The following is a 224717-nucleotide window of genomic DNA, read 5'->3' as shown; positions in this document are numbered from 1 at the left end:
GACCTGCAACTGGCGACGGCGGTGTTCAAGGCCGACCAGGCGGCGATCTGGCCGGCCGAACTTGGTCTGCCCCCGCAGTTCGAGGATGTGGTGCGGGATCACATCGAGTTCTATCGCTCCAAGGCCGGCGCAATCGGAACACCGAAACTTCGGAGCCCATTCTGATTTCCGTGCCGGCGATCATCTCCGCCGAAGACTTCGACAGAACCCAACGCACCCTAAAATCTCGGAATCCCAAGAAGGTTTCGCCGAGAACCGTGAGCAGCCCCGTTTTGCTGAGTGGCCTCGCCACCTGTGCGACCTGCGGCAGCGGCATGATACTCAGCACCGGGAAGGGCGGAAAATACCGCTACTACGCCTGCGGTGGCCGCATGCGCCAAGGCAAGGGAACATGCGGCGGGCGTCGCGTCCGGATGGGAGAGACCGATGATCTGGTCTTAGCCGCCATCATGGAAGACCTGCTGACCCACGACCGAATGGCAGCGTTTCTTCATGAGCTGCAAGAGCGGCAGACGGTCAGAGCCGCCGCAGCCAGCGACAGCCTCGGGAAACACGAAGCCCACTTGAGCGACACGAAGGCAAAACTGAACCGCCTACTCCAGTTGGTCGAAGATGGCGTCATGGAAAGTTCCGACCCCACACTCGCCGAGCGCCTCGACGACCTGAGGGCGCAGCGCGACATTTCAGAGAAGGCGTAAAAACGGCGCGTGCTGAACTTGCCCCAGACGAGAAAGTGGCCGCCGAAAAAATCTCCGACTTCGTCGATCTCATGCGGAAAAAGCTTACCACTGGTGATACTCAGTCGCGCCAAGGATATCTTCGTGCCGTCATCGACAACATCGAGATCGACGCCAACGAGATCCGAATTCGCGGCCGGAGAACTAACGTGAGACAGGCAATCAGTGACCAGAAAAGTATGCCTGCGGCAGTGCCCACTTTTGTTCGCAAGTGGCGGAGAGACAGTCAGCCGAGACAGCGTTCGACAAGATACGACTACGTTCGATAACGCAATTGCCTCAATCACTTACCCTAGTCGGGTTGTCCGAGGTTGTCCATTGTAATCCGCCACCAGCCGCTTCACAATGTGGGTTAGCATGTGGGCTAGTTGTGAGGCAGCGACGTTCGAATGCCGAAATCGCGCGGTGGGCACCCCGACAAAGCACTGACGGCGGTGAAGGTGCGTCAGCTGAAAGAACCGGGGCGGTACGCCGACGGCAATGGCCTCCATCTTGTTATCGAGAAAGGCGGCTCAAAGCGATGGCTGCTGCGCATCATGGTGCGCGGGCGTCGCCGTGACATGGGCCTTGGCAGTGCCGCGCTCGTATCCCTAGTCGAAGCACGCGAGCTGGCACTTCGATATCGAAAGATCGCCCGGGAGGGCGGCGATCCAATCGAGGAAAGGCGCCAAGCGCAGACGGTCGTGCCCACCTTCACTGAGGCAGTGCGGCGCGTGCATGAGGAAAGTCGCCCGTCGTGGAAGAATGCGAAACATACGCAGCAGTGGGTGAACACGCTGGAGAGCTATGCGGTGCCGGTGATCGGAGATCGACCAGTCAACGCGGTCGAGACCGCCGACATCCTGCGGGTGCTGTCGCCAATCTGGCTTACGAAGGCCGAGACGGCGCGGCGTGTTCGCCAGCGCATGGCCACCGTGTTTGACTGGGCTAAGGCCGCCGGCTTCCGCACGGGAGAGAACCCAGTCAGCGGCGTTGACCGGGGCCTGCCCAAGCAAACAGCCAAGGTCACCCACCACAAGGCAATGCCATACCAGCAGGTGCCCCAGTTCATCACCCAGCTCCGCTCAAAGGACAGCGGCTACACCACGCGTCTGGCGCTGGAATTTCTGATCCTGACAGCCGCGCGAACATCCGAGGTGCTGCACGCGACGTGGTCGGAGCTCGACCTAGAGGCGGGCGTTTGGACCGTGCCAGCGGAGCGCATGAAGGCCAAGCGGGAGCACCGCGTCCCGCTCACCGATCGGGGCTCGGCGATACTCAGGAAGCTGCAAGAACAAGGAACGGAAGGCGTCGTATTCCCCGGCCAAAAGGTCGAGCGGCCAATGTCAAACATGGCGATGACAAACCTTCTTCGCCGCATGGAGGTTGACGTGACGGTGCACGGTTTCCGATCAGCGTTCCGCGACTGGGTTGCCGAGGAGACTCAGTTCCCTAATGAGCTTGCCGAGATGGCTCTGGCGCATTCGATCAAGAACGCGACTGAGGCAGCCTATAGGCGGGGCGACCTGCTTGAGCGGAGGAGAGAGATGATGGTGCAGTGGGAGGCTTTTATCTGCGATGCCTGATCAGAAAAAAGTTCTGCCAAAGCATGTCCCGGACTACGCCCCCTTGTTCTTCAAGCCGCAGGATTGGCGGAGGCTACACTTATGTGCCTTGATAAACGGGTATCGTGCACTCGACCGTTCGAGAAAAGGTGAGAATTTCAGGCTACTTTACCCGCAGATCATCTCGTCGCTTGCAGAAGCGCACCACGTATATTTAGATGAAAAGTTCCACGAACATGAAGATAGTCACTTTCGATACAAGAAAAAAGATCTAGAGGACGCCCGAAAGAAGGTCAGTGATGCAATTTGCGCAATCGAAAAAGTACCAAGAAATTTCGAGCGAACCTTCTCAAGGACTATCGCCCACAGGGGCATTCGTTCGGTGCGCGAAATTCTTACAGACCTAAATAATCTGCAGGAAAGACTTAATTGGTATTCGGCTGATCCGGGTAATATGAGTGGTCGTCGAAGCAATGCTCCTCTCTTAAAGCTGATCAACGGCGTAGCAGACATCATGGAACAGCAGCTTACGCTCTCTCTGCCAAGGACGTCGGAGAGAGCGGTAGGCGGAAGATACGACGATGAGAACGAATGCTTTGTAAACGACCGCTTTGAGTGCATCTACAGAACAGTCAATACTTTGGAAGGCTCATGTACTCGAGCCAACATAGCCAGCGTCCTCAGCGCACGTAAGGGGCGCGTGCAAACCTAGAAGAATCGATATGGCTCGCGGCCCTATTCTTGCAGGCGGAAAGCTTTGCTCCTCGGCGAGATCTTTCGCTAATCAAAAAGCCTCGGAACTAAACCCGGAGGCGATTTTGATGAGACAGAGACCGCAACGTACAGCGAGCATCCAAGACAAAGAAAGAGGGGCAGCCAGAGCGCTTGGCGAAGATCTAGTTCGGCAACGAGAGGTTCTAGTAAGGCTGCCACAGATCATTGGCGATGGCGGTATTCTACCTGTATCCCGCACCACTTTTTATAGCCTGATCGCCCAAGGCAAGCTTCCTGAGCCGATCAAGTTGGGACCTAGGATAAGTTGTTGGCGGCTCGCCGACATTGAAAAATTCATCGATGAAGCAGAGGAGGTTTAACCGAATGATTGCGAGGTCTAATTCGCTAAGCCTCCAGGGCAGAAGGCGTATCAAGAAGTGCAAGCTACGGTTAAAGGAGGCTAAGCTCGGTTTGCGGCATGAGAAGCTTATCGCGTTACAAGATGTTGCTGTCGTCGAGAAAATGATGCGAGATGATCCGCGGGAAGAAGAGTGGTTCGTGGGAGACAAATTTTGGGTTGGCCGGCGCCGAAAGCCAAAAATCGGCAAGCATCACGAGTTGCTATTCTACTTGCTCATCTTTGTGTTTGGAGGCGGAAGGAATGCGGACAAAAACGCTAGCCTGTACCACACCTCCCTGCAGGCAGTCCTCTTAGACGGCGTCCCACGAAACAGGATCGCTGTAGAAATTGAAAAGCGGGGCGGCATCCGTGCAGTTGCGGAAGCGCATCGCGAGCGCCTCAAAGTCGAGCCGGTCGGTGCAAACGTAAAGGGTAATCCGTCCAAGCCTGCACGGACTGCCAAAGCGACAACGCAGAAGCCATCAACACCCGCGCTCACACCAACCAAAGTAGTGACCGTCACCAGAGAAATGAACCTCAATCGCGACATCTGGTGCAAAACAGACGATCCGGGCAAGATATTTGGTTCATGCCGGCCGGTACTAGCCTGTAAGATCATACGCGGAGGAAAGGACGCCGACGGATACGACATCTTTCGACTGGAACTCGACTGAGATCGTGCATAGGCCAAGGCGCATGGCGGGGCCATATAGTCCAGCAATCTCGCAACGATCCAGCCGGCTTTCGAGCCGGCTGTTTCGCGTTCGGGCATCGTCTCCTGCGCCGCTAGCGCTGCGATCCGCCGGCGCGCGATCTGGAAAACCCGAAGAGCAAGCCGGTGGTGTTTCACGCAGTCCATAGCTGAAGGCTGTCTCGATCTCAGCTTCGCCGTGTGGTTATCGACGGGCGGCAAGCGGCTTCGCGGTGCTGACACCTCCAGACTTAGCCATACGGCGCGAAAGCGCGCGGACAAAGTTGCCTTTGCGATAATTCTGGATTCGGCTAAGGTCCCAGAAGAAACGAAAAGGGGGCGCATGGCCAAGAACATCTGCATCTTCTCGGATGGAACGGGTCAGAAGGGCGGAGTTCATGCCGATCAGAGGCTCTCCAACGTCTACAAGCTCTATCGGGCTATGAGACCCGGCCCAGACTCTCCAATCAGCCCGCAGGACCAAGTGGCGTTCTATGACGCCGGTTTGGGCACAAGCGAGAGCAGAGGGGTGTTCCGCCGTATCAGGCCTCTTCTCGAGCGCGCCGTAGGCACCGGCATCGATCACAACATCATCGACTGCTACGAACAAATCATCGCCTACTACGAGCCGGGAGACCGGGTCCTGCTCTTTGGATTTTCGCGGGGCGCGTACACCGTTCGAGCTCTTGCCAATGTCATGAACCTGTGTGGAGTTCCGACCAGGATGCCGGACGGCTCGCCGGTGCCGAGGCACGGGCGCCCCCTCCGCAAGATCGCAACTGATGCCGTGAAGTTTGTGTATAGCCACGGAGCGGGCAAGGCACGGGACCAAGAGCCTTATTTCTCCAACCGCGAAGAGCTCGGACGGCGCTTCCGGGCAAAGTACGGCAGCTCACCTGTTGACGCAGAGAACGCTCAGGGAAACGTGCAGCCCACGTTCATTGGCGTCTTTGACACGGTGGCAGCGCTGAGGACGACACTCGTGCGAAGTATTGTCTGGGGGGCCGCTACGGCTCTCTGGATTTTGACGGTTCTCGGCATCTTTCTCGGCTGGGCATTGTGGATCGTCGTACCCATAGGCCTGCTCGCGGGCCTGCTCACGTACCGACTGATCAAGCTGCTGGTCGAAGCCTTCAAGTATTTCTCGCCCGATCCTCGACATCGTTTGAGTCTCAAGAGACTGAGCGACTGGCCCGAGATCCTGAAGACCGGCCATTTCGCCGGCTGGAACCGGAGGCACTACGACCGCTGGCTCGACCCGGACGTTGGGCACGGTCGACACGCCATAGCCATAGACGAGGACCGGGAAAACTTTCCCAGAGTCGAGTGGGGCGCTCAGGCCGCCTATGAACGCACTCGAGACCGGCATCCTGCGTGGCTCGAGCAGGTCTGGTTCGCTGGCTGCCATAGCGACGTTGGTGGGAGCTATCCGGAGCCTGAATCGCGTTTAAGTGACATCGCGCTGGACTGGATGGTGTCGGAACTGCGCGAGTGCGTGCCGTCTATTTGCATCAACGAAGCGCTGCTCAACCGCCATCCCGATGCGGAAGGTCTCCAGCATCGGGAGGACATAATGTTTCGACTTTGGGAACGGGACTTCAAGTGGCCAAGGAAGCCGCGGAAGATCGACCCGAAGGCTGACTTGCATCCTACTGTCTTGGAGCGCCTCGCAGCTGGGCCAGTGCCGCAGAGCGACGAGGTGAAAGACTATCGGCCGGAGAACCTCGGCGATCATGAACAAGCACAAGGGTTCTACAAAGACGAACGCCCGTCCCGTGCCCACTAGTTAAGCCGGTCAATGACTCCGGCTTTGGCGTACACCAACGGCATCAGGCGCTTAATACTGCCGTCACGAGCCGATCTATCCAGCAGGTTTCAACCGCCTCAGTGCACCTTCCCGCTTCACCTGACGCCTTTCCCAATTCGTCAGTCGCGACATTTCCGATGATGACTTTGGCAGAACCAAAATATCATCCGATCCGAAGTCCAATTTCTTAATCGTCTTTAGGACATACTCGGCAGCGTAGTCCTGCGTTTCCGCAAGGTCAGAGGCATGCAGGCGGCTGAGGTAACGCGTAGGGCCCACGAACCGCTCCTGATGCAGCGATATGTACTCGCTCAGGCTCGATTTCAGCCGTGTCGTCCAAGGCGGGAAGGCAACGATGACTTGAAAGTGCAACCCGTCGTTGATGTTGCAATCCACGTGAGTACTTTTCTGGTTCTTGAAGACGTGCAAATCAGGCGCGCCAATCCAAAGCGGCAGATCGTCTAGCGGCTTTTTCTTTGGGTGCCTGTACACGTGCGAAAGTATCTTCGCATACGTCCTTTCGACCTCCTCTTGCATCTGCTTCACCTTCGCGGAACGTGAGCCCGACAGCTGGTTGAACATGAACGCGAGCTGATGGCAGGCCCATCCTTCAGCAGCGCGTTCCATGATCATCCGTCCGTATGCCTGGATTAGCTCTTTGTCTTTGCGCATCGTTTTTCTCCATGTTTCTTGCCACCCTGCATTGCGGCGTACCCCTTTACGGCGGGGCAGAAATGCCGTCAGCAGGCCAGGGCGCGAACACGTGTGCGACAGAGGGAAAGCCTGAGGCCTCTCCGTTGATGTCGACTTGAACGGGGAGAACCAATGTCGGAACTTCCGACATTCACGACGCGGTCAAGCATGCAATAAACGTGCTGAGGCGACCGGTTATTGTCGGAAGTTCCGACGTTCATCATTTCATTCCGGTCGGCACCGCTTTGCCGAGCTTTGCCATGTTTGGCTGAGGTTCCCGCACTTGCAGGGGCCCGGCTAGATGTTCTAGCGAGGTTGGACGTTTGCCTGTTTCGTCGGAAGTTCCGACGTTCGCGTTTCTAGTCCTGTCCGCTGCTGCATTGCTTCCGCGCCCTTGCCATCTTGCCCTAGAACGACGGAGGTGCGTCGCGCGGTATGCTTGGAGCGGTGATTGCTTTTGTGTCTTGGTTGCTGATTTGGGGGAGTATCTAGTTGTTGATATTCGGGTGTTTCTGATTGTTGGTTAGTTGGTTGGTTGGTTGGTTGTTGAAGTGTTACTTCATGGGTGCACAAGGCACAGGTGTGCCATATGCATACGCAAAAATCGCGCATCCATTGTAGCCCTCTGTAGTAGGTGGGCACACTGTCGGGCGCATCCCTGAACAGCGTCACAGTATGAATTGGCATTTGCTGCCACCCCCCATTTACAGGCCGCCCCAAAACTTCCGGCTTCGGCAAATATCGCCAAGATGTTTCACTCAGTTCTTAGATGATCGCCGCGGCACAGTTCTCGGCAACTTTTCAAATCTGTTGACTGTTTTTATGGTGGCGTTATAATCAAGCCACAAACCATTCGGCCGAATTTCAGGCCGAAAGTGGATTTGTATGTGAAGGGGCCTTCGGGCCTCTTTTTTTATGCCCAATCCAATGGAGAGAGAAATGGCGACGCAATCGGCGCTGGCGCAGGCTGGAAAGATCAAGGCACCAATGGTGGTACTGTTTGGGCGCGACGAGAGCGGCAGGGCGCATGCCTCACGCTTCGCCGCCGAGCATCACCAAGCGGCAATCGGGGCGGCGGCAATGATGGGCTTCCGAGCCCTTGCGGTTCAGGATCCCGAAGCCGGCGAACTGGCGACCAAGACACCGGCGGGAAAGTTGTTCGCGAGCGGCAAGGCGTTTGTTCCCTTCGTGAAGAGCGCCACTGCGGAGGCGCTGGAGCGCTACGCAGCGGACCATCCCGACAGGGTAATCGTGCTGCCGAAGGCTTCTGCCCCCAAGGCTGCTGGTGGCGCTTCCTCGGGCGCCGTGCCGGCGATGATCGAGGCGTCGGACGATCAGCCCAAAGACTGGTCAGAGATCAAGGTGGGGGCGCGTGTGCTCGCGGTGGGGGATCCGGATGACGGGTGGTGGGAGGCGATCGTGCAGCATGTGCACGAAGGCGGCACGAAGGGGCACCCGAAACCCATGCTCACCTTGCGCTGGGAGCACTTCGAAGACGAAGCCGCGTTCGTTCGGTCAATCTCGCAGATCGCGATGCTCCACCCTGACTACCACGCTGGCGACACGGAGGGCGCTGACACCACGCCCGCGTTGAGCGGGTCGGGCGTGACGGGCTCAGACAGTAAGCCGAAAGCTGAGGGCTGACCCATGGATGCGAGCTCACATGAGCAGAGCACGCTGATCCGAGACATGAACGATGCTTTCCGGCGAACATTCGCCGGGGGGCTCGTCATGACCACGCAGGGCGTCAGGGACCTACCTAATGATCGGCAGCGCCAGCTACTTCAGGCGCTCCGGTCCTTCAACGAATTCAGCGAAGACAACGACCCCTACGGCGAGCATGACTTCGGCGCCGTGACGGTTGGGGATGATCGGTTCTTCTGGAAGATCGACTACTATGACACCGATCTCGCTGGGCATTCGCCTGACGCCACTGATCCCGCTGTCACGCGGCGCGTGATGACGCTCATGCGGGCCGATGAGTATTAGCGGCCGACAGCCCAGCAGCACCCGCGACGTGATCAACGTGGGCGAGCTGCGCGGTGTGGTTGATGGCGTCTGGGCTGTGCACGCCGGTGCCCTCGCTCAATATCGCGCCGGGCTGCTGGCGTTCCTCTATCGCGCGGCGGTCGAGCACGAGGCTGTCCGGTCAGCCCGGATCAGGCAATCGGACCCAGCGTGGGCGCACGCAAAAGCCGCACGCGGCAGTCGCCTCCACCGGTTCTACAGGGCCGACAGTGAGTTGCTGGAGCTCGACCTCGAATGGCTCCTGGATGGCCTTTCCGCTGTTGCTGCCGCCGCGTGCCAGTCGGATCATCCAATGCGCAATCAAGCGGCCGCGTTCCTCCGTGGCTTCCCGCACCGGCGTGACGATATCTTCGCCGCGTCATACGATGCTCAGCGCTTGGTCGAGCGGGCTGTCATCTCAGATTTGCGGCTGAACCGCCACCGAAAGCTCCGCAATGCTGCCGTCTTGACCGCCGCTGGTCTGGTAGGGGTTCGGTGCCGCAGCGTCGCTGACATCATCGCTCTCGGGCATGAAGCCCGGAACTGCCTGAGGTGGAGCGGGTCCTACTGGCGCAAGTTTGCGGCAGCGCGGATCGACGTATGGGCGCTGCGCCGCGACGGCCGGCTCGTCGCTGTTAACGAACTGGATCATTCGTCGGGGCGGGTACGCTCGCTCACAGGGCCCGCGAACGCCCGCTTGCCTCGCCCCGAGCTACGGGCTGGGCTTCGGTGGTGTCGCGCCCTGAGCGGCCCGTACAGCGCCTGAGCTGCATGATCGCGAGCACGTGCACCAACCCCCGCGCGCGTAAGCCGCAGCGCGACCATTCGCTTTCTGTTGGGCGAGGTGGGCGCAACGCTGGTATTCGCTGCACCGGCGAGCCAAGGGGCATGATGGCCGGGAGCGGCTGTTCGCTGCGGTTTAAGTTGATGTCCGTTTTGCTCAGCCGGCCAGTTGTAGTCGCCCGAGACATAGGCCTCAATGGAGTGAAACGTCAGTCCCAAGTAACTGAGACTGCATAAATTGGATAGCAAGCTCCGAAAGCCGATAGCCTGCAGTTGTGCGTAAGGGAAGGGCGGGGCATCCACGCCGGTTGCGGAGTTCGGCCGGCGTGGGCGAAGAGGTTGCAGTGCGCGCACATTCGGGATCTGGCTGAGAGTTCGAGTTTTGAACGCGACAAAATTTGTGCTAGTCTCGTCAGACACTTCTGAGGATATTTCATGCCGAACAATATTTATCGAAAAGCGGCCGCTCTGTTCTCTTTGCTCTTTGTCCTGACGGCTTGTGATCCGATCATCAGTCCATTCACTGAACAGGCATATGAGAACGCTACGACGCTAAAGGCGCAAAGCTTGGCACTTATAGCCAAATCAGGACAGCCATACAGCACGCATCGATCCAACGTAGAGAAGCTCTTGGTCGATGTAGATGCCGCCTATGAATATGCGAAAGGGCTCCCAAGGAATGACGTGGTTTCAGCTCAATGGGATACCTTGCGCAATCCTGACGGTAACCTGTTGGGCGGTTTCGCCACAAGGTGGAAAAACTCTGGGACGCTCAGCCCATTCATAACGGAAGAAATTAGCCTACAAGTTAGCAGTGCTTTCGATACGATTATTTGTGTTGAAATCAACAAGCGAGAAGCGTCTGTCTGCGAAAGGTAATTTCTAGGAGGTCATCAATGTCGCTTTCAGGAAGTTGGGATGAATTTGTCGATGCGGTCCGAGAGGGCCTAAAAAGACTTGCCGAGAACACGGTCCAAGAGGCGTTTGATCAAGCCGAAGCAGACGCGATGGTGTTCTTACAAGGCAGCGAACAGTCTCTTCGTCGCTGGGGTGATGCCTTGGCGCAAGGCAAGATTACGAAAGATGACTTTGAATATCTGGTTGGAGGGCAAAAGGACTTGGCCAAGATGCACGCCCTTAAGGCCATCGGCGTAACTCAAGCACGACTCGAAAGGTTTCGAACAGGATTGATTAGTTTGGTGGTTAGTTCTGCGTTCGACGCAATAGGGCTATGATCGCTACCAATCCGGCTAATAATACAACTGGCAACCTTGGCGGGTCCCTCAGTGCCTTGGCTCGCTCGCAGGCTCTGCGAACGCTCACTTGCCTCTCCGTGTGCTGCGCCGGGATTCGTGGTGCCGCGCCCTGCGCGCCCCGTACCGGGCCTCAGCGGCCGCCTGAGGGGCATCATCGCGAGCACGAGCACACCCCAAGCGCGTGGGCGGCAACGCGTCCATGCGCTTCCCCTAGACGAGGATGGGCAGGAACCGGACATTCGCTGCGCTTTGCACCAAGGTTAGCTGGGCGGGACGAAGCGACCCCTCGCCGCGCCAAGCACGAACGTCCGTTACAGCTGGCCATGCGCATCAGTCACGTTGAGCAGCGAACACGGAATTGTCACGTAGTGTATAATTGATCGCGCTCTCCGCCGCGTAGACCTGTTGACTTTAGCTTCGTATCGGCTCCACAGTTGAGTGGAGTGAGATTGATCCGGGAAGTAGCATATGTCGAAGTCGAGCTACTACGAGATCATTCTCCCGCTGATGTTGCTATCCATGCTCTCCGCGTGCGGTCCGGCGTCCGAAGGTGCTGGCCATTCCGTAAGAAGCACAAATTCATCGACTCCGGACAACGCACGCCTCGCCGAAGCGACGCGCGTGGAGCTCTGGGCGACTCGCTATTACTTGTATGCGGCGGATGCGAACGATACGCCGAATTCGATCCCGTTGCGAGGAATGGACGATCGAGTGATCGGACCGCGGTTGACGCCGACGGATTGGTGCAACGCTGCCATCGAGGGTTCGGTGCGCGTGGAGGGCATGACCTACAATTATGCGGGCGTCCGTGATCCCGCGCAGACTTCCTGCCCGGCCCATCGTCCGAGCGAAAAAGTCCGCTGGACCGCTTCTGAGCATGAGTTCGGAGTAGGGAATTCGAGCAATCCGCTCGTACCCTTTCGCACTATCGCCTGCGATCAGGGAACGGTACAGAGGTCCGAGACTTGGCTGAACGGTGGCTTCGCGAGGTTCGGTCAAGAGGTCTATATCCCTGCAGCTGAAGGAGCGGTACTTCCAGACGGATCGGTGCACGACGGCGTCTTCGTCTGCGGTGATACTGGCGGCCTGATATTTGGGAACCACATCGACGTCTTCGTGGGCTCCGCCACAGGGGAACGAGACGCGGCTCGGGCCGACCCCTTCGATTTCATCGGAAGCTCCCCGTCAAGTCTGTTCGAGGCCTACATTCTCGATTGAAGAACGGCCACGCCGGCTCAATCCGCCGGTATGCGGTCAAGACTTGCATTTACCTTCAACGAGAGGGTGCAAAATCCTCGATTTCGTCCACTGCGCGCTTGTGAGATTTAGGTATGCCGCCATTTGCTGGCGTATACCCAGTTCGGAGCGCTTAAGTCTCTCTAGTTCGGAATTAAATAGGTACGCTACCTCTCGACGCAGAGCCTGAGTAAGTAAAAGCACCACGCATTGAATATTTCCTACCAGCCTAGGTAGTTTTTGATAGGAAATTTCTTTGGGTTGAGAGCAAAAATCTCGACAGAGAGGCCCTTGGATTCGTGATAGTAGGTGCGCCAACTGGATAAAGTGAAGTTTTGTTCCCAGCGAGCCCGCGACGAGCTGTTCGAGTAGATTGCGCCATTTCCCCCCAATATCCCAACATGGCCTGTAATACGGGTTCCGTCCACCCAAACCGTTGGTGATATAACTACCGATCCGGCCACGGGATCACTACGGCTAGAATGGTTTCGTCTTAAAACCTTGGCCATTTCTGCGGTTGCCAAGCCACCGCCAATCGGCAAGCCGAAGCAGAGGCGCGAAATCTTGTTCACGGCCCATGCGCACGCTAGTCTTCCCCCGTTAGTATGCGGGACGCCTGAGGAATTCATTTCACTTGCTCCGACGCCCCAATCAGCCTTAAGGGCCATTGCTCTATCTATCTCGTTCTGGTCGAGGTGGCCTTCACGGATATTGCCGTGTTGGACACTGGATATGACAGAGTCGCTAGGCTCAAACAGATAAGGGAAATTGAAAATTCCTAGATTCCACAGAACATCTACACTTACTTCTTCAACGTGTTCAATGATCTTAAGGCCACCTTCCTTGGCCCTATGTACGATTAGAGCTTCGCCGCGAATTTCGTCCGACGCTGAGATAAAATAGTACTCGCCCGTATTGTCGCCGGCGTTTTGAAGGACTTCTAGGGCAAGATCTTCATCGACATACGGTCTTAAGTCATCTAAAATGTCCGCCACGAGTCTCTCCTCCAGAGTGTTTCGAGGTGAAGGATGCATGATAACACGTCCGAGACTTTTTACAAAATCAGTTCTTATCAATGGGACCTATATTCGGGAGATTGGACGATGAGGTATATAGCGTATATCGCAGCGGTTGGTGTGCTCGCCGCGTGCACGACATCGCCATCCGATACGTTTGGTGCCGACACCTGCAATGCATCAAGTTACGCCAATCTCGTGGGAGCACCGGTTAAGGAAGCGACGGCGCTAGATTTGCCCGATAGCACCAGATACTTCGGTAGTTCAGAGCCAATTCCGTCGGAGCGTGAGCCGCATAGATTGAATTTTGTGGTTAGTTCAACAACAGTAGTAGAGGCCCTCAGATCTCCGCGCCCGACGATCAAGAACGTGTTTTGTGGTTAAGGTTCGGACAAATTTCAACGCCTTGCGTTACGTAACCGAAGCGCACCGTATGTGGGGCCCATCAAAAAGCAAGAGATCTTATCCCTGAGGAACGCCTCCTCCTCGGAGAGCTGCTATAATCGCAAGGAATCGCCGCGGCGGAGGGCGTTGAATCATGTCGCTATCTGATGCACAGGACTGGGTCGAACGAATGCGCCAGTCCACCGTCGTCTTTCTAATCGAGATTCTTGTGGGCTTGCTCGCCATCGCGGGTTTCGTAATTTCGTTAGCCAGCATTTCGCTGTCTATGCGTGAAATCCGTCATGCGCAGGTGGTTAACGGCTGGCAGATCCTGGGCACAACCTCGCCCGGCAATTCAGGTAAGATCGAGGCTCTGACATTCCTCGCGGGGCAGGGCATTTCGCGCGACGGCGTCGACGTCAGCTGCACCAGAATGAAGGGCGGAGTTCCTGTAACGCGAAGCCGTCCTTGGCGCGCGCATAACAGCCGTCTTGCACCACTTACTGTACAGGAGGGTGCCCCCGCTCCTCCGCCGGCTCCATGCCCGATACGGACGTACCTGCGCGCGCTTGATCTTTCCCCCGGCGCAATCGGACATCGCACTAGCCTGAAGAACGCGAATTTTGGCGGGACAGATCTCACCGGTGCGGACCTTTCGGAGGCGGACATGCAGGCTGCGATTCTGGACCACGCAGACCTAAGCGGGATCTCGATGCAGAATACCAACCTTCGCGATGCGAGTTTAATACAAACCCTAGGCTGGCCCGATCTGTCTTCGGCGAACCTGTCAGGAGCACAAATAATCGGAAGCGAAATTGGCCGCCTCGACTTAAAGCACGACACGCTGCCCCTCACGATCTCAGGTTCGACAGTCCAGCATTTGAAGCTTGACGCGGAGCGCGGGAGCAATGCTTTTTCGGCTTATGACAGCTCGATAGAGGTCCTTGAAGCGCCCCAAGCCCACCTCCCAGCTCTCGGAGGACTGGACAAGGCCATAATTCTCGAGGCCGATTTAAGCGGATCCCGCGGTCGGGCTTTGAATGACACAGAATCTGGTCCATCTGTCGTTTTCGAAGACGCGCTTTTCCAGAACGCGGACTTCTCGGGCGCCATTCTAAATGGCGTTGTTTTTCGCAATGTCAGAATAATCGACAGCAATTTCGCAAATGCGGATTTCGAGGGCGCTACATTGGAAAATGTCGATATCACCGGTACAGTATTTTGCGATGATTCATCTTGTGCAACCGGCCTAAACCAGAACCAACTCGACCAAACCTTTGTGATGCGGGGTGACGGAGCTGGTCTGGACGGAACTCGGGCCTTCGGCATCAGGGAGTCGGCCTCAAACAGTAGGTCCCGGATCATCGATGAGGTATTTTCCGGTGCCCATTACGGCCGCATCTGCGTCGATACCGTTCATCCATCTCTCGAGGTTGTGGGGCAAGCTCGCAGGGTGAGCGAGATGAAATTACGCTGCTGGCCGGCACCGTAGTCGAAGTCGCCGCCTTTGTCTCGCATGCGGTCGTCCGTATACCAAAACAGTCGAACGTGAAGGTAACGATCCTTCGCCCGAGTCTTCTCTGGCGCCCTGTCTTCAGTCTACGCTAAGGCAACGACTTGGGAAGCAGTTGAACGATCATGCGCGAGACACTTCAAAGAATATGTGAGCTACAGCCCTTTTACTCTTCGAAAAATACGCCGGAGATGCAGGAGCGGGGTCGGTTGGTGCGCCATGTGCTGGCAGAGGAAATACGGGAGCTGGGGGAGCCGCTTTCTGCAGCGCTGGGACCATTTGGCAACGACTTCTTCGTAGAAGGATCGGATGGGATCGGACGCAAAACCGAACTTGCGTGGACCCGTTTCTGTTCCGAGAGTATGTCCCCCAGGCCAACCGATGGCTTCTACGTCGTCCTACATTTCTCGACGGACGGTTCCGGCGTTAACATCGCTGTGGGGTGCAGCTCCTCCAAGTTCCACAATGGCTACTCGGTCATTTTGCCGGCTGTAGAGCTGGACAGTCGGTGCGCGTGGGCGCGCTCGATCGTCCTTGAAGAACGTGGAAGCTTAGAACCTTTCACGGATGCTAGTGATTTTGGCGCCAGAGCCCCACTGCCAAAGTCCTTCGAGCGCGCAAGCGCACTCGTAAAGAAGGTTCCGTACAGCGCGATCGAAGACGCCGTCATGGAACGCCACCTCGTTGAATCGGCGAGGATGCTGCGCGCGATCTACGCCGCGCAACGCATCGGGCGCGAGCTTTCACCTGCTGATCAAGCCGAACTGGATATCCTGAATGTCACGAAGCCGACTTCGATGATCGCCCGTGGCCAAGGATTCGGATTGACGGCCAAAGAGCGAAAGGCTGTAGAGCTTCGCGCTATGGCTTTGGCGGGGCAATGGCTGCGCGACAACGGCTACAACCCGAAGGACACCTCGGCCACCAAGCCCTACGACTTCGAAGCGACAAGCGGCGACGAGAAATTGTACGTGGAGGTGAAGGGAACGACGAGCGATGTCGCCGACGCCATCGCCATGACGCACGGGGAAGTAAATCTGCACCGCAACAAAAAGGGACAGACCGCCTTGATGATTGTAACCGGCATCCGGTTGCAGAAGGAGCCAAGTGCCCCAACAGCCACAGGCGGAACTCTCGAGACTCACGTTGGATGGGACATCGACGCGTGGTCGCTCCATCCAACAGCATACCGGGTGGAGCGAAGCCGCGACTAGCTCCAGGAGATGCGATCGCCGGGCGCGCCGGGCCAGAGCATGGCTGGGTCCTTATTGTGGACCAAGTTGTGCGGCAGGCCACTGGAAGCCCGGCAAAGCTCAAGGGCTTCTTCCGCAGTTTCGGCGAGGGCATAGCCCCATTTTGAGGGGTGCCGCTCACCGGTCATTGAGGCTTCAAGCTTCCAAACTCGCATACGCCAGCGTGGCCTAGAATGGTTAACAAATTCCTGCTGTTCGGGGTGCGAGCGGAGCACGTGCTAACGACCGGCCTACGTGGCGTTGGCGTGCGCTAGTAGCTTCTCTCCGCTCGCCGATGCCGCGCCACGGTAGGAGGGCCCTTAGCAAAGCTGCTCTTCCGCTGCACCCAAAGTCGCGTTCAATAACGGCTTTCTCGCTGCGAAGCGCGCAGTAATTTCTAAACAGCTTTGCTTTCCTTGAAGGGACATGCGAACGCTCGCGAGAGATACTGCAGCCAAATAGAGACGGTTCCAGTCGCAGAAGAGATGGCGCGCAACTACTAACGAGGTTACTGTGTGATGGATTTCCTGTTGGACTGGCCAATCCTGAGATGGGACGCGGTTAGGGGTATCGCTAACAATGGGCTGACACGCGCCGCGGGAATTATTCCGTTGGTGGGCTACCTCATCCTATTCAATGACAGAATAGCCGACTTCATGTCCTTTAACACGATCGCAGGTGTAGGCGAGCTCTCTCCTTCGCCCTTTCTCTTCGATGGGATCGTCAAGCTGAGGCTCACGTTTTTTGGCAGCCTATTCTTGCTTTCCTCTTATTGCCTTTTTCGAATATTCCGGCCGGCGGTTTTAAATGAAGCAAGGGGAGATTTAGATTTCTCTTCGCGAGTTTGGGAAACTTATAGTGTTTACGAAATTGCCTTCATGGAGGATCAAGTGTTCTCGGATCGTTGGCGGCCTCGCACGAAATCATTCTGGGTTATACTTGGGCGCGTTCGCCAGAGGAAGCCCGTGCTATCCGGGTACCGCCCAGACGTCCGCAGTGCCATGTTTGCGCAACACGGAGACTACATCCGCTTTCTTTCGCGCGAATGGTGGATGGGGATGATGCATACGTACAGGGGCGCGCGAGTAGCCGCGATGGTATTCGGGATTGGTGGTTATCTTTTTCTGGCAGTGCCGTCGATAGACATTGCTCAAGCTGTGTTACGTGAAGTCGTCTGGGGGCGGTAGGTCGATCAGAACTCCCTACGAAAAATCAGATTGACACGAGCTTCCTCTGTGATCGGGCAAAGCGCATTACGAATGATTGGTCAGAGTGCCTACGGGTAAATGGTGAATTTGACTCAGCCGGTGAGCGGAAGAACTGGATGGCGAGAATGGCAGTATCGGCTCCCCCGAGTAGCCCATACCCTGCACAGCATTCCCTTGACACTCCCGCAGCTGCAATTCCAGATGCGGCTCAAGCCCGCGGGTACAGGAGAGCAGCCATGCGCACTGACTTCGATTCCGAACTGGAAGAGCGCCTCGTCCGCTACGCCATGATCGATAGCCAAAGCGACGGGCACAGCCCGACGGTGCCTAGCACGCAAATTCAGCTCGATATGTCGCGCTTGCTGATGGACGAGTTGAAGGCGATGGGGGCGCAGGACGTGACCCTGAGCCAGGACAGCGTCGTTTTGGCGACTATTCCCGCGACCGAAGGAGTCGACGCTCCGGTGATGGGCTGGCTCGCCCATGTCGACACTGCCCCCCAGTTTGCCGCGACTGGGGTGAAGCCGGTGGTGCATCGCGGCTACAACGGCGGCGACATCAGCTTTGTCGACGCGCCCGACCTGCGCCTGTCGCCCGGAGAGTTTCCCTATCTCTCCGAAAAGGTCGGCGAGGACATCATCACTGCCAGCGGTACCACCCTTCTGGGCGCCGACGACAAGGCAGGTGTCGCGGTGGTCATGACAGCCGCCAGGCACCTGCTGAACAACCCCGACATCGAGCACGGGAAAATCCGTCTGGCCTTTGTTCCTGACGAGGAAATCGGGCGCGGGGTCACGCCGAACCTTCCGGCCGATCTGGCGGCGGATTTCGCCTATACCTTTGACGGATCGATGCCCGGTGAAGTGGAGTTCGAAAGCTTTTCCGCAGATTCAGGCGTGGTCAAGATCACCGGCGTGTCGATCCACCCCGGCTGGGCTAAGGACGAGTTGGTCAACGCTCTGCACCTTGGGTCTAAAGTGCTCACGACGCTGCCCCACGTCACCATGACTCCCGAAACTACCGAAGGCCGAGAGGGCTTCATCCACGCGGTGTCGATGACGGGAAGTGCGGCGCAGGTCGAAATGCACTTCATCCTCCGCGACTTCGAGATGGAAGGGCTGGAGGCCAAGGGCGCCCTCTTGCAGCAGGTCTGCGAAACAGTGGCCGCAACCGAGCCGCGCGCGCGGATCACCTGCGACATCACCCACCAGTACCGCAACATGCGCTACTGGCTGGAAAAGGACATGACGCCCGTGGACTTGGCCACCGCCGCCGTGCGCAAGGCCGGAATGGAGCCTGTATCCGGCGCAATCCGAGGCGGAACTGACGGGTCACGCCTGACCGAGTTCGGCACGCCGTGCCCCAACATTTTTTGCGGCATGCAAAACGTGCACGGCCCGCTGGAGTGGGTGTCGGTGCAAGACATGGCCAAGGCGACTCTGGTGGCGCTGAACCTTGCCATCGGCGTGGCGGAACTGGACGGGCCCGACTGATCATCATTTTTTTTCGATTCTGCATATGAAGCAGTATCGATCTGTCTCGCAGATACTGGTGCGAGATGTCAGTCAAAGCTAGCTGTCCCATCATATCGCTCGCCCAGATCCCATCTGGCAAGGATTAGCGGTCGTTCAGGCAAGGCGCAGCGGGCTGCTGAAAGGAGCCGGAAAATCGCGCAAGAACCACGCCAGGATTTGGCCTAATGGCGCGCCGCGCCGCCAGTCGGCTCCTGAACATTAAGCCGTCGAGCGAACCCCACGTTAAACTGCTTCAACATAACGATAAACGCTCACATAATCGTAGCCGGTGCGGGGCCGATTATCACCCGCTATTTCTTCGGGGGAACAGGAATGGTCAAGCGCACAAAAAGGTACGCTGCTACAAACGAAAATCTGCTGAAATATGCGCTGGCGCCGACGATGCGTTGGCTGATCGCCGCCGCTCTCGACGGCTCGACCATGACCTACGGGGCAGTAAAGGCTCGGCTCGAAACGGAAGAGGGTTTCTCGACGGTGTTCGCGACTCGGATCGGCCTTGTAGCAGGCGCACTAATGCACCGGATCCAGAAAGCGGATCCCGCTGCCCCGCTCATTAACGTTTTGGTGGTGAACCAGCAGGATCAAATGCCGAGCGAGGGCGCGGGTCCGTTCATGGCGAGGCGGTTCAAGAACGAGAATCTTATTCGAACTGATTATAAGCAGCGCCATCCCGCCAAGTGGCGGGAATATTTTGATCGTGCGGCCGCTGAAGTCTATGCAGCCTCGGCCGAAGAGTGGGCTTTGCTCTACCAGAAGGTATTCGACACCAGCTTGCCGCAGGACTGGATCGCTGCCGAGCGCGACAAGCGTCACAATGGCAACGAGGATGATTTTGGTGCCGGTGGCCGCAAATACGGACCCGGCGGCGAGGGCGAGCTGCACAAGTCGCTGCGACTTTGGGTTACCGCGAACCCAGAGAAACTTCGACGGTCCTGCAAAGGAGCGCGAAGTGAAACCGAAGTCTGCCTAGACTCTGGCGATCGCATCGACGTGGTGTATCATCTCGTCGATCGAACAATTGTACTCGAAGTGAAGTCGCGGATTTCGAATGATGTTGATCTCAGACGTGGCGTCTACCAGTGCATCAAGTATCGCGCAGTTAAGGCCGCGATGGATGTGCGCGAGAATGTACCCGTCGAAGCTATACTGGTCACTGAAGGTAAGCCTTCCGGGGAAATAATGGCCCTGCTGAGGCAGCACGATATCCGTCATTTCAATGCGCCGCTTGTACGTGACTGACTGCAGCAGACGTAATCTCGGGTGCATCAAAAATCCTATGTTGACTGAAAACGAAGCTCGGTTCCTCTATTAAGGATTGGCGCCGATTGCCGAGAGTATCCGGTAAACCTGCATCCGGGAGCAGCCGATTGCGCGCGCAATTTCAGTAGGATTCTGTCCGTCATCCGACAGCCGCTTCACCAGCTCGTAGTCGATCCGCCTCTTCCCGCCCTTGTATACCCGGTTTCCCTTCGCCCGCTCGATGCCCTCTCTCTGGCGCTCCTTGATGAAGCGACGCTCCATCTGGGCGACCATGCCTAACACAGTCATGACGACACGGCCCATTTCACCACGCGTCGAAACATGTGGGTCGAGAATGGTGACGAACGCACCTCGCTCGTCGCACTCGTGAACGATGTTCAGGACGTCGCGCGTGTCTCTACCAAGCCGGTCGATCCGAGTGACCATGAGTTCGTCGCCGGGCCGCAAGAACTCGATAATCGTTGCCAGTTCAGAGCGACCTGCACGGCTCGCGCCCGAAATCATTTCTGATCGAACTAAGTCGCAGCCCTCACGCTTTAGCCTGTCCTGTTGAATGGAAAGGTCTTGGTCAGTCGTGCTGACCCGTGCGTAGCCGATTTTCGCCATGTGTCACCTCAGGGTTTTGAGGTGACGCTACCCTGTCACAAATAGTCGCCGTCAACCCGGATGTTACGTGGCGATTGTGCTCAGACGAGCTGTTACTTCAGGGTATACCCTGAAGTGCGGCCTCGGCGCGACTGGCGGCGTAGCCCCGAACGATATGGATATCTGGGCGAATGCTGCTGTGCGGTTGGTTCAGGCAGAGCTGCCATTGGCGCTTCATCGCAGAAGCGGTCGCCGGTCATCGGAACTGAGCAATGCGAGAAAGAAATGCCGTGGCTGCGCTTGCATCAGATTCCGTTTTGGCCGAGCCTCAGTGAAAATTAGGAGATCGAAATGAGTGCGATTAGCCATTTCCAGAGGTACTCGCAGCGCGAGAACCACGTTACCAACAACACCCTGCTCATGTTGCGGCACGTGTATCGATCGTCGCCCAGACTGCTGGAGGACGTTCTTCAGGCGCTGCTTGAGGAAGACGAGGTCGAAATTGGCCCGCGCTTCGAGCAGCAGGTTGGAGCGGTGTACTCTATCCCCGACGCTGTAATAAGTCAGAAGCCACTGCATGTATACGTAGAGGCCAAACGCGGCGACGGACTTTACGACGATCAGCTGAAGCGGCACATGCGCTCAATCGCCGAAAAGAAGCATCCTGAGAACTCAGCCTTTCTAATCGGCTTGACAACCAACAGTACGGACGAGGACGACGATGAGCGGTGGAAGAAGAAGGCCCTTGAGAACGGCATCACCTTCGCCGCCACGACATACAGGGAACTGCTCGAAGCCCTTGAAGTGGCCTGCTCTGATGACCCCGAACTGCGGCAGATCTTCGATGACTACCAGACTTTCATTGGCGGCGAGAGTCTTCTGCCGGATCAACACCGCAAGCTGGTCGCGATGCTTTGCGGTCAGTCGTGGCGTGAGAACATCGCGCACGGAGCTTACTTCGAACCGGCGCAACGGAACCCGAAATGGACTCGGGCGCACTTCTTAGGGATCTATCGCCTAAAGCGTATCAGTCACGTTGGCCGACTGGTTGCCGCAGCCGTATGCCGGAAAGAGAATGGTGATCTAATCGTCGAGGCCGAGGAGTTTGGATCGCTGAGCGCCGAGCATCGGGACCGCATCCGTGCCATCATTGGCGAAGCAGAGGTTTATTTTAGAGGCTTCGCGTCTGCGCCCCACCGATATTATCTGGTCGACCGCTTCGCTGAGACAGATGTTCGCAAGGTGTCTTCGGGTGGCATGATGGGGCATCGGTACCTCGACATTGCAGAACTAGGGCAAACCGACGAATTGCAGCAGGACGTTTCTTCGCAAGATGTTGGCGCCCTTCTGAGGGGGGCAACGTACGATTAGGAATACCAGTTGGCGTTCCTCGATGCCTTCGCCAATCCGCGCTCCAATAGTCCCTCGCGCACTTCGCGGCCGTCGCTGCTGTAGAGAACCGCGAGGTCCCTCCCGTAGCCGCCTGCGCCGCGCTCATTGCTCATGCCGCCAATGATGGCACCTAGAAGGAGAGCAGGCGCGACTTACGAGTGGCCCTGAAAGAAGGCAGGTCACTGGCGCTGTCCCGCAGCATTGTTCACCTCGTGGCCGTCAGCAACGCGGGACAAAGCGGTAGTTTGAGAACGTCACGCTTAAGACTACTTCAAGTTCGAAGCAGCCGACCTTTAGACTGAATAAGAAGGTTGCGAATGGGATCAGAATTTCAGATTTGCTAACATTAGAATGCTGCCATGCCCATAATAAAGCGGCCGTACTTTTTTCGAAGAAGTATACCCAACTCCTCCGTCGACCCGACACCACAAAGCTCATGTCGGGTGATCACTAGAATGATTTCATCATCTTGGCTGAACACGTCGCGGAGGTGCGCGTGGGCAGCGGTTACATCATTTGCATCACCCGTTATGCCATTAGCCGCGAAAAGCAATCCAAACTTGAGCTTCATCCTATGAACTTTGGATGTAAACGCCCGGAGAGTGGCAGTGTTTACCGGCGCTGCCCAATTCTTGCATTCGATAATCATCAATGGCGGAAAAAAGGGTAGCCCTGCTCCTGCCACTTGATGGTTGTACAAAATCAGATCGATTTCAAGCGACCCGGGGAGGTCTTCAACATTGCGATCTATCAATCCGACCCCGTCGAACAGGCACATGGTCTGCTCAACGACGTCTTCCAATGCCTTACCTTTTTGGTCAGTGTTTCCGGCGTCACCAGCGGCAAGATGATTGAGAATATCTGCTTGAACAATTGCTACCATCTACGCCGATCCATGAGCGGCACGATTGCGCAAACCCCGGACGTGGCGGCCAAGATTGCCGTTTTGTGCAAGGGCAATGAACTTCTCTACGGACATCCAAAAGACGTAAGGCGACATTTGACGCCGCTTCGGCGGTGGTTCGTTCTCGGATAGGAGGAAGCCACATCTAACGCCGGAGACTTGCATGAAGTCCAGAAGCTGTTTCTCGGCGCGCTTCGCTGCCGATGCATCAAGTAATTGCCCCTTTATTTCGATGACTGCAGGGTCGAACAGTTCTGCGTCCTGCGATCCAAGCCACATGAGGAGATCAGGTCGGATGCGCGAATCCCCGTTTTTCGGCTCAGCAATCGCGCTGCCTCCGACGTCCGTGATTGTTGCGTAAACTCGGGCCTCGAGCTGTGAGTGAAACTGCTGCGCAGGCACAGTAGGCTCTTCCGGCTCAAAAACACGCGATGAAAACGACCGGCGGTCTCTCTCAAATACTGTCTCGTGTGGCGTAGACAGAAACGCGTCCAAATGGAAGGACAACGCAGCCCCCTCAGAGAGCTTCGTGTCCACGAAAGAAAACAGTGATCGGGCAACCTTTCCAACACGCTTGCTAATAGCGATGGCAAAAACGGGCTTGTTCAATCCTTCCGCGAGCCCAACTTCGTAGAGAACTCGCTGATCATTCTGGGTCCCGTCAAGAACGGCAACAACGAAGTCACAACGCTGGATCGTCGGCGCGTACCCTGTTCCGGCGGGGGCATCCTCTGACCAATTCCATGCGATATTTCGTTCGCCCAAGAGGGTGGGTAGCACGCCTAAATCCATGCCATAGGGCGCGGATATGAAACACCGGGAATAGTGGTGGTGCAGATTCTTTCTCATGATCCAGATCATATCCTACCATCGTGGATGTGCCTAGAGGGCTAAATCTATTCTCACATTCAGATCGAGCCTAGAGCATATCGCGCATCGGACACGTCAATGCGGGCATCCAGCTCTCAATCGTCTGTCTTCTAGGACCTTTGAAGCATACCTTCGGAGCCAGCGCAGCGACTGGCCGCTCTTCGCCCTCTTGTGTCGCCGACGTGACCGACCCAATGCTGACCTTGGTGCGAAATGTGTCTAATGACCGCTCCAAGCCCGAAGCGGTCACTCGATATTATAATCACCCGACTCAAAATCTAACAAATCGTTGCCTAACTGACCGCGAATTTTTTTCGCGCCTTCGGGTATGACTATGATGAATTTTTGCGTATTTGCAGCAAGGCCGAGAAGCGTAGAAGCCGCTGACTTGCTGTGCTTAGTCTTTTTTGTACGCTCACCTATTGCGACTCTTCCGACAAAACGCCCTCGGTACTCGACAGTGTAGGTCTCAGTCGCGGGCGGACTGGAAGTGCCGACCAATGCATTGACCAACGGGGGTTCATTCTTCTGAAACGTCCCGGTTGCGACGAAGCTCTCACCTTCTATCCTGACATCCAATTCACAGTCTGGGTCAATCATTGTCTTAGGAACATCGTCGGGCGCTCGCTGCCAAAGATGTTCGCCTACATGGCTAAGGAAGTCGCTCTTCGAACTAACCCCTTTCAACTTGTCTTTGTGGGTTTTAGTTTCCTCTTCCGGAATTTTCTTCAACCGGACAAGCGCCGACGCCACATTGTCGTGGTAGCTCGGATGCTTCTGGGCTTCCTTGAGTAACTCCTCAGCTTCAGACAAGAGTCCAGAGCCTATGAATTGGTATGCAAGGTTGCTCATTGCAAGTGTTTCATCTTTTTCTGCAGCCTTCCGGAAAGCATCAATTGATTTTCCACTTAACGAGAAGTGCTGATAGGCGACCCCCAAGTTGTTCCAGACCATTCCACTCCTCTGGCTGGCAGGAATTTTTTCATAGTGGAACATGGAAAGAGCCTCATTGCCGGTCTGCGAATGGATATAGGCTAGGTCAAATCGCTTTGATATGTCAGTTGGATCGATAGAAAGCTCCCTTTCTAACATCGCAGCCTTTAATACATCGTCTTGGTACCAATCAGAAAGATCGGCAAGTTTGGCTAGCAGCAGCTCTTCACTTTCTGGACCGTCTACAAGATCTCGCATCTCTGCGACAATCACAGACACCTCTTCCCTGCTACCTTGCTTCTGCGAGATCCTCGCCAGTTCTCCCAAAAAACCAAGCTTTCGGTTGCGGTCATCGGTACACTCAATTGCTGCACGAAAATGGGCTTTAGCCTTCCTAAAATCCTCGAAGTGAAGATAGCCTTGCGCCACGCGTTGACGTACTAAAGGGTTTTTTCCGTACTCATCGCTTAGTGCGGCGAGGCTGGCCAAATCCCCATGCTCGGACCAGCTCAGCTTAAAAAACTCGCAAAACGATTTCCACTCGCCGATCGCATCGAGATCCTCGGGACGGAGCGTCTCAAGGTAGGCCTCTGAAACCTTGTTCGAATGCGCCTCATCGTTGCTGAACAAACCCATGAGGAATTGATGCTCAAAATCATTCAAATCCGCCGAAGGGTCTGGTATGCGGAGTTCCTTGTTTGACGCCTCTCCGCTCTCATCCGGCTTTTGCACAGATAAGGCTTTTTCCCCGCGCTTCTCGGCCGCAACGCCATCTTGGGGATTGAGTGAATTAACATTTTCAAGAAATTCTCGACGCTTTTGACTTATCACAACTTGTTTGGTTGTGATCTCAAAGTTTGCGCGCAGAGTCTCAATGAATTCTGTGACTCGATCTTCATCATTGAGGAAAAAGCCAATCTCGCGAGGATCTAAAGCTCCATCTCTAAACTTAACATCGCTTAGGTCGAAATCTGGCGTAAAGATTGCCGCATGCTGGTTTTCTACGATCCAGGCTGCTCCCATCTCGTTAAGGCAAGCGACGCTTGAATAATACTCTGCAGACAGCAAGAAGATAACGAATGGTCGGTCGGATATTTGAGTCTTCAACCAATCAAAAATATTATTGCCGACTGGAATTCCGTATGAGGTGTTGCTTGTAAAGACAATGCTCTCGTGGGCAACACCCAATCCAGTCAGCAGGTTCACTAAAGCCTGCCCATAAACTGCGTTTTTTGATGAGTGCGAAATGAAAATCTTCATTATCGAGCCATGCGTTGCTGAGATTAAACCCGCATTCTATTTGATCGGGTCTCCCAGCGAATGTTGCTCTAACCAGAAAGCATGTTCAACCCTCGAAGTTCCGAGTATGTTCACTTGCTGAAGCGGCACTGTGATCCAGTAGCTTTTAGTTGGTCGAGTCTGATCCGCTAAGGGCATGCCGCCAAGCTTTGCAAAGCCCGCTTCCTGCGCATAGCGGACATCGGTACAAGGTGCAGCGAACTCCCGCTCCCCGCCCTTTCTGAACCGTGGTTCGTGGTGCAGCGAAAATCGATGCTCTCGCTCACCGATATGATTTGGATAGGCTCTGCCGGACCCGATTGCCGTGCGGTACAGAAAGAACCGGGCCGCGACGAATAACGCTTAGGACTCGTGTCTCGAGCCGAGCCTTCGCCGCGCACCTGAACGCTAAAGCAAGTGTGGGCTACAGTGTGGGCGGCCTCTTGCTTTGGTGGATAAAACTACCGATAATTCAGTAGCTTAAGCCAGTGTAGTGGCGGAGAGACAGGGATTCGAACCCTGGGACCCCGTGAAGGGTCAACGGTTTTCGAGACCGCCCCGTTCGACCACTCCGGCACCTCTCCGCGGTCTGGCGGGCATGTATCGCCTCGAGGCGGGGGGCGCAACAAGGAATTTTCGCTTCTTGCCGCGAGGCAGGGGAAACGCCGCATTTGCCATGCATTCGCGGACAGGCTTTGCCGCATCCGCCGGCGCGTCGCGCCGAAGCGACGGCGGCTATTGGAAATGACGGTCACCGGGCCTACCTTCGCCGCGTCGCATGCAGGAGTTCCGATGCTGGTTCGTTTCACCGTCCTCGCGCTGGCGCTATCCGCCGCGCTGCCCGCCCGTGCGCAGGATGCGCGCGACCTTTACGACCTGCTGCGGCTGGATGACCTGCTGGGCGTGATGCGCCTCGAGGGGCTGGCCTATGGACAGGAGCTGGGCTCGGACCTGTTCGGCGCGCCGCCGGGGCCCTCGTGGGCCGGCCTGCTGGACGAGATCTACGACACCGACCGCATGGAATCGCTGGTCGAGGCGCGATTCACCGCCGCCATCGACCCCGACGCCATCGCGCCCCTGGTGCGGTATTTCGACGGAGAGGACGGCCGCGAGATCGTGTCGCTGGAAATCGCCGCGCGCGAGGCCATGATCGACGACGCGGTCGAAGAGGCCGCGCGAGAGCGCTATCGCGAACTCGCGGCCGAAGACGATTCCCCGCGGCTCGAGCGTGTCGAGCGCTTCGTCGAGGCGGGCGACCTGGTCGAGGCCAACGTGGCCGGCGCGCTCAACGCGTCGCTGCGATTCTATTCCGGGCTGGCCGATGGCGGCGCGATCGACATGAGCGAGGACGAGATCCTGCGCGAGGTCTGGAGCACCGAGGAAGAAACCCGCGCCGACACCCGCGAATGGGTCTACGGATTCCTGCTGCTGGCCTACCGCCCGCTCGAACCAGAGGTGCTGGAAGCCTATGTCGACCTGGCCGAGGCCGATGCGGGCCGGGCGCTGAACGCGGCGTTGTTCGAAGCGTTCAACGCCATGTATGACGACATTTCCTACGCGCTCGGGCTGGCCGCGGCACGCGAGATGACGGTCCAGGAATTGTAGGCCGCGGCGCCCCGTCGCGCGCTTGACAAGGCGGGGTACCCCCTGCATAAGCGCGCGACGAGACGCAGGCCCCGCGGGGTCTTCCGTTCGCGTGATGTTGCACTGCCCGACCGGGTCGCTGCATCCACGCCCCGCACGGGGTACAGAAACAGGTCCATCACGGGGCCGTCACCATCGCCCACGACGGGGCGCGCCGTTCCAGGCGGCCGGGATGCCGGCCACGACACTGCCGTTCGCAGGGGCCGAAGAACGCGGGAAACGAGAAGGAAAGACACCAATGTTCGCGGTGATGAAAACCGGCGGCAAGCAGTACAAGGTCCAGCAGGGCGACATGCTCCGGATCGAGAAGCTGGCCGCAGACGCAGGCGAGACCATCCAGTTCAACGACGTCCTGATGCTGGGCGGCGACAAGACCGTGCTGGGCGCACCCACCGTGGCCGGCGCAGCCGTGCAGGCCGAGGTGATCGACCAGATCCGCGGCGAGAAGCTGATCCACTTCGTCAAGCGCCGCCGCAAGCACGGCTCGCAGCGCACCAAGGGCCACCGCCAGTCGCTGACGCTGATCAAGGTGACCGAGATCCTGGCCGAGGGCGCGGACAAGAGCGGTGTGAAGGCTGCGATCGGTGCCGGTTCGGTCAAGGCTGCTCCGGCAGCCACGGCCGACAAGGCCGCCGCAGCGAAGAAGGCCGCAGCGCCCAAGGCCGACGCGGCGCCCGCCGCGGGTGGCAACGACCTGACCAAGATCACCGGTGTCGGCCCCGCCGCCGCCAAGAAACTCAACGAAGCCGGCATCACCACGTTCGCCGATCTGGCCAAGGTCGATCCCGACACGTTCGAGGCGACCAAGGTCAAGCCCGAGTGGGTCGAGCAGGCCAACGATCTGGCCAAAGGCTAAGGAGAAAGACCAATGGCACACAAGAAAGCAGGCGGTTCCTCCCGCAACGGACGCGACTCGGCCGGCCGCCGGCTGGGCGTGAAGCTGTACGGTGGCCAGGCGGCCATCCCCGGCAACATCATCGTTCGCCAGCGCGGCACGCGCTTCTGGCCGGGCGAGGGTGTCGGCATGGGCAAGGATCACACCATCTTCGCGACCGAGCAGGGCGCCGTGACCTTCCACAAGGGTCTGAAGGGTCGCACCTTCATTTCCGTCCTGCCGGTGGCGGAAGCCGCCGAGTAAGCGCCGACAATCCGCGACACGTCACGAGGGGGATCGGCGGAACGCCGGTCCCCCTCGCCGTTGCGGGGTTTTCGCGGCAGCAAAGCCGTAACCACATCGTGGTAGAGGGAGGCGCCGCGACGGGATCGCGACGCTGCCGGAGGAGGAGAGCACATGGGTCTGGCGACCGTTCAGAACCAGCCGGTCATCGCGACCGAGCGGTTCGACCTGCGCCCGCTGCGGCGGTCAGATATCGGCCTTCTGGACCTCTATGCGGGGGACGAGCGGGTCGCGCGGATGACCCGGTCGATCCCGCACCCGCTGCCGCCCGGCGCGTCTGAGGCCTTCGTCACGCGCAGCCTGCGCGCTGACCGGGTGGAAAACGTCTGGGTGATGGATGCCACCAAGATCGGCGGCGACGAGCTTCTTGGCACGATCGGTTTGACCCCGATGGATCACGGCCAGGCCGAGATCGGATACTGGGTGGCGCCGCCGGCATGGAACACGGGCCTCGCGTCCGAGGCGGTGACAGCGATGATCGACGCCAATCCCCTGGGGTCGGCCACGCTGTTCGCCAGCGTGTTCCAGGACAACCCGGCCTCGGCCCGGGTGCTGGTGCATAGCGGCTTCGACTATATCGGCGACGCCGAGGCCTTCAGCGTGGCGCGGCAGGCGACGGTTCCCACCTGGACCTACCTGCGCAAGCTGGGCTGACGGGGCAGGGGTTCTACCGCTCCTGACATCGCCGCGGGGTCTTCGATCGCGGGACATTTTCGCCGGAACAATGGGCGCTGCCGGCTTGAGAGGCCGCGCGTTCCCGGCTAGACCGCACGGTGCGCCTCGTGGCCCCGTGCGCATGATTGGATCTACACCATGAAATTCCTCGATCTCTGCAAGGTGCACATCCGGTCCGGCAGCGGCGGAAACGGGTCCATCTCGTTCCGGCGCGAGAAGTTCATCGAATACGGCGGCCCCGACGGCGGCGACGGCGGTCGGGGCGGCGATGTCTGGGCCGAGGCGGTGGACGGGCTGAACACGCTGATCGACTTCCGCTACCAGCAGCACTGGTTCGCCAAGAACGGGCAGGGCGGTGCGGGCAACGGCCGTACGGGCAGCTCCGGCGATGCCATCACCCTGCGCGTGCCCGTGGGTACCGAGATCCTCGACGAGGAGGGCGAGGAGGTAATCGCCGACCTTTCGACCCTGGGCGAGCGCGTGCTGCTGGCCAAGGGCGGCAACGGCGGCTGGGGCAACCTGCACTTCAAGACCTCCGTCAACCAGGCGCCGCGCCGCGCCAACCCCGGGCAGGAGGGTGTCGAGCGCACGCTGTGGCTGCGGCTGAAGCTGATCGCCGACGTTGGCCTCGTCGGCCTGCCCAACGCGGGCAAGTCGACCTTCCTTGCCGCCACGTCGAACGCGCGTCCCAAGATCGCCGACTACCCCTTCACCACGCTGCACCCGAATCTGGGGGTGGTCGAGGTCGACGGGCGCGAATTCGTGGTCGCGGACATTCCCGGCCTCATCGAGGGCGCGCACGAGGGCCGCGGCCTGGGCGACGTGTTCCTGGGCCACGTGGAACGCTCGGCCGTGCTGCTGCACCTGATCGACGGCACGTCGGGCACGCTGATCGAGGATTGGCGCACCATCTGCAACGAACTCGAGGCCTACGGCGAAGGCTTGGCCGACAAGCCGCGCGTCACCGTGCTCAACAAGATCGACGCGCTGGACGAAGAGGAACGCGCCTTCCTGCGCGACGAATTGCACGAGGCCGGCGCCGAGGATGTGCGGCTGATGTCCGGCGCCACGGGCGAGGGCGTGATCGACGTGCTGCGCGCGCTGCGTCCGCACGTCCAGCGCCGCGACCGGGCCGAGGCCGCTGTCGCGGACGACGACGAGGGCGGATCGTGGCAGCCCTAGGCGACGCGCGGCCCGCCACCGCGACCCTGGCGGATGCGCGGCGGATAGTGGTCAAGATCGGCTCGGCCCTGCTGGTCGACGCCGCGTCCGGTCGCCTGCGCGAGGATTGGCTGGTCAGCCTCGCCGCCGACGTGGCCGCGCTGAAGGCGCGCGGGGCCGAGGTGGTGCTGGTCTCCTCCGGCTCGATCGCGCTGGGGCGCGGCGCGCTGGGGCTGCCCGCGGGCACGCTGCCGCTCGAGCAAAGCCAGGCGGCGGCATCCGTGGGACAGATCCGGCTGGCGCGCGCCTACGAACAGGTCATGGCGCCGCACGGCATCGTCACCGGGCAGGTGCTGGTCACGCTCGAGGACAGCGCCTCGCGCCGGCGCTACCTGAACTCGCGCGCCACGCTCGGCACCCTGCTGGGCCTCGGCGCGCTGCCCATCGTCAACGAGAACGACACGGTGGCGACGGACGAGATCCGCTACGGCGACAACGACCGGCTGGCGGCACAGGTGGCCGCGACGGTGGGCGCCGACCTGCTGGTGCTGCTGTCGGACGTGGACGGGCTATACACTGCGAACCCGCAGATCGACCCGCAGGCGCGCCGGCTGGACGTGGTCGACGCCATCACCCCCGAGATCGAGGCGATGGCCGGCGACGCCGGCTCGGGCCTGTCGAAGGGCGGCATGAAGACCAAGGTCATGGCCGCGCGCACCGCCACCGCCGCCGGCTGCGCCATGCTGATCGGCCTCGGCGCGCCGATGCACCCGCTGCGCGCGCTGCAGGACGGCGCGCCGTCGACGCTGTTCGCGCCGCAGCTCGACCCGCAGGCGGCGCGCAAGCGTTGGATCGCGGCGATGAAGACGCGCGGCACCCTGACCGTGGACGAAGGCGCCGCCCGCGCCCTCGCCGGAGGCCGTTCGCTGCTGCCGGCGGGCGTGCGCGCCGTCACCGGCGCGTTCGAGCGCGGCGACCCGGTGGCGATCCGCGCCGCCGACGGCGCCACGCTGGGCTGCGGGCTGGTCCGCTACTCGGCCTCCGAGGCGCGCGCCATCGCCGGGCACCAAAGCGCCGACATCGAGGCGATCCTTGGCTATCCCGGGCGCGCCGTGCTGGTCCACCGGGACGACATGGCGCTTTGACCGCCCGGGACGGCGCAGTACATTGACGCAACTCCAGCGACAGGGACCAGACCCATGAAGGACCTGACCGACATCCCCGCCCTGATGCACGACATGGGTCGGCGCGCGCGTGACGCGGCCGCGGTGCTGGCCTATGCCGCGCCGGAGGCCAAGCGCCGCGCTCTCGAAGCCGCCGCCGACGCGGTCGAGGCGCAGGCGCCCGAGATCCTCGCCGCCAACGCGCAGGACCTCGACTACGGCCGCGAGAAGGGCCTGAGCGACGCGATGATGGACCGGCTGACGCTCAGCCCCGAGCGGATTGCCGACATCGCCATCGGCCTGCGCACGGTCGCCGCGCAGGACGATCCGGTGGGCGCGGTGATGGACGAATGGGACCGGCCCTCGGGCCTGCACATCCGCCGCGTGCGCACGCCGCTGGGCGTGGTCGGCGTGATCTACGAATCGCGCCCCAACGTGACCGCCGATGCCGGTGCGCTGTGCCTGAAATCAGGCAACGCGGTGATCCTGCGCGGCGGCTCGGAAAGTTTCCACTCCTCGCGGGCGATCCACGCCTGCCTCGTCGAAGGGCTGCGCGCCGTCGGCCTGCCCGAGGACGCGATCCAGCTGGTGCCCACCCGCGACCGCGCCGCGGTGTCCGAGATGCTGACCATGACCGACACGATCGACGTGATCGTGCCCCGCGGCGGCAAGGGGCTGGTGGGGCTCGTGCAGCGCGAGGCGCGCGTGCCGGTCTTCGCCCACCTCGAGGGGATCGTGCACATCTACATCGACCGAGAGGCCGACCCGCTCAAGGCGCTCGAGGTGGTGAAGAACGCCAAGACCCGCCGCACCGGCATCTGCGGCGCGGCCGAATGCCTGCTGATCCACCGCGACGTGGTCGACACGATCGGCCAGGGCGTCATCCGCGCGCTGATCGAGGCCGGGGTCGAGGTGCGCACCGACGAGACGCTGTCGAAGATCGTCGGCACCGTTCCCGCGTCCGAGGACGATTGGGGCCGCGAATACCTCGACATGATCATCGCCGCGCGCGTGGTCGACGACATCGACTCCGCCATCGCGCATATCCGGCGCTACGGCTCGAACCACACCGACTGCATCCTGACCGAGGACGACGCGGCCGCCGACCGCTTCTTCCAGCGGCTCGACAGCGCGATCCTGATGCGCAACGCCTCGACGCAATTCGCCGACGGGGGCGAGTTCGGCATGGGCGCGGAGATCGGCATCGCCACCGGCAAGATGCATGCGCGCGGCCCGGTGGGCGCCGAGCAGCTGACCAGCTTCAAGTACCTGGTGACCGGCGACGGAACGGTGCGCTGAGCGCCGCGCGGTCGCGGCGCGTCACGACATCGGATCGCCGCTCAGCCGATGGTGATCTCGATGCGGTCCTCGGCGGGGCGCGCCGACAGCGTTCGGCCCCGGTCGCGCGCCAGGGTCGACAGCAGGGCGAACTGCACCTTGTCCGGCGTCAGGTCGTCAAGCTCACCGCCGCCGGCCAGGAAACTCCAGGCCCGATCGTCGACCGCGATGCGCTTGCCCGTTGCCTCAATCCGGATGCGGCCGTCGCCGCCCTCGATTCGGGCGGTGCCGCCCACCGGCAGCGCGCTTTCGCAGCACAGGAAACCCAGGTAGACCATCTGCACGTTCGAGCGCGCCATCTTGTCCGCCGCCGCCCATTGCGTGTTCATGCGCGTGGACCGGGTGATCGCCTCCAGCGTGGCGGCCGCGTCGCGCGCGCCGATGGACTGCCCGTCATTTGCGCTGCCGAAGGCGACGCGAAAGAACTTGATCCGCGCCGAGGCGCTGTCGCAGCTGTCCTGGATCAGGGCCATCTCCGCGCCGGTGTCGGCCTTGCCCGCCAGCGCCACCAGTTCCAGCCCGTTCTGAATGGCCCCGATCGGGCTGATGAGATCGTGACACAGCCGCGATCCTACCAAAGCTGCGAGAGAGGCCATATGATCGGTCATCAAGTCATCCTGTCTAAGGAGAGAACATGGAGGAACTGAACGCCCTGCTGGAGCCCGGCATGCTGGTGCAGAACCCCGACCACCCCGAATGGGGCCACGGGCAGGTGCAGTCCAACATCGGCGGCAAGATCACCGTCAACTTCCGCGAGGAAGGCAAGATGGTGCTCGACGGCGCGCACGTGTCGCTGATCCCCGTTCTGGATTCCGGTTTCGATTCCGGGCCTTGAGCCGCCCGCTTGTTCCGTATTAGCGATGCTTTTGGCGGATGCCTACCCCCGAGGGTGAATTTGCGAGGCTCTATCGTGTTGGCAGGATACGAGAAATGACCGATGCGGCCACATTGACAGGACCTGCGCCTCAGACCGGTTTCTCCGTCCGGCTGGCCGAGACGCGTGCCGATATCGAGGCGGCCCAGCGCCTGCGCTACGCCGTCTTCGTCGAGGAGCTGGGCGGAGACGGGCCGCTGGTCGACCACGCGGCAAGGCTGGAGCGCGACCGCTTCGATCCGTTCTTCGACCACCTGATCCTGACGCTCGCGGACGCGCCCGGCCAGGTGGTCGGCGTCTATCGCCTGCTGCGCGACGAGGCCGCCGCCCGCGCCGGGCAGTTCTACTCCGAGGACGAATACGACCTCGCGCCGCTGAAACGCTCGGGGCGCCGGCTGCTCGAACTCGGACGGTCCTGCCTGCACCCCGATCACCGCGGCGGCGCGGCGCTCTATGCGCTGTGGCAGGGGCTGGCGGATTACGTCTTCGACCACCGGATCGAGATCCTGTTCGGGGTCGCCAGCTTCCACGGCACCGATCCGCAGCGGCTGGCCGCGCCCCTGTCGCTGCTGCATCACCGCCACCTCGCGCCCGAGCCGCTGCGCGTGCGCGCGCGCCAGTGCCAGCCGATGGACCTGCTGCCCGAGGCCACGCTTGACCGCCGCGCCGCGATGCTGCAGGTGCCCGCGCTGATCAAGTCCTACCTGCGAATGGGTGGCTTCGTGGGCGAGGGGGCCTTCGTCGACGATGCCTTCAACACCACCGACGTCTGCCTGGTGATGGACACCACCCGGCTGGATCGGGCGGCCAGCGCTCGCTACACGCGGGGGCGCGTATGACCTGGACGGCGCCGACGATCCCCGCACCCGATCCGATCGGTCCCGCCGGCTGGCTTCGCGCCGGCTTGCGCGGTACGGCGATGGCGGGCGTGGTGTTCGGCGGGCTGGGGCTGCTGCTGGCGCTGCGGCTGGTCGAGCGTCCGCTGGCGGGGCAGGGCCGCCCGGTGACACCCTGGATCACCCAAGGGGTCTGCCGCGTGACGCTGGCGATCATGGGCCTGCGCGTGGACAGGCGCGGCACACCGATCCGGGTGGAGGGCGCGCAGGTGGCGAACCACACGAGCTGGCTGGACATCTTCGTGCTGAACGCCTTCCAGAACGTCTATTTCGTGTCCAAGTCCGAGGTCGCCTCGTGGCCCGGCATCGGCTGGCTCGCACGCGCCACCGGCACCGTCTTCATCCGCCGCGACCGGCGCGAGGCGCGTACCCAGACCGAACTGTTCCAGAAGCGCCTGTCGGAGGGCCACCGGCTGCTGTTCTTCCCCGAAGGCACCTCGACCGACGGGCGGCAGGTGCTTCCCTTCAAGACCACGCTGTTCGCCGCCTTCTACGACGACGCCCTGCGCCACGACGCGCATATCCAGGCGATCAGCCTGACCTACCGTTCGCCGCCCGGCGCGCGGCCGGCCTTCTACGGCTGGTGGGGCGACATGGATTTCGCGCCCTCGCTTCTCGAGGTGCTCGCGCAGCGGAGGCAGGGCCGGGTTTCGCTGGTTTGGCATCCGCCGGTGCGGGTGGACGCGCATCCCAACCGCAAGAGCCTCGCCTCGCATCTCGAGGCGCAAGTGCGGTCGGGCCACGCGGCCGCGTCCGATCACGCCTGACGCGTCAGCCCATCGCGTCGACCAGCGCGCGCAGCGCCGCCGCCGGATCGTCGGTGCGCCAGATCTCCTCGCCCACGGCGATGAAGTCGGTGACCGGGGCCAGCGCGCGCACGGCCTCGGGCGTCAGCCCGCCCTCGGCCACCACCGGCACCTCGATCATCTCGGACCACCAGGCGAACAGGTCGCGCTCGGCCAGCGCGCCGTCGCCCAGGGCGCCGGCCACGGGACCGAAGGCGACGTAATCGGCGCCGGCCTCGCCCGCGTTCATGCCGTCGTGACGCGACTGGCCGCAGAAGGCGCCCACGATCGCATCCGCCCCCAGCGTCTTTCGCGCCGCGCGCACCGATCGCGCCCCGTCGGGCAGGTGCACGCCGTCCAGACCCAGCCGCTCGGCCAGCACCACGTGCGTGTCGATCACCATCGCCACGTCGGCGGAGTGGGCCACTTCGCGCACGGCGTCGGTCGCGCGGATCAGCCGGTCTTCGTCGCGGGTGGCCAGAGACAAGCGCAGGCAGGCCACCGGCACTCCCTGCAGCACCCGGTCGAGTTGCGCGGGAAACGACCCGAGGTCGAACTCGGGCGGGGTCAGAAGGTAGATCTGCGGTCGGTCCTGCTCGGCCATGTCATGCTCCCACGCTCGTCGCGCCCGGCTTGTGGCGCCCGGCTTGTCGCGGCGTGATAACGCGGGTCGCGGCGCTTGACCATCCGCGTCGCGCAGGCGATTGCACGGGCCGCCCGCGCTGTTATGGAAGGCGCGCAACGACCGAGGACCGCCCATGACGCCGCATCCCGCCCAACCCGCAATCGTGCTCGTCCGCCCGCAGATGGGCGAGAACATCGGCGCGGCCGCGCGCGCGATGTGGAATTTCGGGCTGGACCGCATGCGCGTCGTTGCCCCACGCGACGGCTGGCCGAACCCGCAGGCCGTGGCGATGGCCTCGGGCGCGGGGCGCCTGCTGGACGAGGCGCGGCCCTTCGGCGACCTGCGCGGCGCGATCGAGGATTGCCACTTCACCTTCGCCACCACCGCCCGGCCGCGCGGCATGACGAAACCCGTCTACACGCCGCAGGCCGCGATGGAGGAAGCCCGCGACCGCATCGCCCGGGGCGAGCGTGTGGGCTTCATTTTCGGCCCCGAACGCGCGGGACTGGAAAACGACGACATCGCCCAGGCCAGCGCGATCGTGTCGGTCCCGGTGAACCCGGATTTCCCCTCGCTGAACCTCGCGCAATGCGTGCTGCTGTGCGCCTACGAATGGCGGCTCGCCACCGAAGAGGCAACGCCCGTGTCCGAAGGGCTGGTCGGCACGGATCGCGCCAGCGCCGAGGACGTGGCGCGCCTGGTCGACCATTACGAGGAAAGGCTGGACCAGGCGGGCTTCTTCTATCCCGAAACCAAGTCCGACACGATGAAGCGCACCTTCCGCAACATGTGGTCGCGCCTGCCGCTGACCACGGCGGACGTGCACATCCTGCACGGTGTGATGCGCCAGATGGTCCGCTGGAAGGAACGCGGCGAAGACTGACGGTGACGACGCCGCGCGACAGGGTGCGGCAAAGCGGGCAGGGCGCTTGAAGCCCCTCGGGCCGGGCTCTACTGTCCGCGCGAACGATCCGGGGGGGGCACATGGCACAGAAACGCAAGCTATTCGAAGAGGTCGGCGCAGAGCGCCCCGAGCCGCAGAGGACCCCCGCGGGCGGCATGATCGACAGCCCCCGGCGCGGCGCGCGCGGCGCGGTCCGGGTCTGGCTGATGATCCTGTTCGCGCTGGTCATGGTCATGATCGCCGTGGGCGGGCTGACGCGTCTCACCGACAGCGGGCTTTCCATCACCGAATGGCGCCCCGTCACCGGCGCGCTGCCCCCGATGAGCGCCGCCGAGTGGCAGGCCGAGTTCGACAAGTATCGCGCCATCCCCGAATACCAGATCCAGAACCGCGGCATGTCCATGACCGAGTTCCAGTTCATCTACTGGTGGGAATGGGGCCACCGGCAGCTGGGCCGCGTCATCGGCCTCGTCTGGGCCGTGGGCTTCCTGGGCTTCGCCGTCGCGCGCAAGATCCCGCCGGGCTGGACCGGCCGCCTGCTGCTGTTGGGCGTGCTGGGCGGGCTTCAGGGCGCCATCGGCTGGTGGATGGTCGCCTCGGGGCTCGAGGGCGACATGCTGGACGTGGCCTCCTACCGTCTCGCGACGCATCTGGGCCTGGCCTTCGTGATCCTCGGTTTCCTCGCCTGGTACGTCTTCCTTCTGGGCCGGAGCGAGCGGGACCTGATGCAGGCCCGCCGCGAGGGCGAGCCAAGGCTCTTTCGCATTTCGACCGGCCTGCTGCACTTCACCTTCCTGCAGATCCTGATCGGCGCGCTGGTCGCGGGCATCGATGCTGGGCGCAGCTATACCGACTGGCCGCTGATGGCCGGCCAGTTCCTCCCGCCGTACCCGTTCGAGCTCGAACCCGTCTGGCGCAACTTCTTCGAGAATCCCGGCCTCGTCCAGTTCATGCACCGCATGGTCGCCTACGCGCTGCTGGTCTTCGGCATGGTCGTCTGGCTGCGCGGGCGCCGCTCGGCCAATGCCGACACGCGGGGCCGCTTCCACGCGGTCCTCGCCGTGCTGGCGCTGCAGGTGGTGCTGGGCATCGTCACCGTGCTGTACGGCGCGCCGTGGCAGATCGCGATCGCACACCAGGTGCTGGCCGTGATCCTGTGGGTGCTGATCCTCCGGGCGCGCTTCGCCGCGCGCTATCCCGTTCACCAATCGATCCGAGGCAAGTGATGAGTACGAGTAACAGCTACCAGGCGCTGATGGCCTTCCAGCGCGAGACCGAGGCGCTTGCCCAGGTCGCCGGCCGGTTGTCCTGGGACCAGGAGACGGTGATGCCCCGCGGCTCGGCCGAGCAGCGCGGCGACGAGATGGCGGCGATGGAGCACGTGCTGCACGCCCGCCGCGTCGCCCCCGAGGTCGGCGACTGGCTTTCCGGCATCGACGAGGCGTCGCTGGACGAGGTCGGCCGCGCGCAGATCCGCCACATCCGCCACAACTTCGACCGCGCGACCAAGGTGCCCGCGCGCCTTGCCTCGGCGCTGGCGCGCACGATCTCCCGCGCGCAGATGGTCTGGGTCGACGCGAGCAAGGCCGGTGACGTTTCGGCCTTCCTGCCGGTCCTGACCGAGGTGCTGGCGCTGCGCCGCGAAGAAGCGCAGGCGCTGGCGGGCGACGGGCCGCTCTACGACGCGCTGCTGGACGATTACGAGCGCGGCGCCAAGGCCTCCGAACTCGAGGCGATGTTCGGCGCGCTGCGTCCCCGCCTCGTCGCGCTGCGCGAGGCCGTGCTCGCGCGACCGGAACCGCAGGGCGTGTCCGGCCAGTTCGAAGAGGACCTCCAGCTGCGGCTGTCGCGCGAGGTGGCGCAGGCCTTCGGCTACGACCTGTCGCGCGGGCGAATCGACATGGCTGTGCATCCGTTCAGCTCCGGGTCCGGCGACGACGTGCGCATCACCACGCGCACCGATCCGAAGGACCCGTTCAACTGCGTTTATTCCACGATCCACGAGGTCGGGCACGCCAGCTACGAACAGAACGTCGACCCGGCGTATCGCCTGACGCCGTTGGGATCGGGCGTGTCGATGGGCGTGCACGAAAGCCAGAGCCGCATCTACGAGAACCAGCTCGGCCGCTCGCGTGCCTTCACATCGTGGCTGTTCGCCCGGATGCGCGACCGTTTCGGCGATTTCGGCATCGACGACGAGGATTCCTTCTACGCCGCCGTGAACCGCGTGAAGAAGGGCTACATCCGCACCGAGGCGGACGAGATCCAGTACAACCTGCACATCATGCTGCGCTTCGACCTCGAGCGCGCACTGATCGCCGGCGACCTGCACCCCGGTGACCTCGAGGCCGCCTGGAACGACCGGTTCGAGGCGGATTTCGGTTATCCGGTCGACAAGCCCGCGCACGGCGTGCTGCAGGACGTGCACTGGGCGGCGGGGCTGTTCGGCTACTTCCCGACCTACAGCCTCGGCAACGTCTATGCGGGTTGCCTGAACGAGGCGATGCGCCGCGCTGTGCCGGACGTGGACGACCGTCTGTCACGGGGCGATACCGGCCCCGCAGTGGTTTGGCTGCGCGAGAACCTGCAGCGCCACGGCGGCCTCTACCGCCCGCGCGAGGTGATCGAGCGCGCCTGCGGCTTTCCGCTGTCCGAGGCGCCGCTGCTGTCCTATCTCGAAGCGAAGTTCGGCGACATCTACGGGCTCTAACCCGGTCCTGCTTTCACCGACCCGAGCACGAAAAGGCCCCCTTCGCAGGAAGGGGGCCTTCGTCGTCACCAGATCGCCAGCGGCCCCGAGGGCAGGGGCGCGCGGGGCTTTCAGGCGTGGGCGGGCTGACCGCCGCGCAGGCCGTCGATCGACCATGCGCCGGCGCCGATCACCGCCAGCGACAGATAGCCGCCGGTCAGCGCCAGGTTCTTGAGGAACTGCGTCATCTGCATCTGGTCGGCCGGGTCGAAGTGATACAGCGTGCCCGAAACCAGGCAAAACGCGCCCAGCGCCAGCGCGACGATGCGCGTCTGGAAGCCCAGGATCAGGGCGAGGCCGCCCAGGATCTCGAACAGGACGACCGGCCAGGCCAGGAAGGCCGGGATGCCGCCCGAGGCCATGAAGCCGGCGAAGCCGGCCACGTCGCCGGTCTTGCCGAAGCCGGAGATGAGGAACAGCAGGCCCAGCATGATGCGGGCTGCCAGCAGAACGGTGTTGGTGGTCGTGGAGGTCATTGTTGCGTTTTCCTTGCGTCAAGAGATGCGCAGACAAATGGCACTGTGCGCCAGGTAAGGAAATCCGCCGAACTCCAACAGAGTTGGTGCATCAACGCACAAGATGCCGCTGCGGCTCCCGCGCCAGCGTCGGGAGGGCACCGGGGCGCGGCTGCCGGATCGGCCGGCCGCGCCCTGCGAGGGTCACTCCTCGCCGGCGTTTCCGGGCGTGTCCCCGGCCACGTCGCCCGTCGCGTCCTCGACGTCGTTGTCGCTCTCTTCCGCGATCCACGCGACCGAGACGACTTCCTCGCCCTTGCCGGTGTTGAACACCTTCACCCCGCCGGCGTTGCGCGAGCGGAAGCTGATGCCCTCGACCGGGACGCGGATCGACTGGCCCCTGGACGTGGCAAGCATGATCTGGTCGCCCATCTCGACCGGGAACGACGCCACCAGCGGCCCGCCCCGCATCGCGCGGTCCATCGCCATGACGCCCTGGCCGCCGCGCCCGCGCACCGGGTAGTCGTGCGACGACGACAGCTTGCCGCTGCCGTTGGCGGTGATCGTCAGGATCAGGTTCTCGGCCGCCGACATGCGCGGATAGTCGATCTCGACCGCGTCGGTCGCGTTTGCCTCCTCGGCATCGTCCTCGTCCACCTCGTGCTCGTCCACGAGGCCCGCCATCGCGCGCCGCATCTTGAGGTAGGCGACCCGCTCGGCCGGGCTCGCCTCGAAGTGGCGGATGATCGACATGCTGACCACACGGTCACCGTTCTGCAGGCGGATGCCGCGCACGCCGGTCGACTTGCGGCCCTTGAAGACGCGCACGGCCGTGGTCGGGAAGCGGATCGCGCGGCCCGAGTCGGTGAACAGCATCACGTCGTCATCTTCCGACGCGATCCGCGCGTTCACCAGCTCCACGCCCTCGGGCAGGTCCATCGCGATCTTGCCGTTGCGCATCACGTTGGTGAAGTCCGACAGCGCGTTGCGCCGCACGTCGCCCGCGCTGGTGGCGAAGACGATCTGCAGGTCGTCCCATTCCTCCTCGGGGCGGTCGACGGGCATGATCGCGGCGATGCTGACGCCAGAGGGGATCGGCAGGATGTTGACGATCGCCTTGCCCTTGGACGTGCGCCCGCCCAGCGGCAGGCGCCAGGTCTTCAGCTTGTAGACCATGCCGGCGGTGGTGAAGAACAGCAGCTGCGTATGCGTGTTGGCGACGAACAGCGTGGTGACCACGTCGTCGTCCTTCAGCTGGCCGCCGGACACCCCTTTGCCGCCGCGCTTCTGCGCGCGGAAATCGGCCAGCGCGGTGCGCTTGATGTAGCCGCCCTGGGTGACGGTGACGACCATGTCCTCGCGCTCGATCAGGTCCTCGTCGTCCATGTCGCCGGCCCAGTCGACGATCTCGGTCCGGCGCGGCACGGCATAGGCGTCGCGGATGGCGGTCAGCTCGTTGGTGATGATCTCCATGATCCGCTCGCGCGAACCGAGGATGTCGAGGTAATCCTTGATCTTGGCCGCCAGGTCCTCCAGCTCGTCCGTGACCTCGGAGACACCCAGCTGCGTCAGGCGCTGCAGCCGCAGGTCGAGGATCGCGCGCGCCTGGATCTCGGACAGGTTGTAGGTGCCGTCGTCGTTGATCGTGTGGGTGGGGTCATCGATCAGCCGGATGAACGGCGCGATCTCCTTCGCGGGCCAGCGGCGCGTCATCAGCTTCTCGCGCGCCTCGGCCGCGTCGGCCGAGCTGCGGATGGTGGCGACGACCTCGTCCACGTTGCTGACCGCGACCGCCAGGCCGCACAGCACGTGGCTGCGTTCGCGCGCCTTGCGCAGCAGGTACGCGGTGCGGCGCGCGACCACGTCCTCGCGGAAGTCGAGGAACGCGGTCAGGAAGGCGCGCAGGGTCAGCTGCTCGGGCTTGCCGCCGTTCAGCGCCAGCATGTTGCAGCCGAAATAGGTCTGCATCGGCGTGAAGCGGTACAGCTGGTTCAGCACGACCTCGGCGGTGGCGTCGCGCTTCAGCTCGACCACCACGCGCACGCCGTGCCGGTCGGACTCGTCCTGGACGTGGGCGATGCCCTCGATCTTCTTGTCGCGCGCGGCCTCGGCGATCCGCTCGATCATCGTGGCCTTGTTCACCTGGTACGGGATCTCGTCCACGACGATGGCGTAGCGATCCTTGCGCAACTCCTCGATCCGCGTCTTGGCGCGGATGATCACGCTGCCGCGCCCTTCGAGATACGCCTTGCGCGCGCCCGACCGGCCCAGGATCACGCCCCCGGTGGGGAAATCCGGCGCGGGGATGTAGTCGATCAGCTGCTCGCTGGTCAGTTCGGGGTTCTCGATCATCGCCAGCGTGGCCGAGATCACCTCGCCCAGGTTGTGCGGCGGGATGCGCGTGGCCATGCCCACCGCGATGCCCTCGGCGCCGTTGACCAGCACGTTGGGATAGCGGGCGGGTAGCACGACCGGCTCCTGCCGCTCGTTGGCGTAGTTCGGGACGAAGTCGACCGTGTCCTTGTCGATGTCCTCGAGCAGCGCCTCGGCGGCCTTCTGCAGGCGGCTTTCGGTATAGCGGTAGGCGGCCGGCGGATCGCCGTCCATGCTGCCGAAATTGCCCTGGCCGTCGATCAGCGGCAGCGACATCGAGAAGTCCTGCGCCATCCGCACCAGCGCGTCGTAGACGGCCGAGTCCCCGTGCGGGTGGTATCGGCCCATCACGTCGCCCACGGCGGTCGCGCACTTGCGGTAGGGCTTGGTCGAGGTCTGGCCGTTCTCCCACAGGGTGTACAGAATCCGCCGGTGCACGGGCTTCAGACCGTCGCGCAGATCGGGGATCGCGCGGCTCACGATCACGCTCATCGCGTAGTCGAGATAGCTCGACTTCATCTCGTCGATGATGTCGATCGCCGGTCCCGACCGCGGGGTTGGAATTTCCTGTTCGTCGTCAGGGGGTTGCGGCGTATCGCTCACGTCGGATGCCTGCTGCTGTTACTGCCATATCTTGTTGGGGCCCGTATACCAGATGCTGGATATGGGGTGCAATGCCGGGCGGGTCACCGGCTTTGGCAGCCGGGGCCGGTATCTGCTAACATACTGTTTTCATTGATTTGAAACTTTTCCGGCGGCACCATCTACCTATCGTCACGAAAGGTGGACCGATGCAGGAAACGGAAACCGAACTGATGCTCAAGGGCTACGGCCTGACCACGGCCGAATTCTTCTACCGTTTGCCCGATTACAAGAGCGTGCTGAACACGTTCGTCTGGCAGGACTACGACCTCGCCCCCGATCACAAGCGCCTCTTCTCGTTCATCGAGTTCTGGCAGGACGAGATCGAGGGCCCGCTGCACTCGGTGCGCTTCACGCACCGGCGTCTCGTGTCCTCCGGCGCATGGCAGAATGTCGTCGGAGAGCTGACCTACCACTGACACGCTATCCGCCCGCACGGGGCGCGTCTCTGCTCGCCGAAGTTCACGGGAAAGGGCGGGGGCGCGGGGGCAGAGCTCCCGCCACCCCGCGCCGCCGGGGGGATTGCTCAGGGAATGATGCGCGAATACTTGACGCCTTCCAGCGTCGCCCCCAGACGCAGGCCCGACTGCGCGAAGACCACCGCGATGATCGGCGCGAGCGACGTGGTCGTCTCGGCCGACAGCGTCTCGCCGCGTTCGGGCGTGGCGTAGACCATGTTGGCGCCGGCGGCGAAACCGGGCGAGCGGCGGAAGTTGCGCAGCGCCTCGTCTGTCATGAAGAACAGCACGTGCGCGTATTGCTGCGCGCCGATCTGCAGGCCCCCGCTGGCCTTGGCGACCGAGTAGTAGTCGACCGTCGCGCCGCCCACGCGCAGCGCGCCGCGGCCGTAGGCGCCGCCCAGGCCAAGCCCGGCCTCGGTCACCAGCGGCATCACCAGCATGCCGGTCGACTTGTCCGCCAGGTCGCGCGTCGCGGGATAGTCGGCGTAGAGCTGGCTCAGCGTCGCGTCGACGCGCGCGTCGATCAGCTGCGGGCCGCGGCTGCCCACGCCGTTGGCGCAGCCGGCCAGCGCCAGGGTGCCGGCCGCAAGGCCGATCGTGAAAGTCCGTCGCGAAAGTGTCATGTGTCCGCCCGTTTCCTGGTTTCTTGGTGCCTCGCATACCCGGCCGTGCCGCCGGTTGGCGATTTTATAGCTTTGGCCGCACGCGCTGTCACCAGAAGATGCCCGCGGGACCCGTTTCCGCGGGAACCCGCCGGTGCCCTAAGGGGATCCTCAGCCGTTCAGCAGCCGGGCCGCGGCCGGTGCGAAATAGGTCAGCACCCCGTCGCAGCCGGCGCGCTTGAAGGCCGTCAGGCTTTCCATCATCACCCGCTCGCCGTCCAGCCAGCCGCGCTCGGACGCTCCGGCCAGCATCGCGTACTCGCCCGAGACCTGGTAGGCGAAGGTCGGCGCGCCGAAGGTGTCGCGCGCGCGGCGGATCACGTCCAGGTAGGGCATCCCCGGCTTGACCATGATCATGTCCGCGCCCTCGGCCAGGTCGCGCGCGATCAGGCGCATCGCCTCGTCGCCGTTGCCCGGGTCCTGCTGATAGGTCTTCTTGTCGCCCGTCAGCCGCCCCGACGCCCCCACCGCGTCGCGGAACGGCCCGTAGAAGGCCGAGGCGAACTTCGCCGCGTAGCTCAGAAGCAGGACGTTCTGGTGGCCCTTGGCCTCGAGCGCGGCGCGGATCGCGCCGATGCGGCCGTCCATCATGTCCGACGGCCCAATGATGTCCGCGCCGGCGGCGGCCTGGCTCAGCGCCTGTTTCACCAGCGCCTCGACCGTGCGGTCGTTGACCACGTAGCCATCCTCGACGAAGCCGTCGTGCCCGTCGATGTTGTAGGGGTCCAGCGCCACGTCGGTCATCACCGCGATGTCGATACCTGCGTCCTTGATCGACCGCGTGGCGGTGTTCGACAGGTTGACGGGGTTCCATGCCTCGGCGCAGTCGCGGGTCTTCTTCTCGGGCGGAGTGTAGGGAAACAGGCAGATCGCCGGGATGCCCAGGCCGTGCGCCTCGCGCGCGGCCTCGACCACGCGGTCCACCGACAGGCGGTTCACGCCCGGCATCGACGCGATCGGCTCGGAGATGCCCTCGCCCTCGCGCACGAAGACCGGCCAGATGAAATCCGACGGTGCAAGGTTCGTCTCGGCCACCAGCGCGCGGATGGCGGGCGTGCGGCGCAGCCGGCGCGGGCGCGCGGCCGGGTAGGGGGCGTGGATGGGCTGCATGGGGCGTCCTCGTGTCGTTCGTGCAACGGGTATCGGCCAAGGTGGCGCGGCTGTCCAGAGACGCCCCCGGTCCGGCCGCGAAGGCTGGGCACCGGCGCGGAGCCGCGCTAAAGGCATGAGGCGCCGGCGCGGTTGCGCGCGCATGCGAAAGAGACGGTCACGAATAGGGCAGCGAGGCGGCCTTGGGCTTTTACGGCACGGTATTCGAATTCATCGACATGCGGTCGTTCTCGAACCTGTGGTTCTGGATCATGCTCGCGGTCGTGTGGTCCTCGGCCAGTCACTGGGTGCTGGGCGTGCCCTTCGACATGATCACGCGCGCCCGCCGCAATCCGCGGGCCGCCGCCGATCTCGAGGCGCTGGCCGCGATCAACGCCAACCGGCTGATCTTCATCGCGGACGAGGCGGGCCTGTGGCTGACGGCGCTCGGATCGGGCGCGCTGACCATGCTCGCGCTGCTGGGATTCGTCTACGGCAGCGAGTTCTCGCAGGCGGTGTTCCTGCTGGCCGCGCCGCTGTCCTTCGTGTTCCTGCTCAGCCTGCGGACGGCGCGGCGGATCGTCGCCGGCGACGGCTCCGCCGAGACGTTGCGCCGGCGCCTGGGGCTGCACCGCATCGTGGTCCAGGCGATCGGGCTGGTTTCGATCTTCCTGACCGCCCTCTGGGGGATGCACCAGAACATCGCGTCGCCCTACCTTTAAGGGCGTCCGCTTTCGCGCCCACGCGGTTGACCCCGCCCGCGCGCCACGCCAAATGGCGCGCATGGCACAGCGCATCATCATGGGCGGCGCGCCCGAAGGCTTCGACGCCCGGCTCGTCCTCTCCGAAATCGACAAGGCCGGCGGCCCGGTCATCCACGTCGCCCGCGACGATCGCCGTCTGGCGGCGATGCGCGACGCGCTGGCCTTCTTCGATCCCTCGATGCCGGTGCTGCACTTCCCCGCCTGGGACTGCCTGCCCTACGACCGGGTGTCGCCCAACGCCGACATCTCGGCCGCGCGGATGGCCACTCTGGCGGGCCTTGCCCATCGCGGCCCCGACCGCTTCGTCCTGCTGACCACGCTGGCCGCTGCGACCCAGCGCATCCCCGCGCGCGAGGTCCTGCGCGAGGCCGCCTTCGCCGCCCGCGTCGGCGACCGCGTGGACGAGGAGGCGTTGCGCAACTTCCTCGTCCGCATGGGCTTCAGCCAAGCCCCCACCGTGACCGAACCGGGCGACTACGCCATCCGCGGCGGCATCATCGACATCTTCCCGCCGGGCGAAGGCGGGCCGGTGCGGCTGGACTTCTTCGGCGACACGCTGGAATCCGCCCGCCGCTTCGATCCCGGCAGCCAGCGCACCACCGACAAGCTGGACGTGCTCGAACTGGCCCCGGTCTCCGAGGTCATCCTCGACGAGGCCGCAATCACGCGCTTCCGCCAGAACTATCGCATCGAGTTTGGCGCCGCGGGCAACGACGACCCGCTGTATGAAGCCGTCAGTGCCGGGCGAAAGACGCAAGGCATCGAGCACTGGCTGCCCTTCTTCCACGAGCGGCTCGAGACGCTGTTCGACTACCTGCCCGGCGCGCCGGTTCTGCTGGACGACCAAGCCGAGCCTGCGCGGAACGCGCGCTGGGACGGCATCGTCGACCAGTACGAGGCCCGCAAGCACGCGCTGGACCAGAAGCAGACGATGGGCTCCAGCGTCTACAAGCCGGTGCCGCCGCAGCAGCTCTACCTCGACGAATCCGCCTGGACCGCCACGCTGGGCGAGCGTCGCATCGTGCAGTTCAACCCGCTGCCGCAGGCCAGCGGGCCGGGCGCGGTGGACGCCGGCGGCCGCGCCGGGCGCAACTTCGTCCCCGAGCGCCAGCAGGAAAGCATCAGCCTGTTCGCCGCGCTGGCCGACCACGTGCGCAAGCGGTTGCAGAAGGGCCCCGTCGTCATCGCCTCGTACTCCGAGGGCGCGCGCGAACGCCTGTCGGGCCTGATCGAGGACGAGGGCCTAGCCGAAACGATCCCCGTCACCGACGCCACCCGCGTCGGCAAGCGCGGATTGCATCTGGCCGTCTGGGCGCTCGAAGCCGGGTTCGAGGCACCGTGGCAGGCCGCCGGCAAGGACGGCCGCATCACCGTGATCTCAGAACAGGACGTGCTGGGCGACCGCCTGATCCGCCAGCCGCGCAAGAAACGCCGCGCCGAGAACTTCCTGACCGAGGCGCAGAGCCTGTCGCCCGGCGACCTGGTCGTGCATGTCGACTTCGGCATCGGGCGCTACCAAGGCATGGAGGTCGTCACCGCCGCCGGCGCCGCGCACGAATGCCTGGTGCTGGAATACGCCGAGAACGCCAAGCTGTACCTGCCGGTCGAGAACATCGAGCTGCTCAGCAAGTACGGCCACGAGGAAGGCCTTCTGGACAAGCTGGGCGGCGGCGCCTGGCAGGCCAAGAAGGCGCGGATGAAGGAACGCATCCGCGAGATGGCCGACCGGCTCATCCGCATCGCGGCCGAACGCGCGCTTCGAAAGGCGCCCATCATCGACCCGCCCCCGGGCGCGTACGACAGCTTCGCCGCGCGCTTCCCCTACGAGGAAACCGACGACCAGCTGCGCGCCATCGAGGACGTGATGGACGACCTGCAGTCGGGTAACCCGATGGACCGGCTGATCTGCGGCGACGTGGGCTTCGGCAAGACCGAGGTCGCCATGCGCGCGGCCTTCGTCGCGGCCATGTCGGGCGTGCAGGTGGCGATCATCGCGCCCACCACGCTGCTGGCGCGCCAGCACTACAAGGGCTTCGCCGAGCGGTTCCGGGGCTTTCCGCTGAACGTCGCCCCCCTCTCGCGCTTCACCGGCGCCAAGCAGGCCGCCGCCACCCGCGACGGCATCGCCAAGGGCACGGTCGACATCGCCGTGGGCACCCACGCGCTGCTGGCGAAATCAGTGCGCTTCCAGAACCTCGGCCTGCTGATCGTGGACGAGGAACAGCATTTCGGCGTCTCCCACAAGGAGCGGCTGAAGCAGATGCGCTCGGACATCCACGTGCTCACGCTGACCGCCACGCCGATCCCGCGCACGCTGCAGTTGTCGCTGACCGGCGTGCGGGACCTGTCGGTCATCGGCACGCCGCCGGTCGACCGGCTGGCGATCCGCACCTATGTCTCGGAATTCGACCCCGTCACCATCCGCGAGGCGCTGCTGCGCGAGCATTACCGCGGCGGGCAAAGCTTCTTCGTCGTGCCGCGCATCGCCGACCTGCCCGAGATCGAGGAATTCCTGCGCGAGCAGCTGCCCGAGCTGACTTTCGTGATCGCGCACGGGCAGATGGCCGCCGGAGAACTCGACGCGCGGATGAACGCCTTCTACGACGGCAAGTACGACGTGCTGCTGGCCACCACGATCGTCGAATCCGGCCTCGACATTCCCACGGCGAACACGATGGTCATCCACCGCGCCGACATGTTCGGCCTGTCGCAGCTTTACCAGATCCGCGGCCGGGTGGGCCGGTCCAAGACGCGCGCCTACGCCTACCTGACCACGAAGCCCCGCGCGAAGCTGACAGACACCGCAGTCAAGCGCCTGCGCGTGCTGGGCAGCCTCGACACGCTGGGGGCGGGCTTCAACCTCGCCAGCCAGGATCTCGACATCCGCGGCGCCGGCAACCTGCTGGGCGAGGAACAGTCCGGCCAGATGCGCGAGATGGGCTTCGAGTTGTACCAGTCCATGCTGGAGGAGGCGATCGCCAAGATCCGTTCCGGCCAGATGGAGGGGCTGACCGAGGATGACGGCCAGTGGGCGCCGCAGATCAACCTCGGCGTGCCGGTGCTGATCCCCGAGGAGTACGTGCCCGACCTCGACGTGCGGCTGGGCCTCTACCGCCGCCTGTCCGCGCTGACCACGAAGGTCGAGCTGGAGGGCTTCGCGGCCGAGCTGATCGACCGGTTCGGGCCTTTGCCGCGCGAGGTCAACACCCTGCTGTTGGTGGTGCGGATCAAGGCGATGTGCAAGCGTGCCGGCATCGCCAAGCTCGACGGCGGGCCGAAGGGCGCGGTGATCCAGTTCCACAACGACAAGTTCGCCAAGCCCGAGGGGCTGGTGAAGTTCATCGAGGACCAGAAGGGGCTGGCCAAGGTGAAGGACAACAAGATCGTCGTGCAGCGCGACTGGACCCGCGACAAGGACAAGATCCAGGGCGCCTTCGCCATCGCGCGCGACCTGGCCGAGGCCGCCGGCACGATCAAGCGGCGCGGCGAAAAGGCCTGACGGGGCAGGGCCGTCATCCGCTTCCGGCGGGCGCCTGCGGATCGGGACGCGGCGAGCCCCGGCCTTGACCGGCTCGACCGGGTTTCGCAGATAAAGCCGGGTCACCTGAATGCGGAAGCGCGATGACCCAGCTTGTCCAACCCCGGCTCGTGAACCCGCCCGACGGCGATCCGGGCGTGTATCTCGACTTCCGCTTCGGCCGGCGCGCCATGCTGTTCGACCTGGGCGACCTCGCGCCGCTCGGCCCGCGCGAGCTTTTGCGCGTCAGCCACGCCTTCGTGTCGCATGCCCACATGGACCACGTCGCCAGCTTCGATCACCTGCTGCGGCTGCGGCTCCACCGGCCACAGCCGCTCGCGGTCATCGGTCCCGAAGGGTTCCTGCGGCAGGTCGAGAACCGGCTGGGCGCCTTCACCTGGAACCTGCTCGGCGCGGATTCGGTGGATTTCCGTCTCACGGCCCACGAATTCGATGGCGCGCGCCTTTCCGCCAGCGCCGAGTTCCGCGCCCGCGAGGCGTTCCGCCGCCGCGACCTGCCTCCTCCGACGCTCGGCGACGGCGTCGTGGTTTCCGAGGACGATTTCACTGTCGAGGCGGTGGCGCTCGATCATCGCATCCCCTCGCTCGCCTTCGCCCTGCGCGAGGCGGTGCGCGTCAACGTCTGGCGCACCGCGCTGGATGACCTTGGCCTGCCGGTCGGGCCCTGGCTGGACGAGGCGAAGACGGCGATCCGCGCCGGCGCCTCCGACGGGCATATGGTCGCCGTTCCGGGGCACGGCGCGATGCCGCTGGGCGAGCTTCGCGCGCGTGTCTTCCGGATCGGACAGGGACAGCGCGTCGCCTATGTCACCGATGCCGCCGACACCGCCGCGAACCGCGCGCGGATCGTCGAGATCGCCCGCGACGCCGACCACCTGTTCATCGAGACGCCGTTCCTGGAAGCCGACCGCGATCTTGCCGCCGCGACCGCGCACCTGACCGCCCGCGCGGCAGGCGAGATCGCCCGCGCCGCCGGTGCCCGTCGCGTCGCGGGCTTTCACCACTCCGCCCGCTACACCGGCCAGTCCGAGGCCCTCGCCGCCGAGCTTGCCAAAGCCTTCGCCCCCGGCTCGACCACCGCGCCGGACCCGTCGCCGTCCGCGGCGGACAGAGGGGCGCCCTGACCGCATCGGCGTCCGCCGCACCGGTCCTGAACTTGGTCTTTCGGAGGGGCAATTCCTAACGGAAGATGAATCCGTCTCTGTAACCTATTGATTCCGCGTGGCAGGATGCCTGTCCCACCGTGGGACAGGCACATGCTCGGCTTCAGGCGCGCCGCCGGCGCCGCCCGTTCGCCCGGCCGCCCCGGGCGCCTGCCGGGCCCTCTCCGGGGGCCTTGTTGAACTTGATCCACTCGCCGCCATGCGGGTCGGAATCCAGCAGCAGGTTCGCCGCGCGGATGGCCGCCATCTCCGATCCCGGCCGCGCCGTCATCGAGTCCAGCCCGAACAGCGCGACGAAGGTCTCGTCGTCGATATCCTCGGGCAGGATGATCCCGGCGGCCTCGACCTCGGCCTTCTTCTCGGCGATCTTCGTCTGGGTCACCGGCAGGGCGACCGGGTTCATGATCGCGCTGGTCATGCCCGCGCCCATCGCCATCGGCAGGAAGGCGTTGTTGATCCCGTGCCGGTTCGGCAGGCCGAAGCTGATGTTGGACGCGCCACAGGTGGTGTTGACCCCCAGCTCGTCGCGCAGGCGGCGCACCAGCGTGAAGACCTGCTTGCCCGCCGTCGCCATCGCGCCGATCGGCATGACCAGCGGATCGACCACGATGTCATGCGCGGGGATGCCGTGATCCGCCGCCCGCTCGACGATCTTCTTCGCCACGGCGAAACGCACCTCGGGGTCCTCGGAGATGCCGGTATCGTCGTTGCTGATCGCCACCACCGGCACGTTGTATTTCTTCACCAGCGGCAGGATCTGCTCCATCCGCTCTTCCTCGCCGGTGACCGAGTTCAGCAGCGGCCGCCCGTGGCAGACCTCGAGCCCTGCTTCCAGCGCGCCCGGAACCGAACTGTCGATGCACAGCGGCACGTCCACCAGCCCCTGCACCAGTTCGAGAACCTTGCGCATCAGCGGCGGCTCGGTCTCGTTCGGGTTGGGGTTCGAGTTGTAGACCACGCCCGCGTTGATATCGAGCACGTTGGCCCCTGCGGCGACCTGCGCGATGGCATCGGCCTCGACGGTCGAGAAGTCGCCGGCCTCGAGCTCGGCCGCCAGCTTCTTGCGCCCGGTCGGATTGATCCGTTCACCGATCACGCAGAACGGCTCGTCAAAGCCGATCACGGCGGTCTTGGTCCTGGACTCGACGATGGTGCGGGTCATTTGCTCTCCTGTTGGGTTGTGGCGCGGGCCGCGGCGGCAGTCTTTCTAGGCGCGGCCGTCATTGGCGATGAGCTGCTTGAGCCGCTCGGTGTCGTATTCTGCCTCGATGCGCGCCGCCTCGGCCTTCGCGACCGCATCGGGCTCGCCGTCGACGGGGTAGGGCTGTGCCTTGCGCCATTCGGCCAGGTAGGCGTCGGTATCCGACGCGCCCACCTTCATCGCGGCGCGGTCGATGGCCTGCTCGAAGCGCTCGGCCAGCGGCTGCTTGGCGCCGCGACGGCCCTTGCCGACGATGACCTGCGCCGGGATGTCGCGCCAGTAGACGATGGTGACGTCGGGCATGCGCCTGATTCCTTGGCTGTGCTGCTTGTTCGTATCCGTGGCTCGGCGCCGTGCGGGGTCGGAATTCGACCGCCGCGACGCGATCCGCGACAAAGGTAGCCGGTGCCGGTAGCCGGGCCAACCCGCCCGCTGGCCCATTCGCTGCATGATTATCATGCGCGGGGTTTGCGCCGGACATGCGTCACGACATGGGCGGGGGCGCGGTTGGCGCTTGCGTGACCGCTGCGCGACGCTTACCTTGAGGGCAAGTTGAAATCGGAAAGGCGCAAGATCATGGCGCCGAAGCGTCCCACGGGTGCGGACGCTTTCCCGAAACCGGTCGAGAGTTCCGCGCCTGCCCGCCCGGATCCGAACGCGCTTTATGCCGCTTTGGATCTGGGAACGAATAGTTGTCGCATGCTGATCGCCCAGCCCAAGGGCAGTCAGTTCCATGTGATCGACAGTTTTTCGAAATCCGTTCAGCTCGGGCAAGGGCTTGAGCGGTCGGGTCGTCTGTCGCGTGCCTCGATGGCGCGCACGATCCAGGCCCTGCGAATCTGCCGCCAGAAGATCGAGCGGCACAACGTCCGGCGCATGCGGCTGGTCGCCACTGAGGCGTGCCGCCGGGCGCGCAACGCGACCGAGTTCATCCGCCAGGTGCGCCGCGAGACCGGGCTGACGCTTGAGATCATCCAGCCCGAGGAAGAAGCCCGGCTGGCGGTCATCTCCTGCGCTCCGCTGGTCAGCACGCGGACCGAGCAGTTGCTGGTCGTCGACATCGGCGGCGGCTCGACCGAACTGGTTTGGATCGACCTGAGCCGCGTGGCGCCCCGTGACCGGCCGCGCGCGATCATGCGCCTGCACGCGGGCTTCCACACAACCGACAGCCCGTTCCCCACGGCCAAGGTGGTGGACTGGATCAGCGTCCCGCTGGGCGTGGCCACGCTGCGCGACCAGTTCAGCGACGTGTCCGACGACGCCGCGCGCTATGCCCTGATGAGCTGGTTCTTCGAGGAGAACCTGGCAGAATTCGCGCCCTACCAGGACGAGCAGGCGCGCGAGGGGTTCCAGATCATCGGCACCAGCGGCACGGTCACCACGGTGGCCGCATCGCATCTGGGGCTGAAGCGTTACGACCGGACGAAGGTGGACGGGCTGCGCATGACCAGCGATCAGATCGAGGCGGTGATCCAAGGTTACCTCGACCTCGGCCCCGCCGGGCGCCGGCGCGATCCGCGTATCGGCCCCGACCGGCACGCGCTGATCATGTCGGGCAGCGCGATCCTGCAGGCGCTGCTGCGCCTGTGGCCGACGGATCAGCTTTCTGTGGCCGACCGGGGCTTGCGCGAGGGGCTGCTTTACGCGCAGATGTCCGCGGACGGGGTGCTTGAGGACGGGCCGCTTTAGGACTCTGCACTTGGCGCTGACGTGCCGATTTCCCCGGAATACATTAACCAGAATGACGACAGGAGCGCGGATGGCCAAGGGACCCAAGAACAGTTCCGGGCGTGGTGAACGCGACCTGAAGGTTCGCGTGAAGACCGCCCGCGGACGCAAGCTCAGTTCGACCCGTTGGTTGCAGCGGCAGCTGAACGATCCTTACGTCAAGCGCGCCCAGGCCGAGGGCTATCGCGGGCGCGCGGCCTACAAGATCTTGGAACTGGACGAGAAGTATCGCTTCCTGCTTCCCGGTGCGCGGGTGGTCGATCTGGGCTGCGCGCCCGGCGGCTGGTGCCAGGTGGCGGTCAAGCGCGTCAACGCCCTGGGCGAGAAGCCGGGCAAGGCCGTGGGCCGCGTGCTGGGCGTCGACCTGCAGGAGGTGGAACCGGTGCCGGGCGCCGAGATCCACCAGCTGGACTTCATGGAGGACGGCGCCGACGAGAAGGTCAAGGCGTGGCTGGGCGGGCCGGCCGACGTGGTGATGTCGGACATGGCGGCGGCATCCTCTGGCCACAAGCAGACCGACCACCTGCGCATCGTGGCGCTGTGCGAGGCCGCCGCCGCGCTGGCCTTCGACGTGCTGGAGCCCGGCGGCGTCTTCGTCGCCAAAGTTCTGGCCGGCGGCGCCGAGGGCAGCATGCAGCAACTGCTCAAGCAGCGGTTCGAGAAGGTCGCCAACGTGAAGCCGCCCGCCAGCCGGCAGGATTCGTCCGAGAAGTTCGTCGTCGCGACCGGGTTTCGCGGCTGATGGCGCGCGCAATGTCCGGGGCCGCGTGATGAACCGCTTCGCATTCCTTGCCGACCTGTTCCACACCGCCGTGGATGCCGCCGATCCGCGTCGCGCGCTGGCGGATGCGCTGCCCGAGCGCCCGAAGGGACGCACGGTCGTGATCGCCGTGGGCAAGGGTGCGGCGCAGATGGCTGCCGCGTTCGAGGATCTGTGGGACACCCCGGTCGAAGGCGTCGTGGTCACGCGCTACGGCTACGGCGCTCCGCGCCGGCACCTGCAGGTGATCGAAGCCGCGCATCCGGTCCCGGACGAGGCGGGGGCGCGGGCAACGCAGGCAGTCTTCGACGCGGTAAGTGGCCTTACGGAGGACGATCTGGTCATCGCGTTGATTTGCGGAGGAGGATCTGCCCTGTTGCCCGCGCCGCCCGAGGGGCTGACGCTGGCGGACGAGCAGGCGCTGAACCGGGAACTTCTGCGCAGTGGCGCCCCGATCGGCGCGATGAACGCGATCCGCAAGCACGTGAGCCGCATCAAGGGCGGGCGGCTGGCGCTGGCGGCGCATCCCGCGCGCGTCTGTAGCCTGATCGTGTCGGACGTGCCGGGCGACGACCCGGCGCAGGTCGCCTCGGGCCCGACGGTGCCGGACGCGGTCGGGCGGGCGCAGGCGCTGCGCATGGCAGATGCGCATAAAATCGCGCTTACGGAAAGGGTTATGAAGCATCTTTCGAGCGATGCGGCAAGCGCGCCCGACCCGGACGATCCCCGTTTCGCCGGTAACAGCGTCCGCGTCGTTGCCTCGGCGCGGCTGTCGCTCGAGGCGGCGGCGGCGCGGGCCGAGGCGCAGGGCATCCGCGCCGCGATCCTGTCCGACGCGATCGAGGGCGAGGCGCGTGACATCGGCCTGATGCACGCGGCGATGGCGCGCGAGATCGCGGCGCGCAACCGCCCCATTGCCGCGCCCGTGGTGCTGCTTTCGGGCGGCGAGACGACCGTGACGCTGGGCGACGATCCCGGCCGCGGTGGGCGCAACACCGCCTTCCTGATGAGTTTCGCCACGGCGATCGAGGGCGTGGCGGGCATTTCGGCGCTGGCGGCGGATACCGACGGCATCGACGGGTCCGAGGACAATGCAGGCGCCTTCGCCGATGGCGAGACGTTTCCCGCCTTGCGGCGGGCGGGGCACGACCCGGCCGCCTTTGCCGCGGCGCAGGATCCGTATGGCGCTTTCGCGGCGGCCGGCACGCTGTTTGCGCCCGGGCCGACAGGGACAAACGTCAACGATTTCAGGGCGATTCTGATCGATCCTCAATCATAGCTGTAACCCAAGGCGGCCTCTTGGCGCAGATCCAGGCGCGCGCGCAGAAGCGCGAGGTCCGTGTCGGGAAAACGCGTCGGGGGGGACGGGCGTGGCTCCACCGCGGGCTTGAACCGGTTGCCGAGGCGCTTGACCACAGGGCGGTAAACGGGCGGCAGGCCGAGGTCGAGCACGTCGTGCAGCGTTGCAAGGAATTCCTGCGGCGCGTCGCGCACCGCCTCGAACCGCGCCAAGACCAGCGTGCAGCCGCGTCTTTTGTATGACAGCAGCGCCGCCAGCTTGGTGCGGCGCAGGGCGAAGAGGTCGGGAAATGCCGCACCGGTCATCGGGTCGCGGTCGGGCTGCAGCGGCCGGCCCAAGCCGCCTTCGCGCGCGACCTGCGGAAAGTAGCGCGCCCGGTCGGCGACGGTGGTCCATTCCGCCCGGATGAAATCGCGGAACGCAAGGCGCTGCATCTCGGGCGGGCAATGCCAGGGACGTGCATGCACCGACAACGCCCAGTCGCGCGCGTCGCGGACGACGCAGACGACGGCGAGGTCCTCGGGGATCGCGATCATAGACGGAAAGCCGTGCTTCCACCCCATTTCCTCGGTCGCGGTCAGCGCGGAGTTGCGGCCGATCAGGCGCTTGACGAAGTTGGTGCCGGAGCATCGCTCGCCCAGCACCTGGAACCGGGCGGCCCGTTCGCGCGCGTCGATGTGCCAGCCCTGCCGCGCCACGTCGTCTTCGAGCATCCTGTCCTCCGACTGTCTTGTGCCACGCTATCGGCGCTGTAGGTTGGCGGAAAGGGCCGAGGACGAGGCAAGGCATGCAAAACATCGCCGCGGCGGTCACGATGGTGCGCGACGACACGGTCTTCCTCGCAGCTTGGCTGCGCCACTACGGCGCGATGCTGGGACGCGAGAACTGCACCGTGATCAACCACGGCCGCGGCGCCGAGGTCGCCCGCATGGCCCAAGGCTGCAACGTGATCGGCATTCCGGGCGATCCGCACCCGAATTTCGAGATGAAGCGCTGGCGCATGCTCAACAACATCGTGCAGGCGCTGCGGCCCTACTACACCCACATCATCGTCGGCGACGTGGACGAGCTGGTCGTGCTGGACCCCGAGCGGGGTAGCCTGCTCGAATTCCTCGGGCGAACGCGGGGCCGGCGTGTGCTGACGCCCGTGGGACTCGAGGTGATCCACCACCGACGGATCGAGTGCGAGCCGATCGACACGAGCGTTCTGGGGCCACGGATGCATGTGCGTCCCGCCCCGGATTATTCCAAGCCCTGCATCGTCAGCACAGGCACCAAGATCGCGCGCGGCGGGCACTTCACGCAGCACGACCGGCTCGAGACGCCCGAGGGTCTGTACCTGCTGCATCTGAAATACACGGATTTCGCGACCTACGTGGCTGCGCAGGACCGGCGCAATGCCATGACCGCCGCGCTTGGCGTAGGACTGCGTGAAACGACCGTGGGTCGCCACTGGTTCGCGCAGGCCCGCGGTGACGACGCGGCCGTTTTCGATGCCTTCGACGCGCTGCCGCTGAAGGACGGCTTCGACACCGGCTGGTTGCGCGACGCGATGCACGCCACCTGGGGGCCGCGCGGCGATACAGGGTTCTGGCAGTTCGCGCGGGATGATCACGCGGTGCGATACCGGCTGCCCAAGCGGTTCGCCGGATTGTTCTAGCAACCTTCCAGGAAGGTGCGCAGCGCGGCGACGGTCGCGTCCGGGTGCTGATCGGGGAAGAAATGCCCGCCGTCGATCACGGCTGTGCGCATGTTCGACAGGCAGGGCCGCCAGGTCTCTGCCACGTCCATCGCGCGGGCCATGGCGCCGTCCGCGCCGTAAAGCACCAGCGCCGGGCACTTGATCCGGCGGCCACGATCACGCGCGTCGTCAGCAATGTCTACGTCGATCGCCGCACGGTAGTCGTTGCACATGGCGCGGATCGCCGCCGGGTTGCGCCAGGCGGCGCGGCAGGCGCCCAGCGAGGCGGCATCGAAATCCGACAGCTGCGCCTTGCCGAAGCCCAGGAGGCAGCGCTCGAAGAAGGCGTCGGGGTCGTGGCCGATCATGGTCTCGGGAAAGGGCGCGGGCTGGGCCAGGAAGAACCAGTGGTAGTAGGCGCGCGCGACCTCGTGGCTCAGCGTTTCCAGCAGGTGCAGAGTGGGCACGATGTCCATTACGGTCAGGCTGAGCACGCGGTCGGTTGCATCCAGCGCCATCCGATGCGCCGTGCGCGCGCCGCGGTCATGACCCGCCAGATGAAAGCGTTCGTGGCCGAGGTGGCTCATCAGCGCGGCCATGTCCGAACCCATGGCGCGAAAGCTCATCGCTTCCATGCTGGCGGGCTTGTGGCTTTGACCGTAGCCGCGCAGGTCGGCGATCACCACCGTATAGGCATCCGCCAGCGCCGGCGCGATTTGGGCCCACATGGCACGGCACTGCGGAAAGCCGTGCAGCAACAGCAGCGGGGGACCTTCGCCCATCGTCTCGTAGGCGATGGTGCCATCCGGCGCGGTGAAGTGGCGGGCGGGGCCCGGGCAATCCTGATCCATGCCCGGGATCGGAGCGCTAGAGGCGCCCGACGTCAAGTCCGGGAATGACTTGCGTGACCTGAAGCACCGCGGCCCGCACGGCGTCCAGCGGCACGTCGGCGTAACCGGCCAGCGCGGCATCGGGCATCGTGGTGAACACCATCAGGGCCGTGGCGGCAGTGCTGGCCCCGGTCAGTGCGGCAGCCGAGTTGCGCGCTTCCGTCCCGCGTCGCATCACCAGCCGCAACCCATGCACCAGCAGAAGCACCAGCGCCGCGCCGATCGCCGCTGCGACCAACATCAGCGCCTCGTCGCGGAGGGGCGCGGGCAACCACGCCAACCAGCTGAGGGTGTTGGGACCGAATGTCGGCCCCGTCGCGGCGTATAGCGGAACCGCGGCGCCGGCTCCGGCGAGGGCGTTCACCACCGGGCGATGCGCGCCCTGGGCGCGCGGCCGATCAGCCTGGGACGCGGCTGCGATCCGCCGCACGCGCTGTCTGAAGTCGACCTGGGTTTGCTTCATCACTGTCATGTGCACTGTGTCGGGGATGATCTGGGCAAGGATAAGAACCAATTTCCGCGTTTCCGGGGCAGGATCGTGGCCGAAACCGGTTGCATCCCTGAAGAGCGGGCACTTCGTCCTTGATCTGGAAACGATGGTGGTGCCGGAATCTAGGTTTCGCGCGGAGACTCGATCGCATTGTAGACGAATGCGCATCGAATGCGCCGCATTTCCGACTTGGATAAAACCGCACCTCGCTGCCGGGCCAGGATACCACTAGGCGTGAGGTATACAATTACCGTAATTTCAAGCCGCTGAATTCACGTCATAATCCGCACCATGTCCCGCTTGACTGCGCCGCCGGGGCGCGTATAACCCGCCCATCGAATTCAAGGCGTCGGCCCGGTCCGGCCGTCTTGCAGAAATGGCCACCCCCCAACAAATGGGACCACACATGAAAACCTTCTCTGCGACCCCCGCGGATATCGAGAAGTCGTGGATCGTGATCGACGCTGAAGGCATCGTTCTCGGCCGGCTCGCCTCGATCGTCGCGATGCGGCTGCGCGGCAAGCACAAGCCCAGCTTCACTCCGCACATGGACATGGGCGACAACGTCATCATCGTCAACGCCGACAAGGTCCAGCTGACCGGCAAGAAGCGGGACGAGAACTTCTACTGGCACACCGGCCATCCCGGCGGCATCAAGGAGCGCACGAAGGACCAGATCCTGACCGGCGCCCATCCCGAGCGCGTGGTCTATCAGGCCGTCAAGCGCATGCTGCCCGGCAACCGCCTGGCGCGTCAGCAGCTGACCAACCTGCGCATCTACGCAAGCGCCGATCATCCCCATGAGGCCCAGAACCCGCAGGTTCTGGACGTCAAGTCGAAGAACTCCAAGAACACCCGGGTGTCGAAATAATGGCTGATCAGATCACGTCCCTCGAAGAGCTGGGCCAGGTGGCCGGCGGCATCGAGACCCCCGCGACCGAACTGGAAACTCCGCGTGAGCCCGTCCGCGACAAGCTGGGCCGCTCTTACGCCACCGGCAAGCGCAAGGACGCCGTCGCGCGCGTCTGGATCAAGCCGGGTTCGGGCAAGGTCATGGTCAACGGCAAGCCGATGAACGAGTACTTCGCGCGCCCCGTTCTGCAGATGATCCTGGCTCAGGCCTTCACCGTTGCCGGTGTCGAGGGCCAGTTCGACGTCTACGCGACCGTCAAGGGCGGCGGCCTGTCGGGCCAGGCCGGCGCGGTCAAGCACGGCGTCTCGAAGGCGCTGCAGCTCTATGATCCGTCGCTGCGCCCCGCGCTGAAGGCGGCAGGCTTCCTGACCCGCGACAGCCGCGTGGTCGAGCGCAAGAAGTACGGCCGTGCCAAGGCCCGCCGCAGCTTCCAGTTCTCGAAGCGCTGAGGCGTCACACGCGCCTCGAAATTGCGAAACGGCCGCGGGATCCCGCGGCCGTTTTTTGCGCTTCACGCGCGACCGCGGCGTCTAGGCGTTTCGTGGCTCTCGAAGGTATTGGGGTCCGAAGGAAAGACATCGGACCCCATTCAGGCTGCGGCGCAAGTACCAAGGAAAGGCGTCAGAAGCCCGCCGCTTGACCATCCTTGCGCGGATCGGACCCTGCCATGTAGCCGCCGCCTGGCAGCCGCCGGACCAGCTGCGCACCGCCGAAGCCGAAGGCACTGTCGGGCGGCTCCACCGATATGGCGTGCCCCATCGCGCCAAGCGCGTCGCGCGTTGCCTCGGACATGGATGCCTCGCATGCGACCTGATCCCCCTCAACGAAGCGCCAGCGCGGCGCATCGATGGCCGTCTGCACGTCCTGGCCCCAGTGCTGGCAGCGCAGAACCATCTGCACGTGTCCCTGCGCCTGCATCGGGCCGCCCATGACGCCGAAGCTCATGTCGGGCGCGCCATCCTTCATCACGAAGCCGGGGATGATCGTGTGGAACGGCCGCTTGCCCGGCGCGACGCGGTTTGGATGGCCTTCGTCGGTGACGAAGCCCGCGCCGCGGTTCTGCAGGCTGATCGCCGTGCCCGGCACCACCACGCCCGAGCCGAAGCCGGCATAGTTCGACTGGATGAAGCTGACCATCATGCCCGATGAATCCGCCGTCGAAAGATAGACGGTGCCGCCATTCTTCGGCGCGCCGGGGCCGATGTCCTGCGCCTTGTCGGGGTCGATCAACGTGGCGCGCTGCGCCACGTAGGCCGGATCCAGCAGAGCCTCGGGGGTGACGTCGGTCATATACCGGCTGTCGGCCACGAAGGCGTGCAGGTCGGCGAAGGCGCGCTTGATCGCCTCGATCTGCAGGTGCAGCGCGGCGGGGCTGTCGGGGTCGAGATCGCGGACCCCGGTGTGCTCGAGCATCCCCAGCGCCATGATCGCGGCGATGCCCTGGCCGTTCGGCGGGATCTCGTGCAGCTGCGTGTCGTCGAACCCGCCGCTGATCGTGCCGCACCACTCGGGCGAATAGGCGGCGAGGTCATCGCGTGTCAGCGCGGCGCCATGCTCGGCCGCGAAGCCGGCGATCTTCTCGGCCAGCTCTCCCTCGTAGAAGGCGCGGCCCTTCGTCTCGGCGATCAGCCGCAGCGAGCGCGCGAAATCCGCGCTGGCAAAACGCTCTCCAGCCTTGGGCGCGCGGCCGCCGGGCATGAAGGCGGACGCAAAGCCGGGCTGGTCGCCGAGGCTTTCGGCACCGCGCGCCCAAAGCGCACCGATCACCGGCGACACGGTATATCCGCTCTCGGCATAGCCGATGGCAGGTTGCAGCAGGTCGGCGAAGGGCAGGGTGCCGAACCGCTCGGACACGGCGGCCCAGGCGCCGATGGCGCCCGGAACGGTCACCGACTCCCAGCCGCGGAACGGCATGCCGTTCGGGAAGCGGTCGGGCGTCCAGCCGGCGGGCGCGGGACCCGAGGCGTTGAGCCCGTGCAGTTCCTTGCCGTCCCACAGAATGCAGAACGCGTCCGATCCCAGTCCGTTGCCGGTCGGCTCGAGCACGGTCAGCGCGGCGGCGGTGGCGATGGCGGCATCGACCGCGTTGCCACCGCGCACCAGCATCGCAAGCCCTGCCTGCGTCGCCAGCGGTTGGGACGTGGCCACCACGTTGTCGGCGAGAACGGGAGAACGGCGGGATGGGTAGAGGCCGTCGTGGCGAAGATGCATCAGGTGGGGTCCTTTCCGGTAAGGTCGACGGCGCGGCGATTCAGGTGCGTGCGCACGGCCCAGGCGACCGAGGCGGTCGCGGCGACGAGAAACAGCAGGCTGACGGGCCGGGTCAGGAACAGCGTCCAGTCCGGATCGGTCATCAGCGCGCGGCGCAGGTTGGTCTCGGCGATGGGGCCGAGGATCACGCCCAGCACCAGCGGGGCCAGTGGATAATCGAGCGCGCGCAGCGCGTAGCCCAGCAAGCCCACGAACCCCAGTAGGTACAGGTCGGTCACCCGGTTGTTGAGCGCGAAGGACCCGACCACGCAGCAGGTCAGCACCGCAGGCACGACGACCCATTTCAGCACCTCGGCCACGCGCAGGAAGGCGCGCATCGACAGCACGCAGACCACCAGCATGATCAGGCTCGACACCGCCATGGCCAGGAACATGCCGTAGACCAGGTCGGCGTTGTCCATGATCAGCCGCGGCCCGACGGAAATGCCGTGCACCATCAGCGACGCCATCAGGATCGCGTCGACCGCCGAGCCTGGGATCCCCAGCGCGATCAGCGGGATCAGCCCGCCACCGGCGGTGGCCGAGTTGCCCGCTTCGGACGCGACGACGCCGTCGGCGATGCCCTCGCCGAACTTCTCGGGGGTCTTCGACGACCGCTTGGCCTGGTCGTATGCCACGAGGTTGGCGATCGACCCACCCGCACCCGGCAGCGCGCCGATCAGCACGCCCACGATGGACGAGCGCAGCAGGTTCACCGGGCGCATCAGCACCTCGCGCATCACCGCCCAGGTCTTGAAGTCGATCTCGCCCTCGATCAGCTTCTCGCCCTTCTTGATGGCGTTCGCGTCCTCGACCTCGGAGATAAGCTGCGAGATGGCGAAGATGCCGATCAGCACGACCAGGAAGGGCAGGCCCGCGGCCAGAATCTCGAGCCCGAAGTCGAAGCGCGGGCGGCCCATCATCGGGTCCGTGCCGATGGTCGAGATCGCTAGCCCGATCATCGCCGCGATCAGCCCGCGCTCCAGCGAATGGCCGACCAGGCTGGCAACGATGGTCAGCGCGAAGACGATCAGCGCGAAATACTCCCACGGGCCCAGCTTGACCGCGAAGATCGCCAGAGGCGGCGCGGCGATGATCAGCACGATCGTCGAGATGATCGTGCCGAAGAACGATGCCCAGACGCCGAGGCTAAGGGCGCGGCCGGGCTCGCCCTTGCGGGCCATCGGGAAGGCGTCGAACGTGGTGGCCACGGCCGAGGGCGTCCCGGGGATGCCCAGAAGGGCCGCCGAGATCAGACCGCCGGTGTAGCCGCCCACGTAGACCGACAGCATGACCGAGATGCCGGTCAGCGGCTCCATCGCGAAGGTCAGCGGCAGGGTCAGCACGATCGCCATGGTGACGGTGAAGCCCGGGATCGCGGCGGCGATGATGCCGGCGATGGAGCCCATGAGCATGTAAAGCAGGGTTGTCGGCGCCAGCACTTCGGCGGCGCCCGTCAGGAAGGCATCCATCGCTTACGATCCCCGCGGCAGAAAGACGTTGAAGACCTCGGCGAACAGCCAGTTCAGCCCGAACGAGAAGGCAAGGGCCAGCACCACCGTCACCGCCATCGAGGCGGGTGTCTTGGGCGCGAGCGTGGCGGTCAGCACCAGCAGGAAGCCCAGCGTTGCCAGCGGGTAGCCCAGCAGGGGCATCACCGACAGGTATACGGCGAGGAACAGGAAGGTGACGATCACCAGCCGCTTGTCGCGGGCCCAGCGCAGGGCGACGGAGGGGAACGCGGCATACGCCTGCGCGGGGATTGTGCGCAACGACCGGATGATCGCCAGCGCCAGAAGCGCCATCAGCACACCATGCACCATCATCGGGAAGGCGCCGGCGCCCAGCACCTCGAATCTTGAAGTAGGGATGATCGCCGCCTCCACGAACAGGCCGGCCGAGACGGCGAACAGCGCGACATAGGAAATCAGCCGGGCGATGTCGCCCGGCTGTGTCGTGGTTTCGGGCGCGTGGCTCAAGGTGCGATGACCTCGGCCAGGCGCTCGACCGTGTCGTTCAGGTTCGACAGGTACTGCGTATAGGCGTCCTGGCCGCGGAACGCGACTTCGGCGCCGGCATTGTTGACCTGCGTGACGAAGGTCTCGTCCTCGGACAGCTCTTTCAGCGCCTGCTCCATCGTGTCGCGCGCCTCCTGCGGAGAGCCCTTGGGCATGACGATGCCGCGGGTGATCGCAAGGTCCAGGTCGGCGCCTTCCTCCATGAAGGTCGGCACGTCGGGCGTCTGCTCGTCGCGCTCGGTCGCGCCGGTGGCCAAGAACACCAGGTCGCCGTTCTCGACGAATTGCAGCGCCGACGAGATGTCGCCGATCGCGAGGTCGAGGTTGCCGCCGACCAGCGCGCGGATGCGCTCGCCCGTGCCCTCGTAGCCGACATAGCGCCAGTCGATGTCGTAGGCCTCGGCGATCATCGCCGCGTGCAGGTGCGGCACGCCGCCAAGGGTGACGCCGATGGTCAGCTCGCCGGGATTCTCCTTGGCGTAGTCGACCATGCCCTGCAGCGTGTCGAAGGGCTGGTCCGCGCTGGCCACGAGGTATTGCGGCGACGAGGTCATCAGCGCGATCGGGTCGAAATCGTCCCAGGCAAGGTCCGTCAGGCCGGTCGCGGTGGCGGCCAGCAGGCCTTCGTGCACCTGGCTGATCGTGTAGCCATCCGCGTCGCGGCGCGACGCTTCCTGCAGGCCGACGGTGCCGCCGACGCCCGGCATGTTGATCACCGGCATCTCGACGCCGAGATAGGGTTCGATGTTGTTGGCGACGAGGCGCATCAGCGTGTCGCTGCCGCCGCCGGGCGACCACGGAACGATGAATTCGACCGGGCGTTCGGGGTAGTCCTGCGCGGCAACGGGGCCGGCAGCCGAGGCCAGGGCGACGCCCAGGCCAAGGGCTGCGGATTTCAGTAGGCTCATGCTGTGCTCCATGTGTCTGGTGACGCGGATGGAGCACAGGGTAGCCACCCAGAATTACTGTCGAAAGCGATTTGTGTTTGCTTTTTGATTAAGGGATGCTTAACAGGCGCCGGATGGACACCCGCCAGATGCAGACACTCGTCGCCATCGACGATACCGGCAGCTTCGCCGCCGCCGCACGGATCGTGAACCTGACCGCGTCTGCGATCAGCCAGCAGATTCAGGCGCTTGAGGCGGAACTGGGCGCGTCGCTCTTCGACCGGACAAAGCGACCTCCTCAGCTGAACGCCAAGGGCGACGAAGTGGTGCGCGCGGCCCGGCAGATGCTGCAGATCATGGTCGAGACCCGCGCTGCGATTTCCGGCGGCCGCACGGGCGGAGTTCTTGGATTCGGGGCGATCCGCACATTTTCCACGCGCCTCGTGCCCGAGGCTTTTTCGCGGATGCGCGATGCGCATCCCAACCTGTCGTTCAACTTGCAGGTCGGAATGTCCGAAACGCTGATGTCGCACGTGGCATCGGGCCGGCTGGACGCGGCCGTGGTCGCCGACAATGTGGGCGTGTCGCCGGGGCTGGTCTGGACGCCGATCCTGTCCGAGCCGCTGATGCTGGTGGCCCCGGCCGCGCTGGCCGGCGCGACCGAGCGGCAGCTGTTCCGCCGGCTGCCCTTCATCCGCTACGAAACGCAGGTGCCGCTGGCGCGCCAGATCGAGACCGAGCTTTCGGACATGGGCGTTCCCGTGCGCGAGATCGCCGTCGCCAACACGATGCCCTCGGTGGTGGGCTGCGTGATCGCCGGTCTCGGCGTTGCCGTGGTGCCGAAGATCGCGCTGCTGGACGCGCCCGCGGGCGGGCTTTACGTGCAGCCCTTCGGTGGCGCCCGCATCACCCGGCGCGTAGGGCTGGTTCGGCGGCAGATTTCTTCGCGCTCCGATGTGCTGGACCACATGCGCGACGCGCTGCGTGCCCAGGCCGAAAACCTGGGGCTGGACGCGTTGCCCGCAGAGGAAGCCGCGACGGCGCCGGCCTGAGGCGCCGCCGCCGCGACGCGATCAGGATCCGCGGTCCTCGGCACCCTCGCTTCCGCCTTCGGCCTCGCGATCCGCGTCGTGCAGGCGCAGGGTCTGCGTCCTGCCCGACTTGCTTTCGCCCAGGTAGATGGTGCGGTGCGGGAAGGGGATCTCGATGCCGCGTTCGTCGAAGATGCGCTTGATGAGGCCGTTGTAGGCCCTGCCGACACCCCATTGCTTGCCCGGCAGCGTCTTGATCCGGGCGCGCAGGACCACCGCGCTGTCGCCCAGCGATTGCAGGCCGAACCATTCCAGTTCGCCAATGATAGTCGGGCTGTGTTCGGGGTCCTTCATCAACTCGTCGAAGGCATCGAACATCGCCTTGCGCGCCTCGTCCGTATCCTCGCGGTAGGCGATGCCCATGTCCGCGAGGTGATAGGCGAAGTCGCGCATGAAGTTCGACACCATGTCGACCGACGAGAACGGGATGATGTGGTAGGTGCCGTTGAGATCGCGCAGCGAGACCGAGCGCACGGTCAGCTTCTCCACCACGCCGGACGTGCCGCCTACGCTGACCACGTCGCCCACGTTCATGGCGTTGTCGAACTGGATGAACACACCGGTGATGATGTCCTGCACCAGCTTCTGCGCACCAAAGCCGATGGCCAGGCCCAGCACACCGGCAGAGGCGATCAGCGGCCCGATGTTCAGGCCCAGTTCGGACAGGGTGAACATCAGCGTCAGGATGATCAGCGCGATGATGGCGGCATTGCGCGCCAGCGCCAGTAGCGTCGTCTCGCGCGCCGTCGGGATCGAGCCGTAATCGGGGTTCAGCCGGTAATCGACCCACGAATTGATCGCGAGCCAGATCAGCGCCGCCGCCAGAAGGATCAGCAGCACGGTCACCAGCCGGCCGGACAGGTTCAAGCCGAACTCGGTCCCGATCCAGCGGCTGGTGTCGAACAGGCCGATTGCGTCCAGTGTGTAGGCCAGCACCAGCACCGCCACGATGATGCGCAGCACGTTGATGATCTTCGGCACGATCGCGTTCAGTCGCGGCTCGAGCAGGGGAAGGCGCAGGCGCAGCTCTTCGGGGATGCGGATGCCCGAACGCAGCCAGCGCCCCAGCGCGCCCTGGATCACGGACCCGACCAGCACGGCGGCCAGCACCTGAAGCGAGGTGAACAGGTAGTCGATCACCCGCCAGGTCGGCTGGGTCACGACGGCGACGAACATGAAAGCCAGGTATGCCAAAGCGAACCAGTGCCAGTTGCGCATCAGTGTCGCCAGCGCACCGTTCTGCTTCTCCGGCGGTTCGCGCTCGGGCAGCGGTCCTGTCTCGACCAGTTCGCCATCGCCTTCGGGTGCGGGTGCGGCCTCGAACGTGGTGGCGGGCCGATGCGCCTCATCCACGGGCGCTTCTTGAGCCTCCGCGCCGACCATCGTGGTGACGGTGCCGTCCTCGGCCTCGACCCGCGACGGCGCGGCGGCATCGCGCTCGGGGGCGATGCGGCGCAGCAGCCAGCCTGCCACCGGCTCGCGGTGGCGCAGCACGATCCAGACGACGAACAGCAGCGCGACCAGCGAAAGCACCGCCGACACCGCGATTCCCGCGGCGTAGGACAGGTTGCGGTTCATGATCGGCACGACCAGAAGCTGGCCGTAGCCCAGCACGCTGATCACCACGTTGGCGTAGCGGTTGAGCAGGATCGCCGCGCGGTCCGAGAGCCGGATCATTCGCAGCCCGGCGGTGGTGGGCGACACGACGGCGCGGACGGCGACCTTCACCATCTCGACCAGCAGGAAAGCGTTGAGATACAGCGCCTGGCGAAAGTCTATCCGGGCGTAATCGCCCAGCAGCAACAGCGTGATCGCGTATCCCAGCGCCCATGCGGCCAGCACGATGGCGGCGTCGATCGCGACGGAGCCGATGAAGATCAGCGCGGTGTTGACCATGTTGGCCTGCGCGGCACGGGCGCCCAGCCGCTGGAATGGCCGCCGCAGCAGCGCGCGCAGTGTGGCGAAGACCGCGACGGTGATCAGGATGATCAGAAACAGGCTTTGCAACGACTGCAACAGCACGCTCAGTTCGTCGCCGGAAAAGCCGCCGAGCACGGTGCCGTTGCCGCCGCGAACGCTTTCGGCGATCCGCGAAACCTGCGCGACCGTGGCCTGCGCCAGCCCTTGCGTGAACTCGGCGATCTGCGTTCCCAGAGACGGTCCGCGTTCGACGGCAAGTGCGGGCGCACCCTCGTCGAGCATTTCGGCGATCTCGCCGGCGGCCCCCTGCTGCGCGGCCTGAAGCGCCTCCAGCAGGCGGGCGCGCGCCTCGTCGTCCTGCAACACGCCCACCAGCGCATCGATCGCCTCGGCGGGCAAGGCCGCTTCCGGAGGTGCCGCCTCGGCCGGTGCCGCGGGAGTCTCCGGCGCGGTCTCTTGCGCCAGCGCAGGTATCGCGGCGCCGAGGGCGCATACCGTGAACACCGCTGCCAACAAGGTCTGGGTCAATCCGCCGACCCGGCGTCGCGCGTTGCGCATGGTGTGTCGCCTCCTGCTGAGAACGGGCCGGACGTTTGGGTGCAGGCCCTGATCCTTCGGTCACATGTGCCTTGGCCGCGTCTGCGCTTGCGCATTGGTGGCCGGATTTTGCCCGCTTCGGTACCCTGCGTCAGCGGGAAGGGCAACCGCGGGACGCTGCCGGCACAGGCGCAAGCGGGCCCGCAACAGGCGTTGCGGGGGCCGCACCCAAGGTTCCGATTGCGTTACATGGCGGCCAAAGCGGAAAGAATTCTTTACCAGTTTTCGGCACTGCGCTAAATCTGACGGGACCTTACGCAACGACGTCGGGTCCGACCGCCCCGGAGCGGTGTTCAAACTGGGAGGAAGACATGACGAATCGTTTATCGCGCCGCAGGGCGTTGACCGGTCTTGCCGGCATGGGCGCGGCGGGCCTTGCCGCACCGCACATCGCCACCGCGCAGGGACAGACGACCAACTGGAAGATCCAGACCAGCTGGCCCGGCGGCGCCGGCCTGCAGATCTTCCGCGACTGGTGCGCCAGCATCGAGGAGAAGACCGACGGGCAGCTGTCGTTCACGCCCTTCGGCGCCAACGACGTGGTCGGCGACTTCCAGCTGTACGACGCGGTCAAGAACGGCGTTCTTGACGCGGTGAACCCGTTCACGATCTACGTCCAAGGGATCATCCCGGCCGGTGTCTTCCTGTCGTCCTTCCCGCTGGGCCTGCGCAACCCGCACGAATACGACACCTTCTATTACGGTCTCGGCGGGCTCGAGATCGCGCGCGAGCTTTATGCGCGACAGGGCATGCACTATGTCGGCCCCGTCCACCACGGCCCGAACATCATTCACTCGAAGGTGCCGATCCGCTCCATCGACGACTTCCGCGGCCGCAAGATGCGTCTGCCGGGCGGAATGGTCGCCGACGTGTTCAACGAACTGGGCGCGGAGACCACGGTTCTTCCGGGGTCCGAGATCTTCCCGGCGCTGGAGCGCGGCACGATCGACGTGGCCGACTACGTGGGCCCGGCGGTGAACTACGCGCTCGGCTTCAGCCAGGTGACCGATTACATCGTGATGGGCCCTCCGGGTTTCATGTCGGTCTACCAGCCGGTGGACATGATGGACATCACCGTCGGCCAGCAGGCCTGGGACGCGCTGTCGCCCGAGATGAAGCAGTTCGTCGAGATGGAGACACACGCCTATTCCGACATGCACCACGCCGCGATTCAGGCCGCCGACCAGGAAGCCTGGGGCAAGTTCGAGGCGGACGGCACCGAGATCACGCGCTTGAGCCAGGACGACGTCGAACTGATGACCGAAGTGGCGGTGCCGATCTGGTTCGAATACGCCAACCGCGACAAGGACAGCGCGCGCGTGTTCAAGATCATTCTCGACTACATGCAGTCGGGCAGCCTGGGCTACGTCGATCCGTCCCTGACCGAGGACTATTCGCTGGATCTGTAATCCTTCGCTCCTGACCCGAAGAAGACGGGCCCGCGCCGCGTGCGCGGGCCCTGCCGTCTGGCGGCTTTCGCCATTTCGTCCACCGTTACGATGAGAGGGGTTCCATGCCCAGTCTCGACTTTTCCCTGCCCCATTGGGCATATTGGGCCGGGTTGATCATCTTTCCGCTGATCGCCATGACGCTGGCCAACCGCCCGCGCAGCCTCGAACGCCGGCGCTACGGCCTTGGCCTGAGCTACTTCATCCTCGTGACCGGCGGCATGCTCGGCCTGCACAGGCTTTACCTGCGCAACCTCTGGGGCCTCGCCTTCATCCCCGTCTTCCTGGTGATCCTGTTCGCCAACGCCCAGGGACAGGACGCGCGCACCGTGGTCTCGGACGCCGACAACACGGTGCGCCTGGCAGAAAGCGTGCTCGAGCGCGAGACCGGCCGCGTCGAGAGCGCCCGGGCCGAGTTGCCGGCCATGGAGCGGGCGCTCGACGAGGCGCTGGCCGAGGATCCGGAATCCTTCGCCGTGCGCCGCGCCGAGCGCAACATCGAGCGCGCGCAGACGCGCATCGAAGAAGGCGTTGCGCGCATAGAGGAAGCAGAGACGGCCCTCGAAACCTCGCGGCCTGCCGCGCTGCGGGCGGCCGGGGATCTGGCGTACTGGGGCACGGTCGCCCGCTGGGCGTTCTACGTGCTGCTGGTCGCCATGGCGATCGACGCGGTACAGATGAATCGCCTGGTCAAGCAGGCGAATGCCAAGCTTCCCGCGCACGAGGAGATGTCCGGTGCGGAGATCGCCCTGAAGAGGCTCGAGGAGAGCGAGCGCAAGGAGGATGCCGACTACGTCTCGACGGGTTGGACTGGAATCCTCGACCGCATTTCGCTCAACGCCGGCGAGTTCGTCGCCTACTGGGCGGTGATCGCGGTCTTCGTCTACTACTTCGAGGTGGTCAGCCGCTACGTCTTCGGCTCGCCGACCAATTGGGCGCATGAATCCATGTACCTGATGTTCGGCATGCAATACCTGATCGCAGGCGCCTACGCGATGCTGACCGAGGACCACGTGCGGGTCGACATCTTCTACGCGCCGCTGTCGCGCCGCCGGAAGGCTTGGGTCGACCTGTTCACCTCGATCTTCTTCTTCATCTTCGCCTTCACGCTGCTGTTCACGTCTTGGCGTTTTGCACTGGACGCCAACGCGGTCGCCACCGGCAACAGTCTGGTCAGCGAATGGGCGCGCGGCGACGTGGGGTTCCTCGAGATGCTGGGCAACTGGACGTCGCAGCAATGGACCGACCCGAACATCCGCTGGGGCGAGATCAGCTTCAACGAATGGGAGGTTCCTCTTTGGCCGATGAAATGGGTCATGGTGATCGGCGGTCTGCTTCTGGTGCTGCAGGGCGTTTCGAAACTTGCGCAGGATATCCGCGCGATCTCGCGGGGAGAGTAATCCATGGGTCTTGATATCGGTATCGAGCTTCTCACGCTCATCATGTTCGGCAGCCTGCTCGCGCTGCTGATGGCCGGCCTGCCGCTGGCCTTCGTGACCGGCGGCCTAGCTTGCGTCTTCCTGTGGGTGCTGGGCGATGCACGCGCGCTCAACATCGTGCCGTCGCGGATTTTCCCGCTGATGACGAACTATCAGCTTTCGGCCATCCCGCTGTTCATCTTCATGGCGGCGATGCTGGAACGCGCGGGCATCATCAACGAGATGTTCGACGTCATCTACAAGGTGCTGGGCGGCGTGAAGGGCGGCCTTGCCGCTGCCACGATCCTGGCCTCGACGGTGCTGGCGGCGATGGTCGGCGTGATCGGCGCCGCGGTGGTGACCATGGGCATCATCGCGCTACCGGCCATGCTGGCGCGGAAATACGATCCCAAGATCGCCATGGGCTCGATCATGGCGGGGGGCACGCTGGGCATCCTGATCCCGCCGTCGATCCTTGCGATCATCTATGCCGTGGTGGCCGAGCAATCGGTGGGCGAACTGTTCATCGGCGCGGTCATCCCCGGCCTTCTGCTGTCGGGCATGTATATCGGCTACGTCGTCCTGCGCGCGACGATCAACCCCAAGCTCGGTCCGCCCATCCCGCTGGCCGAGCGCATTACGACCCGCGAGAAGATCCAGCTGATGGGCAACATGGCCGCGCCGATCGCGCTGATCGCCATCGTGCTGGGCGTGATCTTCAGCGGCGTCGCGACCCCGGTCGAGGCGGCCGGCATCGGCACCTTCGGCGCCTTCATCGTCGCCGCCATCCATCGCAAGCTGGATTGGCAGACGGTGCGCGAGGCCTCGCTGACCACGCTCAAGGCCAGCGCGATGGTCATCTGGATCATGTTCGGCGCGACGATCTTCGTCGGGCTCTACGTTCTGGAGGGCGGCCAGCAATTCGTGCAGGGCGCGCTGGAGGCCACCGGCTTCGGCCCGTGGGGCATCCTGATCATCATGATGATCGTGCTGGTGGTGCTGGGCATGTTCCTCGACTGGGTCGGGATCCTGCTGCTGTGCGTGCCGATCTTCGTTCCGATCATCCGCGCCATGGGGCCCGAAAGCTTCGGCCTCGGCTCCGAGGCGGATCTCGTGCTGTGGTTCGGCGTGCTCTACCTGGTCAACATGCAGATGAGCTTCCTTTCGCCGCCCTTCGGCTATGCACTGTTCTACCTGCGCGGTGTGGCGCCCGCCGAGATCCCGATGTCGGACATCTTCAAGTCCGCACTGCCGTTCCTGTTCCTGCAGGTGGTCGGGCTGGTCCTGTGCATGATCTTCCCGCAGATCATCACTTGGCTGCCGAGGTTGGTCTACGGCTGACGAACCCACGCATGGGTCACGAGAACCGGCCGTCCGCGCAAGCGGGCGGCCTTTTTCCTGCGGCCTTGCCGCGCCTGCCCCGGTGCGGCAAGACGATGCGCGCGCGCCCGCCATGCGCCACCACTCGACACCGCTGTCATTCGAGGATCATCATGCCCATCCGCAACCGTTTCGCCGAACTGCACCCCGAGATCACCGCTTGGCGGCGCGACCTGCACGAGAACCCGGAACTGGGCTTCGACCTGCCGCGCACCTCTAGGATCGTTGCGGAAAAGCTGCGCGAGTTCGGCTGCGACGAGTTGGTGACCGGCATAGGCCGCACCGGGGTCGTCGGCCTGATCCACGGGCGCGGCGGCGCCGGTGGCCGCACCATCGCCCTGCGCGCCGACATGGACGCGCTGCCGATCGTCGAGGCTACGGGCGTGCCGCACGCGTCCAAGGCCGCGGGCAAGATGCACGCCTGCGGCCATGACGGCCACACCGCAATGCTGCTGGGCGCGGCGAAATACCTCGCCGAGACGCGCAACTTCCACGGCACCGTCGCGGTTGTCTTCCAACCCGCCGAAGAAGGCGATGCCGGCGCGCGGGCGATGGTTCAGGACGGGCTGATCGACCGCTTCGGCATCTCCGAGATCTACGGCATGCACAACTCGCCACTGGTGCCCAAGGGCCAGTTCGCCATCCGCGCGGGTGCCTTCTACGCCGCTGTGGACAGCTTCCACATCGCCGTGCGCGGGCGCGGCGGCCACGCGGCGCGACCCAACAGCACGATCGATACCACGCTGGCGGCCTCGGCCATCGTGATGGCGCTGCAATCGGTGGTCTCGCGCAACGTCGATCCTCAGCAGGCGGTCGTCGTGTCGGTCACGTCGTTCCGCACCGAATCCGAGGCGTTCAACGTGATCCCCGAACACGCCCTGTTGCGCGGCACGGTCCGGAGCTTCGACATGGATGTCCGCGCCGAGGTGTTGAGACGCGTCGAGCAGATCGCGAAGCTGACCGCCGAAAGCTATGGCGCCACAGCGGAATTCGGCTTTGACGAGGAATCCTACCCGGTCATGGCGAACCACGAGGCAGAGACTGCGCATTGCGTCGCCGCCGCGACCGACGTGGCGGGCGCTTGCGTGGATGACGCGCCGCGCACCTCGGGAGCCGAGGACTTCGCCTTCATGCTCGAGGCCTGCCCGGGCGCATACATCCAGTTGGGCACCGGTGACGGGCCCGGGCTGCACCACCCGGAATATGATTTCAGCGACGACGTGATCCCGGTCGGATGCTCGTACTGGGTGACACTGGCGGAAAGCCGGCTGCGCGGCTGAACCTTGGCTCAGACACGCTCGGTGCTGGCACGCACCATCAACTTAAACCCCAGGTCGCGGATCGGCGGTGCGACGTCGCCGTCCCACAGCCGCGTCGCGATCATCGACAACGCGGCCGCCCCAATCTCGCGCCGGGGCGTTCGCACGGAAGTCAGCGCCGGAAACGCCGCCGCCATCACGTCAAGGTCGTTGAAGCCGCAGATGCCGATCTCGCGCCCCACCGACAGCCCCGCGCGCTGCGCCGCGAAGAGCGCGCCCAACGCAAGATCGTCGTCGTTGCACAACACGGCGTCCGCGTCCGGGGCGTATTGCCTCAATCGCCGGAACAGGGTGCTTCCCATGCCCACGCTGGACGGTTTCGGCGTCGTCACGACGCGCGCCCGGTGCGCAAGGCCAGCCTCTGCCATCGCTTCGCGATAGCCCGCAAGGCGGCGTTCCGTTCGCGGGTCTATCCGCGCGCCGATGAAGGCCGGAGCGTGATATCCCCGCGCCAGAAGATGCCCGGTCGCGGTGCGCGCCGCCGCGTGGTGCGAAAAACCCACCTGCATGTCGACCGGATTCTCGGTCAGGTCCATGATCTGCACGACCGGGCATTCCGCCCGTTCCAACGCAGCGCGCGCTGCGGACGACTGGTCTATTCCGGCGAGGATCAGCCCCGCGGGCCGCTGTCCCAGATGAATGCGGATGAGCCGCTCTTCGGTGGCCGCGTCGCTCCGTGTGTTCCCCAGTTGAAGGGTATAGGGCGTCGCGGCGACCGCGTCGTACAGCCCGTCCAGAAGATCGCCGAACACCGCATCCGCGACGGACGGGATCAGCACGCCGATCACGCCGCTGCGCCGGGAAGCCAGCGCGCTGGCGGCGGTATCAGAAACATAGCCGAGTTCCTGGACGGCCTGCATGATGCGGGCGCGAAGCCCTTCCGACACCATGGCGGGGCGGCGCAGGGCGCGGCTGACGGATATCGTCGAGGTTCCCGCATGTGCGGCGACATCCACAAGCGTGGCACGCTTAAGGACGGGCGGGGCGGGCGAGGGCGCTGCGCGGTCGGGCATTAGCGGCATTCTATCCTTGACCGATGATTGCGCTGTCAATAACCCGTGCGCCTGTAAGGGCGAAGTCATGCGCGCGCTGCGCTCTGAGCCGGAGCAGCGCATTAGCGTGCAGGGGAGGCAGTGGATGCAGCAGGACGGTTCGTATCCACACGATCCGGGCGCCTGGTCCGCACGGTCGGTTCTGGTGATGGGCGTTTGCGGCACCGGAAAGTCCACGATCGGCAAGGCGCTGGCCGAGGCCCTCGGGGCCGCGTTCCTCGATGCGGACGATTATCACGCACCCGATGCCGTTGCCCGGATGAGGCGGGGAGAGCCCCTGACGGACGCGCATCGCTGGGCTTGGCTGGACCGTATCGCAGATGCCGCCGCCGCGGTTCCCGGACGGGCGGTGATCGGCTGTTCGGCGCTCAAGCGAGCATATCGCGATCGGCTGTCGGCGCGGCTCGGACCATTGTGCATCGTGTACTTGCACGGTGACCGCGCGCTGGTCTCGCGGCGGATGGCGGGCCGGCCCGACCACTTCATGCCCCGGTCGCTTATAGACAGCCAGTTCGGCGATCTCGAACCACCGCGCGGCGCCGACGTGCTGCGAACGGACATCGACCGCCCGATCTCGGACATCGTCGCCGAGGCATGTGCCTTCGCCGGCGGGGCCGCGCGTAGAGGGGCCTGACGCGCCACGACCACGGTCCCCTGATCGCGCCGACGCGATTTCGCTCAAATACACAGCACTTTGGCAGCCGTTGCAGCGGGGCAACGCCACCTCGCGTTAAACCCGTGGCAATGCTCAAGGACTAGCGTCCGGGTTCGATCCGCCGGCAACAGCGCGCCGGCTTGCAACGGTACGTCCGATCCCGCCGTGCCTTACAATACCCGGAGAAGTCCATGATGCCCTCGACGAAAGATGCCATGTTCAACGTTCGGTCCGTTTTCGTGAAATGCGCGGCGCTGATGGCGCTGACGACGATCGTCGTCGCCGGCGGCATGGCCTGGGTGGCGTTCTCTACAGTGCAGAACAGGGCTCACGCGGCGATTGTCAAGCAGGCCGATCAACTGGTGCCGCCCTACACCAACGCCCTGGTCACCCCCATGCGCTTCGGTGTGGAGGAGAAGATCGTTCAGACGGTCCAGGAAGCCTTGGACGCCGCCCACGAGTCCGGCCTTGCCGCGCTGGCGATAGGGGCTGACGGCGTCGTCATCGGCATGGCCGGCGACGAGACCGCTCATGCCGAGCTGACGACGCTGGCTAGGCAAAGCCTGTCCGAGCGCGGCCCCGCGCGCGGCGACAACGGCCTCCTGCTCGCGGTGCCCATCCGGCCCGATGCAGGTGCCGAACCGATGGGTGTGCTGGCGATGGCCATGCGCGCGGACGTGGCACAACCGATGATCCGGCGCGATAAGGCTCTGATCGCCGCTGTCGCGGCGGGACTCTTCGTGGTGATGATGGCGCTGACGCTGTGGGCGCTCCGGCGTGTTCTGGGCAAGCCGCTGACGGAGCTGCGCGGCGCCGTCGCTCGGATTGGTGCGGGCGATTACAATACGGAGATGCCATTGACCGGCCACGCGGATGAGCTTGGCGCCATGGCGCGCGATCTCGAGGGTATGATCGCGATGCTCAGGAAGGGCCGGGCGGCCGACGAGATCCGCCGGCGTGAGGCCGAGGCTCAGGTCAAGGTCGTCGCCAGCCTAGGCGACGGACTCGACGCGCTGGCCCACGGGATCCTGACGAAGCGGCTGTCCGACGCGTTCCCGCAGGAATACGAGGCGCTTCGCCAGAACTTCAACCGCGCCATCGACAGCCTGCACGACGTGATCGCCGCGGTGACCGGAAACACGCAGAGCATCAGCCGCAACGCGGAGGAGATTGCCGAAGCCGCGGATGAGTTGTCGGGGCGCACCGAAACGCAGGCCGCCACACTCGAGCAGAGCGCCGCGGCGCTCGACCAACTGCTGGCAAGCGTGCGTTCCGCAGCCAGCAACGCCACCGAAGCCGACCGAGCGGTCGGTTTCGCCCGCGAGAAGGCCGCGCGCAACGACGAGATCATGCGCGCCGCCATGTCCGCCATGGGCGCGATCGAGAAATCGTCCGACAAGATCGCCGACATCATCACGGTCATCGACGACATCGCGTTCCAGACCAACCTGCTGGCGCTGAACGCGGGCGTCGAGGCGGCCCGCGCCGGAGAATCCGGCAAGGGCTTCGCAGTGGTCGCGTCCGAGGTGCGGACCCTGGCGCAGCGCAGTTCGGAAGCGGCCCACCAGATCAAGGACCTGATCCTCGGCTCGTCGGTGCAGGTGAAGAAAGGTGCCCAGCTCGTCGAAGAGGCCGGGACGGCCCTCGGCGCGGTGGTCGAGCAGATCGGCGAGATCTCGAACCTTATGTCGGGAATCGCCGCAGGCGCGGCAGAGCAGTCCCAAGGCCTGAACGAGATCAACACCGGCGTCGGCGATCTGGACAAGGTGACCCAGCAGAACGCAGCGATGGTGCAGAGCAGTGCGACAACCGCACACCGTCTGCGCTCGGAGGCGGGCACCATGACGCAGCTCGTCAGCCGGTTCCAGATCGACCGGTCGCGCATTCGCAGTGCGGAGGAGGGGACTTGGCAGGCTGAAGCCGCCGCGTCCGCGCCACCGTCAGTCAGTCAGCGCCGCCAGGCGGGCTGAGACCGGCGCGAATCCAGCGTCGGCAGCACCGAGAGATTGTGCAAGGGTTCGAGACCCCTTGCACAGTCAGCCCGAGACGTCATGGCGTCCGGCGGACGAAAAGGGACCGGCAAATTCCTGCACGTCGCGGACCTGCACCTCGACTCGCCTTTGCGGACGCAGGCGCTGCGCAATCCAGCGATGGGCGAGAATCTGCGCGCGGCGTCGCGTCAGGTGCTGGGCAAGCTCGTCGATGCCGCTATCGCCGAGGATGTGGACGCGGTTCTGCTCGCGGGCGACACGTTCGACCGCGGTGTGGCCGACGTGGTCAGCCGCGCCGCCCTGGCGACCGAGTTGGCGCGGCTGTGGCGCGCGCGCATCCCCGCGGTGCTGATCCAAGGCAACCACGACGCGCTGCTGGACCTCGACCGCTACGGTCCGGTGTCCGACGCGCTGCATATCCTGACGCCGGACGCGCCAACCGTGACGATTGGTGACGCCGCGATACACGGCGTGGGCTTTTCCGCCGTGCACATGCCCGAAAGCTTGCTGCCGCGTTATCCGTCTCCAGAACCCGGCCGCGTGAATGTCGGGCTGATGCATACGTCGCTCGGCGGCGCGCCGGGTCACGATCCCTACGCGCCCTGTGGCCTGAGCGATCTGCTGAGCCACGGCTATGAATACTGGGCCCTTGGCCACATTCACAAGCGCGCCGTCTATCGCGACGAGGGGCGCATGGCGGTGATGCCGGGAATCCCGCAAGGCCGCAGCGTGCGCGAGACCGAGGGCGGCTCGGCCACGCTCGTCACGCTCGACCTCGACGGGCCACGCATTTGCGAGATCCCGCTGGACATCCTTCGTTTCGTGCGCGTGCCGGTCAATTTCGCCGGCGCCACCGACCAGGCCGGGCGGGACGCTCGGCTGCGCGTCCAGGCACGCCGTGCGGCCGAGACGCGGATCGGCCTCATTGCGGCGGCGGGCGCGATGCGGCGCCTGCGCGAGGAGCGTCGGGGCTTCATGCTGGACGCGACGCAGGCCGCCTTCGTGCGGATGACGGGGGGCGAGTGGGAGCGACTCGAGACACGGCCGGCGGGTGCGCATGAGCGCCTTGTCGGGATCCGCAACGGCGCGGCAGTCGGCGCGGACGCGATGTCGACGGGCACGCGCGCGCAGCTATACCTGGCGCTGCGGGTGGCGGGGCATGCCGACTTTGTCGCGCGCAATGGGCCGCTGCCGTTCATCGCCGATGACGTGCTGGAAACCTTTGACGACACGCGCGCCCGCGCGACGCTGGCGCTGATGGCCGAGATGGGGCGGCTGGGTCAGGCGGTCATGTTTACACATCATCGCCACCTGGTGGCGATGGCGCAGGCCGAAATCCCAGATCTGCGCGTGATAGAGCTGACCTAGGGTCTTGGTTCGAGACTGGGGAATGGTCGTGGTCAGCGGCCCGATGGCACCGGCCGGTTTGGACATCCGCACAAGGCGGACCCGAGGCTAAGCGACGGGCTACCCGATCTGCGGGTGTTGCCCTATTTGCCGGTCTTGCCCGACTTCGCGGATTTCGCTGCTTTTGCAGCCTTGCCTGAACCCGCCTTATCCGAAGTCGCCTTGTCGGCCGCCGGTTCGGCACCTTCCTGTTCAAGGCGCGCGGCGCGCAGAGCGGCCGTCTTGGCGTCGCGTGCGGCGCCTTCGTCGCGGATGATTTCGCGTGCAGCGCGGTCGGTCGCGTCGGCCTTCGTTTCCTGGCGCGTCGGTCGCTGCGGCGGCGGCGGGCCTTCTGGCAACATGGTCCTGCCTTGCGTTGGGTTTGTCTGCCGGAGCGCCGCGGCGCCCGGGTCGGGTGCGGGACGGCGTGTCCGCCATCCCGCGAATTCGATCAGGCCAGCGCCAGGTTGGCGGCGCTTTCTCGGTTGTCGCGGCCCTGCTCGATGTCATAGGTCACTTTCTGACCATCGGCGAGGCCGGTCAGGCCGGCGCGCTCGACTGCGGAAATGTGGACGAAGACGTCGCGGCCACCCGACTCGGGCTCGATGAAGCCGAAGCCTTTGGTGGGGTTGAACCATTTCACGGTGCCAGTAGCCATATCCGTGTTCTCCTGTTTCTGTCGCTGCCCGCGAAATGCGGCAGCCCGGCAAAGTCAGTCTGGATCGTACAACTGAGCCGGATGAACGGAAGCAGCAGAGCGAAAAAGATAACGTTAGCCCGCCCTACATGCGCCTGAATCGTCGATGGCACAAGTGGTTCGGCGAAATAAACTTCCGCGCGGGCGGCATGGATCGGCCGCCCGCGCGGATCCCGTCAGGGCTTCGCGTTGGGCTTGGGCGAGCTGGTGCGGGCTTCCTCGGTCACGCGCGCGGCGTATTCCGCGGCGGCCTTGATGCCCCCGAGCGGGAAGACATGGATGCCGGCGATGTCGCTGCTGCGGTTGCGCGCCAGCTCGGCCAGCACGTCCGTCGGCTCGAACGGGGCGACAAGGCGAGTGACGTCCTTCGCGCGCTTCTGCAGCACCGACAGCGATGGGCCGACACCGCAGGCGACGGCGAACTTCAGCAGCGTCTGCAGCTTGGCGGGGCCGGCAACACCGACATGCACCGGCAACGTGACGCCGGCGGAGCGCAGCCGCGCGATCCAGTCGAGCACGGGCTGTGCCTCGAACACGAACTGGGTGACCATCGCCATCTCGGCGCCGGTGCGATCGGCGAAGGCCTGCTTCCACGTGGCGGCGTCGTCCACCAGCCGGGTGCTGCCGTCGAAGTCGATGTCGCGGTTGCCCTCGGGGTGGCCGGCGACGTGCAGGCGCTTCATGCCGTGCTTGTCGAACAGCCCGGTTTCCAGCAGCTGCATAGAGCTGTGGAATTCGCCGACAGGCTCGCGCGAGCCGCCGGCCAGTACCAGCGCCTGGTCGACACCGGCTTCGGAGGCGTAGCGCGACAGCCAGTCGTCCAGCGTGGCGCGATCGGGCACAATGCGGGCAGGGATGTGCGGCATGACCGGGAATCCGTCATCCGCCAAGCGCTTCGCGGTGCCGACCATGTCGGCGATCTCGGTGCCCTCAATATGGGCGATGTAGACGCGCGTGCCTTCGGGCAGCAGGGCGCGGAAATCCTCGACCTTGGCGGCGGTGCGCGGCATCACCTCGATCGAATAGCCCTGCAGCAGGTCGGCGATGTCGCCCTTTGGACGCGCGGGTTTCTTGCAGAACGGAAAGCGCAGGATGGCCATGGAAATGTCTCCTAGTCTGCGGGCGGAGTGCCGTGAGTGTGGAACGTCTCGATCGTCTTGAGGCCCCAGGCCTGGCCGCGCTTGCGCTCGGCCTCGGTCCAGGTGACGGTTTCCCAGTCGGGGTCGAGGATCAGCCGAGCGCCGGCATTGGCCAGTTCCACCCGGTTGCCGGCCGGCTCCCACACGTACAGGAAGAACGTTCCCTGGATCGCGTGCTTGTGCGGGCCGGTCTCGATATGCACGCCGTTCTCGAGGAAGATGTCGGCGGCGCGCAGGATGTCCTCGCGCTGATCGGTGGCGTAGGTGATGTGGTGGAGCCGGCCGTCGCCGCGGCCGTGCTCCTCGGTGCAGGCAAGATCGTAGGTCTTGTTGTTCACGGTGAACCAGCAGCCGCCCAGCCGGCCGTTGTCCAGCCGGATTTGCTCGGTTACGCGGCTGCCGAGGCAGGTGACCATGAAGTCGCGGAACTCGGTCACGTCCGAGGCCAGCAGGTTCAGGTGGTCCAGCCGGCGCGGGCTGACGCCCTGCGCGTGGTAACGGCTGGCCATATTCTTGAGCGCCGGCCGGTCATCGGCCGGCGGGTCGTACTTCACGGTGTCCCAGTACAGTTCGAACACGTGGCCGAACGGGTCCTCGAACCGGAAGGCGCGGCCGTGCCCGGCGTCGCCGTCCACCCATCCGTGGGTCTTGTAGCCCGACGCCTCGATCGCCTTGACCCGGCGGTCCAGCGCCTCGGGCGAGACGACGCGATAGCCGATATGCCCGACGCCCGTGGTGTGGTGGCGCGTCAGCTTCAGCGTGTGGAACTCGTAGTCGTCCCAGGCCCGCAGGTAGGCGCTGTCCCCGTCGCGCCCCGAGATCTTCAGCCCGTAGACCCGCGTGAAGAAGTCGAGGCTTTCGTCGAAGCGGTCCGTGTAGACCTCGACATGGCCAAGATGGGCTGTGTCCTGAACGGGGTCTGTCATGGGTTACCTCAGTTCATCATCGTGTCGGGCAAGATCAGCGAGATCTGCGGGAAGGCGATCAGGATCGCCAGCGTCACCAGCATCGCGCACCAGAACGGCAGCACGCCGCGGAAGATCGTGCCAAGCTCGACGTTCGGCGCGACCGACTTGACGATGAAGACGTTGATCCCCACCGGCGGCGAGATCAGTCCCATCTCCAGCGTCAGTACCACGAGAACGCCGAACCAGATCGGATCGATCCCGAGCTGGATGATCACCGGGAAGAAGATCGGCAGGGTCAGCACCAGCATGGCGAACCCTTCGAGAAAGCAGCCCAGCACCAGGTAGACCAGCAGGATCACGACCAGCGTGCCCAGCGTGTTCAGGTTCAGCGCGGCCAGCGCCTCGCCCACGACGGTGGGGATGTGCGACAGCGCCAGGAACGGGTTGATCAGATGCGCCGCGATCAGGATCAGCATCACCGTCGCGGTGGTCACGATGCTGTCGCGTGACGCGATCCACAGGGCGCGCGCGCGCAGCCGCCGGGTAGCGAAGCCATAAAGCACCACCGCGCCCGCGCCGACGCCCGCCGCCTCGGTGGGCGAGAAGAAGCCGCCGTAGATGCCGCCGATGGTCAGCACGATGACCACCAGGATCGGCAGCGCGCCGGTCAGCGCGCGCAGCTTCTCGCTCGCGTCGGTCTTCGGACCCTTGGGGCCGAAGGCGGGGCGTAGCCAGCACAGCAGGGTGATGGTCAGCACGAAACAGCTCAGCAGCAGGATGCCGGGCAGGACGCCGGCCAGGAAAAGCCGGCCGATGCTTTGTTCCGTCAGGATGGCGTAGATCACGAAGCCGGTCGAAGGCGGGATCAGGATGCCCAGCGTGCCGCCGGCCGCCACGACGCCCGTGGACAGGCGCGGGTCGTAGGCGAAGCGATCCATCTCGGCCAGCGACACCTTGCCCATGGTCAGAGCCGAGGCCACGGACGAGCCCGACAACGCCGCAAAGCCGCCGCATCCGATCACCGTGGCCGAGGCCAGTCCGCCGCGAACCTGCCCGATGATCGCATAGGCCGCGTCGTAGAGCTGGCGGCTCATGCCGGTGACGCTGGCGACGTTGCCCATCAGGATGAACAGCGGGATGATCACCAGTTCGGGGTTCGAGGCGAGAGTGAAGGTCTCGGAGGCCAGCAGCGACGTCGCCGCGTTCCAGCCGTTCAGGATCCAGATGCCGACGAAGCCCACCGCGAACATCGCGAAGGCCACCGGCACCCGCAGGATGAGAAGCGCCAGCAGGATGACGATGCCGGTCACGCCGATCGCGCCGATACTCACGCGTTGTCCTCCCGGCGCAGGGCGTCCTCGATCCGCGCGCCGTCCTCGGTGCGCACGTCGCGGCCAGAGAGGATCAGTTCGATCGCGCGCAAAGTCATGCCCAGGGCGGTCACAAGGGCGAGCGCCGACAGCGCCCACTGGAACCAGGCCTTGGGCCAGCCCAGAAGGTTCGTCGACAGGTTCAGCATCTGACTGAGCTGCGCACTCTGCCAGACGGCCCATGCGATCATGGCGAAGATCACCGCGCCCAGAACCGCCGCGCCGATGTCGATCGCGTGGTTCATCAGCGGCGGGTAGTGCCGTTCCAGCACGTCGACCGCAATGTGCCCGCCGCCGCGGTCGCAAAGGGCCATGCCGCCGAAGACCACGATGACCAGCGTCATGGTCACGATGTCCTGGCTGCCGAACAGGGGGTGGCCGAAGGCCCGGCCGACGACGTCGACCAGGATCACCCCGACCTCCAGCATCAGGCCGATCACGCCGAGAGTGGCGGACAGGCCGATCAGCCCGTCCGCGCCTTTTCGCAAGGGTGCGAGCACTATTCGCCCCGCATCGCCGCGAGGGCGTCTTCGCCGCCGACTTCGGCCACGTAGCTGTCGACCACGGTCTCGACCGCGTCGGCAAAGGCCTTCGCCTCTTCCTCGGACAAGTCGATCACGGTGTTGTCGCCGGCGTCACGCGCCGCCTGCAGCGCCGCGTCGGCGGTGGCGTTCCACGCGTCTTCGGCGGATTTCGACAGGCTCATGCCCGACGCCTCGTCCAGAGCGGCGCGCTGGTCCTCGGGGAGGGCGTCGTACTTTGACTGCGTCATCACCGTATAGAAGGCCAGCCGGCCCAGGTTGGCGCCGATCGTGTAGCTGTTGGCGACCTCGTCGAGCTTGAAGTCCGACAGGGTCGAGGCGCCGGTGATCACGCCGTCGATCAGCCCGGTCTGCAGCGCGTTGTAGACCTGGTTGATCGGCATCTGCACCGGCGTCGCGCCGAGCGCCTCGGCCACGTCTGCGGCGGTGGCACCGGCAACGCGCACCTTCAGACCGGCGAGGTCCTCGGGGCTGCGGATGTCGTGGTCCTTCATGATGAAGATGTTGGGCTCGGACGTCCACAGCGCCAGCGGTTTGGTGCCGGGGAATTCGCTTGCCAGGTGGTCGTCATAGGCCGTCCACAGCGCCTCGTAGCCGGGCTTGTCCAGCGGGATCGCGTTGGGCAGTTCGGCGATCATCGTCTTGGGGAACTGCGACGAGGTATAGCCCGGCAGGCCCCACGCCATGTCGGCGGCACCTTGCACGACGCGAACGTATTGCTCGGCCGGCCCGGCGCCCAGCTCGCCGCCATGATAGCCGCGCACGGTCAGCGCACCGTCGGTCGCGGCCGAGACCTTCTCGTTCAGGGGCTCGATGACGCTGGCGTTGATCGTGTGGAACGGCGGCGTGAAGTTCGCGAATTTCAGCTCTTCGGCCTGGACGGCCGTGGCTGACAGGGCCAGCGCGGCCCCTGCGAAAACGTGGTTCAGTTTCATGGTTCTCCTCCCAAAGTAACCGCTAGATCGGGCGCGGGCGGCCCTGCGACCGCTCCGCGTGTTCCCGTGCGGCCCGCCGGCATTGCCGGCGCGACCGCACGGGAAAGGCGTTCGTCAGGCCGTGGCCTTGGTCCGCCAGCTGTCGGCATAGTTCTCGCGCGCTTCGCGGGCGTAGGGCGTGGCCGAGACGCGTACCCGGATCTCCGCCTGGCGGTGCTTTTCGGCCGAGGTCTTCTCGGTGTCGTCCGGCTCGCCCCACTTCATCGTCAGCACGTCGCCCTCCTGAACGCTCTGGTCGACGACGCCCAGGCTCAGCATGCAGCGTTCGTTGAAGCTGTAGCCGTTGAACATGGACATACCCACCATCTTGTCGCCGTTCATCACCATGTCGGCGGAGGACGAGGCGTAGTTCGGCTGCGGAAAATCGATCCACTTGTAGGGAACACCGTCCTCGAACCCGCTGGCAATCACTTTCAGCACGTCCTCGCGATTCCACTCGAAAGTGACCTTCTTGCGGTTGGGTTCGTCCTTCAGCTTCGTCAGCGCGTCCTTGCCGATGAAGTCGTCCTTCTTCCAGCCGATGTAGAAGCCGTAGCCCAGTTCGAACGGGTTCACGTAGTAGTTCGAGATGTCGTCGCTGACGTAGCTGCCGCCGATCGTGCCGGCTGCCTCGTAGCTGTCGGCGCCCAGCCAGTCGCGGTATTCCTGCATCATGCCGTCGCCGGTGTAGATCCCCGGCAGGGGCGACGGGATCCAGCCCGATTCAAGCGTGTTGGTGGAATAGGCGCGGCTGCCCACCTGGCGCAGGTCGACGCCCAGGTCGCGTGCCGCCTGAAGGATCGTCGATTCGATGTAGTGCTTGTCCGCGTAGGGACCCCAGATCTCGAGCCCCGGCGCGCCGGCCATGCCGTGGCGCAGCGCCTGCACGCGGCGGTTGCCCACGTTGATCCAGTCCACGTGGAAGAACTTCACGTCCGGCACCGGGCCGCCGTTGATCTTCTCGAATATCTTGGGCGCGTCGGGGCCCTGGATCTGGTAGCGGTAATGCGTGCGCAGAACGCGCTCACCGTCGGGGCGCGAGGGCGAGCGCGGATCGTGCAGCAGCCGCACCTTCCAGCGCCCGATGGCGGCCTGGAACTTCGTCCAGTTGGCGGTGGGCGCGCGGCCGACCAGGATGAACTTGTCCTCACGTTCGCGGAAGATGATCATGTCGCCGATCACGTGGCCCGCGGGAGTCACGGGCACGAAGTGCTTGGCGCGATTGGTGTCGAAGTTGTGGAAGCCGTTGATCCCGACATGCGCGAGGAATGCCTCGGCATCGGGGCCTTCGACGATCAGCTCGTCCATGTGGTGGGACTGGTCGAACAGCACCGCGCTGTCGCGCCAGGCACGCTGTTCGTCGCGCCAGTTGGTGTATTCGGGCGCGACGACGGGATACACGTACATCCCGATCTTCGAGTTGCGCAGCATCTGCACCGGGTTGGGGTGCTGCTTCATCACGTCGGACAGGCTAGGCATTCGCTTTTTCTCCTCCAGCAGAATTCAGGTCTCGACCAGCGCAAGGCCCGGCACTCGGTCGGCCAGGTCGGGCGCCTGCGTCATCACGTATTCCAGGTTCGTGCGCGCCAGGCGGGCATGTTCGCGCCCCAGCGCCTCGGCGCGGGCGCCCTCGCGGGCGCGGATCGCGTCGTGGATGGCGCGGTGCTGCACCTGCGCGCGGCGCAGGCTGTCGCGGAAATCCGGGATCAGGTCCTGCCCCTGCAGGAAAGCGCCGGGTGAGGCGGCGGGCAGGCGGCGGGCGCGCGCGCATTCGCGCGCGACAATCTGCGAACCGGCCATCTCGGCCAGCATGTCGTGGAAGGCGTCGTTGAGCCGGACATAGGTCTTGAAATCGAACCGTTCGGGATCGATCGCGGCATCGAGCGCGCAGAGCAGGTCGTCCATGGCCTGCAACATGTCCGGATCGGCGCCGCGCTCGGCCGCGAGCCTGGCGGCGGTGCCTTCCAACACGCCGCGCAGCTCGATCGCGGCGACGATTTCATCCATGGAGAAGCGTGCGACGCGGCAGCCGCCGGTCTCGACGCGCTCGAGAAGGCCCTCGTCGACCAGCCGGTCCATTGCCTGGCGCAGCGGCGTGCGCGACAGGCCCAGCCGTTCGGCGACGTTGGTTTCGGGCAACCGTTCGCCGCCAGCGAAGGCGCCGTTCAGCACCAGCGAGCGCAGCCCCATGAGGGCCCGCGTGAATTGCGCGTTACGATCCGTGCGGTCCAAGAATCGCACCCTCCATTCCCTAGCGGGAACTCTAACGCTGTATACAGACTCCGGTCAATCATGGACGCAAATCGCCGAAATCGTGCCGCGTGGCGCTAAACGGTATACCGAATGGAAAAACGTGAACGGCCGGCGCAGTGGCCGGCCGTTCGTCCCGTTCCGTCTGTGCAAGGATCAGGCGGCCTCTTCGGCAGCCGATCCCTCGAGAAAGGAATAGTCGGTGTAGCCGCGATGGTCGCCGCCATAGTAGGTGTCGCCGTCGCCCTCGTTCAGCGGTGCGTGCAGGCGCAGGCGCTTGGGAAGGTCCGGGTTGGTGATGAACGGCCGACCGAAGGCGACCGCGTCGGCGCGGCCCGTGGCCAGGGCTTGCGCAGCGCTGTCACCGTCGTAGCCGCCATTGGCGATGTAGAACCCCGTCCACTTCGCCCGCAGGGCATCGATGATCGCACGACCCTCGGTGGAACCCTCCGATCCGGGGAATGCCTCGACCATGTGCAGGTAGGCGAGGCCGCGGGCGTTCAGCGCCTCTATCACGTGACCGTAGTGAGCCTGGGGACCGCTGTCGGACATGTCGTTGGCCTGGCCCAGCGGCGACAGGCGGACGCCGATGCGGTCCGCGGCCCAGACGTCGGACACCGCTTCCAGCACTTCGTTCAGGAAGCGCATGCGGTTCTCGATCGAGCCACCATAGGCATCCGTGCGGTCGTTCAACCCGTCGGACAGGAACTGGTCGATCAGATAGCCGTTCGCGGCATGGACCTCGATCCCGTCGAAGCCGGCCGCCTTCGCGGCCTTCGCGGCGGTGACGTAGTCGGCGATGGTCTCGCGGATGCCCTCCTCGGTCAGCGCTTCCGGCTTCGAAGTCGGTTCGAACCCGTTCGCGGTGAAGGTCATTGCTTCGGCCGCCTTGTCGCTGGACGACACCGGCGCGCGTCCGTCGGGCAGAAGCGAGGAATGGCTGATCCGGCCCACGTGCCACAGCTGCACGAAGATTCGCCCGCCGCCGGCATGCACCGCGTCAGTGATCTTCTTCCAGGCGGCGACATGGTCGTCGGTGTAGATGCCGGGGGTCTTGATGTAGCCCTTGCCCATGGCCGAGATCTGCGTCGCCTCGGTCAGGATCAGCCCGGCCGAGGCGCGCTGTTCGTAGTAGGTTTCTGCCAGCGCGGCGGGGGTGCCGTCGTCATGGGCGCGGTTTCGGGTCAGCGGAGCCATCAGCACCCGGTTGGGCAGTGTCAGGTCGCCAAGTCTGGCGGGCTCGAAGAGCCTGGAACGGTCGGTCATGGAAGCCTCCATCATGTGATGGAGCGGACCTATGCGGCCGGCCGCCGCAATACGACCTGCGCCGATGCACACCCGCTATGCAGGGGCTCGGCGCAGGTCCCGGGAACATTCGCGGGCTACTGGTCGATGCGCTGCGCGGCGCGGGCGATGGCCTCTTGATAGACCGTCGCGGCGTTCCATTCGTTCAGTACGCGGAAGTTCGGCTGGCCGGGCATGTAGCCGGCGCCGGGCTGCCAGCCCTTCTGGCGCAGGAAGTTCGCGGTCGAGGCCAGCGCGTCAGCGGCGTTGTAGAAATTCACGGTGCCGTTGCCGTCCGCGTCGACGCCGTACCGCAGCGCGTTGCCGGGCAGGAACTGGGTATGGCCAAGCTCGCCGTGATACGCGCCCACCTGGTCGGGGGCCAGCATACCGCGATCGACCATCTTCAGCGCCGCGATGGCGTGCGGGGTGAAAAAGTCCGAGCGGCGGCAATCGTAGGCCACGGTCAGGATCGAGGACACGACCGGCTCGGAGCCCATCGTGCGGCCGAAGCCCGTCTCCATCCCGTGGATCGACGCCAGGATCGAGGCGGGCACGCCGAAACGGCGTTCCAGCGCATCATACAGTCCGGCATTTCGCGCGATGCGCTGCTCGGCCTGCGCCGCGAAGGAGTCGAGCGAGCCGAGACGGATGCGGATGAACTCGTCGATCGAGTAGCGCACGCCGGTCTGGTTTCGGTCGGCGTTGATCGTCGGCTGCGAGTAGCGGGCCTGCGACAGCGCCTGCAGGCCGCGCTGGCCGACGCCGGCATTGCGGGCCTCCTGGGCGAATTCTGCCTTCCACGGCTCGAACCCCGACGCGGAATTGCCGCAGGAGGCGGCGAGCGCAGGGGTGGAGAGGGTTGCGAGGCTGGCGAGGAAGGCGGTGATCGCGGCGCGCATGGGACTCTTTCCGTTCTGTTGGCGATGCTTGTCTTTCGCCTTGCCAACGCGCGCGAGGGCGGCGTGTTCCGAGCGGATATTTTCGGGCCGGGCGGGCGCGTTTGCGTGTGTCCCACGGTGGGACATGAAGGCGGCTTAGCGATATCAATGGCTTGCAGAGACGGATTCAGGTTCCGTCAAGAGTGGCAGGCGAAGAACGCGCCTGCGACCGGCTGAATCTGCCGGCGCTCGAGGCGGTGCGGTGGATCGTGAGGGCGCGCGGAAGCGCAGGGCAGCGCCGCAGGCGGATCGGCGCGACGGCATGCGGGCGGACGGGCAGGGGGCGTGGCCGGACGTGATGCGGGTTGCTCCGGCCGGTGCGGCGAAAGCGTCAGTGGCCGAAATGGGGGGCGAGTTCCTCGGCGCGGAAAGGCTTTTCGACCACGGGATAATGCGTGATGCCGTCGAACTCGCCGCGGGAATAGCCGGTGCAGAACACCACCGTCGCGCCATCCTCGGACAGCTTCTGGGCGAGCTCGGTCGTGGTCTCTCCACGGCCGAGGTTCACGTCCAGCAGCGCGTGGGTGAAATGCTGCTTGGCCATCTGGCGTTTCGCTGCGTCCAGCGTATGCGCCAGCGTCACGTCGAAGCCGAAGGTTTCCCGCAGGGTCTCGGCGGTTTCAAGGCTGATGATCACCTCGTCCTCGACGTAGAGCAACTTATACTTGGAAGAGGTCGAAGAGGTCGTCATTCTTGTTTTCTATCACCGCGTTGACTGGAACCTGCATTACGCACTCTAGGCCGTCAGGGTTCCATGTCCATGTTACATTTCCTTCAAGAGAACCCTCGATTGTCGAGCGAATCAGCGACGAACCGAAGCCGCCGTCATCCGGGGGTTGCACCTGGGGCCCACCACTCTCGCGCCACCTGAAAACGTACTCGTCCCGTTCTCCGTCGTCCTGGCGCATCCACGTCAGCGAGACCGAACCGTTCTGATTCGAGAAGGCTCCATATTTCGCGGCATTGGTTGCCAATTCGTGAACCGCCATGCCGAAGGACAGCACCGCGCGCGAGTTCAGGTTGATCTCGGGACCGCGCAGGGTGACGCGCTCGTCGCCGTAGATGGCCGTCAGTTCGGGCTCGAGAATGGCGCGCAGGGGGGCCGATACCCAGTTCGACCGGGTCAGCAGGTTGTGCGTGCCCGCGAGCGCCTTGATGCGCTTGGACAGGTCCTCCATCAGCGCGGTATCGGTGGTCGCGGCGCGCTGGGTGCGGTTGACCAGCGCCAGCACGTTGGCCAGCATGTTCTTCACCCGGTGCTGCAATTCGTGCATCACCCGGCGCAATTCCTGCGCGGTGCGGACCTGGTCTGTCACGTCGCGCACGTTCAGGCCGACCGCCTCGACCGAGCCGCCGAAGCGCACGGGATACCAGTCGGTGTCCCAGACGCGCTCGTCCTCGTCGCCCGCGGTATGGCCCTGCACGCGCAGACCCTCGACCGGCTCGCCGGTGTCGAGCACGCTTTGCGCCGCCTCGACCACCTGTTCGGCAAGCGCGGGCACCATGTCCGCCAGCCGCTTGCCGATATGCGCCTCGGCCGGCGCGCCGTTGATCCCGGCCAGCACGCGGTTGATGCGCAGATAGCGCAGGTCGGCGTCGAGCAGCGCCATGGCCTGCGGGCTGACGTGGTAGAGCGCCTCGATCTCGATCGCGCTGCGCCGGGCCTCCTCGGCGCTGTGTTCGGCGGCCAGGGCAAGATCGCGCAGCTCGGTCACGTCGACCAGCGTGAAGACCACGCCGTGGGCTTCGGTGCCGTCGGCGCTGTAGGGCACGATGCGCACCCGGTAGCTGGTGGTGCCGTCGGTAGTGTCCAGCCCCTCCTCGATCACGCTGCCGGTCTCGATCACCTCGGCGCACATCTGGCGCAGCAGGTCGATGTCGACGGTGCCGCCGAAATCGCTGAACGGCCGGCCGATATCGCTCTCGCCGAAGGGGAAGATCCCGCGCGCCTTGGGCGTGAAGCGGCGGATGCGCAGGTCGTCGTCCAGGAAGACGGTGGCGATCTGCGCGCTGTCGATGAAGCCGCCGAGATCCGCGTTGATCTTGCGGATCTCCATGATCTTCGAGTTGAGCTCGTCGTTGGTGGTCGACAGCTCCTCGTTCGAGGATTGCAGCTCCTCGTTCATCGACATCATTTCCTCGTTCGAGGACTTGAGCTCCTCGTTCGAGGTCTCGAGCTCCTCGACGGTCGTGCGGATCGTCTGGCGCGCATCCTCGAGCTCGGTCTCGAGCTCGTGCACATAGGCGGCCGAGGGGGTTTCGCCGTCCGATCCCGAGGGATCCGCGGGGCCCGCGCGGTCGAGATGGTCGCGCATGACGATGATCTGCTGGTCGTTGGGCAGCATCCGGCGGGTGATCTCGAGCCGCATGGGCCGACCGTCGATCTCGCCCTCGAGAGTGCGGGTGACGGGTTCGGAGCCCGAGCGCATCGACATCACGCGCCGCATCGTCGGCTCGATCTCGGGGCGCACGATGCGGGTGATCAGCAGCTCGGGCATTCCAGGCTTCATCTGCAGGTAGCGCACGGCGTTTTCCGAGGCGTAGAGCAGGTCGCCGGACGGGCTGAGATGCAGGAAGGGCGGGGCGAATTCCTTCAGCAACGTCTCGGCGAAGGGCTGCGACAGCAGGTCGGCCGCGCCGTGCATCTCGGCATGGCGCGGCAGATCGGCCGGCGTGCGCGCGGGCGAGGGCAGGTCGAGTTTCACCGGCGCTCCGGGCTTGCGGCGGAAGACGCGGTGGGTGCGGTCCTCCTCGGCGAACAGGGTGTCGCCGCGGGGCAGGCTTTCGGAGCTGCCCAGCACCAGCAGGCCCCTTTCGCGCAGCGCGTACTGGAATATCCGGTGCGCCCGCTGCTGCAGCGGCGTGTCGAGGTAGATCAGCAGGTTGCGGCACGAGATCATGTCGATCCGCGCGAAGGGCGGGTCGCGCACCAGGCTCTGGTTCGAGAAGCGCACCACGTCGCGCAGTTTGCTGGACACCTCGTAGCCGCCCTGGCGCGAGCGGAAGTACTTCATCAGCAGGTCCTCGGGGACCTCGTCGACGATGGAATTGGGGTAGCGGCCCTGGCGCGCGATGCGCAGCGCGTCCTCGTCGATGTCCGAGCCGAAGATGGCGATCTGCGGCGCCACGTCCAGGTGCTCCAGCGCCTCGAGCGCGAGCATGCCGAGGGTGTAGACCTCCTGCCCGGTTGAGCAGCCGGGCACCCAGATGCGGAACTCCTCGTTGTGGCCGCGGCCGGAAAGCAGTTTGGGCAGGTGGGTGCGGCCGATCGCGTCGAACACGGCGCGGTCGCGGAAGAAGCTGGTGACGTTGATCAGGATGTCGCGCACCAGGCGCCGCGCCTCGTCGGAGGATTCGACGATGCGCTTGACGTAGATGCCGGGATCCGAGATGCCCAGCACCGACATCCGCACTGCCAGCCGGCGGTGCAGCGTGCCCTTCTTGTAGCCGGAAAAATCGTGCCCGGTGCGGTAGCGCACGTGCTTGGTGACGCGGGCAAGGAACTCGTCGTTCGACATCACGGTGTTGACGACCGAGGGCAGCGTCTCGAAGCAGTCCTGAAGCGCCGACACCATCTCGCGCGCGGGCAGGACCAGGTCGCTGACGCCGCTGTCGATGGCGGCGCGGGGCATGCCGTCGTATTTTGCGTCGCCCGGTTCCTGCACGAAGACGAAGCCGCCACGCTCCTTGATGGCGGTGATCCCCGCTGTCCCGTCCGAGCCGGTGCCCGACAGGATGATACCCACCGCGTTCGTCCCCTGGTGCCGCGCGAGGCTGTCGAGGAAGTCGTCGATCGGCCGCCGCCGGCCGCGCGGCATCTCGAACGGGCCGGGAACCAGCGTGTCGCCCTCGACCAGCAGCGACTGCCCGGGCGCGATCAGGTAGATGTGGCCGCCCTCGATCGGGGTGGTCCTGTTGACCGTCACCACGGGCGTCTGCGTCCGCTTGCCCAGCAGTTCCGCCAGCAGGCTGTCGTGGTCGGGGTCGAGATGCTGCACGATGGCAAGCGCGAAGTTGTGCTCGTCCGGCAGCGACGACAGCAGCTCCTGGAGGGCCTCGAGGCCACCGGCGGACGCGCCGATACCGATCACCGGAGGCTTGGAGGAGGAGGCTGCTTCGAGTGGCGTCATCTTTGGGTTTGTCCGCGGCTGCTGGTGTTGGTAGTTACCTACACGCAGAGAAACGGAGCGGAAAGGCGGATTGCGCGATGGAGGATATCAGGGACGCGATCGACTTCCTGCACCGCAGTTCGGTCGCGCTCGTGCTGTCTGACGCCATGCAGCCCGACCATCCGCTGATCTACGCCAACCCGGCCTTCGAGGCGCTGACCGGGTATGCCAACAAGGATGTGCAGGACCGCAACTGCCGCTTCCTGCAGGACGGTCACGCCAACGAAGAGGCGCGCGAGACCCTGCGAGACGCGCTGGAGGGGGGGCGCTCGACGCAGGTGGTGCTGCGCAACCGCACGCGCGGCGGCTTTGATTTCGACAACCTGCTGTTCATCGAACCGCTGCGCACCGGACGTGGCGAGATCAAGTATTTCGTCGGCTCGCAATTCGACGTGACGCGGCTGGTCGACATCGAACGGCGCACCAGCGCCCATGCCGGCACGTTGCAGCAAGAACTGGACCGTCTGCAGCAGGTGAACCGCCTGCTCATCCACGAGAACCACGGCCATCTAGCGCGGTCGGCCTCGCAGGTGGTGCAGCAATGGATGCGTCGGGCCGAAAGCCGCCGCTGAAAGGCGCGGCCGTGGTCGCGCTCAGCGCGCCAGCATCCGGATCCCGCGGTCCAGCCCGTCCAGGGTCATCGGCACCATGCGGTCGTCGAATATCTCGCGGATCATCCCGATCGAGGGCGTGTATTGCCAGTGCTTCTCGGGGACCGGGTTGATCCACAGGTGGTCCGGCCATTGCCGGCGCGCGCGTTCCAGCCAGGTCTGGCCGGCCTCCGCGTTCCAGTGCTCGTTGGCGCCCCCCGGATAGGCGATCTCGTAAGGGCTCATGCTTGCGTCGCCCACGAAGATGCACTTGTAGTCCGGTCCGAAGGTGTTGAGCACCTCCCAGGTGGGCGTCTGCGCGTCCCAGCGGCGGCGATTGTCGCGCCACACGCCCTCGTACAGGCAGTTGTGGAAATACCAGTGTTCGAGATGCTTGAACTCGGCGCGGGCGGCGCTGAACAATTCCTCGACCACCGCGACGTGGTCGTCCATCGACCCGCCGATATCGAAGAACAGCAGCACCTTCACGGCGTTGCGCCGCTCGGGGCGCGTCTTGACGTCGAGATAGCCGTTATGCGCGGTCGAGCGTATCGTGCCGTCGAGGTCCAGCTCCTCGGCCGCGCCGTCGCGCGCCCAGCGGCGCAGGCGCTTGAGCGCGACCTTGATGTTGCGCGTGCCCAGCTCGACGCTGTCGTCGAGGTCTCGGAACTCGCGCTTGTCCCAGACCTTCACGGCGCGGCGGTGGCGGCTTTCGTGCTGGCCGATGCGCACGCCCTCGGGGTTGTAGCCGTAGGCGCCGAAGGGCGAGGTGCCGGCGGTGCCGATCCACTTGCTGCCGCCCTGGTGGCGCTTTTGCTGTTCCGCGAGGCGCTCCTTCAGCGTCTCCATCAGCTTGTCGAAGCCGCCCAGCGCCTCGATCTCGGCCTTCTCGGCGTCGGACAGGTGTTTCTCGGCCAGCTTGCGCAGCCAGTCTTCGGGAATGTCGACCGCGTCCAGCACGTCGCCGGCGGTGATCGCCTCGAGCCCGGAGAACGTCTGCGCGAAGGCGCGGTCGAAGCGGTCGATGTGACGCTCGTCCTTCACCATCGCGGTCCGCGCGAGGTAGTAGAACGCGTCGACGTCGTAGGTCGCGAGTCCCGCCGCCATCCCGTCGAGGAAGGCGAGGTATTCGCGCAGGGATACCGGCACGCCGGCCTTGCGCAGGGTCTCGAAGAAGGGAACGAACATGGTCGCAGCCTAGGGGCGTGCGAGGGTGGCGGCAATGGGCGGGGCGATCACCGGGCGGATTACAGCAACCGTTCGATGACGATGGTGACGATGAAGCCCAGCAGCCCGAAGGCGATGGCATAGACCACCGCGTATTGGGCGATGTCCGCGGCGTTGCCCTTGCGGCGGCGGGCGACGAGTGCGCCGGCGATCGCGCCGCCGAGGATGCCCAGCAATATGATCATGACGCGCCCCTGCTCTTGCGGTCCTCCGGGGGCAGCGCGCCGATCTCGTGCAGCTTGGCGCGCACCGCCCAGTCCGGGCCGAAGCCGTATCGCGCCCAGCCCAGGCTGTCCAGCCGCACCGCGCGCGCCTCGGAGACGCGGCCGGTCATCTCGAGCGCCTCGGCCCGCAGCAGCATCAGCGTGGCCAGAAGCGCGGCATTCTCGGCCTCGGCCGCGACGGTCATGTACGGGGCGAGCAGCGCAAGGGCGGCGTCGCCGTCGCCGCGCGCCAGCGCGTGGCCGGCCAGTTGCGCCGCCGCGTGGGCCCGGTGCAGGGCGGTGTCCGGCCCGCTGCCGAAATGCCGCAGGGCCAGGGTGAACTGACGCTCGGCGCCGGTGGGGTCGATGCCCTGGATCAGCCGGCCGAGGGCGAAATGCGAGAACCCGCGGCGATGGTCGCGCCACCCCGCCTGGGTGGCGATGCGCACGGCGTCGCGCGCGGCGCGGCGGCGGTCGACCGGATGCGCGCCGGGGCCGAGCGCGGTCTGGATCGCGCCGATCCAGGCCCGCGGCGTGGCGGGCAGGCCGCGGGGCGCGCGCCCCTCGCCCTGCGGGTTCAGCCGCGCCAGGATCGCCGGCAGGCGGGCGGCGGCCTGCGCGCGGGTCATGCCGTTGGCCAGCGCGGGGTCGTGGTAGAGACGCAGCATCAGCATGTCGTAGCCGGTCAGGACCGTGTGGAAATTGTCGTCGTTGAAGACGCTGTCGGGCAGGCGGTAGAGGTCGTTGAGCGGGCCGATGGCCTGGGCCAGTTCCTCGTGCAGGCAGTCGCGGGCCTCTTGCGGGCTGGCATCGGCGGGCAGGAAGATCGCAAGCCGCTCGCGCCGGCGCAGCAGCGACCAGCGCGTCCGGTCGCTGCCGCGCGCGCGGAAGTATTCGTCGAGCGAGGCGATGTTGGGCACGACGAAGCACGCCGCGTCGGGAAGGGCGGCGCGGATGTCGTCGCGGCGCACGGCCTCGATGGTGATCTGCGCGGGGCCCTGGCGGGTCTGGCGGATGTCGATGCCGGCCTCGGTCCGCAGACGCGCGAGCAGCCGCGTCAGGTCGGCCCGGAGCGAGGGCGGCGGCGCGCCGGTCAGGCGCACGGCGATCGGCCCCTCGAAGCGGGTCATGCTTGGCAGCGGACTGCCCGATTCCAGCGCGAAGGCGAGGTCGAGGAAATCGCGCGCCAGGTCGGTGTTGGACCCCTGAGAGGCATGGGGCCGCGCGACGCGGAAGCTTTTCATCGCGGGCAGGGCGGGCGCCGTTGCGGCCGGACGCGCGCGGCTGGCCACTTCCCCGGCCTCGTGATCGGCGCAGCCGGTCAGCGACAGGGCAGCCGCCAGCGCCAGCGCCGGGGCAAGGAGCTGCCGGGCGCTCATGGGCGCTGGTACTTGATGAAGGGAGTCAGGCGCGCGACCTTGTCGTAGAGCGCGCGGGCGGTGTGATTGAACTCCTGCGTCGTCCAGTAGACCTGCGGAGTGCCGTTCGCGTCGGCGCGGGCGTAGACCGCCTCGATCAGCGCGCGGGCGACGCCGCGGCCGCGGGCCTCGGGGGCGGTGAAGAGGTCCTGCAGGTAGCACACGTCCTCGATGCGCCAGCAATGGCGGTGGAAGATGTAGTGCACCAGCCCGACGGGTTTGCCGTCGAGTTCCGCCAGCAGCGCGTTCATCGCGGGTTCGGCCGGGTCCAGCAGGCGGGCGAAGGTCGCGTCCTTCACGGACTCGTCCAGCCGCGTCTCGTAGAAGGCGAGGTAATCGGTCCAGAGCACGCGCCACGCCGCCGCGTCCTCCGGAGTCAGCGGGCGGATCCCGAGTGCGGATGGCTTCGTCATGGGCGAGTCCCTCTTGGCTGGATCGACGATAGGCGACTTGCGGAGGCGGCGCGACAGACTCTCGCGCTTTCGCGGGATGCCGCGGCGCGCCGGCCACGGTTCCTTCGCCACGCTTCTGTCGCCACGTCGCAGATGCGATGCAGCGCGCGGCTGCGCTAGGCTGGGCGTGGGAGGGCCACGCCATGCGACCGCAGGACAGATTCGACACCCACGAGGTCACCAACCAGCCCGGCCCGCCGCCGCTGCGCGACGCATGGGCCGGCGACGTGGCGCTGCGCGAGGCGGTGGATGCGGCGGGCGGGCAGGCGGGGCCGCTGGCGGAATACGGCGCGGCGCTGGCGTCGCCGGAACTGGCCGAGGCCGGTCGCGCGGCCGAGGCCAATCCACCGCAGCACCTGGCCTTCGACCGCGCGGGGCGGCGGCTGGACGAGGTGCGCTTCGACCCCGGATACCACGCGCTGATGCGCACAGGGCTGGCGGCGGGTTACGCCGCGCTGCCGTGGGAGGGGGCGGCAGGCGGCCACGCGACCCATGCCGCGATGGTCTACATGGCCAGCCAGCGCGAGGCGGGCCATTGCTGCCCGATGACGATGACCTACGCCGCGATCCCCGCGCTGGCGGGTGCGACAGGCCCCGCGGCCGCATTCCGCGACAAGGCGATGAGCCGCGCCTACGATCCGGCGGTGGCGCCCGTGGCCGCCAAGGCGGGCGTCACGATCGGCATGGCGATGACCGAGAAGCAGGGCGGCTCTGACGTACGGGCGAACGCGACGCGGGCCGAGCCAGCCGACGGCGCATGGCGGCTGACGGGACACAAGTGGTTCTGCTCGGCGCCCATGTCCGACGCCTTCCTGACGCTGGCGCAGACCGGGGCCGGGCTGTCGTGCTTCCTGGTGCCGCGCTGGCTCGAGGACGGGCGCAACGGCATCGTGATCGAGCGGCTGAAGGCGAAACTCGGGAACCGGGCCAATGCCTCGGCCGAGATCACGTATCACGGCGCCGAGGCCTACCTGCTGGGCGAGGACGGGCAGGGGGTGCGTACGATCCTGGCGATGGTGCACCACACCCGGCTGGACACGGCGATGGCGCCTGCGGGGCTGATGCAGGCCGCGCTGATCGAGGCGCATCACTGGTGCGCCGGGCGGCGCACGTTCCAGAAGCGCCTGATCGACCAGCCGCTGATGCGCGCGGTGCTGGCGGACCTGGCGCTGGACCGCGAGGGCGCGCTGGCGCTGGGGATGCGCGTGGCGCAGGCCTTCGACGACCCGGCGCAGACGGCTTTTGCCCGGATCGGCGTGGCGCTGGCGAAGTTCCTGTCGAACAAGCGCTGCCCGGTCGTGGTGGCCGAGGCGATGGAGGTGCTGGGCGGCATGGGCTACGTCGACGACACGCCCCTGCCGATGCTCTACCGCGAGGCGCCGCTGAACGGCATCTGGGAGGGCTCGGGCAACGTGATCTGCCTGGACATCCTGCGCACGCTGGCGCGCGTTCCCGAGGCGGGCGAGGCGTTGCGCGCGGAACTGGCGGCGGCACGCGGCGAGAACCGGCACTACGACGCGGCGCTGGCGGATTTCGCCGCGCGGTGGCCGGGCCTGCCCTCCGAGGCCGAGGGGCGCTGGTTCTGCGAACGGGCGGCGACGCTGCTGACGGCGTCGGTGCTGCTGCGCCGGGCGCCGGCGGCGGTTTCCGACGCCTACGCGGTCACGCGCGCCGCCGGCGAAGGCGGGCGGGTGCCGGGCGCCACGGCCGCGCGCGAGGTGGGCGTCGTTCTGGACCGGATGGCGGCGGGATAGACTATCGGCCCTGCCGGCGGGCCATGAAGGCCAGGCGCTCGAACAGGTGCACGTCCTGTTCGTTCTTCAGCAGCGCGCCGTGCAGTTTTGGCAGGGCACTGGCGCCGTCGCGCTCGAGATCCTCGGGGGCGAGATCCTCGGCCAGCAGGAGTTTCAGCCAGTCGAGCACCTCGGAAGTGGACGGTTTCTTCTTGAGGCCGGGCTGTTCGCGGATCTCGAAGAACTGTTCCAACGCCGTGTTGAGCAGCGCGGGCTTGATGCCGGGATGGTGAACGGCGACGATGCGGCGCAGCGTGTCCGCGTCCGGGAAGCGGATGTAGTGGAAGAAGCAGCGGCGCAGGAAGGCGTCGGGCAGTTCCTTCTCGTTGTTCGAGGTGATGATCACGATGGGGCGGTGGCGCGCGCGGATCGTCTCTCCGGTCTCGTAGACGTGGAACTCCATCCGGTCGAGTTCCTGCAGAAGGTCGTTGGGGAACTCGATGTCGGCCTTGTCGATCTCGTCGATCAGCAGCACCACCTTGCCGTCGGCGTCGAAGGCCTGCCACAGCTTGCCGCGGCGGATGTAGTTGGCCACGTCGTGCACCCGTTCGTCGCCCAGCTGGCTGTCGCGCAGGCGCGAAACCGCGTCGTATTCGTAGAGACCCTGCTGCGCCTTCGTGGTCGACTTGATCGACCATTCGAGCATCGGCAGGCCCAGCGCGTCAGCCACCTGGCGGGCCAGTTCGGTCTTGCCGGTGCCGGGCTCGCCCTTGACCAGCAGCGGGCGTTCGAGCGTCACCGCGGCGTTCACGGCCATGGTGAGATCCTCGGTGGCGATGTAGGCGTCGGTGCCTTCGAAGCGCATGGCGTCCCCTTCACGAAGCGTTACGGACCTGCCCCCTTTTCGCCACATTGCCGCGGCAAAGTGTAGTGACATCGGTCGGGGCTTCGGTTAAGTGCTGCCCGCAGGGGTGCCAGATATCTAGGGAAAATACCATGTCGGATATTGGCGTTGACGAGGGGATCAAGATGAAGCCCGAGAGTTTCCTGCCTGACGATTACCGGCCGGCCGAGGACGAACCTTTCATGAACGAAAAGCAGCTGGAATACTTCCGGCGCAAGCTTCTGGCATGGAAATCCGACCTTCTGGCCGACAGCCGCGACACGATCGAGGGATTGCAGCAGGCCACGCGCAACATCCCCGACGTCACCGACCGCGCGAGCGAGGAGACCGATCGCGCGATCGAACTGCGCACCCGCGACCGCCAGCGCAAGCTGGTCGCCAAGATCGACTCGGCCCTGCGCCGCATCGAGGAGGGCGAATACGGCTATTGCGAGGTGACCGGCGAGCCGATCAGCCTCAAGCGGCTGGATGCGCGGCCGATCGCGACCATGAGCCTCGAGGCGCAGGAACGGCACGAGCGCCGCGAAAAGGTCCATCGCGACGATTGAGGCGTGACGACCGGGCTTTGGACGACCGCGCCATGAGAGCTGCAATCAAACATTCGCGCCGGGGTTTTCGCCCCGGCGTTTTCGCGTCGGCGGTCCGGGCATGAGTGTCGCGGGCCGGGCGGTGACGGTGCTGGGCGCCGGGATCGGCGGGCTGGCCTGCGCGCTGGCGCTGGCGCGGCGCGGCGCGCGTGTGCGCGTGCTGGAACAGTCGCGCGAGATCGCCGAGGTGGGCGCGGGCATCCAGATCAGTCCCAATGGCCTGAGGGTGCTGGACGCGCTCGGGCTGGGCGACGAGGTGCGCGCCGGGGCGCCCAAGGCGCGCGCGGTCAGCCTGCGCGACCATGCCGCGGGGCGCGAGGTCGTCCGGCTCGACCTGTCGCGCCTCGCACCGGGGCAGGATTACCGCTTCGTGCACCGCGCCGACCTGATCGCGGTACTTGCCACCGCCGCGCACGAGGCCGGGGTCGAGATAAGGCTGGGCCGTCGGGTCCATGCCGTGACGCCGGGCCGGCCGGTTGGCCTGCGGCTGGCAGGCGGCGCGACGGCCGAGGCCGGGCTGGTGATCGGCGCCGACGGCGTGCGCTCGATCCTGCGGCCGGCGCTGGAGGGGGCGGAGAAGGCGCGCTTCACCGGGCAGGTGGCGTGGCGCGCCGTCATCGACAACGATATCGACCATCCGCCCGAGGCCCGCGTGCACATGGGGCCGGGTCGCCACATCGTCAGCTACCCGCTGCGGGGCGGCGCGGCGATCAACCTCGTCGCGGTCGAGGAACGCGCCGCCTGGACCGAAGAAGGCTGGGACCACGAGGACGATCCGGATGCCCTGCGGGCGGCCTTCTCGGCCTTCGGCGGAGACGTGCCGGCGATGCTGAACGCGGTCGAGAGCGTCGGCCTCTGGGGCCTGCACCGGCACAAGGTCGCGCGGCGCTGGCACGGGCCGGGCGTGGCGCTGCTGGGCGACGCGGCGCATCCGACCTTGCCCTTCCTCGCGCAGGGCGCGAACATGGCCCTGGAGGATGCCTGGGTGCTGGCGGTCTGCTTGGACGCGCGCGACGAGGCCGGGACGGACGCGGCGCTTGCCCGCTACCAGACGTTACGGCGCAAGCGGGTGGAGCGCGTCATCGCGGCCGCCGAGGGGAACGCGTGGAAGTACCACCTGCGCAACCCGCTGATCCGCCGCTCGGCACACCTGGCGATGGGACTGCTGGGCCGCGCGGCGCCGGAGCGGATGGTGCGGGGGTTTGACTGGCTTTACGCGCATGACGTGACGCGGCAGGTCTGACGCGGCGGCGACGCCGCGTGCTAGGAGGAGGCGATCGCATGAGCGAGGATTTCGACGGCATACCGGAAACTGCGCTGCGCTGGCACGAGGCCGGGCAGGGGGCGGTTCTGGCGACGGTCACGCAGACCTGGGGCTCGGCCCCGCGCCGTGTGGGCGCGCAACTGGCGATCTCGGGCGAGGGCGCGATCGAGGGCTCCGTCTCGGGCGGCTGCGTCGAGGGCGCGGTGATCGTCGAGGCGCTCGAGGCTCTGGAGGACGGCAAGGCGCGCGAGCTGGAATTCGGCGTGAGCGACGACGACGCGTTCGCCGTGGGGCTGGCCTGCGGCGGCACGATCAGTGTGCTGGTCGAGCCGGTGGGCAGCGCGATTCCGGAACCCCTGCTGCGCGACCTGGTCGCGGCGCGGGCCGAGCGGCGCCCGGTGGCGTATGTCGCCGACCTGGAAACCGCGGCGCGACGGCTGGACGAGTCCGGACACGTCGAGCGATTCCGCCTCGACCGTTCGGGTTTCGATGAGGATGCGCCGCGCACCTTCGTCGCGATCCACAACCCGCCGCTGCGGCTGATCGTGGTGGGCGGCGTGCACATCGCGCAGGCGCTGCTGCCGATGGCGCGGATCGCCGGATACGACCCGGTGATCGTCGATCCGCGCGAGGCCTTCGCCTCTCCCGAACGATTCCCGGACACGCGGCTGCTGCACGACTGGCCGGACGAGGCGCTGGACGCGCTGGCGCCCGACACGCGCACGGCACTGGTGCTGCTGACGCACGATCCCAAGCTGGACGATCCCGCGCTGCACCGGGCGCTGGCGTCCGATTGCTTCTACATCGGTGCGCTGGGATCGACACGGACGCATGCCAAGCGCGTTGCGCGGCTGACCGAGGCCGGGTTCTCCGAAACCCAGATCGCGCGCATCCATGCGCCGGTGGGGCTTGATCTTGGCGCCGCGTCGCCGGCCGAGATCGCCGTGTCGGTCATCGCGCAGATGACCCGCGTGCTGCGGCGCGGCGCATGAAGTTCGGCGACATCGCGCTGGACGCCGCGCAGGGCGCGATCCTGGCGCATTCGGTGGCGCTGCCCGACGGGCGGCTGCGCAAGGGCACCGCGCTGGAGGCAGGGGACATCGCACGGCTGCGCGCGGCGGGGCATGAAAGCGTCACCGCCGCCGTGCTGGAGCCGGGCGACGTGGCCGAGGACGCCGCCGCCGCGCGGCTGGCGCGCGCGCTGGTGCCCGACCCCGAAGAGGCCGGCCTGACGCTGGGCCGCGCCGCGACCGGCCGGGTCAACCTGCACGCGGAAGGGCCGGGGCTGGTCGAGATCGACCCCGCCACGATCGCCGCGGTCAACGCGGTCGATCCGATGATCACCGTCGCCACGGTGCGGCCCTATGCCCGCACGGCGGCGCGGGGCATGGTCGCCACCGTCAAGGTCATCGCCTACGCGGTGCCCGAGGCCGCGCTGGACGCCGCCTGCGCCGCGGCTCCAGCCTCGGGTGCGCTGCGGCTGCGCGCGCCCGTCCTGCGCCGCGCCGCGCTGATCCAGACCAGCGTCGACGGGTCGGAGACCGGCGGCAAGGGCGACCGGGTGACCCGCGAACGGCTCGACCGGCTGGGCGTGGCGCTGGACGCGCCCTGCGTGGTGCCGCACGCGACCCGTCCGCTGAGCGAGGCGCTGGCGGCGAGCGATGCCGAACTGCTGCTGATCCTAACCGGGTCGGCCACGTCGGATGCGCGCGACACGGCGCCCGAGGCGGTGCGCCGCGCCGGGGGAACCGTGGCGCATTTCGGCATGCCGGTCGATCCCGGCAACCTGCTGTTCTTCGGCGCGATGGGCGACGGTCGGCCGGTGATCGGCCTGCCGGGCTGCGCGCGGTCGCCCGCGCTGAACGGTGCCGATTGGGTGATGGAGCGGCTGATCTGCGGCGTGACCGTCACACCCGCCGACATTGCCGCGATGGGCGTGGGCGGCCTGCTGAAGGAGATCCCCCAGCGCGGCCGACTGCGCGAGGCCTGAGGCCCGCCTGTCGCATCCAGCACGATGTGCCGCCGGAACGGCGTGATCCGACCGGGCGTCAGTCGCAGGCCGGAGCGTCGCAGATCGTGCCTGCCGTGCAGCAGAGTGAGCCGAGCGGATGAATCCGTCTGCGCCACGCGGCCGGGACAGGTCGTGCAGGCCGGTTCCTGTCGCAGGTGCGGCACAGCGCGCGCTGCCGGATGCGGACCACTCCGGCTGCCCAAGAAAAAAGGCCTGCGCGACGGCGCAAGCCTTTGGTTCGTGTCGGTCCGCAAAAGTGCGGCTATCCGGTCAACGGTTCATTTGGTGACGGGGCCGATCATCATGATCATCTGCCGGCCCTCCATCTTCGGCATGTTCTCGATCTTGCCGTGTTCCTTCACGTCCTCGGCCACGCGTTCGAGCAGGTCGCGACCCAGGTCCTGGTGCGCCATCTCGCGGCCGCGGAAGCGCAGCGTGATCTTCACCTTGTCGCCGGCCTCGAGGAACCGCAGCACGTTGCGCATCTTGACGTCGTAGTCGTGCGTGTCCGTGCCGGGGCGGAACTTGACCTCTTTGACCTCGATGGTCTTCTGCTTCTTGCGGGCTTCGGATTCGCGCTTCTGCTGTTCGTACTTGAACTTGCCGAAATCCATGATCTTGCAGACCGGCGGATTGGCGTTGGGCGAGATCTCGACCAGGTCGAGCCCGGCCTGTTCAGCCAGTTCCATGCCGCGAGCGGGCGTCACGACGCCGACGTTCTCGCCTTCGGCGCCGATGAGACGGATTTCCGGGGCCCGGATGCGGTCGTTGACGCGGGGGCCGGTGTCGCGCGTGGGGGGCGCGTTGTGGGGTCTGCGGGCTATGGGTTTGCTCCGTTGTGGTGTCTGTCCTTGCAGAAGCGCAACGTAAACTTGGGCCGGTCGCGATTCAAGCGCCAAATCGGGCGCGCGGCCTGCCGAAGCGGCCGCGCGCGCGGGGATCAGTCTAGGAACGCCTTCTCGACCACGTAGTGCTTCGGGTCGGAATTCGCACCTTCCTCGAGCCCGTATTCCTCGAGCATGGCCTTCAGCTCCAGGTTGAAGGCGAGGTTGCCGCAGATCATCGCGCGGTCGGTCTCGGAGCGCGGGGCCTCGACGCCCAGATCGGCGAAGGCCTCGCCCGAGCGCATCAGGTCGGTGATCCGGCCCATCTTCGCGCTCTCTTCGCGCGTGGTGGTCGGGTAGTAGCGCAGCTTCTCGTGGAAGCCCTCGCCCATCAGCTCGGCCAGCATCTCGTCGCTGCGGATGTGGTCGATCAGGTCGCGCCCGTAGGCCAGTTCGCCCACCTCGCGGCAGGTGTGGGTCAGGATGACCTCGTCGTAATCCTCAAAGGTCTGCGGGTCGCGCAGCAGGCTGGCGAAGGGGGCGATGCCGGTGCCGGTGGCGAAGAGCCACAGCCTCTTGCCCGGAAGCAGCGCGTCGTGCACCAGCGTCCCCACGGGCTTCGGCCGCAGGATGATCTCGTCCCCGACCGCGATGTGCTGCAGGCGCGAGGTCAGCGGGCCGTCGGGTACCTTGATCGAGTAGAATTCCAGCTCGTCGTCCCACGAGGGCGAGGCGATCGAATAGGCGCGCAGAAGCGGCTTTTCGCGGCCGGTCTTCGGGTCTTCCTGCATCAGGCCGATCATCACGAACTCGCCCGACCGGAAGCGCAGCGTAGCGGGCCGCGTCACGCGGAAGGAAAACAGCCGGTCGGTCCAGTGCGTCACCGCGGTAACGGTCTGGGCGTCGGGCATGGCGCGGGTCTTCGGCGCGGTCTGCTGGGCTTCGGCGTTCGTCACGGGCGTCATCTCTGTCATGGTTCTGCGCCGTGGTCATGCCACGGCGTCCCTGTTCTAGCGTTGATCTGTGTCAGGCGAAACCGGGGCACGGGCGAAAGCGCGCGCCGGTCTGCACTGCCTCGATTCGGGCGTCTAGGCGGGCCGTCTCCGGGCCCCCAGCCGCGCCTGGTAGTCGTGCGCGCGCCAGTCGGCGCGGAACTGCCACTGGTCCTCGGGCTGCCGGGCGGCCAGCGCCTCGTCGATCTCGACCTCGTCGAAGCCCGCGCGGCGCGCCATCGCGTACTGGTCGGCGATCACGTGCCCCGCGGCGCGCAGCCGGCCGGTGAAACCGCGCAGCCGCAGCAGGCGGGCCAGCGTGAAGCCGCGCCCGTCGGCCGAGGACGGGAACGCGATGCGCACCAGCGACTCGTTCGGAATCGCGGTCAGGGTGGCGGGGTCTGTATCCGATGGCAAGTCGCGGATCTCGCCCTCCCACTGGTCGGGGGCAAAGCCCGTGTCGGTCACGATGACGGTCATTGGGGGCTCCTTGAGTGTCGGGTCAGGATGCGCCGCGCGTGGCGCGGCCGTCGACGAAGTGGATGCCGCATTCGTCCTTGCCCTGGCCACGCCAGCGGCCGGCGCGGGGGTCCTCGCCCTCGGCCACGCGGTCGGTGCAGGGACGGCAGCCGATCGAGGGATACCCCTGCGTCACCAGCGGATGCCGGGGCAGGCGGTTTTCCTCCATGTAGGTGCGCACGTCGCCGGGCGCCCAGTGCACCAGCGGGTTGACCTTGATGCGGCCGGTCGCCTCTTCGTACTCGAAGAACTCGAGCATCGCGCGCCCGCGGCTTTGATAGCGCTTGCGGCCGGTGATCCAGCCGTCGAAGCCCGACAGCGCGTCCTCGAGCGGCGCGGTCTTGCGCAGCGCGCAGCAGGCGTCGGGGTCGCTGAGGTGCAGCGCGCCGTAGGGGTCGCGCTTCGCGACAATGTCTGCGTCGGCGCGCAGCACCCGCACGTCGCGCAGGCCCAGCTTTTCGGCCACGTCCTGCTGGTAGACCAGCGTTTCGGGAAACAGCATCGCCGTGTCGAGGAACAGCACCGGCGTGGTGCGGTCCACCATCGCCACCAGGTGCAGCAGGGCGACGGATTCGGCGCCGAAGCTGGACACCATGGCGATGTCGCCGGCGACACGGTCCTTCAGCACCGCGCGCAGCACCGCCGTTGCGCCGTGGTGGCGGAAGCGCGCGTTGAGCGCATCCACGTGCGCGCGCTTTTCCGCCGCCTGCTCCGGGTCGCCGGTGGTGGAGCCTCCGGCGGGAGCATTTTCGCCAGAATGAAGGTCAGGCCGCATCGGCCCGGGCCTTTCCGGTCTCGTCGTAGAGGGCGTGCTTGAAGGGCTCCATTCCGAGGCGCCGGAACGTGTCGATGAAGCGTTCGTCGTCGCTTTCGCGATTGTCGAGGTAGGCATCAACGATCCTCTCGATGGCGGGCACGATCTCGTCCGCGGAAAAGCCGGGGCCGGTGCGCTGGCCCAGTGCCGCGGTTTCCGTGTGATCGCCGCCCAGCGTGATCTGGTAGTTCTCGACACCCGCGCGGTCGAGGCCGAGGATGCCGATATGGCCGACGTGGTGGTGTCCGCAGGCGTTGATGCAGCCCGAGATCTTGATCTTCAGGTCGCCGATCTCGTGCTCGGTCTTGAGGTCCTCGAACCGCGTGGCGATCTGCTGCGCGATCGGGATCGAGCGCGCGGTGGCAAGCGCACAGTAATCCATGCCGGGGCAGGCGATGATGTCGCTGATCTTGCCGATATTGGCCGTGGCCAGCCCGTGCGCCTTCAGTGCCGCGTGCACCGCCGGCAGGTCCGCGCGGTGGACATGCGGCAGCACGACGTTCTGTTCGTGGCTGATGCGCAGCTGGTCGTGGCCGTAGCGTTCGGCCAAATCCGCCATGACGCGCATCTGCTCGGCCGAGGCGTCGCCCGGCGTGGCGCCGTGCGCCTTGAGGCTGATCTGCGCGATGGCGTAGCCGGGCGCGCGGTGTTCGGACACGTTGCTGTCGACCCAGGCGCGGAACACCGGGTCCGTGTGGTAGGCCGCGTCGAACGTGTCTGCGGGACGGTCCTCGAAGATGGGCGGCGCGAAGGCGGCCTCGATCTGCGCCAGAATCTCCTGGTCCTCGCCGGTGAACGCGGGACGCAGCTCGTTGAATCGCGCCTCGACCAGCTCGCGGATCGCGTCGATGCCGTGTTCGTGCACGGTGATCTTGATGCGTGCCTTGAACTTGTTGTCGCGGCGGCCCAGCAGGTTCCAGACCGAGACGATCGCCTCGAGATAGGGCAGCAGGTCCTCGCGCGGGAGGAAGTCGCGGATGACCTTGCCGATCATCGGCGTGCGGCCAAGGCCGCCGCCCACGATGACCTCGAATCCGGGCTGTCCGTCCTGCTCGACCATGCGCAGGCCGATGTCATGGGCCTTCGTCACCGCGCGGTCGTTGGGCGAGCCGGTGATGGCGATCTTGAACTTGCGAGGCAGGAACTGGAATTCCGGGTGGTCGGTCGACCATTGCCGGATCATCTCGGCCACGGGGCGCGGATCGGCGATCTCGTCGGCAGCGGCGCCGGCGAAATGGTCGGCGGTCACGTTGCGGATCGTGTTGCCACTGGTCTGGATGGCGTGCATCTCGACCTCGGCCAGCGCGTCGAGCATGTCAGGCACGTCGGCCAGCGTCGGCCAGTTGTACTGGATGTTCTGCCGCGTGGTGAAGTGGCCATAGCCCTTGTCCCAGCGCTCGGCGATGTAGGCCAGCTGGCGCATCTGCGCGCTGCGCAGCGTGCCGTAGGGGATCGCCACACGCAGCATGTAGGCGTGCAGTTGCAGGTAGAGCCCGTTCATCAGGCGCAGCGGCTTGAACTCGTCCTCGGTCAGCGAGCCGTCGATGCGGCGCGCCACCTGCTGGCGGAACTGCGCGTTGCGTTCGGCGACGAAGGCCGCGTCGAAATCGTCGTAGCGGTACATGAGATCTCCGTCAGGCCCGTTCGGCCTGTTTGCCGTGAAAGTAGTTGGAGGGTCCGGTGCGGCGGAACGCCTCGCGGAAATGCGCTGGTTCGGGGCCGTCGTCATCCAGACGGACGTCGGCCAGATAGGCGCCGACGATCTCGGACGGGCGGCCCTGCGCTTCGAGCAGGCGGACCTGCGCATGCGCCTCGTCGGTCAGGACCTCGGCCTGCGACAGGTCGCGGGTCCAGGTGTCATCCTCGGTCAGGTAGATCACGTCGCCCTCGAGCAGGGCGTTGCCGGTGACCACCTTGGGCGTGAAGGGACGGGCCATCAAAGAGCCTCCTGTTCTGCGAGGAATGCGTCGGGGTTCAGGGCGATCGGCCGGCCGGCGCGGGGGGCGAGGCCCAGCAGCATCAGCGCGGGGCCGGTCAGTTCGGCCGCGGCGACGCGGTCTGGCAGGGTGCCGATGGTCGCCTCGACGATGCGCTGCGCGGGCAGCGAGGCGTTCTCGACCACCGTGACCGGCGTGTCGGGATCGGCGCCGTGCATCAGCAACCGGCCCTGGACGAAGCGGGCGGCGCGCTTGCCCATGTAAAGCGCGGTGACCTCGCCGGTACGGGCGATGGCGCGCCAGTCGTGCTCGGCCAGGCCCTTGACGTCGTGACCGGTCATGAAGCGCACGTCGTCGTTGCGCCCGCGCTTGGTCAGGCTTTGCCCAATCGCGGCGGCGCTGGCCGAGGCGGCGGTGATGCCGGGGATGACGTGCCAGTCGATGCCGGCCGCGTCCACGGCGGCGATCTCCTCGTCCAGCCGCGCGAAGACGACCGGGTCGCCGCCCTTCAGGCGCACGACCTTGGCGCCGGCGTTCGCGTGCTCGACGATCAGCGCGTCGATCTCGGCCTGGCTCATGGACGGGCCGAAGCCGGTCTTGCCGGCATCGACCAGCAGCGCCTCGCGACGCGCCAGTTCGAGGATCGCGGGGCCGACCAGCCGGTCGTGGATCACCACGTCGGCCTTGTCCAGCGCACGGCGCGCCTTGAGCGTCAGCAGTTCCGGATCGCCCGGGCCCGCGCCGACGAAGGCGACCTCCCCGGGCTCGTCCCGGCGTGCCAGGTGGCGGTCCAGCAGCCTGTCCAGCGCCTCGTGCGCGGCATCCTCGCCCTCGGCGATGGCGCGGGGGCCGGCGTCGAAATAGTAGTCGGACCAGAAGTCGCGGCGCGCGCGACCCATCGGCAGCGCCTCGGCCATGCGGCGGAATGCCTTGCCGATGCGCGCCAGCGGGCCCAGCGTGACGGGCAGGCGCGCCTCGAGATCGGCCTTGATCGCGCGGGCCAGCACGGGGGCGGCGCCCTCGGTGCCGATTGCCACGGTGACCGGGTCGCGGTCGACGATGGCGGGGGTGATGAACTGGCTGTCGCCCAGATTGTCGACGATGTTGGTCAGCGCGCCGTCCGCGCGGGCCAGCGCGACGGTGCGCGCGTCCTCGGCCGGGTCCTCGTCGGCGGCGTAGAACAGCACGGCGCACAGCGCGTCGCCAGGGCCCATCGCGCGGCGGACCAGCCGCAGGCGACCGGCCTCGTGCCAGGCTTCGATCTGCGCATCGGCCTCGGGGGCGAACACGGTCAGGTGCGCCTCGGTCTTCAGCAGCAGGCGCAGCTTGGCCAGCGCGGCCTCGCCGCCGCCCGACAGGACGACCCGGCGCCCGGCAAGCGCCACGAAGATCGGAAAGTGCTGCATCTGCGACTCCGGCTGTGGGTTTCTGGCCATAGACATAGGAAATTTTCCCGCCTCGGCGCCAGTGGGTGGCACGATAAAGGACATGCGTTCTACGTTGGGTGTCATGTCAGGACCGGCATTCGCCGATGTGCCAGAAGGGGGAAACGCCGTGAAGATCGACGCCACCGACCGCAAGATACTGTCCGAACTGCAACGCGATGCCGCCCAGTCGCTGGACGAGATCGCCAAGGCGGTGGGGTCGTCCAAGACCCCGGTCTGGAACCGGATCCGCAAGATGCGCGAGGCGGGGATCATCGGCGCGCAGACGGTCGTGCTGGACGCCGAGGCGCTGGGTTTCGAGGCGACGTTCTTCGTGCTGATCCGCACGTCGGAGCACGAGGCCGACTGGCAGCGTCGCTTCCTGCATGCCCTGCAGGCCCGCCCCGAGGTGCAGGAGGCGCACCGTCTGGCGGGCGACATCGACTACATCCTCAAGGTCCGGGTGAAGAACGCGCGCGCCTACGACGCCTTCTACCAGGCGCTGATCTCAGAGGTGAAGGTGCACAACGTCACCGCGCTGCTGTCGATGGAGCAGATCAAGGAGACGACCGCGCTGCCGCTCTGACGATCAGGCCTGCACGATCAACCGTTCCAGACCGTGGAAATGGAAGAGGTCTGCGTATCGCGGTGCTTCGGCAAGACGAAGGCCCGGGCAGCGCGCGAACAGGATCGGCAGCGCCACCTGCATCTCGAGTCGCGCCAGCGGCGCTCCGACGCAGAAGTGCAGTCCGCCGCCGAAGGCCACGTGGTTCGAGACCGCACGCGACGGATCGAAGGCGGCGGGGTCCGCGCGCAGGGCCGGGTCGCGCGCCGCGGCACCCAGAAGCAGGGCGAACTGGTCGCCGCGCGCAAAGCGGTGGCCGAACAGCTCGACCTCCTCGTAGGCGTAGCGCGTGAACATATGCAGCGGCGGGTCGAAGCGCAGGATCTCGTCGGTCACGTCGGCGGCGTCGGCTTCGGTCGGCGTCACGCCATGCTCCAGCAGCGCCTTCACGCCGTTGCCCAGGCTGTGCACGGTCGCCTCGTGCCCGGCGTTCAGCAGCAGCACGCAGGTGGCGATCAGCTCGTCCGTGGACAATCGCGCGCCGTCCTCCTCGGCGGCGATCAAGTCGGTAATCAGGTCGTCGGCGGGGGTGCGGCGGCGCTGCTCGACATAGCCGCGCAGAAAGTCGGCGAAGTCCCGTGCGGCGGCGTTGGCGGCATCCTCGACCGCGCGGTCGCGGCGCGCCTGGTACATCGCCACCATCGCCGCCGACCAGCGCAGCAGCTGCGGCGCCATCGACGCGGGGACACCCAGCAGGCGGCAGATTACGATCACCGGCACCGGTCGGCAATAGGCGTCCAGCAAGTCGAAATCGCCGACGGGGAAGTCGTCGATCAGGCGGTGGCACAACGCGTCGATCTCGGGCGCCAGCGCCTTGATCCGGCGCGAGGTGAAGGCCCGAAGCACCAGCCCGCGCAGGCGCGTGTGCCGCGGCGGTTCGAGTTCGAGCATCGAATGCGTCTCGATCGCGTAGAAGGCGGCGCAATGCGCGGGCGTCGGTGCGGCGTGCTCGGGCGGCACCTCGCGGCCGAAGCGGCGATCGCGCAGCAGCGCGTGGACCGCCGCGTGGGTGGTCGCGCAGGGCAGGGCGTAGTCGTCCCACCAGACGAGATCGCCGGCGGCGCGCATCCGGTCATAGAACGGGTACGGGTTCTGGATGAACCCGTCGTCGGTCGGGCTTTGGGAAAAGCGTGGCAGGGTCATGCGCGCAACGTGCCCGTCTTCTACTTTTGGGGTTTGCGGGGGCCGCAGAGATGGGGGCAGGGCCCCTCGTCGTCGGCCCAGTCAGGAGGCCGCGTTCAGAGCCTGGATGATTGGTCCGAAATCGGCGGCCTTCAGCGACGCGCCACCCACCAGCGCACCGTCCACGTTGGACACCGCGAAGATCTCGGCCGCGTTCGAGCCCTTGACCGAGCCGCCGTAGAGCAGCCGAATCCCGTCGGCCTCGGCGCCGAAACGCGTCTGGAGGCGCGCGCGCAGGGCGTCGTGGACCTCGGCGATCTGGTCGTTCGTGGGCACCTTGCCGGTGCCGATGGCCCAGACGGGTTCATACGCGATGACGGTGTTGGCGGCCGTCGCACCGTCGGGAACCGAGCCGTCGATCTGCGCACCGATAACATCCAGCGTGCTGCCGTCCTCGCGCTGCGCCAGCGTCTCGCCTACGCAGACGATCGCGACCAGGCCGGCGCCCCAGGCAGCTTCGGTCTTGGCGCGGACGTCGGCATCGGATTCGCCGTGGTCGGCGCGTCGCTCGGAATGGCCCAGGATGACGTGGCTCGCGCCCGCATCGACCAGCATCGCGGCCGAGATGTCGCCGGTATGCGCGCCCTTCTCGGCGGCGTGGCAGTCCTGGCCGCCGATCGCGATGCCCTCGACGCGGCCCGCGGCCTGAGCGAGCAGCGTGGCGGGCGGACAGATCAGCACTTCGGCCGCTCCGCTTGGCGAACCCAGGGCCTCGAGCTCGGCCAGCGCCGCACGCGATCCGTTCATCTTCCAGTTGCCGGCTGCCAGCTTGCGTCGCATGAAATCCCCATAACCCGTGATTTGCGCCCATCATCGACGGCAGCGCCCGGAGGTCAAGACGGGTTGCGGCGCCCGAAGGTCCCGCAGTTGGCGTGGTGGGGTCAGCCTTGCGTTTCGCGCTCGGTCTGAAGCTCTTCCACGTCCTTGAACTTGATCGACTCGCCGCAGCCGCAGGCATCGGCCACGTTCGGGTTGCGGAACTTGAACGCGGATTCCAGCAGGCTGGTCTCGTAGTCGATCTCGGTTCCAAACAGGAACATCTGCGCCATCGGCGCGATCAGCACGCGCGCGCCGTCCTGTTCCACGACCTCGTCGGCGGGCTCGGGCTCGTCCACGTAGTCCATGGTGTATTCCATGCCCGCACAGCCGCCCTTCTTGACGCCGATGCGCAGGCCGTGGCGGCCGTCCCGCTCCATCAGCTTGCGGATCTGGGCCACCGCCTGGGGCGTCATTGTGACCGCCTGCTTGCCGGGAATGCCGAACATCGCTGTCTCCTTGCTTTGGGAACAATCTAGGGGTTCGGACCGCTCAAGACAACGGGCGGGGGGCACAAGCGGCGCGGCCGAACGAAAAGGGGCCGGCGCAAAAGGCCGGCCCCAACGATCTGGCGGCGGGTCCGCGGACCCGGTCGCGCAGGCCTTACAGGCCCTTGCAGTTGGCGTAGAAGGTGGTCGTCGCCGGCCAGTCCGAGAACACGCCCGCGACGCCCACGTCCTGCGCCAGAACGTCGAGAACCTCGAAGTAGTCGCCGTCAGTGTCGATCGCGTCGCTCACCGACTGGAAGTACCAGCCTCCGCCCGACGCGAGCGGACCCGAACGCTCCAGCGTCCAGGTGATGATCTCGAGGCCCGCTTCCTGCGCCTGCTCGGCATAGACCGACGGCACCATCTCGCCCGCATCGTTCAGCGTGATCAGCATCCAGAGCGGCGGCGCGATGTAATTGACGCCCATGTCGGCCAATTCCTGCATCGTCGGCTTGAAGGTCGAGGCGTCCATCGGGTCGATCGCGCCCTCGTCTTCGTCGGAAGCCTCGTAGCGATCGTCGAGATAAACGGCCTGCGCACCGAATTCGGGCTCGTTCTCGATCCAGTAGAGCACGTCGTCGAGGTTGAAGCTTTGCGGCCATACGCGCGACGGGTCGATGCCGGCGTCCTTGTACTCGTCGATCATCTTCTGGGCGTAGTCTTCCTGGCTGAACCCGTCGAAGGGCATCTCGACCGAAGGCGACTTAAGCTCGGGGGTGAAGTCGGCGCCCAGGCTGTCGAACAGCGCAATCGATTCGGCGTGGGTCAGCAGCGTCGCATCGTTGGCGTAGAGGTCGGTACGCCAGTCTGCCGTGCCGCCCAGGTATTCCTCGGCCGTGGTGGCCGACGCATCGGACGCGTCCATCTTCGGCTCGAGCGTGCGGAACTCGGCCAGCGTCAGGTCGGACGTGCGGCATTCGGCCGACGCATCCGTGTCGCCGCTGGCGGGCGTGAACGGCGTGGTGCAATTCTCCGCCAGGTCGGTCACCACGATGTTCGTCGTGGTGTGCAGGTCGTTCTGCGCGTGGCGGCAGACCAGTTCCTTGTCGGCCGTGAAGGTCACGTCGCATTCCAGGATGCCCGCGCCCATCGAGGCGGCAGCCATGTTGGATTCCGCGGTATGCTCGGGGAACATCAGCGGCGCGCCGCGGTGACCGATGGAGAAGGCCGACCGCTCCGGCGTATTGCCGAGGCAGGCGGCCAGTTCGTCCTTCAGCGGGCCGTCCTCCATCTTCGAGACCAGGTACGCGGGACGGACGCCATAGGTGAGGCCGGCCTTTGCCATGGCGTCGGACGCCATGTGGCTTTCGGCAAAGGCAGGAGCGGCGGCCAGCGCGCAGATGGCCGTCATGCAGAATTTGTTCATAGTGGACCTCCAGTTGAGTGGCATCGTGATGCAGCCGCCCTGTGACCGGGCGTTGAAGGAATGGTAACGCAAAGTTGACGCGCACGCGAAGGTTTAGTGACGAGGCGGCCGACTCGGCCGGTGCATCGGCGGAGCACCGCCGGACGCCGGTTGCCGAAACGCAAACGGCCGACCCCTAAGGGCCGGCCGGTATCGCTGCCGATCAACGTGTGGGCGCGTTCTACATGAAACCCAGTTCCAGGCGCGCCTCGTCGGTCATCATGTCCATGCCCCAAGGCGGGTCCCAGGTGATTTCGACGTCGACTTGCTTGACCCCGGGCAGTGGCTCGATCGCCTCGGCCAGCCAACCGGGCATCTCGCCGGCGACGGGGCAGCCGGGCGCGGTCAGCGTCATGGTGACGTTGACGGCGTTCTCGTCGCTGATCTCGATCGTGTAGACCAGGCCGAGGTCGTAGATGTTCACCGGGATCTCGGGGTCGTAAACCGTGCGGCAGGCCTCGACCACCTGATCGTAGAGCGGATGGTCGGTGCTCGAGGGGGCGATCAGCGGCGCGCCTTCGATCTTCGGGCTCTGGTCTGTCACTGGACGATCCTCGTTGATGCAAGCCTTAGCGTTTATATAGGAAATGCCGGCGTCCGGGTAAAGAGCGCGCGGCCTGCGACACCTAGTCCTCGCTTCCCTCGCGCATGCCCTGACGCGACCGCACCGGGGCAGGGCGCACGCGGGCCTCGATATGGTCCATGACAAGCCCCGCGATGTTCTTCTTGGTCGCGGTCTCGATGCCTTCCAGCCCGGGAGAGGAATTCACCTCCAGCACCTTAGGCCCGGTCTCCGACCGCAGCAGGTCGACCCCGGCGATGCCAAGCTTGAACGCCTTGGCGGCGCGCAGGGCGGTCTCGCGTTCCTCGCGGGTGATGCGCACCACCTTCGCGGACCCGCCACGGTGCAGGTTGGAGCGGAAATCGCCCTCGGCCCCGGTGCGCTTCATCGAGGCGACGACCTTGCCGCCCACGACGAGGCAGCGGATGTCCTCTCCGGCGGCTTCCTTGACGAAGTCCTGCACCAGGAAGTTCGCCTTGAGGCCCCGGAACGCGTCGATCACGGATTGCGCGGCCTTCTTGGTCTCGGCCAACACCACGCCCTTGCCCTGGGTCGATTCCAGCAGCTTGACGATCAGCGGCGCCGTGCCGACCAGCCGCATCAGGCTGTCGGTGTCCTTGGGGCTGGCCGCGAAGGCGGTGTTCGGCATGCCGATCCGGTGCCGCGCCATCAGCTGGTGCGCGTAAAGCTTGTCGCGCGAGGCAGTGATGCCGTCCGATCCGTTCAGGCAGAAGGTGCCGATCGTCTCGAACTGGCGGATCACGGCGGTGCCGTAGCTGGTGATCGACGCGCCGATGCGCGGAATCACCGCGTCGTAGCGGGGCAGGCGCTTGCCGTCGTAGTGCACCTCGGGGCTCAGCGCGTTGATCGCCATGTAGCAGCGCGTGGTGTCGATCACCTCGACGCTGTGGCCGCGCGCCTCGCCTTCCTCGACTAGCCTGCGCGTGGAATAATTGTCCTCGCGGCTCAGCACTGCGATCCGCAGCGACCGGTTCGGCGCCGTCTTGCGCAAGCCCGCGCTGGTATAGACGTCGTAGCTGAGCTTCGGCTGCTGGAACCGGTCGGTGGCGACGATGGTGATGTGGTCCTTCAGCGCCTCGCGCCCCAGCAGCATGCGCGACGCCATCCGGTCGCGGTTGGTCAGCGTCATCTCGATCCGCCAGCTTTCGTCGCCCACACGCAGCGACGAGGCGATGACGTAGCGCGATTCCGTCTCGCCGTTGGACGAGGTGACGTTGCGGCGGTCGATCACGCGGGCCGAGCACGGAATCACCAGATCCTCGCGCCCCGGCACGGGGTGCACGGTGAAGCGCACCTTGGGGGCGTTGGCGGGGCCGAAGGTCTCGATGTCGAAGGCGTGCAGCGCCGAGGTGCGCGCGCCGGTGTCGACCTTCGCCTTGAGCGCCGGCAGCCCGAGGTCAGGCAGCGCGACCCATTCCTCCCAGCCGAACCGCAGCAGGGGCGGGGCGTTGTCGCTGATCTCGTTCATGCGGTCTCTCCAGAATAGGGTCCCAGCGGTATCAAGCACGCGCCGGGGTCACAAGTCGGGGACGCGACGGAGGGTTGCAAGGTCAGCCGGCCAGGTCCGGTATCCGCGCATCCGATCGCGCCGGTTTCGCCGCCTTGGCCGCGCATTCCGCAAGGTCGCAAAATTCCTGCACCGGGGCGCCTGAAAAGCGCTTGACGGGGCAGGGTGCGGATCATAGAAGCCCCACACGCCGGGTGACGCGCCCGGGTTTGGGCGGTTGTAGCTCAGTTGGTTAGAGTACCGGCCTGTCACGCCGGGGGTCGCGGGTTCGAGCCCCGTCAACCGCGCCATCACCCACCGCGTCACGCCGTCGCCGAAATGCGCGGTTGTAGCTCAGTTGGTTAGAGTACCGGCCTGTCACGCCGGGGGTCGCGGGTTCGAGCCCCGTCAACCGCGCCATTTTCGTCCCCGATCCCGATCATCGTTCGGACGACGCCCTGCCGGGGGGTTGCCGTCATGGATGACGTTGTGCAATGCGGCCGCCGGGCACGCGCCCGATTGCCGTCCGGCAGGCATTAACCTCGACCAAGGCATTTTCTTGCGTGACCTGCGGAACCCCAGCGTGTTGACGGTGTTCTTAACGAAAGAAGCGCCCGCGAGGGGCGCTTCGATCGGTATGGAAGTGTCGCCGGATGATCGTGTCACGAACCCCAGCTGCGCACGGGACCGCAATCCATGTGCACGAAGTTCGAGCCGCTGTACCGGCCGACGCCGCCGGCCCGGCAGGCCGCCGCCGCGCGCGCCATCTGCGAGACGCTGCGCGAATGCAGACGCAGGTCTGCCGCTTCGCCGCGAAGGTGGCGCGAGTTCTTGGCCACGCCGCCCGACTGGCTGCGCAGCATGTTGTTGGTCTTCGGGCTGCGGTAGCCCGAGATCAGGGCATAGGGCTCGGATACATCCAGAAGGTTGTGCGAGGCCGCCATGATGTCGATCGTCCGCGCGTCGATGGCCTTGACGTCGTTGGTTCGCCAATCGCGCATGAAGCGAGAGATCTCGGTCAGGGCGTCGGAGATGTAATCCCCTTCCACCCAGTACACCATGTCGAGCCGTTCGCCGTTGCGCGGGTTCACCATACGCAGCCGGCGGATGTCGCCTGCGCCTTTCAGAAAGCCTGCCGCGTGTGAAAACGTCGGGGCCGCGGTCAGCGTGGTCGCCGCGAACGCGCCAAGAAGCGCGCGCCGGGTGAGCCCGGTCGAAGAGTTTGCTGTCATGAAGCGCCTGTCCCGTGGTCGCTGGATTTACCTGTGAGTTCTACCTGTCACTGGAACCTCTGCGGGTCCGTCTGTCCCTGTCCTCTGGGACAAGGCGTGTATCGCACGAATCAGGTTAACGGAAAAGGTTGCCTTGGACGGAACTTCCCCGCGCAAGCGGATTTCTGCGCAATCGGCGCGAAGGCCGGTGTGCTGTTGCCGCGCGGCATGGATGGTCACGGCAGGCTCTCCTCGCGTCACGCAATCGTCACTTTCCGAAACCTTTGAGGACGTTGCGCGTAAATGATGTAGACACATCGCGGGCCGCCGGACACGCTTCCGGCATGACGGCGAGTTGCGGCAGAGGAACAAGAGGACACGCGCATGATCAATCCCAGCGTCACCGGCCGTTGGCGGCTGGCAAGGCCAGTCCTGCTGGCGGCCGCACTTCTAGCCACCGCGCCGGCCGCTGCGCAGTCGGATCTTTCGCTGTCGGTGTCGCCGTTCAGGCAGGCGGTGGCAGAGAACCTCAATGGTGATCCGGCGGTCGCGTCCTTCTACCGCGCGCGCGATTTCGAGCCGCTGTGGACCGGGTCGGGCGAGGTGTACAGCGCCCGCCGTGCGGCGCTGCTTGACGCGTTGTCGAACGCTGACGCGCATGGCCTTCCGGCGCGCAGTTACGACGCGAGTGGCTTGGTGGCGCGGATGTCCGCGGCCCGCTCGGCCGACGAGCGCGCGGCGGTCGAGATTGCCCTGAGCGAGACCTACCTCCGCTTCGCCCGCGACATCCAGTCGGGCATCCTCGAACCCAACGCCGTCGTCAGCGCCATCAAGCGCGAGCGACCCGAGCGCGACGCCGACGCGCTGCTTGCGCGGATCGACGCTGGCGACGCGCGCAAGGTGCTGCGCGATCTGGCGCCCGACAGCCTTGAATACACCCGGCTGATGCGCACCAAGATGCTGCTTGAACGAACCATCTCGCTTGGGGGCTGGGGCATGCCGGTGCGCGCCCGCGCGCTGGAAGCGGGCGATCGCGGCGACGCCGTGGTGGCCCTGCGCGACCGGCTGGTGACGATGGATTATCTGCCTCCGCATCTGGGCACGCGCTACGACGAGCGCATGGAGACGGCGGTGCGTCAGTTCCAGCAGGATCACGGGCTCGAGGTCGACGGCGTCGCCGGGCCCAGCACGCTGAGCGCGATCAACGTGCCCCCCGAGGAGCGGCTGAAATCGGTGATCGTGGCGATGGAGCGGGAACGCTGGCTGAACCTGGAAGGCGGCCGCGGCGATCGGCACGTGGTGGTCAACCTCGCTGACTTCCATGCGCAGCTCATCGACGACGGCAAGACCACCTTCCGCACGCGCTCGGTCGTGGGGCATCAGGACCGCGACCGTCAATCGCCCGAGTTTTCGGATGTGATGGAGCACATGGTCATCAATCCCTACTGGTACGTGCCGCGCTCGATCATCGTCGACGAATACCTGCCGGCGATGCGCCGCAATCCGTACGCGCATTCGCATCTCGACGTGATTGACAGCAGCGGACGGGTGGTGAACCGGGGGCGTGGGTTCGCCCGGTACAATTCGCGCACCTTTCCCTTCTCCATGCGCCAGAAGCCGGGGCCGGAGAACGCGCTGGGGACGGTGAAGTTCATGTTCCCCAACCGCTACAACATCTACCTGCACGACACGCCGGCCAAGCAGCTGTTCTCGCGCTCGACCCGCACATTCAGCCACGGCTGCATCCGGCTGCAGGATCCGCACGAATTCGCCTACGCGCTGCTGGCCCCGCAGCAGGAAGACCCCGAGCGCTTCTTCCAGTCGATTCTGCAGACCGGGCGGAACACCACCGTGCCGCTCGAACAGAACGTGCCGGTTCATCTGGATTACCGGACGGCCTTCACGCAGGCCAAGGGCAACGTGCAGTACCGCGAGGACGTCTACGGCCGCGACGGCGCGATCTGGCGCGCGCTGGCCGATGCCGGGGTGGCGTTGCGCATCGGTCAGGGCTAGACCGGGGCGCGCGGCCCGCGCGGCCGCCGCCACTCCGGAGGAGCCATGTCCAGCCCGACCCCCGACCGCCATTCCATCGCCGAGATCGCCGTCGCCCTTGGCATGAAGGCCGAGGGCGACGGCGATCTGTGCGTCGTCAGGTTGGCGGAACCGGCACTGGCCGGCGCGGACGATCTTGCGCTGGCGATGAAGCCCGAATTCGCGGCGGGCCTTGCCGAGGGTCGTGCGCGCGCAGCGCTGATGTGGGAGGGCGCCGACTGGCGCGGCCACGGGCTTCGGGCGGCGATCCTTGCCCCGCGCCCGCGCTTCGCGCTGTCGACCGTCTCGGCCATGATGGATCCCGGGCAGGGCTATGCGCCGGGGGTCCATCCCTCGGCGGTGGTGGATCCGTCGGCGGCGCTGGGGGACGACGTGTCGATCGGGCCGTTCAGCGTGATTGGCCCGCGCGCGCAGATCGGCGCGGGCAGCGTGATCGGCCCGCAGGTGCATGTGGGCGCCGACACCGAGATCGGCGCGCGCGCGCTGATCCATGCCGGCGTGCAGATCGGCGCGAGGGTGCGGATCGGTGCGCGCTTCATCTCGCAGCCGGGCGCCTGCATCGGCGCCGACGGCTTTTCCTTCGTGACGCCCGAGCCCTCGGGGCCCGAACTTGCCCGTGCCACGCTGGGCGCCGAGGGCACCGCGACCGCGCAAGGCTGGGCGCGGATCCACAGCCTGGGAGGCGTCGCCATCGGCGACGACGTCGAGGTGGGCGCAAAGACCTGCATCGACCGGGGCACGGTGCGCGACACGGTGATCGGCGACGGCGTCAAGATCGACAACCTCGTGCAGGTCGGCCACAACGTAGTCATCGGGCGCGACTGCATGCTGTGCGCGCAGGTAGGCATCGCCGGCTCGACCGTGCTGGGCGAGGGCGTGGTGATGGGCGGCAAGGCGGGCGCGTCGGACAACATCCATATCGGCGACCGCGCGATCCTGGCAGGTGCCACGATCGCGCTGGCCAACGTGCCGGCGGGGCGGGTGATGCTGGGCTATCCGGCGATGAAGATGGACAGCCACGTGGAAAGCTACAAGGCGCTGCGCCGGCTGCCGCGCCTGTTCCGCGACGTCGCAGCGCTCAAGAAAGCGGTTTCAAATACGCCGCAGAGCGACTAGATCGGGCGCGATACGGCAGCACGAGGAAATCAGCGATGGATGTGCAGGACCGGGTGATCGCGATCATCGCCGAACAGGCCATGCTCGAGCCGTCGGACGTGACGCTCGACTCGACCCCCGAGGAACTGGGCATCGACAGCCTGGGCCTGGTCGAGGCGATATTTGCCATCGAGGAAACGTTCGACATCTCGGTTCCGTTCAACGCCAACGATCCGCAGGGCTCGGATTTCGACATCTCTTCGGTCGGGCAGATCGTCGCGGGCATCCGCAAGCTGATGGACGAGCAGCACGCGTGAAGCGCGTCGTCATCACCGGCGCGGGCACGATCAACCCGTTGGGCCACGACGTTCCCTCGACGATGGAGGCAATGCGCGAGGGGCGCTGCGGGATCGGCGAGCTGCATTTCCGCGATGTCGAGCGGCTGGCGATTCGCATCGGCGGGCAGGTGCGCGACTATACGCCCGAGGATCGCTTCAACCGCCAGCAGCTGGCGCTGTATGACCGCTTCACCCAGTTCACGCTGATCGCCGCGCGCGAGGCGCTGGGGCAGTCGGGGCTCGACTTCAACGGAGAGCTGGCCGACCGCGCGGGCGTCGTGCTGGGCACGTCGGGCGGCGGGCTGACCACGCAGGACGAGAATTACCGCGCCGTCTACGAAGAGGGCAAGAACCGCGTCCATCCCTTCGTTGTCCCGAAGCTGATGAACAACGCCGCCGCCAGCCATGTGAGCATGGAGTTCAACCTGCGCGGCCCCAGCTTCACGGTGGCCACGGCCTGTTCGTCGTCGAACCATGCGATGGGGCAGGCCTTCGCGATGGTCCGCTCGGGGCTGTGCACCGCGATGGTGACCGGTGGATCGGAATCGATGCTGTGCTTCGGCGGCGTGAAGGCGTGGGAAGGCCTCCGCGTCATGTCGCGCGATGCCTGCCGGCCCTTCTCGGCCACCCGGAACGGGATGGTGCAGGGCGAGGGAGCGGGCCTGTTCGTGTTCGAGGAGTACGAGCACGCCCGCGCGCGCGGGGCCGAGATCCTGGCCGAGGTGGTGGGATTCGCGGCCACGTCGGACGCCGCGGACATCGTGATGCCGTCGAAACAGGGGGCCGCGCGGGCGATCCGCGGCGCGTTGCGCGACGGCGGGATCGACCATGAGCGCGTCGGCTATATCAACGCGCACGGGACCGGGACGGCGGCCAACGACAAGACCGAGTGCGCGGCGGTGGCGGACGTGTTCGGGCACCATGCGGACGACCTGATGATCTCGTCCACCAAGTCGATGCACGGCCACCTGATCGGCGGCACCGGCGCGGTCGAGCTGCTGGCCTGCATCATGGCGCTGCGGGACGGGGTGATCGCGCCGACGATCGGCTACGAGGAACCCGATCCGGAATGCGCGCTGGACGTGGTTCCGAACGAGGCGCGCGAGGCCGAGGTGGACGTGGTCCTGTCCAACGCCTTCGCCTTCGGGGGCCTCAACGCGGTGCTGGCGCTGGGGCGCGTCTGAGGCGGAGTCCGGGTGTCCCACGGTGGGACATCAGGACGCCCTAAGGAAATCAATGACTTGCAGGGGCGTCTTAACGTCCTGTTAGAAGTCTGGCCTGGCGATGCCGGGCGAGAGCCGGCGAAGTCCGCCTGCGAAGGCGATCCGAGGCCGTCGGGAAACCGGGCTGAAGCCGCGTCATCCCCTCGGCGCCCGGAGCGCCGAGGGGAAAGAAGATCAGCGCCCGCGCAGGATCGACCGGCCGGCATATTCCGCGGCCTCGCCCAGCATCTCCTCGATCCGGATCAGCTGGTTGTACTTGGCCAGCCGGTCCGAGCGCGCCAGCGACCCGGTCTTGATCTGACCGCAATTGGTGGCCACGGCGAGGTCGGCGATGGTGGTGTCCTCGGTCTCGCCCGAACGGTGCGACATGACGTTGGTCATGCCGGCGCGGTGGGCCATCTCGACCGCGCGCAGCGTCTCGGTCAGGGTGCCGATCTGGTTCACCTTGACCAGCATGGAATTTCCGCAGCGCTTCTCGATGCCCATCTGCAGTCGGCGCGGGTTGGTCACGAACAGGTCGTCGCCCACGAGCTGCACGCGATCGCCAAGGGCGTCGGTCAGCGCGCGCCAGCCGTCCCAGTCATCCTCGGAACAGCCATCCTCGATCGAGATGATCGGGTAGTCGTCGCAGAGCGCGGCGAGGTAGGCCACGTTCTCGTCCGGCGTGAGGGACTTGCCCTCTCCCTTCATCTCGTACTTTCCGCCGTCAAAATACTCGGTCGCGGCGCAGTCGAGCGCGAGATAGATGTCCTTGCCCGGCGTGTAGCCGGCCTTCTCGATCGAACGGAGGATGAAATCCAACGCCTCGCGCGTGCCGCCGAGTTCCGGCGCAAAGCCGCCCTCGTCGCCGAGGCCGGTGGACATTCCCGCGTCGGACAGTTCCTTCTTCAGCGTGTGGAAGACTTCCGAGCCCATGCGCACCGCCTCGCGGATACTCGCGGCGGCGACGGGCATGATCATGAATTCCTGGATGTCGATCGGGTTGTCGGCGTGCTCGCCGCCGTTGATGATGTTCATCATCGGCACGGGCAGGACGCGGGCCGAGGTGCCGCCGACGTAGCGATAGAGCGGCTGGCCGCAGAAATCCGCCGCCGCGCGGGCCGCCGCCAGCGACACGCCGAGGATCGCGTTGGCGCCCAGCCGGCCCTTGTTGTCGGTGCCGTCCAGTTCGATCATCGCCATGTCGAGGCTGACCTGTTCAGTCGCGTCCATGCCGGCCAGTTCCTCGGCGATCTCGCCGTTCACGGCGGCCACGGCTTCGAGCACGCCCTTGCCCTTGTAGCGGTCCTTGTCGCCGTCGCGGCGTTCCACGGCTTCGTAGGCGCCGGTCGATGCGCCCGAGGGCACCGCCGCGCGGCCCATCGTGCCGTCTTCCAGCGTGACGTCGACCTCGACCGTCGGGTTGCCCCGGCTGTCGAGGATCTCTCGGGCGTGGATGTCGATGATGGTGCTCATGGATCGTCCCTCGGATCGCGTTTGGTTGCGCCCGTCATACCAGCCGGGCGCGGATTGTAAACGCTGGGTCAGGCGCGTGGCCGGCGCGGGTCAGACCGGCGCGCCGGCGTTCATCACGCGGTCGCGGGCGAGGCGCGCAAGGCGGCGTTCGCGCAGGAAGGTGTAGATCCCCGAGGCGATGATGAGCGCCGCCCCGACATAGGTCAGCGCGTCCGGAACCTCGGTGAAGAAGACCCAGCCGACGAGCAGCGCGAAGGGCAGGCGGGTGTAGCGGAAGGGGGTGACGACCGCGACCTCGCCGGTGCGCGAGGCGGCGGTGATGGAATAGTAGCCGGCGGTGCCCACGGCGATCGCGCCGAGCAGCAGCAGCCAGCCCGTGGTGTCCGGCCAGACCGTGCCGCCGGTGACGGCGAGCATGATAAGCCCGGTCGGGATCAGCGTGAGAAAGCCGTAGGTGGCGACCTGAAGGTTCGAGATCGCGACCGGCACCGCGCGGGAGGCAAGGTCGCGGCCCGCGAGGCCGAGCACGCCGATGACGGCGGTGATCGACCACGGGTCGAAGGCGTCCAGCCCCGGGCGGATGATGACCAGCACGCCGGCAAAGCCCGCGCCGATCGCGGTCCAGCGCCGCCAGCCCACGGGTTCCGAGAAGAACAGCGCCGCCCCCATGGTGATGACCAGCGGCGTCGCCTGCAGGATCGCCGAGGCGGTGGCCAGCGGGATCGTGGTGATCGCGGTCACGAAGCCCAGTGTGCCGATGACCTCGGTCACGTTGCGCGTTAGCACCGCCGGGCGCAGCAGCACGGGCGTGAACAGCGCGATTCCGCGACGCCGGGCCAGCGCGCCGAAGATCGCGCCGCCGCCGATCCCGATGACGATGAGGATCTGCCCGGTGGGCATGCCAATCGCCGAAGCCGCCTTGATGAACGCGTCTTCCAGCGCGAAGGCGGCCATGGCCATGATCATCCAGCCGATGCCGCGAAGGTTGTGTGCGGCGCCGGTCGGGCGGTCGGTGTCGGCGGCGGCGGTCAGGTGATCACGTCGGGACGGTCCCGCTCCGTGCGCTTGCGGATGTGCGCGATGGCGTCGGCGGCCGCAATCACGGGTTTCAGGCGTTCCTGCGGGTCGTCGTCCAGCGCCTTGCGGTCGTAGGTTTCGAGGTAGACGCGCAGGGTGGCGCCGACGGTGCCGGTGCCCGACAGGCGGAAGACCACGCGGCCGCCGCCCTCGAACTGCACGCGCATCCCCTGCGACGCGGCGTGGCTGCCGTCGACCGGGTCGTCATAGGCGAATTCATCGGCCTTGGTGACGCGCAGCCCGGCCTCTTCGGTGCCGGGCAGGGTGGGGATCTGGGCGTGCAGCTCGCTCATCAGGCTTTTCGCGGCCTGGGCGTCGACGTCCTCGTAATCGTGGCGGGAATAGTAGTTGCGGCCGAAGGTCTGCCAGTGGTCGGTCATCAGGTCCTTCACCGGCATCTTGCGCACGGCGAGGATGTTGAGCCAGAACAGCACGGCCCAAAGCCCGTCCTTTTCGCGCAGGTGGTCCGAGCCGGTGCCGGCGGATTCCTCGCCGCAGAGCGTCGCGCGGCCCGCGTCGAGCAGGTTGCCGAAGAACTTCCAGCCGGTGGGGGTCTCGTAGCAGTCGACGCCCAGCTTCTCGGCCACGCGGTCGAGCGCGCGGGAGGTGGGCATGGACCGCGCGACGCCCCTAAGCCCGTCCTGGTAGCGCGGCACCAGAGTGGCGTTGGCGGCGAGCACCGCGACGCTGTCCGAGGGCGTGACGTAGATGCCGCGGCCGACGATCATGTTGCGGTCGCCGTCGCCGTCGCTGGCGGCGCCGAAATCGGGCGCGTGGGGGCCCATCATCAGGTCCATCAGCGGCTTGGCCCAGATCGGGTTCGGGTCGGGGTGGCCGCCGCCGAAATCGGGCCTGGGTTCGGCGTTGACGACGCTGCCCTTCGCGGCGCCGAGGCGGTCCTCGAGGATCGCCTTCGCATACGGCCCGGTGATCGCGTGCATCGCGTCGAAGCGCATGGTGAAGCCCGAGGCGAAGAGGTCCGCGATGGCGTCGAAGTCGAAGATCTCCTCCATCAGCGCGGCGTAGGCCTCGACCGGGTCGACGACCTCGATCACCATGTCGCCAAGCGTGCGCTCGCCGGGGGTGGAGAGGTCGACGTCGTGGGCTTCCATGATGCGGTATTCGGAGATCGTCTTCGTCGCGTCAAAGATCGCGTCGGTGACGGATTCGGGGGCGGGGCCGCCGTTTGCGGTGTTGAACTTGACGCCGAAGTCGCCCCTGGGGCCGCCGGGGTTGTGGCTGGCCGACAGGATGATGCCTCCATCCGTGCCGCGCGCGCGGATCAGGTTCGACGCGGCGGGCGTGGACAGCAGCGCATCGCGGCCCACGATGACGCGCGCGGCACCCGAGGCGGCGGCCATGCGCAGCACCACCTGCGCCGCGCGGTCGTTGAAGTGGCGCCCGTCGCCGCCCAGCACCAGCGTCTTGCCCTGAACGCCGCCGATGCCGTCCCAGATGCTCTGCACGAAGTTCTCGAGGTAGTGCGGCTCCTGGAAGGTGTGGGTCTTCTTGCGCAGGCCCGAGGTGCCGGGCTTCTGCCCCGCGATCGGCTTGGTGGAGACGGTGTCGATCTTCATGGCATCCTCCTGTGGTACGGGCGTGCATCCTGTATCGCGCCTGCCGTTCACGCGCGCAAGGCGCCGCCGGCGGCGCGGACCATACGCCCCGGTCGCGCGGGGCGTTCCGCGTCAGCGCGGCTCGCGCAGCAACTCGTCGAGATGCACGGCGCAGCCGGTGAGTGCCGCGTAATCGTCGGCGACGACGTGGACGGCGAATTGCTCCATGAACGGGGCGAACCGGCCCTTGTCGCGGAAGGCATCCACGAAGCCCAAGCCGTTCAGGTGAGGCCCGAGGTGCCGGATCACGCCGCCGACCAGATAGATGCCGCCGACGGGCAGGGTGATGAGCGCCAGATCGCCCGCGTAGCGGCCCAGCAGGCGCACGACGATGCGCGCGGCGCGCACGGCGCGGGCCTCGCCGGCCTGGAAGGCCGCGAAGATCTCGGAGGCGGGCAGGGCGACGCTCTCGCCCTCCTCGGCGCAGCACCAGGAATGGACGCGCTCGAACCCGCGGCCGGACAGCAGGTCCTCGAGCCCGGGGGTCGTGTGCGTGTGGTGTTCGGCCACCCAGTCGCGCAGGCGCAGTTCTTCCTGGGTCTGGACGGGGATCGAGACGTGCCCCGCCTCGGCCGGGGGCACGAGCGTCAGGCCGCGGCGCTTCAGCACCGGCTGGGCGTTCAGCCCCGTGCCCATGTTGACCACCAGCCGCGGCGTCCCGGGTCCGGCGGCGGGTGCCTCGATCAGCGTGGCGAGGCCCGCGCCGTCGAGGTGGCCCACCGCCACGCCCTGCGCCTGCATGTCGTTGAGCACCGATACGGTGGTGGCGCCCGTCGCCTCGCGCAGCCCGGCCGCCGCCACCCGCCACGGCAGGTTCGTCAGCGTGCCCACGCCGTCGCGCACGGGGCCGGCCATGTCGACGCAGGCGGCTTGCGGGCGCGCGCCGGTCTCGGCCAGGTAGGCGCGCAGGATCGGTTCGATTCCGTCGCTTTCGGCGTTGCGGTAGCGGCGGATCGAGCCGGTGTCGACCTTCGTTCCATGCGCCAGCGCGACGCGCGTGTTGGTGCCGCCGATATCGGCGACGACGGCGAGGGTCGCGTGCGGCATGGCCTAGTCCTTCAACGCTTTGGCGAGCGCGTGGTACGAGGCCTTTGGCGTGCGTGCAAGCGTGTCGAAATCGACGTGCACCAGGCCGAAGCGTTTCTCGTAGCCCAGCGCCCATTCGTAATTGTCCATCAGCGACCACAGGAAATAGCCCTGCACCGGCACGCCGTCGTCGATGGCCTCCTGAACCTGGTCGAGATGGTCGTCGATGAAGGCGATGCGGTCGTCGTCCTGAACCCCGCCATCCACCAGCGGGTCGGGCGCGGCCATGCCGTTCTCGGTCACGTAGAGCGTCGTATCGCCGGTATATTCGGCCGCGGCGCGGCGCAGGAAGTTGCCCAGGCCCTGGGGGAATATCTCCCACCCCATGAAGGTCTTGGGCAGCGGTCCTTCGACCTCGGCCACGTGCGGCCACGGGCTGTCGGGGTCGTGCGCGATGACCTTGCGCGTGTAGTAGTTCAGCCCCACCCAGTCGAGCGGCTGGCTGATCAGCGTCATGTCGTCCTGCCAGCGGGTCGGCATGTGCGGCTCGAGACCCTCGAGCGCCAGCGCAGAGTATTCGCCCTTCGCGGCGCCGCCCAGGAACCAGCGGTTGTAGATCGCGTCGTAGCGCTCGGCCGCGGCCTTCGTGGCCTCGCTGTCGTCGGCGGGGGTGGACCATTCGAAGTTGAACACGCCGCCGAGGTTCTTCATGCCCAGCCCGCGCATCACCTCGATCGAGCGGCCATGCGCCAGCAGGACGTGGTGCATGGCGCGCGCGGTGGCGCGGATGTCGCGCAGGCCCGGCGCGTGGTGGCCGAGGAAGTGCGACAGCCAGGCGACGCACCACGGTTCGTTGATCGGGGCTGCCGACCAGACGCGGTCGCCGATCCGCGACATCAGCACCTCGGTGAAGCGGGCGAAGTGATCGGCGATGGCGCGGTTGCGCCAGCCGCCGGCATCGGCCAGCGTCGAGGGCAGCTCCCAGTGGTAAAGCGTGGCCGCGGGTTTCAGCCCGCGGTCCAGCATGGCGTCGACCAGCCGGTCGTAGAAGTCGAGCCCCTCGGGGTTCACGGTCTCGCCGTCGGGCATGACGCGCGCCCAGCTGGTCGAGAACCGGTAGACGTCGAAGCCCGCCGCGGCGACCAGGTCCAGGTCGTCCTCATAGCGGTGGTAATGGTCGCAGGCGCGGGCGCCGTCCTCGGCGCGCACGACGTTGCCGGGGGTGGCGGCGAAGTCGTCCCAGTGGGTGCGGCCGGCGCCGCCATAGGCATGTCCCTCGATCTGGTAGGCCGAGGTGGCCGTGCCGAACAGGAAGCCCCTGGGAAAGTCGGGACGGGAATGTTTCATGGTTTTCCTCCTGCTGCGGCGGGCCGGGACCGGCGGCGCGCCCCCGGGGCCGGCGCCCCGACGATCGTCGCGTCAAGGGCTAGCAGGTGGGGCGGCATCGTCGCAAGCCGTCCCCGTCGGCATTGACAGCACAAGGTCGGTTCGCGCTAATCGAGGGACCACGGCGCTTGCGGCTGACCCGCGTGCCGGGGCCTTGCGGGGTATGAGGGCGCCCGTTGACGCAGGGCCCGGCGCGTCTAGGTCAACGCACCAGAAAGCGCGCATAGACGCGATCCGATTGGGAGGACCATCATGAAGAAGACATTTTACGCCGGAGTGGCCGTTGCGGCCCTGTGCGCCGGATCGGCGCAGGCACAGGAGCTGGTATTCACCCCCGGCGAAGGCGATTTCAACTGGGAGAGCTTCGAGACCTTCGCGTCCGAGCACGACCTGTCCGGCCAGACGCTGAACATCACCGGCCCGTGGATCGGCGACGACAAGGACCTTGCGGACTCGGTCATCGCCTATTTCGAGGAGGCCACCGGCGCCGAGGTCGAATACGCAGGCTCGGACAGCTTCGAATCTGAGATCCGGCGCGCCGCGCAGACCGGCGGACTGCCCAACATGGCGGTGATCCCGCAGCCCGGCCTGCTGGCGGATCTTGCCGCGCAGGGCCACGTGGCGCCGCTGTCCGAGGAAACCGCGGACTGGATCCGCGAGAACTACGCCGCCGGCGAAAGCTGGGTGGATCTTGCCACCAGCTACAACGAGCAGGCCGGCGAGGAGGCGCTGAACGGCTTCTTCTACAAGGTCGACCTGAAGTCGCTGGTCTGGTACTCGCCCCCGGTCTTCGAGGAGCTCGGCTACGAGGTTCCCCAGACGATGGAGGAGCTGATCGCGCTCAGCGAACAGGCGGTCGAGGACGGCTTCGCGCCGTGGTGCATCGGGCTGGGATCGGGCGGGGCGACCGGCTGGCCCGCGACCGACTGGGTCGAGGACATCATGCTGCGCACGCAGAGCCTGGACACCTACGATGCCTGGGTCGCCAACGAGATCCCGTTCGACAGCCCCGAGGTGGTGAACGCGATCGAGACCTTTGGAACCTTTGCACGCAACGAGGACTTCACCGGCATGACGCCGGCCGAGGTCGTGGCCACGGACTTCCGCGACGCGCCGGACGGGCTGTTCCAGTTCCCGCCGCAATGCCTGATGCACCGGCAGGCGTCGTTCATCCCGACCTTCTTCCCCGAGGATGCGGACTACGACTTCTTCTACTTCCCCGCCTACGAGGAGCAGGACCTTGGCAGCCCGGTGCTGGGCGCCGGCACGGTCTGGGCGATCACCGATGACAACCAGGCCGCCCGCGCCTTCATCGACTTCCTGAAGACGCCCATCGCGCACGAAGTCTGGATGGCGCAGTCGGGCTTCCTGACGCCGCACACGGGTGTCAACACCGAGCTTTACGCCAACGAGACGCTGAAGGGGATGGGCGACATCCTGCTGGGCGCCACGGCCTTCCGCTTCGACGCATCCGACCTGATGCCGTCCGAGATCGGCGCGGGTGCGTTCTGGACCGGCATGGTCGAATACCTGCGCACCGGCGACGCCCAGGCCGAGGCCGCGTCGATCCAGAGCGCCTGGGACGCCATCAAGTAATCCGCGAACGTGACCGTCCCGGCCGGCACCTCGGCCGGGACGGCTGACAACACGAAGGGACCGGCGCGAGCCGCGCGACAGGTCCCTCATACGGCGCCGCCCCGCATGGGCGGTGGCAAGGGGAGGGACCCATGCTTGATTCCGTCATCGTGTCGGGAATCGTCACCATCATCATCGGCGTGGGCGGCATGTTCGCCTATTTCTGGGCCTCGAACTGGGTGCTGGACCACGTCTTCCTGCCCGCCAAGGGCGAGCATGCCGGCCGCAACATCAACCGCGCGAACCAGATCCGGCCCTGGCTTTTCCTGTTCCCGGCGATGTTCGCGCTGGGGCTCTACCTGGTGGTGCCGGTCTTCTACTCGGGCTGGCTGTCGGTGACCTCGGGCGTGGCGGCGGGCGGCTGGTACCGCAACTACTCGGAAATCTTCGCCAACGACACGTTCCGCATCGCGCTGCTCAACAACATGCTGTGGGTGCTGGTGGTGCCGGCGGCGTCGACGTTCTTCGGGCTGATCGCGGCGCAGCTGACCGACCGGCTGAGCTGGGGCAACATCGCCAAGTCGCTGATCTTCATGCCGATGGCGATCAGCTTCGTCGGCGCCTCGCTGATCTGGAGCTTCGTCTACCATCCCGACATCGAGATCGGCGTGGTCAACGCGATCCGCGGCCTGTTCGGCGCCGAAAGCGGCGTGACGCTGATCGACGGCGACATCGTCGACAGCTTCCTGCTGATGGTGGTGCTGATCTGGATCCAGACGGGGTTCGCCATGGTGATCCTGTCGGCCGCCCTGCGCGGCGTGCCCGAAGAGACCATCGAGGCGGCGATTATCGACGGCGCCAATTCCTTCGACGTGTTCTTCAAGATCAAGGTGCCGCAGATCATGGGCACGATCGTGGTGGTCTGGACGACGATCACGATCCTGGTGCTGAAGGTCTACGACATCGTCGCGGCGATGGGGAACCAGTACCGCAACCTCGAGATCCTGCCGACGCAGATGATGCGGTATTTCGATAGCGGCAATTACGGCTTCGCAACCGCGATCTCGGTGGTGATCATGATCCTGGTGCTGCCGGTGATGGTCTGGAACATCCGCCAGGCGCGCTCCGAGACGCGCTGAGGCGCGCGCGGATGCGCGCAACGGGAAGGGGACGGACATGGACAACATCGCCGGAAAGAGAACCGGGCTGAGCCTGGTCACGCACCTGGCCACGCTGGTGCTGGTGATCGTCTGGATCGTGCCGACGCTGGGGCTTCTGATCACGTCTCTGCGCGACCAGGACGCGATTTCCCAGACCGGGTGGTGGCGCGCGCTGCAGGGCGCGCCGCAGCCCTACGTGCTGAGCATCCCGGTCGACGACCAGGTGCAGCGCGACGGTCTCTGGGTGCTCGAGACGAACGTCTTCGCGGGCCCGACCGGAGAGGCGCTGCCCGATGACATCCTGGACCGCAGCCGGGTCGATGCCTTCGGCACCTCGCGCCTGCGCGGCCCCACCACCGAGCCCGGCGAGACCGTCGAGACACGCGACGGCGTGACCGTGACGGTCGAGGCGAACGGCGATCTGCGCGCCGCGGCACCCGAGCGGATGACCGGGCAGCTGGTGCTGCCGATGGCGCTGGTGGCGCCGCCGCAGCTGACGCTGGACAACTACGCCGAGGTCCTGACCGACATGAACACGGCCGAGCGGCAGCAGGCGCGCTCGATGGGCCAGCAGCTGGACGACATGCTGTTTTCCGACGAGGCGCTGTTCGGCCCCTTCGTCAACACGATGACGGTGGCGATCCCGGCGACGGTCATTCCCATCGTGATCGCGGCCTTCGCCGCCTACGCGCTGGCCTGGATGGACTTCCCGGGGCGCGGCCTGCTGATTGCGGTCGTGGTGGGCCTGCTGGTGGTGCCGCTGCAGCTGGCCTTCGTGCCGCTGACGATCATCCACGGGTGGCTGGGCATCGGGAAAAGCTTCCTCGGCATCTGGCTGGCCCATACCGGCTTTGGCCTGCCGTTGGCGGTCTACCTGCTGCGCAACTACATGGTCGGCCTGCCACGCGACATCATCGAGAACGCCAAGGTCGACGGCGCGACCGACTTCCAGATCTTCACCAAGATCGTGCTGCCGCTGAGCTTCCCGGCGCTTGCCTCCTTCGCGATCTTCCAGTTCCTGTGGACCTGGAACGACCTGCTGGTGGCGTCGGTCTTCCTGCCCGCCGACACCGACAGCACGGTGATGACGCGCTTCGTCGTCACCAACCTGCTGGGGTCGCGCGGGGGCGAATGGCACATCCTTGCCGCCGCCGCCTTCGTGATGATCGCCGTGCCGCTGCTGGTCTTCTTCGCGATGCAGAAATACCTGGTGCGCGGGATGCTGGCCGGGTCGGTCAAGTGACGCGATGTTTCCTGCGGGACGCTCACGACATGCCCCTGCGGGGCAGAAAGAACATGCCCGGCGACGCGCCTGGCCACAGCCCCGGCCGGGTCAGGCCGGGCCGGAAGAGGGAACCGCATGAAAGCAAAGGCCGAGAGCGACTTGAGAACCGTACACAACCCCGATCCCGAGTGGTGGCGCGGCGCGGTGATCTACCAGATCTATCCGCGCAGCTTCCAGGACAGCAACGGCGACGGCATCGGCGACCTGCTGGGCATCGCCCGGCGGCTGCCCTACGTCGCCTCGCTGGGCGTCGACGCGGTCTGGATCTCGCCGTTCTTCACGTCGCCGATGAAGGATTTCGGCTACGACGTCAGCGACTATTACGACGTCGACCCGATGTTCGGCAGCCTGGCGGATTTCGACCACCTGGTCCGCGCCGCCCACGACCACCACCTGAAGGTGTTCATCGACCTGGTGCTGAGCCACACCTCGGACGAGCATCCGTGGTTCCGCGAAAGCCGGTCGAGCCGCGACAATCCGAAGGCGAACTGGTACGTCTGGGCGGATGCAAGGCCCGACGGGACGCCGCCCAACAACTGGCTGTCGATCTTCGGCGGCTCGTCCTGGCAATGGGACACCACGCGCTGCCAGTACTACCTGCACAACTTCCTTCAGGCGCAGCCGGACCTGAACTTCCACGAGCCCGAGGTGCAGAAGACGCTGCTGGAAGTGGCGCGGTTCTGGCTGGATCGCGGCGTCGACGGGTTCCGGCTGGACACGGTGAACTTCTACACCCACGACGCGCAGTTGCGTAACAACCCGCCCCTGTCGGCCGACCAGCGCAACCCGATCACCGCGCCGGCGGTCAACCCCTACACGTGGCAGGACCACCTGTACGACAAGACGCAGCCGGAGAACCTGGTCTTCCTGCGCAAGATGCGCGCGCTGCTGAACGAGTACGACGCCGCCGCCGTGGGCGAGGTGAGCGATGACCAGCGCGGACTCGAGATCCTGGGCGAATACACGACCGGCGGGGACCTGCTGAACATGTCCTACGCCTTCGACCTGCTGTCGGCTCACGCGCCCTCGGCCGCCTACATCGCCAAGGTGACCGAGAACCTGCACCGCGTCGCGGGGCTGGGATGGGCCTGCTGGGCGTTCTCGAACCACGACGTGCCGCGGCACGGCACGCGCTGGAAGCTGAGCGAGGCGGGCTATCGCTGCTACCTGACGCTGATGATGTGCCTGCGCGGGTCCGTCTGCCTGTACCAGGGCGAGGAGCTTGGCCTGCCCGAGGCCGAGATCGCCTTCGAGGACCTGCAGGACCCGTATGGCAAGACCATGTGGCCCGCCTTCAAGGGGCGCGACGGCTGTCGCACGCCGATGGTGTGGGACGCGTCGAACCAGAACGGCGGCTTCTCGAGCGTCCGCCCCTGGCTGCCGGTCAACCACGACCATCTCAACCGGGCGGTCGCCACGCAGGAGCACGACCCTGCGGCGGTGCTGCACCATTACCGCCGCGCGGTGTCGTTCCGACGGAACCACCCCGCGCTGCGCAAGGGCTCGCTCACCGACATCGGCGCCGATGGAACCGTGCTGCGCTTCGTGCGCGAATATGACGGCGAATTCATGTTCTGCGCCTTCAACCTGTCCGGCGAGCCCGCCGTCACGGACATGCCCGAAGGCAAGTGGCACCAGGTCGGAATCGATCTGGGCAGCGCCGGACCCGCGCCCGACGGACGCCTGCACCTGGGACCGTGGCAGCCGGCGCTGGCGCTCAGGGCGACACATGACAAGAAAGGGGGGAGGGGATGGCAAACCTCAGGCTGAAGGACGTCGCCAAGACCTATGGCGGCACCGTCGAGGTTCTGAAGAACATCGACCTGGACATAAAGCAGGGCGAGCTGATCGTCTTCGTCGGCCCCTCGGGCTGCGGCAAGTCCACGCTTCTGCGGATGATCGCGGGGCTGGAGCAGATCACCGGCGGCACGCTGGAGATCGACGGGAAGGTGGTCAACGACGTGCCCCCCGCGCAGCGCGGCATCGCGATGGTGTTCCAATCCTACGCGCTTTACCCGCACATGACCGTGCGCGAGAACATGAGCTTCGCGCTGAAGCTGGCGAAGAAGAGCAAGGACGAGATCAACGCCGCGGTGACCCGCGCGGCGAAGATGCTGCAGCTCGAGGATTACCTCGACCGGCTGCCCAAGGCGCTGTCGGGCGGCCAGCGCCAGCGCGTGGCGATCGGACGCTCGATCGTGCGGGATCCGAAGGTCTACCTGTTCGACGAGCCGCTCTCGAACCTCGACGCAGCACTGCGGGTGGCCACGCGGCTGGAGATCGCGCAGCTGAAGGAGAAGATGCCCGAGCGCACGATGATCTACGTCACCCACGACCAGGTCGAGGCGATGACTCTGGCCACGCGCATCGTCGTGCTGGCCAACAAGGGGATCGCGCAGGTGGGCACGCCGCTGGAGCTGTACGAGACGCCCAACAGCGAGTTCGTCGCCACCTTCATCGGCTCTCCGGCGATGAACCTGCTGGACGGCGAGATCACCGGCACCGGCGAACGTACGACCGTCAAGCTGGACGGCGGCGGCACCGCGGTGTCGCATTATCCGTCGCAGACCAGCGACATGGGCCGCCGCGTGCGCGTGGGCGTGCGCCCCGAGGATTTCGTGACCGCCGAGGGGACGGATTACATCTACGAGGGCAAGGTCGACATCATCGAGGCGTTGGGCGAGGTCACGCTGCTGTATTTCGAGACCGGACGCGAGGGAGAGCCGGTGATCGCCAAGCTGCACGGAATCCACCGAGAGATGCGCGGCCGGACCGTGCGCATGACCGCCGAGCCCGAGAAGGTGCACGTCTTCGCCGACGGTGTCTCGCTGCTTTACCGCTGAGCCTCGGTCGCCCTGGCCCGGGATTGCGGCTGAAGCGCGCCGGCGGCAGGCGCGCGTCGGGCCGACGGGCGAATCACCGGCTCTCCGATGATCTGCTGCTTACCGTTGGGGCCCACGTACATCCACTGGGCGACCATGAACTGCCGAATGCGATCCTGCCAGCCGTCCTCGCGCAGGTCGAAGCGGTAGCGCCACGCCCCGTTGACATGGATCGGCACGGCATGCGCGCCGGGTTTGGAAAACCGGTCCACGCTGCGCTTGACGAACTCCTTCAGCGGCTGCGCGTAGGGGATGCGCCGTCCCGAGAAGACGCATTCGATGGGCAGCATGCCGTCCTGTTCGGTCCGGTAGTGGCCGCTGATCACGATGTCGCCCCGGTGCGTGCGCCCGTAGCGGGGCATCAGCCAGACCGGCAGCGAGATGACGCCGTTCTTGAAGATGCCGCGATCCTCGTATTGCGGCGTCACAAGGCCCCGGGGTTTGCGACGCTCATCGGACATGGTTCATCGAGACCTTCGTTTTCCGGGATCACAGACGGACCACGATAGCCAGGCTCCCTTAACACCGTCTGAACGGCCGTTTCGGGCGCCTCGCTCCGGTTCCGCGGGCGCTACGCGGCGTTCAGGGCGCCGGAACCCGATCATGTTCTCTCTGTGTTCTCATTTTTCGATTGGCGTAAGGACAGCGAACTCCTATGTGTGGGGCTGAGGCGGCCGTGGGGGCCAATCCGTGGGGGACAGAATGCCCGAAATGAAGCACATCGAGGTGCGCGGCGCGCGCGAGCACAACCTCAAGAACATCGACGTCGACATCCCGCGCGACCAGATGGTCGTGGTGACGGGGCTTTCGGGCTCGGGCAAGTCCAGCCTGGCCTTCGACACGATCTATGCCGAGGGCCAGCGCCGCTACGTCGAGAGCCTGTCGGCCTATGCGCGGCAGTTCCTCGACATGATGGAAAAGCCCGACATGGACTACATCACCGGCCTGTCGCCGGCGATCTCGATCGAGCAGAAGACCACGTCGAAGAACCCCCGTTCGACCGTGGGCACCGTGACCGAGATCTACGACTACCTGCGGCTTCTGTTCGCCCGCGTCGGCACGCCCTATTCGCCGGCCACCGGGCAGCCGATCGAGGCGCAGCAGGTGCAGGACATGGTCGACCGCGTCATGGCGATGGAGGAGGGCACCCGCGGCTACCTGCTGGCGCCGATCATCCGCGACCGCAAGGGCGAGTACCGCAGGGAGATGCTGGAGCTGCGCAAGCAGGGTTTCCAGCGGGTGAAGGTCGACGGCGCGTTCCACGAGCTGGACGATCCACCGGTGCTGGACAAGAAGTTCCGCCACGACATCGACGTGGTGGTCGATCGCATCGTCGTTCGCGAGGGGATGGAGACCCGGCTGGCGGACAGTTTCCGCACCGCGCTGGACCTGGCCGACGGGATCGCGATCCTCGAGACCGCGCCGAAGGAGGGCGAGGGCGAGCGGATCACGTTCAGCGAGAATTTCGCCTGCCCGGTCAGCGGCTTCACCATCCCCGAGATCGAGCCGCGGCTGTTCTCGTTCAACGCGCCCTTCGGCGCCTGCCCGGATTGCGACGGCCTTGGGGTCGAGCTGTTCTTCGACCCGGCGCTGATGGTGCCCGACGCGCAGCTGTCGCTGGCGAACGGCGCGATCGCTCCCTGGCGCAAGGGCAAGTCGCCGTACTTCACGCAGACGATCAACTCGATCGCGAAACATTTTGAATTCGAACCCAAAACCCAGTGGAAGGACCTTCCGGCCCACGTGCAGCAGGTGTTCCTCTATGGTTCGGGCGAGGACGAGATCGCCTTCCGCTACGACGAGGGCGGGCGCGTCTACAACGTCACCCGCGCCTTCGAGGGCGTGATCCCCAACATGGAGCGCCGCTACCGCGAGACGGACTCGGCGTGGATCCGCGAGGAGTTCGAGCGCTACCAGAACAACCGCCCCTGCGGCACCTGCGGCGGTTACCGCCTGCGCGAAGAGGCGCTGGCCGTGCGGATCGGCAAGCGCGACGACCTGCGCCACATCGGCCAGGTGGTGCAGATGTCGATCAAGCAGGCGCACGACTGGATCGGCACCGTGCCCGAGGCGCTGACCCCCCAGAAGAACGAGATCGCGCGCGCCATCCTCAAGGAGATCCGCGAGCGGCTGGGCTTCCTCAACAACGTCGGCCTGGAATACCTGACGCTGTCGCGCGCCGCGGGCACGTTGTCCGGCGGGGAATCGCAGCGCATCCGGCTGGCCAGCCAGATCGGCAGCGGCTTGACCGGCGTGCTTTACGTGCTGGACGAACCCAGCATCGGGCTGCACCAGCGCGACAATGACCGGCTGATCCAGACGCTCAAGAACCTGCGCGACCAGGGCAACACCGTGATCGTGGTCGAGCATGACGAGGACATGATCCGGCAGGCGGACTACGTCTTCGACATCGGGCCGGGCGCGGGCGTGCATGGCGGGCGGGTCGTGGCACACGGCACGCCGGACGAAATCACGGCCGACCCCGCAAGCCTCACCGGCCGCTTCCTGTCGGGGGCCGAGGAAATCTCGGTGCCGGCCCAGCGGCGCAAGGGAAACAAGAAGAAGATCAAGGTCGTCAAGGCCACGGGCAACAACCTCAAGGAGGTGACGGCCGAGTTCCCGCTGGGCCAGTTCGTCTGCGTCACCGGCGTATCGGGCGGCGGCAAGTCGACGCTGACGATCGAGACGCTGTTCAAATCCGCCAGCATGGCTTTGAACGGCGCGCGGCAGGTGCCCGCGCCCTGCGAGACGATCAAGGGGCTGGAACACCTCGACAAGGTCATCGACATCGACCAGCGACCCATCGGCCGCACGCCACGCTCGAACCCGGCGACCTATACCGGTGCCTTCACCCCGATCCGCGACTGGTTCGCCGGCCTGCCCGAGGCGAAGGCGCGCGGCTACAAGCCGGGGCGCTTCAGCTTCAACGTGAAGGGCGGCCGCTGCGAAGCCTGCCAGGGCGACGGTCTGATCAAGATCGAGATGCACTTCCTGCCGGATGTCTACGTCACCTGCGAGACCTGCAAGGGCGCGCGGTACAATCGCGAAACGCTGGAAATCAAGTTCAAGGGCAAGAGCATAGCCGACGTTCTTGATATGACGGTCGAAGACGCGCAGGAGTTCTTCAAGGCGGTGCCGAGCATCCGCGAGAAGATGGACGCGCTGATGCGCGTGGGGCTGGGCTACATCAAGGTGGGCCAGCAGGCGACGACCCTGTCGGGCGGCGAGGCGCAGCGCGTGAAGTTGTCGAAGGAGCTGGCGAGGCGATCGACCGGCCGCACGCTTTATATCCTGGACGAGCCGACCACGGGCCTGCATTTCGCCGACGTGCGCAAGTTGCTCGAGGTGCTGCACGAGCTCGTGGACCAGGGCAACTCGGTCATTGTGATCGAGCACAACCTGGACGTCATCAAGACCGCCGATTACATCATCGACATCGGCCCGGAAGGCGGCGATGGCGGCGGGCGGATCGTGGCCTCGGGCACGCCGGAGCAGGTGGCCGACGTGTCCGAAAGCCATACCGGCCGTTACCTCAAGCCGATGCTGGCTCCGCGCAAGGTCGCGGCCGAATAGGCGCGGGGCGGGCGCGTCGCCCGCCCGGCATTTCCGGTGAAAGCAACCCGGGGTGAGCGGCGCAGCAGAACGGGGCGACCTGCCCCTCTGTCGTCGTCACCCGCCCCGGCCCGTCAGCTGCGGCGCCTGTTCGTATTGATGCCCAGCAGCGCATAGGGCGGGCACCAGCCGATCGCGGCGGTGACCAGCAGCACCACGCCCACGACCAGTGCTGCCCATTGCAGCCAGCCGGTCAGGAAGAAGAACAGGACCACGCCCGCAATTCCGACGGTCGCCCGAACCATGCGTTCGGAGTCGCCCAAGTTCCTTTCGATCATCGTCATGTCCTCGATGAAGTGAAGATACGAGGACCGTAACGCGCATTCCGAATCCGGAATATGATCTGGATCAACCGCGCCGGCGCGTCTCGAGCCGGGGCAGCATGGCGCTGAAATCGCGGCCCCTGCCGTCCTCTTCCTCGACGAAGCGGCGGTATAGCTCCATCGCGGCGGTGCCAATCGGCGTGTCGGCATCGGCCGACTCGGCGGCTTGGGCGGCCAGCCTCAGGTCCTTCAGCATCAGTTCGGCCGCGAAGCCGGGCTTGTAGTCGTTGTCGGCCGGCGATTTCGGGCCGACGCCCGGCGCCGGGCAATAGGCGTTCATCGACCACGAATAGCCCGAGGACGTGCTGACCACGTCGAACATCGCCTGGCGGCTCAGCCCCAGCTTGTCGGCCAGCGCGAAGGCCTCGCACGTCACCAGCATCGTGGCGCCGAGGATCATGTTGTTGCAGATCTTCGCCGCCTGCCCGTTGCCCGACGGGCCGCAATGAACCGCCTTCTGGCCCATGATCTCGAACAGCGGTTTCGCGGTCTCGAAGGCGGATTCGTCGCCGCCGACCATGAAGGTCAGCGTGCCGGCCTGCGCGCCGCCGACACCGCCCGAGACCGGGGCGTCGAGCGCGCCCAAGCCCGCCGCGCGCGCCTGTTCGGCCACCGCGCGGGCGCTGTCGACGTCCACTGTCGAGCAGTCGAGCAGCACCGCGCCGGGCTTCATCGCGGGGATGATCTCGTCCGCGACCTGCCGCAGGATGTCGCCGTTGGGCAGCATGGTTATGACCACGTCGGCGCCGGTGGCCGCCTCGATGGCGGTGGCGGCCTGTGCCGCACCTTCGGCCGTTGTGCCGGCCACGTCGAAGCCCTTCACCTCGTGTCCCGCCTTGGCGAGGTTCGCAGCCATGGGGCCGCCCATGTTGCCGAGGCCGATGAATCCGATCTGCATGTCAGTCTCCGTGAAAATCCCAATCGTCCGCGCCGAGCGGCGCCAGCATCCGGACCACCGCGTCGTCGGGCACGTGGCCGTCCGCGTGCTGCCAGCGCGGGTTGCGGTCCTTGTCGATGATCGCCGCGCGCACGCCTTCGAGGAAGTCTCCGTCTTCGATGATCCGGTGTGCCACGCGATACTCGGTCCGCAGGGCGTCGCGGATGCCGTTGCCCGGCGCGCGCATCTCGCGGATCATCCCCAGCGTCACGGCCATCGACAGCGGCGCGTTGCGCGCCATGGCTTTCGCCGCCTCCTGTGCGATGGCGCTGTCATCGGTCTCGACCGAGCGGCGGACGTCCTCCAGCCGATCGCCGCCGAACATCGCGTCGATGCGGTCCCGCTGCGCAGCCATGTCCGAGGCGGGCGCGGGTTCGGCCATGTCGTCGATCCGGCCCGTGTCTCCGGTGTCGCACAGCGCCTGAACCAGGTCGCCCCAGCGGTCCTGAGGCACGTAAGCGTCGGCAAAGCCCGCATGGATCGCGTCGCCGGGACCCATTCGCGCCGCGGTCAGGCCGAGGTATTCGCCCAGGCGACCAGGCGCGCCCGCCAGAAGCAGCGTTCCGCCCACGTCCGGCACGAAGCCGATGCCGCATTCGGGCATGGCGACGCGGGTGCTGTCGCAGACGACGCGGTGGCTGGCATGGCCCGAGACGCCGACGCCGCCGCCCATGACGAAGCCCTGCATCAGGCAGACGATCGGCTTGGCGTATTCCGCGATCCGCGCGTTCATGCGGTATTCCTCGCGCCAGAAGCGGCGCGGGGCGCCGAGGTCGCCCGCCTTTCCGGCGTGGTACATCGCCGCGATGTCGCCGCCGGCGCAGAAGGCCTTTTCCCCCTCGGCGTCGATCAGCACCAGCGCCACCGAGTCGTCCTCGTCCCACGCCTTCAGCGCGTCGTCCAGCGCCAGGCACATCTCGTGCGTCAGCGCGTTCAGCGCCTTGGGTCGGGTGAAGGTGACGCGGCCGGCGCGGCCTTCGATGCGGATGTGGATGTCGTCGGAGCTGTCGGGCAAGGCGATTTCCTTCCGGGGCGTGGTCTGGCTGGACCCTAGCGGGCCAGCATCTGGCGGGCGACGATCAGGCGCATGATCTCGTTCGTGCCTTCCAGGATCTGGTGCACGCGCAGGTCGCGGACCAGCTTCTCGATCCCGTAGTCGGAAAGGTAGCCGTAGCCGCCGTGCAATTGCAGGCACTGGTCGACGATGCGGCTGCCGGCCTCGGTCACGAACTTCTTGGCCATGGCGCAGAACTTGGTGGCGTCGGGTGCCCCGGTGTCGAGCTTCCACGCCGCCTGGCGCAGGAAGGTGCGCGCGGCCTGAAGCTCGATCTCCATGTCGGCCAGGCGGAACTGCAGTGCCTGGAACTGGTCGATCGACTGGCCGAAGGCCTTGCGGTCGCGCATGTAGACCAGCGTGGCGTCCAGCCCTGCCTGCGCGGCGCCGAGGCTGCAGGCCGAGATGTTCAGCCGCCCGCCGTCGAGGCCGGCCATGGCATAGGAGAACCCGCGCCCTTCCTCGCCCACGAGGTTTTCAAGGTCGGTCATGCAATCGTCGAACTGGACCTGCGCGGTGGGTTGGCTGCGCCAGCCCATCTTGTCCTCGAGCGCGCCGAAGCTGAGGCCGGGCGCGTCCGCCGGCACGATCACGGTCGAGATGCCCTTGGGCCCGTCCTGCCCGGTGCGGACCATCGTCACGTAGGCGTCGGAATAGCCGCCGCCCGAGATGAAGGCCTTGGTGCCGTTCAGGCGCCAGCCCTCGTTCGTCTTGGTGGCGCGCGTCTTCAGCGCCGCCGCGTCCGAGCCCGAGCCGGGTTCGGTCAGGCAGTAGGACAGCACGGTCTCCATGCTGACGACGCGGTCCATCCAGGCGATCTTGAGATCGTCCGACCCGTAGGTGTCGAGCATCTTGGCGCACATGTTGTGGATCGACAGGAACGACGCGACCGAAGGGCAGGCCATCGACAGCGCCTCGAAGACCAGCGTCGCGTCGAGGCGGCTCAGCCCGGCGCCGCCCGAGTCCTCGGAGACGTAGAGCCCGCCGAAGCCAAGCTCGGCCAGCTTGGGCCACAGCTCCTTGGGGATGGTGCCCTGCGCTTCCCAGTCGCGGGCATGGGGCGCGATGTGGTCCTGGCCGAAGCCGTGGGCCATGTCGAAGATGGCCTGCTGTTCCTCGCTGAGGGCAAAATCCATGGCGGGCCTCCCATCCCGTTGCGGTGACGCTGTGCCTCGTGACGCGACCTTATGACGAAAGGCGCGGCACGAATTGAACGCTTGTTCAGATTGTGCACAGGCGCGGCGCGGATGCAAGGACGTCGCGTCAGCGACGCGCGTCGCGCCGTGCGTCAGCCGTTCACGGTGTCACACATAACGGCTTCGACGCGGCCGATCAGGGCGGCATTGTCGAACCGTGCGACGGCGGTCTCGCGCGCGGCGCGGGACATGGCCGACCGGTCGGCGGTGTCGAGCAGGGCGCCGAGACGTTCGGCAAAGCCGGCCTCGTCCCACTCGTCGACCAGAAGGCCGTTGACGCCGTCCTCGACCGCCTCGGGGATGCCAGCGTGGCGGGTGGACAGGGTGATGCAGCCGCAGGCCAGCGCTTCCTGGATGGCGGTGGGCAGGCCCTCGGTGTTGCCGTCCTTCGCGGTGACCGAGTGCTGCAGGAAGATTTCTGTCCGGGTCAGGTGGTCGCGGACGGAATCGTGGGGCAGGGCGCCAGTGAAGGTGACGCGGTCGCCCACGCCCAACTCGGTCGCCAGCGCGCGGCAGGGTTCGAGTAGGGGACCGTCGCCGATAAAGGTCAGGTGTGCCTCGCGGCCCTTCGCGGCGGCGGAGAAGGCGCGCAGGGTGACCTGGGGCGCCTTCTTCTCGACCATGCGACCCACGGCGAGGCAGGAGCCGCGGACCTTCTCGGCGGGGGCGAAACGGCGCACGTCGACGCCCGAGGGAACCACGTGGGCGTTCGGGTGCGTGACGCCGTGGGCGGCGAGGTTGTCGAGCAGGAATTGCGAGACCGAGAAGATGCCGGCGAGGCGCGGCATCATCAGGCGATACGACCGCACCCGCTGGCGCGAGCGGAGCGCGCGGCTGGCGTCGGTGCCGCGCCAGTAGGAGAAGACGGGGATGCCCAAGTCGTTGCCGAGTTTCGCCACCACCAGCGCCTGGGTGCCGAACTCGGCGAGGATCGCCTCGACCTTCTGGGCGCGCAGGAACTCGGCCAGGTGGCGGCGATTGTCGCCGAAGGGCAGGCGGGAGGTGCCGTGCAGGGCGGCGCCGGTGAGGGCGGCGAAGGGGGCGGACAGGCGGTCGCGCGGCGACAGCGGCGCGCGGCGGACGAAAAGGGGCTTGCCGTAGGGGTCCTGGCCGTTGTGGCGGCCGGCGATGACCACGGTGTCGCCGCCGAAGATGTGCTCGATATGGCGGTTGATGAAGGTCTCGCCCAAGACGAAGTAATCGGACGTGGCGATCGCGGTTCTCATGGGGTCTTCATAGGGCGCGGGCGCGGGCAGGTCCAGCCGGGGCAGCAGAAGGCGTCTCGGAGGTGTCCCACGGTGGGACATCCACTCGCCGACGTGAAATCAATGACTTGCAGAGACAGATTCACCATTCGTCAACGATTCGGACCGCCTGGAGCGCGATCGGACGGACGGCGCGTCAGCCCAGCGCGTGCTCGAGATCGAGGAACAGGCGCGCCTGGCACATGTCGCGGAAGACGCCGATCTCGGCGGCCAGAAGGCCCTGCGCGATGCTTTGATACATCCGGCAGGTGCCGAAGGCGATGTCGCTCGGCGCATAGAGCGCGTGGCGCGGCAAGTCTCCGTCGCGCGGGGCCTGCTCAAGCTCGGCCTCGCGGGCCTGCATCCGTTCGACCAGCGCGCAGACGCCGGAGAAATCGATCGCGAACTGCTCGACCCCGGACAGATCCACGAGGCAGCTTTGCCCCGGGCGCCCCTGCGGATCGGCGACATAGGCGGCGAATCCGGCGAGCACCGCCTGCGTGTCGAGCACGCCGGAAAAGCGGACATGCACGATCCGCGTCCGGCTATCGATGGAATAGAGGGGAATCATTCGCGGGATTTCCTTGGACGCCGAACCGGTCACGCAGCTTGGTTCTTCGGTCTTGCGGACAGGACGAGCCAGCGGGACCGGCCGACCGGGCAGGCCCCGCGCGTCTCTACACAGGGCGCCGTCATTGCGCAACTGAGACTTTCGGTTGTGACGCCCCGTCGCGGCGCAGAGGGCAGAATTCGGGCCGCGGCGGCTGCCGCGGCCCGAACGGCCTCGCCCGGAGGCTCAGTCCATCTGCTTGAAGGCGAATTCGCCGCCTTCCTTGATCCCCGAGAACCAGCGCGCCGTGACGGTCTTGGTCTTGGTGTAGAACCGGAAGGCGTCGGGACCATACTGGTTGAGGTCGCCGAAGGCCGACTTCTTCCAGCCGCCGAAGGTGTGGTAGGACAGCGGCACCGGGATCGGGAAGTTGATGCCCACCATCCCGACGTTCACGCGGTGCGCGAAGTCGCGCGCGGTGTCGCCGTCGGCGGTGAAGATCGCGGTGCCGTTGCCATAGGGGTTGTCCATGGTCAGCTTCAGCGCGTCCTCGTAGGTCTCGGCGCGCACCTGGGACAGGACCGGGCCGAAGATCTCTTCCTTGTAGATTTCCATGTCCGCGGTGACGTGGTCGAAGAAGGACGGGCCGATGAAATAGCCGTTCTCGTAGCCCTGCATCTTGAAGCCGCGGCCGTCGACGGCAAGGTCCGCGCCCTGGTCGACACCGCTCTGGATCAGCCCGCGGATGCGCTCCTCGGCCTGCTTGGTGATGACGGGGCCGAAGTCGACGTCGTCGCCGCCGGTGTAGGGGCCGACCTTGAGCTTCTCGACGCGCGGGATCAGGCGTTCGCGCAGGGCGTCGGCGGTCTTTTCACCCACCGGCACCGCGACCGAGATCGCCATGCAACGCTCGCCGGCCGCGCCGTAGCCCGCGCCGACCAGCGCGTCGGCGGCCTTGTCGAGGTCCGCGTCGGGCATGATGATCATGTGGTTCTTGGCGCCGCCGAAGCACTGCGCGCGCTTGCCGTTGTTGGCCGCGCGGCCATAGATGTACTGCGCGATCGGGGTCGAGCCCACGAAGCCCACCGCCTGCACGGTGTCGTTGTCGAGGATCGCGTCGACCACGTCCTTGTCGCCGTTGACGACCTGCAGCACGCCGTCGGGCAGGCCGGCCTTCTTCAGCAGTTCGGCGAGGCGCAGCGAGGTCGAGGGGCAGCGCTCGGACGGCTTGAGGATCATCGCGTTGCCGCAGGACAGCGCCGGGGCCATCTTCCACAGCGGGATCATCGCGGGGAAGTTGAACGGCGTGATGCCGGCGACCACGCCCAGCGGCTGGCGCATGGAATACAGGTCGATGCCCGGGCCGCCGTTGTCGGTGTATTCGCCCTTGAGCATCGCGGGCGCGCCCATGCAGACCTCGACTACCTCGAGACCGCGCTGCACGTCGCCCTTGGCGTCGGGCAGGGTCTTTCCGTGCTCGCGGCTGACCAGCTCGGCCAGCTCGTCGATGTGCTCGTTGATGAGTGCGCCGAACTTCATCATCACGCGGGCACGGCGCTGCGGGTTGGTCGCGGCCCAGCCCTTCTGCGCCTCGGCGGCGCGGGCCACGGCGTCGTCGAGCTCTTCCCTGGTGGCCAGCGGCACGCGGGCCTGCACCTCGCCGGTGGCGGGGTTCATCACATCGGCGAAACGGCCGGAATTGCCGGGCACGCGCTTGCCGTCGATGTAGTGGGAAAGGTCGGTCATGTGGTCCTCCTGTCTGTTGGGGCGCAAGGTAGGCTTGCACGGTTGCGCGCGCCAGACGCAATCTGGCAAACAGGTTTTGCAATAATGCAAGGCGGGGCCATGAGCGAAAGCTGGGACGACCTGCGGATATTCCTGGCGGCGGCGCGGGATGCCACGCTGTCGGCGGCGGGCGAGCGGCTGCGGATGGACCCGGCAACGGTGGGGCGGCGGATCGCGCGGCTGGAACGCACGATGGACGCGCCGCTGTTCGCGAAAAGCCCGCAGGGTTACGCGCTGACCGAGGCGGGGGCGCGACTGCTGGCCCATGCCGAGGCGGCCGAGCAGGCGATGGCGGCCGGGGAAGACGCGGTGCGCGGCCGCGCGGATCAGGGCCTGTCGGGGCAGGTGCGCATCGGCGCGCCGGACGGCTGTGCGAATTTCCTGCTGCCGCAGGTCTGCGCGGCTATCGCGACCGTGAACCCGGGGCTGGACCTGCAGATCGTGTCGCAACCGCGCGTGGTGAACCTTTCGCGGCGCGAGGCGGACATGGCGATCGCGGTGTCGGCGCCCACGGCGGGTCGGCTGACGGTGCAGAAGATCACCGACTACCACCTGCACCTGGCCGCGACGCGCGGGTATCTGGACGCGCATCCGCCGATCGCCTCGGTCGAGGACCTGCGCGCGCACCGGGTGGTGGGCTACATCCCCGACATGATCTTCGACCGCGAGCTGGACTACCTCGGCGCGCTGGGGGTCGAGCGGGTGACGCTGGCGTCGAACTCGGTTTCCGTGCAGTTCCAGTGGCTGCGGGCGGGCGCGGGGCTGGGGATCGTGCACGATTTCGCGCTGCCCTCGGCGCCCGACCTTGTGCGCGTGCTGCCCGAGACGGTGCGCCTGACGCGCAGCTTCTACCTGGTGCGCCACGCCGACGACGCGCGGCTGCCGCGGCAGGGCCGGCTGGCCGAGGCGCTGGTGGCCGGGCTGCGGGCGGAATGTGCGCGGCTGGAGGGGCGTGACGCTTGACAGGCGCCGGGCGCACGGGGGACGCTGGTCTTCACGCAAGGAATGGAGGTCCTCATGCAGGTGCAGAACATCCTCAAGAGCAAGGGATCCGAGGGGGTCGTGACGGTGAAGCCGGGCACGCTGGTCTCGGACGTGACGCGCACGCTGGCCGAGCATCACATCGGCTCGGTCGTGGTGTCGGCGGACGGCAAGAGGATCGACGGCATCCTGTCGGAACGCGACATCGTGCGCGAACTGGCGGCGCGCGGCGCCGACTGCCTGTCGGAGCCGGCCGAGACCTACATGACGCGCAAGATCCACACCTGCGCGCGCAGCGACTCGGCGGACCACGTGCTGGCCGCGATGAGCGAGGGGCGGTTCCGCCACATGCCGGTGGTCGAGGACGGCGTGCTGGTCGGGCTGATCACGCAGGGCGACGTGGTCAAGGCCAAGCTGGGCGAACTGGCGATGGAGAAGAACGCGCTCGAAGGGATGATCATGGGGCATTGAGGCGCGGGGCGCTGGCGCGCCGCGTCGCCTCTGCCCGGCGCCCCGCCTCGGCCCGCATCACGGCGGCGGAGGACGCGAGGGCGCGGCGTTTCCCGCTTGCAATCGCGCGCGCAATCTTGTTGCGTCGCGACCGCACAGGACATTTCCAAGGACACGCCCCATGCGCATCGGCCTTTACCCGGGAACCTTCGACCCGATCACGCACGGGCATATCGACATCATCCGCCGCGCCACGCAGCTGGTCGACCGGCTGGTGATCGGCGTCGCGATCAACCGCGACAAGGGGCCGCTGTTCGAACTCGAGGACCGGGTGCGGATGATCGAGGACGAATGCGCAGCCCTGTCCGAACAGACCGGAGTCGAGATCGTCGTCCACCCGTTCGAGAACCTGCTGATCGACTGCGCCCGCGACGTGGGCGCGCAGATCATCGTGCGCGGCCTGCGCGCGGTCGCGGATTTCGAGTACGAGTTCCAGATGGTCGGCATGAACCGCGCGCTCGACGACCGGATCGAGACGGTGTTCCTGATGGCCGAGGCGCGGCACCAGGCGATCGCGTCGAAGCTGGTCAAGGAGATCGCGCGGCTGGGCGGGGACGTGTCGAAGTTCGTCACACCGCCGGTGCACGAGGCGCTGCGCAAGCGCTTTGCCTGACGCGCGGGGCACGCGGCCCCGCGTCAGGCGCTGATATCGGACCTACTTTCGGCGGGCAGGCCTAGCCGTAGACGGCTTGGCGGGCAACGCGGTCCTCGATCCCGGCGATGTCGAGGTCGAGCTTGATGTCCAGCGGCAGCTTGCGCAGTTCGTACACCGTCTGGCGGTAGCGGGCGCGCCGGGCCATCCGGGCGCGCAGGTTGGAGATAAAGGTCATGTCGGAACTCCTGTCCGTCTGTTTTCCGGCGGGCTTTCCCGCCTTCCGTTAGCGGAAACATAGGCACGCTGCGACGCAGCACAACGGCCGCGACGGAAAGGCCGCCCTGCGGATTCTGCATGGCGCAGAGCGGCCGGACGCCGCGCCGGAAGAAGGCCGCGGTTCAGCGCGAGGATCGCGTCCGGTGGACCGGAGGGGTGCGGGCGCGATGCGTGCTATTTCTTGCCGGCGTCGCCGCCGACATCCTCGATCGCGTCGTGATCGACCAGGTTCCATGCCAGGCCTTCGTTGCGGTAGATCCGCTTTCCCTGGCGGGTGTAATCGCCCACGTCGTGAGCTAGCCTTTCGCCCACCACGATGCAGCGCAGGATCTCGGTCCCGGTGTTCCTGATCGAATGCGCGAGACCGCCCTTGCGATACCCCAGGAAGTCGCCCGGCCCGATCGCGTGCTCGCCGTCGCCGATGAGCGCGGTCGCGGTGCCCGCCAGCACGTAGACGCATTCGTCCTCGTAGTGGTGGCGGTGGTGTTCCGTCGTCTCGTGCCCCGGCGCCACCTCGATGATGTGAAAGCCGAAGCCCGTCAGGCCCGTCAGGTCGCCCAGCGACTTGTTCAGGCGCTTCGCGTTCGGGTTCAGAAAGTGCGTCTTCCGCGTGCCTTCCATCTCGGCGATCTCGGATTCGCGGACCAGATACACGTCGTCAGGCATGGCCATTCCCCGTTGGTTTTCAGTGCAGGCGAACCATAGCGAGCCGAACGCGCTTGAACAGCCCGCGCACGCGCGCCTGGGCGTCTGCGACCAAAGCGAAAAGGGCCGCCCCTGCGGACGGCCCTTCGTTCAGATCGCGAAACGCGTCGGCTCAGGCGACCTTGCCCATCGCCACGGCCACGTCGGCCATGCGGTTCGAGAAGCCCCATTCGTTGTCGTACCAGGTGAGGATGCGGACCATCGTGCCGTCCATCACCTTGGTCTGGTCGGTCGCGAAGATCGAGCTGCGCGGATCGTGGTTGAAGTCGGTCGACACGAGCTTGCCGTCGGTGAAGCCCAGCACGCCCTTCAGCGGACCGTCGCCGGCCGCCTTGCGGATCAGGTCGTTGATCTCGTCCTCGGACGTGGCGCGCGAGGCCTCGAACGTCAGGTCGACGACCGAGACGTTGGGCGTGGGCACGCGGATCGCGACGCCGTCGAGCTTGCCCTTGAGGTCGGGCAGCACGAGGCCGACGGCCTTGGCGGCACCCGTCGAGGTCGGGATCATGTTCATCGCCGCGGCGCGCGCGCGGTAGAGATCCTTGTGCATCGTGTCCAGCGTCGGCTGGTCGCCGGTGTAGCTGTGGATCGTGGTCATGAATCCGCGGGTGATGCCGACGGCCTCGTGCAGGACCTTGGCGACCGGCGACAGGCAATTCGTGGTGCACGACGCGTTCGAGACGACCTTGTGCTCGGCGCTCAGGATCTCGTGGTTGACGCCGTAGACGACCGTCGCGTCGGCATCCTTGCCGGGCGCCGAGATCAGCACGCGCTTCGAGCCGTTCTTGAGATGCTCGGCCGCCTTGTCGCGGTCGGTGAAGAGCCCGGTGCATTCCAGCGCGATGTCGACGTCGGACCAGGGCAGCTCGGCCGGGTTGCGGATCGCGGTGACGCGGATCGGGCCGCGGCCGGCGTCGATCGTGTCGTCGCCGGTCTTCACCTCGACGGGGAAGCGACCGTGCACGCTGTCGTATTGCAGCAGGTGGGCGTTGGTCTCGACCGGGCCGAGATCGTTGATCGCGACGACCTCGATATCCTCGCGGCCGGATTCGACGATCCCGCGCAGGATGTTGCGGCCGATGCGGCCGAACCCGTTGATGGCGACTTTGACGGTCATGCTCTTTCCCTTCTACGTTGGGCCCGCCGGATGCGGGCCGGTGATGCTGTCCGGCCCGGCGGGCCGTCGGATCCCGGATGCGCGGGCGGGCCGGCGGATACGGCGGCTTGGGTCTCAACGACCAAACGGCACCGCGAAAGTCAAGGCAGGCGGGCGGGCGTTAGCGCCAGAAGGCCATCCAGTCGATCAGGACCAGCAGCTTGCGCGCCAGGAAGAGCAGGGCGCGCCCGTCGGAAAGCACGAGGTCGGCCGCGATCGCGGCCAGCACGACGGCACCGAGGATCAGGGCGAGGCGGGTGGTCATGGGCGGACTTTCGAAGTCGGTGCCGGAGAGGGGGGCGCTGCCGCCGCCGCGCGGCTCTCCGGGGCTATCCGGGCGGGCGCGCGGCGCACTGTCAGAGGATGCGGGGCGTGGGGCGGTCGAAGACGCGGCGGCCGAGCGCCGAGGCGCACAGATCGACCATCAGCTGCGCGGTGCGGCCGCGTTCGTCCAGCATCGGGTTGAGCTCGACCAGGTCCATCGAGGTCATCAGCCCGCTGTCGTGGATCATCTCCATCGCCAGGTGCGCCTCGCGCACCGTCGCGCCGCCGGGGACGGTGGTGCCCACGGCGGGCGCCACGGCGGGGTCGAGGAAGTCGACGTCGAGCGAGACGTGCAGCGCACCGCCCGCCTGCGCCACTCGGTCGAGGAACGGCCCGAGCAGGGCGGCGAGGCCGTTCTCGTCCAGCGCGCGCATGTCGTGGCGTTCGACGCCGCTGGCCTCGATCGCGTCGACCTCGGCCTGATCGACCGAGCGCAGGCCGATGATGCAGACGTTCTCCTGCGGGATGGTGGCCGCGAGGGGCGGGAAGTCGCCGAAACCCGGCTGGCCGGTCACGTAGGCCAGCGGTGTGCCGTGCAGGTGGCCCGAGAGCGTCGTCTGCGGCGTGTTGAAATCCGCGTGCGCGTCGAGCCAGAGCACGAATTGCGGGCGGCCCTGTTCGGCCGCGTGCGCCGCCACGCCCGAGACCGAGCCCAGCGACAGCGCGTGGTCGCCGCCAAGGAAGATCGGCAGGCCCTCGGTCATGGCCTCGCGGGCGGCGCGGGCCAGCGCGCGGGTCCAGCCGACGGTCTCGGGCAGGGCGAACAGCTGGTCGCGGTCATCCATGCCGGTGTCGTCGGGGCGCACGTTGCCCAGGTCGCGCACGGTGTGGCCCAGGTCGGCCAACGCGCCCGGCAGGCGCGCAGTCCGGAAGGCGTCGGGGCCCATCAGGCAGCCGGCGCGGCGCTTGCCGGAATCCGTCGGCGCGCCGATCAACAGGAGGGTCTGGGACATGGGCACCTCGTCTTGGTTGGCGTTGCGGCGGAGCCGCACAACTGGAACGTGTGGCGGAGCCGCACGGCTGAAACGGCAGCGGAGCCGCACGGGCCGGAACGGCGGCGATTCCGCCTTGTCGCGGTCATGGCGCGAAAGCGGCGGGGGTGACACCCCCCGGGGCGAACGGGTTCCGGGGCGTCCGCGCTCAGGCGCGGGGTGCGCGCAGGGCGGCCAGCCAGACCAGCACCAGCAGCGCCGAGGCGATCGCGTTCCAGCCGGCCATCGAGATGCCCAGCATCTGCCACGGGATCTCGTCGCAGCGCACCAGCGGCGCGTTCATGATCTGGTCGAGCAGCGCGTCGGTGTCGAGCCCGCCGATATCCTGCGAGGTGCAGGTGGTGGGGCCTTCCCACCAGCCGCGCTCGACGCCTGCGTGATACGCGCCGATCAGGGCCGAGCTGCCCACGGCGGCGGCGCCCAGAAGCGCGACGATCGCCAGCGGGGCCGCCAGCGCCACGAGTCCCGCGGCGATCGCGCCCACATGACCGTAGCGCTGCCAGTAGCACAGCTTGCACGGCGGCATGTCGCCGAGATACTGGAAGCCCAGCGCCGCAAGCATCAGCGCGGCCGAGCCGGCCGCGGCGAGGATCATCAGGGTCTTTCGTGTCATAGCGTGCCCGCCGCAACGAATCCGCCCACCAGAAGCACTACAAAGGCGGTGAAGACAAGGCCCAGCCGGCGCTCGATGAAGTCGCGGATCGGCGGGCCGAAGACGCGCAGCAGCGCCGCCACCACGAAGAACCGCAGCGCCCGCGCGACGATCGAGGTGACGACGAAGGTCGCGAGCGGCATCGCCGTCCAGCCCGACATGATGGTGATGACCTTGTAGGGAAACGGCGTGACGCCGGCGATCAGCACGGCCCAGAAGCCCACGCCGTTGAACTGGTCGTTGAACGCGGCCATCGCGTCGGCCTTGCCCAGCGCGGTCAGGATCGGCTGGCCGAGGCTTTCGTAGAAGAAGTAGCCGATCCCATAGCCGGCCATTCCCCCGGCCACCGAGGAGATTGTGGCCACCAGCGCGATGAGCCACGTGCGGTGCGGGGCGGCCAGGATCATCGGGATCATCAGCACGTCGGGCGGGATCGGGAAGACCGAGCTTTCGACGAAGGCGACGGCGGCCAGGATCCACAGCGCGCGCGGGTGGTCGGCCTGCGCCATCGTCCAGTCGTAAGTGCATCGCAGCATGGCGGATCTCCTCGACCGACTTCTGACCACGGTGGCCGGTCGCTGGCAAGGGCTGCCGACGCGGTGCGGCATCGCGGGCGCGACGGCGCGGGATTCGGATCCCGCGCGCGCGGAGCGCGATTGACGCAGCCCGACGCTTGGTATACCCGCAGCTCCGGGCCCGAGTGGCGGAATGGTAGACGCAGGGGATTCAAAATCCCCCGCTGGCAACAGCGTGTCGGTTCGAGTCCGACCTCGGGCACCACATTGGATCGGAAGGCTTTTCCCCCGATCCGCGTGGCGCTCCGGCCGGGCCCTTTCAATACCGTGTAGCACCGACCGGAGTCACGGGGTCGTGTTCGTCCGGCCGCTTGCCGCGAACGCCTGACGGGGCGCGCGAGCAGGGTCGCGGATCCGGCTAGCCGCCTTCGGACGTGCCGCCCGTAACCGTCAGTCCCAGCAGCCGCCAGACCTGCATGCCGCCGCGGTAGTAGGAAATGCGATCGGCGGGATAGCCTGCCTCGACCATGTTCCGGATCGCGGTGGGGGATTGTCCGCACCAGATCCCGTTGCAGAACAGCGCGACGCGTTTCGCGTTGCTGCAATCCCACCCGTCGAAATCGGGCTCGCAGCCCAGCCGACCGAGCTCGTCAAGCACATGGGTATAGGGGATGTTGATCGCGCCGGGGATCGTGCCGCCCTGGAACCAGTCCGGCGTGCGGCTGTCCACGACGGTCGCGTCGGGATCCTTCAGCATGTCGATCAGTTCCAGCTCTCCGATCGTGTAGACCCCGTCGGCGGGGCTGTGAGGCTGGATGCAGAAGTCGGGGCAGGGGCGCGAGGTTCGGGCCCACTCTCCGCTGATCTCGTGCGACGTGTCCTGGATGCGGTCGATCTTCACCGGGCCGGACGCGGTCTCGACCGTGACGGACGGCATGTCCGAGGTAATCCCAACCGTCGTCTGGGCCATGGCTGGGGCGGCCAGTAGCGCAGCGGCGGCAAACAGCGTGCGTGTCTTCATGGCGTGTCCTCCTGAAGGTCTGCGTACAGCGCAGCCTAGACGGTTGCGCGCCGTTCGTCACCGGGCTGCCGAAGCGGCACCGGAACGCGGCGGATCACGTATCGGGCGGGATCAGCCCGAGGCCGCGCAGGTAGACGCCGATGGCGGATTCCAGCAGGTCCTCCGGCGGGAAGGGCGATTGCGTGCCGGGCGAGTTGCGGGCGAAAAGCTCGACCACGCCGTGGCTGAGCGCCCAGATGTGGGCCGAGAACATCGCCGGCGGCGGGCGCTTGGCCTCGGGGATGTGCTGCGACAGGTCGGCGGCGGCGCGTTCCAGCACGCCGCGCGCGCGCGCCGAGACGGCGGCAAGTTCCGGCGAGTGGTTGACCGAGATGCCGGATTCGAACATCGCGATGTAGTGGCCGGGATGCTTGCGCGCGAAGGCGAGGTAGGCGCGGCCCGTCGCCTCGAACGCCGCCAGCGCCGAAGGCTGACCGGATTCGTAGGCGAACTCCATCACGTCCGAGAAGATCTGGTAGCCCTGCAGCGCGGCCTCGGCGATCACGTCCCCGCGCCCCGAGAAGTGGCGGTAGACCGCCGCCGGGGTCACGCCCGCGCGCTTGGCCGCCTCGGACAGGGTGAAGCCGGTGGGGCCCTTCTCTTCGATCAGTTCGAGCGCGGCATCGACCAGCGCCTGGCGCAGGTTGCCGTGGTGATAGCCGCGCTTATGCATCGAGCAGGCCCGGCCCGGCGCTGATCCGCGGATCGGGGACGCCGAGCGCCGCATCGTCGCGGTGATCGTAGTCCAGCCCGCTCAGCACCGAGCGGATCGCGGTCAGCCGCGCGCGGCGCTTGTCGTCGGCGCGGATCACGGTCCAGGGCGCGTGGGCGCTGTGGCTGCGCGACAGGGTTTCACGGATCGCCAGCGTGTAGGCGTCCCACAGGGCGAGGCCGTCCACATCAATGCGCGACAGCTTCCAGTGCTTCAGCGGATCGCGCTCGCGCTTGAGGAAGCGGCGCAGCTGCTCGGCCCGGCTGACGGTGAGCCAGATCTTTAACAGGTGGATGCCGTCGTCGGTCAGCAGGCGTTCGAAATCGCCGACCTGGGCGAAGAAGTGCTGCCGCTGGGTGTTCGTCGCGAAATCGAAGACGGATTCGACGACGCCGCGATTGTACCACGAGCGGTCGAAGAAGACGATTTCGCCGGCGGTCGGCAGGTGCGCGGCGTAGCGCTGGAAGTACCACTGGCCGGCCTCGGTCTCGGTCGGCTTGCCCAGGGCGACGACGCGGGCGCCGCGCGGGTTGAGGTTCTCGCGGAAGCGCTTGATCGTGCCGCCCTTGCCTGCCGCATCGCGGCCTTCGAAGACGATCGCCACGCGGGCGCCGCTGGACTTGGCCCAGGCCTGCATCTTGGCCAGCTCGATCTGCAGGGCGTCCATCTGGGCGCGGTATTCGTCATGGGCCAAGGGCTCGGCATAGGGGTAGTCTGGGTCGAGGATGTCGCGATCCCCGGCCAGGGCCTGGCGCACGTCCTTGGGCGCGTCGGCTTCGGCATAGCGCGAGATCGCTCCGTCGAAGGGCAGGCTGTCGATGGGGTTCGTCATCACGGGCCGTCCTGTCGGGCTGCGGGGCGGGTACTATGGGGGGCGGTGCGGCTCAACGCAAACCGGCGCGTTCGGCGGCGCGGACGATCGCCTCGACCACGGCGCCTTCTCGGGCGTGGTGGGGCATGTGGCCGACGCCTTCGAGCACGGTCAGGTTGGCGTCGGGCAGGATTTCCGCCGCGGCGACCGAGTGGATGTCGAGGCCCACGGTGTCGTCCTCGGCGCCGTGGACCAGTTCGACCGGCAGGGACAGGCCGGCGTAGCGCGGAGACATGTCGCGCAGGTGGCCCTTGAGCGCCTGCACCTGTCGGGCATTGGCGCGCAGCTGGCCCGGGCGGAGCGACAGGCCCGGTCCGATGTGGGCGAGATACCCCTCGGGCATCGGGTTGGGGGCGAAGATCGGCTCGACCCGGTCGGCGGTCTGCATCGGGTCGATCAGCGCCGCAGCCAGCGGGGCCAGGGTGGCGCCACCGAGGCGCGAGCCCAGCAGCTTGTACGAGGTGGCGATGTCGCCGGGCCAGGGCATGATCGCGCCGGCAAGGCTGACCACCGCCGCCGCGTCGTGGTCCAGCGCCCAGGCCATGGCGACCGAGCCGCCGAAGCTGTGGCCGACGACGACCGGGTCCTCGACGCCGATCTGCCGCGCGGCCTGCGCCAGAAGGGCGGCCTGCTGCTGCGGGCTCTCGGCGCGGGTGTTCATCGCGCCGGCATAGCTTTCGTCGATGCGATCGGTATAGCCCAGCCCCGGACGGTCGAAGGCGGTGACGCGAAAGCCGCGCTCGACCAGCCGCGGGACCAGCGAGAAGGTCATGTCGCGCAGGTTGCCGCCCGCCCCGTGGATCAGCACCACGTCCGGGCCGGTGCCCCGCTGGACGTAGTGCACGCGCGAGTCGTCCACTTGCGTGAACTGCCCGACCGGCGGCCAGCGTTCCTCGGCGCGCGCCACGGCGCGGTCGGCGCTGCGCTCGACGATGACGCCGCAGCCGGCCAGCGCCAGCAGCAGGACCGCCGCGACGAGGGTCCAGGTGTTCATGCCTCGGCCCGCAGGTCGGGGTCGGAGCGCTTGCCGATATCGGCCAGGTCGAAGGGCGTGGTCTGGTAGATCTCGTTGATCCAGTTGCCGTAGAGAAGGTGCGCATGGCTGCGCCACCGGTTCTGCGGGGCGCAGGTCGGATCGTCGCCTGGATAGTAGTTGCCCGGCACGTTGATCGGCCGGCCCTCGGCGACGTCGCGGTCGTATTCCTGTTTCAGCGTGTCGCTGTCGTATTCCAGGTGGTTGAAGATGTAGAGCGCGCGGTGAGCAGGGTCCTCGACGAGGCAGGGACCGGTTTCGTCGCTGTCGATCAGGATGGGCAGGCCGGCGGCCTCGATCTCTTCCCGCTTCAGTTCGGTCCAGCGCGAGACCGGGATCACCATGTCGTCGGAGAAGCCGCGCAGGTAGGGCGAGGCCGGCGCGCGATTGGTGTGCCGGATGCAGCCGAAGGCCTTGGCGTCGAGCATGTGCTTGTCGACGCCATGGAAATGCCGCAGCATCGCCATGCCGCCCCAGCACACGCCGAAGGTGGAATGCACGTGGGTCTGCGTCCAGTCGAAGACCCGGGTCAGCTCGTCCCAGTAGGTGACCTCCTCGAAGGGCAGGTGCTCGATCGGGGCGCCGGTGATGATCAGCCCGTCGAAACGATCGCCCGCCTCGGCCACCTCGGCGAAGGGGCGGTAGAAGGCCTCCATGTGCTCGGCGGCGGTGTTCTTGGTCTGGTGCTCGCTCATGCGGATCAGGCTGAACTCGATCTGCAGCGGCGTCGCGCCGATCAGGCGGGCGAACTGGTTCTCGGTCTGGATCTTCTTCGGCATCAAGTTGAGCAGCCCGATGCGCAGCGGACGGATGTCCTGCCGCTCGGCCAGCGCGTCGGCCATGACGGACACGCCTTCACGGGTGAGCACGTCGAAGGCGGGCAGGTCGGCGGGCAGCTTGATCGGCATCGGACATCCTTTCGCGAAGGGCAGAGATAGGCCAAGCGGCCGTGGCGGGCAAGGTGGGCGGAACGCGACCCCGATGCCGCACGGCTTCCGCAGGACCCAACCCCCATGCTAGCGCTTTCAAAGCATTTGGCAGCGCTGTCAGAGAACGAGGGGCGGCGTAGGCCCCGACTCCTCGAGCAACCAGCGCGCCCGCATGGCTCCGTCCTCGTGGTCCAGGATCAGGGCGTTGCGCTGTGCGGTGTAGCGGCCCGACTGGCCGGGCAGCGGGTGGATGCGGATCGGGTGGCCGCGCAGCGGTGACTCGCCCAGGGTCGCCAGCGTGCCCAGCGTGCGCGCCCAGGCGACGGGCGGCGCGGGATGGCTCACCCCCGAGGCCACCAGCTGGTGCAGGACCTTGCCGCGGTCCAATCCCATCGTGGCGCGCGTGGCGAGGTGGATCTCGCCCGAAACGACGGTGACCTGGGCGGACTCGGGCGCGGCCATGCGCCGGCAGAGCTGCAGCATGCGGCGCCACGACGACCGGTGCGCGCGGCTCTGCCACTGGTCGCGCAGGTCGTCCTCGTATTTCTGCATCTTCGGCACGATCACCATCAGTAGTTCGAGCAGCGACAGGCGCGGCCCCAACAGCGGCACCGACGAGATGAACAGCGTGCGACCGGCAAAGCCGTCGCGCGCGGCGTCCTCGACCATGTCCCACCCCTCGCGGCCCATGATCTCGCGCCGGGTGCGCTGGCTGCGCAGGTCGGGGGCGAGCAGGCGCAGGCCGGGCAGGTCGACTTGCCAGCCCAGATGCGAACCGTCCGGGTCGGCGAAGCGCGCGGGCAGATCGCCGTCGCGCGTGCCGTGCTGGAAGGCGAGCGCCATCTCGCGCGCGACGTCGAAGATCAGCCGCCCGACGGACGAACGCGCCGCGCTGCGGGGCAGCGACCCCCAGCCGTCGCAGATGTCGTGGTCGTCCCATTGCATGACCGACGGCACCCGCGCGGTCAGCCAGCGGAATCCCTCGGCGGTGTACAGCGCGTGGTAACGATCGAAGAAGCGCTGCCGCAGGTGGACGCGCAGGTCTTCGAGCGTGTCGCTCTCCGGGTCCTCGGGCCAGGCGTCCGGCCACCCGGCCGAGGCGGGATGCCCGTCCGTCGCCTCGTCGGCATAGACCTGGTCACCACCGTGGATCAGCAGCGCGAACGGCGCCTCGCGGTGATGCTCGCCCAGGCGCGCCCAGATCACGTTGCGCTCGACCGGGTCGCGGTCGAGGTCGCCGTGTTCCTCGCCGTTGCACGAGACGTATGCGATGCGCGGGTCTGGCGCGGCCGCGCCGGCCAGGTCGAAACGCGTGCCGGCCCACGCGTAGTGCGACGGGCTGGTCGCGGGCCGATCGAAACGCGCGCGCCAGACGGCGCGGTCGCCGCAACTCAGGATGGCTTCGGGGTGGTGCGTGCCGTCCTCGGTCTCGACCGGCGGGGGCGCTGTGTCGGCGGGTGCGACGAACAGAGCGGCAAGCCGCATCGTGTCGTCGCGGACGCTGTCGAGGATCAGGACGGGGCCGGTGATGGAAACGGTCATGCTCGGCAACTTCGATGACCCGTCGCCGGTTGCACGAGGCCCGGTCACGCGGGCAGGGCGCTTGCGATCAGGTCCTGGAATTCCGCCTCGGTCTGCACGCGGGCAAGGTCCGCCGCCTCGACCGTGACGCCCCAGTTCCGCGCGATCGCCTCGTAGAGCGGCTGGCGGTGTGCCAGCGCGCGCGCGTAGGTCCAGCGGATGAAGGCGTCGGGATCGACGGCGTCATCAGCGAAACCGGTTTCGTCCAGGTAGGCAGACCAGGCGCGGTCGAGGAATTGCGGCTGGTAGGCCATGGGCTTCGGCGCGCGGTCGAAGCGGCGGATCAGCTCGGCGGTGTGCGCGTCGCTGCCGCGGATCCAGACCATAAGCGCGACCTGTGACAGCGCTGTCAGGATCTCGTCGCGGGGGCTCTCCGGATCGACCCACTCGCAGATCGACCCGCCGGTGTCGCAGACGAAATGCGGGTAGCCGTAGAGGTCCTGCGCCCGGTCGATGAAATAGCCGGTGTCCAGCAGCGCCTGCATCTCGGCGCGGCGGAACTGCTCCTGCCGGCGGCGATACTCGGCGATTGGCATGCCGCCCTTCGCCGGATCGCCCGGTTTGCCGAGATAGGCCGAAACCGGCTTGAGGTTCTCGAAGCTGAGATTCGATCCGATGTAGATCGAATCCGTCATCAGCAGGTCGCGCAGGAAGGGCACCTTCATCGCCTCGCGCTTGGCGTTGTCGACGATGTATTCGCCCATGTAGCGGGTGCCGATGCGGTAATCGATCGAGTAGTGGAACCAGTCGCCGCTGGCACGTAGCATGGAGGATACGTGCGTCTTGCCCAGTCCCGACATGGCGAACAGGACGACGCGCTTGCTGGGCGCGTCGCGCCAGGCCTGAGCGGTGGGGTAGAGCATGGGCGGCGTCCGTCTGCGTGGTGGCGTGCCCTGCGTAAGCGGGCGCGGGGGCGGCGTCAAATGGCTCCGTCGTGCGGCTGGGTGGACGGTCGGCGGCCGAGACGAAAACGGCCGGCACGACGGCCGGCCGTTCATCATCCGCCGGGTGGCGTCCGGATCAGTCCTTGGGGCCGATCATCTGCTCGGGACGCACGACGCGATCGAAGGTCTCTTCGTCGACGAAGCCCAGCGCGATCGCTTCCTGCTTCAGCGTCGTGCCGTTCTTGTGCGCGGTCTTGGCCACCTTGGTCGCGTTGTCATAACCGATCTCGGGGGCGAGCGCGGTGACCAGCATCAGCGATTCGCGCATCAGCTTGCCGATCCGGTCCTCGTCGGCCTTGAGCCCGGCCACGAGATTGTCGGTGAAGGCACTGGCCGCGTCGCCCAGAAGCTGCATCGATTGCAGCACGTTGTAGGCCATCATCGGCTTGTAGACGTTAAGCTCGAAATGGCCCTGAGACCCGGCGAAGCCGACGGCGGCGTCGTTGCCCATGACATGTGCGCAGACCTGGGTCAGCGCCTCGCACTGGGTGGGATTCACCTTGCCGGGCATGATCGAGCTGCCCGGCTCGTTCTCCGGAAGCATCAATTCCCCCAACCCGCAGCGCGGGCCCGAGCCCAGCAGCCGGATGTCGTTGGCGATCTTGAACAGCGAGGCCGCGACCGTGCGCAGCGCGCCCGACATCTCGACCATCGCGTCGTGCGCGGCCAGTGCCTCGAACTTGTTCGGAGCGGTGACGAAGGGAAGACCGGTAATTTCCGCCATGTTGGCGGCGACCGTTTCGGCCCAGCCCTTGCGCGTGTTAAGGCCCGTGCCCACGGCGGTGCCGCCCTGTGCCAGCTCGTGGATGCGGGGCAGCGCGCCCTCGACGCGGGCGATGCTCATGCGGATCTGGTGGACGTAGCCCGAGAATTCCTGCGCCAGCGTCAGCGGCGTCGCGTCCTGCGTATGGGTGCGGCCGATCTTGATGATGCCCTCGAACTCGGCCTGCTTGGCCTCCATCGCGGCCAGCAGCTTGCGCAGGCCGGGCAGTGTCACGTCGCGCGCGGTCATCGCCGTGGCGATGTGCATGGCGGTCGGGAAGGTGTCGTTCGACGACTGGCCCATGTTGCAGTGATCGTTGGGGTGCACGGGGTCCTTGGAGCCCATGGTGCCGCCCAGGATCTCGATCGCGCGGTTGCCGATCACCTCGTTGGCGTTCATGTTCGACTGGGTGCCCGACCCGGTCTGCCACACGACCAGCGGGAAGTGGTCGTCGAGCTTGCCCTCGACAACCTCGCCCGCGGCCTCGATGATGGCATCGGCGATCTTGGCGTCGAGCGTGCCTTGCGCCTTGTTCGCCTGCGCGCAGGCCTTCTTTATCACGCCCAGCGCGCGCACGATGGCCACCGGCTGACGCTCCCACCCGATGGGGAAGTTCTGGATCGAGCGCTGCGTCTGCGCGCCCCAGTACTTGTCGGCGGGAACCTCGAGCGGCCCGAAGCTGTCGGTTTCGGTGCGGGTGGCGGACATGGCCTTCTCCTCGGTATGCGGTCGCATGCGCATTAGCCGCTGGAGGACGCGGGGGCAATCGGGCAGATCGCCGTTTGCGTTAACGGCCCGGGAACGAGGTTGCGTGCGGCCGACGCGCTATTTGCGGAACTTGTCGAGGCTGACGATCTCGGCGTCCTGGTGCTTCTTGTCCGCGTCCTCTTCGACCTCGGCGGTGTCGTCCTCGTCGAGTTCGTCCTCGTCGTCCTCGTCGTCCTGGGATTCGAAGCGCAGACCGAATTCGACCGACGGGTCCACGAAGGTTCGGATCGCGTCGTAGGGGATGTACAGCCGTTCCGGCGAGTCGCCGAAATTCAACGTCACGGCAAAGCCCTCTTCGCCGACGTCGAGCCCGTCGAACCAGTGCTGCATCACCACCGTCATCTCTTGGGGATAGCGGTCGGACAGCCAGTCCGCGATCTCGACGTCCGGGTGGCCGGTGTCGAAGGTGATGAAGAAGTGATGCTCGCCCGGCAGGCCGCGTTCGGCCACGTCGAACAGGACCTCCTGGATGAGGCCACGCATCGCGCGATGCATCAATCTGCCGTAATCGATCCGTCTGGACATGGGTCCGCCTTCAGGTTTCGCGCCCAGCATATGGCATCTGCCGCCGAGTAAAAGGGGGGAATCGGAAGATGGTGTCACCCGCGCGGGTTGCTTGCGCGGAAGGGGCCGGGAACGGCGCCCGCCCGGCTGACCACGCGCGCCAGCTCGCGCAGGATCTTGAGCCGGATGGCGCGGGCGTAGTCGCGGTGACCGCGCGCGGTCACGACGAAGCCGTCGCCTGTCACGACGCTGCGGCGGTAGAAATTGGTGATCGCCACGCCGATTCCCTCGATCGCCAACCCGTTGACGGTGATGCCCGCGCGCTCGGCCCGGCGGCGGGCCTGGCCGATCTCGCCGCCCGCATTGGGTGTGCCGTCGCCCGAGACGTCGACGATGCGGCGCGCGCAGTCGGGGGCGTCGCGGAACTGCCTCAAGGCGAAATCCAGCGCCTCGGCGGGTGCGGTGTCCGACAGGAGGAAGGCGCGCGGCATGGCCCGAGCGGCGGCGGCGAAGGACTCTACCTGCGCATGGCCGAGCATCTGCGTCCAGGGCAGGGTCAGCGCCTGCATGTCCGGCCCGGACCATTGCATCACCGCAAGGGCCACCCTGTCGCGCACCAGGATTTCGGCGATGGCGGGGTCGCGCAGCGCGGCGGCGAGGCCATCGGCCTGCAGCCGGTATTCCCCCGCATCGACCGAGTTCGACACGTCCATCGACAGCATCAGCGCCGTCTGGCAGGCCAGCGCCTGCCCGGCCGATACCAGCCAGCAAAGACCGATCGCGCGCAGCATGGCGCAAGCGTCGGGCCTGCCGCGGCGCAGGTCAAGCGATGTCGCCCTGCGGCCTGCGCAGGCGCGATGGCATGCTTGCCGCGCGGTCAGGAATGGAGAGAGGAAAGTGCAGGCTTCTGTTGCCAGGTGCCTGCGAACCCCGCCTTGAACTGCTAGGCTCAAGGACTTCAGATTTCGGTCTGATTACCGCTTACGCGGCAACTGCAACCGGAGCATTATTGTCGTTGGCAATTATGCTTTACGGACCGATAACGGTGGTACCTCACCGGGACAAAGCCACGTCTTTACACGTTCGTCGATCCTGTTTCGGCCCCATGTCCCGCCAACGCCGGGATATTGGTGGAGCCGCCGGGTACCGCCCCCGGGTCCGATCCGCTTATTTCACGCGCGTTTATGCCCATAGTCCCGTTTCCGGGACACGACAGATATAGCCGTGCACGGGGCCGCGTTCAAGACGTCGGATCACGGCTTTATGTAGGTATAGCCGTCCTGCTGCAGCTTGCTCAGCTCGGCCACGCCCGAGGGCACGATGTCCTCGTCCCACGCGTCGTAGAGATCGTCGAGCGCGATGTCGCGGGCAGTGAGCGTGTTCTCGCAGATGAGAAACCGGACGTTCTGGCCCTTCAGCCCGCCGATGCGGGTCTGCAGGCCGTCGTCGTCCTTCGCGGCCATCAACAGACCGAGTCCGTCGCCGTGCATCACGACCGCGATTTCGATGTTCCCGGCGCCGACGGCGTTGATGTGATTCTGGACGTTGCCAAGGGCCGAGCGGTAGGTCGTGCCCGTGATGCCGTCGAAGTTGATATGGTAGACGGCCTTCTGTTTTCCGTAGCCGTCGTCCTGCGCCGCGACCGGTCCCGCGATCAGCAGGAAGGCGGCGGCCAGCAGTGTCAGCAGACGTGTCATGTCGTTCTCCTCGCTCGGTTGATGCGCCGATCCTAGCACGCCGGCGCGGTTCACGCCTGCCGAACGCGCTGACCGGCCCGGGCTAGCCGGGCCAGTTCGTCCAGATCAGCCAGGCGGCAGGGATGGCTTCGAACGCGAACCAGATCAGCGCCTTGGGTTGCGGCGGCTTGTCGACCACCATCGAGATCGCGCGCCCGGCGGAGGCCCCCGCATAGGCCACGCCCAGCATCGCGTAGGCCCAGGGCGCGCCGGTCGCCAGACAAACCACGCCGATGGCCACGAACAGCCCGCCGGCCGAGGCGCGGATCTCGCTCAGGCCCATGGTGCTGTCGGTCGGCTGCATTTCCAGCACGCCAGCCGTGTACCGCGGCGCGACGAAGCCGAAGAGTCCGAAGGCGATGGTCAGAAGCGCGATGAGCGGATCGATGAGGTCGAGCATGTGGCGGGCCTTTCGTGGTCTCCCGCCAGACCTAGCGTGGCGGCACGGCGCGTCCACGGGGGCTGGATGTCGCCGCCCGCGTGTGGGCGGCGACCTTCTCGACGGTGACACCGCGACGCACGCGGCGCCGTCCGTCTAGCGTTTGAGCATCGCCTCGCGCAGCTTGTCGCCCAACGCGCCCGTGCCCTCGGAGTTGGCCGGCTTGCCGCCCGGTTTGCCGCCCGCGCCACCCGGCCCGCTGCGACCGGACTTCCCGCCAGTCGGTTTGCCGGGGCCGCTCCGCGCTCCGGAAGCCGTCTTCGGCGCACCGCCGGACCGGTTGGCCCCGTCGCGCGCCGAGGCGCCGCCGTCCTTGCGCATGCTCAGCCCGATGCGCTTGCGTGCCACGTCCACCTCGGTGACCGCAACCTGCACCACGTCGCCCGCCTTCACCACCTCGTGCGGATCCTTCACGAAGCGGTCGGCCAGCTGGCTGACATGGACCAGCCCGTCCTGGTGCACGCCGATGTCGACGAAGGCGCCGAAGGCCGCGACGTTGGTCACGGTGCCTTCCAGCCGCATGCCGGGCTTGAGGTCGCGGATCTCCTCGACGCCCTCGGCGAAGGTCGCGGTCTTGAAGGCCGGGCGCGGGTCGCGGCCCGGCTTTTCCAGCTCGGCCAGGATGTCGCGCACGGTGGGCAGGCCGGTGCGGTCGTCGGTGAAGCGCGCGGGGTCGAGCCCGCGCAGCGCCGCGCCGTCGCCCATCACCGCGCGCAGCTCGCGCCCGCAGGCCTTCACGATGCGGCGCGCGACGTCGTAGCTTTCGGGGTGCACGCCCGAGGCGTCCAGCGGCTCGGCCCCTTCGCGGATGCGCAGGAAGCCGGCCGCCTGCTCGAACGCCTTGGGTCCCAGCCCCGCGACCTTCAGCAGCGCCTTGCGCGACGGGTAGGCGCCGGCTGTGTCGCGATGCGCCACCACCGCCTCGGCCAGTTTCGGACCAAGCCCGGCGACCCGCGCCAGCAGCGGCGCCGAGGCGGTGTTCAGGTCCACGCCGACGGCGTTCACCGCATCCTCGACCACCGCGTCGAGCGCCTGCGCCAGCCGCTTCTGGTCCACGTCGTGCTGGTATTGCCCGACGCCGATGGACCGAGGCTCGATCTTCACCAGCTCGGCCAGCGGGTCCTGCAGGCGACGCGCGATCGACACCGCGCCGCGCAAGCTGACGTCTAGATCAGGGAATTCCCGCGCCGCCAGTTCCGAGGCCGAGTAGACCGAGGCGCCCGCCTCGGACACGACCACCTTGACGGGACGCTTGGCCGCCGGGACCTTGTCCAGCGCCTCGGCGACCAGCCGCTCGGTCTCACGGCTGGCAGTGCCGTTACCGATGGCGACCAGCGCCACGCCGTGACGCTCGACCAGCGTGCGGATCGCGGCCATCGCACCATTCAGGTCGTTCCTGGGCTGGAACGGGTACAGCGTCGCCGTCTCGACCACCTTGCCGGTGGCGTCGACGACCGCGGCCTTGACGCCGGTGCGGATGCCGGGGTCGAGCCCCAGCGTCGCATTGGCGCCCGCGGGGGCAGCCAGCAGCAGGTCGCGCAGGTTGCGGGCAAAGACGCGGATCGCCTCGTCGTGGGCGGCGCGGCGCATCTCGGTCAGCAGGTCCACGTACATCGACAGGCTCAGCTTGACTCGCCAGGTCCAGGCGCAGGCCTCGCGCAGCCAGGCGTCGCCCGACCCGTCGCCGTCCGTCTTCAGCGTCGCCGCGATCATCGCCACGGCGCGCGCCGGTCCGGTCTCGGGCTCGGGCGCGATCTCGATGGTCACGATCTCCTCGTTCGCGGCGCGCAGGATCGCCAGCGCGCGGTGGGCGGGGATGTTCGCCCACTTCTCGGAATGGTCGAAGTAGTCGCGGAACTTGGCGCCGGCCTCTTCCTTGCCGGGCTGGACGCGGGCCGTGACGAAGGCCTCGGCGCGCATGAAGTCGCGCAACCGGCCCAGCAGGGCGGCATCCTCGGACAGGCGCTCGGCCAGGATGTCGCGCGCGCCGGCCAGGGCCGTCTTTGCGTCGGGCACGGCCTCTGAGACGTGGCGGGACGCGAGCGCCTGCGGATCGGCACGGCGATCCGAGAGAATGGCGTCCAGCAGCGGTTCGAGCCCGTTTTCCCGCGCGATCATCGCCTTGGTCCGGCGCTTGGGCTTGTAGGGCAGGTACAGGTCTTCGAGCGTGGCCTTGGTGTCGGCCTGCACGATGGCACGCTCCAGCTCCGCGGTCAGTTTCCCCTGCTCGCGAATCGCGCCGAGGATCGCCGCACGGCGGGCCTCGAGCTCGCGCAGGTAGCCGAGCCGGTCCGATAGCGTGCGCAGCTGCGTGTCGTCCAGCCCGCCGGTCGCCTCCTTGCGGTAACGGGCGACGAAGGGGACCGTCGCGCCCCCGTCCAGCAGTGCCACGGCGGCGGCGACCTGGGCGGGACGGGCGGCGATATCTGTGGCGATGCGCGCGTGGATGCGCTGTTCGGCGGGCACGGCGGTGCGCGGGTCATTCTGGCTCACGGGGGTCTCCGGAACGGTTGGAGGCCCTTGATAGGGTGCCTACAATTGAAACGAAAGAGGTCTTGCCGGGCCGCGCCCGGAAACCGGTTGGCAACCAATGTGGTGCACTGCTTGCGCGATGAACGAAGTTGAATCCTCCGCCGGCGCCACGCGGCGCGTCATGGTCGACTGGGCCATCCTGCTGGGCCTGGTCGCGATGATCGCGCTTCTCGGCGTGGCCATGCTGGGCGGTGGCCGTGCCACGGCAGACGCGCCGGTGCTTGTCATCGCGCCGCCCTGGGGGGCGGGCGCGGCGGCGATCGTGGCGGCCGCGGGTGGAACTGCCTTGGGGCCGATCGAAGCGCCGTTCGCGACCTTGGCGCGGTTCGAGGAAACGGTTCCGGTCGAAAGGATGCGCGCCTTGGGCGCCTGGTCGGTACGCGACGGCGCGGCCCTCGCCAATATTTGCGGAGTGAATTGAAATGAAGATCGCCTCTTTTCTGCGCGGGATCACGCCGGCGGGTATCGTCGTCTTCGTGGCGTGCGCATTGGCAGTCCTGAACATCGGTGCCGAGCTTTTTCTGGGTCTCTCGGTCGTCACGACCGTGCTCTCGGTCCTGGTCGCCGGTGCCGCCGTGGTCTCGGCCCGGCTGAAAACGGGGCTCACGGATTACGTTCTGTCGCTGGCACTGGTCGCGCAATCGGCGATCTTCACCGCCACGTTCACCGGCCATGCATGGCAGATCGACACGCACATGCTGTATTTCCTGGTCTTGGCCTGCGTGTCGGTTCTGGGCCGCGTCGGGCCGCTGCTGGCGGCCTGCGGCGTCATCGCCGTACATCATGCGGGCTTCTCGCTCCTGATGCCGGCGCTGGTCTTCCCGTCGGTCACCCTAGCCGAAAACCTGCTGCGCACGGGTCTGCACGGCGTGCTCGTGTTGCTCGAGACCGGGGCGCTGGCGCTCTCGATCGCTCAGAGGAACACGATGGCCGCCCGCGCAGAGGCCGCAACGTGGGATGCCACCGAGGAAGCGGGCCGCGCCCAAGCCGCGCGCGACGACGCGCAGCGGCGGGCGGACGAGACGGATGCGGCCGTGGCGGTTCTGCGCGCGCACCTGTCGCGGCTGGCCGACCGAGATCTCGACTGCCCGATCGACAGCACGCTGCCCGTGGAGTTCGCGGATGTCGGCGATGATTTCAACCGCGCCGTCAGCCAGTTGAGCGAAGCCATCGGTAGCGCGCAATCCATGGCCCGCGGTTTCGCCCGCGAGGCAGAGGCGCTGCAATCGGTCACCGGTTCCCTGTCCACCCGCTCCGAGGAACAGGCTCTGGCCTTGTCCGAAGTGAATTCCGGCATCGGCGCCGTGTCGGAGAGGCTGGCCGCAGCTGCCGCGCAGGCCGACGATGCGGCGAACGCCGCCAGTCGCACCCGATCCGAAGCCGAAGAGGGAGGCGTGGTGACGGACCGCGCAATCGCTGCGATGAACCTGATCGAAAGCAGCACCTCGGAGGTCGCCAAGATCATGGACCTGATCGACGACATCGCCTTCCAGACCAACCTGCTGTCGCTCAACGCCGGGGTCGAGGCCGCCCGCGCGGGCGAATCCGGGCGCGGCTTCGCCGTGGTCGCCAGCGAGGTGCGCGGCTTGGCCCAGCGCACCGCCGAGGCGGCGAGCGGCGTCAAGGAACTGATCGCGAAGAGCGCGAGCCACGTCTCGGACGGCGCCGCGCTGGTGAACGAGACCGGAGACCGGCTTTCGCGGATCGTCGACCAGGTCAAGGCGGTGTCAGGCATGATCGAGACGATCCGCGACGGCAGCCAAGCGCAATCGGCCGACATCTCGAGCCTGTCTCAGACGGTCGCGGACCTGGACGGACGGACGCAGGCCACCGCGGGCCAGAGCGAGGAACTGGCCGCGATGGGCATGCGCCTGCGGTCGGATGCAGAGGAACTGGCGCAATCCATGGCGGCCTTCCACCAGGTCGGGGTGAGGCAGGGAAGGCACGCCGCATGATCGTACGCCCGGAGACGTGGATGGCCCGGCCGCACCTGGCGGAGCACGCGTCCCGGGCCTACGGAGCCGGCGTCAGGTCGGCTCTGCCGAGCCGCGCCGCTGCAAACGCAGCATCAGCAAAAGCGCCAGCGCCGCATACACCGCAACGCCCAGCGCCAGCGGCATCGGCGTGCCATCGAAGGCCAGAGTCACCGGAACCGCGAAGCCGACCGCGAGGACCGTCGCCAGCGCGCTTGTCACCGACGCGGCCGTTCCGGCGATGTGGCCCATCGGCTCCAGCGCCAGCGCGTTGAGATTGCCGATGGTCAGCCCCGCCTGGAAGAACAGCGACGCCTGCCAGACCACGAAGCAGCCGAACAGCGCGGGTCCCGAGACGCCGGCCAGCAGGATGCAGACCATCGCGCCGCTCAGCACGACCTGAACGGTCAGCATCGCGGTGATCAGGACCCGCATGCCCAGCCGCATCACTAGCGCGGCGTTCAGGACGCTGGCCGAGGACGCGACGATGGCGATGCCGCCGAACCACAGCGGAAAGCTGTCTGCGCGGCCGAACGCGTCGTAGATCGGCTGCACGCTGGACAAGACCGAGAACAGCATCCCGAAACTCAGGGCCTGCACAATCAGCGCGATCCGCACCACCGGGTGACGCAGCACCTCGCCCGTCGCCGCACGCAACGCCTTGACGCGGAACGGGTGCCGCTCGGAGGCGGGCAGGGTCTCGGGCAGGCGCAGGGCAAGCCAGAGCGCGGCGATGCCGGCGAAGACGACGAAGGCCCAGAAGATGGCGCGCCAGCCGCCGACGCTCAGCAGCACGGCGCCGATGCTTGGCGCGAAGGCCGGCACCAGCGTGAAGACCATCATCACGAAGGACATGATCCGCGCCATGCCGCGCCCGGAATAGATGTCGCGCACGATGGCCAGCGCGACAACGCGCGGCCCTGCCGCCCCCAGCCCCTGCAACATGCGCGCGACCAGCAGCGCGGTCAGGCTTTCGGTCTGCGTCGCGGCCCAGGCGGATGCGGCATAAAGCGCAGCACCCGCCAAGATCACCGGCTTGCGCCCCAGCGCATCCGACAGCGGACCTGTGAAGAACGTGCCGACGCCCATGCCCAGCACGAAGGCCGTCACCACCAGCTGCGCCGACGCCAGGTCGCCCGGCGCGAGGTCGGCCGCGATGGCCGGCAGGGCCGGCAGCATCGCGTCGAGCGAGAAGGCGATGGTGGCGAACAGCATCGCCATGAGCGCGATGAACTCGAGGCGCGAGAGTTGGTGGGGCATGGAGGCTCCGGGCGGTTACCCGCGGCGCGTAGCACCGACCGCCGGAACAGGAAAGACGCGCGCCGTCATACCGGGTTTGCGTCGCCGGCGCCGTTCTCCATGCCGCGCAGTTCCTGGATCACCTTCGACCACAATTCCGGCGGCTGCGCGCCGGGCACCGCGTGCGTCTGCGCGACGATGAAGGTGGGCACCGCGTTGACGCCCATGCCGCGCGCAGCGGCGTCGCGCTCGACGATCTCGCGGCGATCCTCGTCGGTGGCGAGCAGGCGCAGGACGACGCTGGCATCCATGCCGCACCCGTCCGCGATGTCGGCCAGCACGTCGTGCGAACCGATGTCGCGCCCTTCGGCGAAATAGGCCCGGAACAGGGCGGACACGATCGCCGTCTGCACGCCCTCCAGCTCGGCCCAGTGGATCAGGCGGTGCGCGTCGATCGACGACGGCGTTCTTTTTATCGCCTCGAAGTCGATTGGAAGGCCTGCCGCCTCGGCCGCCTCGGCGATCGGCGCGTAGGCGCGCAAAGCGCCCTCCTTGCCGCCGAACTTGGCCTCGAGATAGGCGCGTCGGTCCATGCCCTCGCGAGGCATGTCGGGGTTGAGCATGAAGGGCAGCCAGCGGATGCGGAACGGGTGGCCCGGATGATCCGCCAGCGCGCGGTCGAGATGCGCCTTGCCGATATAGCACCAGGGACAGATCGGGTCGGAGAAGATGTCGAGCTGGGTCATGTCGGTCCTTTCCGTGTGCATCGCAGGCGATCAGGCGCAACGCGTCCGTCTCCTGTGCCACGGTCCGGGCAGAATGGCCAGCGCGCGGACCCGGCGCCGCTGGATGCAGGACATTGCGGCCCGCGCCGGGCCTGCGCTTGCAAGCGCCGCGGGGCGGGCCTAAGACGCCCCGCATGGACCGCGATCCGAAATCCCTGATCCGCATCGCGCGCGAAAGCGGCGAGACCCACGGCGCGGAGCCCATCGACCTGGCCGCACGGGTGCGTGGCCTGCGCAAGGCGCGCGGCTGGACGCTGGAGCAGGCGGCGCGGCAGGCGGGGCTGGCGCGCTCGACACTGTCGAAGATCGAGAACGGCCAGATGTCGCCCACCTACGAGGCGCTGAAAAAGCTGGCCGTTGGGCTGGACATCTCGGTGCCGCAGCTGTTCACCCCGCCGCGGCAGGATCGTGCGACCGGCCGGATGGCGGTGACGTGCGAGGGCGAGGGCGCGACCCAGCCCACCGCCACCTACGAGCACAGGCTGCTGGCCGAGGCGCTGTCGCAGAAGAAGATGCTGCCCTACCGCGCCCGCGTGCGCGCCCGCAGCATGGGCGAGTTCGACGGGTGGGTGCGCCATGACGGCGAGGAATTCCTGTACGTGCTGACGGGGATCGTGCGGCTGTACACCGAGTATTACGAGCCGGTGGAGATGCGCCGCGGCGACAGCGCGTATTACGACGCCACGATGGGCCACAACGTGATCTCGCTGAGCGAGGACGACGCGACGATCCTGTGGGTGACGTCGCTGGCTTGAGGCCGCGACGCGCGCCTGCGCCCTCCTAGTGCAGTTGCACCGAAAGCGGCAGCGCCATTCTTTCGATTTGCAGCACGTCCTCCAGCTCTTCGCCGGCCTCGAACAGCGTCAGGTCGTTGGTTTCCGCCAGCAGTCGGACCAGCGTCTCGCGGTCGAGCGGGGGCTCGCAGATGTCTTCGGCGCGCAAGCGGGGAAAGCGCTGCTCGAGCAGCGTGCGGATTGTGCTCCAGCGTTGCGTGACAAGCGACCAGTGCATGGCCCGTTCCTCCCCCGACGGCGAAGGTTAGTCCGGCTTTCCGCCGCGTCAACAAAAAGCGTCCTTCGGCCGCGGCCGAAGGACGCCAATGGGGCTTGACGACGCCGGTTCCTAGCGCTCGGGCAGCAGCCCGCGGGGCGAGAAGCGCAGCACCACGAGCAGGATGATGCCCATCGTCAGCAGCCGCATGTGCTGCGCCGCATCTGCAAGGCTGGCCTGAAACGGGCTGCCCGCCGGCAGGATGGCGCCGATTCCGGCGGCGAGTCCCTGCGCCATCGGTTCCACCTGGACCCAGAGAAACCAGATCAGGAAGCCGCCGAGAATGGCGCCGAGGTTGTTGCCCGAGCCGCCGACGATCACCATGACCCAGATCAGGAAGGTGTAGCGCAGCGGCTGGTAGCTGCCCGGCGTCAGCTGGCCGTCCAGCGTGGTCATCATCGCGCCGGCGACGCCGCAGATCGCGCTGCCCAGCACGAAGACCTGCAGGTGCCGGGCGGTGACGTTCTTGCCCATGGCGCGGGCGGCCGTCTCGTTGTCGCGGATCGCGCGCATCATCCGGCCCCAGGGCGAGCTCAGCGCCAGTTGTGCCAGAACCAGCAGTGCAACCAGCACGATCGCGAACAGGATCGAGTAGCCGAACTTCACGTAGAGCGACGACGCCGTGGCCGGGTCCATGCCCAGCGTGGCCGCCCGCTCGACGAAAGCGGGATCGTTCTGCAGGTCGATTTCGTAGGGGACGGGGCGGGGCAGGCCGATCACGTTCTTGACGCCGCGCGCCAGCCATTCCTCGTTCTTCAGCACCGCGATGATGATTTCGGCGATGCCCAGCGTGGCGATGGCCAGGTAATCCGACCGAAGTCCCAGCGCAATCTTTCCGATGATCCAGGCCGCGCCCGCGGCCAGCAGCCCGCCCACCGGCCAGGCCAGAACCACCGGCAAGCCCAGCCCGCCGAGATACCCGGTCTGCGCCGAGTTCACGGCCTCGACCGCGCCGACACCCGCGTCGAACACCCAGCGATACGCGAAGAAGCCGACGATCAGGACGGCGATCATCAGCCAAGCGCTGCGCATCCGGCGCCAGGCCATGACGCCCGCGATCACGGTGGCGGCGCCCAATGCAAGCCCGGCCATGATGCGCACGCCGCCGGCGCTCCACGCCTCGGGGACGGCGGGCATCGAGGTCAGCACCACGGCGAGCCCGCCGAGCGCGACGAAGCCCATCACGCCCACGTTGAACAGCCCGGCGATGCCCCATTGCAGGTTGACGCCCAGCGCCATCACGGCGCTGACCAGCCCCATGTTCAGGATCAGGACCGCGGTGTTCCAGCTTTGCAGGAACCCGGTGCCCAGGATCAGCACCGCGACCAGCGCGAACAGCAGCGGCGCCTTGAGCGTCTGGCTCATACCGATTTCCCCCGGAACAGGCCCGTGGGGCGGAAGATCAGCACCACCAAGAGGATCATGAACGAGACCGCGAACTTGTAGTCGGTGCTCAGCAGCTGGACCAGGCCGTCTGGCTCGAGCGCCTGCGGCATGGCGTATTCCAGCACCTTCTTCCAGGCATAGGTGATCGCCACTTCGGAAAAGGCGATGACGAAGCCGCCCACGATGGCGCCGATCGGGCTGCCGAGGCCCCCGACGATGGCGGCGGCGAAGATCGGCAGCAGCAACTGGAAGTAGGTGAACGGCTTGTAAGACTTGTCGAGGCCGTAGAGCACGCCCGCCACGGTGATCAGGGCGGCGACGATCAGCCATGTCACGCGCTCGACCTTTTCGGGACTGATGCCCGACAGCAGGGCCAGATCCTCGTTGTCGGAATAGGCGCGCATCGACTTGCCGGTGCGCGTGCGGTTGAGGAACCAGAACAGGAGCGCCACCACCAAAACGGCCGTGATCACGGTGATACCCTGCGTGGTGCGGATTGCGAGGCCTTCTTCGAGGCCGGTCATCTCGCGGAAATCGCGGGCATTGATGATGAACCGCTCGCCGTCCGCGAAGTTGCGGTCGTCGGGGCCGAGGATGACACGCGTGAGGCCGTTATAAACGAACATCACGCCGATCGACACGATCACCAGCATCACCGGCTTGGCCTTCTTGCGGCGGTAGAAGCGATAGACCACACGGTCGGTCGCCAGCACGAGAAGCGCCGTGCCCGCGATCCCGAAAGGGATCGCCAGAAGAGCTGTCGGCAGCACGCCAAGCGTGATACCCATCGACTGGAACCACCAGGTGAACAGGATGGTGACCAGTGTCCCGAAGGCCATGGTGTCGCCATGCGCGAAGTTCGAGAACCGCAGGATGCCGTAGATCAGCGTGACACCGAGCGCCCCCAGCGCAAGCTGCGCGCCATAGGCGACCGCCGGAACGATCACGAAATTCGACAGCGCCACGATGGCGTTGAGTAGATCCATCACCAATCCCCTGCCGAGTTTAGATGCGCGAACACCGTTGTTGCCGGCGCCGCCCCGCGCCCGTTGCCCGCCATGCGCTGCGTCATCGCACCGGTCATCCGCCCAGGAAGGCCCGGCGGACCTCGGGATCGGCCAGCAGGTCGCGGCCCGTGCCGGTATGCGCGTTGGCACCCTGAACCAGCACGTAGCCCTTGTCGGCGATCTCCAGCGCCTGGCGCGCGTTCTGTTCGACCATCAGGATCGAGATGCCGGTGCGCGCGACCTCGATGATGCGGTCGAACAGCTCGTCCATGACGATGGGCGACACGCCGGCGGTGGGCTCGTCCAGCATCAGAAGCTGCGGCTGCGTCATCAGCGCGCGCCCCACCGCGACCTGCTGGCGCTGCCCGCCCGACAGCTCTCCGGCCGCCTGCCGGCGCTTGTCGCGCAGGATCGGGAAAAGATCGTAGATCTGCTCCATCGTGGCGCGGAAGTCGTCGGCGCGGATGAACGCGCCCATCTCCAGATTCTCTTCGACCGTCATCGAGGTGAAGATGTTCGACGTCTGCGGCACGAAGCCCATGCCCTCGCGCACGCGGGCCTGGGGCGTCAACGCGGTGATGTCGCGCCCGTCCAGCGTGACCGACCCCTCGCGCAGGTCGAGCATGCCGAACACCGCCTTCATCGCGGTCGACTTGCCGGCGCCGTTGGGGCCGACGATCACCGCGATCTCGCCGCGTTCAACGGTGATCGTGCAGCCATGCAGGATGTCGCCGCCGCCATAGCCGCCGACCATGCCTTCGGCCGACAGGAACGGCTTGCCGGGCGCGGGCTTGACCTCTCCACTCTCGCGGTAGCCGTCGACCTCGCCCACCCCCAGCGGATTGGCGATCGACCGGTCGCGGTTGCCACGGTCGTCCTGATAAGGATTGCCGCTCATGCCGCTCCCTCGCGCTTTTTCTGTTCAAACATGTCGCGGGGATGATCGCTCTGTATGAGCGGAAGGGGCAGGGCCGCCACACCGTGGCGCGTTTGCGCGACGCGGATACCCGGAAAACGCGCGATCACGACACGGCCTCCTTGTTCTTGAGACCGGTGCCCAGATAGGCCTCGATGACCTGCTCGTTCGCCTTGATCTCGTCGATCGTGCCCTCGGCCAGCACGTGGCCTTCGGCCATGACGATGACCGGATCGCACAGGCGTCCGATGAATTCCATGTCATGCTCGATCATGCAGAAGGTATAGCCACGCTCGCGGTTCAGCCGCAGGATCGCGTCGCCGATGGTGTTCAGCAGCGTGCGGTTCACGCCGGCGCCGACCTCGTCGAGGAACACGATCTTGGCGTCCACCATCATCGTGCGGCCCAGTTCCAGAAGCTTCTTCTGGCCGCCCGACAGGTTGCCCGCGCGCTCGTCCTTGAGATGCGAAATCGTCAGGAAATCAAGAACATCGTCGGCCTTCTTCAGCAACTCGGCCTCTTCGCGCGCAATGCGCGAGCGGCCGATCCAGGCGTTCCAGATGGATTCCCCCGACTGGCCGCCCGGCACCATCATCAGGTTCTCGCGGCAGGTCATCGAGGAGAATTCATGCGCGATCTGGAAGGTGCGCAGCAGGCCCTTGTGGAACAGCTCGTGCGGCGGCAGGCCAGTGATGTCCTCGCCATCCATGATGACTTGGCCCGACGTGGGCGGCAGGGCGCCGGCGATGACGTTGAACAGCGTTGTCTTGCCCGCACCGTTGGGGCCCACGAGCCCGGTGATCGAGCCGGTCTCGATCCGCAGCGACGCACCGTCGACGGCGCGGAAGCCGCCGAAATGGCGGTGCAGGTCCCTGACTTCGATCACGCGTCTTCCCCGGTCATGCGCGCCTGATGCGCGGCTTTCTTATTGCGCGCCCGTGGCGCGTCCTGAAATGGCGGCGGCCCGGACGGTACCGTCCGGGCCGCGCGCTTCATGCATAAAGCATTACTTGAAATCAACCGTCGAATACTCGCCGTCCTTGATCTCGTAGTAACGGTAGGTGCCCGAGGCCTCGCCCGGTCCGATCAGTTCGACTGCGGTGGCGCCGTCGTAGTCGACATCGCCGCCATCGGCGAGGATCTGCAGCGCCTTGGCCAGCTCGCCGGGCATGATCTTCTCGCCGGGTGCGTTGGCGACGTTCATGACGTTGTCGGCCACCGCCTGCGAGGTCGCTTCGCCGCCCGCCATCATCGCCAGCGCGATCAGTGCCGCCGCGTCATAGCTTTCGCGGGTGAAGGTCGAGTCGCCGTTGATGCCCGCTTCCTCGGTGATCTCCAGGAAGCGGTCGGCGCCTTCGCCTTCCGACCACGGAGCAGCACCGAAGCTGCCGTTCAGGTCGTCGCCCAAGTCGGCCGTCAGGGCGTCGGAATACATCCCGTCGCCCATCATGAACGTGTCGAAGGCGCCGGTATCGAGCGACGACTGGATCATGCCCTTGCCGCCCTGGTCGGAATAGCCGAACACGGCCAGCAGTTCGCCCCCGGCCGAGGCCAGCGACGCGACTTCCGACGAATAGTCGGCCTTGCCGTCCTCGTGCGCGGACGACAGAGTGACGGTGCCGCCCTGCTCCTCGAACGCGGAGATGAAGCTGTCCGCCAGACCCTTGCCGTAGTCGTTGTTGGTGTAGGTCACCGCGACTTCGGTGATGCCGCGCTCTTCCAGGATGTCGGCCAGGACCTGGCCCTGACGCGCGTCGGACGGCGCGGTGCGGAAGAACAGGCCGTTGTCCTCGGCGTTCGACAGTGCCGGCGAGGTTGCCGATGGCGAGATCATCGGGATGCCGTTGGGTACGGCGACGTTGGACAGCACGGCGCCGGTGACGCCCGAGCAATCCGCGCCGACGATCGCCACGACGCCGTCAGAGGTCACCAGACGCTCGGCCGCCGCGGTGGCGGCAGCGCTGTCGATGCAGGTGCTGTCGGCGCGCACCGGAACCAGCGTGCGGCCTTCGAGGAAGTTGCCGCTTTCGTTGACCTCGGTCATCGCAAGCTCGGCGCTGGCAGCCATCTGCGGCGTAAGCGATTCGATCGGGCCGGTGAAGCCCATGATGATGCCGACCGGCACGTCCTGCGCCATCGCGGTGCCGCCTGTCAGCGCGCAGACCGCCGTCGCAGCGAGATACTTTTTCATCGTCCACTCCCATGTTGGATCGTTGTCCGGCGCGCAGCCTAGGCGCGGGCGGCGCAAAAGAAAAGAGCGCCCGCGCGTGCCGCGCATGTTCCGCTACGCGCCGCGTTTCGCGGGCGGAGGGACCGTTCAGACCGGCGTTCGCGTCGACTGCGCGCCGCGCTCGCGGTAGGGCGTCGTCTGGTAATGCGCGCGGTAGCACTTCGAGAAGTGCGAGGGCGAGGTGAAGCCGCAGGCCAGCGCCACGTTGATCACGCTCATGTCGGTCTGCATCAGCAGGTTCCGCGCCTTCTGAAGGCGCAGTTCCATGTAGTACCGCTTGGGGCTGCGGTTGAGGTAGCGCCGGAACAGCCGCTCCAGCTGGCGCGTGGACATGCCGACCTCGTGCGCCAGGATCGCCGGGCTGATCGGCTCCTCGATGTTGGCCTCCATCTTGTGGATGACCTGGCTGAGCTTGGGGTGGCGCACGCCGATGCGGGTGGGGACCGACAGGCGCTGGGTGTCCTGGTCGGTGCGGATCGCGTTGTAGATCAGCTGGTCGGCCACTGCGCCGGCCAGATCCTCGCCGTGGTCGTCGGCGATCACCTTCAGCATCAGGTCCAGCGAGGATGTCCCGCCTGCGGTGGTCATGCGGCTGCCGTCATGCACGAAGACGGACTTGGTCAGCGTCACGTCGGGAAATTCCTCGGCGAAGCTGTCGTGGTTTTCCCAGTGGATGGTCGCGCGCCTGCCGTCCAAGAGGCCGGCGCGGGCGAGCGTCCAGCCGGCGGTGCACAGTCCGCCCAGCCGCGGGCCGCGCCGCGCCTCGCGCCGCAGCCAGTTCAGCAGCGTCTTCGTGGTGGCGCCGGCCACGTCGATGCCCCCGCACAGCATCGCGGTGTCGTCGCGCGCAAGCTCGGGCAGGGCGGTGTCCAGCCGGAACGCGACCCCGGCCGAACTGGTGACGTGGTCGGGTCCGACTCCGTCGTCCTCGGGCTCGCCGGTGATGACCCAGTCGTAGAGCCGGCGGCCGGACACGAGGTTGGCGATCCGCAGGCATTCCACCGCCGAGGCGAAGGACAGCATGGTGAAGCGCGGCAGCAGCACGAAGACGAAGCGGCGCGGCCGTTCCGGTGCGGCTGGGGTCACGGGCTGGCGGGGCGGTGGCGGCATGGCGCGTCCCTGATGGCACCCCTTCGGGGCGTCTGCTTGCGCGTTGCGCGCGGCTGTTCCTGCGCCCCGCGGGCGGCGTCTCGGGCGCCATGGGCGCGGCTCCAGATGGTCAGAGTGCGACGATAGCGTCAAGGGATGTCGCGGATGGACTATGGCCACCGGCCTGCCGCCTGGGCTATGGGTGGAACGTTAACGCTCACCACGAGGATGCGGAGAAAACAGATGACCGAGTGGCAGAAAACGGATTGGCGCGCCAAGCCGCGGGTGCAGATGCCCGAGTATACCGACGGGGCCGCGCTTGCGGCGGTCGAGGCGCAGCTGGCCAAGTATCCGCCGCTGGTCTTCGCGGGCGAGGCGCGCAAGCTCAAGGCGCAGCTCGGCGCCGCCGGCCGCGGCGAGGCGTTCCTGTTGCAGGGCGGCGATTGCGCCGAGGCCTTCGATCAGTTCAGCGCCGACAGTATCCGCGACACCTTCAAGGTCATGCTGCAGATGGCGATGGTGCTGACCTACGGCGCCAAGGTCCCGGTGGTGAAGGTGGGTCGCATGGCCGGCCAGTTCGCCAAGCCCCGCAGCGCGCCGGTCGAGGTCAAGGACGGCGTCGAACTGCCCAGCTACCGCGGCGACATCGTCAACGAACTGGCCTTCACGCCCGAGGCGCGCATTCCGGACCCGCGGCGCATGCTGCAGGCTTACACACAGGCGGCGGCCACGCTGAACCTGCTGCGCGCGTTCTCGACCGGGGGCTATGCCGACGTGCACAAGGTGCACCAGTGGACGCTGGGCTTCACCGAGGGCGAGAAGGCCGCGAAATACCGCGACATGGCCAGCCGTATCACCGATACGCTGGACTTCATGAAGGCCGCGGGCGTCGACAGCGACCACGCGCACACGCTGCAGACGGTGGACTTCTACACCAGCCACGAGTCCCTGCTGCTGGAATACGAAGAGGCGCTCTGCCGGCTCGACTCGACCTCCGGCAAGTGGCTGGCGGGTTCGGGCCACATGATCTGGATCGGCGACCGCACGCGCCAGCCCGACGGCGCGCACGTGGAATTCGCCCGCGGCGTTCTGAACCCGGTGGGTCTGAAATGCGGGCCGACCACCACGGCCGAGGACCTCAAGGTGCTGATGGCAAAGCTGAACCCGCACAACGAGGCCGGCCGCCTGACGCTGATCGCGCGCTTCGGCGCCGGCAAGGTGGCCGAGCATCTGCCCCGCCTGATCAAGGCCGTGCGCGAGGCAGGCGCTACCGTGACCTGGGTCTGTGACCCGATGCACGGCAACACGATCAAGTCGGGATCAGGCTACAAGACTAGGCCCTTCGAGCTGGTGCTGCGCGAGGTGCAGGAGTTCTTTGCCGTCCACAATGCCGAAGGCACCGTGCCGGGCGGCGTGCATTTCGAGATGACCGGGCAGGACGTCACCGAATGCACCGGCGGCGTTCACGCCGTGTCCGAAGAGGACCTGTCGGACCGCTACCACACCGCCTGCGATCCACGCCTGAACGCGACGCAATCGCTGGAGCTGGCCTTCCTCGTGGCCGAGGAACTGACGGCGCGGCGCAGTGTGGTCTCGGACGCGGCACACGGCTGAACCGGCTGCCGCAGAGCCGATCCGCAACGACAAAGCCCGGCTATCGGCCGGGCTTTTTGCGTGACAGGGGCGAAAAGGCTCAGTCGTTGCAGACGACCAGTGTCAGGTGTCCGCGCGCAACCGGACGCGCGTCGCCGGGCACGTGTGTGGCGACGGAAGCGGGCGCATCGGACACGACCGCCGGGCGCGGCGTGGGCATGCGGTCGCCGCGTAGCGTTGGTGCCGGAGTGGGCGTCACCGCCTCACGCCGAAGCGGCGCTGCGTCCGGCGCGGTTGCCGTGTCGATCCGCTCGACATCGACCGACGTGATCGTGAAGCGGCGCGGCGCGCGTCCGATCCGACCTTCGCTGACGAAGGCGCCCAGGGCACGCGTCACCTCGCCGAAGTCCGAGCGCAGCGGCATAACGACCATCTGCGCCGATATCGCCGGACGGCCGAAGCCTTCCTGCGAAGCCAGTGTCAGGCGGATGATCGCCGGCTCGGCGAACATCGACTTGATCGCCTCGGCAAAGCGGTCGCGATCCTCGGCCGCGATCAGCGTCGAGAGCGGCATGCCCGTCACCTGCATGCCCATCATGTCCGAAAGATGGCCGCCCGCGACGCGGATCTTCGCCATGCCCGGCGCGATTCTCTCCAGCAGGAACGCGTTCTCGAGGGCGCTTTCCATGCCGCGCGGATCGACCGCGCTGCGAAGCGGCACCTTGCCGTTCTCGACCAGGCCGTGCCAGTAGGCCTCGACCACGCGGATCGCGGTTTGGGTGCGCGATTTCTCGTGCGCCGTCAGCGAAATCACGCCGGATGCGGTGCTGCCGCCAAGATCATTTTTGCCATTGCCAAACATCGTCACCACTCCCGTCTTCGCCGGTCTGCCGTTGCCCGTCCGGTGATGCGGAGGGGTCGTCCGACCAGCTGCGTCGTTCAACTTCCTTGAATTGAAGATACACAATTTCGCCGCAATTTCCTCTCATTTGTTAAGCAAGGGTTAACGCCCGCGCCACCTGGGGCCTCCCGAGCCGTGCTTGCCATGCCGCGCGCGTGGCGATACCGCAGGGCACGCGAGAAAAAGAGGCCGGGGCCATGCTGCAATCTATGACGGGATACGCCGCGCGGCGCGCCGAGGGGGCGGGCCACGACTGGGCGTGGGAGATTCGCGGCGTGAACGGCAAGGGGCTCGACCTGCGCCTGCGGCTGCCGGACTGGATCGCGGGGCTGGAGCCGCCCTTGCGTGCTGCGGTGCAGGGCAGGGTGGCGCGCGGATCGATCCAGGTTGGGCTGCGCGTCTCGGCCGAGGGGGGCGCGGGCGCGCTGAATCTGGACGAGGCGGCGATGGGTGCCGCGCTGGATGCGCTGGCCCGCGTCGAGGCCGAGGCGCTGGCGCTCGGCATGACGCTGGCGCCGTCGCGTGCCGCCGACATCGTGACCCTCCGCGGTGTCCTGACCGCCGAGGCGCCGCAGGCCGACGACGCAGCGCTGCGCGACGCGCTGATGGCGGATTTCGGCGAGGTTCTGGACGCCTTCTGTGCGATGCGGGCCGCAGAAGGCGCGCGCCTGCATGCAATCCTATCGGCACAGATCGACGAGATCGCCGCGCTGACCGAAGAAGCCGCGCAATCGGCCGGCGCGCGCGACGCCGCGCTGCGCGACCGCCTGCGCGCTCAGATGGCGCGCGTGATGGACAACGCCTACATCGTCCCGTCCGGCCTCGATGCGGGGCGGCTGGAGCAGGAGCTTGCGCTGCTGGCGGTCAAGTCGGACGTTACCGAAGAGTTCGACCGCCTGCGCGCGCATATCGCGGCGGCACGCGACCTGCTGGCGTCGGACGCGCCCGTCAGCCGCAAGCTGGATTTCCTGTGCCAGGAATTCATGCGCGAGGCCAACACCCTGTGCTCGAAATCGAACGACGCGGCATTGACCCGGGCGGGGCTCGCGCTCAAGACCGTGATCGAGCAGTTTCGCGAGCAAGTTCAGAACGTGGAATAGGAATGCGCATGTCCGACCGGCGCGGTCTTCTGATCATCCTGTCCTCGCCCTCGGGGGCCGGCAAGTCGACTTTGTCGAAGCGTCTGCGCGAATGGGACCCGACGATCGAGTTCTCGGTCTCGGCCACCACGCGCGCGCCGCGTCCCGGCGAGGTCGACGGGCAGGATTACTATTTCGTCACCGAGGCCGAGTTCAAGCGCATGGTGCGCGACGGCGAGATGCTGGAACACGCTCATGTCTTCGGCAATTTCTACGGCACGCCCCGCGCGCCGGTCGAGAAGGCCATCGCCGCGGGCAGCGACGTGCTGTTCGACATCGACTGGCAGGGCGCGCAGCAGATCGCCAATTCGCCGCTGAACCTGCACACGCTGTCGGTGTTCCTGCTGCCGCCCTCGATCGAGGAGTTGCGCCGCAGGCTGGTCAGCCGTGGTCAGGATCCCGACGAGGTGATCGCCCGGCGCATGCAGAAAAGCTGGGACGAGATCAGCCACTGGGGCGGTTACGACTACGTGCTGATCAACGAGAAGATAGACGAGACCGAGGAGTGCCTGAAGGCCGTGGTGACAGCGGCGCGCCTGCGCCGCAGCCAGCAGCCGGCACTGACCGATCACGTGCGCGCGCTGCAATCGCAATTCGAGGAGTTGGCATGAGCGTTTACTATCTGGATGGCCAGGCACCGGTGCTGGCCGACGACGTCTGGGTGGCGCCGGGGGCGCACGTGATCGGCAACGTGACGCTGGAGGCGGGGGTTTCCGTCTGGTTCGGGACGACGATGCGCGGCGACAACGAGCCTATGCGCGTGGGCGAGGGCACGAACCTGCAGGAAAACGTGGTGTGCCATTCCGATCCCGGCTTTCCGCTGACCGTCGGCGCGGGCTGCACGATTGGGCACAAGGCGATGCTGCACGGCTGCACGATCGGGGACAACACGCTGATCGGCATGGGTGCAACCGTGCTGAACGGCGCGAAGATCGGCAGGAACTGCCTGATCGGCGCCGGGGCACTGGTGACCGAGGGCAAGGAGATCTCCGATGGCAGCCTGGTGATGGGAATGCCGGCCAAGGTCGTGAAGTCGCTGGACCAGGCGGCGATCGAGGGGCTGCGCGCCTCGGCGCGTCACTACCGGCAGAACGCGGCGCGGTTCGCAAAGGGCCTGACGGAGGTGTAGGGGCGCTGCCCCTCTCGTCCCTGCCGGCCAATTCACCCCAGGCTTTTTTCGAGCAGAAGAAGACAAAATGACCGACGCGCCCATGAAACCCAGCCTGCAACGCCCGATCGCGCCACGCATCGGCGCCTCGCGCCCGGTGGTCAGCCCGATCATGCCGTCGGTGGTCTATGCGTCGGAGACGCCCGATACGCTGGACGACCAGTACGAAGGCCGCACGCAGGGCTACGCCTATGCGCGCGAGGGGCATCCGAACGCGGACGCGCTGGCGCGGCGGCTGGACGCGATGGAGGGCGTGTCGGGCGGCGTCGTCACGGGCTCCGGGATGGCGGCGGTCGCGGCTGTGCTGCTGGGGCTGACGAAGGCCGGCGATCACGTCGTAGGCGCCGACCAGCTTTACGGCCGCTCGCTGCGGATGATGAAGGAAGACCTGCCGCGCCTCGGGATCGAGACCTCGCTGGCCGATCCCACGGACGTGGCGGCGATCGAGCGCGCGTTGCGGCCCGAGACGCGGCTGGTGCTGATCGAGGTGGTGTCGAACCCGACGCTGCGCATCGCCGACCTCGATGGAATCGCGCAGCTGTGTCGCGAGCGCGGCGTCCTGCTGGCGGTCGACAACACCTTCACCACGCCGGCGGCGATCCGGCCCGTGGACCATGGCGCGGACATCGTCATCCAGTCGGTGACCAAGCTGCTGGCGGGCCACTCCGACGTCACGCTGGGCTGGGTCGGGGCACGCGAAGCCACGCTCAACGACGCGATGCGCGTCTTCGCCACCACCACCGGCATGAGCGCAAGCCCGTTCGATTGCTGGCTGGCCGAGCGCGGGCTGGCGACGTTCGAGCTGCGCTTTGCCCGCGCGCAGGACACCGCCGCGCGGCTGGCGGCGCATCTGGCCGGGCAGGCGGGCGTGAAGCGCGTGCTTTACCCGACGCGCGGCGATCACCCGGATTCCGCCCGCGCACAGGCGGTGCTGCGCGGCCGCGGCTGCAACATGGTCAGCTTCGAGATCGAGGGCGGCCGGGCCGCCGCCAATGCCTTCGCCGCCGCCGCCGAGGGCATCGCCTTCGCGCCGACGCTGGGCGACGTCGGCACCACGCTGTCGCATCCGCCCTCGTCCTCGCACCGGGCGCTGACGCCCGAGGGCCGCGCCTCGCTTGGGATCTCCGAAGGGTTCTTCCGCGTATCGGTCGGGCTCGAGGACCCCGAGGCGCTGATCACGACCTTCGACGCGGGGCTGGCCGCCGCGCGGGCGGTCTGATGCAGGTCGCGGCGATGCTGGACGCGGTACCGCTGCCCGCGCTGGCCATTCGCCGCGACGAGCGCATCGAGGCCGCCAACGCCGAGGCCGCGGCGCTGCTGGGCCCGGGGCTCGCGGGGCGGCACTTCATCACCGCGCTGCGCCAACCCGCGCTGCTGGACGCGGTCGAGGCTTGTCTGCGCCGCGGCGAGCCGCGCAAGGCCGAGTACCTGACCAACGACGGCGAACAGGACACGACGTTCCGGGTGACGGCGCGGGCGTTGACGCTGGATTCGGGACGCGGCGCGCTGGTCTGCTTCGAGGACGTCACGCACCTGGAACAGGCCGGCCAGATGCGGCGCGACTTCGTCGCCAATGTCAGCCACGAACTGCGCACGCCGCTGACCGCGCTGATCGGTTTCATCGAGACGCTGCAGGGGCCCGCTCGCGACGACGACGCCGGGCGCGACCGCTTCCTGTCGATCATGGCGCACGAGGCGCAGCGCATGAACCGCCTCGTCGGCGACCTGCTGTCACTCAGCCGTGTCGAGGCCGAGGAACGCGTGCGACCGACCGCGCGGATCAAGCTGGCCGAGCTTGTCCGCTCGACCCTGCACGGGCTGCAGCCCTTGGCCGAGAAGGCCGGGATCGAGCTGCGCCACGTTCTGCCGGACACGGTCGTGACGATCATCGGCGACGACGACCAGCTGCGTCAGGTGGTGACCAACCTGACCGAGAACGCGATCAAGTATTCCGGCCGCGGCACGCAGGTGACCGTGACGCTGAACGGGCCGGACTACCAGCCCGCGTTGCGCGGGGCCGGAGTGTCGATTCAGGTGACCGATACCGGGCCGGGAATCGAGGCCTTCCACATCCCCCGCCTGACCGAGCGTTTCTACCGCGTCGACAGCCACCGCTCGCGCGAGAAGGGCGGCACGGGGCTGGGCCTGGCCATCGTCAAGCACATCGTGAACCGCCACCGCGGACGGTTGCGGGTGGACAGCCGGCCGGGGCAGGGAACGACGTTCACCGTGGTCCTGCCGGCGCAGCAGGGATGACGGCCGGCCGCGGCCGACGGAGCGCCGATGCGGCGGATCGGGCGCTTGTTCCCGGCATCCCGACGGTGCGCAGCCGCGCGCTGACGCAAGGGCATCCCCGGATGTCATCAAACTGTTACACGTCTGTTACAGAAGGGCCGCGCGTCGAATCCCCGGGTTCGTCGCGCGATGAATGTCGAACCGAAGAGGAGCGATGCTTTTGGCCTCCAGACCGACTCTTCCTGCGCTGGCGCTGGCGCTGACGATGCTGTCCGCGACGGGCGCGGTCGCGCAGACGCGCGACAACGTTCAGGTGGCGGGCTCCTCGACGGTGCTGCCCTACGCCTCGATCGTGGCAGAAGCCTTTGGCGAGAACACCGATTTTCCGACGCCGGTCGTCGAATCGGGTGGATCGTCCGCGGGCCTGGCGCGGTTCTGCGAAGGCGTGGGCGAGAACACCATAGACATCGCCAACGCGTCGCGCGCGATCCGGGAAGGCGAGATCGCGGCCTGCGCCGCGAACGGCGTGACCGAGATCATAGAGGTGCGCATCGGGTATGACGGCATCGTCTTCGCCAGCCGCGTCGACGGTCCCGACATCGACGCGTTCGAACCCGCCGACTGGTATCTCGCTCTGGCCGAACGCCTTCCGCTGAACGGCACCATGTTGGCCAACCCGAACCGGACTTGGGCCGACGCGAACCCCGACCTGCCGGACGTCGAGATCGCCGCCTACATTCCCGGCACGAAGCACGGCACGCGCGAGGTCTTCGAAGAGCAGGTCCTGCTGGCCGGCTGCGAGGACGTCGGCGCGTTGCAGGCAATGCTCGACATGGGCCTGTCCGAGGACGAGGCCGAAGATGCCTGTGTGTCCGTCCGCACCGACGGAAGCGCGGTCGACATCGACGGCGACTACACGGAGACGCTGGCGCGGATCGAGTCCAACCCCCAAGGCGTGGGCGTGTTCGGGCTGTCGTTCTACGAGAACAACACCAGCACGCTGAAGGCGGCCACCATGGGCGGTGTAGAACCGACCGCGCAGACCATCGCGTCGGGCGAATACCCGGTGTCGCGCCCGCTGTTCTTCTACGTCAAGAAGGCGCATCTGGGCGTCATCCCAGGTCTGAAGGAATTTACGTCGTTCTTCGTTGCCGATCCCCTGGCAGGGCCAAAGGGACCGTTGGCAAACTACGGACTGGTCTCTGACCCCGAACTGGCCGAGACACAGGCCAAGGTCGAGAACGAGATCACGCTGTCGCAAGAGGGCCTGTGATCGCTTTCCGTCGCCCCGGCTAACGGCGCGACGCCGTCGGCCGGAGCTTCTTTCCGCGGACCGGCCGGTCCGCATCCGTTAAATGCGGACATGCCTGTCCGCACTCACGACCAAGGGGATGCCGATGCCCGTGCTCTGGCTGGTTCTGATCGTCGCGACGCTTGCGCTGGGGGGCTTCTTCGCGGGCCGCCGCAGGGCGTTGTCCGACGCCGGGGGCGATCACCGCCGTTTGCATTCGCTGCCGGCCTATTACGGCTGGAACGCGGCGCTGAAGGTCGCCGTTCCTGCCGCGGGCGTCCTGACCGTCTGGCTGCTGGCGCAGCCCCTCGTCGTCGGGCTGGTCGTCGTGGGCGACCTGCCGCAGGACGTCGTCACCGAAGGGTCGTCGATGGACCTGGTGATGTCCGAAGTGCGGCGCACCGTCTCGGGTCTCGAAGGCGCGGTCGCGGCGGGGGTGATGTCGCCCGAGGAGGCGCGAAGCCCCCTGCTGGACGCGCAACGCATCAGCGAGGCGCTGCGCGAGGCGGGCCAGATCGTGTCGGGGCAACTGCCGCAACCCGTCATCTCGGCGGCGCAGCAGATGCGCCAGTTGGACAACGCCGGCGACTGGCTGATGAGCGGGGCGGCCCTGGCGGCGGCACTCGCCGGCCTGCTCTGGGCGCTGCGCGAGACCGGCGCCGCGTTCCGGGCGCGCAACGCCGTCGAGAATGGGCTGCGCGCGGTGCTGGTCGCGGCCGCGTCGCTTGCGGTGCTGACGACGCTGGGCATCGTGCTGTCGCTGATCTTCAACACGGTCGAATTCTTCCGGATCTATCCGGCGTCCGAGTTCTTCGGTTCGCTGACCTGGTCGCCCAGCTTCGGTGGCAGATCGGAACTGGGGATCTGGCCGCTGTTGTGGGGCACGCTCTACATCTCGCTCATCGCGCTGATCGTGGCGGTGCCGATCGGGCTGTTCGCCGCGATCTACCTGTCGGAATATGCCAGCCGACGGGTGCGCTCGGTCGTCAAGCCGCTGCTCGAGGTGCTCGCCGGCATTCCCACCATCGTCTACGGTCTTTTCGCGCTGCTGACCGTCGGCCCGCTGCTGATGGAGGTCTTCGGCAACGAGGGGCTGGGCTGGATGCGCTCGGGGACCGCAGTGATGACGGCGGGGCTGGTCATGGGGATCATGCTGATCCCGTTCGTGTCCTCGCTGTCCGACGACATCATCAACGCGGTTCCGCAAAGCCTGCGCGACGGCAGCTACGGGCTGGGCGCCACGCAGTCCGAGACCATCCGCAAGGTGATCCTGCCCGCGGCGCTGCCGGGCATCGTCGGCGCCATTCTTCTGGCCACCAGCCGCGCCATCGGCGAGACGATGATCGTCGTGCTGGGCGCGGGGGCGGCGGCACGGCTGTCGCTGAACCCCTTCGACGCCATGACAACGATCACCGCCAAGATCGTCAGCCAGTTGACCGGCGACGCCGACTTCTCCAGCCCCGAGGCGCTAGTCGCCTTCGCGCTGGGGATGACCCTGTTCGTCATCACGCTTGCGCTGAACATCGTGGCGCTGGTGGTCGTGCGCAAATACCGGGAACAGTACGAATGACCGATGCCAGCACGAACAGCGCCCCCGCGGCGCGCAAGGGGGCCTCGTTGCACCGGACCGATCCGCGGACCCGCCGGCGCAACGGCGCCGAGCGGCGGTTCCGCCTCTACGGCGCCGCGGCGATCAGCATGGGCCTTCTGTTCCTGTGTGTACTCGCGGTCTCGATCATCCGCTCGGGCGCGCCGGCCTTCACCCACGCCGTGGTCGAGGTCGAGTTCACGCTGAGCGAGGCGCAGTTCGAGGAGGCGGAAAGCCAGCTTCTCAAGACCGCCGTCTACGAACGCTACTTCAACGCCGCGCTCACCGCGCAGCTGCGCGACGCGGGTTTCGACGTCGCCTTCGACGAGAACACGATCCGGCGCATCATCGGCAAGACCGGCGGCACGATCCGCTCGTACTACCGCGCCGATCCCGACCGGGTCGGGGAGTCCGTCACCCTGGATCTGCCCGTGTCGAGCCGCGTCAACGGCTACATCAAGGGCCGCGTCACGCGCGAGAACCTGCTGGATTCCCGCTTCCTCACGCAGGCCGACCTGGACCTGGTCGACGCGATGCGCGACCGCGGGCTGATCGAGACCAAGTTCAACTGGGGCTTCCTGACCGGCAAGGATTCCGGCGTCGACAATCCCGGCGGCGCCGGGATCGGCGCCAGCGTGGTGGGGTCGTTCTTCATGATGCTGGTGGTGCTGGTGCTGTCCCTGCCGATCGGGGTCGCCGCGTCGATCTACCTCGAGGAATTCGCGCCCCGAAACTGGTTCACCGACATGATCGAGGTCAACATTTCGAACCTCGCCGCGGTGCCGTCCATCGTGTTCGGCATCCTCGGTCTCGCCGTTTTCATCCAGTTCATGCACCTGCCGCAATCCGCGCCGCTGGTGGGCGGCCTCGTGCTGACGCTGATGACGCTCCCGACGATCATCATCTCGACCCGCGCCTCGCTCAAGGCGGTGCCGCCGTCGATCCGCGACGCGGCGCTGGGGGTCGGGGCGTCGAAGATGCAGTCGGTGTTCCACCACGTGCTGCCGCTGGCGATGCCCGGTATTCTGACCGGCACGATCATCGGTCTTGCGCAGGCGCTGGGGGAGACCGCGCCGCTGCTGCTGATCGGGATGGTGGGCTTTGTCGCGCGTCAGTATCCCGACGGAGTCGTCGACGGATTCCTCGACCCGAACTCGGCCATGCCGGCGCAGATCTACACCTGGGCATCGCGCGCAGATCCCGCCTTCTACGAAAAGGCCTGGGGCGGGATCATCGTTCTACTGGTGTTCCTGCTGGCCATGAACATCGTCGCCATCATCCTGCGCCGCCGGTTCGAACGGCGCTGGTAAACGGTTTGGCGGTAACGCCCATGAAAGTTATAGACATGTATGACGCACCGCACACAGGCAGAACCGTGACTTCCAACGACATCAAGATCTCCGCCCGGAACGTCAACGTCTTCTATGGCGACAACCACGCCATCAAGGACGTGTCGGTCGATATCGAGGACAAGATGGTGACGGCCTTCATCGGGCCTTCGGGCTGCGGCAAGTCGACCTTCCTGCGCTGCCTCAACCGGATGAACGACACGATCGAGAGCAGCCGGATCGAGGGCACGATCTGCATCGACGACGAGGACATCTACGACCGCCGCGTCGACCCGGTGCAACTGCGCGCCAAGGTCGGCATGGTCTTCCAGAAGCCCAACCCGTTCCCGAAATCGATCTACGACAACGTGGCCTACGGGCCCAAAATCCACGGCATGGCCCGCAACAAGGCCGAGCTGGACGAGATCGTGGAAAAGGCCCTGCGCCGCGGCGCCATCTGGGACGAGGTCAAGGACCGCCTGCACGCGCCCGGCACGGGCCTGTCGGGCGGCCAGCAGCAGCGCCTGTGCATCGCCCGCGCCGTCGCGACCGAGCCCGAGGTGCTGCTGATGGACGAGCCATGCTCGGCCCTCGACCCGATCGCCACCGCGCAGGTCGAGGAGCTGATCGACGAGCTGCGGCAGGATTATTCGGTGGTGATCGTCACGCACTCGATGCAGCAAGCCGCGCGGGTGAGCCAGAAGACGGCGTTCTTCCACCTTGGAAACCTTGTGGAATACGGCGAAACCGGCAAGATCTTCACCAATCCCGAAGACAGCCGGACGGAAGCTTACATTACGGGACGGATCGGCTGATGAACGGATTGAGAGGACATATTTCTTCGGCCTTCGACCGGGATCTCGAAGGGATCCAGGCGCAGATCATCAAGATGGGAGGGCTGGTCGAAGCGTCGATTCGCGACGCGGCGCGCAGCCTCGACACCCGCGACGAGGAACTGGCCGAGCGGGTGCGCAAGGGCGACAGCGCGATCGACGCGCTGGAGGAAGCGCTGAACGAAGAGGCCGCGCGCGTCATAGCGATCCGCGCCCCCACGGCCACCGACCTGCGCGTGGTACTGTCGGTGATGCGCATGTCGGCGAACCTCGAACGCATCGGCGACCTGTCGAAGAACATGGCCAAGCGCACGGGCGTCCTGGTCCAGATGCAGGCGATCGGAGGCACGTCGTCGTCGATCAAGCGCATGGCCCGCGAAGTCGAGCGCATGCTGAAGGACGCGCTCGACTCCTACATCCAGCGCGACGAGCAGCTGGCCATCGACGTGATCGAGCGCGACAACGACATCGACCAGATGTACAACACCCTGTTTCGCGAGTTCCTGACCTTCATGCTGGAAGACCCGCGCAACATCACCGCCTGCATGCACCTGCATTTCATCGCCAAGAACATCGAGCGCATGGGGGATCACGTGACAGCGATCGCCGAACAGGTCGTTTTCCTGACCTCGGGGCGCAAGCCCGACGAGATCCGGACCAAATCCGACCGCACCTCGACCGACCCGGCGCTGAGCGCTGCGCTGGACGACAAAGGGGCATGATGCGGTGACCGCGACGCGACCGACCGTCCTGGTCGTCGAGGACGAAGCCGCGCAGCGCGAGATCCTCGCCTACAACCTCGGGGCCGAAGGGTACCGCGTGCTCTGCGCCGAGAACGGCGAGGAGGGCCTGCTGCTGATCGAGGAGGAAGCGCCGGACGTCATCGTGCTGGACTGGATGTTGCCCAACGTCTCGGGGATCGAGGTCTGCCGCCAGATCAAGGCGCGTCCGGAATCCCGCGAAACGCCCATCATCATGCTGTCGGCGCGCTCGGAAGAGGGCGACCGCGTGCGCGGGCTGGAGACCGGTGCGGACGATTACGTGGTCAAGCCGTATTCCGTGCAGGAACTGGTGGCGCGCGTGCGCGCACAGCTGCGTCGCGTACGCCCGGCGACCGCCGGGCTGCAGCTGGCCTACCAGGACATCGTTCTGGATTCTGAAACGCACCACGTCCTCCGCGACGGCACGCAGCTCAAGCTGGGGCCGACCGAATTCCGCCTGCTGGCGACCTTCATGGAAAAGCCGGGGCGCGTGTGGTCGCGCGAACAGCTTCTGGACCGGGTCTGGGGGCGCGACATCTACGTCGACAGCCGGACGGTCGACGTGCATGTTGGCCGGCTGCGCAAGGCGCTGTGCGCGAATGGCGGCGATGACCCGCTGCGCACGGTGCGCGGCGCCGGCTACGCGCTGGGCTAACGATCAGCGGCCGAGCGGTTCAGGACGCGCGCGTCAGCCGCGCCTCGACCGCGGCCTTGGCCTCGGGGGCGCTGGGATAGACCAGCCCGGCCGAGATCACCAGCTTGGCCGCGTCCTCGATCGTCATGTCCAGTTCCACGACTTCCTCGGCGGGGAGGAACAGCAGGAAGCCGGATGTGGGGTTCGGCGTGGTGGGAATGAAGATCGACAGCATCGCGCCTTCCTTGCCCGCCTTGGCGGCGATCTCGCCGCGCGTGTCGGTCGACACGAAACCGAGCGCCCAGACACCCTTGCGCGGATACTCGATTAGGCAGGCCTTCTCGAAGCTGCGCTCGGACTGGGCGAAGACCGTCTCGGCGATCTGCTTGATGCCCGAATAGATGCTGCGTACCACCGGCGTGCGGTCGACGAGGCCCTCGGCCGCACGGATCAACGACCGGCCGATCAGCCCCTTGGCGATCCAGCCGACGATCAGCGTGAAGACCAGGAAGACGATCACGCCGACGCCGCGCACGTTGAACGTGACCCATTCCTGCGAAGCGGGATCGGTGTTGCCCAGCCAGCGGTTGACCAGCCCCTCGGGCTGGTAGGCGTCGGGCACGAAGGGCAGCACGACGCCGTCGACCCAGCCGATCACCGCCCAGATCAGCCACAGTGTCAGGCCCACGGGCGCGATCACCACGATCCCGGTCAGGAACGAGGCCCGCAGGCCGGACAGCAGGCGCCGCCGCTTTTGGGGATGCGTGATTGGAGTGGTCATGGGCTGCGGTCCGCGTAGTTCGTCACAGCGTTACGCAATCGCGCAGCGCCGGGCAATGGCCTGTCGGACAGCCAGGCCGGACAGCGGTTTGGCAGCCTTCAATCTTGGCACAGGCTGCTCAAGGCGCGGGCGATCTGCGCCGCGAGGCGGGCGTTGTTCAGCACCAGCGCCACGTTCGCCTCGAGCGAGCGACCCTCGGTCTTCTCGTAGATGCGCTGCAGCAGGTAGGGCGTCAGGTCCTTGCCGGTGATGCCGTGCTCGGCCGCGTCGTCGTTGGCCGCGGCGATGATCGGCGCCAGCGTGTCGCGCGCGATCTCGGCCTCGGCCGGGATCGGGTTGGCGACAAGCTGCCCGCCCGGCAGACCCAGCCGCATGCGCATCGCGTGCGCGCGCGCGATGGCGGCGGGGTCGTCCATGCGCAGCGGCGCGCGCAGCCCGGCCTCGCGCGACCAGAAGGCCGGCAGCTGGTCCTGCCCAAAAGCGATGACCGGCACGCCCAGCGTTTCCAGCACTTCCAGCGTTTTCGGCAGGTCGAGGATCGCCTTTGCGCCCGCCGCGACCACCGTGACCGGCGTCTGCGCCAGCTCGTGCAGGTCGGCCGAGATGTCGAAGCTCGATTCCGCGCCCCGATGCACGCCGCCGATGCCGCCGGTGGCGAAGACGCCGATGCCGGCCATTCGCGCCGCGATCATCGTCGCCGCGACCGTCGTGGCGCCGGTGCCGCCCGCGGCCATGCAGACCGCCATGTCGGCGCGCGACAGCTTGGCCACGTGGCGCGCCTCGGCCAGGTGCGCCAGTTGCCCGTCGTCGAGCCCCACGCACAGCGTGCCGTCGATCACCGCGATCGTCGCGGGTTCGGCTCCGGCGTCGCGCACGGTTGCCTCGATCTCGCGCGCGACGTCCAGGTTTCGCGGCCGCGGCATGCCGTGGGTGATGATCGTCGATTCCAGCGCCACGACCGGGCGGCAGCTCTCCAGCGCGTCGCGGACCGGCGCGGACAGAAGGGGTAGGGCGGCGGGGTCGGTCTGGGTCATGGCACGAGGTCTCCGGATACGTAGCGGGCTGCGGTCTCTAGCGCGCGGTCGAGCGCGTCCTCGCGGGACGCGCCCGCGCGTTCGGCCGCCAAGTGCGCGGCCATGAAGGTGTCGCCCGCGCCGGTGACGCGGGTCACCAGAACCTGCGGCGGCTTGCGAGTCACGGCGCCTTCGACCGTCGCGTCGCAGCAGGGGCGTCCGCCCTCGGTGACGATGGCCCGTGCGGCGCCGCGCGCCAGCAGCGCAAGGGCAGCGGGTTCGGCGGCCTCGAAGCTGTCGCGGCACAGCAGCCCGGCCTCTTCGAGGTTGACGTAGAGCGTGCCGCGGCCGGCACGCAGGAAGGGCAGCAGCCGCTCGGCCTTGCCGGGGCTGGCCGGCGCCACGCGCAGGTCGGCGCGGGCCATCGCGGGATGCACGGCGATTTCGGCCAGCAGCGCCTCGGTCAGGTTTCCGTCCAGCGCGACCAAGCCTTCATACGGCGTCTCCGCGTCCCCCAGCGGGCCGCCGATCAGCGGCGTCAGGATGTGCGCACCCGCGGCCTCGAGCGAATGCGCGTCGGCGATCGCCGCAATCAGCCCGCCCGCGCCCTCGATCGCCATGTAGCGGTCGGTCGGCAGGTCGTCCGAGCGGTAGAGGTGCGCCGTCTCGATCCCCAGCCGGTCGCAGAGCCCGATCAGCGCGTCGCCCTCGATGTCGCGGCCCACCACGCTCAGCAGCGCGGGGCGGAGGCCCTGCCGCGCGAGCGCCATCGCGATGTTCAACGCCACGCCGCCGGGAACCGTGGCGATCCGGCCCGGCACGTCCGAGCCCGCGCGCATCGCCGCCGGAGATCGCCCGATCACGTCCCACAGGGCCGAGCCGATGCACAGGATGTCGGGCGCACGAGTCATGCCCTGCTTGTGGCAACGCGACGGCCCGGGCGCAAGGCGGATCAGCGCGGCAGCGTCTCGTCCTCATCCTCGGCCTGGGTGGCCAGCCAGTCGCGGAACGCCGCCAGCGCGGGCGAAACCGACCGGTCGGACGGCCAGACTAGGTGATAGGCGCCCAGCGACACCGGGGCTGAGTCGAACGCCGGCACCAGCGCGCCGCTCGCGCGCTCGGTCACGGTCAGGTAATCCGGCAACAGCGCCACGCCCAGCCCGTGCAGCGCGGCCTGGATCATCGTCGTGAACTGGTCGAAGGCCGGGCCGGGCAGGGCGCCGGGGCGCGCGCCCTGCGCCTCGAACCAGTGCTGCCAGGCGCGCGGCCTCGTCTGCATGTGCAGCAGCGGCAACCGTGCCAGCCGTGCAAGGCTCACCGGCCCCTCGGGCAGCAGTGACGGCGCCGCGACGGGGCGCGACCTGTCGGACATCAGCGTAAGGTGCTGCGTGCCGGGCCAGTCGCTTGGCGCCCCGTGGTGGATCGCCGCGTCGAAGGCCTCGGACGAGAAGGCGAAGGGCCGCAGCCGCGTGCCGAGGTCGATCGTCACCTCGGGGTGCCGGCGGGCGAAATCAGGCAGCCGAGGGATCAGCCATCTCATCCCGAAACTGGGCAATATCGCCAGGCTCAGTGCGCCGCCCATCGGCGCCAGCCGCAGCGCCAGCGCGCCTTGAGCGATGCGGTCCAGCCCCGCGCGCACGTGGTCGGCAAAATCCCGCGCCTGCGGCGTCAGGCGCAGTGCGCGGCGGTCGCGCAAGAACAGCGAGGCGCCCAAGTGATCCTCGAGCGTCTGCAACTGCCGACTGACGGCGCTTTGCGTCACGCCCAGCTCCTGCGCGGCGGCCGTGGCACTGCCCAGTCGGTCCAGCGCCTCGAGCGCGCGCAGGCTTGCGATCGGGGGCAGGGAGCGGTTCATCTCGCCTCACTCATGCGCTGACCTCATGCTTGCATGCGGAAAATTCGTTTTTCCATTCGCGGATTGCAAGGTAAAGTGCGCGCGACGACTGGAGGATATCATGAACGAGATGAACACGCCGAAACCCGCGCTGAAAGCCAAGGACGCGCCCGATCTGGGTTCCTTCGACTGGCAGGACCCGTTCCGCCTGGTCGACCAGCTGACCGAGGAGGAGCGCATGCTGGCCGACGGCGCGCGCGCCTTCGCGCAGGAGAAGCTGCAGCCGCGCGTCGCCGAGGCCTTCGAAAAGGAAACCGTCGATCCGTCGATCTTCGCCGAAATGGGCGAGATGGGTCTGTTGGGCGTGACCGTGCCCGAGGAATACGGCGGCATTGGCGCCGGCTATGTCAGCTACGGCCTCGTCGCGCGCGAGATCGAGCGCGTCGACAGCGGCTACCGCTCGATGATGTCGGTGCAGTCCAGCCTTGTGATGTACCCGATCTACGCCTACGGGTCGGAGGAGCAGCGCAACAAGTACCTGCCCAAGCTCGCCAGCGGCGAATGGATCGGCTGCTTCGGCCTGACCGAACCCGACGCCGGGTCGGATCCGGGAGGCATGAAAACCCGTGCGGACAAGATCGACGGCGGCTACCGCCTGACGGGATCGAAGATGTGGATCTCGAACTCGCCGATCGCCGATGTCTTCGTCGTCTGGGCCAAGTCCGAGGCGCATGGTGGCAAGATCCGCGGCTTTGTGCTCGAGAAAGGCATGAAGGGCCTCAGCGCGCCGAAGATCGGCAACAAGCTGTCGCTGCGCGCCTCCGTCACCGGCGAGATCGTCATGGACGGCGTCGAGGTCGGCGAAGAGGCGCTGCTGCCGCATGTCCAAGGCCTCAAGGGTCCGTTCGGCTGCCTCAACCGCGCCCGCTACGGCATCTCCTGGGGCGTCATGGGCGCGGCCGAGGCGTGCTGGCACGCGGCGCGGAGCTATGGTCTGGATCGCAAGCAGTTCGGCCGGCCTATCGCGCAGACGCAACTGTTCCAGAAGAAACTGGCCGACATGCAGACCGAGATCGCGCTGGGGCTGCAGGGTTGCCTTCAGGTCGGCCGTCTGATGGACGAAGCCAAGGGCGCGCCCGAGATGATCTCGATCCTCAAGCGCAACAATTGCGGCAAGGCGCTTGATATCGCACGGCATTCCCGCGACATGCACGGCGGCAACGGGATCTCGGGCGAGTACCAGGTGATCCGCCACATGCTGAACCTCGAGACGGTGAACACCTACGAGGGCACGCACGACGTGCACGCGTTGATCCTGGGCCGCGCGCAGACGGGGCTGCAAGCGTTCTTCTGAGCGCGATCGACAACCGACGAAGCCGGGCCTCGGGGCCCGGTTTTTCCGGCACGTTTATATCCAATAATCAGTATTATGGTAACGCCGTCATGATCCATCTCGTGCAGCAGTTGAGCATTCATCGGCAAGCGCTTGATTCTAAAGACTGCCCGTATTGATGCTCGGGCGTTTTGCATCTTCCACACTTCAAGCCACGACTTCGCACGGTCCAACGAGCGCCCGCGCAAAGAAAATGGCCGCCGGAGATGCTCCGGCGGCCATGATACTTCCGTCAGGCAAGCGCCCGCGCGTCGAAGGTTCAGCCCTGTGCCGCCTTGGCGACCTCGGCGGCGAAGTCTTCCTGTTCCTTCTCGATGCCTTCGCCCACCTGCAGCCGGACGAAGCCGGTGATCGTGGCGCCGGCCTCGGTGGCGGCCTGTTCGACGGTCATGTCGGGATTGACCACGAAAGCCTGACCCAGCAGCGTAATCTCGGCCAGGTACTTCTTCATGCGACCTTCGATCATCTTCTCGATGACCTGCTCGGGCTTTCCGGATTCGCGCGCGATGTCGATCTGAACCTGGCGCTCTTTCTCGATCATGTCCTGATCCAGCGAGTCCGCGTTCAGCGCCTGCGGGTTCGCCGCGGCGATGTGCATGGCGACCTGGCGGCCGAAGGCCTCGTCGCCACCGGTCATCGCGACCACAACACCGATCTGGCCCATGTTCTCGGCTGCGGCGTTGTGGACGTAGGTCACGACGGTCTCGCCCTCGATCTTCTCCATCCGGCGCAGCGACATGTTTTCGCCGATGGTGGCGATCTTGTCGGTGATCAGGTCGTTGACCGCCTTGCCGTCGACTTCCGCGGCCTTCAGCGTCTCGACGTCGCCGGCATGCAGCGCGGCGCCGGCGATCTTGCCGACCATGTCCTGGAAGTCCTTGTTCTTCGCGACGAAGTCGGTTTCCGAGTTCACTTCGACCGCGACACCCTTGCCGCCTTCGACCTTGACGGCGACGAGGCCCTCGGCCGCGGTGCGGCCCGACTTCTTGGCCGCCTTGGCCAGGCCCTTGGTGCGCAGCCAGTCGACTGCGGCGTCCATGTCGCCGTCGGTTTCGGTCAGCGCCTTCTTGGCGTCCATCATGCCTGCGCCGGTCAGTTCGCGCAGTTGTTTCACCTGTGCAGCTGCGATCGCCATCTGAGGCTCTCCTTTACTGATGCGTGGGTCCGGAGGCCGGCCGTTCATCGATGTGACCGGCCGGCCCACCCGGATCAAATGGGGTGCGCGATCAGGCGCCCTGCGTCTCGGTCGCCTCTTCGGCCGGAGCGTCCTCGAGCGCGCCCAAGTCGACGCCCGCGGCGCCCATCTGAGCGGTCATGCCGTCGAGTGCGGCACGGCTGACGAGGTCGCAATACAGCGAGATCGCGCGCGCGGCGTCGTCGTTGCCGGGGATGATGTAGTCGATGCCCGACGGGCTGCAGTTGGTATCGACCACGGCCACGACCGGGATGCCCAACTTGTTCGCCTCGGCGACGGCCAGCGCTTCTTTCTTGACGTCGATGACAAACAGCATGTCCGGAACGCCGCCCATTTCGCGGATGCCGCCCAGCGAAGCCTGAAGCTTCTGCTGGTCGCGCTCCATGTTGAGGCGCTCTTTCTTGGTCATGCCCTCGGCGCCGCCGTCCATCAGTTCGTCGATCTCGCGCAGGCGGTTGATCGACTTGGACACGGTCTGCCAGTTGGTCAGCGTGCCGCCCAGCCAGCGGTGGTTCATGTAGTACTGCGCGCATTTCTCGGCCGCCTCGGCGATCGGCTGCGACGCCTGGCGCTTGGTGCCGACGAACAGCACGCGACCGTTCTTGGCGACGCATTCGCGGATCGCGTTCAGCGCCGCGTCCAGCATCGGGACGGTCTGCGTCAGGTCGACGATGTGGATGCCGTTGCGCGCGCCGTAGATGAACTCGCCCATGCGGGGGTTCCAGCGCTGCGTCTGGTGGCCGAAATGCACGCCAGCTTCAAGCAGCTGACGCATGTTGAACTCGGGAAGAGCCATGCCGTTTTCCTTTCCGGTTTGATGCCTCGGCGGGGGATCAGCCTTACGGCCAACCGGTGGACGTCCGGGGATGTCTCTCCCGATACGCCCGCCCCCGCCTGCGGGGTTCGTGAGCGCGCCTATAGCGGTGATCGTCGCAGCGCGCAACCCCGGGCGGAAGCGGCGCGCCACCCCATCATTCCGGCTGAAATTTCCCCGGGGGCGCCGCAGGCGCGGGAGCGCAGCCGCTTAAGCGTCGCCGGTCAGAGTGCGGTCCAGCCACCGTCCACGCTGATCGTCGTCCCCGTGATCTGCGCCGCCGCGTCCGAACACAGGAAAACCGTCGTCCCGCCAATCTGCTCGACTGTGGCGAAGTCCTTGGAGGGCTGCCGCGCCAGCATGATGTCGCGTATGACCTGCTCGCGTTCCATGCCGTATTCCTTCATTGTGGCCGGGATCTGCGCCTCGACCAGCGGGGTCAGCACGTAGCCCGGACAGATCGCGTTGCAGGTGATCGGCTCCTCGGCGGTTTCCAGCGCGACGGTCTTGGACAGGCCGACCACGCCGTGCTTGGCCGCGACGTAGGCCGATTTGTAGGGCGACGCCGTCAGCCCGTGGGCCGAGGCGATGTTGACCACCCTGCCCCAGCCCCGCTTGCGCATGTGAGGCAGTGCCGCGGCGGTCGTGTGGAAGGCCGAAGTGAGGTTGATCGCGATGATCGCGTCCCATTTCTCGACTGGGAAGCTGTCGACCGGCGACACGTGCTGGATGCCGGCATTGTTGACCAGGATGTCGCAGCCGCCCGCTTTCTCGATCAGCGCCCGGCAATTGTCCGCGCTGGCCATGTCGGCGGGAATGTAGCGTACGTCGACGCCGTGGTCGTCCGCCAGCCGCGCGGCCAGCGCGTGGTCCTCCTCGCGGTCGGTGAACGAGTTCAGGACAACCGCCGCACCGGCCTTGGCCAGTTCCTCGGCGATGCCCAGCCCGATGCCCGAATTCGATCCGGTGACGATGGCCGTCTTCCCTGTCAGCGACATGCGCGCGCTCCCTTTGCGTTGCGCGCGCAGCATAGCACGCCGCGCGTCAGACATAAGGGGGGTGCGGATCGACGGCCGATCCGGCGGCATGCAGGCACAAAAAAACCCCGGCGCGAGGCCGGGGTCAGTTATTGAGGCAGGTTTCATACAGGCAAGAAACCTATCGAGCAGTACCTCATGTATAAGCGCTTGTTCGCCCGAGTCCAAGCTTAAAGTTTGAAAAGCCCGTGGCGCCGGCGTAGCATCGCGGCCAAGAAAACAAGGGCAGCCAAGGATTGTTGCGATAATGCACCTCGACTTATTCCGCTTTATTCGTCGTAATGCGTCCCTCGCCGTGGCGGCGATTCTGGGCGCGCAGACGGCACTGGCCGATAGCCACGGCATTGCAATGTATGGCGAGCCCCAGCTTCCGGCCGACTTCCAGGCGCTGCCCTATGCCAATCCCGACGCGCCCACGGGCGGCCGCATCGTCACCGGCGAGGTCGGTGGCTTCGACAGCCTAAACCCGCTGATCCTCAAGGGCTCGAGCCCGTGGCAATTGCCGCACCTGGCGCATGAAACGCTGATGGGCCGCAACTGGGACGAGCCGTTCTCGCTCTACGGTCTGTTGGCCGAAAGCATCGAGGTCGGCGAGAACCGCGAATGGGTGGAGTTCACCCTGCGCCCCGAAGCCAAGTTTTCCGATGGCAGCCCCGTCACCGTCGAGGATGTGATGTGGAGCTACGAGACCCTCGGTACGGTCGGTCACCCGCGTTATCACTCGACCTGGGACAAGGTCGAGAAGATGGAGAAGACCGGCGAACGCTCGGTTCGCTTCGACTTCAACGTTGAGGATCGCGAGCTGGCGCTGATCATCGGCATGCGCCCGATCCTGAAGAAGGCCCAGTGGGAGGGCAAGGACTTCGCCGAATCGGGGCTGGACACCATCCCCATCACCTCGGCGCCCTACGTGGTCACCGATTTCGAACCAGGCCGCTTCGTCGAGCTGTCGCGCGATCCCGACTACTGGGGCGCGGATCTGCCCTTCCGCCGCGGGACCAACAACCTCGACACGATCCGGATGGAATTCTTCGGCGACGAGACCGCCGCCTTCGAGGCGTTCAAGGCGGGAATTCTCAACTCGAACCGCGAGTTCAACGCGGAGAAATGGGAGAGCCAGTACGATTTCGCGGCCATCCAGCGCGGTGATGTGGTCAAGTCGCTGATCCCGCACGAAAGGCCCACCGGCATCACCGGCTTCGTCATGAACACCCGCCGCGCGCCCTTCGACGACTGGCGCGTGCGCGACGCGATGCTGCACGCCTTCAACTTCGAATACGTCAACGATGCCCTGACCGGCGGCGCGCAGGAGCGCATCACCTCGTATTTCTCGAACTCGGTGCTGGGTATGGATGACGGACCGGCCGAGGGTCGGGTGCGAGAGTTCCTCGAACCCTTCGCCGACCAGTTGCTGCCCGGCGCGCTCGAAGGCTACGCCCTGCCCGTCTCGGACGGCTCGGCGCGCAACCGCGCCGGAATCCGCGCCGCCATCGACCTGATGGCCGAGGCCGGCTACGTCATCGAGGACGGCGTGATGATGACGCCCGACGGCCAGCCGATGAAGTTCGAGATCCTGCTGAGCCAGGGTGCCGGAGAGCCGCAATCCATCGCCGACATCTTCGTCGAAAGTCTTACCCGCATGGGCATCGACGCGACCGTGTCCGTCGTGGATCCCGCGCAATACCGCGAGCGCACCGACCAGTTCGACTTCGACATGACCTATTACCGCCGTGGCCTGTCGTTGTCGCCGGGCAACGAGCAACGCCTCTACTGGTCCTGCGAAGCGGCCGAGACGCGGGGGTCGCGGAACCTGATGGGCATGTGCTCGCCCGCGGCCGAAGCCATGATCGACCGGTTGCTGAATTCTGAAACCCGCGAGGATTTCGTGGCCGCGACCAAGGCGCTGGACCGGGTCCTGACCACCGGGCGCTACGTGGTCCCGTTCTACGAATACAACACCTCGCGCATCGCCCACGCCAAAGAGCTGAAATTCCCCGAGGCCATCCCGATCTACGGCGACTGGATCAACTGGCAGCCGGACGTCTGGTGGTGGCAGGAAGAAAACTGAGCAGAATCCCGAACGGGAACAAGCAGCGCGGGGACGAACCCGTTTCCCGCGCATGACAAGAGGCAGAGCAGGTAATGAAACCGGCAATTTTCCTTCTGGGGCTTGCGGCCCTTCTGGCGGCGTGCGGTACGGTGGACGGGCTGGGGCAGGACATCTCGGCCGGAGCGCGCACCGTTCAGGGCTGGCTTTAGGCCGCGGGTTGGTCCGGGCTTCGTCTCCGGCCGGGAACCGGCTGGCCGAGGTGGTCAGCCGGCGCTTCCTCCGGGCGATACCGCCGCAAAAGTGTCGTGAAACCGCGCGATCGTGCTGTTCAGCGGCCGATGACGATGTCGACGCAAAGGCCGCCCAACGTTGCGCTGTCGGTCAGCCGCAGCACGCCGCCATGCGCCCGCGCCACATCCGCCGCGATGGCCAGCCCCAGCCCCACTCCCGAGCCGCGATCCTGATTGCGCGCCGGGTCCAGACGGACGAAGGGGCGGACCGCCTCGGGACGATCCTCGGGCGGGATGCCGGGGCCGTCATCCTCGACCCTGATACGCAGCGACCGCTCGGTCAGCCGCACCGAGACGCGGCAGCGCGTCCCGTAGCGCACGGCGTTGGTCACGAGGTTCTCGATCGCACGGCGGATGGCCGCCGACCGCAACGGCAAGACGCCCTGCCCCTCGGTCACGCCCAGCTCGACCGGCTGACCGGCGCGGCGAGCATCGTCAACCACGCAAGAGGCCAGCGCCACCGGGTCCACCGGCTCGGCCGGTCCGGTCTCGGCGTCGCCACGGGCGAAGTCCAGGAAGGCGTCGATCAGGCGCTGCATCTCGTCCACATCGCGCTCGAGCGGTTCACGCTCATCGTCGTCCAGCAGCGACAAACCCAACCGCAGCCGCGTCAGCGGCGTACGAAGGTCGTGGCTGATCCCCGACAGCATCATCGTGCGCTGTTCGATTTGTCGCTCGATCCGGGCGCGCATGTCCAGGAAGGCGTGGCCCGCAGTGCGCACCTCGACCGCGCCGCCCGGCGTGTAGGGCACGTGACGCCCGCGCCCGAACGCCTGCGCCGCGTGCGCCAGACGCGTGATCGGCCGCAACTGGTTGCGCAGATAGAGATAGGCGATCACGGTCGTCAACGCGCCGAAGAACACCATGTGAACCAATAGCTGGTGCGGGTTGGATGCCGCCACCCGGCCCCTTTTCAGCGCAACCTCGAACAGCTGCCCTTCGCGTCGCAGGTAGATCCAGACGCGCGAGTCGTCGGGTATGGCGATCCGCTCGACGTTCTGCAGCCGTTCGCGCAGCGTGCGCATCACCACCAAAGCCGAGAAATCGTACCAGCGACGCAAATCCTGGTCGGGCAGCGCCTCTTCGTCCACCGGCCGCAGGCTGAAATCGAGGGCGCTTGCCGCAGCCTCGGGATCATCAATCGACAGCGCATAGGACACGGCGCGCGCGGAATCGGTCGTCAGTTGAACCGCCACGTCCTCGAAGTGGCGCTGGATGAAGACAATCGATATGACCAGCTGCAGCGTCACCACGGGCAGCACCAGGATCAGCGCCGCGCGCCCGTAGATCCCGCGTGGCATGTATCGTTTGAGCCCTTCGAACGCCATGCGCTACACCTAGCCAAAGCGCCCGCGGCGCACCATTGCGAAAGCGACGCCGATGACCGATCCGCAGCCCGATTTCGACCCGCGCCCGGGCGTGGCCGAGCCGGTGGGCCCGGGCCTGCGGCGCGTTCTGGCGCCCAACCCGTCGCCGATGACGTATCGCGGCACCAACACCTATCTCGTGGGAAAACGCGGTCTGGCCGTGATCGATCCCGGCCCCGACGACGGCGCACATCTTCAGGCGATCCTCGACGCCGTGCAGCCGGGACAGATGATCACCCACATCCTCGTCACCCATGCACATCTCGACCATTCGCCGCTGGCCAGGCCCTTGTCCGCCCGCACCGGGGCTCCGATCCTCGCCTTCGGCCCGCCCGATGCGGGGCGCAGCGCCACCATGCGCCGGCTTGCCGCGCAGGGCAATCTGTCGGGCGGCGAAGGCGTGGATACGGGATTCGCTCCCGACCAGACGCTTCAGGACGGCGCGTTCCTCGACGGCGATGGCTGGCGGATCGAGGCGCTCCACCTGCCCGGCCACATGGCCAACCACATGGGCTTCGCGATCGGCGATACGCTGTTCACGGGCGATCTCGTGATGGGCTGGGCCAGTTCGCTGATCTCGCCGCCCGACGGCGACCTTGCCGCCTTTATGGCCTCGCTCGACCGGCTGCTGTCCCGCGACTGGATGCGGTTCCTGCCCGGCCACGGCGCGCCGGTTGACGACCCTGCGGAGCGGACGCGCGCGCTGCGCGCCCACCGCCGCGCACGCGAATCCGCGATCATCGCCGCGCTGGCCTCGGGTCCCGCCTCCGCCTCCGCGCTGGCCCGCAGCATTTACACCGACACGCCCGCTGCTTTGTTGCCTGCCGCCAGCCGCAACGTCCTCGCGCACCTTCTGGCGCTGTACGATACCGGCGCAGCGCGGTGCGAAGGCCCGATCCGCGCGGACGCCGTTTTTGGCCTGGGCTGATCGGCCCTGGCCCAGGCTTCATCTCCTTCGCGCGCGGCGCAAAAAATCTGCCTCGTGCCTCTGGACGCCCGGAATCGAGCTTGCTATACGGCCCACGTGTTCCGGCGTAGCTCAGCGGTAGAGCAGTTGACTGTTAATCAATTGGTCGCAGGTTCGATCCCTGCCGCCGGAGCCAAAATCCCAGCAAGCCCCTGAAAACAAGGGATTTCCGAGATCCGGAATCGGAGCTCGACGACGAGGTGCACATTCAGGTGCACACGGCGGTGCACAACGTGTGCACAGGAGGGCATGTCGATGCCCCGGAATCGGAGCTTGCCGCCCCACCTCGAAATCCGAAGGAACGGATTCTACTGGCGCAGGCGCCTGCCCCGGTCCCTACGGGACCGGGGTGGCGCATCGTCCGGCGCTGCGGGGAATGACTTCCGAACCCCATTGGAAAAATCGTTCCTCTGCTTTTCGCTTCGCACCCATCTCCCGGCCGACGCGAAGATCCTGGCCCGCCGCCTCACCGAGATGAGCGACCTGGTCTTCGCCGCAGGTGCGGAGATGACGATGGCGATTGCGCCCGAAACACAGGTCTGGATGCTGGAAAGCCTCGTTCGGTTCGAGATCGAGGCCTTCGAGCGTGCGCGCGCCGTCGCCGGTCCCCGTAGCCCCGAGGCCGCCGCCATGGATCTCCGGCGCGAGGAGGCGCTCCAGGCCACCCTGCGCCAGGCGCTCTGGCTCGGGGACCGCGAGGTCGCGCGCCAGCCGCTTCGCCATGTCGCCGCACGGCTCGGGCTCGAGCTCGACGCGGCCGATGAGGATTGGACCGCGCTCGCCTACGAGGCAACCCGGGTCCTTCTCGATGTCAGCCAGGAACGTGCCCGCCGGCAGCAGGGCATCTACGACCAGCCCACCGTGTTCTTCCGCCGCGCCATCGGCACCGCCACGGCGGCCGCCGTTGCGCACCCCGGCATCGCCCCGGCGCTGGCCGTTGCACCGGCGGCCTTCGCGAGCACCCAGACTGCACCGACTCCCGTCGAAGCTGCCCCGGCCTCCTTCTTCTCGGAAACCATGGCACCTGCCAAACATGTCCCGCCCGGCATCGCCCCGGCGCCCGCACCGGACCCTCAGCCGACGAAGACCGCAGCGCACTCGTCCCTCCTCGCCACCACCGCTCTGACGCCAGCCATCGTGCCCGCCGGTCTCGACATGCCGGACGACTATGACGAACAGAGCTGGCAGAAGGCGCGGATCGCGACCCGCCCGCCCCGCATCCTCATCGACCGGACGCTGTTGTCCGAAGCCTCTCGCGCTGCCCTCGATAAGCATCGCGGGATCACTTTCGGCGAAGCGATCGAGTTGCACTACGAGCTGCTGAGCTGGGGCTATCATGCTCCCTTCAACGTTCACCAGAAGCGCAAGCCGCTCCCGAGGGACAAGCAGGGCGCGACCCTGGAAGAGCGTCTCACCGAGGATCACCGAGGCAAGCGCCGGTTCGCCCTCGACTTCTGGCTGTCCGTGATCGGGGATATTCCTGTCGACGAAATCCATGTCGACGACGTGAACGACGGCCTGGAGCAGCTCTGGCAGGTCCCGAACAATCACGGCCGGTCCGAAGCTGAACGGGGCAAGTTCAATATGCTGGAGCTCATCGAGAGAGCGGACGCGCAAGAGGCGGAGGGAGAGAGGAAGATTGCTGCGGCGAAAGCAAGGGGCGCGACCGAAGAGGAAATCGACCAGATCAGGCTCGACACGCACGTGGCCCGGCTGAGCGTGTCTACCTACATCAAGCACGGACGAGTCGCGCGTGCCATCGGCGAAATGCTCTGGGACATGCAGCTGATCGACCAGAACCCGTTCAGCATCTGCACCTGGACCAACAAGGAGGTCAAAGCGTTGAAGAGCGGTGAAGGCGGTCGCAAGCGCGTCGCCTGGGACGACCGCATCTACACGCTATTCGGATCGCGGGTGTTCCAGGAGCCGCTTGAGGACATCGGCGAACCCCTGTTCTGGGCGCCCCTGATCGCGCGCCACCAAGGGCTCCGGATGGAGGAGTGCCTCCAGCTCGGTCCTGACGACTTCGGCTCCGACAAGGGCATCCCCTATCTCAAGGTGAGCAAGACCATCATCAACGGCGTGAAGACTCTCAGCAGCGAGCGCATCATGCCCCTCCATCCGCAATTGATCGAACTTGGCTTGCTGAAACTTGTCGAGTTCCGCAGGAAAGAGAAGCACATCCGGCTCTTCCCGTTCCTCACGCGAGGGGTGCAGAAGGGCACCTTTTCGGCGAATTTCAGCAAGAGCTTCGGCTACTATCGCCGCACGAACGACTGCTACTGGCCCGGCCTCGATTTCCACGCGCTCCGCACGACGTTCCACAACGACCTGCTCACCGACGACAAGTCGGACGCCATTCGCTGCCGCCTGATGGGACATGCCAATACCGATGAGGGCGATCGTTCCTACGGGCAGAGCCTCGGGATCGAGGCACTGGCCGAGCGGATGAAGTCGGTCGTGGTCGACATTTCGATGATCCGCTCGCCGTTCGACGCGCCTTCTGCCGTCCTCGAGGCGCGGGCGAAGGAGCGCGGGCTGCGGGTCGTCGCGTAGCACCGGGATTGGTTGCGTCCGCGAAGTTGGCTGATCAGGAAAACCTTCACCGGCCGCCCTGCCCGCTCAGCTCGGGGCGAAACCGAGAAATCGCGCAGGGACCACAGAGGTCATCCAGACACCGTTGTCCGAGAGAATGAAGGAATGACCCTCGGCGACCATGGCAGCGCTGTCCACCGTGAGCACGACGACCTTGCCGTGGCGCGCACCCACCGTCGCAGCGGTCACGAGATCCGGACTGAGATGGACGAACTGCCGCCTCCCCGGGCGCAGGCCGTCTGCGAAGATCGAGTCGAGGTAGTGTCGCGCCGTGCCGTGGAAGAGCATGGCCGGAGGAGGCGCCGGCGGGAGGTCGAGGTCGAGGACAATCGAATGGCCCTGCGCCGCACGAATACTCGTCCCGTCAGCTGACAGGGTGAATCTCTTCTTGCGATCCGCGGTCACGATACCTTCGAGTTCTATCCGCGAGAGCGGTCGTCCGTGGCGCTTCATCGCCCGCAACAGCCCATCGACGTCTGTCCAGCCAGCCCGGTCGAGTTCGATCCCGATCAGTTCCGGTCGGTGACGCAGGACGAGCGTCAGGAACCGGCTGTCACTGGGCATCGGGATATTCTCCGAGCATTGCGACCTGACGGTCTCCACGCCGGGGGGCGTGCGCTCCCCTCGACCGTTCGAGAAGTTCCAGCCGCTGATGGGCCGACAGCGTCTCCAGAACCTCCAGAAACCTGATCAGGGTAACGGTATAGAATTCCGCGACTTCGTCAGCACAGCCGGGATCGATCGGTGCCTTGGACCACAGAAATGCACAATCGTAGTAAGCTTGAAGCTTTCGGCTTCCGAGATCTTGATCAACGGTGATCTTTCTGGTGCTGAACTGCATGCAAGTCTTCCTTTTTGATATGGGGAACATCGCGGGGTCGATGTCGGCGTAAGGCCCCGATCCGAAGATCGAGGCCCGCCGCGTCATCGTGGCAGACCGGCTGCGAGATCACTCAACCGCGCGCCGTGCCACCGCAGAGATGCCACATACCGGTCGTCTGGCGTGTCGACCTCCACAAGGAGATCGTGCATGTCTCGAAGCGCCTTCCCGACGCAAACCGGATCGGGGCTCAGGCCATCCAGCAACCGGTCAGCCGCGCAGTAGAAATCAAGGCCGCGGTTACCCGCGGTCGCGTGCAGCACCTCCGAGAGGCTATTGCCGTGGCGCCGTAGGAAATCCTGGGCATCGAGGGCGGCAAGAAGAGCACCGCTTCCGCAGAGCGTCTTGTTCATGGTGGGTCTCCCCGCACGAAGGGCCAGCCACCAGGCCGGTCGAGAACCTTGTGCGGTCAAGCACCGCCGACGGGAGAAACCGGCGGTGTAGGATCGTCGCGCCGGACTATGCGTCGGGCCGCAGCAGGGCTTCGCTGACCGTGCGTGCGAGCTCATGACGCAATCCATCCGTCAGCAGACAGATCTCTTCGACAACCGGATCGAGCGGATCGATTACAGCGAAATGCCCCATGTATGGCAGGTTCGGGTTGTCGACTTCTTCCAGCGATAGCATCGCCAGGATCTGGTCGAGCATCATCCGCGTGCGCGACGTCACGCGTCGGTCCTGCGCGAGGAGTTCCGCGCAGCGGTCGACGAGACGGGCGGATTCGTAGCCTCCCAGCAGTCGGGCCGCATGCCAGAGCGCCTCATGATGTGCCGAAACGTAGGCAAGGATCGGATCGGGAGGAATCTCCTGTGCGAGGTCGGGTGCGAAGATCGATATCGAGTCGAGGTTCATGATGATGGGCTCCGGGTAGGTGTCCGCGTCGCGCGCGGGTCAAGCAGTCATGGGCCGGATGCCTGTCCATCTATTGCTTCTTTCTTGTCTCTCTCCTTCAGCCGATCGGCCTGTCGCTCGCGGCCTCACCAAGACGGCCGCGAGAGATCAGGCGCGATCCCTCTCCCACTCCCTCCGCTCGCGAGCCAGCCACCGAATTGGCAACGCTATACGTTTGCCATACGGCCCTGTGTCTTGCGCCTACCTCGTGGTTTTGCCGAGTGCGCAGCAATGCGCGCCCGCGCCTCTTGCCAGATCGCTTGCGCCGCCGCCCCTTCGCACTCGGCGCGATAGGCCTCTCCGGCTTTTCGAGTGCCATGTCCGAGATGCGTAGCGATAACATTCGCAGCGTGGGCAGGATCATGACGACGCATGTAGTCCGCGGCGAGGGTCCGCAGATCATGCGACGGCACGCCGATCGCGGCTTTGGTCAGCTCGGTCGGAAGGTTGCGATACGGCACGCTGTCATCGAACGTCAGCCAGTTCCGACCGAGGAGTTCCTGGTAGCGCACATGGACCAGGCGATCTGGGCGGCCGTCGAGCATCCACTCGTCCAAGATCTCGCATATCTCGGGCCAGATCGCACCCGTTTCCGTTTCGGACACCGTCTTCTCCTGCTCCCAACTCGCGCGCCAGGTTCCGTCGACGTCACGGACAATCTGCTCTCCGATCCGCCACGACACGAGGTCGCCCTTGCGCGGCGGCTTGTTGAGAATGACGGCGCAGACGACGGCCTGCTGCAAGCAGCGGCGGCGGGCCGCGCTGTGCGCCGGCAGATCATGGGCGCGCCTCCTGAGTTCTCCGATCCTGTCGGCGACATGGGCATACCCGCCGCGTTCCATCAGTTCGGACAGCCTTCCATACTTGTTCTTCTCCGCCAGCGCCGCCTGATCCCGAAGGTCGCGCAGGATGACCCGCATGGCGGTCAGGCTCGCCTCTGCGACTCCGCCCTTGGCACCCAGGGCAATCAGCCCCTCGATGTAGTTGCCGGCCGTGACCGGCTTCACACGGCGGGTCTTGTCGGGATGAAAAAGAAACGCGTCCGACAATTCGCATGCTGCAACGAACCCGTGCGTGTCCGAAGCGAGTCCCTCTGCGACGACGACAGCGCACCGATCGATGCTCGCGATATATCGCTTCCGGGTGCTGAGCCTGATCGAGGTCGTGTCGAGGCGTGGTTTCATCCGTTGCCAAGCCTCGGGCCAGGTCGCTCCTACGGGCTTCTCGGCGGTCGGCATGGCCTTTATGGCCGGCTTGCGCCGCCGGGCATACCATTCGTCACTGACGAGCCTCGCCGGAGCCGTGCACACCTGCGGCGCGTATCGCGAGAGAGCACGCAGGAGGCATCGAAACGTCGATTCCGAGGCGGCGGCGGCTCGGTAGGCTTCCGCGCCAGGCATGGCAGGATTGCCGTGGCCTGCGCGGACTGCCGTCCAGAAACGCCCCATGACCTGCGCCGCACCCGGCGCGAGATTATGCGCGTCCAGGATCATGGCCCGCCGCACGGCCGCCGGTGTCTCCTTCAGGATCACATCGAGATCGGCTTTCATGTCATGTTCTCCTTTTCATGCGCGCAAAGATGTCCGGGTGGTGCGCCAGCAAGGCCTCCCGCACGGCAACGGCCGCGGCTTCGCCGCTGTCCTTGCCATAGTGGCGGCGTGCGACCTCTTCGGTGTTCGCCAGCACCGAGGCCACATTCGCGAAATCACCCGGCCGAACGGCGAGCATCAGAGTCGCGAGAGCGTGGCGGCACTGGTGCGGCGTCAGCCCGAGTCCGAGCTGGCGGTCGCCGAGATCCCACAACTCCATGATCGAAGCGACGGACATGCATCCGGCTGGCAGATTCAGCGCCGCCTTGCGCAGACGAGGATTGGCCGTTCCCGGGAACAGGTAGGGTGAAGACTCGATGCCGCGAAGCTTCATCAGCTTCGGCCGATCGACCCGGTCCCACTGCCAAAGGATGCGGGCGTCGTCGCCCTGCACGTTCACGATCACAGTTTGTCCGTTCTTGACCTCTCCGCCGGAGAAGCAGATCTCGGCATGTTGTCCGTCCGCGATCCAAGTCAGGTTGCGCGGGCAACCGGGTGTCGCCTTGCGGCGGATCATGAACAAATTGGCCGGCCTCAGAGCCCGGCTGACCTGCACAGAGTAAGCGGCGGCGCAGGCCGAGAGCCGCAGCGCGCGCTCGCGCGCGAAATCGGTTGATGCTGCCTCCAGAGCCTCAGTCGAGATGGCGCCAAGGCGCGCTGGCGCGTTTACGAACGCGGCCGCGAGATGCGGTGACTTGCGCAGCCGATCACAGATCGCCTCGGCATCTTCGGTCATCTCGCTCGGCAACAACACGTAGTCCGCGTTGAACATGCGCACGAGACCGATCCGCGCGAGAATCTCGGGATCACGCAGGCCGTGGCGCGCTATCGTGGTGAGATTCGTGAAGCGCGACCAGAGCGTCGAACTTTTGTTCGCATTTTTGAGCGAAATGGACGCGGCGCTCCGTGCGATTTGCGCGCTGCAAGCCGCCTCGAGCGCCTCGGCCGTGAACAGCTCGCGCAGCGTCGCGAGTCCCGCGAACCCGGTCTCCGGCGAGTGACTCTCGCGCAGAAGCCAGGTTGTTGCCTGCCGATAGCCGGCAAGCGCGGAATCGATATTCTTGGGCGGCTTTTTCTTCTTTTCCTTTCCCACCCGCGCCGCGATCTCCGCATCAATCTCGACGGCTGATCGGCCGAGGCGCAACTGCTCCTTCGCCCAATCTTTCATGTCGGCGGGTTGGCGCAGTGTCTCGCGGAACACTTCCTCTGCATCAGAGCGAAAGGGTGCGGGCAATGACTGCCATTCGATTCTACGGGCCCGGTCAGATGGGGCGGGCGCCACAAAGTCCTGTCGCGGCAGTAGATCCGCAAGCTCGGGCCAACGATTGTGCCCGCGACGCAGCTTACCAATCCGCTGGGCGAATTTCCGCAACGACTTACGGCCATCCGGTGTCGCATCATGCCAAAGCCTGTCGAATTCTGGCTGGTCGAGGTCCGGCAGCGAAAGCCGCGCCCGCGCCCGCACCAGAAGAAACGGCTTGTGCGTGCTCGTGGTGAAGAGCGCGCCACGATCGGCAAAACCCTCGTTGTCGACCATGAACCCGATCACCCGGTCGTAGCTCGCGCGGACGGCCGTGTCCGGGGTCCCCTGCCCGCGCGCTGCGAGGAACCGCTCCAGGGCGGTGCGGATGCGCGAATTGCCACGCTTGCGGGCCGTGTCGAGGTTCTTCGACCGCGAGACCGCGCCATAGGGCGACACGGCGACCACCTTCTCGAAGTAGCCCAGGTCAGCCGGAACCAGATCCAATTCGTCGTCGGTCAGGTCGAGCCGCGCGGCGACCTTTTCGATCTCGTAAATTGTATCACGGCTCTCGCCGGACTCCTTCGCCCATTTCAGGAAGTCCGGGAACATCGCGTCTGCGGCGCTTGTCAGTGCTCTGTCATGTTTCAAATTTTCATCTCCATGTTCGGGGCCTGCGGGCCGCCTTCACGAGGAAAGGCGGCTCGCGAGGCCCGGGCCGTGGACCGCAACTGGTCCATTCAGGAGATCGCGCTCGGTGGGTCGGTTCGCACAGTCTGTCGCAATTTTCCCGCATTTCGCAGGATCGCTCCCAAGCATAACCCCAATAAATGTTTGGGGACGCTTGTGCGACGGGCGGAGCCATCCCGCTCGTGTCGCGATGATGCCTATCGCATCTGTGCGACGGACCGTCGGCGTCACGCCCACCATTCCGAGGGAAGGTCGACGCCCCGCAGCTTCAGCCAGTCGGTGACGTCATGCGGGTTGCAGCGAATGGCCCCGAACGCGTTGCGGGTCGGCAGCCCGTCGTCGATCCAACGCTCGACGGTGCGCACGCTGACGCGGAGCGCCCCGGCAATCTGTTTTTTGCACAGCAGGTCATCTTGATAGCGCGTGATCCGCGAGCGTTTCGGCATCGGTCCATCCTCGCAGGCCCACACGTCCGGCCAGGCGAGACGGAAGACCCGGCCGATGCGGATCGCCTCGATCTCTCCGGCCCGAATCTTTCGCCGGACCGTGTCGGGACGCAAACCAAAGTGTCTTGCAACTTCCTCAACTGACAGCATTTTTTCCTCATCAGGTTTCTTCTGACGAGGAATTAGTCCCTGCGCCTGGTTCACCGAAATGCATGGGGTGGCGACCAAAGGTGCCGGCGCTCAATTAGGAGGATCAATTGAGGCTCGACACCTTTGCTGGCACGCCCGCGCTCACGCCGACGTGATCAGAGGCGTTTTTTCGCGACAGCACCTGCGCCCAGGTTCTCCGAAATGGAGAACGCAAATGAAGCATGAAGAACTATTCGACGCGACAGCCGCGATTTCGCCTTGGTTGATGCCGTCCAAGGCCAGAGCCCTGCTCGAGCAGGAAATCGAGTCATTCGTCAAAGCGGCAGCTGAAGGAACAGCCGCGCCCGACGCCGCCCTTGCGATGAAGGTTACGGCCGGCCTTGGAAAAACCGCCACGGCGCTCCGCGTCATCGCACGACACGGCGAGGCACTGCTGGGCCAGGGGCATGTGTTGATCTATGTGCCGACGCTCGACCTCGCGGAACGGGCCTATGCAGATTTTCGAGAGCTCGCGCCCGGGCTGCCATCCCGCGTCATCCGCGGACGCAGCGCTCTGCGTCCCGGCAACAGCAAGAAGACGATGTGCGAGCGCGCCAACCTTGCAAAGGAAATTTCCGGCTTCGTTCCCTCCATCACGCAAGCTCTCTGTCGTGGACAGGACCCGGATGGGAATTTCGTTCAATCGGCCTGCGCTTCCGGATGCCCCTATCTCGAGCAGAAGGACGTGCCTGGTCCCCATGTCGTGTTCCTCGCTCACGCCTACCTGGGCGTCGATGCTCCCATTGATCGCACTTACGAGACCGCTCTTCGCGTGATCGACGAAAAAGTCTGGCCGACCTTGATCCGCAGGTTGAATCTCTCGATCGACGATTTCATGCGGGCCCCACCAAAGTCTTTCCCCGAAGGTCTCCTCGACGCCCTCACCAGGACCAAGGCGGCAATCGTCGATGGACTGCAACGCGGCCTGCCGTTGCACGAACATCTCCGAAAGTCGGGCATCGACACAGCACAGTTGGAGCGCCTCGTGAAAGCGGAGGAGCGATCGCGGAGTTACCTCGAAATCGGTCCGTGGCAATGCACCAAGACTTTGGAATTCTGCGTCCAGACCTTCGACACGAGATCGTTCATCGCGTCGCGGAAGCGACAACAGATCCTCAAGCGCGTGGCCGAAAAGGAAACTGGGCATTGCGTCGGGCTGAGGTTGTCCGAAGCCAGGACGAAGGAAAGCTCTCAGCTTGAGATCCAGTCATCCGGTTTTGATGATCTCGATCGCGACGATCCGCTGCTTCTCCTCGACGCGGATGCCGATCCGGACATCACCGAACGCGTCGCTCCCGGTGCGGCATTCGTCTCGATCCAGTCGCCGCCGATCGCCGATATCGTGCAGATATCAGACCTGACCCTGTCGAACAGCTGGTTGCTTCACGCAGAGGACGGCGCAGAACGGCGAGGCAAAGTTCTGACGATCATCCGGCGAGAAGTCGAAAAGGCGGCGGACGGCGGTGTTCTCGTCGTGGCGACCAAATCTGTTCTCCAAGCTTTGCATGCGGAAGTCGGGAACTCTGCGGCCGGAACCGAGGAGAAGGCCCTCAGAAGACCGCTTCTCGGGGCCGAGCCGCGCTGGTTCGGACCGAGAACCCAAGGCGTCAACGACTACGAGGGCTTTGCAGCTATCGTTGTCATCGGTCGACTCCAGCCCGGTGTCAGCGACATCGAAAGATCGGCGCGCGCCGTGTTCTCGAAAGACGCGCTCCCGATCGCCGAGCATGTTGCCGGACCGCTCCCCGCAACCGGTGCCACAATTCTGATGGCCGATGGTTCTGTCCGAGATGGCCTCCGGCGTGCGCATCCAGACCGTCGTGTCCAGGCAATCCTCGCTCAGTCGCGCGAGTGCGCCACGCTTCAGGCCATCGCCCGGCTCCGGCTTGTCTCGCCGAACCGAGAGAAACGGGTGGTCGTCCTGAGCAATCTGCCGCTGCCGGAGTTACCGGTCACGCGCCTGTGCACCTTCACTGCGCTGGAGCGCGATCTTGAGCACGAGCCGGACTGGCTCGGGTTCATCCGCATGGAGAAAGCCCTGCGCGCCACCATGGGCCGAGCCGTGCGCGGAGCACGGCTCTCGGCCACAGGACTCCATCTCGATCTTCCGATGGATTTCGAGACCGAGCCGAGCGCCGAGGGATTCCGCCGCGGGCGACCAACATCACACATGATGTTGCTCTGCCGACGTGTTGCAGCCGCCAACGGCTGGAAGATCACGCCTGTCCTGCTGAAGAGGCGCAGCGGGGGAAAGGCCGTGCTCGCGATCATTCTCGACGATCATGGCGCGCCGCTTGAGATGGCCGAAACCCTCTGGCCGGATTTCACGCCCAATCTCGCATAATTTCCGGAAAATTCATTCTCATAATTACAACCGAACCCATCTTTCTCTTGCGTCGCCTCTCAAATTGCAACACCCGCAGTGATGGTCTGCGGGCATGACTCCAAGGAATACGAAATGTCTCGCGAGATACCTTTCCACATGATCGAACGCGATCCGTTCAGGTCGCTCGTTCATTGGATATACATTTTCGACTACAGGGGACGTCGCCATCTTCTCGGCTTGACCCGTATCGATCAAGGAAATGCAGGATCGCGCATCCTGGTGAACCGCTACATGGTTCGGAAGGGCGTCTCCTATGGAAGTCTTGAAGAAACGCCGATTGCATCCGAATGTTTGACGATGCCGAAAAATGACCCCGCGTTCCTCGACCACTTGACCGACGATCCTTATGCACTTGGAGGGCCTGTTGTAGATTTCCTCGAGCAACAGTTCTGTCGGCTGATCGCACACACGGGATGTTCGGCGCACGAACAGTTGCGGCAGATTGGCAATTTCATGAAGAACTTGGCATGCGCCCGGGCTTCGAGGAAAAGAAGAATACCGAGAAAAGCCGTCGATCAACGCACCATGTGTTAGAGGGAGCGTTCCGTTGTTCGAATTGATGCAACGGGCAGCATCTCAGTGCCCGGTGCCGATCGCCGCTGACCTCAGTCGGGCATGTCGAATAGATCCTCCAGGAATTCGGAAGCAGGCGCGACTGCCGACAACCAAAGCTGCTCCCTGGCTCTTGTGGCAGCAACGTAGAGGAGATGTCTCTCGGTATCGAAAATCTCTTTCAGATCACGCTCATCGCTTGCTTTGAGGAGGCGCTTTTCGCTCGGCAGGATATCGGCGTCGCAGGCCATGACCGCGACTGCGCGGAATTCTCTACCCTTGGCGTCATGCATGAGGATTACAAAAATGTCTGCTTCGCCGGCGTATTCCCGGGCAGCCGTGGCTCTCGGAAGCTCGTCCTCGGAACGGACGAGAATCGCGATCTCCGATGGGCGGATATCACCGCCGATGACATCCCTCAGCCATCCTCCCAGTGATTGGCTTTCCTCCTCCGCGCTTGCGAAGGTTGCCGTCTTCGGCGCGGGCCCATGAAATACCGATGTAACGCCGGTCCGCCGATCTTCACCACCCTCGACTTCAAGTAGCCGGGGCGGCAGCAAGTGGTCTGCATGCGATCGAATCTGATGCGATGTCCGGTAGTTCACCTTCAGGCTACGTGAGCGACCTTGAATATCGACACCCGCGGACTTCCAGGGAAATGGCGACCGGAAGATTCGTTGTCCGATGTCGCCTGCGAAGAACAATCCGTTGGGGCGATCACCGGCTATGGCCGCAAGAAGTGTGAGCTCCGGAACGGAGATGTCCTGTGCTTCGTCGACAATGACATGCGAGAACGGAGGATCGGGGAGGTTCTGCGCCACCCGATGCATCAGTCCAGCCTCGGTCTCCAGCCCTCGTGAGGAAAGCTCGGCGCGGACGCTCGAGAAGATCGCCCAAAGCTCTTCCCTACGTGACGCGGCCATGCGGATCTTCCTGCCGAGGCGGGGCAATTCGAGGTATCGATCTCTGTCGCGAACGTCCCAGGCATCGACGATCAATCGCCATTCGTCTTCGAGGAAGTCCGTGTCGATCTTTGATTTGGCCTCGCGCGCTGCGTCGGCGATGATGGCGGATAGCTCGTCTTTCCCAACAATTTTCATCTGCCTTCCGAACGGCTCGGCCAGTTGCCACGCGACCGTCGACATCGTGCCGACCGTCACCCGCGCGGCGACTTCCGACCGACACAGGGTCAATCGCTCGAGCTTCGATCGAAGACCTTCGGCAAGGTCCTCGGAAAAGGTTGTCAGCAGAACCCTGTGATCAGGGCTTTCAGACGCGAGCCGCACAGCGCGGTGCAGCGCAACGACGGTCTTGCCGGTGCCAGCCGATCCGATCACTCGAGCAGGTCCATTGAAGTCCCTGTCGACGAATTCCTGCTGGGCCGGATGAAGAAAAACCGCCCATTCGTCCCATGGGGCATCGAGCGCAGCCCGAAGCTCTTGCTCGTCTCCGACCACCCGGAAACGACGAAGCGCGTCTGGATGCGCGAAGCCGAGGCCGATGGGGTCTGCGATACGCACGGTGGGAGCTTCGCCGACAGCCGCAGACAGTATCGCTTCCTGCGCCTCGTCAGGAAGGTGCCCGGCAATGTCGAGCACCGTGTCCTCGGTCGCTTGCCTGACCGTTGCCAGCCAATCCTCCGGGATGCCCCAGCTCAGCAGGGTCTCGTCATCTTCCTCCGCAAAAAGGCGTGGCTTCTTGACTGCCTCCTCGACGTAGCGCTGGACGAGGATTTCCTCGACCGTCTCGCGGATTTCGACAAGCTGCGCAGCACCCGTTTTCGGGTGGGTATCGAGACGCCGCCTTTCCGCCCAAGCGTAGGCATCGTCATGATGGCCGACATAGGCGAGGAGAGTATCACCTCCGCGCTTGTGCAGAACGATCCGCAGATCCTGATTGACCCGCGCCGACCAAAACCCTGGGTCTCGACAGCGGTCGATCCGGTGCAGTGACAGCCCGGGGCTTTCGGGGTTCTGCTGGATGTCGAAGGCGGTGATCTTCGCCTGCGACTGCTCCTGGCCGGTGAGCTTCTCGAGCGACTTGGTGAAGCTTGACGCGATGAGAACTGTCACAGGCGCCTGCTGAGCCACTCTTTGAAGGACTCGGGTGAGGCAACCTCGAACCACTTCTCTGGCCCGCTGAAATTACCTCCACCGCTGATGACACCCGCGGCCATGGAGGCGCTGTTCGCATCATAGTCACGCGTGAAGACCATGAGGTCCGGATTGGAAGGGTGGTCCTCGAGCGTGCCATCAATAATCAATCTGCGCCGTTCATCCTCGTAGCGCGTCTCGCTGCGAGATGGGTTCCTCCGAGCCGTCGACCCCTTGAAAACCCTGAACGGAGGCATTTTCCTGATCTGCAATGGAGACCCGGTCGCTTTCGCGCCACCGTCTTCGAATTCGAACTTGTCCATCACACCCCCATCACCTTCATGACTTCGTCCCCGAGGTGGTTGATCACCTTCACGGCGATCCGGCCGGACTTCGGCCGCGCGAAGGGCCGCGACACGGTCCGCTTCAGGCTCTCCCAGGCGTCCTCGTCGATTTCACCCTTCAAGGTCGAGCGGAGCTGCTTGTAGGGCACGTCGGCGCCCGGGAAATACGCCTGCCGGACGAAGAAGCTCTCCCCGGAATAGTCGGTGTCGATGAACCAGCAGGCGATGTCGTCGGGCTCGGAGCTCTCCACCTCGCCCTTGCCGGGGCGGAAGATGTCGACGCCCTTCAGCTCGACTCGGAACTTGTTTCCGTCTTCGGTCACCTCGATGTCCGGCTCGCCGAACACGACGAACAGGTTGCCTCCCCCTGCCTTCAGATCCCCGGCCATATGCAGGTCGGCATTCATGCGGGCATGGAGAACCGGGATACGACCGAGCTTGTGCAGTTCCTGCGCGTGGGCTTCGAAGTTGAACGCGCAGGCGATCACGATGTCGAAACCAGCTTCCGCGGCCTCTCGCGCGCAGGCGACGAGGTCGGCGCGGCCGACCGTGCCGTATTCCGGGCCGATGAAGACGGCGGCGCGGCGGGTGACGGCGTCATCGCCTTCGCCCTCGACATACTGCCCCTCGGCGGCGATCCACTCGCCGGGCCAGGGGGCAAGGCTGTCGAACTTGATCGCATCGCCTTTGTCCTGCTGGTGAACCCCGGCCTTGGCGAGGTTCTCCATGATGGCCTTCTGGTAGTTCTCGGCCTCCTGTTCGCCGGGGCTGCGCTTGCCCGCGGCTGCGTCGGCCTCCTCGATCAGTTCGCCATGCTCATCCACCGCCTGCGTGCGGTGGGGCGAGAGGCTTTCGACTGTGAAGGGCCCGGCGACGCGGACGCGCTTCTTGTCCTCGTAGGGCTTGTCATAGAGGAATTCGTGGTCGGCTTTGGCGGCGATGGATTTGTCGATCTCGGTCTGCCGCGCGATCCGGGCGGTCCAGAACGCCTCCAGCGCCTCCTTGGCCGCATCGGGCCATGGGGTGACCGGGCGTTCGGGCAGCGTGTCGAAGTCCCAGGAGGTGCCGCGGGCGGCGTTGAGCTTGATCAGGGCCTCCTCGGCAAGGCGCTGTTTCGCCGGGGTCAGGTCGCCGGACATGGTCCGGGCGAGGGCGTGCAGGTCGCGCTGGTCCTTGAGCCAGGGTGTGCCGGGCTCGCGGGGGATCTCCCACTCCAAGAAGCCGTTGGCCGGGGCCTCCTCGCCCGAGGGCATGGTGACCGTGCCGGAGGCGGTGAAGTCGATGGACTTGCCTGCGCGGCCGCCGGTTTCGACCGGGAAGAGATCGGACCGGCCTGCAAGCGCTGCGTTGAGCGCGGTGCGGGCATCATCGACGGCGGGCTGCATCCGCTCCCAGATCACGTCGATCTCGGTGTTGTTGGCGATGGACTTCAGCGTGATATGCGGCACGCGCTCGAAAACGAAGCCGTGGCGAATATCGTTGTGGGTGGCGTGGGTCGACGGTGCCTCGCGGGTGATCTCGGCGGCCTTACGCTGTCCTTCGCGGCTGTCCGCAAGCAAATACCATGGATATTTTGCGCCCATGATCCGGGCCCGCGCGAGTGCGAGCGCCACTCGAGACGTGTCGATGGTAATCCAGCGCCGCCCCCATTGCTCGGCGACAGTGGCGGTGGTGCCAGAACCACAGGTCGGATCGAGAACAAGATCGCCAGGGTCAGTGGTCATGAGAATGCAGCGTTGAATGACTTTGAGAGAAGTCTGCACCACATACGTCTTATCTTCCGACCGGCTTGAGAAGGCAGCATCTTGCCAAAGGTTCGAAATGGGACGGATCGGGAAGTCATCCAAAAACCTTCGAAACCGAACATCATTCCTTCGGGCATGTAGTCTCCCGGCCTGACCGAGTCTTTCCAGGCTTTCGGGCGGGTTTCCCCACCAGCGATTTCGACTGCTGTATTTCGAACCTACATGAGGAAAGTCATATTTTCTCCCCGGCCCGGGTTTGGTGAGATCACTCAGGCTGAATGGCCGCGAGCCATTAGGGACAGGCTTGTCGCCATCTTTCTCGTCCTTGTCCATGGTGCGTGAGCTTCCGTCTGGAAGTTCTAAATAGAAGTATTCCGTAGCCGAAGTGGTTTCATCCCGTTTGTCCAAGTATAACGGACGAAACTTCACGTTTTCCTTTTCTTTGGCATATTGAATTACGTAGTCAATGACATGAGGCAAGGAGCTTCCGGATTGCAATCCAGACGTTTTTATAACTCCAATCATCGCTACGAGATTCTTCTCCCCAAATACCTCATCCATTAGGGCGCGAATTCTATGGACGTTTTCATCTCCAATCTGCACAAAGCAACTACCAGTCACATGCAGGAGTTCGCGGGCGATAGTAAGCCGATCACGCAGGTATGTGAGGTATGAGTTGACGCCATCACGCCAGGTATCGCGAAACGCCTTTACCTGCTCGGGCTCGCGGGTCAGATGCTCCAGCTTGCCATCTGTCACTGACATTGAGGTGGTGGACCACTGGAAGTTTGACTGAAATTTCACCCCATATGGTGGGTCAATATAGATCGTCTGCACCTGGCCCTTCAGCCCCTCGCGCTCGGACAGCGAGGACATGACCTGGAGCCCGTCGCCCAGGATCATCCGGTTCGACCATTTCCGCGAATGGCGGTAGAACTCCACCTCGGCCTCACGGTCCTCCTCGGTCAAGCCGAAATGGCCGAAGAGATCTTCGGCCTTCTCGCGCCCGGCCCGCAGGTCGTCGATCAGCGCCTTGGGATGCACCTGCTCCTGAAGGTAGATCGGCGGCGCATCGACCGTCAGCTCCGCCTGATCCAGGTCCTTGCCGCGCCAGATCAACTGCGGGTCGAGATCGCGATTGCGTCGCTCATAGGCGACCTTGATCGCCTCGCGGTCCGACGGCTCCATGACCGGCTCGAGCTCGGCCGAGGGGATGTTCGCCCGTTTTTCGTCATGGGTGATCGTGCCGATCGGCTTCTCGTCGTTCGCCATCAGGCTGTCCCTCCCTTTAGGATCGGTTCGAGGGTGCTGCGATACTCCGCCACGCGCTCGTCCATCCAAGTCATTATTTCCGGCCATGCCTCGCGCCGGTCGTGGCCCTTGCCCAGCCGTTTCGCCAGGAAGTGCTGGCCACGGCCACCGGGTCCCAACGGCGCACCGAGGGCATCCTCCAGCGCCGCTCGGTGCGGCTCCAACACCTCTGAGACCGGCCCAACTGGCTCTCCCCATCCGCTGCGGACGTAGATGCCGCTCTTGTCGCGCCCGATCCAGATCGAGATCTCGACCTTGGGTTCGGCGCCTACTGTGATGTAGGCGTTCGGATATCGCGATGCCGCGACACCGAGCGTTGCCATGGCCGGATGGGTCCGCAGGAATTCTTCCCAGAACTCCTGCTTGATATCGTAGTAGGCACTGCCGTCGGTGCTCGCCTTGCGTTTGATCTCCCGATCCCAGTCGTTCGGCTTCTCGACCACCTCGAAAATCGGAGCGAAGGGAGAGTCGCCGATCCGCACCACACGTGCCTTCACCGCGAAGAACGAAAACCCGTCGGCCGTATGCTCGTTGAGCCACCGGATCGCCGAAAGATGCGGCTGCCGGAATTCCGGGGCGATCCAGACGACGGTCTGCGCCTCGAGTCCGGCCAGGTATGTCATGATCTGACCGAGGTGCGTGTGGTCGGTCTGTTCGAGCTGGTTCTCGATCAGGACCACGCTGTCGTCCGACGGGTTCCGAGCGAGAATGTCTGCCGCGAAGCTCTCGACGCGGACTTCCTGGCCCGTCAGTTCGAGCGGGATTCCGATGGCGTCGGAAAGATGGTCGATGTTCTCGGCAAGCCAGGGGGTGAATTCGAGGGCCTCGTGCTTCCACGCCTCGCGCAACGGAAGATCAACCAGACGGCCGAAGGTCACCTCGGTCATGCCGGCTCCGTCGCGGCGACGAGGGCCTCGATCGCCGCATCGAACTCGTCCCTGAAGTCATGCAGGCTGCGCAGCTCGACAAAGGCCCACCGGCCATGCGTGCCCAGCCGATTGACCGCCGGTATCCACTTGTTACGCATCGTTTCCGCTTTCAGTGCAGCGTCGTGCCCGCGGTAGCCCTTGATCTCGACAACGAGCGTCATGGGATCGGACCCTTCCGGCGTCCTGAGGCGGACGAGGAAGTCGGGGAGGTAGGTGCGCGCCTCGCCCTGTTCGGAATATGGCACCTCGAAGCCGAGGTTCTGGTTCTTGGTGTAAGCCAGGACCTCGGGATGTTCATCGAGGAGCTGCGCGAATTTCGCCTCCCAGTCGCTGTCGGTGACGATGTAGTTGAGGTGACTGCGATCCGCGCGCGGCGTGTGGCGACCTGCCTTCGACGTCGGGAAATTCACATCAATGGTCGAGCCCTCGGGCATGAATGGATCGAGCGTCGCCCGGATGATCGACTCGCCACCCGGTTGGTCGAGGAGTGCGCCCATCAGAAGCTCACAAACCTCGTCTGCAAGCTGGAGATACAGCAGCTGTGCTGGTTGGCAGCCGCCCTTGTAGACAACGCGGTCCGAGCGAAGCCACTGAAGCACGATCCGTTTTGCGTGGGTGAAGAGATGGGTCTTCGGCTCGCCATTGGCGTCCCTCAGCTTCTCGGACACCCAGTAGTTGGCGAGGTGGAAGGCAACGGTGGAAAGACGCTGGTCTCTCAGGTGCTCGAGATCGAGGGTGTGGCGGGCGCCGATGATCCCGGCCATGGTGACATTGGTCGCGGCTCTCACCCGATCGGGATCGAGCACGTAGGGGTCCAGTCGGCTCAGGTCGATATCGATGCGTTCCCTCGGAAAATCAGCGCGATAGCCGGCCACCCTGGGGAATGTGATTTCGAGCGCATCCCGTTCCGGGCTGACCGCATGGACATGAACCACTTCCCGCGGCTTGAACTGGCCCCCGTTTCGACCGGACACTCGGGCATAACCATGGAGGCTTAGGCATATGCCTAAGCACGTGCTTATGTCTGACTATGAGATCATT

210 protein-coding genes, 5 tRNA genes and 1 other RNA gene (1 of these 216 running past the window's edge) are annotated in these 224717 nt (G+C 66.3%); 95 read left to right on the top strand and 121 right to left on the bottom strand.

From position 1 onward, the window contains the following. From BLW27_RS21155 to BLW27_RS08860, 6 genes are all read left to right on the top strand, one after another. Positions 1–698 carry the 3' portion of a recombinase zinc ribbon domain-containing protein gene (locus BLW27_RS21155; RefSeq protein WP_177177855.1) on the top strand. The gene continues 505 nt to the left of window position 1, outside the view, so 698 of the gene's 1203 nt are visible here — the last part of the coding sequence; its start codon lies off the left edge, out of view; the stop codon is at positions 696–698. 428 nt (positions 699–1126) lie between these two features. Next, positions 1127–2302, top strand: coding sequence for a tyrosine-type recombinase/integrase (locus BLW27_RS08870; RefSeq protein WP_089882306.1), 1176 nt, complete (start codon positions 1127–1129; stop codon positions 2300–2302). Next, positions 2295–2993 carry a hypothetical protein gene (locus BLW27_RS20670; RefSeq protein ID WP_143042232.1) on the top strand — a complete coding sequence of 233 codons (699 nt, stop codon included), beginning with the start codon at positions 2295–2297 and terminating at the stop codon, positions 2991–2993. Before BLW27_RS08870 ends, BLW27_RS20670 begins: the two co-directional genes overlap by 8 nt. A 10-nt stretch (positions 2994–3003) precedes the next feature. Continuing rightward, positions 3004–3375, top strand: a complete 372-nt coding sequence (locus BLW27_RS22075) for a helix-turn-helix transcriptional regulator (RefSeq protein ID WP_425429284.1) — start codon at positions 3004–3006, stop codon at positions 3373–3375. Then, a complete protein-coding gene (locus tag BLW27_RS20665) occupies positions 3356–4069 on the top strand; it encodes a hypothetical protein (RefSeq protein ID WP_143042231.1) in 714 nt (237 codons plus the stop codon). Before BLW27_RS22075 ends, BLW27_RS20665 begins: the two co-directional genes overlap by 20 nt. A gap of 360 nt (positions 4070–4429) precedes the next feature. Next, the gene (locus BLW27_RS08860) at positions 4430–5872 is read left to right on the top strand and encodes a phospholipase effector Tle1 domain-containing protein (protein WP_089882302.1); all 1443 of its coding nucleotides are present in this window, start codon (positions 4430–4432) and stop codon (positions 5870–5872) included. Between the two features lie 75 nt (positions 5873–5947). Here the strand turns inward: BLW27_RS08860 and BLW27_RS08855 are convergent, their stop codons facing one another. Further along, positions 5948–6565, bottom strand: coding sequence for a hypothetical protein (locus tag BLW27_RS08855; protein WP_089882300.1), 618 nt, complete (start codon positions 6563–6565; stop codon positions 5948–5950). A 960-nt stretch (positions 6566–7525) separates the two neighbouring features. Here BLW27_RS08855 and BLW27_RS08850 point away from each other — a divergent pair. The 6 genes from BLW27_RS08850 (at position 7526) to BLW27_RS20650 (ending at position 11850) form a co-directional block, all read left to right on the top strand. Beyond that, positions 7526–8230, top strand: coding sequence for a tudor domain-containing protein (locus BLW27_RS08850; protein ID WP_089882298.1), 705 nt, complete (start codon positions 7526–7528; stop codon positions 8228–8230). Between the two features lie 45 nt (positions 8231–8275). Beyond that, a complete protein-coding gene (locus BLW27_RS08845; protein WP_245710820.1) occupies positions 8276–8575 on the top strand; it encodes a DUF3768 domain-containing protein in 300 nt (99 codons plus the stop codon). 28 nt (positions 8576–8603) lie between these two features. Further along, positions 8604–9359 (top strand): hypothetical protein, encoded by a 756-nt coding sequence (locus BLW27_RS08840; RefSeq protein ID WP_218141093.1) that lies wholly within the window; start codon positions 8604–8606, stop codon positions 9357–9359. 452 nt (positions 9360–9811) lie between these two features. Next, on the top strand, positions 9812–10255 hold the full coding sequence (locus BLW27_RS20660; RefSeq protein WP_143042230.1) for a hypothetical protein: 444 nt from the start codon (positions 9812–9814) through the stop codon (positions 10253–10255). Positions 10256–10272: 17 nt separating this feature from the next. Then, the gene (locus BLW27_RS20655; RefSeq protein WP_143042229.1) at positions 10273–10611 is read left to right on the top strand and encodes a hypothetical protein; all 339 of its coding nucleotides are present in this window, start codon (positions 10273–10275) and stop codon (positions 10609–10611) included. Between the two features lie 489 nt (positions 10612–11100). Beyond that, positions 11101–11850 (top strand): 3D domain-containing protein, encoded by a 750-nt coding sequence (locus BLW27_RS20650; RefSeq protein ID WP_143042228.1) that lies wholly within the window; start codon positions 11101–11103, stop codon positions 11848–11850. A gap of 239 nt (positions 11851–12089) precedes the next feature. Here the strand turns inward: BLW27_RS20650 and BLW27_RS20645 are convergent, their stop codons facing one another. Beyond that, entirely contained in the window at positions 12090–12863 is a 774-nt protein-coding gene (locus BLW27_RS20645) for a hypothetical protein (protein ID WP_143042227.1), read from the bottom strand. Between the two features lie 559 nt (positions 12864–13422). On the opposite strand from BLW27_RS20645, the gene BLW27_RS08835 reads away from it, so the two are divergent. The 5 genes from BLW27_RS08835 (at position 13423) to BLW27_RS08815 (ending at position 19995) form a co-directional block, all read left to right on the top strand. After that, positions 13423–14760 carry a pentapeptide repeat-containing protein gene (locus BLW27_RS08835; protein WP_089882291.1) on the top strand — a complete coding sequence of 446 codons (1338 nt, stop codon included), beginning with the start codon at positions 13423–13425 and terminating at the stop codon, positions 14758–14760. Between the two features lie 146 nt (positions 14761–14906). Continuing rightward, the gene (locus tag BLW27_RS08830; RefSeq protein WP_089882288.1) at positions 14907–15995 is read left to right on the top strand and encodes an MrcB family domain-containing protein; all 1089 of its coding nucleotides are present in this window, start codon (positions 14907–14909) and stop codon (positions 15993–15995) included. Positions 15996–16531: 536 nt separating this feature from the next. After that, positions 16532–17200 carry a hypothetical protein gene (locus BLW27_RS08825; protein WP_089882286.1) on the top strand — a complete coding sequence of 223 codons (669 nt, stop codon included), beginning with the start codon at positions 16532–16534 and terminating at the stop codon, positions 17198–17200. 257 nt (positions 17201–17457) lie between these two features. Next, on the top strand, positions 17458–18714 hold the full coding sequence (gene pepT, locus BLW27_RS08820; protein ID WP_089882284.1) for a peptidase T: 1257 nt from the start codon (positions 17458–17460) through the stop codon (positions 18712–18714). A 354-nt stretch (positions 18715–19068) separates the two neighbouring features. Then, positions 19069–19995: a hypothetical protein gene (locus BLW27_RS08815; protein WP_143042226.1), complete on the top strand. Its 927-nt coding sequence runs from the start codon at positions 19069–19071 to the stop codon at positions 19993–19995. Between the two features lie 69 nt (positions 19996–20064). Here BLW27_RS08815 and BLW27_RS08810 read toward each other — a convergent pair whose 3' ends face one another. After that, positions 20065–20622: a recombinase family protein gene (locus BLW27_RS08810; protein WP_089882281.1), complete on the bottom strand. Its 558-nt coding sequence runs from the start codon at positions 20620–20622 to the stop codon at positions 20065–20067. Positions 20623–20952: 330 nt separating this feature from the next. On the opposite strand from BLW27_RS08810, the gene BLW27_RS08805 reads away from it, so the two are divergent. Next, positions 20953–21972, top strand: coding sequence for a PD-(D/E)XK nuclease family protein (locus tag BLW27_RS08805; RefSeq protein WP_089882279.1), 1020 nt, complete (start codon positions 20953–20955; stop codon positions 21970–21972). A gap of 367 nt (positions 21973–22339) precedes the next feature. Here BLW27_RS08805 and BLW27_RS08800 read toward each other — a convergent pair whose 3' ends face one another. From BLW27_RS08800 to BLW27_RS08785, 4 genes are all read right to left on the bottom strand, one after another. Further along, positions 22340–22876 carry a restriction endonuclease gene (locus tag BLW27_RS08800; RefSeq protein ID WP_089882277.1) on the bottom strand — a complete coding sequence of 179 codons (537 nt, stop codon included), beginning with the start codon at positions 22874–22876 and terminating at the stop codon, positions 22340–22342. Beyond that, positions 22877–23746 (bottom strand): nucleoside 2-deoxyribosyltransferase, encoded by an 870-nt coding sequence (locus BLW27_RS08795; protein ID WP_177177854.1) that lies wholly within the window; start codon positions 23744–23746, stop codon positions 22877–22879. Positions 23747–24013: 267 nt separating this feature from the next. After that, positions 24014–25960, bottom strand: a complete 1947-nt coding sequence (locus BLW27_RS08790; RefSeq protein WP_089882274.1) for a toll/interleukin-1 receptor domain-containing protein — start codon at positions 25958–25960, stop codon at positions 24014–24016. A gap of 512 nt (positions 25961–26472) precedes the next feature. Next, positions 26473–26562: transfer RNA gene (locus BLW27_RS08785), tRNA-Ser, on the bottom strand. Between the two features lie 208 nt (positions 26563–26770). On the opposite strand from BLW27_RS08785, the gene BLW27_RS08780 reads away from it, so the two are divergent. The 7 genes from BLW27_RS08780 to BLW27_RS08750 all read left to right on the top strand — a co-directional run bounded on the left by BLW27_RS08780 (position 26771) and on the right by BLW27_RS08750 (position 33097). Then, complete coding sequence (locus tag BLW27_RS08780) at positions 26771–27583, top strand: hypothetical protein (RefSeq protein ID WP_177177853.1); 813 nt, start codon at positions 26771–26773, stop codon at positions 27581–27583. Positions 27584–27860: 277 nt separating this feature from the next. After that, the gene (locus BLW27_RS08775) at positions 27861–28478 is read left to right on the top strand and encodes a 50S ribosomal protein L21 (RefSeq protein WP_089882273.1); all 618 of its coding nucleotides are present in this window, start codon (positions 27861–27863) and stop codon (positions 28476–28478) included. 12 nt (positions 28479–28490) lie between these two features. Then, complete coding sequence (gene rpmA, locus BLW27_RS08770) at positions 28491–28760, top strand: 50S ribosomal protein L27 (protein WP_089882271.1); 270 nt, start codon at positions 28491–28493, stop codon at positions 28758–28760. A gap of 153 nt (positions 28761–28913) precedes the next feature. After that, the gene (locus BLW27_RS08765; RefSeq protein ID WP_089882269.1) at positions 28914–29453 is read left to right on the top strand and encodes a GNAT family N-acetyltransferase; all 540 of its coding nucleotides are present in this window, start codon (positions 28914–28916) and stop codon (positions 29451–29453) included. Between the two features lie 159 nt (positions 29454–29612). Continuing rightward, positions 29613–30656, top strand: coding sequence for a GTPase ObgE (obgE, locus tag BLW27_RS08760; RefSeq protein ID WP_089882268.1), 1044 nt, complete (start codon positions 29613–29615; stop codon positions 30654–30656). Beyond that, positions 30644–31780, top strand: coding sequence for a glutamate 5-kinase (proB, locus tag BLW27_RS08755; protein ID WP_089882265.1), 1137 nt, complete (start codon positions 30644–30646; stop codon positions 31778–31780). The genes obgE and proB overlap by 13 nt, the downstream gene beginning before the upstream one ends. Positions 31781–31834: 54 nt before the next feature. Next, positions 31835–33097 carry a glutamate-5-semialdehyde dehydrogenase gene (locus BLW27_RS08750; protein ID WP_089882264.1) on the top strand — a complete coding sequence of 421 codons (1263 nt, stop codon included), beginning with the start codon at positions 31835–31837 and terminating at the stop codon, positions 33095–33097. 41 nt (positions 33098–33138) lie between these two features. Here BLW27_RS08750 and BLW27_RS08745 read toward each other — a convergent pair whose 3' ends face one another. Continuing rightward, a complete protein-coding gene (locus BLW27_RS08745) occupies positions 33139–33744 on the bottom strand; it encodes a histidine phosphotransferase family protein (protein ID WP_089882261.1) in 606 nt (201 codons plus the stop codon). A 26-nt stretch (positions 33745–33770) separates the two neighbouring features. Here BLW27_RS08745 and BLW27_RS08740 point away from each other — a divergent pair, with 26 nt between their 5' ends. From BLW27_RS08740 to olsA, 3 genes are all read left to right on the top strand, one after another. Then, a complete protein-coding gene (locus BLW27_RS08740) occupies positions 33771–33971 on the top strand; it encodes a DUF3553 domain-containing protein (RefSeq protein WP_089882259.1) in 201 nt (66 codons plus the stop codon). 95 nt (positions 33972–34066) lie between these two features. After that, a complete protein-coding gene (gene olsB / locus BLW27_RS08735; protein WP_089882256.1) occupies positions 34067–34849 on the top strand; it encodes an L-ornithine N(alpha)-acyltransferase in 783 nt (260 codons plus the stop codon). Further along, a complete protein-coding gene (olsA, locus tag BLW27_RS08730) occupies positions 34846–35673 on the top strand; it encodes a lyso-ornithine lipid O-acyltransferase (protein WP_089882255.1) in 828 nt (275 codons plus the stop codon). The genes olsB and olsA overlap by 4 nt, the downstream gene beginning before the upstream one ends. A 4-nt stretch (positions 35674–35677) precedes the next feature. On the opposite strand, the gene BLW27_RS08725 is transcribed toward olsA, so the two are convergent. After that, positions 35678–36295, bottom strand: a complete 618-nt coding sequence (locus tag BLW27_RS08725; RefSeq protein ID WP_089882253.1) for a thiamine phosphate synthase — start codon at positions 36293–36295, stop codon at positions 35678–35680. A gap of 154 nt (positions 36296–36449) precedes the next feature. On the opposite strand from BLW27_RS08725, the gene BLW27_RS08720 reads away from it, so the two are divergent. The 3 genes from BLW27_RS08720 (at position 36450) to BLW27_RS08710 (ending at position 39930) form a co-directional block, all read left to right on the top strand. Then, positions 36450–37199 (top strand): RNA methyltransferase, encoded by a 750-nt coding sequence (locus tag BLW27_RS08720; RefSeq protein ID WP_089882251.1) that lies wholly within the window; start codon positions 36450–36452, stop codon positions 37197–37199. A gap of 101 nt (positions 37200–37300) precedes the next feature. Then, the gene (gene ctaA / locus BLW27_RS08715) at positions 37301–38446 is read left to right on the top strand and encodes a heme A synthase (protein WP_089882249.1); all 1146 of its coding nucleotides are present in this window, start codon (positions 37301–37303) and stop codon (positions 38444–38446) included. After that, positions 38446–39930 carry a carboxypeptidase M32 gene (locus BLW27_RS08710; RefSeq protein ID WP_089882247.1) on the top strand — a complete coding sequence of 495 codons (1485 nt, stop codon included), beginning with the start codon at positions 38446–38448 and terminating at the stop codon, positions 39928–39930. Before ctaA ends, BLW27_RS08710 begins: the two co-directional genes overlap by 1 nt. 110 nt (positions 39931–40040) lie before the next feature. Here the strand turns inward: BLW27_RS08710 and BLW27_RS08705 are convergent, their stop codons facing one another. Both BLW27_RS08705 and gyrA read right to left on the bottom strand, forming a co-directional pair. After that, positions 40041–40445 carry a DoxX family protein gene (locus BLW27_RS08705; RefSeq protein ID WP_089882245.1) on the bottom strand — a complete coding sequence of 135 codons (405 nt, stop codon included), beginning with the start codon at positions 40443–40445 and terminating at the stop codon, positions 40041–40043. 183 nt (positions 40446–40628) lie between these two features. Continuing rightward, positions 40629–43400: a DNA gyrase subunit A gene (gyrA, locus tag BLW27_RS08700; protein ID WP_089882244.1), complete on the bottom strand. Its 2772-nt coding sequence runs from the start codon at positions 43398–43400 to the stop codon at positions 40629–40631. A 188-nt stretch (positions 43401–43588) separates the two neighbouring features. On the opposite strand from gyrA, the gene BLW27_RS08695 reads away from it, so the two are divergent. After that, positions 43589–43858, top strand: coding sequence for an usg protein (locus tag BLW27_RS08695; protein ID WP_089882242.1), 270 nt, complete (start codon positions 43589–43591; stop codon positions 43856–43858). Positions 43859–43965: 107 nt separating this feature from the next. Here BLW27_RS08695 and BLW27_RS08690 read toward each other — a convergent pair whose 3' ends face one another. Continuing rightward, a complete protein-coding gene (locus BLW27_RS08690; RefSeq protein WP_089882240.1) occupies positions 43966–44523 on the bottom strand; it encodes a lipid-binding SYLF domain-containing protein in 558 nt (185 codons plus the stop codon). Between the two features lie 150 nt (positions 44524–44673). Then, positions 44674–45672 carry a porphobilinogen synthase gene (gene hemB, locus BLW27_RS08685; RefSeq protein ID WP_089882237.1) on the bottom strand — a complete coding sequence of 333 codons (999 nt, stop codon included), beginning with the start codon at positions 45670–45672 and terminating at the stop codon, positions 44674–44676. Positions 45673–45854: 182 nt separating this feature from the next. Between hemB and BLW27_RS08680 the strand changes: the two genes are divergently transcribed. From BLW27_RS08680 to BLW27_RS08670, 3 genes are all read left to right on the top strand, one after another. Next, positions 45855–46373 (top strand): component of SufBCD complex, encoded by a 519-nt coding sequence (locus BLW27_RS08680; RefSeq protein ID WP_089882234.1) that lies wholly within the window; start codon positions 45855–45857, stop codon positions 46371–46373. A gap of 61 nt (positions 46374–46434) precedes the next feature. Further along, positions 46435–49914, top strand: a complete 3480-nt coding sequence (mfd, locus tag BLW27_RS08675; protein WP_089882232.1) for a transcription-repair coupling factor — start codon at positions 46435–46437, stop codon at positions 49912–49914. Between the two features lie 122 nt (positions 49915–50036). Then, positions 50037–51077 carry an MBL fold metallo-hydrolase gene (locus tag BLW27_RS08670; protein ID WP_089882230.1) on the top strand — a complete coding sequence of 347 codons (1041 nt, stop codon included), beginning with the start codon at positions 50037–50039 and terminating at the stop codon, positions 51075–51077. 142 nt (positions 51078–51219) lie between these two features. On the opposite strand, the gene BLW27_RS08665 is transcribed toward BLW27_RS08670, so the two are convergent. Together BLW27_RS08665 and BLW27_RS08660 are read right to left on the bottom strand one after the other, a co-directional pair. Continuing rightward, positions 51220–52278 (bottom strand): methyltetrahydrofolate cobalamin methyltransferase, encoded by a 1059-nt coding sequence (locus tag BLW27_RS08665; RefSeq protein ID WP_089882228.1) that lies wholly within the window; start codon positions 52276–52278, stop codon positions 51220–51222. 45 nt (positions 52279–52323) lie between these two features. Then, positions 52324–52620 carry a virulence factor gene (locus BLW27_RS08660; protein WP_089882226.1) on the bottom strand — a complete coding sequence of 99 codons (297 nt, stop codon included), beginning with the start codon at positions 52618–52620 and terminating at the stop codon, positions 52324–52326. Between the two features lie 273 nt (positions 52621–52893). On the opposite strand from BLW27_RS08660, the gene BLW27_RS08655 reads away from it, so the two are divergent. The 3 genes from BLW27_RS08655 (at position 52894) to BLW27_RS08645 (ending at position 56084) form a co-directional block, all read left to right on the top strand. Continuing rightward, positions 52894–54006 (top strand): Ppx/GppA phosphatase family protein, encoded by a 1113-nt coding sequence (locus tag BLW27_RS08655; protein WP_089882224.1) that lies wholly within the window; start codon positions 52894–52896, stop codon positions 54004–54006. A 70-nt stretch (positions 54007–54076) separates the two neighbouring features. Continuing rightward, on the top strand, positions 54077–54787 hold the full coding sequence (locus BLW27_RS08650; protein ID WP_089882222.1) for an RlmE family RNA methyltransferase: 711 nt from the start codon (positions 54077–54079) through the stop codon (positions 54785–54787). 28 nt (positions 54788–54815) lie between these two features. Beyond that, positions 54816–56084, top strand: a complete 1269-nt coding sequence (locus BLW27_RS08645) for a glycerate kinase type-2 family protein (protein WP_089882220.1) — start codon at positions 54816–54818, stop codon at positions 56082–56084. Here the strand turns inward: BLW27_RS08645 and BLW27_RS08640 are convergent. Beyond that, the gene (locus tag BLW27_RS08640) at positions 56075–56818 is read right to left on the bottom strand and encodes a hypothetical protein (RefSeq protein WP_089882218.1); all 744 of its coding nucleotides are present in this window, start codon (positions 56816–56818) and stop codon (positions 56075–56077) included. The genes BLW27_RS08645 and BLW27_RS08640 overlap by 10 nt on opposite strands. A 74-nt stretch (positions 56819–56892) precedes the next feature. On the opposite strand from BLW27_RS08640, the gene BLW27_RS08635 reads away from it, so the two are divergent. Continuing rightward, entirely contained in the window at positions 56893–57765 is an 873-nt protein-coding gene (locus tag BLW27_RS08635) for a glycosyltransferase family 2 protein (RefSeq protein ID WP_089882216.1), read from the top strand. On the opposite strand, the gene BLW27_RS08630 is transcribed toward BLW27_RS08635, so the two are convergent. Further along, entirely contained in the window at positions 57762–58637 is an 876-nt protein-coding gene (locus BLW27_RS08630) for an alpha/beta fold hydrolase (protein WP_089882214.1), read from the bottom strand. The two genes, BLW27_RS08635 and BLW27_RS08630, sit on opposite strands and share 4 nt — an antisense overlap. A 16-nt stretch (positions 58638–58653) precedes the next feature. Beyond that, positions 58654–59148, bottom strand: a complete 495-nt coding sequence (locus tag BLW27_RS08625; protein ID WP_143042225.1) for a hypothetical protein — start codon at positions 59146–59148, stop codon at positions 58654–58656. Positions 59149–59572: 424 nt separating this feature from the next. Between BLW27_RS08625 and rplM the strand changes: the two genes are divergently transcribed. Both rplM and rpsI read left to right on the top strand, forming a co-directional pair. After that, entirely contained in the window at positions 59573–60037 is a 465-nt protein-coding gene (gene rplM, locus BLW27_RS08620) for a 50S ribosomal protein L13 (protein WP_089882210.1), read from the top strand. Further along, positions 60037–60528 carry a 30S ribosomal protein S9 gene (gene rpsI, locus BLW27_RS08615; protein WP_089882208.1) on the top strand — a complete coding sequence of 164 codons (492 nt, stop codon included), beginning with the start codon at positions 60037–60039 and terminating at the stop codon, positions 60526–60528. The genes rplM and rpsI overlap by 1 nt, the downstream gene beginning before the upstream one ends. Positions 60529–60700: 172 nt before the next feature. Here rpsI and BLW27_RS08610 read toward each other — a convergent pair whose 3' ends face one another. From BLW27_RS08610 to BLW27_RS08595, 4 genes are read right to left on the bottom strand one after another with little or no spacing between them, the layout of a single operon-like run. Continuing rightward, positions 60701–62290 (bottom strand): gamma-glutamyltransferase family protein, encoded by a 1590-nt coding sequence (locus tag BLW27_RS08610; RefSeq protein WP_089882206.1) that lies wholly within the window; start codon positions 62288–62290, stop codon positions 60701–60703. Beyond that, positions 62290–63801: a tripartite tricarboxylate transporter permease gene (locus BLW27_RS08605; protein ID WP_089882204.1), complete on the bottom strand. Its 1512-nt coding sequence runs from the start codon at positions 63799–63801 to the stop codon at positions 62290–62292. Before BLW27_RS08605 ends, BLW27_RS08610 begins: the two co-directional genes overlap by 1 nt. Positions 63802–63804: 3 nt before the next feature. Beyond that, a complete protein-coding gene (locus tag BLW27_RS08600; RefSeq protein ID WP_089882202.1) occupies positions 63805–64308 on the bottom strand; it encodes a tripartite tricarboxylate transporter TctB family protein in 504 nt (167 codons plus the stop codon). Continuing rightward, entirely contained in the window at positions 64305–65255 is a 951-nt protein-coding gene (locus tag BLW27_RS08595) for a Bug family tripartite tricarboxylate transporter substrate binding protein (RefSeq protein WP_089882510.1), read from the bottom strand. Before BLW27_RS08595 ends, BLW27_RS08600 begins: the two co-directional genes overlap by 4 nt. A 128-nt stretch (positions 65256–65383) precedes the next feature. On the opposite strand from BLW27_RS08595, the gene BLW27_RS08590 reads away from it, so the two are divergent. Next, complete coding sequence (locus BLW27_RS08590) at positions 65384–66286, top strand: LysR family transcriptional regulator (RefSeq protein ID WP_245710819.1); 903 nt, start codon at positions 65384–65386, stop codon at positions 66284–66286. A gap of 21 nt (positions 66287–66307) precedes the next feature. Here BLW27_RS08590 and BLW27_RS08585 read toward each other — a convergent pair whose 3' ends face one another. After that, positions 66308–68803, bottom strand: a complete 2496-nt coding sequence (locus BLW27_RS08585) for a mechanosensitive ion channel domain-containing protein (RefSeq protein ID WP_177177852.1) — start codon at positions 68801–68803, stop codon at positions 66308–66310. A gap of 350 nt (positions 68804–69153) precedes the next feature. Here BLW27_RS08585 and dctP point away from each other — a divergent pair, with 350 nt between their 5' ends. The 4 genes from dctP (at position 69154) to BLW27_RS08565 (ending at position 74368) form a co-directional block, all read left to right on the top strand. Continuing rightward, complete coding sequence (gene dctP, locus BLW27_RS08580; protein ID WP_089882197.1) at positions 69154–70251, top strand: TRAP transporter substrate-binding protein DctP; 1098 nt, start codon at positions 69154–69156, stop codon at positions 70249–70251. 104 nt (positions 70252–70355) lie between these two features. Then, complete coding sequence (locus BLW27_RS08575; protein ID WP_089882196.1) at positions 70356–71690, top strand: TRAP transporter small permease subunit; 1335 nt, start codon at positions 70356–70358, stop codon at positions 71688–71690. A gap of 3 nt (positions 71691–71693) precedes the next feature. Continuing rightward, positions 71694–73049 carry a TRAP transporter large permease gene (locus BLW27_RS08570; protein ID WP_089882194.1) on the top strand — a complete coding sequence of 452 codons (1356 nt, stop codon included), beginning with the start codon at positions 71694–71696 and terminating at the stop codon, positions 73047–73049. Between the two features lie 152 nt (positions 73050–73201). Next, complete coding sequence (locus tag BLW27_RS08565; RefSeq protein WP_089882192.1) at positions 73202–74368, top strand: M20 aminoacylase family protein; 1167 nt, start codon at positions 73202–73204, stop codon at positions 74366–74368. Positions 74369–74376: 8 nt separating this feature from the next. Here the strand turns inward: BLW27_RS08565 and BLW27_RS08560 are convergent, their stop codons facing one another. Continuing rightward, positions 74377–75420 carry a LacI family DNA-binding transcriptional regulator gene (locus BLW27_RS08560; protein WP_089882190.1) on the bottom strand — a complete coding sequence of 348 codons (1044 nt, stop codon included), beginning with the start codon at positions 75418–75420 and terminating at the stop codon, positions 74377–74379. Between the two features lie 124 nt (positions 75421–75544). On the opposite strand from BLW27_RS08560, the gene BLW27_RS08555 reads away from it, so the two are divergent. The 3 genes from BLW27_RS08555 (at position 75545) to BLW27_RS08545 (ending at position 79473) form a co-directional block, all read left to right on the top strand. After that, the gene (locus BLW27_RS08555) at positions 75545–76093 is read left to right on the top strand and encodes a gluconokinase (protein ID WP_245710818.1); all 549 of its coding nucleotides are present in this window, start codon (positions 75545–75547) and stop codon (positions 76091–76093) included. A 212-nt stretch (positions 76094–76305) separates the two neighbouring features. Further along, positions 76306–78084: a methyl-accepting chemotaxis protein gene (locus BLW27_RS08550; protein WP_089882188.1), complete on the top strand. Its 1779-nt coding sequence runs from the start codon at positions 76306–76308 to the stop codon at positions 78082–78084. An 81-nt stretch (positions 78085–78165) separates the two neighbouring features. Beyond that, a complete protein-coding gene (locus tag BLW27_RS08545) occupies positions 78166–79473 on the top strand; it encodes a DNA repair exonuclease (RefSeq protein WP_089882186.1) in 1308 nt (435 codons plus the stop codon). 122 nt (positions 79474–79595) lie between these two features. On the opposite strand, the gene BLW27_RS08540 is transcribed toward BLW27_RS08545, so the two are convergent. From BLW27_RS08540 to BLW27_RS08480, 13 genes are all read right to left on the bottom strand, one after another. Further along, positions 79596–79853, bottom strand: coding sequence for a hypothetical protein (locus tag BLW27_RS08540; RefSeq protein ID WP_143042224.1), 258 nt, complete (start codon positions 79851–79853; stop codon positions 79596–79598). Positions 79854–79942: 89 nt separating this feature from the next. Further along, the gene (locus BLW27_RS08535) at positions 79943–80149 is read right to left on the bottom strand and encodes a cold-shock protein (protein ID WP_089882184.1); all 207 of its coding nucleotides are present in this window, start codon (positions 80147–80149) and stop codon (positions 79943–79945) included. 215 nt (positions 80150–80364) lie between these two features. Continuing rightward, on the bottom strand, positions 80365–81288 hold the full coding sequence (locus BLW27_RS08530; RefSeq protein WP_089882182.1) for a methylenetetrahydrofolate reductase: 924 nt from the start codon (positions 81286–81288) through the stop codon (positions 80365–80367). A gap of 11 nt (positions 81289–81299) precedes the next feature. Then, complete coding sequence (locus tag BLW27_RS08525; protein ID WP_089882180.1) at positions 81300–82253, bottom strand: VOC family protein; 954 nt, start codon at positions 82251–82253, stop codon at positions 81300–81302. An 8-nt stretch (positions 82254–82261) separates the two neighbouring features. Next, complete coding sequence (locus tag BLW27_RS08520; protein WP_089882178.1) at positions 82262–83566, bottom strand: TRAP transporter large permease; 1305 nt, start codon at positions 83564–83566, stop codon at positions 82262–82264. Next, entirely contained in the window at positions 83563–84105 is a 543-nt protein-coding gene (locus BLW27_RS08515; protein WP_089882177.1) for a TRAP transporter small permease, read from the bottom strand. The genes BLW27_RS08520 and BLW27_RS08515 overlap by 4 nt, the downstream gene beginning before the upstream one ends. Beyond that, a complete protein-coding gene (locus BLW27_RS08510; protein ID WP_089882176.1) occupies positions 84105–85082 on the bottom strand; it encodes a TRAP transporter substrate-binding protein in 978 nt (325 codons plus the stop codon). The genes BLW27_RS08515 and BLW27_RS08510 overlap by 1 nt, the downstream gene beginning before the upstream one ends. Positions 85083–85196: 114 nt before the next feature. Continuing rightward, positions 85197–86600, bottom strand: a complete 1404-nt coding sequence (gene ligM / locus BLW27_RS08505; protein ID WP_089882175.1) for a vanillate/3-O-methylgallate O-demethylase — start codon at positions 86598–86600, stop codon at positions 85197–85199. 24 nt (positions 86601–86624) lie between these two features. Beyond that, positions 86625–87353, bottom strand: coding sequence for a GntR family transcriptional regulator (locus BLW27_RS08500; RefSeq protein ID WP_245710817.1), 729 nt, complete (start codon positions 87351–87353; stop codon positions 86625–86627). 174 nt (positions 87354–87527) lie between these two features. After that, on the bottom strand, positions 87528–88637 hold the full coding sequence (locus tag BLW27_RS08495; RefSeq protein WP_089882172.1) for an alkene reductase: 1110 nt from the start codon (positions 88635–88637) through the stop codon (positions 87528–87530). Between the two features lie 116 nt (positions 88638–88753). Continuing rightward, on the bottom strand, positions 88754–89557 hold the full coding sequence (locus BLW27_RS08490) for a lytic murein transglycosylase (RefSeq protein ID WP_089882170.1): 804 nt from the start codon (positions 89555–89557) through the stop codon (positions 88754–88756). Positions 89558–89927: 370 nt separating this feature from the next. Next, positions 89928–90287: a response regulator gene (locus BLW27_RS08485; protein ID WP_143042223.1), complete on the bottom strand. Its 360-nt coding sequence runs from the start codon at positions 90285–90287 to the stop codon at positions 89928–89930. Beyond that, positions 90256–93726 carry a chemotaxis protein CheB gene (locus BLW27_RS08480; protein ID WP_089882166.1) on the bottom strand — a complete coding sequence of 1157 codons (3471 nt, stop codon included), beginning with the start codon at positions 93724–93726 and terminating at the stop codon, positions 90256–90258. The genes BLW27_RS08485 and BLW27_RS08480 overlap by 32 nt, the downstream gene beginning before the upstream one ends. Before the next feature lie 77 nt (positions 93727–93803). Between BLW27_RS08480 and BLW27_RS08475 the strand changes: the two genes are divergently transcribed. Then, entirely contained in the window at positions 93804–94337 is a 534-nt protein-coding gene (locus BLW27_RS08475; RefSeq protein ID WP_089882164.1) for a PAS domain-containing protein, read from the top strand. Between the two features lie 21 nt (positions 94338–94358). Here the strand turns inward: BLW27_RS08475 and BLW27_RS08470 are convergent, their stop codons facing one another. From BLW27_RS08470 to BLW27_RS08455, 4 genes are read right to left on the bottom strand one after another with little or no spacing between them, the layout of a single operon-like run. After that, positions 94359–95543 (bottom strand): vWA domain-containing protein, encoded by a 1185-nt coding sequence (locus tag BLW27_RS08470; RefSeq protein WP_089882162.1) that lies wholly within the window; start codon positions 95541–95543, stop codon positions 94359–94361. 59 nt (positions 95544–95602) lie between these two features. Further along, a complete protein-coding gene (locus tag BLW27_RS08465) occupies positions 95603–95767 on the bottom strand; it encodes an apolipoprotein acyltransferase (protein ID WP_089882159.1) in 165 nt (54 codons plus the stop codon). Continuing rightward, complete coding sequence (locus BLW27_RS08460; protein ID WP_425429283.1) at positions 95764–97164, bottom strand: DUF2927 domain-containing protein; 1401 nt, start codon at positions 97162–97164, stop codon at positions 95764–95766. Before BLW27_RS08460 ends, BLW27_RS08465 begins: the two co-directional genes overlap by 4 nt. Next, entirely contained in the window at positions 97161–97616 is a 456-nt protein-coding gene (locus BLW27_RS08455; RefSeq protein ID WP_089882156.1) for a GNAT family N-acetyltransferase, read from the bottom strand. Before BLW27_RS08455 ends, BLW27_RS08460 begins: the two co-directional genes overlap by 4 nt. A gap of 182 nt (positions 97617–97798) precedes the next feature. Between BLW27_RS08455 and BLW27_RS08450 the strand changes: the two genes are divergently transcribed. Further along, positions 97799–99409 carry an acyl-CoA dehydrogenase family protein gene (locus tag BLW27_RS08450; protein WP_089882154.1) on the top strand — a complete coding sequence of 537 codons (1611 nt, stop codon included), beginning with the start codon at positions 97799–97801 and terminating at the stop codon, positions 99407–99409. Position 99410: 1 nt separating this feature from the next. Here BLW27_RS08450 and BLW27_RS08445 read toward each other — a convergent pair whose 3' ends face one another. Next, positions 99411–100253 carry an AAA family ATPase gene (locus BLW27_RS08445; protein ID WP_089882152.1) on the bottom strand — a complete coding sequence of 281 codons (843 nt, stop codon included), beginning with the start codon at positions 100251–100253 and terminating at the stop codon, positions 99411–99413. Positions 100254–100417: 164 nt separating this feature from the next. On the opposite strand from BLW27_RS08445, the gene dksA reads away from it, so the two are divergent. From dksA to BLW27_RS08425, 4 genes are all read left to right on the top strand, one after another. Further along, complete coding sequence (gene dksA / locus BLW27_RS08440) at positions 100418–100840, top strand: RNA polymerase-binding protein DksA (protein ID WP_089882502.1); 423 nt, start codon at positions 100418–100420, stop codon at positions 100838–100840. 100 nt (positions 100841–100940) lie between these two features. After that, the gene (locus BLW27_RS08435; RefSeq protein WP_089882150.1) at positions 100941–102122 is read left to right on the top strand and encodes an FAD-dependent monooxygenase; all 1182 of its coding nucleotides are present in this window, start codon (positions 100941–100943) and stop codon (positions 102120–102122) included. A gap of 38 nt (positions 102123–102160) precedes the next feature. Continuing rightward, positions 102161–103135: an XdhC family protein gene (locus BLW27_RS08430; protein ID WP_089882148.1), complete on the top strand. Its 975-nt coding sequence runs from the start codon at positions 102161–102163 to the stop codon at positions 103133–103135. After that, positions 103132–104133 (top strand): molybdopterin-binding protein, encoded by a 1002-nt coding sequence (locus tag BLW27_RS08425; protein ID WP_089882146.1) that lies wholly within the window; start codon positions 103132–103134, stop codon positions 104131–104133. The genes BLW27_RS08430 and BLW27_RS08425 overlap by 4 nt, the downstream gene beginning before the upstream one ends. A 299-nt stretch (positions 104134–104432) precedes the next feature. On the opposite strand, the gene infC is transcribed toward BLW27_RS08425, so the two are convergent. The 7 genes from infC to cysG form a co-directional block, all read right to left on the bottom strand. After that, positions 104433–105053, bottom strand: a complete 621-nt coding sequence (gene infC / locus BLW27_RS08420; protein ID WP_425429282.1) for a translation initiation factor IF-3 — start codon at positions 105051–105053, stop codon at positions 104433–104435. 41 nt (positions 105054–105094) lie between these two features. Next, positions 105095–105952, bottom strand: a complete 858-nt coding sequence (locus BLW27_RS08415) for a ferredoxin--NADP reductase (RefSeq protein ID WP_089882145.1) — start codon at positions 105950–105952, stop codon at positions 105095–105097. Positions 105953–106066: 114 nt separating this feature from the next. Then, positions 106067–106450: a DUF934 domain-containing protein gene (locus tag BLW27_RS08410; protein ID WP_089882143.1), complete on the bottom strand. Its 384-nt coding sequence runs from the start codon at positions 106448–106450 to the stop codon at positions 106067–106069. Between the two features lie 22 nt (positions 106451–106472). Further along, complete coding sequence (locus BLW27_RS08405; protein ID WP_089882141.1) at positions 106473–107264, bottom strand: phosphoadenylyl-sulfate reductase; 792 nt, start codon at positions 107262–107264, stop codon at positions 106473–106475. Then, a complete protein-coding gene (locus BLW27_RS08400; RefSeq protein WP_089882138.1) occupies positions 107254–108927 on the bottom strand; it encodes a nitrite/sulfite reductase in 1674 nt (557 codons plus the stop codon). The genes BLW27_RS08405 and BLW27_RS08400 overlap by 11 nt, the downstream gene beginning before the upstream one ends. Before the next feature lie 10 nt (positions 108928–108937). Continuing rightward, positions 108938–109240 carry a DUF2849 domain-containing protein gene (locus BLW27_RS08395; protein WP_089882136.1) on the bottom strand — a complete coding sequence of 101 codons (303 nt, stop codon included), beginning with the start codon at positions 109238–109240 and terminating at the stop codon, positions 108938–108940. Then, positions 109240–110646 (bottom strand): siroheme synthase CysG, encoded by a 1407-nt coding sequence (cysG, locus tag BLW27_RS08390; RefSeq protein ID WP_089882134.1) that lies wholly within the window; start codon positions 110644–110646, stop codon positions 109240–109242. The genes BLW27_RS08395 and cysG overlap by 1 nt, the downstream gene beginning before the upstream one ends. A 103-nt stretch (positions 110647–110749) precedes the next feature. Between cysG and BLW27_RS08385 the strand changes: the two genes are divergently transcribed. Next, positions 110750–111250, top strand: coding sequence for an Lrp/AsnC family transcriptional regulator (locus tag BLW27_RS08385; protein ID WP_089882132.1), 501 nt, complete (start codon positions 110750–110752; stop codon positions 111248–111250). A gap of 3 nt (positions 111251–111253) precedes the next feature. On the opposite strand, the gene BLW27_RS08380 is transcribed toward BLW27_RS08385, so the two are convergent. The 6 genes from BLW27_RS08380 to rimK form a co-directional block, all read right to left on the bottom strand. Continuing rightward, complete coding sequence (locus BLW27_RS08380; RefSeq protein WP_089882498.1) at positions 111254–112426, bottom strand: cytochrome P450; 1173 nt, start codon at positions 112424–112426, stop codon at positions 111254–111256. An 87-nt stretch (positions 112427–112513) separates the two neighbouring features. Beyond that, on the bottom strand, positions 112514–113251 hold the full coding sequence (gene tpiA / locus BLW27_RS08375) for a triose-phosphate isomerase (RefSeq protein ID WP_089882130.1): 738 nt from the start codon (positions 113249–113251) through the stop codon (positions 112514–112516). Positions 113252–113352: 101 nt separating this feature from the next. Next, positions 113353–113736: a HesB/IscA family protein gene (locus BLW27_RS08370; RefSeq protein WP_089882128.1), complete on the bottom strand. Its 384-nt coding sequence runs from the start codon at positions 113734–113736 to the stop codon at positions 113353–113355. A 154-nt stretch (positions 113737–113890) separates the two neighbouring features. Next, positions 113891–115141 (bottom strand): glycerophosphodiester phosphodiesterase family protein, encoded by a 1251-nt coding sequence (locus BLW27_RS08365; protein ID WP_425429281.1) that lies wholly within the window; start codon positions 115139–115141, stop codon positions 113891–113893. Between the two features lie 220 nt (positions 115142–115361). After that, positions 115362–115724, bottom strand: coding sequence for an SUF system Fe-S cluster assembly protein (locus tag BLW27_RS08360; RefSeq protein WP_089882126.1), 363 nt, complete (start codon positions 115722–115724; stop codon positions 115362–115364). Positions 115725–115806: 82 nt separating this feature from the next. Further along, complete coding sequence (gene rimK, locus BLW27_RS08355; RefSeq protein ID WP_089882125.1) at positions 115807–117231, bottom strand: 30S ribosomal protein S6--L-glutamate ligase; 1425 nt, start codon at positions 117229–117231, stop codon at positions 115807–115809. Positions 117232–117483: 252 nt separating this feature from the next. Between rimK and BLW27_RS08350 the strand changes: the two genes are divergently transcribed. After that, positions 117484–117560: transfer RNA gene (locus BLW27_RS08350), tRNA-Asp, on the top strand. 32 nt (positions 117561–117592) lie between these two features. Beyond that, positions 117593–117669, top strand: a tRNA-Asp gene (locus tag BLW27_RS08345). 242 nt (positions 117670–117911) lie between these two features. Here BLW27_RS08345 and mepK read toward each other — a convergent pair. Then, positions 117912–118481, bottom strand: a complete 570-nt coding sequence (gene mepK, locus BLW27_RS08340) for a peptidoglycan L,D-endopeptidase MepK (protein WP_089882123.1) — start codon at positions 118479–118481, stop codon at positions 117912–117914. 363 nt (positions 118482–118844) lie between these two features. Here mepK and BLW27_RS08335 point away from each other — a divergent pair, with 363 nt between their 5' ends. Genes BLW27_RS08335 through BLW27_RS08320 form a run of 4 tightly spaced genes read left to right on the top strand, consistent with a single transcriptional unit; the run spans position 118845 to position 123129 of the window. Then, positions 118845–120473, top strand: coding sequence for a L,D-transpeptidase family protein (locus tag BLW27_RS08335; RefSeq protein ID WP_089882121.1), 1629 nt, complete (start codon positions 118845–118847; stop codon positions 120471–120473). 45 nt (positions 120474–120518) lie between these two features. Beyond that, positions 120519–121628, top strand: a complete 1110-nt coding sequence (locus BLW27_RS08330; protein WP_089882119.1) for a UDP-3-O-(3-hydroxymyristoyl)glucosamine N-acyltransferase — start codon at positions 120519–120521, stop codon at positions 121626–121628. A 35-nt stretch (positions 121629–121663) separates the two neighbouring features. Beyond that, on the top strand, positions 121664–121924 hold the full coding sequence (locus tag BLW27_RS08325) for an acyl carrier protein (RefSeq protein ID WP_089882117.1): 261 nt from the start codon (positions 121664–121666) through the stop codon (positions 121922–121924). Further along, entirely contained in the window at positions 121921–123129 is a 1209-nt protein-coding gene (locus tag BLW27_RS08320) for a beta-ketoacyl-[acyl-carrier-protein] synthase family protein (protein ID WP_089882115.1), read from the top strand. Before BLW27_RS08325 ends, BLW27_RS08320 begins: the two co-directional genes overlap by 4 nt. 213 nt (positions 123130–123342) lie before the next feature. On the opposite strand, the gene eno is transcribed toward BLW27_RS08320, so the two are convergent. From eno to BLW27_RS08295, 5 genes are all read right to left on the bottom strand, one after another. Further along, the gene (gene eno, locus BLW27_RS08315; protein ID WP_089882113.1) at positions 123343–124623 is read right to left on the bottom strand and encodes a phosphopyruvate hydratase; all 1281 of its coding nucleotides are present in this window, start codon (positions 124621–124623) and stop codon (positions 123343–123345) included. A 90-nt stretch (positions 124624–124713) separates the two neighbouring features. After that, positions 124714–125655, bottom strand: coding sequence for a DMT family transporter (locus tag BLW27_RS08310; protein ID WP_342708053.1), 942 nt, complete (start codon positions 125653–125655; stop codon positions 124714–124716). Then, positions 125652–127277 carry an alpha-D-glucose phosphate-specific phosphoglucomutase gene (locus tag BLW27_RS08305; RefSeq protein ID WP_089882109.1) on the bottom strand — a complete coding sequence of 542 codons (1626 nt, stop codon included), beginning with the start codon at positions 127275–127277 and terminating at the stop codon, positions 125652–125654. Before BLW27_RS08305 ends, BLW27_RS08310 begins: the two co-directional genes overlap by 4 nt. Positions 127278–127388: 111 nt before the next feature. Next, complete coding sequence (locus BLW27_RS08300; RefSeq protein WP_089882107.1) at positions 127389–128363, bottom strand: glucokinase; 975 nt, start codon at positions 128361–128363, stop codon at positions 127389–127391. Positions 128364–128366: 3 nt separating this feature from the next. Then, positions 128367–129689 carry a GH1 family beta-glucosidase gene (locus tag BLW27_RS08295; RefSeq protein ID WP_089882105.1) on the bottom strand — a complete coding sequence of 441 codons (1323 nt, stop codon included), beginning with the start codon at positions 129687–129689 and terminating at the stop codon, positions 128367–128369. 291 nt (positions 129690–129980) lie between these two features. Here BLW27_RS08295 and BLW27_RS08290 point away from each other — a divergent pair, with 291 nt between their 5' ends. The 5 genes from BLW27_RS08290 to BLW27_RS08270 all read left to right on the top strand — a co-directional run bounded on the left by BLW27_RS08290 (position 129981) and on the right by BLW27_RS08270 (position 136591). After that, positions 129981–131324 (top strand): ABC transporter substrate-binding protein, encoded by a 1344-nt coding sequence (locus BLW27_RS08290; protein ID WP_089882103.1) that lies wholly within the window; start codon positions 129981–129983, stop codon positions 131322–131324. A 131-nt stretch (positions 131325–131455) separates the two neighbouring features. After that, complete coding sequence (locus tag BLW27_RS08285; protein ID WP_089882101.1) at positions 131456–132442, top strand: carbohydrate ABC transporter permease; 987 nt, start codon at positions 131456–131458, stop codon at positions 132440–132442. 37 nt (positions 132443–132479) lie between these two features. Continuing rightward, the gene (locus tag BLW27_RS08280) at positions 132480–133706 is read left to right on the top strand and encodes a carbohydrate ABC transporter permease (RefSeq protein WP_089882099.1); all 1227 of its coding nucleotides are present in this window, start codon (positions 132480–132482) and stop codon (positions 133704–133706) included. A 117-nt stretch (positions 133707–133823) separates the two neighbouring features. After that, positions 133824–135518, top strand: coding sequence for an alpha-glucosidase (locus tag BLW27_RS08275; RefSeq protein WP_089882097.1), 1695 nt, complete (start codon positions 133824–133826; stop codon positions 135516–135518). Next, positions 135500–136591 carry an ABC transporter ATP-binding protein gene (locus BLW27_RS08270; protein ID WP_089882095.1) on the top strand — a complete coding sequence of 364 codons (1092 nt, stop codon included), beginning with the start codon at positions 135500–135502 and terminating at the stop codon, positions 136589–136591. The genes BLW27_RS08275 and BLW27_RS08270 overlap by 19 nt, the downstream gene beginning before the upstream one ends. Here the strand turns inward: BLW27_RS08270 and BLW27_RS08265 are convergent. Continuing rightward, entirely contained in the window at positions 136582–137091 is a 510-nt protein-coding gene (locus BLW27_RS08265; RefSeq protein ID WP_089882093.1) for a hypothetical protein, read from the bottom strand. The two genes, BLW27_RS08270 and BLW27_RS08265, sit on opposite strands and share 10 nt — an antisense overlap. A 241-nt stretch (positions 137092–137332) precedes the next feature. Here BLW27_RS08265 and uvrA point away from each other — a divergent pair, with 241 nt between their 5' ends. After that, positions 137333–140203: an excinuclease ABC subunit UvrA gene (uvrA, locus tag BLW27_RS08260; RefSeq protein WP_089882091.1), complete on the top strand. Its 2871-nt coding sequence runs from the start codon at positions 137333–137335 to the stop codon at positions 140201–140203. A gap of 113 nt (positions 140204–140316) precedes the next feature. On the opposite strand, the gene BLW27_RS08255 is transcribed toward uvrA, so the two are convergent. The 7 genes from BLW27_RS08255 to BLW27_RS08225 form a co-directional block, all read right to left on the bottom strand. Continuing rightward, on the bottom strand, positions 140317–140520 hold the full coding sequence (locus tag BLW27_RS08255; protein ID WP_245710816.1) for a YgaP family membrane protein: 204 nt from the start codon (positions 140518–140520) through the stop codon (positions 140317–140319). A 70-nt stretch (positions 140521–140590) separates the two neighbouring features. After that, a complete protein-coding gene (gene mmsB, locus BLW27_RS08250) occupies positions 140591–141463 on the bottom strand; it encodes a 3-hydroxyisobutyrate dehydrogenase (RefSeq protein ID WP_245710815.1) in 873 nt (290 codons plus the stop codon). A gap of 1 nt (position 141464) precedes the next feature. Further along, the gene (locus BLW27_RS21675) at positions 141465–142517 is read right to left on the bottom strand and encodes an enoyl-CoA hydratase/isomerase family protein (RefSeq protein ID WP_245710814.1); all 1053 of its coding nucleotides are present in this window, start codon (positions 142515–142517) and stop codon (positions 141465–141467) included. 35 nt (positions 142518–142552) lie between these two features. Beyond that, on the bottom strand, positions 142553–143692 hold the full coding sequence (locus tag BLW27_RS08240) for an acyl-CoA dehydrogenase family protein (protein ID WP_089882085.1): 1140 nt from the start codon (positions 143690–143692) through the stop codon (positions 142553–142555). Positions 143693–143844: 152 nt separating this feature from the next. Further along, positions 143845–144978, bottom strand: coding sequence for a glycosyltransferase (locus BLW27_RS08235; protein WP_089882083.1), 1134 nt, complete (start codon positions 144976–144978; stop codon positions 143845–143847). A 175-nt stretch (positions 144979–145153) separates the two neighbouring features. Further along, positions 145154–145567 (bottom strand): hypothetical protein, encoded by a 414-nt coding sequence (locus BLW27_RS08230; RefSeq protein ID WP_089882082.1) that lies wholly within the window; start codon positions 145565–145567, stop codon positions 145154–145156. Between the two features lie 225 nt (positions 145568–145792). Beyond that, positions 145793–147292: a CoA-acylating methylmalonate-semialdehyde dehydrogenase gene (locus tag BLW27_RS08225; protein ID WP_089882080.1), complete on the bottom strand. Its 1500-nt coding sequence runs from the start codon at positions 147290–147292 to the stop codon at positions 145793–145795. Positions 147293–147391: 99 nt separating this feature from the next. Between BLW27_RS08225 and BLW27_RS08220 the strand changes: the two genes are divergently transcribed. The 3 genes from BLW27_RS08220 (at position 147392) to coaD (ending at position 149435) form a co-directional block, all read left to right on the top strand. Beyond that, complete coding sequence (locus tag BLW27_RS08220; RefSeq protein WP_089882078.1) at positions 147392–148294, top strand: LysR family transcriptional regulator; 903 nt, start codon at positions 147392–147394, stop codon at positions 148292–148294. Positions 148295–148348: 54 nt separating this feature from the next. Continuing rightward, complete coding sequence (locus BLW27_RS08215) at positions 148349–148783, top strand: CBS domain-containing protein (protein ID WP_089882491.1); 435 nt, start codon at positions 148349–148351, stop codon at positions 148781–148783. 160 nt (positions 148784–148943) lie between these two features. Next, positions 148944–149435: a pantetheine-phosphate adenylyltransferase gene (gene coaD, locus BLW27_RS08210; protein ID WP_089882076.1), complete on the top strand. Its 492-nt coding sequence runs from the start codon at positions 148944–148946 to the stop codon at positions 149433–149435. A 61-nt stretch (positions 149436–149496) separates the two neighbouring features. Here the strand turns inward: coaD and BLW27_RS21150 are convergent, their stop codons facing one another. From BLW27_RS21150 to BLW27_RS08185, 7 genes are all read right to left on the bottom strand, one after another. Continuing rightward, positions 149497–149652: a hypothetical protein gene (locus BLW27_RS21150; RefSeq protein WP_177177851.1), complete on the bottom strand. Its 156-nt coding sequence runs from the start codon at positions 149650–149652 to the stop codon at positions 149497–149499. A 215-nt stretch (positions 149653–149867) separates the two neighbouring features. Next, positions 149868–150359, bottom strand: a complete 492-nt coding sequence (locus BLW27_RS08205; RefSeq protein ID WP_089882489.1) for a cupin domain-containing protein — start codon at positions 150357–150359, stop codon at positions 149868–149870. Between the two features lie 151 nt (positions 150360–150510). Continuing rightward, entirely contained in the window at positions 150511–151515 is a 1005-nt protein-coding gene (gene gap, locus BLW27_RS08200; RefSeq protein WP_089882073.1) for a type I glyceraldehyde-3-phosphate dehydrogenase, read from the bottom strand. 160 nt (positions 151516–151675) lie between these two features. Further along, entirely contained in the window at positions 151676–151819 is a 144-nt protein-coding gene (locus tag BLW27_RS21145) for a hypothetical protein (protein WP_177177850.1), read from the bottom strand. A gap of 91 nt (positions 151820–151910) precedes the next feature. Further along, positions 151911–152831: an arginase gene (gene rocF / locus BLW27_RS08195; protein ID WP_089882071.1), complete on the bottom strand. Its 921-nt coding sequence runs from the start codon at positions 152829–152831 to the stop codon at positions 151911–151913. 187 nt (positions 152832–153018) lie between these two features. After that, positions 153019–153483, bottom strand: coding sequence for a disulfide bond formation protein B (locus BLW27_RS08190; protein ID WP_089882069.1), 465 nt, complete (start codon positions 153481–153483; stop codon positions 153019–153021). Beyond that, positions 153480–154058, bottom strand: a complete 579-nt coding sequence (locus BLW27_RS08185) for a YqaA family protein (RefSeq protein WP_089882066.1) — start codon at positions 154056–154058, stop codon at positions 153480–153482. Before BLW27_RS08185 ends, BLW27_RS08190 begins: the two co-directional genes overlap by 4 nt. A gap of 158 nt (positions 154059–154216) precedes the next feature. Here BLW27_RS08185 and BLW27_RS08180 point away from each other — a divergent pair. After that, a tRNA-Leu gene (locus tag BLW27_RS08180) sits at positions 154217–154302 on the top strand. A 153-nt stretch (positions 154303–154455) separates the two neighbouring features. On the opposite strand, the gene BLW27_RS08175 is transcribed toward BLW27_RS08180, so the two are convergent. The 14 genes from BLW27_RS08175 to BLW27_RS08110 form a co-directional block, all read right to left on the bottom strand. Continuing rightward, positions 154456–155058, bottom strand: coding sequence for a rhodanese-like domain-containing protein (locus BLW27_RS08175; RefSeq protein ID WP_089882064.1), 603 nt, complete (start codon positions 155056–155058; stop codon positions 154456–154458). A gap of 94 nt (positions 155059–155152) precedes the next feature. Further along, entirely contained in the window at positions 155153–155770 is a 618-nt protein-coding gene (locus tag BLW27_RS08170; RefSeq protein WP_089882062.1) for a TetR/AcrR family transcriptional regulator, read from the bottom strand. Then, positions 155763–156641 (bottom strand): polyphosphate kinase 2, encoded by an 879-nt coding sequence (gene ppk2, locus BLW27_RS08165; RefSeq protein WP_089882060.1) that lies wholly within the window; start codon positions 156639–156641, stop codon positions 155763–155765. The genes BLW27_RS08170 and ppk2 overlap by 8 nt, the downstream gene beginning before the upstream one ends. A 52-nt stretch (positions 156642–156693) precedes the next feature. Next, positions 156694–157674 (bottom strand): alpha/beta fold hydrolase, encoded by a 981-nt coding sequence (locus BLW27_RS08160; RefSeq protein ID WP_089882058.1) that lies wholly within the window; start codon positions 157672–157674, stop codon positions 156694–156696. Continuing rightward, on the bottom strand, positions 157671–158621 hold the full coding sequence (locus tag BLW27_RS08155; protein ID WP_089882056.1) for a homoserine O-succinyltransferase: 951 nt from the start codon (positions 158619–158621) through the stop codon (positions 157671–157673). Before BLW27_RS08155 ends, BLW27_RS08160 begins: the two co-directional genes overlap by 4 nt. Before the next feature lie 138 nt (positions 158622–158759). Beyond that, positions 158760–160184: an alkaline phosphatase D family protein gene (locus BLW27_RS08150; protein ID WP_089882054.1), complete on the bottom strand. Its 1425-nt coding sequence runs from the start codon at positions 160182–160184 to the stop codon at positions 158760–158762. A gap of 44 nt (positions 160185–160228) precedes the next feature. Further along, positions 160229–161086: an ATPase gene (locus BLW27_RS08145; protein ID WP_089882052.1), complete on the bottom strand. Its 858-nt coding sequence runs from the start codon at positions 161084–161086 to the stop codon at positions 160229–160231. Positions 161087–161243: 157 nt separating this feature from the next. Continuing rightward, the gene (gene fumC / locus BLW27_RS08140; RefSeq protein ID WP_089882487.1) at positions 161244–162638 is read right to left on the bottom strand and encodes a class II fumarate hydratase; all 1395 of its coding nucleotides are present in this window, start codon (positions 162636–162638) and stop codon (positions 161244–161246) included. Positions 162639–162755: 117 nt separating this feature from the next. Beyond that, positions 162756–163223, bottom strand: coding sequence for an SspB family protein (locus tag BLW27_RS08135; protein ID WP_089882049.1), 468 nt, complete (start codon positions 163221–163223; stop codon positions 162756–162758). Between the two features lie 74 nt (positions 163224–163297). Continuing rightward, positions 163298–163993 carry a DUF1194 domain-containing protein gene (locus BLW27_RS08130; protein ID WP_089882047.1) on the bottom strand — a complete coding sequence of 232 codons (696 nt, stop codon included), beginning with the start codon at positions 163991–163993 and terminating at the stop codon, positions 163298–163300. Between the two features lie 105 nt (positions 163994–164098). Then, positions 164099–164450, bottom strand: a transfer-messenger RNA (tmRNA) gene (gene ssrA / locus BLW27_RS08125). Positions 164451–164455: 5 nt separating this feature from the next. Further along, positions 164456–164899 carry a DsrE family protein gene (locus BLW27_RS08120; RefSeq protein WP_089882045.1) on the bottom strand — a complete coding sequence of 148 codons (444 nt, stop codon included), beginning with the start codon at positions 164897–164899 and terminating at the stop codon, positions 164456–164458. Between the two features lie 82 nt (positions 164900–164981). Continuing rightward, positions 164982–165338, bottom strand: coding sequence for a DUF4345 family protein (locus BLW27_RS08115; RefSeq protein WP_089882043.1), 357 nt, complete (start codon positions 165336–165338; stop codon positions 164982–164984). A gap of 135 nt (positions 165339–165473) precedes the next feature. Then, on the bottom strand, positions 165474–167870 hold the full coding sequence (locus BLW27_RS08110; RefSeq protein WP_177177849.1) for a Tex family protein: 2397 nt from the start codon (positions 167868–167870) through the stop codon (positions 165474–165476). Positions 167871–167988: 118 nt separating this feature from the next. On the opposite strand from BLW27_RS08110, the gene BLW27_RS08105 reads away from it, so the two are divergent. Both BLW27_RS08105 and BLW27_RS08100 read left to right on the top strand, forming a co-directional pair. After that, the gene (locus BLW27_RS08105; RefSeq protein ID WP_089882041.1) at positions 167989–168330 is read left to right on the top strand and encodes a hypothetical protein; all 342 of its coding nucleotides are present in this window, start codon (positions 167989–167991) and stop codon (positions 168328–168330) included. A 1-nt stretch (position 168331) separates the two neighbouring features. Continuing rightward, a complete protein-coding gene (locus tag BLW27_RS08100; RefSeq protein WP_089882039.1) occupies positions 168332–169864 on the top strand; it encodes a methyl-accepting chemotaxis protein in 1533 nt (510 codons plus the stop codon). 72 nt (positions 169865–169936) lie between these two features. On the opposite strand, the gene BLW27_RS08095 is transcribed toward BLW27_RS08100, so the two are convergent. Continuing rightward, entirely contained in the window at positions 169937–171142 is a 1206-nt protein-coding gene (locus tag BLW27_RS08095; RefSeq protein WP_089882037.1) for an MFS transporter, read from the bottom strand. Positions 171143–171207: 65 nt separating this feature from the next. Then, complete coding sequence (locus BLW27_RS08090; RefSeq protein WP_089882483.1) at positions 171208–171867, bottom strand: DsbA family oxidoreductase; 660 nt, start codon at positions 171865–171867, stop codon at positions 171208–171210. A 173-nt stretch (positions 171868–172040) separates the two neighbouring features. Here BLW27_RS08090 and BLW27_RS08085 point away from each other — a divergent pair, with 173 nt between their 5' ends. Continuing rightward, positions 172041–172661 carry a helix-turn-helix domain-containing protein gene (locus BLW27_RS08085; protein ID WP_089882035.1) on the top strand — a complete coding sequence of 207 codons (621 nt, stop codon included), beginning with the start codon at positions 172041–172043 and terminating at the stop codon, positions 172659–172661. A 25-nt stretch (positions 172662–172686) separates the two neighbouring features. Here the strand turns inward: BLW27_RS08085 and BLW27_RS08080 are convergent, their stop codons facing one another. From BLW27_RS08080 to BLW27_RS08050, 8 genes are all read right to left on the bottom strand, one after another. After that, a complete protein-coding gene (locus BLW27_RS08080; RefSeq protein ID WP_089882032.1) occupies positions 172687–172917 on the bottom strand; it encodes a hypothetical protein in 231 nt (76 codons plus the stop codon). A gap of 111 nt (positions 172918–173028) precedes the next feature. Then, complete coding sequence (locus BLW27_RS08075) at positions 173029–174321, bottom strand: branched-chain amino acid ABC transporter permease (RefSeq protein WP_089882029.1); 1293 nt, start codon at positions 174319–174321, stop codon at positions 173029–173031. Further along, positions 174318–175328 carry a branched-chain amino acid ABC transporter permease gene (locus BLW27_RS08070; RefSeq protein ID WP_089882027.1) on the bottom strand — a complete coding sequence of 337 codons (1011 nt, stop codon included), beginning with the start codon at positions 175326–175328 and terminating at the stop codon, positions 174318–174320. The genes BLW27_RS08075 and BLW27_RS08070 overlap by 4 nt, the downstream gene beginning before the upstream one ends. Positions 175329–175422: 94 nt before the next feature. Further along, entirely contained in the window at positions 175423–176247 is an 825-nt protein-coding gene (locus BLW27_RS08065; RefSeq protein ID WP_089882024.1) for an ABC transporter ATP-binding protein, read from the bottom strand. Then, positions 176244–176375, bottom strand: a complete 132-nt coding sequence (locus tag BLW27_RS21940; RefSeq protein ID WP_281242734.1) for a hypothetical protein — start codon at positions 176373–176375, stop codon at positions 176244–176246. The genes BLW27_RS08065 and BLW27_RS21940 overlap by 4 nt, the downstream gene beginning before the upstream one ends. After that, positions 176372–177151 carry an ABC transporter ATP-binding protein gene (locus tag BLW27_RS08060; RefSeq protein WP_089882022.1) on the bottom strand — a complete coding sequence of 260 codons (780 nt, stop codon included), beginning with the start codon at positions 177149–177151 and terminating at the stop codon, positions 176372–176374. Before BLW27_RS08060 ends, BLW27_RS21940 begins: the two co-directional genes overlap by 4 nt. Before the next feature lie 120 nt (positions 177152–177271). Beyond that, positions 177272–178456: an ABC transporter substrate-binding protein gene (locus BLW27_RS08055; protein ID WP_089882020.1), complete on the bottom strand. Its 1185-nt coding sequence runs from the start codon at positions 178454–178456 to the stop codon at positions 177272–177274. A 126-nt stretch (positions 178457–178582) separates the two neighbouring features. Continuing rightward, positions 178583–179605: a GlxA family transcriptional regulator gene (locus BLW27_RS08050; RefSeq protein ID WP_089882018.1), complete on the bottom strand. Its 1023-nt coding sequence runs from the start codon at positions 179603–179605 to the stop codon at positions 178583–178585. Positions 179606–179827: 222 nt separating this feature from the next. Between BLW27_RS08050 and BLW27_RS08045 the strand changes: the two genes are divergently transcribed. Further along, positions 179828–181198, top strand: coding sequence for a class II 3-deoxy-7-phosphoheptulonate synthase (locus BLW27_RS08045; RefSeq protein WP_089882016.1), 1371 nt, complete (start codon positions 179828–179830; stop codon positions 181196–181198). A 79-nt stretch (positions 181199–181277) separates the two neighbouring features. On the opposite strand, the gene BLW27_RS08040 is transcribed toward BLW27_RS08045, so the two are convergent. Further along, positions 181278–182039 carry a PAS domain-containing protein gene (locus tag BLW27_RS08040; RefSeq protein ID WP_089882014.1) on the bottom strand — a complete coding sequence of 254 codons (762 nt, stop codon included), beginning with the start codon at positions 182037–182039 and terminating at the stop codon, positions 181278–181280. Between the two features lie 236 nt (positions 182040–182275). Here BLW27_RS08040 and BLW27_RS08035 point away from each other — a divergent pair, with 236 nt between their 5' ends. The 11 genes from BLW27_RS08035 to phoB all read left to right on the top strand — a co-directional run bounded on the left by BLW27_RS08035 (position 182276) and on the right by phoB (position 193076). Next, on the top strand, positions 182276–183178 hold the full coding sequence (locus BLW27_RS08035) for a YicC/YloC family endoribonuclease (protein WP_089882011.1): 903 nt from the start codon (positions 182276–182278) through the stop codon (positions 183176–183178). Beyond that, complete coding sequence (gmk, locus tag BLW27_RS08030) at positions 183175–183828, top strand: guanylate kinase (protein WP_425429286.1); 654 nt, start codon at positions 183175–183177, stop codon at positions 183826–183828. The genes BLW27_RS08035 and gmk overlap by 4 nt, the downstream gene beginning before the upstream one ends. Then, positions 183825–184346 (top strand): gamma carbonic anhydrase family protein, encoded by a 522-nt coding sequence (locus BLW27_RS08025; RefSeq protein ID WP_089882009.1) that lies wholly within the window; start codon positions 183825–183827, stop codon positions 184344–184346. The genes gmk and BLW27_RS08025 overlap by 4 nt, the downstream gene beginning before the upstream one ends. Before the next feature lie 67 nt (positions 184347–184413). Continuing rightward, complete coding sequence (locus BLW27_RS08020) at positions 184414–185604, top strand: trans-sulfuration enzyme family protein (protein ID WP_425429280.1); 1191 nt, start codon at positions 184414–184416, stop codon at positions 185602–185604. Continuing rightward, a complete protein-coding gene (locus BLW27_RS08015; protein ID WP_089882006.1) occupies positions 185604–186641 on the top strand; it encodes a sensor histidine kinase in 1038 nt (345 codons plus the stop codon). The genes BLW27_RS08020 and BLW27_RS08015 overlap by 1 nt, the downstream gene beginning before the upstream one ends. A gap of 193 nt (positions 186642–186834) precedes the next feature. After that, entirely contained in the window at positions 186835–187893 is a 1059-nt protein-coding gene (locus BLW27_RS08010; RefSeq protein WP_089882004.1) for a substrate-binding domain-containing protein, read from the top strand. Between the two features lie 124 nt (positions 187894–188017). Beyond that, positions 188018–189481, top strand: a complete 1464-nt coding sequence (gene pstC, locus BLW27_RS08005; RefSeq protein WP_089882477.1) for a phosphate ABC transporter permease subunit PstC — start codon at positions 188018–188020, stop codon at positions 189479–189481. Next, a complete protein-coding gene (pstA, locus tag BLW27_RS08000) occupies positions 189478–190809 on the top strand; it encodes a phosphate ABC transporter permease PstA (protein WP_089882002.1) in 1332 nt (443 codons plus the stop codon). Before pstC ends, pstA begins: the two co-directional genes overlap by 4 nt. Before the next feature lie 35 nt (positions 190810–190844). Continuing rightward, positions 190845–191642 carry a phosphate ABC transporter ATP-binding protein PstB gene (gene pstB, locus BLW27_RS07995; protein WP_089881999.1) on the top strand — a complete coding sequence of 266 codons (798 nt, stop codon included), beginning with the start codon at positions 190845–190847 and terminating at the stop codon, positions 191640–191642. Beyond that, a complete protein-coding gene (phoU, locus tag BLW27_RS07990) occupies positions 191642–192382 on the top strand; it encodes a phosphate signaling complex protein PhoU (protein ID WP_089881996.1) in 741 nt (246 codons plus the stop codon). The genes pstB and phoU overlap by 1 nt, the downstream gene beginning before the upstream one ends. A 4-nt stretch (positions 192383–192386) precedes the next feature. Next, positions 192387–193076 (top strand): phosphate regulon transcriptional regulator PhoB, encoded by a 690-nt coding sequence (gene phoB, locus BLW27_RS07985; protein ID WP_089881994.1) that lies wholly within the window; start codon positions 192387–192389, stop codon positions 193074–193076. A gap of 19 nt (positions 193077–193095) precedes the next feature. On the opposite strand, the gene BLW27_RS07980 is transcribed toward phoB, so the two are convergent. The 4 genes from BLW27_RS07980 to BLW27_RS07965 all read right to left on the bottom strand — a co-directional run bounded on the left by BLW27_RS07980 (position 193096) and on the right by BLW27_RS07965 (position 196704). Further along, positions 193096–193836 carry a DUF502 domain-containing protein gene (locus BLW27_RS07980; RefSeq protein WP_089881992.1) on the bottom strand — a complete coding sequence of 247 codons (741 nt, stop codon included), beginning with the start codon at positions 193834–193836 and terminating at the stop codon, positions 193096–193098. 98 nt (positions 193837–193934) lie between these two features. Then, a complete protein-coding gene (locus tag BLW27_RS07975) occupies positions 193935–194870 on the bottom strand; it encodes a pseudouridine-5'-phosphate glycosidase (RefSeq protein WP_089881990.1) in 936 nt (311 codons plus the stop codon). Beyond that, positions 194867–195760 (bottom strand): PfkB family carbohydrate kinase, encoded by an 894-nt coding sequence (locus tag BLW27_RS07970; protein ID WP_089881987.1) that lies wholly within the window; start codon positions 195758–195760, stop codon positions 194867–194869. The genes BLW27_RS07975 and BLW27_RS07970 overlap by 4 nt, the downstream gene beginning before the upstream one ends. A 41-nt stretch (positions 195761–195801) precedes the next feature. Continuing rightward, positions 195802–196704, bottom strand: a complete 903-nt coding sequence (locus tag BLW27_RS07965; RefSeq protein ID WP_089881984.1) for a LysR substrate-binding domain-containing protein — start codon at positions 196702–196704, stop codon at positions 195802–195804. 109 nt (positions 196705–196813) lie between these two features. On the opposite strand from BLW27_RS07965, the gene BLW27_RS07960 reads away from it, so the two are divergent. Further along, positions 196814–198037: an acyl-CoA dehydrogenase gene (locus BLW27_RS07960; RefSeq protein WP_089882474.1), complete on the top strand. Its 1224-nt coding sequence runs from the start codon at positions 196814–196816 to the stop codon at positions 198035–198037. 298 nt (positions 198038–198335) lie between these two features. Here BLW27_RS07960 and tsf read toward each other — a convergent pair whose 3' ends face one another. The 3 genes from tsf to BLW27_RS07945 form a co-directional block, all read right to left on the bottom strand. Continuing rightward, positions 198336–199211 (bottom strand): translation elongation factor Ts, encoded by an 876-nt coding sequence (gene tsf, locus BLW27_RS07955; RefSeq protein WP_089881982.1) that lies wholly within the window; start codon positions 199209–199211, stop codon positions 198336–198338. Between the two features lie 91 nt (positions 199212–199302). Next, positions 199303–200067, bottom strand: a complete 765-nt coding sequence (gene rpsB, locus BLW27_RS07950; RefSeq protein ID WP_089881979.1) for a 30S ribosomal protein S2 — start codon at positions 200065–200067, stop codon at positions 199303–199305. Between the two features lie 242 nt (positions 200068–200309). Next, a complete protein-coding gene (locus BLW27_RS07945) occupies positions 200310–201083 on the bottom strand; it encodes a 3-hydroxybutyrate dehydrogenase (RefSeq protein ID WP_089881976.1) in 774 nt (257 codons plus the stop codon). Between the two features lie 286 nt (positions 201084–201369). Between BLW27_RS07945 and BLW27_RS07940 the strand changes: the two genes are divergently transcribed. After that, positions 201370–203190, top strand: coding sequence for an extracellular solute-binding protein (locus tag BLW27_RS07940; protein ID WP_089881974.1), 1821 nt, complete (start codon positions 201370–201372; stop codon positions 203188–203190). A 74-nt stretch (positions 203191–203264) separates the two neighbouring features. Then, positions 203265–203381: an entericidin EcnA/B family protein gene (locus tag BLW27_RS07935; protein ID WP_089881971.1), complete on the top strand. Its 117-nt coding sequence runs from the start codon at positions 203265–203267 to the stop codon at positions 203379–203381. A gap of 119 nt (positions 203382–203500) precedes the next feature. Here the strand turns inward: BLW27_RS07935 and BLW27_RS07930 are convergent, their stop codons facing one another. Continuing rightward, entirely contained in the window at positions 203501–204790 is a 1290-nt protein-coding gene (locus BLW27_RS07930; RefSeq protein WP_089881968.1) for an ATP-binding protein, read from the bottom strand. Between the two features lie 52 nt (positions 204791–204842). Between BLW27_RS07930 and BLW27_RS07925 the strand changes: the two genes are divergently transcribed. From BLW27_RS07925 to BLW27_RS07915, 3 genes are all read left to right on the top strand, one after another. After that, positions 204843–205757 (top strand): MBL fold metallo-hydrolase, encoded by a 915-nt coding sequence (locus BLW27_RS07925; protein ID WP_089881966.1) that lies wholly within the window; start codon positions 204843–204845, stop codon positions 205755–205757. Positions 205758–205857: 100 nt separating this feature from the next. After that, positions 205858–205932 (top strand) — tRNA-Asn (locus BLW27_RS07920). Positions 205933–206189: 257 nt separating this feature from the next. After that, the gene (locus BLW27_RS07915) at positions 206190–208352 is read left to right on the top strand and encodes a site-specific integrase (protein ID WP_089881963.1); all 2163 of its coding nucleotides are present in this window, start codon (positions 206190–206192) and stop codon (positions 208350–208352) included. A 66-nt stretch (positions 208353–208418) separates the two neighbouring features. Here the strand turns inward: BLW27_RS07915 and BLW27_RS07910 are convergent, their stop codons facing one another. The 7 genes from BLW27_RS07910 to BLW27_RS07880 all read right to left on the bottom strand — a co-directional run bounded on the left by BLW27_RS07910 (position 208419) and on the right by BLW27_RS07880 (position 214277). Then, positions 208419–208955: an RNA 2'-phosphotransferase gene (locus BLW27_RS07910; RefSeq protein WP_089881961.1), complete on the bottom strand. Its 537-nt coding sequence runs from the start codon at positions 208953–208955 to the stop codon at positions 208419–208421. Then, the gene (locus BLW27_RS07905; protein ID WP_089881960.1) at positions 208945–209232 is read right to left on the bottom strand and encodes a hypothetical protein; all 288 of its coding nucleotides are present in this window, start codon (positions 209230–209232) and stop codon (positions 208945–208947) included. Before BLW27_RS07905 ends, BLW27_RS07910 begins: the two co-directional genes overlap by 11 nt. A gap of 83 nt (positions 209233–209315) precedes the next feature. After that, a complete protein-coding gene (locus BLW27_RS07900) occupies positions 209316–209624 on the bottom strand; it encodes a hypothetical protein (RefSeq protein WP_089881957.1) in 309 nt (102 codons plus the stop codon). 106 nt (positions 209625–209730) lie between these two features. Then, positions 209731–210123: a hypothetical protein gene (locus BLW27_RS07895; protein ID WP_089881955.1), complete on the bottom strand. Its 393-nt coding sequence runs from the start codon at positions 210121–210123 to the stop codon at positions 209731–209733. 206 nt (positions 210124–210329) lie between these two features. Next, entirely contained in the window at positions 210330–211712 is a 1383-nt protein-coding gene (locus BLW27_RS07890) for a hypothetical protein (protein ID WP_089881953.1), read from the bottom strand. 1 nt (position 211713) lies between these two features. Next, on the bottom strand, positions 211714–213603 hold the full coding sequence (locus tag BLW27_RS07885) for a hypothetical protein (protein ID WP_089881950.1): 1890 nt from the start codon (positions 213601–213603) through the stop codon (positions 211714–211716). A 305-nt stretch (positions 213604–213908) separates the two neighbouring features. Beyond that, a complete protein-coding gene (locus BLW27_RS07880) occupies positions 213909–214277 on the bottom strand; it encodes a helix-turn-helix domain-containing protein (protein WP_089881948.1) in 369 nt (122 codons plus the stop codon). Between the two features lie 214 nt (positions 214278–214491). Between BLW27_RS07880 and BLW27_RS07875 the strand changes: the two genes are divergently transcribed. Further along, the gene (locus BLW27_RS07875) at positions 214492–216660 is read left to right on the top strand and encodes a DEAD/DEAH box helicase family protein (RefSeq protein WP_089881946.1); all 2169 of its coding nucleotides are present in this window, start codon (positions 214492–214494) and stop codon (positions 216658–216660) included. A gap of 114 nt (positions 216661–216774) precedes the next feature. Then, positions 216775–217236, top strand: a complete 462-nt coding sequence (locus BLW27_RS20640) for a hypothetical protein (protein ID WP_218141092.1) — start codon at positions 216775–216777, stop codon at positions 217234–217236. Positions 217237–217307: 71 nt separating this feature from the next. Here BLW27_RS20640 and BLW27_RS07870 read toward each other — a convergent pair whose 3' ends face one another. Genes BLW27_RS07870 through BLW27_RS07850 form a run of 5 tightly spaced genes read right to left on the bottom strand, consistent with a single transcriptional unit; the run spans position 217308 to position 224650 of the window. Beyond that, positions 217308–219326, bottom strand: a complete 2019-nt coding sequence (locus tag BLW27_RS07870) for a UvrD-helicase domain-containing protein (protein ID WP_089882471.1) — start codon at positions 219324–219326, stop codon at positions 217308–217310. Further along, complete coding sequence (locus BLW27_RS07865; protein ID WP_089881943.1) at positions 219323–219670, bottom strand: DUF4357 domain-containing protein; 348 nt, start codon at positions 219668–219670, stop codon at positions 219323–219325. Before BLW27_RS07865 ends, BLW27_RS07870 begins: the two co-directional genes overlap by 4 nt. Continuing rightward, positions 219670–222708 (bottom strand): site-specific DNA-methyltransferase, encoded by a 3039-nt coding sequence (locus BLW27_RS21670; protein ID WP_089881940.1) that lies wholly within the window; start codon positions 222706–222708, stop codon positions 219670–219672. The genes BLW27_RS07865 and BLW27_RS21670 overlap by 1 nt, the downstream gene beginning before the upstream one ends. Then, positions 222708–223634, bottom strand: coding sequence for a hypothetical protein (locus BLW27_RS07855; RefSeq protein WP_089881938.1), 927 nt, complete (start codon positions 223632–223634; stop codon positions 222708–222710). Before BLW27_RS07855 ends, BLW27_RS21670 begins: the two co-directional genes overlap by 1 nt. After that, complete coding sequence (locus BLW27_RS07850; protein WP_143042221.1) at positions 223631–224650, bottom strand: restriction endonuclease; 1020 nt, start codon at positions 224648–224650, stop codon at positions 223631–223633. The genes BLW27_RS07855 and BLW27_RS07850 overlap by 4 nt, the downstream gene beginning before the upstream one ends. Between the last annotated feature and the right edge of the window lie 67 nt (positions 224651–224717).

Source organism: Citreimonas salinaria (assembly GCF_900107235.1).
GTDB lineage: Bacteria > Pseudomonadota > Alphaproteobacteria > Rhodobacterales > Rhodobacteraceae > Citreimonas > Citreimonas salinaria.
The sequence above is the reverse complement of the archived record's forward strand: the minus strand, read 5'-3'. Positions and strand labels throughout refer to the sequence as shown.

What these genes read in the sequence shown, in the direction of transcription:
- BLW27_RS08775 (WP_089882273.1), top strand. Translation starts at nt 27,861, where the DNA reads ATGTTCGCGGTGATGAAAACCGGCGGCAAGCAGTACAAGGTCCAGCAG.
- BLW27_RS08630 (WP_089882214.1), bottom strand. Translation starts at nt 58,637, where the DNA reads ATGGATCAGGATTGCCCGGGCCCCGCCCGCCACTTCACCGCGCCGGAT.
- BLW27_RS08570 (WP_089882194.1), top strand. Translation starts at nt 71,694, where the DNA reads ATGGGTCTTGATATCGGTATCGAGCTTCTCACGCTCATCATGTTCGGC.
- BLW27_RS08660 (WP_089882226.1), bottom strand. Translation starts at nt 52,620, where the DNA reads ATGCCCGACGTCACCATCGTCTACTGGCGCGACATCCCGGCGCAGGTC.
- pstC (WP_089882477.1), top strand. Translation starts at nt 188,018, where the DNA reads ATGCCCGTGCTCTGGCTGGTTCTGATCGTCGCGACGCTTGCGCTGGGG.
- BLW27_RS08855 (WP_089882300.1), bottom strand. Translation starts at nt 6,565, where the DNA reads ATGCGCAAAGACAAAGAGCTAATCCAGGCATACGGACGGATGATCATG.
- BLW27_RS08300 (WP_089882107.1), bottom strand. Translation starts at nt 128,363, where the DNA reads ATGCCGCACGCGACCCTCGCCGTCGTCGCCGATATCGGCGGCACCAAC.
- BLW27_RS07890 (WP_089881953.1), bottom strand. Translation starts at nt 211,712, where the DNA reads ATGAAAGCCGATCTCGATGTGATCCTGAAGGAGACACCGGCGGCCGTG.
- BLW27_RS08535 (WP_089882184.1), bottom strand. Translation starts at nt 80,149, where the DNA reads ATGGCTACTGGCACCGTGAAATGGTTCAACCCCACCAAAGGCTTCGGC.
- BLW27_RS08825 (WP_089882286.1), top strand. Translation starts at nt 16,532, where the DNA reads ATGGATTTCCTGTTGGACTGGCCAATCCTGAGATGGGACGCGGTTAGG.
- BLW27_RS08720 (WP_089882251.1), top strand. Translation starts at nt 36,450, where the DNA reads ATGACGCCGCATCCCGCCCAACCCGCAATCGTGCTCGTCCGCCCGCAG.
- BLW27_RS08655 (WP_089882224.1), top strand. Translation starts at nt 52,894, where the DNA reads ATGGCGCCGAAGCGTCCCACGGGTGCGGACGCTTTCCCGAAACCGGTC.
- BLW27_RS07885 (WP_089881950.1), bottom strand. Translation starts at nt 213,603, where the DNA reads ATGTTCCCGGACTTCCTGAAATGGGCGAAGGAGTCCGGCGAGAGCCGT.
- BLW27_RS08235 (WP_089882083.1), bottom strand. Translation starts at nt 144,978, where the DNA reads ATGAGAACCGCGATCGCCACGTCCGATTACTTCGTCTTGGGCGAGACC.
- BLW27_RS08020 (WP_425429280.1), top strand. Translation starts at nt 184,414, where the DNA reads ATGACCGACGCGCCCATGAAACCCAGCCTGCAACGCCCGATCGCGCCA.
- BLW27_RS08050 (WP_089882018.1), bottom strand. Translation starts at nt 179,605, where the DNA reads ATGCCGCCACCGCCCCGCCAGCCCGTGACCCCAGCCGCACCGGAACGG.
- BLW27_RS20640 (WP_218141092.1), top strand. Translation starts at nt 216,775, where the DNA reads ATGTCTCGCGAGATACCTTTCCACATGATCGAACGCGATCCGTTCAGG.
- BLW27_RS08255 (WP_245710816.1), bottom strand. Translation starts at nt 140,520, where the DNA reads ATGATCGAAAGGAACTTGGGCGACTCCGAACGCATGGTTCGGGCGACC.
- BLW27_RS08710 (WP_089882247.1), top strand. Translation starts at nt 38,446, where the DNA reads ATGAGTACGAGTAACAGCTACCAGGCGCTGATGGCCTTCCAGCGCGAG.
- BLW27_RS08335 (WP_089882121.1), top strand. Translation starts at nt 118,845, where the DNA reads ATGATCAATCCCAGCGTCACCGGCCGTTGGCGGCTGGCAAGGCCAGTC.
- ctaA (WP_089882249.1), top strand. Translation starts at nt 37,301, where the DNA reads ATGGCACAGAAACGCAAGCTATTCGAAGAGGTCGGCGCAGAGCGCCCC.
- BLW27_RS21670 (WP_089881940.1), bottom strand. Translation starts at nt 222,708, where the DNA reads ATGGCGAACGACGAGAAGCCGATCGGCACGATCACCCATGACGAAAAA.
- BLW27_RS20670 (WP_143042232.1), top strand. Translation starts at nt 2,295, where the DNA reads ATGCCTGATCAGAAAAAAGTTCTGCCAAAGCATGTCCCGGACTACGCC.
- BLW27_RS08055 (WP_089882020.1), bottom strand. Translation starts at nt 178,456, where the DNA reads ATGAAAAAGTATCTCGCTGCGACGGCGGTCTGCGCGCTGACAGGCGGC.
- BLW27_RS08750 (WP_089882264.1), top strand. Translation starts at nt 31,835, where the DNA reads ATGAAGGACCTGACCGACATCCCCGCCCTGATGCACGACATGGGTCGG.
- BLW27_RS08525 (WP_089882180.1), bottom strand. Translation starts at nt 82,253, where the DNA reads ATGACAGACCCCGTTCAGGACACAGCCCATCTTGGCCATGTCGAGGTC.
- BLW27_RS08640 (WP_089882218.1), bottom strand. Translation starts at nt 56,818, where the DNA reads ATGCTCGAAGACGACGTGGCGCGGCAGGGCTGGCACATCGACGCGCGC.
- BLW27_RS08705 (WP_089882245.1), bottom strand. Translation starts at nt 40,445, where the DNA reads ATGACCTCCACGACCACCAACACCGTTCTGCTGGCAGCCCGCATCATG.
- BLW27_RS08800 (WP_089882277.1), bottom strand. Translation starts at nt 22,876, where the DNA reads ATGGTAGCAATTGTTCAAGCAGATATTCTCAATCATCTTGCCGCTGGT.
- BLW27_RS22075 (WP_425429284.1), top strand. Translation starts at nt 3,004, where the DNA reads ATGGCTCGCGGCCCTATTCTTGCAGGCGGAAAGCTTTGCTCCTCGGCG.
- BLW27_RS08015 (WP_089882006.1), top strand. Translation starts at nt 185,604, where the DNA reads ATGCAGGTCGCGGCGATGCTGGACGCGGTACCGCTGCCCGCGCTGGCC.
- gap (WP_089882073.1), bottom strand. Translation starts at nt 151,515, where the DNA reads ATGACCGTCAAAGTCGCCATCAACGGGTTCGGCCGCATCGGCCGCAAC.
- BLW27_RS08445 (WP_089882152.1), bottom strand. Translation starts at nt 100,253, where the DNA reads ATGCGCTTCGAAGGCACCGACGCCTACATCGCCACCGAGGATCTCACC.
- BLW27_RS08230 (WP_089882082.1), bottom strand. Translation starts at nt 145,567, where the DNA reads ATGATTCCCCTCTATTCCATCGATAGCCGGACGCGGATCGTGCATGTC.
- BLW27_RS08080 (WP_089882032.1), bottom strand. Translation starts at nt 172,917, where the DNA reads ATGCACTGGTCGCTTGTCACGCAACGCTGGAGCACAATCCGCACGCTG.
- mfd (WP_089882232.1), top strand. Translation starts at nt 46,435, where the DNA reads ATGGCACAGCGCATCATCATGGGCGGCGCGCCCGAAGGCTTCGACGCC.
- rimK (WP_089882125.1), bottom strand. Translation starts at nt 117,231, where the DNA reads ATGAACGAGATCAGCGACAACGCCCCGCCCCTGCTGCGGTTCGGCTGG.
- BLW27_RS08145 (WP_089882052.1), bottom strand. Translation starts at nt 161,086, where the DNA reads ATGCTCTACCCCACCGCTCAGGCCTGGCGCGACGCGCCCAGCAAGCGC.
- BLW27_RS08325 (WP_089882117.1), top strand. Translation starts at nt 121,664, where the DNA reads ATGGATGTGCAGGACCGGGTGATCGCGATCATCGCCGAACAGGCCATG.
- BLW27_RS08135 (WP_089882049.1), bottom strand. Translation starts at nt 163,223, where the DNA reads ATGTCCAGACGGATCGATTACGGCAGATTGATGCATCGCGCGATGCGT.
- BLW27_RS08285 (WP_089882101.1), top strand. Translation starts at nt 131,456, where the DNA reads ATGCTTGATTCCGTCATCGTGTCGGGAATCGTCACCATCATCATCGGC.
- BLW27_RS08810 (WP_089882281.1), bottom strand. Translation starts at nt 20,622, where the DNA reads ATGGCGAAAATCGGCTACGCACGGGTCAGCACGACTGACCAAGACCTT.
- BLW27_RS08455 (WP_089882156.1), bottom strand. Translation starts at nt 97,616, where the DNA reads ATGACGAAGCCATCCGCACTCGGGATCCGCCCGCTGACTCCGGAGGAC.
- ligM (WP_089882175.1), bottom strand. Translation starts at nt 86,600, where the DNA reads ATGCCTAGCCTGTCCGACGTGATGAAGCAGCACCCCAACCCGGTGCAG.
- BLW27_RS08085 (WP_089882035.1), top strand. Translation starts at nt 172,041, where the DNA reads ATGGACCGCGATCCGAAATCCCTGATCCGCATCGCGCGCGAAAGCGGC.
- BLW27_RS08450 (WP_089882154.1), top strand. Translation starts at nt 97,799, where the DNA reads ATGCGACCGCAGGACAGATTCGACACCCACGAGGTCACCAACCAGCCC.
- BLW27_RS08265 (WP_089882093.1), bottom strand. Translation starts at nt 137,091, where the DNA reads ATGTCCGATGAGCGTCGCAAACCCCGGGGCCTTGTGACGCCGCAATAC.
- BLW27_RS08430 (WP_089882148.1), top strand. Translation starts at nt 102,161, where the DNA reads ATGAGCGAGGATTTCGACGGCATACCGGAAACTGCGCTGCGCTGGCAC.
- olsB (WP_089882256.1), top strand. Translation starts at nt 34,067, where the DNA reads ATGACCGATGCGGCCACATTGACAGGACCTGCGCCTCAGACCGGTTTC.
- rpsB (WP_089881979.1), bottom strand. Translation starts at nt 200,067, where the DNA reads ATGGCTCTTCCCGAGTTCAACATGCGTCAGCTGCTTGAAGCTGGCGTG.
- BLW27_RS08815 (WP_143042226.1), top strand. Translation starts at nt 19,069, where the DNA reads ATGGTCAAGCGCACAAAAAGGTACGCTGCTACAAACGAAAATCTGCTG.
- BLW27_RS07980 (WP_089881992.1), bottom strand. Translation starts at nt 193,836, where the DNA reads ATGACCACTCCAATCACGCATCCCCAAAAGCGGCGGCGCCTGCTGTCC.
- rplM (WP_089882210.1), top strand. Translation starts at nt 59,573, where the DNA reads ATGAAAACCTTCTCTGCGACCCCCGCGGATATCGAGAAGTCGTGGATC.
- fumC (WP_089882487.1), bottom strand. Translation starts at nt 162,638, where the DNA reads ATGTCCGCCACCCGCACCGAAACCGACAGCTTCGGGCCGCTCGAGGTT.
- BLW27_RS08835 (WP_089882291.1), top strand. Translation starts at nt 13,423, where the DNA reads ATGTCGCTATCTGATGCACAGGACTGGGTCGAACGAATGCGCCAGTCC.
- BLW27_RS08870 (WP_089882306.1), top strand. Translation starts at nt 1,127, where the DNA reads ATGCCGAAATCGCGCGGTGGGCACCCCGACAAAGCACTGACGGCGGTG.
- BLW27_RS08740 (WP_089882259.1), top strand. Translation starts at nt 33,771, where the DNA reads ATGGAGGAACTGAACGCCCTGCTGGAGCCCGGCATGCTGGTGCAGAAC.
- BLW27_RS07930 (WP_089881968.1), bottom strand. Translation starts at nt 204,790, where the DNA reads ATGGCGTTCGAAGGGCTCAAACGATACATGCCACGCGGGATCTACGGG.
- BLW27_RS08275 (WP_089882097.1), top strand. Translation starts at nt 133,824, where the DNA reads ATGAAAGCAAAGGCCGAGAGCGACTTGAGAACCGTACACAACCCCGAT.
- cysG (WP_089882134.1), bottom strand. Translation starts at nt 110,646, where the DNA reads ATGCAGCACTTTCCGATCTTCGTGGCGCTTGCCGGGCGCCGGGTCGTC.
- BLW27_RS08365 (WP_425429281.1), bottom strand. Translation starts at nt 115,141, where the DNA reads ATGAACAAATTCTGCATGACGGCCATCTGCGCGCTGGCCGCCGCTCCT.
- BLW27_RS08635 (WP_089882216.1), top strand. Translation starts at nt 56,893, where the DNA reads ATGCAAAACATCGCCGCGGCGGTCACGATGGTGCGCGACGACACGGTC.
- BLW27_RS08115 (WP_089882043.1), bottom strand. Translation starts at nt 165,338, where the DNA reads ATGCTCGACCTCATCGATCCGCTCATCGCGCTTCTGACCATCGCCTTC.
- BLW27_RS08130 (WP_089882047.1), bottom strand. Translation starts at nt 163,993, where the DNA reads ATGCTGCGCGCGATCGGTCTTTGCTGGCTGGTATCGGCCGGGCAGGCG.
- BLW27_RS08805 (WP_089882279.1), top strand. Translation starts at nt 20,953, where the DNA reads ATGAGTGCGATTAGCCATTTCCAGAGGTACTCGCAGCGCGAGAACCAC.
- olsA (WP_089882255.1), top strand. Translation starts at nt 34,846, where the DNA reads ATGACCTGGACGGCGCCGACGATCCCCGCACCCGATCCGATCGGTCCC.
- BLW27_RS08385 (WP_089882132.1), top strand. Translation starts at nt 110,750, where the DNA reads ATGTCAGGACCGGCATTCGCCGATGTGCCAGAAGGGGGAAACGCCGTG.
- BLW27_RS08845 (WP_245710820.1), top strand. Translation starts at nt 8,276, where the DNA reads ATGAACGATGCTTTCCGGCGAACATTCGCCGGGGGGCTCGTCATGACC.
- BLW27_RS08690 (WP_089882240.1), bottom strand. Translation starts at nt 44,523, where the DNA reads ATGACACTTTCGCGACGGACTTTCACGATCGGCCTTGCGGCCGGCACC.
- BLW27_RS07940 (WP_089881974.1), top strand. Translation starts at nt 201,370, where the DNA reads ATGCACCTCGACTTATTCCGCTTTATTCGTCGTAATGCGTCCCTCGCC.
- BLW27_RS08295 (WP_089882105.1), bottom strand. Translation starts at nt 129,689, where the DNA reads ATGAAACATTCCCGTCCCGACTTTCCCAGGGGCTTCCTGTTCGGCACG.
- obgE (WP_089882268.1), top strand. Translation starts at nt 29,613, where the DNA reads ATGAAATTCCTCGATCTCTGCAAGGTGCACATCCGGTCCGGCAGCGGC.
- BLW27_RS20665 (WP_143042231.1), top strand. Translation starts at nt 3,356, where the DNA reads ATGAAGCAGAGGAGGTTTAACCGAATGATTGCGAGGTCTAATTCGCTA.
- BLW27_RS08765 (WP_089882269.1), top strand. Translation starts at nt 28,914, where the DNA reads ATGGGTCTGGCGACCGTTCAGAACCAGCCGGTCATCGCGACCGAGCGG.
- BLW27_RS08550 (WP_089882188.1), top strand. Translation starts at nt 76,306, where the DNA reads ATGATGCCCTCGACGAAAGATGCCATGTTCAACGTTCGGTCCGTTTTC.
- BLW27_RS21150 (WP_177177851.1), bottom strand. Translation starts at nt 149,652, where the DNA reads ATGACCTTTATCTCCAACCTGCGCGCCCGGATGGCCCGGCGCGCCCGC.
- rpmA (WP_089882271.1), top strand. Translation starts at nt 28,491, where the DNA reads ATGGCACACAAGAAAGCAGGCGGTTCCTCCCGCAACGGACGCGACTCG.
- BLW27_RS08465 (WP_089882159.1), bottom strand. Translation starts at nt 95,767, where the DNA reads ATGATCATATTGCTGGGCATCCTCGGCGGCGCGATCGCCGGCGCACTC.
- BLW27_RS07900 (WP_089881957.1), bottom strand. Translation starts at nt 209,624, where the DNA reads ATGAACAAGACGCTCTGCGGAAGCGGTGCTCTTCTTGCCGCCCTCGAT.
- BLW27_RS08610 (WP_089882206.1), bottom strand. Translation starts at nt 62,290, where the DNA reads ATGCATCTTCGCCACGACGGCCTCTACCCATCCCGCCGTTCTCCCGTT.
- pstB (WP_089881999.1), top strand. Translation starts at nt 190,845, where the DNA reads ATGTATGACGCACCGCACACAGGCAGAACCGTGACTTCCAACGACATC.
- BLW27_RS08395 (WP_089882136.1), bottom strand. Translation starts at nt 109,240, where the DNA reads ATGGCCCGTCCCTTCACGCCCAAGGTGGTCACCGGCAACGCCCTGCTC.
- BLW27_RS07910 (WP_089881961.1), bottom strand. Translation starts at nt 208,955, where the DNA reads ATGCCCAGTGACAGCCGGTTCCTGACGCTCGTCCTGCGTCACCGACCG.
- phoU (WP_089881996.1), top strand. Translation starts at nt 191,642, where the DNA reads ATGAACGGATTGAGAGGACATATTTCTTCGGCCTTCGACCGGGATCTC.
- coaD (WP_089882076.1), top strand. Translation starts at nt 148,944, where the DNA reads ATGCGCATCGGCCTTTACCCGGGAACCTTCGACCCGATCACGCACGGG.
- dctP (WP_089882197.1), top strand. Translation starts at nt 69,154, where the DNA reads ATGACGAATCGTTTATCGCGCCGCAGGGCGTTGACCGGTCTTGCCGGC.
- BLW27_RS08410 (WP_089882143.1), bottom strand. Translation starts at nt 106,450, where the DNA reads ATGACCGTCATCGTGACCGACACGGGCTTTGCCCCCGACCAGTGGGAG.
- BLW27_RS08240 (WP_089882085.1), bottom strand. Translation starts at nt 143,692, where the DNA reads ATGGATTTTGCCCTCAGCGAGGAACAGCAGGCCATCTTCGACATGGCC.
- dksA (WP_089882502.1), top strand. Translation starts at nt 100,418, where the DNA reads ATGAAGCCCGAGAGTTTCCTGCCTGACGATTACCGGCCGGCCGAGGAC.
- BLW27_RS08175 (WP_089882064.1), bottom strand. Translation starts at nt 155,058, where the DNA reads ATGAAGACACGCACGCTGTTTGCCGCCGCTGCGCTACTGGCCGCCCCA.
- BLW27_RS08215 (WP_089882491.1), top strand. Translation starts at nt 148,349, where the DNA reads ATGCAGGTGCAGAACATCCTCAAGAGCAAGGGATCCGAGGGGGTCGTG.
- BLW27_RS07960 (WP_089882474.1), top strand. Translation starts at nt 196,814, where the DNA reads ATGAACACGCCGAAACCCGCGCTGAAAGCCAAGGACGCGCCCGATCTG.
- hemB (WP_089882237.1), bottom strand. Translation starts at nt 45,672, where the DNA reads ATGCAGCCCATCCACGCCCCCTACCCGGCCGCGCGCCCGCGCCGGCTG.
- BLW27_RS07905 (WP_089881960.1), bottom strand. Translation starts at nt 209,232, where the DNA reads ATGCAGTTCAGCACCAGAAAGATCACCGTTGATCAAGATCTCGGAAGC.
- BLW27_RS08795 (WP_177177854.1), bottom strand. Translation starts at nt 23,746, where the DNA reads ATGAGAAAGAATCTGCACCACCACTATTCCCGGTGTTTCATATCCGCG.
- BLW27_RS08185 (WP_089882066.1), bottom strand. Translation starts at nt 154,058, where the DNA reads ATGCTGCGATGCACTTACGACTGGACGATGGCGCAGGCCGACCACCCG.
- BLW27_RS08040 (WP_089882014.1), bottom strand. Translation starts at nt 182,039, where the DNA reads ATGTTTGGCAATGGCAAAAATGATCTTGGCGGCAGCACCGCATCCGGC.
- BLW27_RS08485 (WP_143042223.1), bottom strand. Translation starts at nt 90,287, where the DNA reads ATGACGACCTCTTCGACCTCTTCCAAGTATAAGTTGCTCTACGTCGAG.
- BLW27_RS08035 (WP_089882011.1), top strand. Translation starts at nt 182,276, where the DNA reads ATGCTGCAATCTATGACGGGATACGCCGCGCGGCGCGCCGAGGGGGCG.
- BLW27_RS08120 (WP_089882045.1), bottom strand. Translation starts at nt 164,899, where the DNA reads ATGACACGTCTGCTGACACTGCTGGCCGCCGCCTTCCTGCTGATCGCG.
- BLW27_RS08490 (WP_089882170.1), bottom strand. Translation starts at nt 89,557, where the DNA reads ATGCGCGCCGCGATCACCGCCTTCCTCGCCAGCCTCGCAACCCTCTCC.
- BLW27_RS08460 (WP_425429283.1), bottom strand. Translation starts at nt 97,164, where the DNA reads ATGAGCGCCCGGCAGCTCCTTGCCCCGGCGCTGGCGCTGGCGGCTGCC.
- BLW27_RS08495 (WP_089882172.1), bottom strand. Translation starts at nt 88,637, where the DNA reads ATGACCGACCGTTCCAGGCTCTTCGAGCCCGCCAGACTTGGCGACCTG.
- BLW27_RS07875 (WP_089881946.1), top strand. Translation starts at nt 214,492, where the DNA reads ATGAAGCATGAAGAACTATTCGACGCGACAGCCGCGATTTCGCCTTGG.
- BLW27_RS08305 (WP_089882109.1), bottom strand. Translation starts at nt 127,277, where the DNA reads ATGAAGATCGACACCGTCTCCACCAAGCCGATCGCGGGGCAGAAGCCC.
- BLW27_RS08830 (WP_089882288.1), top strand. Translation starts at nt 14,907, where the DNA reads ATGCGCGAGACACTTCAAAGAATATGTGAGCTACAGCCCTTTTACTCT.
- BLW27_RS08105 (WP_089882041.1), top strand. Translation starts at nt 167,989, where the DNA reads ATGAACGAAGTTGAATCCTCCGCCGGCGCCACGCGGCGCGTCATGGTC.
- BLW27_RS07935 (WP_089881971.1), top strand. Translation starts at nt 203,265, where the DNA reads ATGAAACCGGCAATTTTCCTTCTGGGGCTTGCGGCCCTTCTGGCGGCG.
- BLW27_RS08605 (WP_089882204.1), bottom strand. Translation starts at nt 63,801, where the DNA reads ATGGATGCCTTCCTGACGGGCGCCGCCGAAGTGCTGGCGCCGACAACC.
- mmsB (WP_245710815.1), bottom strand. Translation starts at nt 141,463, where the DNA reads ATGCAGATCGGATTCATCGGCCTCGGCAACATGGGCGGCCCCATGGCT.
- BLW27_RS07925 (WP_089881966.1), top strand. Translation starts at nt 204,843, where the DNA reads ATGACCGATCCGCAGCCCGATTTCGACCCGCGCCCGGGCGTGGCCGAG.
- BLW27_RS07975 (WP_089881990.1), bottom strand. Translation starts at nt 194,870, where the DNA reads ATGACCCAGACCGACCCCGCCGCCCTACCCCTTCTGTCCGCGCCGGTC.
- BLW27_RS08150 (WP_089882054.1), bottom strand. Translation starts at nt 160,184, where the DNA reads ATGACCGTTTCCATCACCGGCCCCGTCCTGATCCTCGACAGCGTCCGC.
- BLW27_RS08170 (WP_089882062.1), bottom strand. Translation starts at nt 155,770, where the DNA reads ATGCATAAGCGCGGCTATCACCACGGCAACCTGCGCCAGGCGCTGGTC.
- pstA (WP_089882002.1), top strand. Translation starts at nt 189,478, where the DNA reads ATGACCGATGCCAGCACGAACAGCGCCCCCGCGGCGCGCAAGGGGGCC.
- BLW27_RS07865 (WP_089881943.1), bottom strand. Translation starts at nt 219,670, where the DNA reads ATGGACAAGTTCGAATTCGAAGACGGTGGCGCGAAAGCGACCGGGTCT.
- BLW27_RS08405 (WP_089882141.1), bottom strand. Translation starts at nt 107,264, where the DNA reads ATGCGGCCTGACCTTCATTCTGGCGAAAATGCTCCCGCCGGAGGCTCC.
- BLW27_RS08745 (WP_089882261.1), bottom strand. Translation starts at nt 33,744, where the DNA reads ATGACCGATCATATGGCCTCTCTCGCAGCTTTGGTAGGATCGCGGCTG.
- BLW27_RS08415 (WP_089882145.1), bottom strand. Translation starts at nt 105,952, where the DNA reads ATGACAGAGATGACGCCCGTGACGAACGCCGAAGCCCAGCAGACCGCG.
- BLW27_RS08860 (WP_089882302.1), top strand. Translation starts at nt 4,430, where the DNA reads ATGGCCAAGAACATCTGCATCTTCTCGGATGGAACGGGTCAGAAGGGC.
- BLW27_RS08270 (WP_089882095.1), top strand. Translation starts at nt 135,500, where the DNA reads ATGGCAAACCTCAGGCTGAAGGACGTCGCCAAGACCTATGGCGGCACC.
- BLW27_RS08560 (WP_089882190.1), bottom strand. Translation starts at nt 75,420, where the DNA reads ATGCCCGACCGCGCAGCGCCCTCGCCCGCCCCGCCCGTCCTTAAGCGT.
- BLW27_RS08545 (WP_089882186.1), top strand. Translation starts at nt 78,166, where the DNA reads ATGGCGTCCGGCGGACGAAAAGGGACCGGCAAATTCCTGCACGTCGCG.
- BLW27_RS07855 (WP_089881938.1), bottom strand. Translation starts at nt 223,634, where the DNA reads ATGACCGAGGTGACCTTCGGCCGTCTGGTTGATCTTCCGTTGCGCGAG.
- BLW27_RS07895 (WP_089881955.1), bottom strand. Translation starts at nt 210,123, where the DNA reads ATGAACCTCGACTCGATATCGATCTTCGCACCCGACCTCGCACAGGAG.
- BLW27_RS08045 (WP_089882016.1), top strand. Translation starts at nt 179,828, where the DNA reads ATGACCGAGTGGCAGAAAACGGATTGGCGCGCCAAGCCGCGGGTGCAG.
- ppk2 (WP_089882060.1), bottom strand. Translation starts at nt 156,641, where the DNA reads ATGACGAACCCCATCGACAGCCTGCCCTTCGACGGAGCGATCTCGCGC.
- tpiA (WP_089882130.1), bottom strand. Translation starts at nt 113,251, where the DNA reads ATGCGACGCAAGCTGGCAGCCGGCAACTGGAAGATGAACGGATCGCGT.
- uvrA (WP_089882091.1), top strand. Translation starts at nt 137,333, where the DNA reads ATGCCCGAAATGAAGCACATCGAGGTGCGCGGCGCGCGCGAGCACAAC.
- BLW27_RS08330 (WP_089882119.1), top strand. Translation starts at nt 120,519, where the DNA reads ATGTCCAGCCCGACCCCCGACCGCCATTCCATCGCCGAGATCGCCGTC.
- BLW27_RS07970 (WP_089881987.1), bottom strand. Translation starts at nt 195,760, where the DNA reads ATGACTCGTGCGCCCGACATCCTGTGCATCGGCTCGGCCCTGTGGGAC.
- BLW27_RS08540 (WP_143042224.1), bottom strand. Translation starts at nt 79,853, where the DNA reads ATGTTGCCAGAAGGCCCGCCGCCGCCGCAGCGACCGACGCGCCAGGAA.
- mepK (WP_089882123.1), bottom strand. Translation starts at nt 118,481, where the DNA reads ATGACAGCAAACTCTTCGACCGGGCTCACCCGGCGCGCGCTTCTTGGC.
- BLW27_RS21145 (WP_177177850.1), bottom strand. Translation starts at nt 151,819, where the DNA reads ATGACCACCCGCCTCGCCCTGATCCTCGGTGCCGTCGTGCTGGCCGCG.
- BLW27_RS08070 (WP_089882027.1), bottom strand. Translation starts at nt 175,328, where the DNA reads ATGGATCTACTCAACGCCATCGTGGCGCTGTCGAATTTCGTGATCGTT.
- BLW27_RS08790 (WP_089882274.1), bottom strand. Translation starts at nt 25,960, where the DNA reads ATGAAGATTTTCATTTCGCACTCATCAAAAAACGCAGTTTATGGGCAG.
- BLW27_RS08590 (WP_245710819.1), top strand. Translation starts at nt 65,384, where the DNA reads ATGCAGACACTCGTCGCCATCGACGATACCGGCAGCTTCGCCGCCGCC.
- BLW27_RS08470 (WP_089882162.1), bottom strand. Translation starts at nt 95,543, where the DNA reads ATGTTCGTTCCCTTCTTCGAGACCCTGCGCAAGGCCGGCGTGCCGGTA.
- eno (WP_089882113.1), bottom strand. Translation starts at nt 124,623, where the DNA reads ATGAGCACCATCATCGACATCCACGCCCGAGAGATCCTCGACAGCCGG.
- BLW27_RS08475 (WP_089882164.1), top strand. Translation starts at nt 93,804, where the DNA reads ATGGAGGATATCAGGGACGCGATCGACTTCCTGCACCGCAGTTCGGTC.
- BLW27_RS08220 (WP_089882078.1), top strand. Translation starts at nt 147,392, where the DNA reads ATGAGCGAAAGCTGGGACGACCTGCGGATATTCCTGGCGGCGGCGCGG.
- BLW27_RS08225 (WP_089882080.1), bottom strand. Translation starts at nt 147,292, where the DNA reads ATGACCGACCTTTCCCACTACATCGACGGCAAGCGCGTGCCCGGCAAT.
- BLW27_RS08510 (WP_089882176.1), bottom strand. Translation starts at nt 85,082, where the DNA reads ATGAAACTGAACCACGTTTTCGCAGGGGCCGCGCTGGCCCTGTCAGCC.
- pepT (WP_089882284.1), top strand. Translation starts at nt 17,458, where the DNA reads ATGCGCACTGACTTCGATTCCGAACTGGAAGAGCGCCTCGTCCGCTAC.
- rpsI (WP_089882208.1), top strand. Translation starts at nt 60,037, where the DNA reads ATGGCTGATCAGATCACGTCCCTCGAAGAGCTGGGCCAGGTGGCCGGC.
- BLW27_RS08650 (WP_089882222.1), top strand. Translation starts at nt 54,077, where the DNA reads ATGGCCAAGGGACCCAAGAACAGTTCCGGGCGTGGTGAACGCGACCTG.
- tsf (WP_089881982.1), bottom strand. Translation starts at nt 199,211, where the DNA reads ATGGCGATCGCAGCTGCACAGGTGAAACAACTGCGCGAACTGACCGGC.
- BLW27_RS20650 (WP_143042228.1), top strand. Translation starts at nt 11,101, where the DNA reads ATGTCGAAGTCGAGCTACTACGAGATCATTCTCCCGCTGATGTTGCTA.
- rocF (WP_089882071.1), bottom strand. Translation starts at nt 152,831, where the DNA reads ATGTCCCAGACCCTCCTGTTGATCGGCGCGCCGACGGATTCCGGCAAG.
- BLW27_RS07945 (WP_089881976.1), bottom strand. Translation starts at nt 201,083, where the DNA reads ATGTCGCTGACAGGGAAGACGGCCATCGTCACCGGATCGAATTCGGGC.
- BLW27_RS08645 (WP_089882220.1), top strand. Translation starts at nt 54,816, where the DNA reads ATGAACCGCTTCGCATTCCTTGCCGACCTGTTCCACACCGCCGTGGAT.
- BLW27_RS08190 (WP_089882069.1), bottom strand. Translation starts at nt 153,483, where the DNA reads ATGACACGAAAGACCCTGATGATCCTCGCCGCGGCCGGCTCGGCCGCG.
- BLW27_RS08090 (WP_089882483.1), bottom strand. Translation starts at nt 171,867, where the DNA reads ATGACCCAGCTCGACATCTTCTCCGACCCGATCTGTCCCTGGTGCTAT.
- BLW27_RS08075 (WP_089882029.1), bottom strand. Translation starts at nt 174,321, where the DNA reads ATGAGCCAGACGCTCAAGGCGCCGCTGCTGTTCGCGCTGGTCGCGGTG.
- BLW27_RS08010 (WP_089882004.1), top strand. Translation starts at nt 186,835, where the DNA reads ATGCTTTTGGCCTCCAGACCGACTCTTCCTGCGCTGGCGCTGGCGCTG.
- BLW27_RS08155 (WP_089882056.1), bottom strand. Translation starts at nt 158,621, where the DNA reads ATGCCGATCAAGCTGCCCGCCGACCTGCCCGCCTTCGACGTGCTCACC.
- BLW27_RS08400 (WP_089882138.1), bottom strand. Translation starts at nt 108,927, where the DNA reads ATGTACCGCTACGACGATTTCGACGCGGCCTTCGTCGCCGAACGCAAC.
- BLW27_RS08780 (WP_177177853.1), top strand. Translation starts at nt 26,771, where the DNA reads ATGCTGGTTCGTTTCACCGTCCTCGCGCTGGCGCTATCCGCCGCGCTG.
- BLW27_RS08585 (WP_177177852.1), bottom strand. Translation starts at nt 68,803, where the DNA reads ATGCGCAACGCGCGACGCCGGGTCGGCGGATTGACCCAGACCTTGTTG.
- BLW27_RS08530 (WP_089882182.1), bottom strand. Translation starts at nt 81,288, where the DNA reads ATGGCCATCCTGCGCTTTCCGTTCTGCAAGAAACCCGCGCGTCCAAAG.
- BLW27_RS08695 (WP_089882242.1), top strand. Translation starts at nt 43,589, where the DNA reads ATGCAGGAAACGGAAACCGAACTGATGCTCAAGGGCTACGGCCTGACC.
- BLW27_RS08725 (WP_089882253.1), bottom strand. Translation starts at nt 36,295, where the DNA reads ATGGCCGAGCAGGACCGACCGCAGATCTACCTTCTGACCCCGCCCGAG.
- BLW27_RS08425 (WP_089882146.1), top strand. Translation starts at nt 103,132, where the DNA reads ATGAAGTTCGGCGACATCGCGCTGGACGCCGCGCAGGGCGCGATCCTG.
- BLW27_RS08670 (WP_089882230.1), top strand. Translation starts at nt 50,037, where the DNA reads ATGACCCAGCTTGTCCAACCCCGGCTCGTGAACCCGCCCGACGGCGAT.
- BLW27_RS08025 (WP_089882009.1), top strand. Translation starts at nt 183,825, where the DNA reads ATGAGCGTTTACTATCTGGATGGCCAGGCACCGGTGCTGGCCGACGAC.
- BLW27_RS08160 (WP_089882058.1), bottom strand. Translation starts at nt 157,674, where the DNA reads ATGAACACCTGGACCCTCGTCGCGGCGGTCCTGCTGCTGGCGCTGGCC.
- BLW27_RS08435 (WP_089882150.1), top strand. Translation starts at nt 100,941, where the DNA reads ATGAGTGTCGCGGGCCGGGCGGTGACGGTGCTGGGCGCCGGGATCGGC.
- BLW27_RS07880 (WP_089881948.1), bottom strand. Translation starts at nt 214,277, where the DNA reads ATGCTGTCAGTTGAGGAAGTTGCAAGACACTTTGGTTTGCGTCCCGAC.
- BLW27_RS08370 (WP_089882128.1), bottom strand. Translation starts at nt 113,736, where the DNA reads ATGTTCGGCATTCCCGGCAAGCAGGCGGTCACAATGACGCCCCAGGCG.
- BLW27_RS08065 (WP_089882024.1), bottom strand. Translation starts at nt 176,247, where the DNA reads ATGAGCGGCAATCCTTATCAGGACGACCGTGGCAACCGCGACCGGTCG.
- BLW27_RS08625 (WP_143042225.1), bottom strand. Translation starts at nt 59,148, where the DNA reads ATGACAGTGATGAAGCAAACCCAGGTCGACTTCAGACAGCGCGTGCGG.
- BLW27_RS07965 (WP_089881984.1), bottom strand. Translation starts at nt 196,704, where the DNA reads ATGAACCGCTCCCTGCCCCCGATCGCAAGCCTGCGCGCGCTCGAGGCG.
- BLW27_RS08850 (WP_089882298.1), top strand. Translation starts at nt 7,526, where the DNA reads ATGGCGACGCAATCGGCGCTGGCGCAGGCTGGAAAGATCAAGGCACCA.
- BLW27_RS08665 (WP_089882228.1), bottom strand. Translation starts at nt 52,278, where the DNA reads ATGACCCGCACCATCGTCGAGTCCAGGACCAAGACCGCCGTGATCGGC.
- BLW27_RS08280 (WP_089882099.1), top strand. Translation starts at nt 132,480, where the DNA reads ATGGACAACATCGCCGGAAAGAGAACCGGGCTGAGCCTGGTCACGCAC.
- BLW27_RS08480 (WP_089882166.1), bottom strand. Translation starts at nt 93,726, where the DNA reads ATGACGCCACTCGAAGCAGCCTCCTCCTCCAAGCCTCCGGTGATCGGT.
- BLW27_RS08100 (WP_089882039.1), top strand. Translation starts at nt 168,332, where the DNA reads ATGAAGATCGCCTCTTTTCTGCGCGGGATCACGCCGGCGGGTATCGTC.
- BLW27_RS20660 (WP_143042230.1), top strand. Translation starts at nt 9,812, where the DNA reads ATGCCGAACAATATTTATCGAAAAGCGGCCGCTCTGTTCTCTTTGCTC.
- BLW27_RS08205 (WP_089882489.1), bottom strand. Translation starts at nt 150,359, where the DNA reads ATGCCTGACGACGTGTATCTGGTCCGCGAATCCGAGATCGCCGAGATG.
- BLW27_RS08595 (WP_089882510.1), bottom strand. Translation starts at nt 65,255, where the DNA reads ATGAGCCTACTGAAATCCGCAGCCCTTGGCCTGGGCGTCGCCCTGGCC.
- BLW27_RS20655 (WP_143042229.1), top strand. Translation starts at nt 10,273, where the DNA reads ATGTCGCTTTCAGGAAGTTGGGATGAATTTGTCGATGCGGTCCGAGAG.
- BLW27_RS08095 (WP_089882037.1), bottom strand. Translation starts at nt 171,142, where the DNA reads ATGCCCCACCAACTCTCGCGCCTCGAGTTCATCGCGCTCATGGCGATG.
- BLW27_RS08565 (WP_089882192.1), top strand. Translation starts at nt 73,202, where the DNA reads ATGCCCATCCGCAACCGTTTCGCCGAACTGCACCCCGAGATCACCGCT.
- BLW27_RS08555 (WP_245710818.1), top strand. Translation starts at nt 75,545, where the DNA reads ATGCAGCAGGACGGTTCGTATCCACACGATCCGGGCGCCTGGTCCGCA.
- BLW27_RS08575 (WP_089882196.1), top strand. Translation starts at nt 70,356, where the DNA reads ATGCCCAGTCTCGACTTTTCCCTGCCCCATTGGGCATATTGGGCCGGG.
- BLW27_RS08290 (WP_089882103.1), top strand. Translation starts at nt 129,981, where the DNA reads ATGAAGAAGACATTTTACGCCGGAGTGGCCGTTGCGGCCCTGTGCGCC.